Origin of the sequence: Providencia heimbachae ATCC 35613, assembly GCF_001655055.1 — a bacterium.
Classification (GTDB): domain Bacteria; phylum Pseudomonadota; class Gammaproteobacteria; order Enterobacterales; family Enterobacteriaceae; genus Providencia; species Providencia heimbachae.
Genome location: NZ_LXEW01000040.1, coordinates 1 through 186,482, shown reverse-complemented (window position 1 = coordinate 186,482; position 186,482 = coordinate 1). Strand labels below are relative to the sequence as shown.

General features: G+C 40.0%; 166 protein-coding genes, 6 tRNA genes, 1 other RNA gene and 1 other annotated feature. Of the genes, 82 read left to right on the top strand and 91 right to left on the bottom strand.

Features of this window, described 5'->3' with window-relative positions; genetic code table 11:
* Positions 1-138: 138 nt before the first annotated feature.
* The 3 genes from clpB to rluD all read right to left on the bottom strand — a co-directional run bounded on the left by clpB (position 139) and on the right by rluD (position 4,547).
* Entirely contained in the window at positions 139-2,712 is a 2,574-nt protein-coding gene (gene clpB / locus M998_RS15035; protein WP_068439644.1) for an ATP-dependent chaperone ClpB, read from the bottom strand.
* Positions 2,713-2,835: 123 nt separating this feature from the next.
* Positions 2,836-3,570, bottom strand: coding sequence for a purine nucleoside phosphorylase YfiH (yfiH, locus tag M998_RS15030; RefSeq protein ID WP_068439642.1), 735 nt, complete (start codon positions 3,568-3,570; stop codon positions 2,836-2,838).
* A complete protein-coding gene (rluD, locus tag M998_RS15025; protein ID WP_068909596.1) occupies positions 3,570-4,547 on the bottom strand; it encodes a 23S rRNA pseudouridine(1911/1915/1917) synthase RluD in 978 nt (325 codons plus the stop codon). The genes yfiH and rluD overlap by 1 nt, the downstream gene beginning before the upstream one ends.
* Before the next feature lie 138 nt (positions 4,548-4,685).
* Between rluD and bamD the strand changes: the two genes are divergently transcribed.
* The 3 genes from bamD to pheA all read left to right on the top strand — a co-directional run bounded on the left by bamD (position 4,686) and on the right by pheA (position 7,533).
* Positions 4,686-5,417: an outer membrane protein assembly factor BamD gene (gene bamD / locus M998_RS15020; RefSeq protein WP_068909605.1), complete on the top strand. Its 732-nt coding sequence runs from the start codon at positions 4,686-4,688 to the stop codon at positions 5,415-5,417.
* 325 nt (positions 5,418-5,742) lie between these two features.
* The gene (gene raiA / locus M998_RS15015; protein ID WP_068439638.1) at positions 5,743-6,072 is read left to right on the top strand and encodes a ribosome-associated translation inhibitor RaiA; all 330 of its coding nucleotides are present in this window, start codon (positions 5,743-5,745) and stop codon (positions 6,070-6,072) included.
* Between the two features lie 139 nt (positions 6,073-6,211).
* Positions 6,212-6,334: a sequence feature (Phe leader region), on the top strand.
* Positions 6,335-6,360: 26 nt separating this feature from the next.
* Positions 6,361-7,533 (top strand): bifunctional chorismate mutase/prephenate dehydratase, encoded by a 1,173-nt coding sequence (pheA, locus tag M998_RS15010; RefSeq protein WP_068909594.1) that lies wholly within the window; start codon positions 6,361-6,363, stop codon positions 7,531-7,533.
* Positions 7,534-7,596: 63 nt separating this feature from the next.
* On the opposite strand, the gene M998_RS15005 is transcribed toward pheA, so the two are convergent.
* The 8 genes from M998_RS15005 to ffh all read right to left on the bottom strand — a co-directional run bounded on the left by M998_RS15005 (position 7,597) and on the right by ffh (position 15,643).
* The gene (locus M998_RS15005; RefSeq protein WP_068439634.1) at positions 7,597-9,156 is read right to left on the bottom strand and encodes a methyl-accepting chemotaxis protein; all 1,560 of its coding nucleotides are present in this window, start codon (positions 9,154-9,156) and stop codon (positions 7,597-7,599) included.
* Between the two features lie 301 nt (positions 9,157-9,457).
* Positions 9,458-10,579, bottom strand: a complete 1,122-nt coding sequence (gene tyrA, locus M998_RS15000) for a bifunctional chorismate mutase/prephenate dehydrogenase (RefSeq protein WP_068439632.1) — start codon at positions 10,577-10,579, stop codon at positions 9,458-9,460.
* Between the two features lie 13 nt (positions 10,580-10,592).
* Complete coding sequence (locus tag M998_RS14995) at positions 10,593-11,687, bottom strand: 3-deoxy-7-phosphoheptulonate synthase (RefSeq protein WP_068439630.1); 1,095 nt, start codon at positions 11,685-11,687, stop codon at positions 10,593-10,595.
* Between the two features lie 446 nt (positions 11,688-12,133).
* Positions 12,134-12,487 (bottom strand): 50S ribosomal protein L19, encoded by a 354-nt coding sequence (gene rplS / locus M998_RS14990; protein ID WP_068439628.1) that lies wholly within the window; start codon positions 12,485-12,487, stop codon positions 12,134-12,136.
* Positions 12,488-12,520: 33 nt separating this feature from the next.
* The gene (trmD, locus tag M998_RS14985; protein WP_068439626.1) at positions 12,521-13,294 is read right to left on the bottom strand and encodes a tRNA (guanosine(37)-N1)-methyltransferase TrmD; all 774 of its coding nucleotides are present in this window, start codon (positions 13,292-13,294) and stop codon (positions 12,521-12,523) included.
* Positions 13,295-13,332: 38 nt separating this feature from the next.
* A complete protein-coding gene (rimM, locus tag M998_RS14980; RefSeq protein WP_068909592.1) occupies positions 13,333-13,878 on the bottom strand; it encodes a ribosome maturation factor RimM in 546 nt (181 codons plus the stop codon).
* An 18-nt stretch (positions 13,879-13,896) separates the two neighbouring features.
* Positions 13,897-14,145, bottom strand: a complete 249-nt coding sequence (gene rpsP / locus M998_RS14975; RefSeq protein WP_068439622.1) for a 30S ribosomal protein S16 — start codon at positions 14,143-14,145, stop codon at positions 13,897-13,899.
* Between the two features lie 136 nt (positions 14,146-14,281).
* Entirely contained in the window at positions 14,282-15,643 is a 1,362-nt protein-coding gene (ffh, locus tag M998_RS14970; protein WP_068439621.1) for a signal recognition particle protein, read from the bottom strand.
* Between the two features lie 389 nt (positions 15,644-16,032).
* On the opposite strand from ffh, the gene M998_RS14965 reads away from it, so the two are divergent.
* Together M998_RS14965 and M998_RS14960 are read left to right on the top strand one after the other, a co-directional pair.
* Positions 16,033-16,824, top strand: coding sequence for a cytochrome C assembly family protein (locus tag M998_RS14965; protein WP_068439619.1), 792 nt, complete (start codon positions 16,033-16,035; stop codon positions 16,822-16,824).
* Between the two features lie 68 nt (positions 16,825-16,892).
* Complete coding sequence (locus tag M998_RS14960) at positions 16,893-18,179, top strand: CNNM domain-containing protein (protein ID WP_068439617.1); 1,287 nt, start codon at positions 16,893-16,895, stop codon at positions 18,177-18,179.
* A gap of 94 nt (positions 18,180-18,273) precedes the next feature.
* On the opposite strand, the gene luxS is transcribed toward M998_RS14960, so the two are convergent.
* The 18 genes from luxS to gpt all read right to left on the bottom strand — a co-directional run bounded on the left by luxS (position 18,274) and on the right by gpt (position 35,714).
* Entirely contained in the window at positions 18,274-18,789 is a 516-nt protein-coding gene (gene luxS / locus M998_RS14955) for an S-ribosylhomocysteine lyase (protein WP_068439616.1), read from the bottom strand.
* 156 nt (positions 18,790-18,945) lie between these two features.
* Complete coding sequence (gene gshA, locus M998_RS14950; RefSeq protein WP_068439614.1) at positions 18,946-20,505, bottom strand: glutamate--cysteine ligase; 1,560 nt, start codon at positions 20,503-20,505, stop codon at positions 18,946-18,948.
* Between the two features lie 184 nt (positions 20,506-20,689).
* A tRNA-Arg gene (locus M998_RS14945) sits at positions 20,690-20,766 on the bottom strand.
* A 95-nt stretch (positions 20,767-20,861) separates the two neighbouring features.
* Positions 20,862-20,938: transfer RNA gene (locus tag M998_RS14940), tRNA-Arg, on the bottom strand.
* 113 nt (positions 20,939-21,051) lie between these two features.
* Positions 21,052-21,128, bottom strand: a tRNA-Arg gene (locus M998_RS14935).
* Between the two features lie 11 nt (positions 21,129-21,139).
* Positions 21,140-21,232, bottom strand: a tRNA-Ser gene (locus M998_RS14930).
* 436 nt (positions 21,233-21,668) lie between these two features.
* On the bottom strand, positions 21,669-21,854 hold the full coding sequence (gene csrA / locus M998_RS14925) for a carbon storage regulator CsrA (protein ID WP_068439612.1): 186 nt from the start codon (positions 21,852-21,854) through the stop codon (positions 21,669-21,671).
* Between the two features lie 229 nt (positions 21,855-22,083).
* Positions 22,084-24,711, bottom strand: a complete 2,628-nt coding sequence (gene alaS, locus M998_RS14920; protein ID WP_068909590.1) for an alanine--tRNA ligase — start codon at positions 24,709-24,711, stop codon at positions 22,084-22,086.
* Positions 24,712-25,057: 346 nt separating this feature from the next.
* Complete coding sequence (gene recA, locus M998_RS14915) at positions 25,058-26,125, bottom strand: recombinase RecA (protein ID WP_068439607.1); 1,068 nt, start codon at positions 26,123-26,125, stop codon at positions 25,058-25,060.
* Positions 26,126-26,219: 94 nt separating this feature from the next.
* Complete coding sequence (gene pncC, locus M998_RS14910) at positions 26,220-26,735, bottom strand: nicotinamide-nucleotide amidase (RefSeq protein WP_068439606.1); 516 nt, start codon at positions 26,733-26,735, stop codon at positions 26,220-26,222.
* An 18-nt stretch (positions 26,736-26,753) separates the two neighbouring features.
* Positions 26,754-27,953, bottom strand: a complete 1,200-nt coding sequence (gene lplT / locus M998_RS14905; protein WP_068439603.1) for a lysophospholipid transporter LplT — start codon at positions 27,951-27,953, stop codon at positions 26,754-26,756.
* A gap of 1 nt (position 27,954) precedes the next feature.
* A complete protein-coding gene (gene aas / locus M998_RS14900) occupies positions 27,955-30,102 on the bottom strand; it encodes a bifunctional acyl-ACP--phospholipid O-acyltransferase/long-chain-fatty-acid--ACP ligase (RefSeq protein WP_068909589.1) in 2,148 nt (715 codons plus the stop codon).
* A gap of 112 nt (positions 30,103-30,214) precedes the next feature.
* On the bottom strand, positions 30,215-30,712 hold the full coding sequence (aroL, locus tag M998_RS14895; RefSeq protein WP_068909587.1) for a shikimate kinase AroL: 498 nt from the start codon (positions 30,710-30,712) through the stop codon (positions 30,215-30,217).
* 134 nt (positions 30,713-30,846) lie between these two features.
* On the bottom strand, positions 30,847-32,100 hold the full coding sequence (proA, locus tag M998_RS14890) for a glutamate-5-semialdehyde dehydrogenase (protein ID WP_068909585.1): 1,254 nt from the start codon (positions 32,098-32,100) through the stop codon (positions 30,847-30,849).
* 2 nt (positions 32,101-32,102) lie between these two features.
* A complete protein-coding gene (gene proB / locus M998_RS14885) occupies positions 32,103-33,206 on the bottom strand; it encodes a glutamate 5-kinase (protein WP_068909604.1) in 1,104 nt (367 codons plus the stop codon).
* A gap of 114 nt (positions 33,207-33,320) precedes the next feature.
* Entirely contained in the window at positions 33,321-33,722 is a 402-nt protein-coding gene (crl, locus tag M998_RS14880) for a sigma factor-binding protein Crl (RefSeq protein ID WP_068439595.1), read from the bottom strand.
* A gap of 71 nt (positions 33,723-33,793) precedes the next feature.
* A complete protein-coding gene (frsA, locus tag M998_RS14875; RefSeq protein WP_068909583.1) occupies positions 33,794-35,044 on the bottom strand; it encodes an esterase FrsA in 1,251 nt (416 codons plus the stop codon).
* Positions 35,045-35,249: 205 nt separating this feature from the next.
* Complete coding sequence (gpt, locus tag M998_RS14870) at positions 35,250-35,714, bottom strand: xanthine phosphoribosyltransferase (RefSeq protein ID WP_068439590.1); 465 nt, start codon at positions 35,712-35,714, stop codon at positions 35,250-35,252.
* A 464-nt stretch (positions 35,715-36,178) separates the two neighbouring features.
* Here gpt and pepD point away from each other — a divergent pair, with 464 nt between their 5' ends.
* Positions 36,179-37,639: a beta-Ala-His dipeptidase gene (gene pepD, locus M998_RS14865; RefSeq protein WP_068909581.1), complete on the top strand. Its 1,461-nt coding sequence runs from the start codon at positions 36,179-36,181 to the stop codon at positions 37,637-37,639.
* 93 nt (positions 37,640-37,732) lie between these two features.
* On the opposite strand, the gene dinB is transcribed toward pepD, so the two are convergent.
* The gene (gene dinB, locus M998_RS14860) at positions 37,733-38,794 is read right to left on the bottom strand and encodes a DNA polymerase IV (protein ID WP_068909579.1); all 1,062 of its coding nucleotides are present in this window, start codon (positions 38,792-38,794) and stop codon (positions 37,733-37,735) included.
* Between the two features lie 174 nt (positions 38,795-38,968).
* Here dinB and M998_RS14855 point away from each other — a divergent pair, with 174 nt between their 5' ends.
* The 4 genes from M998_RS14855 (at position 38,969) to M998_RS14840 (ending at position 43,447) form a co-directional block, all read left to right on the top strand.
* A complete protein-coding gene (locus tag M998_RS14855; RefSeq protein WP_068909578.1) occupies positions 38,969-41,281 on the top strand; it encodes a TonB-dependent hemoglobin/transferrin/lactoferrin family receptor in 2,313 nt (770 codons plus the stop codon).
* Between the two features lie 83 nt (positions 41,282-41,364).
* Positions 41,365-41,877, top strand: coding sequence for an RNA polymerase sigma factor (locus M998_RS14850; RefSeq protein WP_068439694.1), 513 nt, complete (start codon positions 41,365-41,367; stop codon positions 41,875-41,877).
* Positions 41,878-41,945: 68 nt separating this feature from the next.
* Positions 41,946-42,839 carry a glycerophosphodiester phosphodiesterase family protein gene (locus tag M998_RS14845; RefSeq protein ID WP_197467543.1) on the top strand — a complete coding sequence of 298 codons (894 nt, stop codon included), beginning with the start codon at positions 41,946-41,948 and terminating at the stop codon, positions 42,837-42,839.
* 236 nt (positions 42,840-43,075) lie between these two features.
* On the top strand, positions 43,076-43,447 hold the full coding sequence (locus M998_RS14840; RefSeq protein WP_068909576.1) for a hypothetical protein: 372 nt from the start codon (positions 43,076-43,078) through the stop codon (positions 43,445-43,447).
* 115 nt (positions 43,448-43,562) lie between these two features.
* Here the strand turns inward: M998_RS14840 and nqrM are convergent, their stop codons facing one another.
* The 8 genes from nqrM to M998_RS14800 all read right to left on the bottom strand — a co-directional run bounded on the left by nqrM (position 43,563) and on the right by M998_RS14800 (position 50,741).
* Positions 43,563-43,790 carry a (Na+)-NQR maturation NqrM gene (gene nqrM / locus M998_RS14835; protein WP_068909574.1) on the bottom strand — a complete coding sequence of 76 codons (228 nt, stop codon included), beginning with the start codon at positions 43,788-43,790 and terminating at the stop codon, positions 43,563-43,565.
* Between the two features lie 12 nt (positions 43,791-43,802).
* Positions 43,803-44,837, bottom strand: coding sequence for an FAD:protein FMN transferase (locus M998_RS14830; protein ID WP_068439576.1), 1,035 nt, complete (start codon positions 44,835-44,837; stop codon positions 43,803-43,805).
* Positions 44,838-44,902: 65 nt separating this feature from the next.
* Complete coding sequence (gene nqrF, locus M998_RS14825) at positions 44,903-46,129, bottom strand: NADH:ubiquinone reductase (Na(+)-transporting) subunit F (RefSeq protein ID WP_068909572.1); 1,227 nt, start codon at positions 46,127-46,129, stop codon at positions 44,903-44,905.
* A 15-nt stretch (positions 46,130-46,144) separates the two neighbouring features.
* Positions 46,145-46,741 carry an NADH:ubiquinone reductase (Na(+)-transporting) subunit E gene (gene nqrE / locus M998_RS14820; RefSeq protein ID WP_006657396.1) on the bottom strand — a complete coding sequence of 199 codons (597 nt, stop codon included), beginning with the start codon at positions 46,739-46,741 and terminating at the stop codon, positions 46,145-46,147.
* A gap of 4 nt (positions 46,742-46,745) precedes the next feature.
* Positions 46,746-47,375 carry an NADH:ubiquinone reductase (Na(+)-transporting) subunit D gene (locus M998_RS14815; RefSeq protein WP_068439572.1) on the bottom strand — a complete coding sequence of 210 codons (630 nt, stop codon included), beginning with the start codon at positions 47,373-47,375 and terminating at the stop codon, positions 46,746-46,748.
* Entirely contained in the window at positions 47,368-48,162 is a 795-nt protein-coding gene (locus M998_RS14810; RefSeq protein ID WP_068909571.1) for a Na(+)-translocating NADH-quinone reductase subunit C, read from the bottom strand. The genes M998_RS14815 and M998_RS14810 overlap by 8 nt, the downstream gene beginning before the upstream one ends.
* Positions 48,155-49,393 (bottom strand): NADH:ubiquinone reductase (Na(+)-transporting) subunit B, encoded by a 1,239-nt coding sequence (locus M998_RS14805; protein WP_068909569.1) that lies wholly within the window; start codon positions 49,391-49,393, stop codon positions 48,155-48,157. Before M998_RS14805 ends, M998_RS14810 begins: the two co-directional genes overlap by 8 nt.
* 4 nt (positions 49,394-49,397) lie before the next feature.
* On the bottom strand, positions 49,398-50,741 hold the full coding sequence (locus tag M998_RS14800; RefSeq protein ID WP_068909568.1) for a Na(+)-translocating NADH-quinone reductase subunit A: 1,344 nt from the start codon (positions 50,739-50,741) through the stop codon (positions 49,398-49,400).
* A 415-nt stretch (positions 50,742-51,156) separates the two neighbouring features.
* On the opposite strand from M998_RS14800, the gene M998_RS14795 reads away from it, so the two are divergent.
* Positions 51,157-51,894 carry a L,D-transpeptidase family protein gene (locus tag M998_RS14795; RefSeq protein ID WP_068439564.1) on the top strand — a complete coding sequence of 246 codons (738 nt, stop codon included), beginning with the start codon at positions 51,157-51,159 and terminating at the stop codon, positions 51,892-51,894.
* Here M998_RS14795 and M998_RS14790 read toward each other — a convergent pair.
* On the bottom strand, positions 51,865-52,632 hold the full coding sequence (locus M998_RS14790) for a class II glutamine amidotransferase (protein ID WP_068909566.1): 768 nt from the start codon (positions 52,630-52,632) through the stop codon (positions 51,865-51,867). The two genes, M998_RS14795 and M998_RS14790, sit on opposite strands and share 30 nt — an antisense overlap.
* Positions 52,633-52,659: 27 nt before the next feature.
* Complete coding sequence (gene lpcA / locus M998_RS14785; protein ID WP_068439560.1) at positions 52,660-53,238, bottom strand: D-sedoheptulose 7-phosphate isomerase; 579 nt, start codon at positions 53,236-53,238, stop codon at positions 52,660-52,662.
* 399 nt (positions 53,239-53,637) lie between these two features.
* Between lpcA and fadE the strand changes: the two genes are divergently transcribed.
* On the top strand, positions 53,638-56,103 hold the full coding sequence (fadE, locus tag M998_RS14780) for an acyl-CoA dehydrogenase FadE (protein ID WP_068909564.1): 2,466 nt from the start codon (positions 53,638-53,640) through the stop codon (positions 56,101-56,103).
* Between the two features lie 109 nt (positions 56,104-56,212).
* Here the strand turns inward: fadE and lysA are convergent, their stop codons facing one another.
* The gene (gene lysA, locus M998_RS14775; RefSeq protein ID WP_068909562.1) at positions 56,213-57,472 is read right to left on the bottom strand and encodes a diaminopimelate decarboxylase; all 1,260 of its coding nucleotides are present in this window, start codon (positions 57,470-57,472) and stop codon (positions 56,213-56,215) included.
* 123 nt (positions 57,473-57,595) lie between these two features.
* Between lysA and M998_RS14770 the strand changes: the two genes are divergently transcribed.
* Positions 57,596-58,531: a LysR family transcriptional regulator gene (locus M998_RS14770; RefSeq protein ID WP_068909560.1), complete on the top strand. Its 936-nt coding sequence runs from the start codon at positions 57,596-57,598 to the stop codon at positions 58,529-58,531.
* Here the strand turns inward: M998_RS14770 and M998_RS14765 are convergent.
* Positions 58,511-59,425 carry a LysR family transcriptional regulator gene (locus tag M998_RS14765; RefSeq protein ID WP_068439551.1) on the bottom strand — a complete coding sequence of 305 codons (915 nt, stop codon included), beginning with the start codon at positions 59,423-59,425 and terminating at the stop codon, positions 58,511-58,513. The genes M998_RS14770 and M998_RS14765 overlap by 21 nt on opposite strands.
* Before the next feature lie 125 nt (positions 59,426-59,550).
* Here M998_RS14765 and M998_RS14760 point away from each other — a divergent pair, with 125 nt between their 5' ends.
* Both M998_RS14760 and M998_RS14755 read left to right on the top strand, forming a co-directional pair.
* Positions 59,551-60,423 carry an MBL fold metallo-hydrolase gene (locus tag M998_RS14760; protein WP_068909559.1) on the top strand — a complete coding sequence of 291 codons (873 nt, stop codon included), beginning with the start codon at positions 59,551-59,553 and terminating at the stop codon, positions 60,421-60,423.
* 130 nt (positions 60,424-60,553) lie between these two features.
* A complete protein-coding gene (locus M998_RS14755; protein WP_068909557.1) occupies positions 60,554-61,198 on the top strand; it encodes a DsbA family protein in 645 nt (214 codons plus the stop codon).
* On the opposite strand, the gene M998_RS14750 is transcribed toward M998_RS14755, so the two are convergent.
* On the bottom strand, positions 61,191-62,012 hold the full coding sequence (locus tag M998_RS14750) for a prepilin peptidase (RefSeq protein WP_082913035.1): 822 nt from the start codon (positions 62,010-62,012) through the stop codon (positions 61,191-61,193). The two genes, M998_RS14755 and M998_RS14750, sit on opposite strands and share 8 nt — an antisense overlap.
* Before the next feature lie 271 nt (positions 62,013-62,283).
* Between M998_RS14750 and rsmE the strand changes: the two genes are divergently transcribed.
* The 9 genes from rsmE (at position 62,284) to hemW (ending at position 69,113) form a co-directional block, all read left to right on the top strand.
* Positions 62,284-63,015, top strand: coding sequence for a 16S rRNA (uracil(1498)-N(3))-methyltransferase (gene rsmE / locus M998_RS14745; RefSeq protein WP_068439545.1), 732 nt, complete (start codon positions 62,284-62,286; stop codon positions 63,013-63,015).
* Positions 63,016-63,024: 9 nt separating this feature from the next.
* Positions 63,025-63,972: a glutathione synthase gene (gene gshB / locus M998_RS14740; RefSeq protein WP_068909555.1), complete on the top strand. Its 948-nt coding sequence runs from the start codon at positions 63,025-63,027 to the stop codon at positions 63,970-63,972.
* Positions 63,973-64,115: 143 nt separating this feature from the next.
* The gene (locus M998_RS14735) at positions 64,116-64,679 is read left to right on the top strand and encodes a YqgE/AlgH family protein (RefSeq protein WP_068439541.1); all 564 of its coding nucleotides are present in this window, start codon (positions 64,116-64,118) and stop codon (positions 64,677-64,679) included.
* Positions 64,679-65,098, top strand: a complete 420-nt coding sequence (ruvX, locus tag M998_RS14730) for a Holliday junction resolvase RuvX (protein WP_068439540.1) — start codon at positions 64,679-64,681, stop codon at positions 65,096-65,098. The genes M998_RS14735 and ruvX overlap by 1 nt, the downstream gene beginning before the upstream one ends.
* Positions 65,099-65,236: 138 nt before the next feature.
* Complete coding sequence (locus M998_RS14725) at positions 65,237-65,929, top strand: YggS family pyridoxal phosphate-dependent enzyme (protein WP_068909553.1); 693 nt, start codon at positions 65,237-65,239, stop codon at positions 65,927-65,929.
* A 14-nt stretch (positions 65,930-65,943) separates the two neighbouring features.
* Positions 65,944-66,765, top strand: coding sequence for a pyrroline-5-carboxylate reductase (proC, locus tag M998_RS14720; protein ID WP_068439537.1), 822 nt, complete (start codon positions 65,944-65,946; stop codon positions 66,763-66,765).
* A gap of 18 nt (positions 66,766-66,783) precedes the next feature.
* The gene (locus M998_RS14715; RefSeq protein ID WP_068439535.1) at positions 66,784-67,368 is read left to right on the top strand and encodes a YggT family protein; all 585 of its coding nucleotides are present in this window, start codon (positions 66,784-66,786) and stop codon (positions 67,366-67,368) included.
* A gap of 16 nt (positions 67,369-67,384) precedes the next feature.
* Entirely contained in the window at positions 67,385-67,978 is a 594-nt protein-coding gene (gene rdgB, locus M998_RS14710; RefSeq protein ID WP_068439531.1) for an RdgB/HAM1 family non-canonical purine NTP pyrophosphatase, read from the top strand.
* Complete coding sequence (gene hemW, locus M998_RS14705; RefSeq protein WP_068909551.1) at positions 67,971-69,113, top strand: radical SAM family heme chaperone HemW; 1,143 nt, start codon at positions 67,971-67,973, stop codon at positions 69,111-69,113. The genes rdgB and hemW overlap by 8 nt, the downstream gene beginning before the upstream one ends.
* Positions 69,114-69,288: 175 nt before the next feature.
* Here the strand turns inward: hemW and M998_RS14700 are convergent, their stop codons facing one another.
* The 5 genes from M998_RS14700 to trmB form a co-directional block, all read right to left on the bottom strand.
* Entirely contained in the window at positions 69,289-70,239 is a 951-nt protein-coding gene (locus M998_RS14700) for a siderophore ABC transporter substrate-binding protein (RefSeq protein ID WP_068909549.1), read from the bottom strand.
* 190 nt (positions 70,240-70,429) lie between these two features.
* Entirely contained in the window at positions 70,430-71,158 is a 729-nt protein-coding gene (locus tag M998_RS14695) for a DUF2884 family protein (RefSeq protein WP_068909547.1), read from the bottom strand.
* Positions 71,159-71,195: 37 nt separating this feature from the next.
* Positions 71,196-72,122, bottom strand: a complete 927-nt coding sequence (gene glsB, locus M998_RS14690) for a glutaminase B (RefSeq protein ID WP_068439689.1) — start codon at positions 72,120-72,122, stop codon at positions 71,196-71,198.
* A 66-nt stretch (positions 72,123-72,188) separates the two neighbouring features.
* Entirely contained in the window at positions 72,189-72,518 is a 330-nt protein-coding gene (locus tag M998_RS14685) for a YggL family protein (RefSeq protein ID WP_068439523.1), read from the bottom strand.
* Complete coding sequence (gene trmB, locus M998_RS14680; protein WP_068439521.1) at positions 72,511-73,236, bottom strand: tRNA (guanosine(46)-N7)-methyltransferase TrmB; 726 nt, start codon at positions 73,234-73,236, stop codon at positions 72,511-72,513. Before trmB ends, M998_RS14685 begins: the two co-directional genes overlap by 8 nt.
* A 294-nt stretch (positions 73,237-73,530) precedes the next feature.
* Here trmB and mutY point away from each other — a divergent pair, with 294 nt between their 5' ends.
* The 4 genes from mutY to M998_RS14660 all read left to right on the top strand — a co-directional run bounded on the left by mutY (position 73,531) and on the right by M998_RS14660 (position 76,319).
* A complete protein-coding gene (gene mutY, locus M998_RS14675) occupies positions 73,531-74,583 on the top strand; it encodes an A/G-specific adenine glycosylase (RefSeq protein WP_068909545.1) in 1,053 nt (350 codons plus the stop codon).
* An 11-nt stretch (positions 74,584-74,594) separates the two neighbouring features.
* Complete coding sequence (locus tag M998_RS14670; RefSeq protein WP_068439517.1) at positions 74,595-74,861, top strand: oxidative damage protection protein; 267 nt, start codon at positions 74,595-74,597, stop codon at positions 74,859-74,861.
* A 115-nt stretch (positions 74,862-74,976) separates the two neighbouring features.
* A complete protein-coding gene (gene mltC, locus M998_RS14665; RefSeq protein WP_068909544.1) occupies positions 74,977-76,050 on the top strand; it encodes a membrane-bound lytic murein transglycosylase MltC in 1,074 nt (357 codons plus the stop codon).
* A 193-nt stretch (positions 76,051-76,243) separates the two neighbouring features.
* A tRNA-Phe gene (locus tag M998_RS14660) sits at positions 76,244-76,319 on the top strand.
* 816 nt (positions 76,320-77,135) lie between these two features.
* Here M998_RS14660 and hypT read toward each other — a convergent pair.
* Entirely contained in the window at positions 77,136-78,044 is a 909-nt protein-coding gene (hypT, locus tag M998_RS14650) for a hypochlorite stress DNA-binding transcriptional regulator HypT (protein ID WP_068909542.1), read from the bottom strand.
* 471 nt (positions 78,045-78,515) lie between these two features.
* On the opposite strand from hypT, the gene cuyB reads away from it, so the two are divergent.
* The 6 genes from cuyB to M998_RS14620 all read left to right on the top strand — a co-directional run bounded on the left by cuyB (position 78,516) and on the right by M998_RS14620 (position 85,998).
* Positions 78,516-79,244 carry a cysteate racemase gene (cuyB, locus tag M998_RS14645; RefSeq protein ID WP_068439514.1) on the top strand — a complete coding sequence of 243 codons (729 nt, stop codon included), beginning with the start codon at positions 78,516-78,518 and terminating at the stop codon, positions 79,242-79,244.
* An 83-nt stretch (positions 79,245-79,327) separates the two neighbouring features.
* A complete protein-coding gene (locus M998_RS14640) occupies positions 79,328-80,629 on the top strand; it encodes an anaerobic C4-dicarboxylate transporter (RefSeq protein ID WP_068909540.1) in 1,302 nt (433 codons plus the stop codon).
* A 661-nt stretch (positions 80,630-81,290) separates the two neighbouring features.
* The gene (locus M998_RS14635) at positions 81,291-82,364 is read left to right on the top strand and encodes a zinc-binding dehydrogenase (RefSeq protein WP_068909538.1); all 1,074 of its coding nucleotides are present in this window, start codon (positions 81,291-81,293) and stop codon (positions 82,362-82,364) included.
* A 149-nt stretch (positions 82,365-82,513) separates the two neighbouring features.
* Positions 82,514-83,374: an ABC transporter substrate-binding protein gene (locus tag M998_RS14630; RefSeq protein WP_375342654.1), complete on the top strand. Its 861-nt coding sequence runs from the start codon at positions 82,514-82,516 to the stop codon at positions 83,372-83,374.
* Positions 83,375-83,531: 157 nt separating this feature from the next.
* Positions 83,532-85,016, top strand: coding sequence for a sugar ABC transporter ATP-binding protein (locus tag M998_RS14625; RefSeq protein ID WP_068909535.1), 1,485 nt, complete (start codon positions 83,532-83,534; stop codon positions 85,014-85,016).
* 10 nt (positions 85,017-85,026) lie between these two features.
* Positions 85,027-85,998 carry an ABC transporter permease gene (locus M998_RS14620; RefSeq protein ID WP_068909533.1) on the top strand — a complete coding sequence of 324 codons (972 nt, stop codon included), beginning with the start codon at positions 85,027-85,029 and terminating at the stop codon, positions 85,996-85,998.
* Between the two features lie 65 nt (positions 85,999-86,063).
* Here M998_RS14620 and M998_RS14615 read toward each other — a convergent pair whose 3' ends face one another.
* The 5 genes from M998_RS14615 to M998_RS14595 all read right to left on the bottom strand — a co-directional run bounded on the left by M998_RS14615 (position 86,064) and on the right by M998_RS14595 (position 90,688).
* Positions 86,064-87,071: a LacI family DNA-binding transcriptional regulator gene (locus tag M998_RS14615; RefSeq protein WP_068439503.1), complete on the bottom strand. Its 1,008-nt coding sequence runs from the start codon at positions 87,069-87,071 to the stop codon at positions 86,064-86,066.
* Positions 87,072-87,252: 181 nt separating this feature from the next.
* Positions 87,253-88,038 carry a sulfite exporter TauE/SafE family protein gene (locus M998_RS14610; protein WP_197713319.1) on the bottom strand — a complete coding sequence of 262 codons (786 nt, stop codon included), beginning with the start codon at positions 88,036-88,038 and terminating at the stop codon, positions 87,253-87,255.
* 164 nt (positions 88,039-88,202) lie between these two features.
* Positions 88,203-88,868: a heme exporter protein CcmB gene (gene ccmB, locus M998_RS14605; protein WP_068439499.1), complete on the bottom strand. Its 666-nt coding sequence runs from the start codon at positions 88,866-88,868 to the stop codon at positions 88,203-88,205.
* Positions 88,868-89,485: a cytochrome c biogenesis heme-transporting ATPase CcmA gene (gene ccmA, locus M998_RS14600; RefSeq protein WP_068439497.1), complete on the bottom strand. Its 618-nt coding sequence runs from the start codon at positions 89,483-89,485 to the stop codon at positions 88,868-88,870. Before ccmA ends, ccmB begins: the two co-directional genes overlap by 1 nt.
* Positions 89,486-89,512: 27 nt before the next feature.
* Entirely contained in the window at positions 89,513-90,688 is a 1,176-nt protein-coding gene (locus M998_RS14595; RefSeq protein ID WP_068909529.1) for an NAD-binding protein, read from the bottom strand.
* A gap of 480 nt (positions 90,689-91,168) precedes the next feature.
* On the opposite strand from M998_RS14595, the gene cptA reads away from it, so the two are divergent.
* Entirely contained in the window at positions 91,169-92,878 is a 1,710-nt protein-coding gene (cptA, locus tag M998_RS14590) for a phosphoethanolamine transferase CptA (protein ID WP_068909527.1), read from the top strand.
* 71 nt (positions 92,879-92,949) lie between these two features.
* On the opposite strand, the gene M998_RS14585 is transcribed toward cptA, so the two are convergent.
* The gene (locus M998_RS14585; protein ID WP_068439490.1) at positions 92,950-93,639 is read right to left on the bottom strand and encodes a DUF421 domain-containing protein; all 690 of its coding nucleotides are present in this window, start codon (positions 93,637-93,639) and stop codon (positions 92,950-92,952) included.
* 306 nt (positions 93,640-93,945) lie between these two features.
* On the opposite strand from M998_RS14585, the gene M998_RS14580 reads away from it, so the two are divergent.
* The 4 genes from M998_RS14580 (at position 93,946) to M998_RS14560 (ending at position 97,993) form a co-directional block, all read left to right on the top strand.
* Complete coding sequence (locus M998_RS14580) at positions 93,946-94,440, top strand: hypothetical protein (RefSeq protein ID WP_068909525.1); 495 nt, start codon at positions 93,946-93,948, stop codon at positions 94,438-94,440.
* Between the two features lie 240 nt (positions 94,441-94,680).
* Positions 94,681-95,118, top strand: a complete 438-nt coding sequence (locus tag M998_RS14575; protein ID WP_068909523.1) for a GNAT family N-acetyltransferase — start codon at positions 94,681-94,683, stop codon at positions 95,116-95,118.
* A gap of 78 nt (positions 95,119-95,196) precedes the next feature.
* The gene (locus M998_RS14570; protein WP_068909521.1) at positions 95,197-95,463 is read left to right on the top strand and encodes a DksA/TraR family C4-type zinc finger protein; all 267 of its coding nucleotides are present in this window, start codon (positions 95,197-95,199) and stop codon (positions 95,461-95,463) included.
* Positions 95,464-95,986: 523 nt separating this feature from the next.
* On the top strand, positions 95,987-97,993 hold the full coding sequence (locus M998_RS14560; protein ID WP_068909517.1) for a BCCT family transporter: 2,007 nt from the start codon (positions 95,987-95,989) through the stop codon (positions 97,991-97,993).
* 115 nt (positions 97,994-98,108) lie between these two features.
* Here the strand turns inward: M998_RS14560 and M998_RS14555 are convergent, their stop codons facing one another.
* From M998_RS14555 to hpaR, 4 genes are all read right to left on the bottom strand, one after another.
* The gene (locus tag M998_RS14555) at positions 98,109-98,630 is read right to left on the bottom strand and encodes an SMI1/KNR4 family protein (protein ID WP_068909515.1); all 522 of its coding nucleotides are present in this window, start codon (positions 98,628-98,630) and stop codon (positions 98,109-98,111) included.
* On the bottom strand, positions 98,627-104,083 hold the full coding sequence (locus M998_RS14550) for a two-partner secretion domain-containing protein (protein WP_068909513.1): 5,457 nt from the start codon (positions 104,081-104,083) through the stop codon (positions 98,627-98,629). Before M998_RS14550 ends, M998_RS14555 begins: the two co-directional genes overlap by 4 nt.
* 24 nt (positions 104,084-104,107) lie before the next feature.
* Entirely contained in the window at positions 104,108-105,781 is a 1,674-nt protein-coding gene (locus M998_RS14545) for a ShlB/FhaC/HecB family hemolysin secretion/activation protein (protein WP_068909511.1), read from the bottom strand.
* Between the two features lie 568 nt (positions 105,782-106,349).
* Positions 106,350-106,802 carry a homoprotocatechuate degradation operon regulator HpaR gene (gene hpaR / locus M998_RS14540; protein ID WP_068439472.1) on the bottom strand — a complete coding sequence of 151 codons (453 nt, stop codon included), beginning with the start codon at positions 106,800-106,802 and terminating at the stop codon, positions 106,350-106,352.
* A gap of 494 nt (positions 106,803-107,296) precedes the next feature.
* On the opposite strand from hpaR, the gene M998_RS14535 reads away from it, so the two are divergent.
* The 26 genes from M998_RS14535 to M998_RS14410 all read left to right on the top strand — a co-directional run bounded on the left by M998_RS14535 (position 107,297) and on the right by M998_RS14410 (position 133,311).
* Complete coding sequence (locus M998_RS14535; protein ID WP_068909509.1) at positions 107,297-107,926, top strand: fumarylacetoacetate hydrolase family protein; 630 nt, start codon at positions 107,297-107,299, stop codon at positions 107,924-107,926.
* 1 nt (position 107,927) lies between these two features.
* Entirely contained in the window at positions 107,928-108,707 is a 780-nt protein-coding gene (locus tag M998_RS14530) for a fumarylacetoacetate hydrolase family protein (RefSeq protein ID WP_068439467.1), read from the top strand.
* A complete protein-coding gene (gene hpaE / locus M998_RS14525) occupies positions 108,707-110,173 on the top strand; it encodes a 5-carboxymethyl-2-hydroxymuconate semialdehyde dehydrogenase (RefSeq protein WP_068909507.1) in 1,467 nt (488 codons plus the stop codon). The genes M998_RS14530 and hpaE overlap by 1 nt, the downstream gene beginning before the upstream one ends.
* Before the next feature lie 283 nt (positions 110,174-110,456).
* Entirely contained in the window at positions 110,457-111,338 is an 882-nt protein-coding gene (gene hpaD, locus M998_RS14520) for a 3,4-dihydroxyphenylacetate 2,3-dioxygenase (protein WP_068439463.1), read from the top strand.
* Positions 111,339-111,347: 9 nt separating this feature from the next.
* Positions 111,348-111,728: a 5-carboxymethyl-2-hydroxymuconate Delta-isomerase gene (locus tag M998_RS14515; protein ID WP_068909506.1), complete on the top strand. Its 381-nt coding sequence runs from the start codon at positions 111,348-111,350 to the stop codon at positions 111,726-111,728.
* Between the two features lie 62 nt (positions 111,729-111,790).
* Complete coding sequence (locus M998_RS14510; protein WP_074379442.1) at positions 111,791-113,017, top strand: Bcr/CflA family multidrug efflux MFS transporter; 1,227 nt, start codon at positions 111,791-111,793, stop codon at positions 113,015-113,017.
* Positions 113,014-114,477, top strand: a complete 1,464-nt coding sequence (locus M998_RS14505) for an NAD-dependent succinate-semialdehyde dehydrogenase (protein ID WP_068909504.1) — start codon at positions 113,014-113,016, stop codon at positions 114,475-114,477. Before M998_RS14510 ends, M998_RS14505 begins: the two co-directional genes overlap by 4 nt.
* 148 nt (positions 114,478-114,625) lie before the next feature.
* A complete protein-coding gene (gene hpaH / locus M998_RS14500; protein ID WP_068439458.1) occupies positions 114,626-115,429 on the top strand; it encodes a 2-oxo-hept-4-ene-1,7-dioate hydratase in 804 nt (267 codons plus the stop codon).
* 10 nt (positions 115,430-115,439) lie between these two features.
* Entirely contained in the window at positions 115,440-116,246 is an 807-nt protein-coding gene (gene hpaI / locus M998_RS14495; protein WP_068909502.1) for a 4-hydroxy-2-oxoheptanedioate aldolase, read from the top strand.
* A gap of 159 nt (positions 116,247-116,405) precedes the next feature.
* Entirely contained in the window at positions 116,406-117,776 is a 1,371-nt protein-coding gene (gene hpaX, locus M998_RS14490) for a 4-hydroxyphenylacetate permease (protein WP_068909500.1), read from the top strand.
* A 304-nt stretch (positions 117,777-118,080) separates the two neighbouring features.
* Positions 118,081-118,971 carry a 4-hydroxyphenylacetate catabolism regulatory protein HpaA gene (gene hpaA, locus M998_RS14485; RefSeq protein ID WP_068909498.1) on the top strand — a complete coding sequence of 297 codons (891 nt, stop codon included), beginning with the start codon at positions 118,081-118,083 and terminating at the stop codon, positions 118,969-118,971.
* 451 nt (positions 118,972-119,422) lie between these two features.
* Positions 119,423-120,985, top strand: coding sequence for a 4-hydroxyphenylacetate 3-monooxygenase, oxygenase component (gene hpaB / locus M998_RS14480; protein WP_068439449.1), 1,563 nt, complete (start codon positions 119,423-119,425; stop codon positions 120,983-120,985).
* 19 nt (positions 120,986-121,004) lie between these two features.
* Positions 121,005-121,523 (top strand): 4-hydroxyphenylacetate 3-monooxygenase, reductase component, encoded by a 519-nt coding sequence (gene hpaC / locus M998_RS14475; protein ID WP_068439447.1) that lies wholly within the window; start codon positions 121,005-121,007, stop codon positions 121,521-121,523.
* 261 nt (positions 121,524-121,784) lie between these two features.
* A complete protein-coding gene (locus tag M998_RS14470; RefSeq protein WP_068439681.1) occupies positions 121,785-122,597 on the top strand; it encodes a winged helix-turn-helix domain-containing protein in 813 nt (270 codons plus the stop codon).
* Entirely contained in the window at positions 122,587-123,069 is a 483-nt protein-coding gene (locus M998_RS14465; protein ID WP_068909496.1) for a FidL-like protein, read from the top strand. The genes M998_RS14470 and M998_RS14465 overlap by 11 nt, the downstream gene beginning before the upstream one ends.
* A gap of 404 nt (positions 123,070-123,473) precedes the next feature.
* Positions 123,474-124,025, top strand: coding sequence for a fimbrial protein (locus M998_RS14460; RefSeq protein ID WP_068909495.1), 552 nt, complete (start codon positions 123,474-123,476; stop codon positions 124,023-124,025).
* Between the two features lie 43 nt (positions 124,026-124,068).
* On the top strand, positions 124,069-124,626 hold the full coding sequence (locus tag M998_RS14455) for a fimbrial protein (RefSeq protein WP_068439439.1): 558 nt from the start codon (positions 124,069-124,071) through the stop codon (positions 124,624-124,626).
* A gap of 34 nt (positions 124,627-124,660) precedes the next feature.
* Positions 124,661-127,150, top strand: a complete 2,490-nt coding sequence (locus M998_RS14450; RefSeq protein WP_068909493.1) for a fimbria/pilus outer membrane usher protein — start codon at positions 124,661-124,663, stop codon at positions 127,148-127,150.
* Between the two features lie 16 nt (positions 127,151-127,166).
* The gene (locus M998_RS14445; protein WP_068909491.1) at positions 127,167-127,895 is read left to right on the top strand and encodes a fimbrial biogenesis chaperone; all 729 of its coding nucleotides are present in this window, start codon (positions 127,167-127,169) and stop codon (positions 127,893-127,895) included.
* 28 nt (positions 127,896-127,923) lie between these two features.
* Complete coding sequence (locus M998_RS14440) at positions 127,924-128,274, top strand: hypothetical protein (protein WP_068909489.1); 351 nt, start codon at positions 127,924-127,926, stop codon at positions 128,272-128,274.
* Positions 128,267-128,800 (top strand): fimbrial protein, encoded by a 534-nt coding sequence (locus tag M998_RS14435; RefSeq protein ID WP_068909487.1) that lies wholly within the window; start codon positions 128,267-128,269, stop codon positions 128,798-128,800. The genes M998_RS14440 and M998_RS14435 overlap by 8 nt, the downstream gene beginning before the upstream one ends.
* Before the next feature lie 11 nt (positions 128,801-128,811).
* A complete protein-coding gene (locus M998_RS14430; protein WP_068909485.1) occupies positions 128,812-129,318 on the top strand; it encodes a fimbrial protein in 507 nt (168 codons plus the stop codon).
* A 15-nt stretch (positions 129,319-129,333) separates the two neighbouring features.
* The gene (locus tag M998_RS14425) at positions 129,334-130,383 is read left to right on the top strand and encodes an MrpH family fimbial adhesin (RefSeq protein ID WP_068909483.1); all 1,050 of its coding nucleotides are present in this window, start codon (positions 129,334-129,336) and stop codon (positions 130,381-130,383) included.
* A 28-nt stretch (positions 130,384-130,411) separates the two neighbouring features.
* Positions 130,412-131,827: an O-antigen ligase family protein gene (locus M998_RS14420; RefSeq protein WP_068909481.1), complete on the top strand. Its 1,416-nt coding sequence runs from the start codon at positions 130,412-130,414 to the stop codon at positions 131,825-131,827.
* A 61-nt stretch (positions 131,828-131,888) separates the two neighbouring features.
* Positions 131,889-132,149, top strand: coding sequence for a helix-turn-helix domain-containing protein (locus M998_RS14415; protein ID WP_068439423.1), 261 nt, complete (start codon positions 131,889-131,891; stop codon positions 132,147-132,149).
* Between the two features lie 529 nt (positions 132,150-132,678).
* The gene (locus M998_RS14410; RefSeq protein ID WP_068909480.1) at positions 132,679-133,311 is read left to right on the top strand and encodes a DUF1120 domain-containing protein; all 633 of its coding nucleotides are present in this window, start codon (positions 132,679-132,681) and stop codon (positions 133,309-133,311) included.
* A 192-nt stretch (positions 133,312-133,503) separates the two neighbouring features.
* Here the strand turns inward: M998_RS14410 and M998_RS14405 are convergent, their stop codons facing one another.
* From M998_RS14405 to M998_RS14395, 3 genes are read right to left on the bottom strand one after another with little or no spacing between them, the layout of a single operon-like run.
* Positions 133,504-134,688 (bottom strand): cyanate transporter, encoded by a 1,185-nt coding sequence (locus M998_RS14405; protein ID WP_068909478.1) that lies wholly within the window; start codon positions 134,686-134,688, stop codon positions 133,504-133,506.
* Positions 134,688-135,152, bottom strand: coding sequence for a nucleoside deaminase (locus tag M998_RS14400; RefSeq protein ID WP_068909475.1), 465 nt, complete (start codon positions 135,150-135,152; stop codon positions 134,688-134,690). The genes M998_RS14405 and M998_RS14400 overlap by 1 nt, the downstream gene beginning before the upstream one ends.
* Positions 135,152-135,838, bottom strand: a complete 687-nt coding sequence (locus M998_RS14395) for an ankyrin repeat domain-containing protein (protein WP_068439413.1) — start codon at positions 135,836-135,838, stop codon at positions 135,152-135,154. Before M998_RS14395 ends, M998_RS14400 begins: the two co-directional genes overlap by 1 nt.
* A gap of 83 nt (positions 135,839-135,921) precedes the next feature.
* Between M998_RS14395 and M998_RS14390 the strand changes: the two genes are divergently transcribed.
* Together M998_RS14390 and M998_RS14385 are read left to right on the top strand one after the other, a co-directional pair.
* The gene (locus M998_RS14390; protein WP_068909598.1) at positions 135,922-136,773 is read left to right on the top strand and encodes a LysR substrate-binding domain-containing protein; all 852 of its coding nucleotides are present in this window, start codon (positions 135,922-135,924) and stop codon (positions 136,771-136,773) included.
* Positions 136,773-137,147 (top strand): nuclear transport factor 2 family protein, encoded by a 375-nt coding sequence (locus tag M998_RS14385; protein ID WP_068909473.1) that lies wholly within the window; start codon positions 136,773-136,775, stop codon positions 137,145-137,147. Before M998_RS14390 ends, M998_RS14385 begins: the two co-directional genes overlap by 1 nt.
* A 43-nt stretch (positions 137,148-137,190) precedes the next feature.
* Here M998_RS14385 and fbaA read toward each other — a convergent pair whose 3' ends face one another.
* The 12 genes from fbaA to dnaQ all read right to left on the bottom strand — a co-directional run bounded on the left by fbaA (position 137,191) and on the right by dnaQ (position 151,946).
* The gene (fbaA, locus tag M998_RS14380) at positions 137,191-138,267 is read right to left on the bottom strand and encodes a class II fructose-bisphosphate aldolase (protein ID WP_068909472.1); all 1,077 of its coding nucleotides are present in this window, start codon (positions 138,265-138,267) and stop codon (positions 137,191-137,193) included.
* Positions 138,268-138,327: 60 nt separating this feature from the next.
* Complete coding sequence (gene pgk, locus M998_RS14375; RefSeq protein ID WP_068439407.1) at positions 138,328-139,491, bottom strand: phosphoglycerate kinase; 1,164 nt, start codon at positions 139,489-139,491, stop codon at positions 138,328-138,330.
* Positions 139,492-139,584: 93 nt separating this feature from the next.
* Positions 139,585-140,604 carry an erythrose-4-phosphate dehydrogenase gene (gene epd, locus M998_RS14370; RefSeq protein ID WP_068439404.1) on the bottom strand — a complete coding sequence of 340 codons (1,020 nt, stop codon included), beginning with the start codon at positions 140,602-140,604 and terminating at the stop codon, positions 139,585-139,587.
* Between the two features lie 337 nt (positions 140,605-140,941).
* The gene (gene tkt / locus M998_RS14365) at positions 140,942-142,936 is read right to left on the bottom strand and encodes a transketolase (RefSeq protein WP_068909470.1); all 1,995 of its coding nucleotides are present in this window, start codon (positions 142,934-142,936) and stop codon (positions 140,942-140,944) included.
* A 478-nt stretch (positions 142,937-143,414) separates the two neighbouring features.
* Positions 143,415-144,104, bottom strand: coding sequence for a fimbrial protein (locus tag M998_RS14360; RefSeq protein WP_068909468.1), 690 nt, complete (start codon positions 144,102-144,104; stop codon positions 143,415-143,417).
* A 32-nt stretch (positions 144,105-144,136) separates the two neighbouring features.
* Positions 144,137-145,723, bottom strand: coding sequence for a fimbrial adhesin EcpD family protein (locus M998_RS14355; RefSeq protein ID WP_265523935.1), 1,587 nt, complete (start codon positions 145,721-145,723; stop codon positions 144,137-144,139).
* 34 nt (positions 145,724-145,757) lie between these two features.
* Positions 145,758-148,253: a TcfC E-set like domain-containing protein gene (locus M998_RS14350; RefSeq protein ID WP_068909467.1), complete on the bottom strand. Its 2,496-nt coding sequence runs from the start codon at positions 148,251-148,253 to the stop codon at positions 145,758-145,760.
* A 19-nt stretch (positions 148,254-148,272) separates the two neighbouring features.
* The gene (locus M998_RS14345) at positions 148,273-148,956 is read right to left on the bottom strand and encodes an EcpB family pilus assembly chaperone (RefSeq protein ID WP_068439678.1); all 684 of its coding nucleotides are present in this window, start codon (positions 148,954-148,956) and stop codon (positions 148,273-148,275) included.
* Between the two features lie 97 nt (positions 148,957-149,053).
* Entirely contained in the window at positions 149,054-149,665 is a 612-nt protein-coding gene (gene ecpA / locus M998_RS14340) for a common pilus major fimbrillin subunit EcpA (RefSeq protein WP_068909465.1), read from the bottom strand.
* 169 nt (positions 149,666-149,834) lie between these two features.
* Positions 149,835-150,149, bottom strand: coding sequence for a helix-turn-helix domain-containing protein (locus tag M998_RS14335; protein ID WP_068909463.1), 315 nt, complete (start codon positions 150,147-150,149; stop codon positions 149,835-149,837).
* Positions 150,150-150,987: 838 nt separating this feature from the next.
* Positions 150,988-151,064 (bottom strand) — tRNA-Asp (locus M998_RS14330).
* Between the two features lie 120 nt (positions 151,065-151,184).
* On the bottom strand, positions 151,185-151,946 hold the full coding sequence (gene dnaQ / locus M998_RS14325; RefSeq protein ID WP_068439382.1) for a DNA polymerase III subunit epsilon: 762 nt from the start codon (positions 151,944-151,946) through the stop codon (positions 151,185-151,187).
* A 59-nt stretch (positions 151,947-152,005) separates the two neighbouring features.
* Between dnaQ and rnhA the strand changes: the two genes are divergently transcribed.
* Positions 152,006-152,476, top strand: a complete 471-nt coding sequence (gene rnhA, locus M998_RS14320; RefSeq protein WP_068439381.1) for a ribonuclease HI — start codon at positions 152,006-152,008, stop codon at positions 152,474-152,476.
* 10 nt (positions 152,477-152,486) lie between these two features.
* On the opposite strand, the gene M998_RS14315 is transcribed toward rnhA, so the two are convergent.
* Positions 152,487-153,215 carry a class I SAM-dependent methyltransferase gene (locus M998_RS14315; protein ID WP_068439378.1) on the bottom strand — a complete coding sequence of 243 codons (729 nt, stop codon included), beginning with the start codon at positions 153,213-153,215 and terminating at the stop codon, positions 152,487-152,489.
* Between the two features lie 33 nt (positions 153,216-153,248).
* Between M998_RS14315 and gloB the strand changes: the two genes are divergently transcribed.
* The 4 genes from gloB (at position 153,249) to M998_RS14295 (ending at position 156,744) form a co-directional block, all read left to right on the top strand.
* Positions 153,249-154,004: a hydroxyacylglutathione hydrolase gene (gloB, locus tag M998_RS14310; protein ID WP_068439376.1), complete on the top strand. Its 756-nt coding sequence runs from the start codon at positions 153,249-153,251 to the stop codon at positions 154,002-154,004.
* Between the two features lie 81 nt (positions 154,005-154,085).
* Positions 154,086-155,456 carry a murein transglycosylase D gene (mltD, locus tag M998_RS14305; protein ID WP_068909462.1) on the top strand — a complete coding sequence of 457 codons (1,371 nt, stop codon included), beginning with the start codon at positions 154,086-154,088 and terminating at the stop codon, positions 155,454-155,456.
* Positions 155,457-156,101: 645 nt separating this feature from the next.
* Positions 156,102-156,470, top strand: a complete 369-nt coding sequence (gene tomB / locus M998_RS14300) for an Hha toxicity modulator TomB (RefSeq protein WP_068439372.1) — start codon at positions 156,102-156,104, stop codon at positions 156,468-156,470.
* Positions 156,471-156,540: 70 nt separating this feature from the next.
* A complete protein-coding gene (locus M998_RS14295) occupies positions 156,541-156,744 on the top strand; it encodes an HHA domain-containing protein (protein WP_068439370.1) in 204 nt (67 codons plus the stop codon).
* 342 nt (positions 156,745-157,086) lie between these two features.
* On the opposite strand, the gene ffs is transcribed toward M998_RS14295, so the two are convergent.
* Positions 157,087-157,183, bottom strand: an RNA gene (ffs, locus tag M998_RS14290) — signal recognition particle sRNA small type.
* 203 nt (positions 157,184-157,386) lie between these two features.
* Entirely contained in the window at positions 157,387-157,845 is a 459-nt protein-coding gene (locus M998_RS14285) for a YbaY family lipoprotein (protein ID WP_068439368.1), read from the bottom strand.
* Between the two features lie 320 nt (positions 157,846-158,165).
* On the opposite strand from M998_RS14285, the gene tesB reads away from it, so the two are divergent.
* Complete coding sequence (tesB, locus tag M998_RS14280) at positions 158,166-159,032, top strand: acyl-CoA thioesterase II (RefSeq protein ID WP_068909460.1); 867 nt, start codon at positions 158,166-158,168, stop codon at positions 159,030-159,032.
* 114 nt (positions 159,033-159,146) lie between these two features.
* Here tesB and amtB read toward each other — a convergent pair whose 3' ends face one another.
* From amtB to M998_RS14255, 5 genes are all read right to left on the bottom strand, one after another.
* The gene (gene amtB, locus M998_RS14275; RefSeq protein ID WP_068439364.1) at positions 159,147-160,430 is read right to left on the bottom strand and encodes an ammonium transporter AmtB; all 1,284 of its coding nucleotides are present in this window, start codon (positions 160,428-160,430) and stop codon (positions 159,147-159,149) included.
* 10 nt (positions 160,431-160,440) lie between these two features.
* A complete protein-coding gene (glnK, locus tag M998_RS14270) occupies positions 160,441-160,779 on the bottom strand; it encodes a P-II family nitrogen regulator (RefSeq protein WP_068909458.1) in 339 nt (112 codons plus the stop codon).
* Between the two features lie 176 nt (positions 160,780-160,955).
* Positions 160,956-162,740 (bottom strand): SmdB family multidrug efflux ABC transporter permease/ATP-binding protein, encoded by a 1,785-nt coding sequence (locus tag M998_RS14265; protein WP_068439360.1) that lies wholly within the window; start codon positions 162,738-162,740, stop codon positions 160,956-160,958.
* Positions 162,737-164,482, bottom strand: a complete 1,746-nt coding sequence (locus M998_RS14260; RefSeq protein ID WP_068439359.1) for a SmdA family multidrug ABC transporter permease/ATP-binding protein — start codon at positions 164,480-164,482, stop codon at positions 162,737-162,739. The genes M998_RS14265 and M998_RS14260 overlap by 4 nt, the downstream gene beginning before the upstream one ends.
* Before the next feature lie 97 nt (positions 164,483-164,579).
* Positions 164,580-165,041 (bottom strand): Lrp/AsnC family transcriptional regulator, encoded by a 462-nt coding sequence (locus M998_RS14255; RefSeq protein WP_068439357.1) that lies wholly within the window; start codon positions 165,039-165,041, stop codon positions 164,580-164,582.
* A gap of 253 nt (positions 165,042-165,294) precedes the next feature.
* Between M998_RS14255 and queC the strand changes: the two genes are divergently transcribed.
* The gene (queC, locus tag M998_RS14250; RefSeq protein ID WP_068439355.1) at positions 165,295-165,987 is read left to right on the top strand and encodes a 7-cyano-7-deazaguanine synthase QueC; all 693 of its coding nucleotides are present in this window, start codon (positions 165,295-165,297) and stop codon (positions 165,985-165,987) included.
* Between the two features lie 165 nt (positions 165,988-166,152).
* On the opposite strand, the gene M998_RS14245 is transcribed toward queC, so the two are convergent.
* The 9 genes from M998_RS14245 to bolA all read right to left on the bottom strand — a co-directional run bounded on the left by M998_RS14245 (position 166,153) and on the right by bolA (position 176,980).
* Positions 166,153-166,581 carry an acyl-CoA thioesterase gene (locus M998_RS14245; protein ID WP_068439353.1) on the bottom strand — a complete coding sequence of 143 codons (429 nt, stop codon included), beginning with the start codon at positions 166,579-166,581 and terminating at the stop codon, positions 166,153-166,155.
* Positions 166,582-166,789: 208 nt separating this feature from the next.
* Positions 166,790-167,146 (bottom strand): ComEA family DNA-binding protein, encoded by a 357-nt coding sequence (locus M998_RS14240; protein ID WP_068909456.1) that lies wholly within the window; start codon positions 167,144-167,146, stop codon positions 166,790-166,792.
* A gap of 145 nt (positions 167,147-167,291) precedes the next feature.
* Positions 167,292-169,160: a peptidylprolyl isomerase gene (ppiD, locus tag M998_RS14235; RefSeq protein WP_068439348.1), complete on the bottom strand. Its 1,869-nt coding sequence runs from the start codon at positions 169,158-169,160 to the stop codon at positions 167,292-167,294.
* 181 nt (positions 169,161-169,341) lie between these two features.
* Entirely contained in the window at positions 169,342-169,617 is a 276-nt protein-coding gene (gene hupB, locus M998_RS14230; protein WP_175403094.1) for a nucleoid-associated protein HU-beta, read from the bottom strand.
* 221 nt (positions 169,618-169,838) lie between these two features.
* Positions 169,839-172,271, bottom strand: coding sequence for an endopeptidase La (gene lon / locus M998_RS14225; protein ID WP_068909454.1), 2,433 nt, complete (start codon positions 172,269-172,271; stop codon positions 169,839-169,841).
* Between the two features lie 204 nt (positions 172,272-172,475).
* On the bottom strand, positions 172,476-173,753 hold the full coding sequence (gene clpX / locus M998_RS14220) for an ATP-dependent protease ATP-binding subunit ClpX (RefSeq protein ID WP_068439342.1): 1,278 nt from the start codon (positions 173,751-173,753) through the stop codon (positions 172,476-172,478).
* A 119-nt stretch (positions 173,754-173,872) separates the two neighbouring features.
* On the bottom strand, positions 173,873-174,493 hold the full coding sequence (gene clpP, locus M998_RS14215; RefSeq protein WP_068439340.1) for an ATP-dependent Clp endopeptidase proteolytic subunit ClpP: 621 nt from the start codon (positions 174,491-174,493) through the stop codon (positions 173,873-173,875).
* 492 nt (positions 174,494-174,985) lie between these two features.
* Positions 174,986-176,290 (bottom strand): trigger factor, encoded by a 1,305-nt coding sequence (tig, locus tag M998_RS14210; protein ID WP_068439339.1) that lies wholly within the window; start codon positions 176,288-176,290, stop codon positions 174,986-174,988.
* 351 nt (positions 176,291-176,641) lie between these two features.
* A complete protein-coding gene (gene bolA, locus M998_RS14205; RefSeq protein ID WP_068439337.1) occupies positions 176,642-176,980 on the bottom strand; it encodes a transcriptional regulator BolA in 339 nt (112 codons plus the stop codon).
* Between the two features lie 280 nt (positions 176,981-177,260).
* Between bolA and M998_RS14200 the strand changes: the two genes are divergently transcribed.
* From M998_RS14200 to cyoE, 8 genes are all read left to right on the top strand, one after another.
* Positions 177,261-177,842, top strand: coding sequence for a YajG family lipoprotein (locus M998_RS14200; RefSeq protein WP_068909452.1), 582 nt, complete (start codon positions 177,261-177,263; stop codon positions 177,840-177,842).
* A 159-nt stretch (positions 177,843-178,001) separates the two neighbouring features.
* Positions 178,002-179,504, top strand: a complete 1,503-nt coding sequence (gene ampG / locus M998_RS14195) for a muropeptide MFS transporter AmpG (protein ID WP_068439333.1) — start codon at positions 178,002-178,004, stop codon at positions 179,502-179,504.
* A gap of 265 nt (positions 179,505-179,769) precedes the next feature.
* The gene (locus M998_RS14190; protein ID WP_068439331.1) at positions 179,770-180,540 is read left to right on the top strand and encodes a nucleoside-specific channel-forming Tsx family protein; all 771 of its coding nucleotides are present in this window, start codon (positions 179,770-179,772) and stop codon (positions 180,538-180,540) included.
* A 426-nt stretch (positions 180,541-180,966) separates the two neighbouring features.
* Positions 180,967-181,914, top strand: coding sequence for a cytochrome o ubiquinol oxidase subunit II (gene cyoA, locus M998_RS14185; RefSeq protein ID WP_068439328.1), 948 nt, complete (start codon positions 180,967-180,969; stop codon positions 181,912-181,914).
* 4 nt (positions 181,915-181,918) lie between these two features.
* Positions 181,919-183,910: a cytochrome o ubiquinol oxidase subunit I gene (gene cyoB, locus M998_RS14180; RefSeq protein WP_068439326.1), complete on the top strand. Its 1,992-nt coding sequence runs from the start codon at positions 181,919-181,921 to the stop codon at positions 183,908-183,910.
* Positions 183,900-184,514 (top strand): cytochrome o ubiquinol oxidase subunit III, encoded by a 615-nt coding sequence (locus M998_RS14175; RefSeq protein WP_068439324.1) that lies wholly within the window; start codon positions 183,900-183,902, stop codon positions 184,512-184,514. Before cyoB ends, M998_RS14175 begins: the two co-directional genes overlap by 11 nt.
* Positions 184,515-184,847: a cytochrome o ubiquinol oxidase subunit IV gene (locus M998_RS14170; protein ID WP_068439322.1), complete on the top strand. Its 333-nt coding sequence runs from the start codon at positions 184,515-184,517 to the stop codon at positions 184,845-184,847.
* A 12-nt stretch (positions 184,848-184,859) separates the two neighbouring features.
* Positions 184,860-185,747 carry a heme o synthase gene (cyoE, locus tag M998_RS14165; protein WP_068439321.1) on the top strand — a complete coding sequence of 296 codons (888 nt, stop codon included), beginning with the start codon at positions 184,860-184,862 and terminating at the stop codon, positions 185,745-185,747.
* The last annotated feature ends 735 nt before the right edge of the window (positions 185,748-186,482 follow it).

Here is a 186,482-nt window from a genome sequence, read left to right as displayed (position 1 = left end):
CTGACTGTATTTTATACTTTGCGTCCATTTTAGCATCAAAAAAAGGTGTTTTAGGCTCAATTTCGATAAAAAAGGCGGCTATAAAAGCCGCCTTTTCGTTTACCTATTGAGTCGAAGAGCAATATTACCGTTTATTAGTTACTGCTTTGCGACAATTTCATCATTTTCAACATCCAAGGTAACGGGTTTTCCTGGGATTAACCTACCTGACAAAATCTCTTGTGCCAGCGGGTTTTCAATTTCCTGCTGAATTGCGCGTTTCAACGGTCTTGCACCGAAAATCGGATCATAACCAGCTTCACCAATTTTTTCTAATGCAGCTGCTGTTGCTGTTACTTCGTAACCATGTTCTTCAAGACGTTTATATAAACGAGCAAGTTGAATGTTAGCAATGTTGGCAATTTGCTCTTTACCTAATGGGTGGAATACCACGACTTCATCTATACGGTTAATAAATTCAGGCCTAAAGTTATGGGCAACGACTTCCATCACCATATCTTTCATTTCTGAATAATCAATCATGCCAAATCTTTCTTGGATTAAATCTGAACCCAAGTTAGATGTCATGATGATAACTGTATTTCGAAAATCAACGGTTCTACCCTGGCCATCGGTTAAGCGACCATCATCCAGAACCTGTAATAGTATATTGAATACATCTGGATGAGCTTTTTCAACTTCATCCAACAAAATAACAGAATATGGACGACGTCTTACAGCCTCGGTTAAATAGCCCCCTTCTTCATATCCAACATATCCTGGAGGTGCCCCCACTAAACGAGACACTGAGTGTTTTTCCATAAATTCTGACATGTCGATACGAACCATTGCATCATCACTATCAAACATAAAGTTTGCCAGTGTTTTACATAACTCAGTTTTACCAACCCCGGTAGGACCTAAGAACATAAAGGAACCTATTGGGCGATTAGGGTCTGATAACCCCGCACGGCTACGACGAATTGCGTTTGAAACCGCAACCACTGCTTCGTCTTGACCAATAACACGTTGATGTAATTGCTGCTCCATACGCAACAATTTCTCTCTTTCACCTTCCAGCATTCTTGAAACAGGAATACCAGTCCAGCGAGCGAGAATTTCAGCAATTTCAACATCCGTAACTTTGTTGCGTAAAAGCTTCATACCTTTACCTTCTGCCTTAGTTGCAGCTTCAAGCTGTTTTTCCAACTCAGGTATCCGGCCATACTGTAATTCAGACATTTTAGCTAAATCACCCACACGACGCGCTTTTTCCATTTCGATACGGGTATTTTCCAATTCAGCTTTAATATGCTGAGTGCCAGTTAATGAGGCTTTTTCCGCTTTCCATTCTTCATCTAAAGAAGAATACTCGCGTTCTTTTTCCGCCAGCTCTTCTTCAAGCATTTCAAGGCGTTTTTTACTTGCATCGTCAGACTCTTTTTTCAGTGCCTGTTGTTCCAATTTGAGCTGAATAATACGACGCTCTAATCTATCTAAGGATTCAGGTTTTGAATCCATCTGCATACGTAAGCTTGCACCCGCCTCATCGATTAAATCGATAGCTTTGTCTGGCAACATACGATCGCTGATGTAACGATGTGACAAAGTTGCCGCGGCAACAATGGCAGGGTCAGTAATTTGTACATGGTGATGTAATTCATAACGCTCTTTTAAACCACGTAAAATTGCAATCGTGTCTTCTACTGACGGCTCTGCTACGTACACTTTTTGGAAACGACGCTCTAATGCCGCATCTTTTTCAATATATTGGCGATACTCATCCAAAGTTGTTGCACCCACACAGTGCAATTCACCACGCGCAAGCGCAGGTTTAAGCATGTTACCTGCATCCATTGCACCATCGGCTTTACCTGCACCAACCATGGTATGCAACTCATCAATAAATAGAATGACGCTACCTTCTTGTTTCGCTAAGTCATTCAAAACACCTTTTAAACGCTCTTCAAATTCACCCCGATATTTCGCACCTGCAATCAGTGCTCCCATATCCAGTGATAAAACACGTTTATTTTTTAGACCCTCAGGTACCTCACCATTCACAATACGCTGCGCTAAGCCTTCGACAATGGCTGTTTTACCAACACCTGGCTCACCAATTAAAACAGGGTTATTTTTAGTACGACGCTGTAATACTTGGATTGTGCGACGGATCTCGTCATCACGCCCAATTACTGGGTCTAATTTACCTTGCTCTGCGCGCTCGGTTAAATCGACCGTATATTTTTTCAATGCTTGACGCTGATCTTCAGCACTTTGGTCATTCACTTTTTCGCCCCCACGCATCTGTTCGATTGCCTTTTTTAAGTTATCTTTGTTAACACCTGCCGCTTTGAGCATATCGGCTAGTGTTGTATTGGCTTCTAAAGCAGCGAGAAGAAATAATTCAGAGGAGATAAACTCATCTCCGTGCTTTTGTGCCAATTGATCACATAAATTCAAATGACGCATTAAGTCACTTGATGGTTGAACATCACCCGCAACACCTTGTACTTGAGGTAATCGCGCTAATGTATCTTCAATCTTTTGTTTGAACTGTACGGCATTCACGCCTAAAGTTGTCAATAAAGGTCGAATAGTGCCGCTTTCTTGGTTAAACAAGGCACTTAATAAATGAATAGGTTCTATAAATTGGTTTTCGCGCCCAAGGGCTAATGACTGGGCGTCAGCGAGAGCTTGCTGGAATTTATTAGTTAAACGATCCAGACGCATAACACCTCCGATAAATGAGATTAAATTTGCTACTGGATATAAGATGAGGTCTGTTTTTAAATATTCAAGTTTTAAGATTGATTATTTTTGGTATATCTGTTAATTCGGGATAAAACGCTAAAACTAGTTATTTATCCATATTAGAGAAGCCATTCTTCCCGTCTTACCCTCACGTCGATAGGAAAAAAATCTGTTTTTATCGGTAACTGTACAATAAGTTCCACCGTAAATAGATGATAATCCAACCGCTTGCAGTTTCAGGCGCGCTAATGAATAGATATCTGCTAGGTATTTATCGTTGCTCGCGGTAAAAGCTGCAATCAACTCATTCGATTGATTTACAAAAGCCTCTTTAACTTCAACGCCGACCTCAAATTTTTCAGCACCAATAGCAGGACCAAGCCATGCCATTATCTCACTTGATGGGCAAGAAAATTGCGCGACCGTATTTTCAAGAACACCGCTGCACAATCCTCGCCAACCAGCATGAGCTGCAGCAACCTCGGTTCCGTCTTTATTACAAAACAGCACAGGCAAGCAATCAGCGGTCATCACTGCACACACTTGCCCAATCTTATTAGTATAGACGGCATCCGCTTGGTTGCTTTCAAGCAGCTCTTCATTTAAGCGTAATACAGTAGTGCCATGAACTTGCTCAAGCCACAACGGTTGCTGTGGCAGTTGCGCTAACGAAATTAGGCGATGGCGATTTTCACTGACGGCTTCAGGTAAATCATCAACATGATCACCTAAATTTAAGCTATCGAATGGCGGTAAGCTGACGCCACCAGCGCGAGTCGTGCTACAACTTGCAACCTTTTTAGGTTGAGGCCAGTCAGGAAAAATCAATGTGCTCATTACCAATCCATATCGTCTTTATGTAGTTCAGTGTCTGCTTTTAATGCATCAATAAGTTTCACCATATCATCAGGTAATGGTGCATGCCATTCCATTTGAATACCTGAGATTGGGTGATACAAGCGCAACATAGTTGCATGAAGTGCTTGTCTATCAAAGCTACGCATAACTTCGAAGAATGCTTCTGTTGCACCTTTTAGTGGGCGAGGTCTACCACCATATAACTGGTCGCCAATTAGCGGGTGGTTAATGTGCGCCATATGAACACGAATTTGGTGCGTTCTACCCGTTTCCAAACGTAAGCGTAAACGCGTATGGGCTCTAAAGTGCTCCATAATACGATAGTGAGTCACCGCAGGTTTCCCCATTGGATGAACCGCCATATGCGTTCTTTTCGTTGGATGCCTTGAGATTGGCTGTTCCACCATGCCACCAGCGGTCATTCTCCCAACCGCAACAGCTTCATACTCGCGAGTAATTTCTCTTAATTGTAAAGACTCAACTAAATGCGTTTGCGCAGGAACTGTTTTTGCCACTACCATCAAACCCGTTGTATCTTTATCTAAGCGGTGGACAATGCCAGCCCTTGGTACATCAGTAATTTCTGGATAGCGATAAAGCAACGCATTAAGTATTGTTCCGTCAGGATTACCCGCTCCTGGATGAACGACTAAACCGCGTGGTTTATTGATAATTAGGATATCTTCATCTTCATAAATGACATTTAATGGGATATCTTGTGGTTCCCAACGACTATCTTCTTCTATAAGGGCATCGACTGAAATTTGTTCGCCACCTAAAACTTTTTCCTTTGGCTTATTGATAACTTTGCCATTAACCTGCACTCTATCATCTAAAATCCACTCTTTTATACGTGAGCGTGAATAATCAGGGAACAATTCGGCCAAAGCCTGATCTAAACGTTGACCGAGCTGTGATTCAGCGATAATTGCACTAAGTTGTACTTGTTGAGCCATAAATTAATCTACTTTTTCGGTGTTTGTATTTTGACGGCGCTGCCGTTTCATTTAAAATATATGCTATTGTAACTCGAATTTTGCCGGGAGCCTTATGGATAGACTCCCTCGAAACACTCAGAGGATAACCTACACGTGATAAAACGTATGAAATATCTGGTGGCTGCTGCCACGTTGAGCCTGGTTCTCGCCGGATGCTCCAGCAATAACGAAATCAGCCCTGATAGCTCCCCAGCTGAAATTTATAGTACGGGTCAGCAAAAATTACAGGATGGTAACTATAAAGCCGCGATTAAACAGTTCGAAGCTTTGGATAATCGCTATCCATTTGGCCCATACGCCCAGCAGGTTCAATTAGACCTCATTTATGCTTATTATAAATCAGCTGAGCTACCAATGGCGATAGCGGCAATTGACCGTTTCATGCGTTTAAATCCAACCCATCCAAACATTGACTATGTTATTTATATGCGTGGCCTAACGGCAATGGCATTAGATGACAGCTTGCTACAAGGCTTCTTTGGTATTGATCGCTCTGATCGTGATCCTCAGCATGCACGAGTTGCATTCAAGGACTTCAGTCAGTTAGTTCGCTATTACCCGAATAGCCTTTATTCAAATGATGCTAGCAAGCGTTTAGTCTATCTGAAAGATCGCTTAGCGAAATTCGATCTCTCCGTTGTAGAATACTACAACAAACGTGGAGCTTATGTCGCGGTTGTTAATCGTACCCAGCAAATGCTAAAAGATTACCCTGATACAGAGGCAACTCGTAACGCACTGAAATATATGGAAATCGCTTATAATCAGATGGGATTAGATCAAGAAGCTAATAAAGTTGCCAGTATTGTTGCTGCAAACTCGCAATAACGACACGGTAGGATCTAAAACAGCAGCCAAGGCTGCTGTTTTTTTCATTACTATCTATTCTAGCAGATTATTTAGCCAACCTCTCAGGTAATCTAAATTTTTACCCAAAAAAAGTTCCGACTATTAACCGTTACGATAGTCAACTTAATCAGTTTCTCCTAATCAGATAATTTTGGCAATCCTTTTCACTCCCTTTTTTATGCAAAATCACACTTCAAACAGGAAGCTAATCACACCTTATTTAAATGTGATCAATATCAATTTTTTATCATGGATTATGAGTATTCTGAAGATATCGAAGACGGAAACAATGAGAGGTAACTATATGATAGTGAACATTACTAGCAAGCAAATGGACATTACCCCAGCGATTCGTGAGCACATTGAAAGCCGTCTAACAAAGCTCGATAAATGGCAAGTATCTCTGATTAACACTCATGTCGTGTTATCTAAAGAACCACAAGGCTTTATGGTTGACGCCAACATAAAAACAGCAACAGGAAAATTAGTTGCTAGTGCCAAGCATGAAGATATGTACGTTGCAATAAATGAACTGATCAACAAACTTGAAAGACAACTCAATAAAGTGCAACACAAAGGAGAATCAAGAAGGGCAAGTAATAGTGTAAAAGAAGCGAATATCGTTACGTTATAATTTTATATTATCAATCAACTTATCTTGAAACTTTGCTAACGCGCTCATTATGGGCGCGTTTTTTGTTAGCCCCTATTTTTTGTTGACATCCTGCTGAGTATCAGGTCTATTTAATAGATGTCTAATAATAGGTGTTTCATATGAATCTCAATTTTGTCTTCTTTTTCTTCTTTTTTAGCTACTCTTAAATAAGGGGCTTTTGTCGTTCGAGAAAAAAAAGAAGACAATATTTTAAAGCCCCCTACTAGGGGGCTTTTTTTATTCAATGATATTTCATAGGGTGGCAGGATGGAAAACAGCACGAATTTACTGCAAGTACGTGAAAGAATAAGCCAGTTGGATAGTGAGCTTCTTAATCTCTTAGCGAAACGTCGCGGCTATGCTGTCGAGGTTGCGGAAACAAAAATTGATGACAATCGCCCAATTAGAGATAAAGACCGTGAACGCCAATTACTTGATGTACTGATTAATAAAGGCAAGCCTTTAGGACTAGATGGTTTCTATGTTACTCGATTATTTCAAATGATTATTGAGGATTCCGTCTTAACTCAGCAAGCCATCTTGCAACAGCATTTAAATTTAACACCAAATGACTCTGCACGATTTGCCTTTTTGGGCCCGAAAGGCTCTTATTCCCATATTGCAGCGCGTCAGTATTCTGCACGCTATTTTGATCAATTAGTTGAATGCAGCTGCCATAAATTCCAAGATATTTTCTCATTGGTTGAAACGGGACAAGCTGACTACGGTATTTTACCCATTGAAAATACCAGCTCAGGTGCCATTAATGATGTTTACGATTTACTGCAAAATACATCACTATCTATTGTTGGTGAGATTCGTTTACCAATAAATCATTGTTTATTGGGGATGGGAGATACTGATTTAACTAAGATAGATACTGTTTATAGCCATCCACAACCTTTTCAACAGTGCAGCCAATATTTGGCTCAGTTCCCACACTGGAAAATAAAATATTGCGATAGCACCTCTACCGCAATGCAAATGGTCGCAGAACAAAATACCCCTAATGTTGCCGCATTAGGAAGTGAAGCCGGTGGTGCGCTATATAATTTGAAAGTGTTAGAGCATAATTTAGCAAATCAACAAATTAATATGACACGCTTTATTGTCGTTGCACCTAAAGCAATTGAAGTAACGGAACAAGTCCCTGCAAAAACAACATTATTGGTCACGACAGGTCAGCAAGCAGGGGCATTGGTTGATGCATTAATTATCTTGAAAGATAACAAAATAATTATGAGTAAGCTCGAATCCCGCCCAATAAATGGTAAGCCTTGGGAGGAAATGTTTTATATTGATGTTCATGCCAATCTTCGTTCAGATAATATGCAAAAAGCATTAAATGAATTATCAGCAATAACCCGCTCAATAAAAATATTAGGCTGCTATCCGTCAGAAAATATCGTTCCAGTTGAACCAGAAAAAATTACACCTTAACTTTTACTTCAATAAAATAAGCTGTCCTATATGCTAGGGGCAGCTTATTTTTATTAACTTAAACTATTCTGCCTTTAAAGATGCCGAACTAATTCGAAAATAATTCGCTAATTCTTTTAAGTGAAAGGCCTGCTCATTTAGTGAACTCGCTGCTACAACCGATTCTTCAACCAAACTTGCGTTTTGTTGTGTGGTTAAATCAAGTTGCCCCACGGCACTGTTAATTTGCGAAATACCCTCACTCTGTTCGCGGCTAGCTTGCCCAATTTCCCGCAATAATGCATTCATTTCTTGAACACTTTCCACCATGCCATAAATTTGGTTACTCGCCTGTTCAACTAATTGCATTCCGTCTTTGGTTTGAGACGATGAATTATCAATCAATACTCGGATGTCATTTGCAGATGCTGCACTTTTCTGTGCTAGCAATCTAACTTCTCCCGCGACCACCGCAAAACCGCGACCATGCTCTCCTGCTCTAGCAGCTTCAACCGATGCATTAAGTGCAAGTATATTAGTTTGAAATGCAATTGAATCGATTAAATTAATAATATCTGTCATCTGAACGGATGAAGTATTAATAGCACGCATTTTATCCGTCAGCTGTGTCATCATTTTACCATTATCTTTGACCGCAATTTCTGCGTTATTGGCCAATGATGTCGCTTCCTGAGTATGCTCAGCGGTATTTTTTACCGTTGAGGTTATTTGTTCCATTGAGCTCGCTGTCTCTTCCACGGATGCAGCTTGCTCTTCTGTTCTCGCCGCTAAATTTTGGTTACCAGCCACTATCTGCCCTGCTGCTGCTGAAATGCTTTCAGAGCCATGCTGTAGTTCCTGAACAATTTCTAATAGGCGAGATTTCATATCGACTAGAGCCTGCAACAAAACGCCAGTTTCATCTTTAGCGTCGACTTGAATGTCTTTGGTTAGATCTCCACTGGCTATCGCCTGTGCAAAACCGACGGCTTTCTCTAATGGCCGCGTAATGATGACAGTAATAAACCAACCCAAAGCGCTTGCTATAGCAATGCCAATTATTGATAAAATAATTAATAAAATTTTATTAGTTTCATAATCTTGATTAACTTTATGGGCAATACCCTGCATTTCTACATCTTGAATTGCCATTAGGTTTTGAATGCGTTCGCGATAATCTCTCTGAATAATCGACGTTTTAGTCATCATTTCATCAATTGCCGCTTGTCGATTATTTTGACTTAAAAAATCATTCATCCGGGCTTGTGAGGCATGAAATTGTTTTCGAATCTCGTGAAGTTCAGATAATAATTCTTTTGAACGATCATCTGTAACGCTGCTATCAAGCTTTACAAGTAAGTCGGTTATGGTTTGGCTAATTTTAGCTAATTCTTCTCGACGTTTTTCGCTACCGCGTTCATCGAGCAAAATCAATTCTTGAATAGCAATATAGGAGTAAAAATTATCCATCATTTGGCCGGCAGTTGCCGCAATGGGATAGCTTTCAGAAATAATTTGTTGCATGCCTTCATTAGACCGATTTAAATTCAATAATGAAAAAATTGAGCTTAAAACGATGAGTGTGACAAATACCCCAAACGCAATCATTAACTTCATACTAATTTTGAGATCTTTAAAAGACATATGTTTACCACGCTAACCATCATTTAATGATTAGTGTTATCGGTAAAATACAGCAGATCTTTATCAGATAAATCGATCAATTTATAAATATCGATACTAAAAGAAGATTAATTTTAAATTAAACGCTAGATTATTTGGCTATTTGTAGGGTGAGTGAGATAATTTGTGACAAACTATGATCATAAGTAAAATTACGTATTTTAAATAAATTTAGGTGAACTTAGCGATCAAGGATAAAATTGAGTTGTCGGTAAATTAAATCCCCTATCATTAACTCAACGTAGGGGATTCAGAGATTATATTATTTACGATTATCGTTTGCACGCTGTAGTAAGGATTGGCTTTCTTTCATAAAGTGGTGAGCATCCTCACCAAACCATTCGCTTACTTGATTAAATTGGCGCACAAATTCAACCTTGTCTTTTCTTTCGAGCATTTCTATTGATTGCCCTAAGAGCTGATGGTAACGACGAATGAGCTCTACGTTTTCATCAGATGACATGATGATATCCGCATAAAGCTGAGGATCCTGCGCAAATAACCGCCCTACCATTGCTAATTCGAGGCGATAGATCGGCGAAGAAAGGTCTAGGAGTTGTTGTAAATCCACCTGCTCTTCTGCTAAATTTTGCCCATAAGTAAAGGTCGTAAAATGGCGTAATGCTTGGATAAAGCTCATGTTTTTATCGTGCTCTTCCGCCGTGATTTTTTTCAGCCGAGCTCCCCAAACGAGTAATTGTTCAAGAAACCATTGATAAGATTCAGCTTCACGACCATCACTATAAGCAAATACTTGTTTCGCAACACTACCAATATCTGGACCAAACATCGGATGCAAACCAAGAACAGGCCCTTTGTGAACAGCAAGCATTGCTTCTAATGGTTTCTGTTTTATCGATGCAATATCAACTAATATTGTTTCGTCATCTAGCGTAGGTAGCTGATTAATAACATCTACGGTGGAATGAATTGGGACACTGATCATCACAATACTGGCACCAGACACAATGGATTCAGCTTGTGGCCAATCATTTTCACCTAGAATTTTCACTGAATAGCCTGATAAAGTGAGTAGGCGATGAAATAACCGCCCCATTTTACCGTCTCCTCCGACGATGACAATTGGCCCCGCAGAGGGATTTAATGTTTTAAACCCTTTATCATTTTCACGCGCATAAGACTCCCTCATGATCCGTCGAAGAACGTCTTCAATCAAATCAGGGGGAACCCCCAGCCTTTCAGCATCAAAGCGGCGAGCCGCCAACATACTCGACTCACGCTCAGGTACATAAATGGGTAAACCATGTTTACTTTTCACTTCGCCGACGTCAGCAACAAGCTGAAGTCGCTTAGCGAGCAACTCTAATAATGATTTATCAACTTCATCAATTTGATCCCGTAAATGGGATAGTTCAACAGACATACCAATACCTTGATCAGCTCACTTTGCTTAATTTTTGGCTACGTTGTTCTAACACAGGCAAAAGTGCCTGATGCAAATTACGTAACACCGACTCTGTTGTCTGCCAGTTAATGCAGGCATCTGTCACAGAAACCCCATGCTTCATTGCGTCGCGTGGCTGCTCAGATGTTTGGCTACCTTCATTTAGGTGGCTTTCTAACATAATACCTGTAATTGATTCGTTACCATTAACAATTTGTTCAATGATTGACTCAATCACTAGTGGCTGACGGCGATAATCTTTGTTTGAATTACCATGGCTACAGTCCACCATCAAAGATGGCTCGAGACCTGCTTTTTTCATTTCAACTTCACATGCAGCAATATCTTCAGCGCTGTAGTTAGGTGTTTTACCGCCACGCAAAATAACATGACCGTTATTATTGCCTTTCGTATGTAATAGGCAAACTTGTCCGGATTGATTAATTCCCATGAAACGGTGGGGCATTGCAGCCGCTTTCAATGCGTTAATTGCTGTTGATAAACTCCCATCGGTACCATTTTTAAAGCCTACGGGCATTGATAATCCCGATGCCATTTCACGGTGAGTCTGTGACTCCGTAGTTCTTGCACCAATGGCAGACCAACTAAATAAATCACCTAAATATTGCGGGTTATTTGGGTCAAGCGCTTCAGTCGCCAGAGGCAGTCCCATATTCACCAGATTAGTCAGTAAATCACGTGCAATGTGTAGCCCTTTTTCCATTTCAAAAGTGCCATCCATGAAAGGATCGCTAATTAAACCTTTCCAACCCACTGTTGTACGAGGTTTTTCAAAATAAACACGCATTACAATATATAAGCTATCACTTAACTCTTCGGCCAATTTTTGCAGACGCTCACCGTATTCAATAGCAGCATCAACATCATGAATAGAGCAAGGACCACATACCACGAGTAAACGCGGATCACGCTGATGAATAATATCAGCAATGATTTGTCGCGATGTCGCAATGGCATGCAGATTGCTGTTACTCAGCGGATATTTCTCTTTTAGACTTTCAGGAGTGATAAGGACCTGTTCATCTTGAATATTCACGTTATTGAGTACATCTTTTTGCATGATCATTTTTACCTACTTGTTAGCTTATAATTTGTATATTGTGTTTAAGTGCGTGAGAGATAACATATCATGCATCGTAAAGAATTCAACCCAAAAGTGTAAAATAAATCAAAATGCGTAAACAATTAATTACATCAATCTAATTAATTGAATTTTAATGATATATATGAAGATTATAAATGTAAAAATTAAAAACCAAGTAAAAATAAAATATTTTCGTAAAAATAAGTTTACAAAATATAATTTTTTATCAGGTATATTCTAAATAGTTCGTGCTGTAGTTAGGCTGCAAAGTGAAGACAGCGCAGGGAGCATACATTAAGTATGTGATCTGTGTGGCTGAACGAAGCCAACACCGCCACAGCGCGAAATATGACGAATATATGGCGAATATAAAAAAGGCCCGCAAATATGCGGGCCTTAACGTAACTTTCGGATGTAGCGAAAGCGTATTACTTGGCGTTCAGACGCTCTTTAATACGAGCTGCCTTACCAGAACGCTCACGCAGGTAGTACAGTTTAGCTCTGCGAACAGCACCACGACGTTTAACAGCAATGCTATCTACGACTGGTGAGTGAGTTTGGAATACACGCTCAACACCTTCGCCGTTAGAAATTTTACGAACAGTGAATGCAGAGTGCAGACCGCGGTTACGAATAGCGATAACCACGCCCTCAAATGCCTGCAGACGTTTTTTAGAGCCTTCTACGACCCATACCTTAACTTCCACAGTATCACCCTGACGGAATGAAGGTATGTCCTGCTTCATCTGCTCTTCTTCAAGTTGTTTAATAATGTTGCTCATAATAACTCTCTTACCCTAGGTAAACTGATATATTTAGACAATATGATTGTCTGGATTCATTTGTTGCTCAGCCTGATATTCATATTGGAATTCAGCTAGCAACATCCTCTGCTCGTCAGTCAGAGCTAGGCTTTCTAGAAGCTCAGGTCTTCTAAGCCAGGTACGGCCAAGTGATTGTTTCATGCGCCAGCGATTTATCTTCGCATGATTTCCTGAAAGTAAGATCTCAGGAACTTGCATGCCATCTAACACTTCAGGGCGAGTATAGTGAGGACAATCTAACAAACCATCAGCAAAAGAATCTTCTTTCGCTGAGGCTTGATGCCCAAGTACCCCAGGTATAAACCGAGAGACTGAGTCTATCAACACCATAGCAGGGAGTTCCCCACCACTGAGAACATAATCACCAATTGACCATTCTTCATCAACTTCGGTTTGAATGATTCGTTCATCAATACCTTCATAACGGCCACAGACAAGAATTAATTTCTCGTTTGTTGCCAGTTCGCAAACACCGTCTTGACTTAGTTTGCGCCCTTGAGGTGAAAGATAAATTACTTTCGCACCAACACCAGCCTCAGTTCTTGCTGCGTTGATTGCATCTTTTAACGGTTGCACCATCATCAGCATGCCAGGACCGCCACCGTAGGGGCGATCATCGACTGTTTTATGATTATCGTGAGTAAAATCCCTTGGATTCCAACACGCAACAGTCAGTAGGCCATTTTTCACTGCCCGACTAGTTACCCCGTACTCGGTTATGGCGCGGAACATTTCGGGAAACAGGCTAATTACACCAATCCACATGATTTAGTCCCACTCATTAAAACCGTTCAACCGGAGATTTAAAAACCAGGATCCCAATCCACTTCAAGAAGTTTGGCTTGGAGATCGACTTTCTTGATAACCTGCCCATCAAGAAACGGAACCAACCGCTCCTTGATGCCAAATGCATCTTTTAAATTTGCCTTAATCACCAGTACATCGTTTGAACCGGTTTCCATCATGTCAGTGATGACGCCAAGGTCATAACCTTGTAACGTTACTACATGGCAGCCCATCAGGTCTTTCCAGTAGTATTCATTTTCCAACTCAGGAAGTTGCGTTGAATCAACAGCAATTTCAAAGTTGGTCAACAGTGTTGCTGTATCGCGGTCATCGACCCCTACCAACTTGACTATGATATCTTTGTTATGATGTTTCCAATCTTCAATCTCAACATGTTGCGATTGACCTGAATTTTGGATAAACCAAGGCTGATACTCAAAAATACTTTCAGCATTTTCGGTGGAAGAAAAAACTTTGAGCCAACCACGAATACCGTATGCAGCGCCTAGTTTTCCCAAAACAATTGGGGTTGTAGGAGGCACTAGTTTAGTTTGCTTGCTCATTGTTACCACCGTGACAGATTAAGCTGCTTTCTTAGCTTGTTTGACCAATTGTGCAACACGGTCAGAAACCGTTGCACCTAAGCCAACCCAATGTTCAACACGGTCTAGGTCTAAACGCAGTTCTTCTGCTTGACCAGTAGCGATCGGGTTAAAGAAACCGATACGCTCAATGAAACGACCGTCACGCGCATTGCGGCTATCGGTTACAACGACTTGATAGAACGGACGTTTTTTAGCGCCGCCACGAGATAAACGAATTGTTACCATAACATCCTCATTAGTTAACAAAACAACCAGACTCCATCGAGGGATAGAGTCCGGTTGTTATATAAAAAGCCCGAAAAGTTTACTCACTTTGACGCAAAAATCAATCAAAAGTACGTTTTGTTTCTGGCTTTATTGCTTAACGCCCCGGAAATCCCGGAGGCATCATACCCTTCATGCCGCGCATCATCTTGGCTAACCCGCCTTTTTTCATCTTTTTCATCATGCGTTGCATATCATCAAATTGTTTTAAGAGGCGATTAACCTCTTGGACTGTCGTGCCCGAACCGGCCGCAATACGGCGTTTACGTGAACCCTTGATAATTTCAGGCTTTAGGCGCTCTTTGCGCGTCATGGAATTAATCATCGCTTCCATACGAACAGTCACTTTGTCATCCATTTGGGATTTAACGTTGTCTGGTAACTGGGACATACCTGGCATTTTGCTCATCATGCTTGCCATACCGCCCATATTACGCATTTGCTGTAATTGACTTAGGAAGTCATTTAAGTCAAAACCGTCACCCGTTTTTAATTTTTTAGCCAGCTTTTCCGCTTCATCACGGTCAACTTTATGCTCAATTTCTTCGATAAGAGATAAAACATCACCCATTCCAAGAATACGAGAAGCGACGCGATCAGGGAAGAAAGGCTCAAGAGCATCCGTTTTCTCACCGACCCCTAAGAACTTAATAGGCTTACCTGTGATGGCTCGGATAGATAATGCCGCACCACCACGCGCATCACCATCGACTTTGGTTAAAACAACCCCAGTCAAAGGCAGTGCTTCATTGAAAGCTTTTGCCGTATTGGCCGCATCTTGGCCTGTCATTGCATCAACAACGAACAGTGTTTCTACCGGATTGATAACACGATGAACTTCTTTAATCTCATCCATCATCGCTTCATCAACGTGCAAGCGACCAGCGGTATCCACAAGCAGTACATCATAAAACTGTAGTTGGGCGTGTTTTAACGCTTTTTGGACGATAGCAATTGGTTTTTCTTGCGCATCAGATGGGAAGAAATCGATATCGACAGATTGAGCGAGTGTTTCCAACTGTTTAATCGCCGCAGGGCGATAAACGTCCGCGGAAACAACTAAAACTTTTTTCTTTTGCTTTTCTTTTAGATGTTTACCCAGTTTTGCAACGCTGGTTGTTTTACCCGCACCTTGTAAACCCGCCATCAAAACAACCGCAGGCGGTTGTGCTGACAAATTAAGTTGGTGGTTCTCAGCCCCCATGGCGTTTGTCAGTTCATTCTGGACAATTTTAATGAACTCTTGGCCTGGTGTTAGACTTTTATTAACATCTTGACCAACTGCACTTTCTTTAACTTTTTGAATAAAATCACGGACAACGGGCAAAGCGACATCGGCTTCCAGTAAAGCCATGCGCACTTCACGTAATGTCTCTTTAATGTTTTCATCAGTCAGACGTCCACGTCCACTGATATTGCGCAAAGAGCGCGATAGTCTGTCAGTTAAATTATCAAACATATGTCTTAGCTCAATTCTGTTTATGGGCCGTTGTATAGCCTGATTTGGTTGCAAATACTCTCAATTACAAGTATTGATGCCATAATTAAACAAATAATTATTTGCTTGTCATTTAATCAAATGAGCAAAATTGATTACAGCGAAACCAACGCTAAAAGTGATTGTGGTATTCTATCATATCTGATGCTTTTCTGCTGCCCCCTGTTTATAGCTGATATTACAGGTTTTTATGGCTTAGCTTTCATGGTAAATTGCTCAATGGTTTGAACAATTAAATGCTATCAGCAACGAATAACAAGCGATTAGCCCTAACAATGGTTGGAGCCTACACTCGCACACGTTATACTGTAAAATAACTATCCACTAAAAATGAATATCGACACTATACTATGCCCGTATTTGCAGTCATAGCAGTTTGTACATACATGGTCAGCCTGCTACTGATCGTTCCAAGTCAAGTGCGCAAACAGACACTGTACCGTCGCATTGCCCTTTTATTAGCAATAATCGCGCTGATAACCCACGCTATTACATTAAAAATTTTGATTTTTAGCGAAGCGGAAGGACAAAACTTAACCCTATTAAATTTAGGTTCAGCGGTCAGTTTATTAATGTGTGTGATTATGACTGTAGTGTCGTATTGGGGGCGGGCTTGGTATCTAACGCCAATAGTCTATAGTTTTGCTATCATTAACTTAATGCTTTCAACCATCATGCCTGGTGAGTTTATTACTCACTTAGAAGCAAGCACCCCTCTATTTATCCATATTGGTTTAGCATTATTAAGCTATGCAACACTGCTTATCGCCGCCTTGTATGCTTTCCAGGTTGCACTTATTGACCACCAACTCAAAAATAAAACACTCAAATTCAGTTCAGATATGCCGCCCATGATGGTTATCGAACGAAAAATGTTTCACATCACTCAAGTAGGCGTGATTTTATTGACGCTTACCTTATGTACTGGTTTTATTTATATGGATAATATTTTTGATAAAGAAAATATCCATAAATCAGTGTTATCCGTCATTGCTTGGTTTGTGTATGTCATTCTACTTTGGGGACATTTCCACGGTGGCTGGAGAGGCAAACGCGTTCTACTTTTCCACGTTGCTGGTTCAATTATTCTTACAATGGCTTTTTTTGGTAACCGTTTAATTCAACAAGTTATGGTGCCTTAAATTTCAACCATATTCTGTATAAACGCATATAATACAAGTTTATACGCCACAAAATAAGGAAGCTTGTTTTGGATGAAGTGTCCACCAGTACGCTAATCATCATACTGATTGTTTTAATTTTTCTGTCTGCTTATTTTTCTGCCTCAGAAACAAGCATGATGACGCTAAATCGCTATCGTTTAAAACACTTAGCCAAACAAGGTAATCGCTCCGCAATGCGTGTCGAAAAACTGTTACGGCACCCTGATAAACTTCTTAGCCTCGTCCTCATCGGTAATAATCTCATTAATATTGTCGCTTCTGCACTCGCAACAATTATTGGTATGCGCTTATATGGTAATGCAGGTGTTGCAATTGCCACCGGTATTATGACCTTTGTTATTTTAATTTTTGCCGAAGTTATGCCAAAAACAATTGCTGCGCTATACCCAGAAAAAATTGCGTTTCCAAGCAGTTACATTTTAAAACCATTACAAAAAATCATGATGCCCATCGTCTGGTCATTTAACGCAATTTCTGCGTTTTTTTTGCGCTGCTGTGGTGTTAGATCACTGGCAGTTCGTAGCGATGCGGTGAATAAAGAAGAGCTAAGAACCATTGTTAATGAATCCAAAAATAAGCTCAGCCGCCGCAACCAAGACATGCTAATTTCTATTCTTGATTTAGATAAAGTGACTGTTGGCGACATTATGCTGCCAAGAAATGAAATCGTTGGTATAGATGTTAATGATGATTGGAAGTCGATTATTCGGCAACTCACTCACTCACCTCATGGCCGAATTGTCCTATACCGCGATTCACTAGATGACTCCATCGGTATTTTACGCGTACGCGAAGCTTATCGGCTGATGATGGAAAGGCGTGAATTCAACAAACAAAATCTGATCAAAGCGGCTGATAATATTTATTTCATTCCCAATAGTACTCCATTAAATATTCAGCTAATTAATTTCCAGCATAACAAAGAAAAACTGGGCATCATTGTTGATGAATATGGTGAAATCCAAGGATTAATTACTGTTGAAGATATCCTTGAAGAAATCGTGGGTGACTTTACAACCTCGATGTCCCCATCATTATCTGAAGAGGTTTTACCACAAAGTGATGGTAGTGTGCTTGTCGATGGCTCTGCGAGCATTCGAGACCTTAATAAGGCCTTTGACTGGAACTTGCCTATTGATGGTCCTAGAACCGTTAATGGGATGGTTTTAGAGGTTATTGGTGATATTCCGCAAGTCGGAGAAGAAATTGTAGTGGGACGCTATGTTATCGAGGTTTTATTAATGAATGATAATATTGTCAAACAAGTCAGAATAATGCCATTAGCGTTCAGCTCGCAAATTCCCAATCTTTAATTTTCACGATAAAAAATAAAAGCCTTAAAAAATAACTTAAGGCTTTTATTTTTCTTTCTATCATGATTTTGCTATTTAATTATCATGTTGATAACTAGATATGCAACTGCGCTAATTTTTCTTCCGGAAGCGCAAGTTCATCATTTTTATTGATACCAATGTCTGATTGAATCACATTACGTGCAATCTGTTGTGCTTCTGCGAGTGAATGCATCGCATAAGTACCACATTGATAAACATTAAGCTCAGGAATTTGGTTTTGATCTTTAACTGTCAAAACATCCTCCATCGCCGCTTTCCAAGCCTTGGCAACACGTTGCTCATCAGGCTCACCGATCAGGCTCATATAGAAACCAGTACGGCATCCCATCGGAGAGATATCAATAATTTCGACACCATTGCCATTAAGATGGTCACGCATAAAGCCTGCGAACAGATGCTCTAATGTGTGAGTTCCTTTTTCTGTCATCGCTTCTTGATTTGGCACAGTAAAGCGCAAATCAAAAACCGTAATGGTATCTCCACTTGGCGTTTTCATTGTTTTCGCCACGCGAACAGCAGGTGCAGCCATACGCGTATGATCTACAGTAAAACTGTCTAATAACGGCATTTCATGACCTCCTAAGAAAATGAAAATTTATTTAAAAAATAAATGAAACCATTTTGAAAATGCAGAGTCTGATTTATTGAAAGACGCGCAATTTTGTTATCATCCCTAATTCTCTAAGATATTTTTTGTTTGGCCACTTAGTGTGGCCATTTTCTTTTAGCGTCCTGCGTGTATCTGTAAATAATCCTCAAAACTTTCCGTTTCACTCTCTTCCATTCTTGCTTGCTTTTCAATGGAAGCTAATCGAGCTTGTTCAAACTGTTCTTCCGTGATCACTTCATATGGCTCATTGATCAGTTGCTCATAATACTTTTCAGCTAACTCTAGACCATAGCCACCAATACCTTTTTCCAACATTTCGTCCATGACGAGTGCTGAATAGGTTAGCGTTGGATCTTCGAACATCGCCACAAATTCATGGCAAACATCTTGATATTTAGCATCACAACAAGGATCGAGGACTTCAGCAACACGGATTAAATCTTTAAATAGCTGTTGCCCAACCTCAACTAATGGCTTGACTTCACTTCCACAACCAAAGCCGATCACTTGGCCCGGTTTTCGACCTTCGAGGATCACACGGTTCCAGTTCTGACGGCAACAATCGAGTTCTTGAGCATTCATTTCAGGTGCATCAGCAAGGACACACCAAATTAAGAATAGATCAACAAAACGTGATTGTGTTTCATTCACGCCAATTGCGCTAAACGGATTGATGTCGAGAGAACGAACCTCGATATATTCAATACCGCCACGTAAAAGCGCATCAGAAGGCGATTCAGTGCCTTTTGGTACACGTTTAGGCCTGATAGGTGCATATAATTCATTTTCAATCTGTAGCACATTGGTGTTCAGTTGGACATATTTGCCCTCTTTCTTTACACCCAGCTTTTCAAATTCAGCAGAAGGCTTGTGAATGGCTTTTTTCAGATTTTCCACATACTCATCTAAATGATTAAACGTGATGTTGAGATCACTTTGTGACTTGTTTGTATAACCAAGATCACTCATTCGTAGAGAGGTCGCAAATGGCAAGTAATAAGTGCCGCATTCGGTTTTGTCAAAAGTTAATGTGGTATCTCTATCTTTAAGAAAAGAGCCACAAATAGCCGGTGATGCACCAAATAAATAAGGGATAACCCAACCAAAGCGGTAATAATTTCGAATTAAGCGGAGATAACCATCTGAAATTTGCTCTTTCCCGCTTTCGGCATCTTTGACGCCAGCCCAAGCCTGCCAAAATTCAATTGGCAATGAGAAATTGTAATGAACACCCGCTATCGTCTGCATCAATGCGCCATAACGATTTTTAAGCCCTTCACGGTAAAGCGTTTTAAAGCGCCCTACGTTAGAAGAACCATATTGAGCCAGTGTAATTTTATCTTCACTTTCAATAAAACAAGGCATGCTCAACGGCCACATTCTTTCATTATGAAGATGGCGAGCCGTATAACGGTGCAAATCCCTGAGAAAAGCCAAATTATGGCTGATACTTTTATCTACAGGTGTAATAAATTCAAGTAAAGACTCTGCAAAATCTGTCGTGATCCATTTATGTGTTAATGCTTTCCCCAGTTCTTCAGGGTGTAATGTCTCTGTAATAGAGCCTGTTGGTGTTACACGCAATGTTTCACGCTCAATGCCACGTTGGATGCCATTGAGGGTTTCTGGGTGCGCCTCTAACCATGAGAGCGCTTTAGATACGTCCGGGATCAAATCGACCTCCCGCCTGTGATTTAGTTTTATATTATTAAGGTGTTTACTTTAGCTTAAATCACAAAAATTGTCGCTGTCTAGATGTGTGGTTTATTAATGGATGATTTTGTGAAGTGTAAGTAAAAATGACACGATAAATTTTAGGCAAAAAAAAGCTCCTCTTTAAAGAGGAGCTTTTTAATGATGGTGCAACCGGGAGGATTCGAACCTCCGACCGCTCGGTTCGTAGCCGAGTACTCTATCCAGCTGAGCTACGGATGCAAAATTTATTTTCTGTCGATAATCAATCGACTCTCAGCAGCAAGAAACTAGATATAAAGTAGTTTTAAGATTCACTAATAAAATTAGTTAAGAAATGGTGCATCCGGGAGGATTCGAACCTCCGACCGCTCGGTTCGTAGCCGAGTACTCTATCCAGCTGAGCTACGGATGCATGTTATGCAACAACAAATTTCTTTATCAAAAACGCACTTTTTAATTCTTGCTGTATTTTGGCATTTTAAAACCAAAATAAAACCCCATCAGATTCACTCATAGGGTTGAATATGGTGCAACCGGGAGGATTCGAACCTCCGACCGCTCGGTTCGTAGCCGAGTACTCTATCCAGCTGAGCTACGGATGCACAATCTAAAATGGCGGTGAGGGAGGGATTCGAACCCTCGATGCAGCTTTTGACCGCATACTCCCTTAGCAGGGGAGCGCCTTCAGCCTCTCGGCCACCTCACCATATTTTAGTTACACATGATTTGTTTTTTCAAACATCTCGTCTCTGTGTGGCGCACATATTACGTTCCTAGACTTAGAAGTCAAACAATTTTTCCAAACTTTTTGCATTCCGCAGTCTGTTTGCACATTTCACAAGCAAGATGCTTAGTTTACCACCGAAAAATAGTTTTATCAGCCGTTATTTGCATGACTTTATGAATAAAAACAGAGTATCAAAAATAATGAATCGGGTTCATTATTTTACATTTTTGTCACTATCATGGACAAATATCAACCAATGGCAATTAAATGCGAAGAAAATAAAATAGATGGTATTGTGTAAAATGATTTACTAACGAGTTAAATGAATAAAAAACGAACTAATTAGATGGTATAAAAAGTACAAGACAAGCGTCCATTCTTGCTGTGCGGTCAATAACTGGACGCTTATTCATTATTATTGATTATCTGATTGAGTCTTTTCAGCCTGGATCCGTTGATAAATTTCTTCACGGTGAACAGAAACCTCTTTTGGGGCATTAACACCAATGCGAACTTGGTTGCCTTTAACGCCCAATACAGTAACTGTTACCTCATCGCCTATCATGAGTGTTTCACCAACTCGACGAGTCAGAATAAGCATTCTTTGCTCCTTGAAATATTAAAAGAGTCGGGTCTCTAGGTATCCCCCGCTATTGTCCATCACACACCGTGAAAACGTAAAGCAATGACATTCACCTAAAGAATTGATGCCATCAAGGCAAGCATTCTAATTATTTACAAGCAAAATATAACACTACCCGCAACACTTTAACAATGCTGCAACAGATTAAAGTTGCCTCATAAAATGATGAGGCAACTTAGATAAGCTTTTATAGACGTGAAGTCACCCACTCTTCAACGCTGCTCATCGCTGCAGGTAACGCACTCACGTCCGTCCCCCCGGCTTGAGCCATATCTGGGCGTCCACCACCTTTACCACCTACCTGCTGTGCAACATATGATATCAAATCACCGGCTTTAACTTTAGCAGTCAAATCATTAGTCACACCAACGATCACACTGACTTTATCACCACTTGTTGTTGAAAGCACGATAATCGCTGATTTCAACTGATTTTTGAGGTCATCAACCATTGTTCTCAATAGTTTAGGTTCAGTATCACGCAATTCGCTTACCAATAATTTAACGCCTTTGATCTCTTTTGCTTTACTGCTTAGTGAAGCACTTTCTTGAGAGGCTTGTTGGTCTTTTAGTTGCAAAATCTCTTTTTCTAATTGACGAGACTTATCTAATGCAGACTTAACTTTCTCTACTAGATTATTAACATCACCTTTTAATAAGTGAGCAATTGCTGAAAGTTGTTCTGACTGGCAATGTACATTTTCAATCGCCATTGCACCTGTTGTTGCTTCTATACGACGAACGCCAGCAGCTGTACCTGATTCACTTAAGATACGAAATAGACCAATGTCACCCGTGCGGCTTGCGTGAGTACCACCACATAATTCAATAGAAAAATCGCCCATGCTAAGAACCCGCACGCGTTCATCGTATTTTTCACCAAATAATGCCATAGCACCTTTCGCTTTAGCGCCCTCTAAATCCATCAATTCAGTTTCAATTTCTGAATTTTTACGAATTTGAGCATTAACAATATCTTCCACTTGGCGTAATTCATCAGCTGTCATTGCTTCAAAGTGAGAAAAATCGAAGCGTAGATATTTATCGTTAACTAAAGAACCTTTTTGAGAAACATGTTCGCCTAAAACTTGACGCAGTGCAGCATGCAGTAAATGTGTTGCAGAGTGATTTAAACGAATTGCATTACGTCTTTCAGTATTAATTTTAGCATTAATACGGTGGTTTATAACCAATGAGCCGGATTCAACCTTACCAATATGCCCAATCGCCTGACCATATTTTTGAGTATCAGTTACAATAAAATTAGCGCTTTCATTGTGCAAGGTTCCAGTGTCACCAACCTGCCCACCTGATTCTGCATAAAATGCGGTTTTATCAAGAACGACTAAACCTTCATCCCCTGCATTTAATGCATCAACTGGCTGACCATCTTTGTACAGCGCAGTGATAGTGGCCTGTTGTTCATCGTATTGATAGCCAGAAAATTCACTACTTTTTTCAACTTTGATCAATGAGTTATAGTCAGCACCAAAGCCACTTGATTCTCTCGCTCGACGGCGCTGATCTTCCATCGCACGTTCGAAACCTTCTTCATCCACTTTGATATTGCGCTCACGACAAACGTCAGCCGTTAAATCAATTGGGAAGCCGTAGGTATCGTATAGGCGGAATGCGGCTTCACCTTCAAGCGTATCCCCTTTTAGGGATGCTAATTCTTCATCTAATAACTGAAGACCGCGCTCTAAAGTACGGGCAAATTGCTCTTCTTCCGTTTTAAGAACTTTTTCTACCATTGCTTGTTGACGTTGAAGCTCATCGGCAGCTGATCCCATTACGTTGATCAGTGGTGCAACCAACTTATAGAAAAAGGTTTCTTTTGCGCCCAGCATATAACCGTGACGAACCGCACGGCGAATGATACGACGAAGCACATAGCCACGACCTTCATTCGACGGAATAACGCCATCACTCACCAAGAATGCGCAAGAGCGAATATGATCGGCAATAACGCGAAGTGATTTATTGGATAAATCGCTTGCACCTGTTGCCGCCGCAGCCGCTGAAATTAATTCACGGAAGATATCAATATCGTAGTTAGAATTAACGTGTTGCAATACAGCAGAGATACGCTCAAGCCCCATACCTGTATCTACAGAAGGCTTAGGCAGTGGCTCCATCGTACCGTCTGATTGACGGTTAAATTGCATGAAGACAAGGTTCCAGATCTCAATATAACGATCACCATCTTCTTCAGGGCTACCCGGAGGTCCTCCCCAAATGTGATCGCCATGATCATAAAATATTTCTGTACATGGGCCACATGGTCCAGTATCACCCATTTGCCAAAAGTTATCAGAGGCATAAGGCGCACCTTTGTTGTCACCAATACGAATAATACGCTCTGCTGGAACACCAATCTCTTTGTTCCAAATGTCATAAGCTTCATCATCAGTAGCATATACGGTAACCCACAATCTTTCTTTTGGTAGGTTGAACCACTCGTTGCTCGTCAGTAATTCCCAAGCAAAGCGGATCGCATCATGCTTAAAATAATCACCAAAGCTAAAATTGCCTAGCATTTCAAAGAAGGTGTGGTGGCGGGCTGTGTAGCCTACGTTTTCTAAATCGTTATGTTTACCACCGGCACGGACACAACGTTGTGCGGTTGTCGCTCGGGAATATGCTCTCTTATCCAGACCAAGAAATACATCTTTGAACTGGTTCATCCCTGCGTTTGTGAACAATAAAGTAGGGTCATTATTGGGCACTAGCGAACTGCTGGCGACCACCTGATGACCTTTCGTATGGAAAAAGTCGAGAAACGCTTGGCGGATCTCAGCGGTGCTTTTACTCATATTTATCCCGATATCAAGCTGGAAACAAAATTACGAATTGTTGAGATGGCATGTAACATCACCTCTAATCAACTCTCCGATTAAAAAGTGACTGATAAGATAAAGTCTCTTTATGTAGAAGTAAAATATATACTCACTATACCTAGAGTATAGATACATCCATTCGCAGTTTTCATTGTAAAGCGTCTAGATATTTTCTGAAAGTATGTTTATACCTATCGCTGGCTTATTTTTCCATATAAACACGAGCCAATAAACTATTATTATAATGGGCAAAAATAAAAAAACGCTGCCCGTAAAGGAGCAGCGCTTATTATTGACAGATTTATCAACCAACTAGAGACTATTAGATTTCTTCTTTAGTCTCTTCTTCTTCAGAATCATTCTGGAAGTCAGCCGCTGCACTACTAAATTCACCTGTGTGATTTAATAGCATGTCACGTAATTTTGTGTCGATTTCAGTGGCAATTGCTGGATGCTCTTTAAGGTAAGTTGTCGAATTTGCTTTACCTTGGCCGATTTTATCACCGTTGTAGCTATACCAAGCACCTGCTTTTTCGATCAGTTTATGTTTCACACCAAGGTCAATCAGCTCACCAACAGTATTAATACCTTCACCGTAAAGAATTTGGAATTCCGCTTGTTTAAATGGCGCAGCCACTTTGTTTTTTACAACTTTAACGCGCGTTTCATTACCAACGATTTCTTCACCATTTTTCACAGCACCAATACGACGAATATCTAAACGTACTGAAGCATAAAATTTAAGTGCGTTACCACCTGTTGTAGTTTCAGGGTTACCAAACATCACACCAATTTTCATACGAATTTGGTTAATAAAAATTAAAAGTGTATTAGATGTTTTTAAGTTACCCGCCAACTTACGCATTGCTTGGCTCATCATACGAGCAGCAAGACCCATATGCGAATCACCAATTTCGCCTTCAATTTCAGCTTTAGGTGTTAAAGCCGCAACGGAGTCAACAATGATGACATCAACAGCACCAGAGCGAGTTAATGCATCACAAATTTCTAACGCTTGTTCACCGGTATCAGGCTGAGAACAAAGTAGGTTATCAATATCAACACCCAATTTTTTAGCATAGACAGGGTCTAACGCGTGCTCAGCATCGATAAATGCGCATGTTTTACCACTGCGCTGTGCCGATGCAATAACTTGCAAAGTTAACGTTGTTTTACCGGAAGATTCAGGACCGTAGATTTCAACAATACGTCCTAATGGCAGACCACCAGCACCTAGTGCTATGTCGAGTGATAAAGAGCCCGTTGAGATGGTTTCAACATCCATTGAGCGGTCTTCGCCAAGGCGCATAATGGAGCCTTTACCAAATTGTTTTTCAATTTGACCTAGTGCTGCAGCAAGTGCTTTTTGTTTGTTTTCATCAATAGCCATTGTTCACTCCCTAAGTGCAATGATGTAAATCACTGCGAATAAAACGGTTGAATTCGGTTTGTTGGAACTAAGTATACTGTATAATCATACAGTATCAAGAAGATTTTTCACTTATGATTTTCAAAAGCATCTCAAGCGCATAAGCGGTTGATTGTAAACGAACTTGGTTTCTATCGCCTTGAAATACACAGTGTTTAGTTGATATAGCAATGGTATCATCAACTTGTTTTTGGGCAAAACCAAACCAGACTGTCCCAACCGGTTTTTCCGTACTGCCGCCACCCGGACCTGCGATACCACTCACTGAAATAGCGAAATCTGCCTTCGCTTCGTTTAGCGCACCCAGTGCCATTTCGCTAACAACTTGTCCGCTGACTGCACCAAATTGCTGTAATGACGCATCTTTAACTCCAATCATTTGGTGTTTTGCTTCATTACTGTAGGTGACAAAACCACGATGAAAATAGTCCGAACTTCCAGCAATATCAGTCAGTACCTTGGCAAGCCAGCCCCCAGTACAAGATTCTGCGGTTGTCACCGTTTTACCTTGTTGTAATAGACGTTTACCAAGTTGAATACTTAATGCTTCGAGCTGTTTCTCATCCGTCATTTTGTTGTTTACCCCTGTTTAGCTTTTTTTACGAGCACGATCCCAAATCCATAATCCCGCAATGGCAATTGCAAAGACAGCCCCAAAGCCAATTCCGACATTAATGACAGATAATCCCGTTTTTATTGCCAAAGAATACAATCCTAACATAATTAGCATTGCGCTGTTTTCGCCAAGATTTTGCACTGCAATCGCATTACCTGCCCCTACCGTCTCTTTCCCTTTTTCTTGTAAAAGTGCATTAAGAGGAACAACAAATAACCCACCAAAGACACCAAGAACAATTAAGATAAAGTAGGATGGCAGCAGATTTGTTTGCAGAGAAAGCAAGATAACCATGATACCAATGACTATCCCCGCAGGGATGCAACGATAAACCGTTTTGAGTGTAATAAATTTAGCGGCCAGCCCAGCCCCCGCAACAATACCAATGGCAACCATTGCATTTAAGATAGTCGGCGTGGTGTTATCTTGTAATCCAAGAGCAATAGGTACCCATGCCACTAATAAAAAACGTAAAGTAACACCAGCGCCCCAAAACAAGCTGGTTCCGACTAATGAAAAACGGCTTTCTTGATTTGCCCATAATATGCGACAAGCAGCGAAAAAATCGGACAATAGCTGTTTGACATTCCAGCCTTTAGCCGGTCTCGCAGCAGCAAGATGGGGAATAAAGAAGTTAACACCAACGGCAAGCGCATATAAAGCAGCGCACGTGCCCAGCGCCAACATCAAATTAATGTCCGATAGCATTCCACCAACCACTGAACCGACTAAGATCGCCGCAATCGTTGATGCTTCCATCATGCCATTCGCTTTAACCAGGTTATCTCCCCCAGTTAACTCACCCAAGATCCCATATTTAGCAGGAGAATAGGATGCTGCGCCAATCCCAACTAGCCCATAACACAGGAAAGGATTGAGCCCGATACAAATACCTAACGCACCAATAAACTTGAAGATATTAGAAAATAGCATGACACGGCCTTTTGCAAAGCGGTCAGCAATTTGGCCAACAAAAGGGGCCAAAATGATATAGGTAAAAACGAATACCATTTGTAAAATTGGGTGGCTCCATTCTGGGTAAAACTCAGCTTTGAGTTGTGCCAAAATAGCGAACAGTAACGCATTATCCGCAAAAGCAGATAAGAATTGAGAGGCTAAAACGGCCTTCATGCCTTTACTTAATAAAGGTACTTTTGGCGTGACATCATCCATATTACTCATCCTTCAAGGCCATTTGTTTGAGTGTAACAAAATCCGTTTTTCCACTGCCTAGTACAGGGAGTTCTTTTATCCAACGAATATCACGCGGAACCGCAAGCTCGGTTAGTCCTTTGCTTTTTGCTGCCGCAGATAATGCACTGCGATCGAGATCTTTATCCGTGGTGAATAACACTAAGGCTTCACCTTTACTGCTATCGGGTTTAGTGACAACCCCATGGTTAGCATTGGGTGATAGACTAAAAATCATTTGTTCGAGGCTTTCTAAGGAGACCATTTCCCCCGCAAGCTTGGCAAAACGCTTGACTCGACCTTTGATGGTACAATAATTTTTACTATCTAATTCAACGATATCACCCGTGTCATACCAGCCTTGTTCTTTTTCACCTTGTTGATTTTCCGCACTCGGTGTTTCTAAGATGCCGGGCGCTTCAACACGCAAATAGCCTTTCATGATATTAGGGCCTTTAAGCTGTAACTTACCGCCGTTTTCAATGCCAGAGATCGGGATAATTCGTGCGTCCATTTTCGGTAGAATTTGTCCTACAGAGCCCGCTTTAGCTGCCATCGGCACATTAATAGAGACAATCGGGGCGCATTCTGTCACGCCATAACCTTCAAGAATTCGAATACCAAATTTATCGAACCAAATTTTCTTGGTGCTATCCGATAATTTTTCAGCGCCAGCAACAACATAGCGTAGGCGAGCAAAATCATATTGATGGGCAAATCGCGCATAATTCCCTAAAAAGGTCGATGTCCCGAAAAGCACAGTACAATTTTTATCGTAAACCAATTCAGGAATAATTCGGTAGTGCAAAGGACTTGGATAGAGGAATATACGGCTTCCAGAGAAAAGTGGAATAAATAGGCCTACCATTAGCCCAAAGGCATGAAATAGCGGTAGTGATGACATAAAACGATCACGAGGTGTAAAATCTGCAATGGTCTTAATTTGTTCAACATTCGCCATCAAGCTACGATGGCTATGTACTACCCCCTTTGGGGTGCCTTCTGAGCCTGACGTGAACAAAACAATCGCTTCATCATCGACTTTCCGTGGGATTATCGCTTTATGGGGGGCATATAAATGCTTAACAATCCAAAGTTTATCTTGCCAAGTTACGGTGTCTTTTAAATCTTCAAGGTAGATCCAATTGGCTTCAGGAACTTGTTCCGGTATATGCGTCAAATTCCCTTTTTCTAAAAATTGGCGAGAGGTAAATACCACTTTCGCGGCGGATGCTTTCAGTGCATTGCTAATACCATGACTACCCGCTGTGTAGTTAAGCATCGCAGGTACTCGGCCTCGCATTAATGAGCCAAATATCGCAGCAGCAGTAACGGTTGTATTCGGAAGTAAGAGCCCTATACGTTCATTTTCGTGAGTATAACGCTCAATAATACGCCCTACTCCTAAGGTTTTTTTGAGTAGACCTTGGTAAGTGTCTTCTTTAAAAGCAATATCTTCGATACAAGGTGTTCGCCGACCGAATCGTTCAATGCTATCGATAAAGGCTTCTACTAATGTCATTTGCGGGCGACAATCCATGCGCGCAGATTTCATAATTTGGTAGAGATGCTCACCCGCTAGACTGCGACGTTCTACCGCTCGAGGCGCTTCTGGCATGGGAATAGTTTCAGCAGGCAAGATATGTAAGGTAATTTTAGGAAACCATTTTAATGGGATAATGCCTTTTAAATACCCAAAATGACTACGCTCTGCTCCTTCGATACGTATAGGAACCACTTTAGCGCCTGACTTAGCAGCAACAAAAGCAGCCCCTTCATAAATCTTCATTAAAGAGCCATGGACGGAAATTCGCCCTTCAGGGAAGATAACAATTGGTCTTCCTTTCTCGACTTCTTTGACTAGGTGCCTAAGACCTAAAGGATTAGCAGGGTCGAGAGGGATAATATCGGCGTAAGGCTTAAGTCGCTTGATCATTTGCGGTGTAGCAAATGAGGAGTACACCGCAAATACAGGTTTTACTGGCAAAAAAAGGGCAATTAAAACACCATCAAGAAAAGAGACATGATTAGGTGTAATCAAGCATTTATCTTGATTGAATTCTTTCGCGTCCCCGACAACTTGAACACGAAATAGAAATTTAAGCAGTGCTTTGACAATTTTTGCCAACATAATGGTTCCCTGTATTATGATTATATATTTCAGTTAATAATTATACACGGTTATTATTATGTCGCGATAAAACTGATAACGCTAAGCGGTTTATTCCTAAAGCACCGTTAAATTAGATTAAATCTTTTAGCTGCTGAACGATAACTTCAACGGGTTGTGTTGCATCAATTACATGATGTGCCGTCGCACGGTAAATAGGTTCTCTTTGCTGCATAACCTCTTCGATTTCCGCTAACAGAGACTTACCCGTCAAACTCGGGCGTTGGTCTGCTTGAGGTTCAGCGGCTAAGCGTTGCACAAGAACGTTAGGGTTAGCATTCAAATAAACAACAGTGCCGTTATCACGCATAACACGCTGATTTTCTTCAGCAAGAATAATCCCACCGCCCGTTGAAACAATCACATTATCTTGCTTAATTGACTGTAATACATCACTTTCTAATTGACGAAAGTAGTCCCACCCATGTTGCTCAACAATTTCAGCAATACTTTTGCCTGCACGCTCTAAAATAAGCTTATCCGTATCGACAAACTGATACCCTTTATATTCAGCAAGCTGCTTACCGATAGTTGTCTTTCCTGAACCTCTTGGACCGATAATGTAAAACATCAATATTCATCCCATCATCATGATTGTTACGTCACATTCGCCATACATATAATAACTGCGGGGCGGTCAAAAACGGCAAACAATGAAAAAATAAAGCCACACAACAGTGTGGCCTTGTTATTTACATGTAAATGTTAAGCGCGACTTAAAAAATCACCATACCCAATCCATTTATATGTGGTTAATGCATCTAGCCCCATCGGGCCGCGAGAGTGTAATTTTTGAGTGCTGACAGCAACTTCGGCACCGAGTCCAAATTGCCCGCCATCCGTAAAGCGCGTACTTGCGTTCACATAAACCGCTGATGAATCTACACACTGGACAAAATAATCCGCCTGACGAATAGACTCAGTCAAAATTGCATCTGAATGAGCGGTTCCATAATGGCGAATGTGATCAATTGCGGCATCAATATCCGCAACAATTTCCACGTTAAGATCCAAAGATAGCCACTCATCAATTAAATTTTCAGGTTTTACATCAACCACTTTAGCGGGGCCTTGCAATAAAAATGGCATTGCTTGCTCACTCGCATGCAATGTCACTTTTTGCTGTGCCATTTTCTCACTTAAGCGAGGTAAGAAATCTGCTGCAATACTTTGGTGAACTAATAGCGTTTCTAATGAGTTACATGCGCTTGGGCGCTGTACTTTCGCGTTAGTAATCACATTCAATGCTTTATCAAAATCGACTGTTTCATCAACAAAGGTATGACAAACCCCAATACCCCCCGTGATAACAGGAATGGTCGATTGTTCACGACAGAGTTTATGCAGCCCTGCGCCACCTCGAGGGATCAACATATCCACATATTTGTCTAATTTTAATAACTGAGCGACCAATTCACGATCAGGGTTGTTGATAGCTTGCACTGCATCAGCAGGTAATCCACAACGTTCAAGCGCTTTTTGGATAACACTGACAACAGCAAGATTAGTCTTGTGTGTCTCTTTACCCCCACGCAAAATAACGGCATTACCTGTTTTTAAGCACAATGAAGCCACATCAACGGTGACATTAGGGCGTGCTTCATAAATAACCCCAATAACACCCAACGGGACTCGACGACGTTGAAGGTCTAAACCGCTATCCAGTTTACTCCCCTCAATCACTTGGCCTACAGGATCGGCTAACTGGCAGACCTTTCTCACATCATCTGCAATGCCTTTTAAGCGAGCTGGTGTTAGAAGCAAACGGTCTTGCAATGCCTCTTTCATGCCACTTTCTTTCGCTTGAAGCATATCTTGCTGATTAGCCGATAAGATCACATCGCTTTCTTGTTCTAATAAATCTGCGATTTGCTCAAGTGCTGCATTTTTTTGTTTTGTACTTAGCTGGGCTAATTGCCATGAGGCAACTCTAGCCGCTTTACCCATTTGTTCTAACATAATTAACCCACTATCATATCATCGCGATGAACGGCTACAGAACCATGTTCATAACCTAATATACGACCAATTTCTTGTGAATGGTGACCCGCAATCATTCTTAAAGCATCACTATTGTAATGGCTAACACCATGAGCAAGATCTTTTCCCGCCATGTTACGAATGCGAATTACAGCACCTCGTGAAAAATCACCTTCGATTTTTTTAATCCCTTTTGGCAATAATGAGCTGCCTTTTTCCATGATGGCGAGTTGTGCACCATCATCAATATAAATATCTCCCGCCGCTGGCGCACCGAAAATCCAACGTTTACGGTTTTCCATGGGGTTTTCTTGCCCATAAAAGCGAGTGCCAACAGGGATGTTTTCAATCACGGCATTAATGACATCAGGCTTATTTCCCGCGGCAATAATAACATCAATCCCCGCTCTTCCAGCAATATCCGCAGCTTGTAATTTCGTCGCCATGCCACCGGTGCCTAAGCCACTCACACTTCCTCCTGCCATTTGACGCAACTCATCGTTAACACCATAAACTTCAGGGATCAGTTTAGCTTCTGGATTGCTGCGTGGATCAGCATCATACAAACCTTCGATATCAGTCAGTAATAAAAGTTTGTCTGCATCTCCGAGGATCGCTGCAAGCGCCGATAAGTTGTCGTTATCACCGACTTTTATTTCTGCGGTTGCCACCGCATCATTTTCATTGATAACCGGAATAATTCCGTTATCCAATAATGCTTGAAGTGTGTCCCTTGCATTTAAAAAACGTTCTCTGTCTTCTAAATCAGCACGGGTTAACAGCATTTGGCCAATATGAATGCCATAAATAGAAAATAACCTTTCCCATAATTGAATCAAACGACTTTGACCAACCGCCGCTAACAACTGTTTAGATGCAATGGTCGCTGGTAGTTCGGGGTAATTAAGGTGCTCGCGACCCGCCGCAATTGCGCCAGATGTCACGATAATAATACGGTGCCCTTTTTCATATTGTTGCGCACATTGCCTTACCAGCTCAACAATGTGAGCTTGATTTAAACGGCGTGAGCCCCCTGTCAATACACTGGTTCCTAGTTTAACCACCAGCGTCTGGCTATTTTTCATCATTTTTCTGCCATTAGGATTAATAAAACAAAGTAGGTATCATTTTTATCAGGAGAAGCGCGCTATGCCAACAGGCATAACGCAAAATTCAATAAAAGTTAGTTTAAAACAAATTTATGCGCTTAATTCCAGTTTTAATTCTGTCATTAGTGGCGAGGGAAGGAGGGTTAATTCAAGTTCAGATAACTGTCGCGAAAGCTTTTGATGAAACGATATCAAATTTTTTTCTATTGCTTCCTGTGTAGCGGCATCTTTTAATGCCTTAACCTGCCAACTACCATGGCTATTATATAATCCAAATTGATATGAAAATTCAAAACCTTCACTTGTTGCCACTAACTTTAGCCACCATCCCCAAAACTCACGCTTCTCTGGGGCAATGTTCGCATTCACGCAAACAACTAAACTATCAAAAAAATAGCAACCGTTGAGAGATTGCTTTTCGCGTAGATATGGACCCATTGCAGCAAATTTCTTTAAATACTTTCCATTTGAATAATCAGTCGGTAAAGCCATGTTAAGGATCTCCTTCTTGGGAAGATCCATTTGTAACAAAAGCCAAGAAATAAGCAAGTTATTCAATAAAATTAAAGTATTTTTGTTTTAAGCCACTCCGTTGTTTCACTGAGGGATTTCTCAAAATTAGCAAATACTGGGCTGCTTGGTAATGTGACTATATGGCTATCGACTGATGATCGCCTAATCAAATCGGACTCTGCTTTAGGGCTATAAATGTCATTTTCCAAATGAACAGACATCATCGGAACCTTGCTACGCTTCCCGAGAAGCCCTTGATTTTTAAGTGAGTAACAACTCAATTCGTGACGTAACGATGTCCCATCCACGTGGTAAATACCAAGCCGACTGGCAAATACGTCCAACACCATACGCGGAATATCTCGCTGATATTTATCTTCATTCAATAAGCTATGGACAATTGGCCCGATAACCGCAACTGCTTTGATTTTATCAGGGCACATATAAGCAAGTCTTAATGCTATATTCGCACCGAAACGCATACCAACGATGCCAAAGCGAGTGTTATCAATCCAAGGTATGGTAGCTATCTGACGAACAACTTGCTCATGTAGCGTACTGGTTTCTTGAGAGAGCTTATATTTGATTGAGTAGCCAATAGAGGGCATGTCTAACGTCAGCATCGCGATACCAAGTGGTTCCAAATAATCACGAAAATAGCGGCAAAAATCGATTTGCAGGCTATCTAACATACCGCAGACCATCACGGTAGGATAAGGTCCTTGCACATTAGAGGGGATATGCAAGAAGCCACAAACTTCTTTACCACCTTCAATTTTGAATGCGATTTTTTTCAGTTGGTATTGGGAAAACTGCGCTGCACTGTCATAGGCTTTACAGGCAAGAAGAACCGCTTGGTCGGCTAACTCATCACCTTTGATGAAAGGATAGGCGGCGATGCTGTAGAGGTTGGCTGCACGCAACCATGCATCACCAGCCTTCTCACCCTTTTCAAATTCTAATGCTTTTTGTTGCCAGTGCATTGCTTGGGTTGACCATTCAAAGCACCAGTTACCGCGCCGATTACCAATAACAGTATCAAGAAGGGCATTGTTGCTGCGATCGGCATCAGATACCGCGATGCGACTCAACACATCTTCAATTTCCAACACGTCTATGCCACGCCAAATCCACATTAGGCGGTTAATCATGCGATACCAACCTGCATGCTGGGAACCATTTAGCGCGCTGTGGTCATTGATTTGTGGCATATCATGGGATGAATAAGAAACCAGCGTTGAGGTTTCTGTTTGCCTAACTCTGGGTTTAAACAATTTTTCAGAGAGATTTTGCTGAGTCATTCTGATCACCTATTCGTACAACTTTAAATATGATAGATCTTATGAAAAAAATGAGGGGAGCACATCATTTTGCACTCCCCTCATATCGTATCGTATTTTTGATAAATGTCTTAGGTTTTAATGTTTTTATTACGATTTAAAAGTGTTTTAACTCTTTATTATCGCTATATTTTCACCTTTGAGTTATCAGGACGAAACATAAATTTTAGTTATCTTGTTCGCACAGTGGTTTTACAAATACAACCCCCATATCCCATGGTTGTTCAATCCAAGTATCTTGTGGGATATCAACGACATAATCATCAACTAGTGGACGACCCGCTGGCTTTGCAAAAATCGTGACGAAGTGGCCTTTCGGGTACATATCGCGGATAGCTTGCGCTGTACCGCCAGTATCAACTAAGTCATCAATGATGATGAAGCCTTCGCCATCACCTTCAGCGCGTTTGATAACATTTAATTCGCGTTGATTATCATGATCATAGCTAGAGATACAGACAGTATCAACGTGACGAATACCAAGCTCACGAGCAAGGAGTGCTCCAGGAACGAGACCACCGCGACTAACCGCGATAATACCTGTCCATTGGTCTACTGGTAATAAACGTTGTGCGAGTTTTCGGGCATGTATTTGCAACATATCCCACGTTACGACATATTTTTCGCTCATAAAATTCGGGTCCCGACATTTGAGTAAAACAGAAATGTGTCTTGCGGAAAAAAGGTTGCGCGAGATTATAGTGATTCGGCGCGGTAAAAACCAGTAAAAAGCACCGAATGGCTCGAATTAATATCATTTGCGCTGTCCATTGTTCAAAATAAAGTGTTATTCTGAGTCAATGCGTAAAGCCGCTTACGGCTTGAGTACTCACACTTAAGTACAACCTAATAAAAGCGGTACACCCTCGTCATTTCGTAGCCTTTAATTATGCCAGCTATGCTATAAATTGAAGAAAGAGAGGCGCTCTTCGTTAAGCGAGCCCCCTAAATAGTTCAAGTTGTGGCTAGGCGGTAAGTGAAGATATCTCGGGGAGCATACATAAGTATGTGACTCGAGTAGCTGAGCGCAACCAACAACGCTACGGCTTGAAATATGACGGGGGAACATAAGATAACTGATTGAAGGAGAAAAACGTGTCACAACTAACCACCCTATCCCCCCAACCCCTTTGGGACATTTTCGCCAAAATCTGCTCCATCCCTCACCCATCTCACCATGAAGAAGCACTAGCGGCTCACATTATTGAATGGTCAAAAGGGAAAGGATTTCACGTTGAACGCGATCAGATTGGTAATATTTTGATCCGTAAACCAGCCACTTCTGGCTATGAAAATCGTAAAGCAGTTGTCTTACAAGCGCACTTGGATATGGTTCCGCAAAAAAATAATGATACGGTGCACGATTTTACCAAAGATCCCATCCGCCCTTATATCAATGGTGAATGGGTCACAGCAGAAGGAACAACTTTAGGCGCTGATAATGGCATTGGTATGGCTTCTGCACTGGCGGTATTAGCAGATGACACCGTTGAACATGGCCCACTTGAAGTTTTACTGACCATGACTGAAGAAACCGGCATGGACGGAGCTTTTGGTTTACAAGCAAACTGGCTACAAGCTGACATTCTGATCAACACTGACTCAGAGGAAGAAGGCGAAATCTATATGGGTTGCGCAGGTGGCGTTGATTTCACTGCAACCTTTGACTTAACCCGTGAAGCACTACCTCAAGGTTATAAAACCTTTACCTTGACCTTAAAAGGATTGAAAGGGGGTCACTCAGGTGGGGATGTTCATTTAGGTTTAGGCAACGCAAACAAATTATTAGCGCGTTTTCTGGCGGGTCATGCTGAAGATCTCAGCCTGAAATTACTCGAATTAACCGGTGGTACACTGCGTAACGCTATCCCACGTGAAGGTCATGCGATTATTGCAGTGCCTGCAGATAAAGTTGCTGAATTAACCGCGCTTAGAGCCCGTTATGAAGGTATTTTGCAGAATGAATTAGCAGTCGCTGAGCCAAATTTAGTCTTACTCCTCGAAGAAACAAAAACGGAACTAAAAGCTATCACTGACGACTGTCAAAAACGTTTTGTTTTCTTCTTAAATGCAGCGCCAAACGATGTTATTCGCATGAGTGATGTGGCTAAAGGTGTGGTTGAAACTTCACTCAATGAAGGCGTTGTCACGATGACAGAAGATAAAGCAGAAGTTATCTTCTTAGTGCGTTCATTAATCGATAGCGGCAAAAATTATGTTGTTAACATGCTAACGTCTATCAGCAAATTAGCCCAAGCAAAATATCGTGCAGAAGGCAGCTACCCCGGCTGGCAGCCAGATGCTGATTCCCCCGTCATGCATATCGTCAGCGAAACTTACCAACAACTGTTTGGCAAAACACCTAATATTATGGTGATCCATGCAGGCCTTGAGTGTGGTCTATTCAAAAAACCTTATCCTGAAATGGATATGGTTTCTATCGGCCCAACCATTCGTGGTGCTCACTCACCTGATGAACGCGTGCATGTGGAAAGTGTTGGACAATACTGGAAGCTGTTAACGGCTATCCTAAAAAATATCCCGGTTAAAAACTAATTAAGTTTTAATTCGGTTCCACCTAAGTACCTTGCGGGTCACATACGTCAGTATGTGACCCGAGTAGTGGAGTGCAGCCAACAATGCTGTCGCTTAAAGTATGAAGGATAATAATAATTGACGCTCAATTTGAGGACTCTGTAAGGTAACGTGCAGTCCGACTAATCGAACTCCTCGCCCCTCACGACGATTTTCCCATACCTGTTTTGCCATCTGCACTAAATCTTGCTTATCTAATATTGGATAAACATGCTCTTGCGTGGTTTGCTGGAAATCCCCAAATTTAAATTTCACCCCTTGGCGTGCGATACGTAAGTCTGGCTTGACCTTCGATAAGCGCAACTGCAGCTCATCATAAAGCTTATCTAACAATGGAAGGCATTCCTCCCATTGATGGATATCTTCCGCTAGCGTGCGCTCTACCCCCACAGATTTACGTAATCTATCTGGATTGATAGGCCGCTCATCGATAGCATGGCAGCGTTCCCACAATGCTTGCCCAAACTTCCCCATACTCTTCATTAATGCAACAGCATCATATTTTTGTACATCGGCACAAGTATGTAACCCCATATCCGCTAATTTTTGTGCGGTTACCTTGCCGACGCCGGGGATCTTTCGTAATGATAATGTCGACACAAAAGCCGCCATCTCTTGAGGCTTGATCACAAACTGTCCATTCGGCTTATTCATATCTGAGGCAATTTTGGCTAAAAACTTAATCGGGGCGATCCCCGCAGAAGCGGTTAACTGTAATTCATCAAAAATTTGTTGACGGATTTCTTGGGCAATTAATGTTGCTGAACCATGCAACTGCTGGCAATCGGTGACATCTAAGTATGCTTCATCAAGAGAAAGCGGCTCAATAAGATCAGTATAGCGAGCAAATATTTTACGGATATGTACCGATGTTTCTTTATATAACGCCATTCTTCCGGGAACAACTTTAAGATGAGGGCAAAGTCGTAAAGCAACCGCGGTAGACATTGCACTATGTACCCCATACCGACGAGCTTCATAATTCGCTGTGCTGATAACACCACGGCGATCAGCGCTTCCCCCAACAGCAATGGGTACATTACGTAGGCTAGGGTCATCACGCATCTCTATCGCGGCATAAAAGCAATCCATATCAATATGAATAATTTTGCGCATAATAAACTCACACCGGAAAAACACTGATTAAATATACAGTATAATAATAATGGATTCAATTATTCGACATATAACATTCTATTCAGAAATAATTATCATTTTCATTACCCGTTTGTACCACTAAAACGACTCATTAAACGTGTTTATGATATTGGCTAATTATTGGAAATAAGAATGAATAAAAATTGTACTTTATTGTTGCAAGCAGGTAGTCAATCTTCCTGCACTTTATTATCAGGGTTAAATCGGCTTTCTTTGATTAGTCTCCTTGTTGCGTCAGCAACAGCGACTAGCGCATTGGCTCAAACAGATTCAACATCAACGAAACAAGCGAAAAAACAAGATGATGTTGTTTTATTCCCAGCGCTATCCGTGGTGGGTAACTTGAATTCGAGCGTTGGCGCAGGTAGCTCAGTGCTCAAACTTAAAGATATTGAGCGCACACAAGCAAATAACCTCGCTGAACTGGTTGATCAACTTCCCGGAGTCTCCTCCTCTGGCTCACCTCGCCCTGGCGGGCAAACACTCAATATTTGGGGGATGGGGGATGTCGAAGATGTCAAAGTAACCCTTGATGATGCACCAAAAGGTTTTGAAAAATACCGCCAAGGATCGATATTTATTGAACCGGAGTTAATTAAACGTATTGATGTAGATAAAGGCCCTCACAATATCATGGACGGTAATGGTGGGTTTGGGGGAACAATTAAGATCACCACAAAAGATCCTAATGACCTCCTGCGTAAGGATCAAAACTTTGGGGCCATGTTCAAATACAGTTATCACACTAATGACCGACAAAATATATACAGCTCAGCACTTTATGGAAAAACACTCAATGGTGTTGCTGATGGTTTATTGTATGTCAGTAAAAGAAAAGGCGATGATTTACGTCGGCCCGATGGGACACGCTTTGGTTACTCAGATTCCGATCAAATGTCTTATCTGATCAAAACAAATATCTATTTAAACGATCAACACACCTTAAGCCTTTCCGCTATGCGATCCGAATCGGACAACCTTGTGCCGTGGGCAGCCAAGCGTGATGAGCTGCCAAATCCTACTCAAAGCGAAATCGACAAATATGGCTTTGATGGTGCCATGAAACGTAAACTGGTTCAGCGCGATCAACTCGACCAAAACTACAGTATAAAATGGAATTATGTTCCTGAAAATAATGACTGGGTTAACTTAACCACGACTTATGCCTTATCCAAAACTAAGCAGCACGATACTCGTCCTAAGCATGCCTCTACTTTTATGTCTTCAAGCCTTGGTAATGAAAGTTGGGTGGATTATACCGACCAATTATTTGATGTTCATAATGAAAGTATTTTTGATACCGGTAGATTAGAACACCAGCTTACTATTGGTGCTCGTTGGCATAAAAATGATCGCGGTATTTTGATGTTCGATAAAGGCAAAATTAGTAATCCTAATTATAACTATGGGTACTATCAACCTCAATTTATGCCTGCCGGTGTTCAAGAAACCACCAGTGCCTATATCCAAGATGCAATTACTTGGCGTACTTTAACCATTACACCGGGCGTACGTTATGACTACGTCAAAAACAAAGGAAAAGGCAATTTAGCGCAAACTTACATGGAAAAAGATCCACTCATTGCTCATGATTATCGCCCTGTGAGCTATGATGGTTTTTCGCCACACCTCGGTATTTTATGGAAAACCACGCCTAACCTAACATTATTTGGTGATATTAGCCGTACATGGCGAGCCCCTGTTATCGATGAGCAATATGAGGTGCAATTTGCGCGGAGCTCACTCACCGGAAGTAGTCGTAACCTCGGTAAAGAGCGGATGGATGGCATTCGGCTAGGCGCTATTTTCGATTTTGATCAGGTCATCCAAGCCGATGACCAGCTACAAATTCGAACCACCCTTTTTCGAAATAAAGGAAAGGATGAAATTTTTCGTCGCCGAGGCGAATATTGTGAAGCACAAAAGTATGGAACCGGTGAATGTGACAGACCCTTATCTAACTATCGGAATTTACCCGGCTATACTATTGAAGGCTTAGAAATTGAACTATTTTATGATAGCCCGAATACATTTGGTAAAGTGGCTTATTCCACCATCAAAGGGGAACGTGATGCTTCACCACGTGATCCTTGGTTTGAACAAAAAACCTGGATTGGCGAGATCCCTCCAGATACCTTACACGTCATGCTTGGCTACAAACTCCCACAATGGAATGCTAATTTTGGGATAACGGGAGACTTTGTGGGCCACCAAGTGCGGGCTCCGGAGGATAGAGATCCAAAGGCTAATTCTTGGGGTTATCCAAAATCCAAAGGTTATGCTCTTTATGGTGCATTTGCTCAATGGGAACCTGAATTCTTACCCGATACCACAGCAAGAGTCACCGTCACTAACTTATTTGAAAAAGATTACTACCCTTACCTTGGGGAATCTGTTTCTGGTGTAGGACGCGATATTCGACTTAATATCACAAAATACTTTTAATTAATTTCCGCCATAGGCTCCCATTAATAGGAGCCTAGCATTGACATTGATAATGCAAATGATAATAATTGCCATTTTTATTTATGGCAAAATATAACATTCGACCTAACAAACTATCTACAGCTGAAGAAAACCAGCTTTTTCATCAATATGCCCCTCGCTTATATCGATATATTCTTGCTCGAACACCTAACAGTGATATCGCACAAGAAATTATGCATGATGTTTTTATTCATACGATTGAAACATATCGCAGTCAAACTCTGCTCTTTCCACAAGCTTTTATGTATACCGTTGCCCTACGTAATATTGCTAATTTTTATCGACGTAAAGAAATAGAGATGCACTACCAACATCAATTGATAGAGCCAGAGCAAGAGTGGCACTTGGAAAATCAATTAGTTATTGAAGAACAATTGCGATTGGCATCAGAAAAACTCGCCACACTCCCTAAGCATGTGGAGAGCGCTTTTTTATTGGCTCAACTTGATGGAATGACCTATAAGCAAATCGCATTACAATTAAAAGTTAGTCCTAATTCTATTAAAAGCTACTTACAAAGAGCACGAAAAGTATTACAAAAAGGGCTCCAGTAATTTCATGTAATATATTGATATATTAATAATTTTAGGAAATGGAAATGATGAATTCAATGACTCCACGAATAAAACAAGGGATCACCGCTAGCCTACTTCTACTTGCAAGCCACAGTGCACTCGCGCTATCACCGCAAATCGTTGCCCACCGAGCCGGAACCGCAGATGCGCCAGAAAATACAATTTATGCGATTGATTTAGCAAATAAGAATAAAGCAGATGCAATATGGTTAACGGTTCAATTGAGTAAAGACGATCAGTTAGTTCTATATCGCCCAAGCGATCTAGACGCACTAACCAATAAAAAAGGCGCTATCTCAAATTATTCGGCGCAGCAACTTAACCAAATCAATGCTGCTTATAAATTTAATCAAAAAAATAATCTACAGCTACCCGCTGAAGATACAACCATCACAACACTAGAAGCCATTCTCAATAAATATCCAACAACCACATTTTACATTGATTTAAAATCGCCCGATGCGAACCCTCAAACACAAGCTATGGCAATTCTTGCTTTATTAGATAAAACTAACACCACAGATAAAGTTCGCTTCTATTCTACCAATAACGATTTTATCAAAGCATTAAATAAGCTCTCAGAAAAGATCCACACCTTTGAAAGTCGCGATGAAACTCGCACTATCTTGGCTAATAGTGTTATGGATCACCAATGTTCTTTGCCAACTGAGACTCAATCAAATTCCGCAAAAACACCAGCAGATCGCTGGTATGGGTTTGAACTACATCGAAAAGTTGAAGTCGTTGAAAAATATACCCTAGGAGAGGCGCGTTCTCCGGCTACATTGTCATGGGATAAAGAAGCTATCGACTGCTTTAAGAAAAATGGTAACGCCTATATTATTTTATTTGGTGTAAATAACGCGAGCGATTACCAATTAGCAACAGAAATTGGTGCTGATGCCGTCATGGTTGACTCCCCAAAAGCCTTTAAAAAATAATTAATTATATGGCTTAAACTAAATTTAAAAATAACATGATATATCAAAGTTAATTCTAAATAATTTAAGTCATATCTTTTATTAAAAATATTCTACCCTATAAAATTCTTCGTTATTTTTTATATTTATCTTACCTCATCAAGCCTTTTTTCATTAATAAATAACAATCAATATTAATTACACACCTAAGACCTAATGCCATGATTATTTAAATTTAAAATAAGAGGATTTAATTCATGTCACCAATATCTGGGTCAATATCTATTGAAAATTTTTGGAATGAAGATTTAAGAAAAGTTGAAATTCATTATCACCGAGGCTCTACCACAATCGATACGGTTTTTATTCTCTATAACGTAGCAGATAAAAAAACCATAAAAGACGCCCACTCATTCACCTTTAACTCCACAGATAAGAGTGATTGGAAAGCAAAAATAACCACTAAGCAAGGCCAGACTTGGAGTAGTGGGGAGTTTTTTCCTTGCCAACTCACTGATAATGATAATGATAATGGAAAAGTAACTATCAGGTTTAATGGAGATGCCAGAACAATGCATGTCATCTATCCTACATCGCTATCCTGCACTAAAAAAATGGTTTTAATTTAGCCAAATGATAATGACCAAATGATAATGAATAGGCGAATCATAAATTATATAAGCATACCGTTTTTGACAGGTATGCTTATATTTTATATGTCTAAATGATATAGAGCGTATTGCTTTAGATAATTCGGTTTTTATCTAACGTTTTTTGGCGTGCTTCTTCTCGTGCCATACGTTTTTTACGGGCATCACAAGGTTCGGGGCATTCGCAGACTTTTTCAACACCAATACTGCTTAGCCCACCACAGCTCCCTTGAATACTTTTACGCTTAATAATGTATCCAAGTGACATGCCTAAAAATGCCAGTAAAAATAAGACAAAGGCTGCAATAAACACATTTAGCATTCCTCTCTCCTCCTATTTACCGTTTTTCTTTAAAAAGGGTTCGAATGCTTTAGTATAGCGCTCTTCAAAGCCTTTATCTGTCTTAACGATCATGAAAACAGGTACATTCATCTTTTCAGCTAAGGCAAACCCTGCTTCCGGCCCTAATACATTCAGCCCAGTTGATAGCCCGTCAGCACTCATACAATCATCCGCAAGTACCGTAATTGAAACTAAATTATGGGTAATTGGTTTACCCGTTTTAGGATCAATTGTGTGAGAAAAACGAACACCATCTTGCTCAAAATAGTTACGGTAATCACCGGAAGTCGCAATTGAAAGGTTACCCGGCTCAATAATTTCTTGTGCTGTTTGGCTTACACCATCCGCAGAAGGCTTCTCTATGGCGATGCGCCAAGGTGCGTCTTTTCCATTATTACCACTCGTGCGAACTTCACCACCAATATCAACCATATAATCATTAATATTAAGGGATTCTAAGTACTCAGCAACAACATCGACACCGTAGCCCTTGGCTATTGATGAAAGATCAACATAGAGCTCTGGAATGGTTTTAATCAAGTTATTATCTTGTACCGACAGTTTTTCAATACCAACCCACGAACGACGTTTTTCGAGTTCTTCATTTGTTGGGGCTTTAGTCACTCGCCCTTCAGGGCCAAACCCCCATAAATTCACTAATGGTCCGACAGTTACATCTAAAGAGCCATCTGTTAGCTTATTAATTTCAATCGCTTTTTTTACGACTTTAGCCGTTGCTGCTGAAACAGGGAAAGGAACATTCACCTCTTTCGATTGATTAAAACGACTGAGTTCAGAATCAGGTCGATAAGTCGACATCTGATCATTAACTTCTTCCAAACGTTTATCAATCTCAGATTGAATCGCTTCAGGTGTATGTTCTGATGAATCCGTAACATATTTGACAGAATAATAGGTTCCCATTGTCTGTCCCTGAAGATTCTGTTGTTCAGGTCCACCACAAGCGGCTAAAAATAGTGTTGCTGCAAATAACAGCACGGGGGCGATCACTTTTCTGTTTAGCATCATTTTCTCTGCTTAAATCGTAAACGCCCACATTTGTGGGCGCTAAATAAAACAACTTAGGTTACTTAACCACCGAAATCATCCAGTAAGATATTATCATCCTCAACACCAAGATCTTTAAGCATCTTGATAACAGCGGCGTTCATCATTGGAGGTCCACACATATAGAACTCACAATCTTCTGGCGCAGGGTGATCCTTTAAGTAATTTTCATACAGGACATTATGAATAAATCCAGTATAGCCATCCCAATTATCTTCCGGCATTGCGTCAGAAAGTGCAACATGCCAAGTGAAATTTTCATGTTCCGCAGCGAGTTGATCGAAATCTTCCGTATAGAACATTTCACGTTTAGAACGTGCACCATACCAAAAACTGATTTTACGTTTAGAATCTAAGCGACGTAATTGGTCAAAGATATGGGAACGCATAGGCGCCATACCCGCACCACCACCAACAAAGATCATTTCAGCTTCAGTTTCTTTAGCAAAGAACTCACCAAATGGCCCCGAAATAGTCACTTTATCACCTGGCTTCAATGACCAAATATAAGAAGACATAATTCCTGGAGGTACATCTGGGTTACGTGGTGGCGGTGTTGCAATACGCACGTTCAGCAAGATAATACCGTGCTCTTCAGGATAGTTAGCCATTGAATATGCACGAACAGTTGGCTCTTTCACCTCAGAAACATAACGGAATAAATTGAACTTATCCCAGTCTTCACGGTATTCCAGTGGTACATCAAAATCCGCATACTTCACAACGTGTTCAGGGCATTCAATTTGAATGAAACCGCCCGCGCGGAATGGAACGACTTCCCCATCAGGAATTTTCAGCTTCAGCTCTTTAATGAAAGTCGCTTTGTTATCATTAGAGATAACTTCACATTCCCATTTTTTAACACCAAAAATTTCTTCAGGTAATTCTATTTTCAGGTCTTGCTTAACATTCACCTGACAAGCCAAACGGCAACCTTCTTTCGCTTCACGCTTATTAATATGCGAAAGCTCGGTTGGTAAAATATCACCGCCGCCCTCTTTGATTTTCACGCGGCACTGGCCACATGAACCACCACCACCACAAGCTGATGAAACAAAGATACCTTGGTTTGCCAGCATACCTAGCAGTTTATCCCCTGCAGGAGCGTCAAAACTTTTATCAGGGTCGCCATTGACTTCAACTTTGATATTCCCCGTGTTAACCAGCTTGGATTTTGCAAACAAGATTAAACCTGTTAGCGCCAAGACGATCAGGGTGAACATCACTACACCTAGAATAATAATTTCCATGAATTCTTCTCGCCTTTATAGCTGCACACCGGAGAAGGACATAAAGCCCAATGCCATCAAACCGGTCGTAACAAAGGTGATGCCTAACCCTTTTAGACCCGCTGGAATATCTGAATATTTCATTTTTTCACGGATTGCTGCCATCAATACGATCGCGAGCATCCAGCCGATCCCCGAACCAAACCCATATACAATGGATTCAGTAAAGTTGTAATCGCGCTGAGCCATGAAAGACACACCACCAAAAATTGCACAGTTAACGGTAATCAACGGTAAGAAGATACCCAGTGCGTTATACAGTGATGGGAAATAACGATCCAAAATCATTTCCAGAATTTGAACCAATGCAGCAATAACCCCAATGAACGTAATGAAGTTAAGGAACGATAAATCGACTCCTTCAACCAATGCGCCATCACGTAAGACTAAATTGTAAACAAGGTTATTCGCTGGGACAGAAATACCTAATACAACGGTAACTGCAATCCCAAGACCAAAAGCAGTTTTGACATTCTTTGATACGGCGAGGAATGTACACATTCCCAAGAAGAAGGCTAATGCCATATTTTCAATAAATATAGCTTTAACAAACAAGCTAATATAATGTTCCATTAGATTATTCCTTCTCTACTTGGGCTGGTTTCAGGATACGTAATCCCCAAATCAACATGCCAATAATAAAGAATGCACTTGGCGCCAGTAAGAACAGCCCATTTGGCATGTACCAACCACCATTTTGCAGTGATTCAAATACGGTAATACCGAACAACTTACCTGACCCAAAGAGTTCACGGAGGAAACCGACTAATACAAGGATCACACCATAGCCAAGACCATTACCAATACCATCCATAAAGCTTTCAATCGGAGGTGACTTCATCGCGTACGCTTCAGCACGCCCCATCACGATACAGTTGGTGATGATCAAACCAACAAAGACAGAAAGCTGTTTTGATATTTCATAAGCATAAGCACGTAAGATTTGGTCAACGACAATAACTAATGACGCAATAATTGCCATTTGAACAATAATACGCACACTACTTGGAATGTAGTTTCGAATCAGTGAGATAAAAAAGTTAGAAAAAGCAGTAACCAGTGTGACAGCAATCGTCATCACCAGTGCAGTCTCTAATTTGGTGGTTACCGCTAATGCAGAGCACACCCCCAAAACCTGTAAGGCAATTGGGTTATTATCTAACAACGGTCCAAGAAGGACGCGTTTTACTTCTTTTGAATCAGCCATTATTCAGCGCTCCTTCACGTACTTTTTTCAGGAACGGACCAAAACCGTTATCACCCATCCAGAAATCAAAGGTGTGTTGAATTCCGTTTGATGTCAGTGTTGCACCTGAAAGACCATCGATGCCATAAGGACTATCTGTTGCGCCACTACGCACGATTTTAATTGCTGGCATACCTTGCTCATTGATCAGTTTTTTACCCGGCCACTGAGCTATCCATTGTTTATTATCCACTTCCCCACCAAGACCAGGGGTTTCACCATGTGCATAGTAAGTAATACCGCGAGAAGTGATGCCATCAATATCAACAGCAACAAAGGCATACATCACAGACCACAAACCTGAACCATAAACAGGAAGAATGATTTGAGAAACTTTTCCTGCGTCATCTTTAACTAAGTAAATTTCAGCACTGTTTGCGCGGCGACGAATTTTGGCAATATCTTCTGCAGGTGATAATGCGATACTGGTTTCATCACTGCGTAATTCATTGTTTAAATCAAACCGGCTAGTACCATCAGATAACTCATTGGTTTTAAAACTCAAAAGCTTAGGCGTTATACGATCTCTGTAAACCTCTTGAACTTCCTCTGCGGTCATTTTCGGTTTTAGTAAACCTGCGACACTGAGGATATTACGCTGTGTATCTAACAAGATTTGTTCTTGCTGCTGTGGTTTTAAACCAACAGCCGCACCAGCCACCACGACGGAACACACTAAGCATAGGATGAAAACGACGAGGAATGTCCTTCCGATGCTATCTTTGTTATTCGATTTTTCATTAGCCACGGGCTTTTCTCCGCTTAATATTTGCTTGAACGACCATATAGTCAAACAGAGGAGCAAACAGGTTGGCGAACAGGATTGCTAGCATCATCCCTTCTGGATAGGCTGGATTTACAACCCTGATAAGTACGCACATTACACCGATCAGAATACCGTATGCCCACTTGCCTTTATCGGTAAATGAAGCGGAAACGGGGTCTGTCGCCATAAAGATCATACCGAAGGCAAAGCCACCGAGAACCATATGCCACCACCATTGCATTGCAAACAATGGGTTGGTGTCTGAACCGATAAGATTGAACAAGTAAGACATGGCAATCATGCCTAACATAACACCGGCAACAATACGCCAAGAAGCAATCCGGAAGAAAATAATGAGCGCACCGCCAATAAATATCATCAGCGTTGAAACTTCACCAATCGAACCGGGCATATTGCCTAAGAAGGCCTGCATCCATGTGATAGGTTCACCTGTCACGGTGTTCATCAGAGCGCTTTCGCCGCCTGTTGCCCACTGTGAAAGCGGTGTAGCGCCAGAGAAACCATCAGCCGCAGTCCAAACTAAGTCACCTGAAATTTGAGCCGGATAAGCAAAGAAAAGAAAAGCACGGCCTGCCAATGCAGGGTTTAAGAAGTTACGGCCTGTTCCACCAAAGATTTCTTTCGCCACCACAACACCAAATGTAATCCCTAATGCCGCTTGCCATAATGGAATGGTTGGCGGAACAATTAGCGCAAAAAGTATTGAAGAGATAAAGAAGCCTTCGTTGATTTCATGCCCGCGGATCATGGCGAATAAAACTTCCCAGAAACCGCCTACGAGGAATACAACGAGATAAATAGGCAGAAAATATACTGCGCCAAGCAGCATTTTACTTCCCCAACCTGCATCCGGTGTTAGTGATGCCCCTAACATTTGAGCAAGGCTGTAATGCCAATCGCTCGCAAGAACTTGTTGTAGCTCAGCACCACTGTATAAATGATGTAATGCAGGAATAGCTTGGTTCCCGACGTTATACATTCCCCAGAACATCGCAGGGAAAACGGCGAGCCAAACTAAAATCATCATACGCTTAAGGTCAATGGTATCACGAACGTGAGAACGACCTTTGGTAACGGTTCCCGGCGTGTAAAAAACTGTCGAAACAGCTTCAAACAACGCATAGTATTTCTCTAGTTTTCCACCGGGTTCAAAATGGTGCTCATATTTTTCAAATAAATTTTTCAGACCCATGGAATTACCCTTCTAGCTCAATCTTGGTCAGAATATCACGCAGTACTGGACCATACTCATATTTAGCCGGGCATACATATGTACACAGCCCCAAGTCTTCTTCATCCAGTTCCAAACAACCCAACTCTTGAGAAGTATCCGTATCCCCAGCGAGAAGATCACGTAATAGATGGGTAATCATGATATCAAGTGGCATCACCCGCTCGTAGTTACCAATTGGTACCATTGAACGTTCACCGCCATTCATGGTTGTGGTGAAATTAAAACGCTTACCTTTAAGGAAATGCCCTATCGTGGTACGCGTAATCGTAAATTTATTCACGCCCGGCATAATCCAACCAAATAACTCTTTATTGCGATCTTCCGCTAAAACAGAAACTTGGTTATGAAAGCGCCCTAAATAATGATGTGTTTCATCACAGGTCACCCCCCAAAGCACAGAACCGGAAATAATACGGTTTTCCCCACCTTTAAGTTGACCTTGGGTTAATTCATACAGATCAGCCCCAAGGCAAGTGCGCAGTAAACGCGGCTTTTCAACTTGAGGTCCCGCTAAAGAAATCACTCGGTCGGTATCGAGATGACCGGTAATAAATAATTTTCCGATAGCAATAACGTCTTGATAATTTAGGCTCCATACCTTTTTCTTGATACTAACCGGTTCAAGATAATGGATATGTGTTCCTGCCAAACCTGCAGGATGTGGCCCAACAAATTGCGTATAGGTGATTTGTGAGTTAGCACTAACTTTCGGTAATTCTCCCATTCCATGACAAACATGGACTTTACCTTCCGTTAGATGACTCAGTACCATCAACCCATCATTAAACGCTTGCTCATTTTCGCGAATAATTATCAGCGGATCCGCTGCAAGAGGATTGGTGTCAATGGCTGTAACAAAAATAGCAACAGGTGATGAACCTGGCTGAGGTGAACGACTGAATGGGCGAGTTCTGATTGCCGTCCATAGACCCGATTTTAACAGATTTTGTTCAACCTGATCACGCGTTAATGTTGCAAGCTCATCTCGGTTATAAGCCGAAAATGTTTCTTGGTCGTTTCCCTCAATTTCAATCACAACTGACTGAAGTACACGACGCTCACCACGATGAATAGCAACGACTTTGCCGCAGGCGGGACTTGTAAACATCACACCCGGATTCTTTTTATCTTCAAAAAGAATTTGCCCTTTTATTACACGCTCACCTTCTTTAACCAGCATCGAAGGACGCATCCCGACATATTCTTCACCCAGCAAAGCTACGTGTTGAATTTTCGGGCCGTCTTCTATCACTTGGGCTGGCTCTCCTGCGATGGGAAGGTTGAGGCCTTTTTTAATTTTAATCATAAGATCTGCACAAGTTTATCAGTTAAACCCTAAGCTAACGATTCAGCAATGAATGATAGCGGCTCAGTAATAAAAACAGCTCAAGTTATTAATATAACTTAAGCAAGTAATTCTCTAATATTGTGATTCAATTTTCTTATTTTGCCGGGCGTAATTTTATCAGTTCCCTCACCCTATGTCCGGCTATAGAAGTGACATAGTTCAAGCAAATCGCAATAATATTTAAAATATTTTTGTAACAAATCGGAATTTCCGAGTATTATATTCATGTTTAACGATTGCTGCTTATTTTTCATACAATAAGCGTTCATTTCAAAATTATTAACATGCTATATTAAATTTTCATTTGCTCAGCTAAAATGACTTAAACATGTACTATTTTTAATCAACCTAACCTTTTATATTTGGCTTATGTATGAACTCAAGTAAATTTATTGGCTTAGTTTTATCCTTTAGTTTCACATATTCAGTGGTTGCTCAAGCAGAAAACAATTCATTTTTGCTTAATCACGAATCAAATAATAGTCGTGACTCATCGATTTTTATCCAGATATTTAAGCAAGAAGGTATTCTTGAGCTCTACCATAAAACGCCTAGTGGCCAATATAAAATAGCCAAAACATACCCAATATGTAAATTCTCTGGAGGACTAGGCCCTAAAAAATTAGAGGGTGATTTGAAAAGTCCTGAAGGATTTTATCAAATAACAGCATCTCAGTTAAATCCTAATAGTCGGTATTACCGATCTATTAACCTAGGTTTCCCTAATGAATTTGACAAAGCGCAAGGATATGACGGTAACTACCTGATGATTCACGGAAGTTGTGTCTCTGTAGGCTGTTACGCAATGACGGATGAATACATGAGCGAAATCTATCAAAAGGTAGAGATTGCATTTAAAAATGGTCAGTCGGCGATTGATGTAAACATCTATCCTTTCAAAATGACACCTGAAAATATGCTGCGTTATCGTAACTCAAGCCATTATTCATTTTGGAAGCAACTTCAGCCTGCTTATGATTATTTTAACCGTACAGGAAAACCTGCTGAAATATCAGTCACATTAGGTAAATATGCGGTTATTAGCATGCCAGAAACACCCACTAAATTATTGGGATCTAAGTCACAATATGCGTTGACCAAGGTAGAATAGCACAAAATTACCGGGCTCAATCTTTTGCCAACTTTCATTTCCCGTGAGAGGTGCAGTGGCAATGACTGATACAACATCTGTCGGTGTTGTGCACTGCTGAAAATCAATTTCCACATCTTGATCGAGTAATTTTGCTTTACCAAATGGGGATCGACGCGTGATCCAATGCAGCTTGGTGGAACTAAATGCCATCAAGTATTGCCCATCTGATAACAGCATGTTAAATACGCCTTTATTGCGAAGTTGGTCAGCTAAAATAGCAATGAAACGAAAAACAGCTTTCCAATTAGATGGCCGCCGGGGATATTTCTCTGCTAGTTGATGTAAAATCCAGCAAAATGCCCACTCGCTATCCGTTTCACCAATCGGACGGTAATTACCCGTTTTCAATGTCCTAAAACCTTTTAGCTGCCCATTATGCGCATAAGTCCAGTTACGTCCCCAAAGTTCACGCGTAAAAGGATGTGTATTCACTAATGAAACGTCACCGCGATTGGCTTGGCGAATATGTGCAACAATGGTTTCAGACTTAATCGGATACTCCTGCACAAAACGTGCAACAGGAGAAACAAAACTGGGTTGCGGGTCTTTAAATGTACGACAGCCCAGCCCTTCGTAGAAAGTAATACCCCAACCATCTTTATGAGGACCCGTTTGCCCGCCTCGAGATATTAGCCCACGAAGACTGAAAGAAATGTCAGTTGGTACATTGGCACTCATGCCAAGTAATTCGCACATTTAAAGACTCCAGCTAGAAATTAAAAACTATTTCACCATCTCTTTTTCAATTAATTGAATCAGGATATGGATCACTTTAATATGAATTTCTTGGATGCGATCGGCGTAACCAAAATGGGGAACACGAATTTCGATATCCGCAGTTCCCGCCATTTTACCGCCATCTTTACCCGTTAATGTGATCACTTTCATGCCTTTTTCACGAGCCGCACTTATTGCTTTAATGATATTTCCTGAATTTCCTGATGTAGAGATCCCCAGTAAAACATCACCTTTCATACCAACAGCTTCGATAAAGCGAGAAAAAACAAACTCATAACCAAAATCATTACTAACACAAGATAAATGGCTAACATCAGAAATCGCAATAGCTGGATAACCAGGGCGATTTTCACGATAACGTCCCGTTAATTCTTCAGCAAAATGCATTGCATCACAATGAGAACCGCCATTACCGCATGATAGTACTTTGCCCCCAGCTTTAAAGGAGTCTGCCAGCAATACTGCCGCTTTTTGAATCGCGTCAATATTCGCGCTATCGTTTAAAAAATTCGATAACGTATCGGCAGCTTCATTTAGCTCACCACGGATTAGGTCTTGATACATGAGGTTTCCCCTTAAATTTAACGAATGCGTCATTGAGATAACGACCAACCATTCCCTTGATAATTCAACATGGCAATGCCTAAGTATCGCCAATAACATGCCGTTTGGAAGATTGGAAATTAATCTTTAATACTCAGATTGTTGCACAGCATACAGTTTGTTTCTACTGATGATTGTGCGGTATTGGGCCTATTAACTTGATTAATTGTTTCACTTCTTTCATCACCACTGTTTTTTTGGTGTGTCTTTATTTTCTCGAAACTATCACGCCCTGTTATCTGATGTTTTTGTGAGCTGAGTTGTAATTAAGATGTAAATATATTGCTAACTTTTTATTAATAGGTATAGATTAAGATAACAAACAGGTCAGACCTCTTACAAGTAGACAGGAGTTTCACTATGATCCTTCTCAGCATCATTTTATTTCTAGGCTTAGTTGGTGTTCTTTGTTATCACAAAACATCGCTGGTATTGAGTACTATTCTGCTACTCGCATACACAGCGGTAATGGGCATATTAGATATATGGAGCTACTGGATGTTACTTCCTGTAGCTATTGTGCTTTTCCCTTTTGTTTTCACCCCAGTTCGCCAGTCATTTTTCTCTGGACGCGCCATGAAAATGTTCCAGAAGGTAATGCCTCCGATGTCGCGTACCGAAAAGGAAGCGATAGATGCAGGTACAACGTGGTGGGAAGGCGATCTATTCCGCGGTGCACCGGACTGGAATAAATTACATAATTATCCAAAACCACAACTCACCGCCGAAGAACAAGCTTTTATTGACGGTCCAGTTGAAACGGTTTGCGGCATGGTTAATGACTTTGAAGTCAGCCACGAGCTTGCTGACCTTACGCCTGAAGTATGGCAATACCTACGGGATCACCGTTTCTTCGCCATGATCATCAAGAAAGAATTTGGTGGCCTTGAATTTTCCGCTTATGCACAATCGCAAGTTTTACAAAAACTGGCGGGTGTATCCGGTATTTTAGCGATCACCGTTGGTGTACCAAACTCTTTAGGTCCAGGTGAGTTATTGCAACATTATGGTACTGATGAGCAAAAACAACGCTATTTACCCGGTCTTGCAACAGGCGAAGAGATCCCCTGTTTCGCGCTCACCAGCCCGGAAGCCGGTTCTGATGCAGGCGCAATCCCTGACTCAGGTATTGTTTGTATGGGGGAATGGCAAGGTGAACAAGTTTTGGGGATGCGTTTAAGCTGGAATAAACGATATATTACCCTTGCACCTATCGCAACCGTGCTTGGCCTTGCATTCAAACTCTCTGATCCTGAAAAATTACTCGGGGGAGAGAAAAACCTTGGCATCACTTGCGCATTAATACCGACAAACACACCGGGTGTTGAAATTGGTCATCGCCACTTTCCATTGAACGTACCCTTTATGAATGGTCCTACCCGTGGTGAAGATATCTTCGTTCCAATTGATTACATCATTGGCGGGCCAAAAATGGCAGGCCAAGGCTGGAGAATGCTAGTTGAGTGTCTCTCGGTTGGTCGTGGTATCACACTACCATCGAACTCAACGGGCAGCCTAAAAAGTATTGCGATGGCAACAGGGGCTTATTCTTATATTCGCCGTCAATTCAAACTCCCTATCGGTAAAATGGAAGGGATTGAAGAACCGCTTGCTCGCATCGCAGGTAATACCTATTTAATGGATGCCGCAGCAACTTTAATTACGTCAGGGATCATGCTCGGTGAAAAACCGGCGGTATTGTCTGCAATCGTAAAATACCATTGTACCCATCGCGGCCAGCGTGCGGTCATAGATGCAATGGATATCACCGGTGGTAAAGGTATTTGTCTTGGTGATTCAAACTTTGTTGCTAGAGCCTATCAGGGTGCGCCAATTGCGATCACTGTTGAAGGCGCTAATATCTTAACGCGCAGCATGATTATCTTTGGGCAAGGTGCAATTCGTTGCCACCCCTTTGTATTAGAAGAAATGGCCGCAGCACAAGACAATAACTTGCACAAATTTGATAAAGCGGTATTCGGTCATATTGGTCATGTGATCAGTAACCAATTCCGCAGCTTCTGGCTAGGTCTAACCAATGGCCGAGGTAGCAGCGCGCCAACTAAAGATGAAACACGTCGTTATTATCAGATGCTAAACCGCCAAAGTGCTAACTTAGCGTTGTTATCTGATGTGGCAATGGGTGTACTTGGTGGCAGTCTAAAACGTCGTGAACGTATCTCAGCACGCTTAGGTGATATTTTGAGTCACCTATATCTCGCTTCCGCCACGTTAAAACGTTATGAAGACGAAGGTCGTCAAAAAGCGGATTTACCTCTGGTGAAATGGTCTGTTGAAGATTGTTTGTATCAATCCGAAAAAGCCATTGATGAGTTACTGAAAAACTTTCCAAACCGCACTGTTGCAGGGTTAATGCGTATCACACTGTTCCCTCTGGGTCGTTCAATGTCCATGCCATCAGATAGGCTTGACCATAAACTGGCTCAACTTATTATGGAGCCATCGGAAACACGTGACAGGCTGGGACGTGGACAATATTTAACACCAACAGCGAACAATCCTCACGGGTTAGTTAACCAAGCGTTATACGATATTATTGCTGCAGAACCTATTTTCGACCGAATCTGTCGGTTGAAAGAACGCAAACTTAACTTTACTCGCTTAGATGAGTTGGCAGACCAAATGCTGGCTGAAAATGCAATTACGCAAGATGAAGCGGATATCTTACGTAAAGCAGAAGCAAGTAGATTGCGTACAATTAATGTCGATGAATTTGATTTTAATGACTTGGGAGTTATTCCTGAAAAAAAGTTGCAAGCTGAAGCTTCGGATGAACAACAATCGAAGAAGAAAAAAGCCGCTTAATTAAGTCAATTCAATGTAAAACAAGAAAGGAGCCAACAGGCTCCTTTCTTGTTTTATTGCATTACTTCAATTTCAGGGTTTTATTAAGTTACCGAATTAAATTTTAAACTTATATCTCCAACGCTAATAACTCTTCAATCGTTTGGCGGCGGCGAATAAGCTTTGGTATTCCGTCCACAAACATGACTTCAGGCAATAATGGGCGGCTATTATAATTTGATGACATAGATGCACCATAAGCACCCGTATCATGAAATACAAGGTAATCCCCCACGTTAACATCCGGGATTAAACGCGTTTCCACCATCCCCCCTTCTAGCTGCGTGAAAACATCCCCTGATTCACATAATGGCCCTGCGATAATGGTTTCTTTTTGATTAGAATTTTCGATAGAGCCACCATTTGCTGGTAATACTGAAATATGATGATAGCTGCCATACATCGCTGGGCGCATTAAGTCATTAAAACCGCTATCCACCAGCACATAATGACGGCTGCCCATATCTTTTACAGCACGAACTTCCGCTAACAACACTCCTGATTCGGCAACAAGGTAACGACCAGGTTCAATTTCCAACTCAATAGAGTGACCTAGATGCTGTTCAATACGCTGACGTGCGCTATCCCATAAACTGTAATAATGCTCTACATCAATCAATTCATCCTGTTCACGGTAAGGGGTTGATAAACCACCACCAGCAGAAATGGCTTTAATATCGACACCCGCAGAAATAACCAGCTCAACCATTGAATCACACACATTAGAAAGGTGCTGATAATCTACACCTGAACCAATGTGCATATGCAAACCAATCAGTGACAAATTATATTGGCGAATTTTTTCTAATGCTTCAGGTAAATCCTCATACCAAATACCATGCTTACTATTTTCGCCGCCTGTATTAGTTTTTTGGCTATGACCATGACCAAAACCGGGATTAATGCGTAACCAAACTGGATGACCGGTCTTTTGCTTTCCGATTTGATCAAGCATATCGATAGAACCGGCATTTACCGGAATATCGAGCGCTGTCACTTTTAACAATGTTGCACTATCAAGCACATCCGCCGTGAAAACTATCTCTGATTTCTCACTTCCCGCTTGAAATCCCGCCACCAGCGCACGTTCAATTTCCCCCAAAGAAACCGAGTCAACTTTCACACCCTGCTCACGCATTAAACGTAAAATATGAATGTTTGAACAAGCTTTTTGTGCAAAACGAACCGTATCAAAAAGTTGCAGCTGCTTAATACGCTCAATAATTACCGCGCTATCGTATACCCATAACGGAGTGCCATATTGTGCAGGCAAGGAATGTAAGTGCTCAGGTGTTAAGTATTGGCTCGTTGTGGTCGCGAATGTGGTCATGATGTTCTCGTTTTTTGTATTGTTATCCTATTAATCTCTATTATTCAGAGAAAATACGGGAAAAAAAATATCCTTTTTGCTAAAGTCTATTCATATTTGATATGGAATTATACTAGAGGTAATATGCAGGCAATTTCTTGGCGTCATATTGAAATTTTTCGAGCGGTAATGACCGCACCGAACTTAACCGAAGCCGCTGCATTACTTAATACCTCTCAGCCAACAATCAGCCGTGAACTTGCACGCCTTGAACACCTATTGCAGTTCAAATTATTCGATCGTGTCAAAGGCCGATTACACCCGACAGTACAAGGGCTACGCTTTCTTGAAGAAGTCGAACGTTCCTACTATGGCTTGGAGCGGATTAAAAATTCTGCCGAGACCATCCGACGTTTTGAACATGCGCAGGTTTCTATCACCTGCTTGCCTGCATTTGCTCAGTCATTACTTCCACAAGTATGCCATTCATTTATGGATAACTACCCTGATGTCAGTCTAACGGTGATCCCTCAGGAATCCCCGTTACTTGAAGAGTGGCTTTCTGCACAGCGTTATGATTTTGGTTTAACCGAGCACCTTCAAACACCTCCCGGCACTGAACAGCAAACATTAGGCTCACTTAATGAAGTGTGTGTGTTACCAGTAGGCCATCCTCTGGAAAATAAACAGCTATTAACACCGAGTGATTTTCAGCACCAACGCTTTATTAGCTTGTCACTCACCGATAGCTATCGGCAGATTATTGATGCTATTTTTGCCGAACATCAAGTTGATAGAAAAATGGTGATGGAGACGCATTCCGCTTCTTCTATCTGTGCTATGGCATTAAAGGGGATTGGTATTTCTATTGTCAACCCATTGACGGCATTGGATTTTCACCAGCAGTCTGCGGGAAAATTAGTGATCCGCCCATTAAGCTTTTCGATTCCGTTTACTGTTAGCCTGATTAAACCCATCCATCGCCCGTCATCACAACTTACGGATATTTTCACTCAGCACTTGCGTGATACATTTAGCCAAATAGAAAAAAAATTAAATTTACCGTTGCTGCATCAATGATTGCCAATGAGCTGAATGCGTGAACCAATCTGCGAGAAAATCAATGACCGCTCTCAGAGTCGTAGGCATATTTTGCCGACTCGTATAAACCCCATAAATACCAAGAGGCATCGGTGTGTAGTCGGGTAATAGTTGAACCAACTGCCCTGTTGCTAAGTATTTCGCCACTGAATAGTATGGCTGCATCGCAATCCCCATTCCATTGAGTGTCGCTTCCGCTAAAACAACGGACTCATTGGCACTTAATCGACCATCAACCAATACCGTATGCTTCTCACCCTCTTTTTCAAAATTCCATAAACTTCGGCCAAAAAAGCTATACGTTAAACACTCCAATAACTCTAAGTCTTCAGGTTTCGTCGGTATCTTTTTATCTTTTAAAAATGCAGGGGCAGCACAAATAACCGAATGACAAGTTGATAGGGGTCTAGCAATTAAATTAGGTTCGAGTTGATTGGTAATACGGATAGCTAAATCAATTCGCTCCTCAATAAGATTGACGGATTTATTAGATATTTGCATATCAATTGCCATATTGGGATAACGTTGTAAAAACTCAGGAATAGCCACCGATAGCGCACTTTGTGCAATCGATTGTGAACAACTAATACGCACAAGACCCGAAAGTTCTTTCGCATCGTGTTTTTGCTGAACAGGCACGGCTTGGGAAAGCGCATTAAGCTGTAATGATTGCTGATAAACACCTTCCCCTGCTGACGTTAAACTGAGGCGTCGAGTTGTTCGATTCAATAAACGCACACCTGCCCATTGTTCCATCTCAGAAAGATAACGCGTCACCATCGCACGAGACATATCCAGTTTATCCGCAGCGGAACTCAAGCTGCCTTGTTCCACAATCGTAATAAAAACCTGTACTGCTTTTAATCTATCCATTTTATTTGTCCGATTTATGCAACAAAGATGCCCTAATTATGGCGTTTTTCTTCTTATAATTGCAATTTAATATACACATCAAGCCAAACGAATATTAAATAATTAACCCAATTTTAGGATAACTAATGAAACTACACACTTTAACTATCGCAACCTTATTTGCGACAGCAACATTATCAGCTCAAGCGACTAACCTAACTTTAGATGTCTATAACCCAGGCACCCACAGTGTATTTCCGGTGTCATCAGAAATAATTAGTGGTGATAAAGAAGTCGTTCTTATTGATGCTCAATTTCAAAACAATGATGCGCAGCGGTTAGTCGATAAAATTCAAAAATTAGATAAAAAACTGACGACAATTTATATCAGCCATTCTGATCCTGATTTTTATTTTGGATTAGAGACCATCACCAAAGCATTCCCCGATGCGAAAGTGGTTGCGACGGCTGAAACAGTTGAAGCAATTAAATTAACCAAAGACAGCAAACTTGCTTATTGGGGCGACGTTCTAAAAAATGAAGCGCCTACGAGTATTATCGTGCCCGACGTTATCCAAGGAAATAGCTTTACCGTTGATGGTGAAAGGTTAGAAATCAAAGGTCTTGATAGTGCATCGCCTGATAGAAGCTATGTATGGGTTCCTTCACTCAAAGCTGTTGTTGGTGGCGTTATTGTTTCTGATAATATCCATGTATGGATTGCCGATACGCAAACTAAAGAGTCACGTCAAAACTGGCAACAAGCACTTGAAAGCATTAAAGCACTGAACCCTAAAACGGTTGTTCCTGGACACTTTACTGGCCAATCAAAAACCGACCTCAATACAGTGACGTTCACGCAGCAGTATTTAACCGATTTTGAAGCCGCAAACGCAACCAGTAAAAATGCCGCTGAATTGACGCAAAAAATGGAAAACAAATATCCAAACTTAGAGGATAAATCAAGTTTAGAACTCAGCGCTAAAGTGATAAAAGGCGAAATGCAATGGCCTCAATAATTTAGTAAAAAACAAATTAACAAATAAGTAATTACCTTATTATTTTTAATAGCACATCGCAACTAAACTCAAATTTGTTGCGATGTTATTATCTTAATAATAAATCTAGAATAATTTGCTGAGAGCAACCATGAATAAAATAACCTTACACTACATTTATGACCCCTATTGTGGCTGGTGTTATGCGGCTGCACCCTTAATTGAAGTTGCGGCTAACCACCCTAATATCGACATTGAGCTCCATGGTGGTGGCATGTTAGCAGGCAATTCACGTCTTCACTTAGATGACCAATTTAGGCAATATATTCTGCAATCAGACAAACGTATTGCAGCAATGACCGGACAAGTTTTTGGTGATGACTATATTAAAATGCTGCATGAACCAAGTTTAGTTATGGATTCAACACCACCGCAAACCGCTATTTTAGCGGCCGCTAAACAGGGTAAAGCGATTGAAATGCTAAAGGCAATTCAAAAAGCGCATTACATTTCTGGTCACCATATTAATGAACCTCACGTTTTATCTGCTATTGCTAACGAACTTGGATTAGATAGTAATAAATACCAGCAAGATTATGTATTATGTGAAAAAAATGAAACCGACTCACATATTCAAAACAGTAAAAAATTACTGGCTCAATCGGGTTCTTCGGGTTTTCCAACACTACTCATCAAACAGCAAGATAAATGGCTAAAAGTCCCACTGCAAAATTATTTAGGGGATGCAAACAAATGGCAACAATTCTTAGACTCACTGATTGCCGCTGCTAACTAATGAATAATTGCAATGCCAGAGAGTGATTAATTAGTGATAGGTATAGCCAAAAGCTTGCACTAATAATAATTGCAGGGCCAAAGGGAATGCTAACAATGCTTTTATGCTTATTTTTTAGATAAACAATACTGTATTGCATCAATCCGAACAAAGCAGAAAGTGCAAGAAAATAAGGTAATTGCAGCACCCCGAGCCATGCAGCACAAGCTGCAATTAATTTAAAATCCCCCCGCCCCATTTGTGGGCGTTTTTTTATTTTTTCGATTAATGTCGTCATTACTACCATTACAGTGAAACTTAATATTACCGCATAAATTGCTGACACAATATTGCCATTAGGTCGCCATATCTGAGAGAGTAAACCGAGCCACAATAAAGGATAAGTTAATACATCAGGTAAATACCCTATTTTAAGGTCGATAATAAATAAAGGAATAACCAAATTTAAAAAAACAAACAATAAAAAAATGATTAACAAATTATTAAAAGTTAGGATTAATATTAGGGAAAATGAAATATTAAAAACCAATAAAATAGAATTTTTAATATAAATATTTTTTTCCTCAAGATATTTTTTGGGAATATGGAACAACAATGCCTTTGTTATGAAATGAGAAAAAATCAGCAAAACAAAAACTAAAATAAACTCATAAATATCAATATAATAATTGAGATTAACACTTGAAACCGATTGTCGATTTAAAAAATATTGAGATAATAATTCCAGTGGCAATGTTGCGTTTAGTAGACGTTCTAGATAATTAAATAAAAGTTCATTAATAATATAGTTAGTATATTCAAAAAAAAAGTTCATATTGACTCCTTATTCCATTATGGAGATTTAAAACAATATACTGTGTGCTTAAAAAGATCCCAACACCTTATTTCCGTTGTTTATAATCGGTTTATCCGACAAAAGCTTTTATCTATCCTATTTGAAACGATTTAAGATACCGCACAGACGCACTACAAAACCGATTCTTTTCATTGTAAACTGGGCTCATCATCTTGCTTTTAAAGATTTTGCCCCCATATTCATCAGCAGTTGTATAAATATTCAAACTCGTATCGACTAAGGAAAAACCATGCGCATCCCACGCATTTATCATCCAGAGCCACTTCAAACCAATATAACAATCCCGCTTGGTGATGATGCAGCAAATCATGTGGGCCGAGTCCTTCGCATGACGGCAGGTCAAAAACTCGAACTTTTTGACGGCAGTAATCAGATATTCAGTGCAGAGATCACTGAAGCCACGAAAAAAAATGTGCTAGTTCACGTAGAAAATAGCCAACTTGATGATCGTGAATCCCCACTTGATTTACACCTAGGGCAAGTGATGTCCCGTGGTGAAAAAATGGAATTTACTATTCAAAAATCTGTTGAGCTTGGCGTGAATACCATTACACCGCTACTTTCTGAACGCTGTGGCGTTCGTCTTGATGGTGAAAGACTGGAAAAAAAATTACAGCAATGGCAAAGAATTGCGATTGCGGCTTGCGAGCAATGTGGGCGTAATCGGATCCCTGAAATCCGCCCTGTACAAACGCTTGAAGATTGGTGCGCTGAAAATGATGGTGCACTAAAAATTAACTTACATCCGCGAGCGACAGAAAGTATTAATACCCTGCCGACCGACCGAAAAAAAGTCAGATTACTGATTGGCCCTGAAGGGGGCCTATCAACTGAAGAAATCGCCATGACAGCAAATTATCAATTTACCGATATACTGTTAGGACCTCGAGTATTACGAACAGAAACGACTGCGCTAACCGCTATCACTGCACTTCAAGTGCGCCTCGGTGATCTGGGTTAAGGAGAAAAAATGATCAAGCTCGGTATAGTCATGGACCCAATTGCGTCCATTAAAATCAAGAAAGACACCAGTTTTGCCATGATGTTAGAAGCTCAGCGTCGCGGTTATGAAATCCATTATATGGAAATGGATGATCTCTACTTACACCAAGGTGAAGCTCGCGCACTGACTAAAATTGTCACCGTCGAAGAGAACCCAAGCAAGTGGTATGAGTTCCACGGCGAACAAGATATCGCTCTGGGTACACTTGATGCAATTTTAATGCGTAAAGATCCGCCATTTGATACTGAATTTATCTATGCGACCTATATTCTTGAACGTGCTGAAGAAGCGGGTTCTTTAATAGTAAATAAGCCACAAAGTCTGCGCGACTGTAACGAAAAACTCTTTACCGCATGGTTCCCGGAATTAACCCCCGATACCTTAGTCACACGTAGTGCTAAAAAGCTCAGAGAATTTCATCAAAAACATGGTGATGTGATTTTTAAACCTTTAGATGGTATGGGTGGCGCTTCTATCTTCCGCCTAAAACAAGATGACCCGAATGTCGGTGTCATTATTGAAACATTAACCGAACACGGCTCGCGTTATTGTATGGCTCAAAATTTCTTGCCAGCAATCAAAGACGGTGACAAGCGCGTGCTCGTTGTTGATGGTGAACCCGTCCCCTATTGCTTAGCGCGTATTCCAGCACAAGGGGAAACTCGCGGTAACTTAGCAGCAGGTGGCCGTGGTGAAGCGCGTCCTCTTAGCGAAAGTGATTGGGCGATTGCGCGCGCCGTTGCACCAACGTTAAAAGCAAAAGGTTTAGTGTTTGTGGGTCTTGATATTATTGGTGATAGATTGACCGAAATTAACGTAACCAGCCCAACATGTGCTCGTGAAATTGAAGCTGCTTATGATATCTCCGTCACGGGTATGTTGATGGATGCTATTGAGCGTCGGCTCAAAAAGTAAGTAACCTAGGGTTGTTGAACTTTTATGCTGTAAAAATAAGCAGTAAAGTTCAACAACCCCCTAATACATTTTAGTTAAAAAGGCCTCTTGTAGGTCTTTTTAAATCTTATTTAAAGTGATTGTTTAAACGGCAAAGACATCTGATGAATCTACAAAACCATTTTTTAATCGCAATGCCATCTCTAACAGACCCTTATTTTGTACAGTCTGTCGTTTATGTGTGCGAGCACAACGAAAAAGGAGCAATGGGGTTAGTTATTAATAAACCGATTGAAGACTTTTCAGTCAGTACCATGCTAAAGAAACTTGATATCACAATTTCAGATAAAATCGATACCCGTAATTTAGAAAAAATGGTGATTGCAGGCGGTCCTGTCGCTGAAGAGCACGGTTTTATTTTACATACACCGGTGCCAGGATTTGCTTCAAGTTTGCATCTCAATGATGACGTCATGGTCACTACCTCAAAAGATATTTTAGAAACGCTCGGTAGCGAACAACATCCGTTAAATTCGTTAGTTGCATTAGGGTATGCGAGCTGGGAACCAGGACAACTTGAAAATGAAATTATGGAAAATAGCTGGCTTACTGTAGAAGCGGATCCTTCGTTAATCTTTAAAACGCCTCTTAATGAACGCTGGAAAGCCGCAGCCAATTTATTAGGGATTAATATTCATACGATTTCGATGCAAGCGGGGCATGCATAATGTCTGGAAGAACCTTACTTGGCTTTGATTTCGGTACAAAAAGTATCGGCGTTGCTATTGGACAAGAGATCACTGGTACCGCTCGTCCTCTAACCTCGTTAAAAGCAAGTGACGGCAGGCCCGACTGGCAACAAATCGAGAAGTTACTCAAAGAATGGCAGCCACAATTAGTCATTGTTGGCCTTCCGCTCAATATGGATGGCACGGAGCAACTAGTCACTAGCCAAGCTCGTAATTTTGCCAACCGTATACATGGTCGTTTTGGTGTAAAAGTTGAATTACACGATGAAAGGCTATCCACTGTTGAGGCTAAATCAGGGTTATTTGAGCAAGGCGGTTATCGCGCACTCAGTAAAGGTAAAGTTGACTCGGCCTCTGCCGTTGTGATCCTCGAAAGCTGGTTTGATCAACACGGCTAAAAATTCAGATTTATTTTTATCGATATTTTTTTGCATTCGCCCTATGCAAAGGTGCCGTTCTTAGCCAATTTGCTTTACACTAGTAACAATACTGGGTATTCACCTAATGTCATTCAAAAAACGGTATTGAATAAAACAATGACCATTCAAAATAATCTCTCTGATGTTATCGCTCGCATTAATCTTGCCGCAACAGAGTGTCACCGCTCACCACAAGATATTACACTGCTAGCGGTGAGTAAAACTAAGCCTTGTGAAGCCATTTTGGAAGCCATTGATGCAGGACAGCGCCAATTTGGTGAAAATTATGTTCAAGAAGGTGTAGAAAAAATTCAATTTTTCTCAGATAGAACCGACCTCATTTGGCATTTTATCGGCCCATTACAATCAAATAAAAGCCGCCTAGTCTCCGAACATTTCGATTGGTTTCATACTCTAGATAGAGAAAAAATTGCTCAACGCTTAAATGACCAACGTCCTAACGATAAAGCGCCTTTAAATGTGCTCATTCAAATCAATATCAGCGATGAGAACAGTAAGTCAGGCATAAAATTAGAAGCACTGGATTCACTGGCTAAGCAGGTTTCATTGATGCCTAACCTCGTTTTACGTGGTTTAATGACGATCCCTGCCCCTGAAGCTGAATATGAACGCCAATGTGATGCTTTTCGAAAAATGGAACACGCATTTAAGCAATTACAAACGAACTATCCAACTGTAGATACGCTTTCGATGGGAATGACAGATGACATGAGTGCGGCAATTCATTGCGGCTCAACCCTTGTTCGCATAGGAACCGCTATTTTTGGTGCTCGTCAATATGATCAATAAATAAGGAGAACAAGATGCAACATCGCGAAATTGCATTCATTGGTGCTGGTAATATGGCGCATGCCATTATTGCAGGTCTCGTTAGTCATGGTTACCCTGCATCAAAGATAACCGTCTGTTCTCCAACACCTGTACGCCGTGATAAAATTGCCGAGCAGTATGGTATCAATAGTACAAATGATAATGTTGCTGCGGTGAAACAAGCTGATGTCATTGTATTAGCTGTCAAACCTCAAATGATGAAAGAGGTCTGTGAGGCATTACAACAAGCCACTGATTTTAGCGAAAAACTTGTTTTGACTATCGCAGCGGGCATTCCTGCTCATCGTTATAATACGTATTTTGGCCAAGAATTACGTTTGATTCGCATCATGCCAAATACCCCCTCACTGGTTGGAAAAGGGGTGAGTGGCTTGTTCGCCCAAGATACCGTAAGTGAACAAGATAAACAATTTGCCCAAGAACTGATGCAAAGTGTTGGTTCAACGATTTGGTGTGTAAAAGAGCAAGAAATCAATAATGTGATTGCTATTACCGGAAGCTCCCCTGCTTATTTCTTCCTATTTATGGAAGCAATGCAACAAAAAGCAGAGCAACTCGGTTATGATGAAAAACAAGCACGTGAGCTAGTGCTCAATGCGATTGACGGCTCGGTTGCCCTTGCAAAATCACAAGGTGATATTGCATTTTCGACATTGCGTGAGCAAGTCACCTCTAAAGGCGGCACCACCGCGATGGCTTTAGAGCAATTTTATAATGGAAACCTTCCGCAAACGGTCGCACAAGCCATGCAAAGTGCTATCGATAGAGCAGAAGAAATGGAAAAACTTTTTTAATTAATCGCGGAATTTGCTATGAAGACTTTAGTTTTTGTTATTACAACCCTAGTCCAACTGTATATTTTTGTCTTACTGCTGCGAGCTTGGATGCAAATCGTGCGAGCAGACTTCTATAATCCTTTTTCACAATTCGTGGTAAAAGCCACTCAACCGATTGTCGGGCCTTTACGTCGAGTTATCCCTGCAATGGGTAAGATTGACTCTGCAACGCTTCTCGTGGCATTCATCTTCGCCTTAGCGGGTATTATCTTCGGTATGTGGGCAACGAATATGCTACCAGCCTTGGGTATCACCATCATACCAATGGCAGTCCTGTTGCTCTTGACTTACGTGGGTAAACTTATTTTTTGGATGATCCTAATTAGAGCTATCCTAAGCTGGGTAAGCCAAGGTCGTAACCCTGTCGATTTTCTACTGTTCCAATTAACTGAGCCGCTGATGGCCCCTATTCGCCGTATTATTCCAGCGATGGGCGGGTTAGATTTTTCAGCTATGATTGTGATGTTTATCTTAATTGCCTTGAATTATTTACGCTTAGACATCTCCCTGATGATTGACCCATCACTAACGGCAATGCTCTATTCCATTGGTATCATGTAATAACGAGTTTAAAACGATGCAAAAAGTAGTTTTAGCAACCGGTAATCCCGGTAAAGTGAATGAATTAGCTGATTTACTGCGTGATTTCGGCATGGATATTGTGGCACAAACCTCACTCGGCGTTGAATCCGCTGAAGAAACAGGCTTAACCTTTATTGAAAATGCCATTTTGAAAGCACGTCATGCATCCGCACAAACAGGGTTACCTGCAATTGCTGATGACTCGGGTATTTCTGTTGATGCCCTCGGTGGCGCCCCGGGGATTTACTCGGCTCGCTATGCGGGTGAAGAAGCTACTGATCAACAAAATTTGCTTAAGCTACTTGATGCAATGAAAGAGGTGCCTAATGATAAACGTCAGGCGCAATTTAACTGTGTATTAGTGTATTTGCGTCATGCAGAAGACCCAACTCCTCTGGTTTTTCATGGCCGTTGGCAGGGTATTATTACCCATGAACCTAAAGGTCAAGGGGGTTTTGGTTATGACCCTATATTTTATATCCCTGAATTAGGCTGTACTTCTGCGGAATTAACTAAGTCAGAAAAACAAGCGATTTCCCATCGCGGCAAAGCGCTCGCAATGATGTTGGATGCACTCAAGAATGCTTAAGTTACCGCCGTTAAGCCTGTATATTCATATACCTTGGTGCGTACAAAAATGTCCATATTGTGATTTTAACTCACATACTCTCAAAGGTGAGATCCCTCAAAGAGAATATGTTGAACACCTGCTTAGCGACCTTGATGTTGATGCCCAGTTAATCGGCTCCCGTTCGGTTAAAACAATTTTTATTGGCGGAGGAACCCCCAGCTTACTTAGTGCTGAATCTATGCAAGCGCTGATGGATGGTGTTCGCCAGCGTATTAATTTAGACTCGCAAGCCGAAGTTACCATGGAAGCCAACCCCGGAACCGTTGAAGCAGAACGTTTTGCCGGCTATCAAGTGGCAGGAATTAATCGTATTTCAATTGGTGTACAAAGCTTTGGTAATGATAAATTAATTACCCTAGGGCGTATTCATGGGCCTGATGAGGCTAAACGAGCCGCTCGGTTAGCAACCAGCCTAAATCTTCGTAGCTTTAACCTCGATTTAATGCACGGCCTACCCTCACAAACAAAAGATGAAGGGTTGTCTGACTTACGCCAAGCCATAGAACTTTCTCCACCGCATCTTTCTTGGTATCAATTAACTATTGAACCCAATACCCAATTTGGCTCTCGCCCACCTAAATTACCTGATGATGATACGCTCTGGGATATTTATTCAGAGGGGCATAAGCTACTTAGTGCTGCTGGGTATCAACAATATGAAACCTCAGCTTATGCCAAACCGGGTTATCAATGTGAACATAACCTGAATTATTGGCGCTTTGGTGATTACCTAGGAATTGGCTGTGGTGCTCACGGTAAAATATCTTTTGAAGATGGAAGGATTTTACGTACCATCAAAACCAAGCATCCTCGAGGCTATATGGAAGGCCGTTATCTGCATCAATCCTATGATGTTGAAGCGCATGATAGACCATTCGAGTATTTTATGAATCGTTTTCGTCTGCTTGAAGCGATGCCTCGAAACGAGTTTACTGAATATACCGGGCTACCGGAGTCTGTCGTCAGGGAATCAATCGATGAAGCGCTTGCTAAAGGCTATATCACCGAAACAAGTGATGAATGGCAAATTACTGAGCATGGAAAGTTATTCTTAAACTCACTGTTGGAACTGTTTCTGGGTGAAGAAGAATAATGTCCAGTTAAATCATTCCCTCACAAATAGGGCTTGATAACGTTAAACGATAAAAGCCAGCATAGCTAACATGCTGGCTTTATATTTTAGAACAATAACTTAGACAATAATAACACGAATGATAACAATGGTAATACTGATTACGGCCACTTATGAGCAGCCGTAATCATAAAAATTATAACGCTTTAGTGACCGCATCAATCTGCTCAGTCAGGCTAACTAACCCACCACCCGATAAGTACCATAAATCAGATTTCAAATAGACAATCTTGCCATCTTTATAGGCTTTGGTTTCTTGGATGTTTTGATCTTCAAAAACCGTTTTTTCCAATTTACCGGCGCCAATCGCTTCGCTACGGTCAACAATGAAGATCACATCAGGATTTGCCTGTGCAATTGTTTTGGTATCAACAACGCGACGTTTTGATTTATCCGCATTTTCTTCTACAGGCAATTCAGCGCGCTGTGCTTTAACAACGTTATAAACAACCGCTTGATTATTAGGAATTAGTTTCCCGTCATTGTGCATCAACACTAAGACTTTTTTGTTAGAGTCAGCCGCCTTTTTCTGTGCATCGGCAATTGTTTTATCTAACTGAACCAGTTGTTGTTCCACTTCTTTTTGGTTGCCATATAGCTCGCCAATTAAGCTGATATTGGCTTTCACTGAGTCAATATAGTGTTTGCTATCAGAACCCAAATTAATGGTTGGTGCAATTTTTGATAATGCATCATAAGACTTGCCTTGACGGCCAGTGATAACAATTAAATCCGGTTTTAATTGTTCAATTTGAGCTAGATCCGGCTGTTTCATTCCACCTGCATTTTCCATTGATGCTGGAATGCTTCCTTTAATATAAGCAGGCGCGTTTCCAGTAGGTAGTGCAACCACTTTATCGCCTAAGCCCAATTTTTGCATTGAGTCGTACACACCAAAGTCAAATAGAACAACTTTTTGTGGTTTTTTAGCCACTTCAGTTTCACCTGAAAGGTGCTTAATCGTCACTTTATCAACACCCTGAGCCGTAATTGTATTTGGCGTAAAAGGGGCTGATTCAGCACTAAAAGCGTATGGCGCAGAGAAAGACAATAAGGAAACAAGTATAGCGGGAATGAATTTTTTCATAGTAAAAAACACCGATTTAGTGATTAAGCCAAACCCGCATTCTAAAGTGAGTTATTGATATGTCAACTAAATGATAATTGATTTCATTTTCATTCTCATTATTGTTAAGTGAGTCATACTTCCTAAAATACGAAAAGGCGGTAACAAGTTTCCTTGTCACCGCCTCTATATTATTCATTCTTCGCGTTATTTATTTTTTAATTGAATTTAATAACGAAATTCTTTGTTGCTCAATCGATGTTACTTTAGAACAAACTTGCTGGCCAAATTGTTGAAAGCTGTTTTCCTGCTTTTTCCACTCAGCGTCTAGCTCTTGCTGTAAGCCACCGAGATTACCGAGCATGCCTTGTAGTACCTGATTGGTATCGCCGCCCGAAAGTAGCTGTTTGCGCCCCATTTCATTGATGCTGTCTTGCAATATCCCGCCCAAACTTTCATTCACAAGTTGGCGACCTTTCGCTTCAACCTGCTTCATGGCTTTATGATGAAATACATAGCCATTCGGACGAGTTTCAATAATCTGGCTTATCTGACCATTAAGTTCTTTTTCTAAATTTGTCAGCCGATTACGCACATTACTGTCACTACCAATCACCCTAACGACCACTTTATCGATAGTTTGTTTTGAGGTGGCGAGTTTTTTTTCAGACTCTAGTTTTATCCAAGGTAAATCATTACGAATAGCTGATTGATAACGGATTGCTTGCTGTTTTTGTTCATCAGTGACCGCAATATTTTTGCCATCAAGTGTTACATCGCCATTGGGGGTTATTTTCAAATCACCACTGCGCCCTATCACCTGCACATTTTCGGGCGTCATGAAAATATCGTCTTGCGGTGTCACTGAACAGTTATAATCAGCGGCTTGGCTCGTAGCACAAGCGAATAATGAAAATGCAATTAATGTACGGCGTAGCATAAACTCTCCTAATAAAGCACTCTGTTATTCATCATAATTAGAAAACAGAACGCCCAATTCGTTTCGATAATAATTCTAAGGCGGCACAACCCACTAAAGAGTTCCCTGCCGAATCTAACTCGGGTGACCAAACTGCAACAGTAAATTGATTGGGTACAACACAAACAATACCACCACCTACACCGGATTTTCCGGGCATACCAATCCGAAAAGCGAACTCACCAGAACCGTCATACATACCGCACGTCATCATCAATGCATTAATCTGCCTTGATTGAAGCGGCGTGATAATCGGGTCAATAGAACAAGATGAGATCCCTTGTGATGTCAAATAAGAAAAACATCGTGCTAATTCAACACAATTCATACTTAGAGAGCAATAATGAAAATAAGTTTCGAGTACCGTTAAAACATCATTTTCGAAATTATCAAACGACTTCATTAGATAAGCAATTGCCGCATTGCGACTGGCATGATCCATTTCAGAGCGAGCAACCGACATGTCATAGCTGATATCAGGTTCACAGGCGAGTTTTCGGACAAACTCTAACATCCGTTGCTTCGGTGCGCTCAACCGTGATTGCAGCATATCAGCAATAACAATCGCCCCCGCATTAATAAAAGGATTACGCGGGATCCCTTTTTCCATTTCTATTTGAATCAAGGAATTAAAAGGTAAACCTGAGGGTTCTTTACCTACGCGACTCCAAATTTCATTTTCTTCATAGCGCGTCATTGCTAACGTCAGGCTAAGTACTTTTGAAATTGACTGAATTGAAAAACGTTGCTGCGCATCTCCAGCGGTGAACATGTCACCCTCTATCGTATTGACTGCAATCCCAAGATGATGCGGAGAAACATCGCCTAATGCAGGAATATAGCCCGCGATATTACCCTGACCGATTAAAGGGCGTACTTGGTCTAGGATATCGTTTAGCAGTTGATTAGAGAATATCGCGCTCAAAGTTATCGCTCCAGAAAATAAAGGCATCCAACAGGATGCCTTTTTATTAAATACTCAATTTAATGCTTATTCCCACCAGATATCAAACAGCTCTGAAACAACAACGTCGTTCATGCCTTTTGATTTCAGCCAATTCTCAACGATTTGACGATGTTCTTCTGTGCATTTACCAATTTGCTGTAGGCAAACAATGCCTTCCCAGCTCATGTAGCCGCTAGCTTCGAAAGCAAGACCATTTGGCTCAATAGCTTCTGCAATTAATTCATCAACCATGCGGTCAACTTCTTCAATCGGTGTGCCTTCTTTAAAGTTCCATTTTACAGTGAAACCTAACTCTTGGAATTCATCCAAACGTAATTTTTTACGTAAACGACGACTGCGTGGTTGTTTAGCCATGATTAATCCTCTCAAACATTAAATCCCATACACCGTGCCCTAACCGCTGGCCGCGCTTTTCAAATTTTGTTTCTGGTCTTGTTTCTGGACGAGGAACATAGTCACTCGATGACGACAAATTTTTATAGTCATCAATACTCGTCATTACCTGAAGCATGTGCTTCGCATAAGGCTGCCAATCGGTCGCCATATGAAAAACACCGCCAATAGTAAGCTTACCGCGAATTTTTTCTGCAAAAGGGACTTGCACAATACGGCGCTTACTGTGTTTCGATTTATGCCATGGGTCAGGAAAAAATAACTGAACCATAGATAAACTACTGTCTGGGATCATACAATCTAACACTTCGATTGCATCGTGGCACATCACTCGCAAATTGGTCACATTTTCTTCTTTCGCAGAAGCAAGACATGCACCCACACCCGGAGCGTGAACTTCAATTCCTAGGAAATTTTTATCCGGATTTTGTGCCGCCATAGTGACAAGTGAAGAGCCCATACCAAATCCAATTTCTAAAATAACTGGATTTGTATTATTAAATACTTTAGCGAAATCAAAAGGTTCGTTAACAAAATCGATGCCCATTTTAAGCCATTCGCTTTCTAATGCATCTTCCTGACGTTTTGTCAGACGCCCTTGACGGCGGACAAAACTACGGACACGACGCATAACCCGCCCCTCTTCATTATATTCGGGGGAGATGACATTATTGATCATAATAAAGTTCTAAGAATTAGTTATCCAATGAGTTAATGTACCAACAAGCAAATTGAAATATTTAGGTATACCCCTTAATCCTTCCAGTTGCTTAGGGGTTGCATAATTATTGATTTCGCTCAGCGACCCGACAAATTAAAGCATAACGGGTGAGGAGTTTATCAAAACTCTACACATGTTGCAGTTGATAATTGGATAACTTTACATATTACTACACAATAAGCGGTTTACAGCCTCTCCGGTCTATGTTGCAATCCTTACCATTACTGAATACCTATAAAAATAATGATTTCAATGGAAGCTCAACAATTTTCTCAAGCAGTGCTCAACTGGTACCACAAATACGGACGTAAAACGTTGCCATGGCAACAAGAAAAATCGTCCTACCATGTTTGGTTGTCTGAAGTGATGCTACAACAAACCCAAGTCAGTACCGTTATTCCTTACTTTGAAAAATTCATTCATCGATTTGCAGATGTAAACGCACTAGCTGCCGCGCCTATTGATGAGGTTCTGCATTTATGGACCGGCTTAGGGTATTACGCTCGAGCACGTAATCTGCATAAAGCGGCACAAATTATCTCAACACAGCACCAAGGCCTATTTCCAACCACCTTCGATGAAGTCCTCGCCCTACCCGGTGTCGGCCGCTCTACCGCAGGGGCAATTCTCTCATTATCTCAGCAACAACATTACCCAATCTTAGATGGTAATGTTAAACGCGTCCTAGCGCGCTGTTATGCTATTGACGGTTGGCCCGGTAAAAAAGAGGTTGAAAATCGTCTTTGGGAAATTAGTACCAAGGTTACACCAGAAATAAGTGTCGAATTTTTTAATCAAGCTATGATGGATTTAGGCGCGATGGTTTGTACGCGTAGTAAGCCTAAATGTGAGCTTTGCCCATTAAATACTGGCTGTATCGCCTATGCAAATCACTCATGGCAATCCTACCCGGGTAAAAAACCAAAGCAAAAAATTCCTGAGAAAAGTGCTTGGTTTTTAATTATGCAACAAAAAGACAATGTCTGGTTGGAACAGCGCCCACCTTCTGGAATTTGGGGTGGGTTGTTTGTATTCCCACAATTTGAATCCTTTGAACAACTCAATCAATGGTTAGCCGATTCAGGCCTACAACATGACATTCCGGAGCAATTAATTTCGTTCCGCCACACTTTTAGCCATTTTCATTTGGATATTATCCCTGTAAAAGTTAATATTCAGGCATTTAACGCTGCCATGGATGAAGGTAAAGGACTTTGGTATAACTTGCATCTAGGCGCAACAATCGGCCTTGCCGCGCCGGTTGATAGCTTATTAAAACAATTAGCCTTACTACCTGATATTTGAGGAAAAAAATAATGAGTAGAACGATTTTTTGTACTTTTTTACAACGTGACGCTGATGGGCAAGATTTTCAGCTGTATCCGGGTGAATTAGGAAAACGAATTTTTAACGAAATATCGAAAGAAGCCTGGGGCCAGTGGATGACGAAGCAAACTATGCTTATCAACGAGAAAAAGCTCAACACCATGAATCCTGATGACCGTAAAATGCTAGAGCAAGAAATGGTCAAGTTCTTATTTGAAGGACATGACATTCAAATTGATGGTTACACCCCGGAATAATAATCTATCGGTTGATACTCGTCACACATCAAGTTGCAGGTGTGTTATCTGCAACTTGAATTGTTTAGAATATTAAATCGATAAATAGGCCTATTGCACCAATACTGTGGATCGTATGAAAAAACTACTTACGCTAACATTGTTGATACCACTGATTGTTTCTTGTTCTAGCAATCAAAAATCTGACTATAATCCTGATTATGTAAAAGATACCAATGGCTTCGATATTTTAATGGGACAATTTGCCCATAATATTGAAAATATTTGGGGGATTAAAGAAGTCCTTATCGCTGGACCAAAAGATTATGTGAAATACACTGATGAATATCGTACTCGTAGTCACATTAATTTCGACGCAGGCACAATCACGGTAGAAACTATTTCAGCGATTGAACCTTCACAGCATCTCAAAAAAGCGATTGTCACGACCTTATTAATGGGTGATGACCCTAATTCTATCGACCTCTATTCCGATATTAATGACATCCCTCATAGCAAAGAACCTTTCTTATTTGGCCAAGTATTAGATAATGCAGGAGAGCCCGTTCGCTGGGAATGGCGCGCCACTAAATTTGCAGATTATCTGGTTAGCAACAAAATGCAGCGCAGGCAATCAGGTATGAATGTAGTTTGGTCTGTTACCATGCAGCTGGTACCTAACCATTTAGATCAGCGAGCCCACAAATATCTGCCTTATATTAAGAAATCCGCAGCTAAATACGGTGTCGATGAGTCACTTATTTTGGCGATAATGCAAATTGAGTCGAGCTTTAACCCTTATGCGGTTAGCCGCTCTGATGCCCTCGGATTAATGCAGATTATGCCAAATACCGCAGGGAAAGATGTTTTCCGTTCACAAGGAAAATCAGGTGTACCGAGCCGTAGCTATTTATTTGACCCTGAAAATAATATCGACACTGGCGCAGCCTATTTAGCCATACTGCAAAACAGCTACTTGGGCGATGTACAGAACCCAACCTCACGCCGCTATGCCGTTATTACCGCATACAACGGTGGAGCAGGCAGTGTACTTCGAGTATTCCACAATGATAAAAAACAAGCCGCACAGCGCATCAATAACCTTGAACCGGGTGATGTGTACGAAACCTTATCGACAAAACACCCAGCGGCAGAATCGCGCAATTACCTTATCAAGGTAAATAAAGCACAGAAAAAATATTTACGTTAAGTATTTAATTTACGATTAAATGTAAAATGCCAGTATCGATAATCGTCCTTACTGGCATTTGCTTATTTACCCCCCCAGCTTTACTTATTTTCGATTAAAAACTGGCTAAGCTGTTGAAAAAAAGCGCATCCAATCAAACTTTTTATCAAGCGCCTTGACTCGACTGCTGAAATCAGGTTTAATACGCTCCGTTGCCCGGATAGCTCAGTCGGTAGAGCAGGGGATTGAAAATCCCCGTGTCCTTGGTTCGATTCCGAGTCCGGGCACCACGCATTTAAAGAACCCGCCTAAGGCGGGTTTTTGCTTTTGAGTCTCCACTAAACAATCTCCCACCTTAAACCTGCACCATTGAATCAAGCATTATTCTACCCACATCAGCTCTCTCATTCGCTGCTTTTCAGTTGTAAAGTGTTAGGCATAGGCGATAGTTGGCAGTATGACGAGAATGCATCCAGCCACCCTTTAACAATTTCCAATCATTTCTATCGAATTCGATACTATTTTGTTTTTTTAAAACGCCCCGTAGAAGGGATTGCACTCACGAAAATCAAGAGAAAATAGGGATAAGCGACCCAAGGACTAAAAATAAAAAAATTATTGATTAATAATACTAAAAAGTAAAAAAAAGGAAAAATGCAAAGATATGGATTGAAACCGATATCATTTAGCCTAAAGACCCATATTCTCAAGAAATAAATTTGGAGCACAATTAAAGATAAAGCAAAAAGAAGGCAGAAGCAGAGATAAATAATTACCGAAATGACATACTGAATACCATCACTCCAATACTCAGATAAATAGTTTTCATCCAATAAAGGTGATATGTAATTAATTAAAATTAATTGACATAAAAAGTAAAAAACCACAACACCGATGTATTTTTTTCTACTCACTTTTTGCTGTAAAGAAAACGTCAATCTCAAAATTTACTCCATTGATTATTATAATAATTTCAACATTGAACATTAAAGCGTCGCAATTGAAAACTTAATTATAATAAAATGAAAATCAACAGAGTTAAAATAAGAGATAGATTTTTTAATTATCAATAGCCATTCGTAAATGAAACACCCCCCGCCTTCCCATCAAAGATGTTTTAGATTGTCAGGAATATTCTTTTTAAGGATCCGCCAAAAATCTTCTGCCGTTTTATTCAATCGTGTATCCATTCGATAGATAAAAGCTTGAATAGGAATAGTCAATTCTGGCGTATCGAGACAAACCAGTTTTTTTTCTTTCAATTCGTCGACAACCGAATAGATCGGAAGCCAAGCTATTCCATGACCATCTAGCGCCATATGCTTTAATAATTCACTCATCGAAGACATAAATAGCGTTTTAGAGCTTATCGCCCCAAACTCACTTAATCGACGATTCACTAACCGCCCCATATAGGATGCACTGGTATAATTAAGCAAAGGTACTTGAGGCTGGTAAATATCAAATAACGGCCTTCCAAATTGGTCAGCGGCGCAAATAGGATAGAGCTCAGATTCAAATACATTTAAACAGTTAAAAGGTGGCTGCATAAGATTTTCATCATAAAACGAAATAATAAAGTCACTTTTTCCTTCTCGTAAGGTATTCACCACCTCAACGACATCGATAGCTTCCACATGATAAACAAATTCCCCACCATATTCTGATAATGAACGAACTAATTTAGGTAGTAGTGAGAGCGATAATGAATGCGCTGCTGCGATTTTTATATTTGGAAGGCTAAGGACATTATGACCCGAAAGCTCACTGAGATTGCACTCTAATTGTTGCAATAAACTGCGAGCTTGAGAATGAAAAATTTTACCCTCCTCTGAAAGCTGTAATGGCGAGATAGTTCTATCAAATAACTCAACACCAATAGCATCCTCCAATGCCCTGATCCTGCGGCTAAATGCAGGTTGAGAAATATTTCGTTGCTCTGCGGCATGTGAAAAGTGACGGCAGGATTCTAACGTTAAAAAATCATATAGCCATTTTGTTTCGATGTTTTTCATGGTGTTTGGCCTTAAATAATTCAGTATCAGTCGACTAAATTAATGAAGATAATTATATTGGTAATAAAAGTTAATTATTAGTTAATTTATTTTTAACTTTCTTAATGCCATTATTTGTATTATGCATAGCCTTAACATTTTAAACATTAATTAAAATCAATTTATATTTTTAATTAATTTTTAAATTACGAAAAACCTTACCCTACATAGCTTACAGCCATTAATCCATTGCTCACTTTGTCGTTAAAATAAAAGGTGATGCAGATTTTGCATAACCCCATACTTACTTGCATTTCTCTTCCCCTATATTCCTTGGTAAAAATAAAACAAGTCATTAACTCTAAACTTAAAAACCAAGTTTAATTAAAAACACATATCATCAACAAAATAATTCATTTAAACATTAATTCACCCTAGGGTATTTAACACAAATAAAATATCTAAGAGGAATAAGGATCAGGAGTAATCATTGTGAAAGGTTTAATTGGTGTTCTAGGTGGAATGGGGCCTGCAGCAACCGTCGATTTATTTAATAAATTTGTAACCTTTACTGCTGCAAATAAAGATCAAGATCATATTCCATTAATTATATCTTCAATCCCTGACATTCCAGACCGCACTAATGCGCTTTTAAATCATGGGATGTCCCCTTTACCTACAATGGAAAATTACCTTAAAAAACTAGAAGATGCAGGTGCAGAATGCATCATAATCCCTTGCAATACTGCACATTTTTGGTTTTTAGAGCTTAAAAAGTCCTGTCACGTTGAAATGCTAAACATTGTTGAAACAACGATGAATGAAGTTATTTTAACAAAAAAGAAAAAAGTTGGATTATTGGCAACCAATGCAACCTTGTATATGGAATTATATCAGAAAGCCATTGAAGAAAATGATCTAACCTGCATAAAACCTAATATAGATAATCAAAATTTAGTGATGGAAAGTATCTATTTATTAAAATCGGGGAATTTATTACTTGCTGAGTCCATCATGAAAAAACAAGCTGAATTATTATTTGCATCCGGTGCTGAAATAATCGTTTTAGGATGTACCGAAGTGCCCGTCATTCTTGAGAGAGAAATTAAAAACAACCCTGAAAAATATATTGATTCAACCAGCTCATTAGTAAGAGCTAGTATCGATTGGTATGAAAAAAGAGTTGGAAAACATAATTTAATTACAAACAAAAATTCATAATAAACACCTAAACGTTATATCAAACTATAACAATTAATTATTTTTTATTACTAATGACAATATATTGTCTATTGGAGACGATTATGATTTGGCTAGAGGTCATTGTTGTATTGGGTGCTATTTTCTTCGGAATTAGAATGGGGGGAATAGGCATTGGTTTATGTGGTGGGTTAGGATTAGCCGTATTAACCATTGGTTTTGGTTTACCTATTGGTTCCCCGCCTGTTGATGTTATTTTAATTATTATGACCGTCGTCGTTGCAGCTTCTGCACTGCAAGCTGCGGGTGGGATGGACTATTTAGTTCGTCTTGCCGGAACATTCATGCGTAAAAATCCTAAATATATTAATATCATTGCGCCCATCACCACCTGGATTATGACAATAATGGCTGGAACTGGCTTTATTGTATTTTCGATGCTCCCCGTTATTGCTGAAATAGCGAAAGACTCAGGCGTTCGTCCATCAAGAACACTGGCAGGCTCAGTCGTCGCCTCTCAAATCGCAATATCAGGATCGCCAATTAGTGCGGCGATGGCAGCTATGTTGACAATAATGGAAGGCAATGGTGTAACTTTTCTTGTGGTTATGTCTGTTTGCTTACCCGCATCTTTTGTCGCCGCAATGGTTGCCGCATTTATCGCTTCACGTCAAGGCTGTGAACTTGAAGATGATGAAGTTTATTTAGACCGGTTACAAAAAGGCCTTGTTCATAAATATGAAGAAAAGAAAGGTGATAGTACAGTAAAAGAAAAATTCTCAGTTGTGCTCTTTGTTCTTGCGACTATTGGCATTGTGATACTTGCCGCCTTTCCTCAATTACGTCCTGGTTTTGACATTGGGAAGCCAATGGGAACCCGTGACATAATCATTATTTGTATGCTGAGTGCAGCCTGCTTAATGGTGGTATTTTGTAAAACTTCACCTAATTCTATTGTCATGGCACCAACATTTCGATCCGGCATGAGTTCTCTTGCAGTCATATTAGGTATTGTGACTTTAGGGACGACCTTTGTTGATGCCCATATGGGACAAATTAAGGAAATTGCAGGAGATGTATTAGCGGCTTATCCAATATTACTGGCTTTAGTCTTATTCTGTACCTGCGCATTATTATATTCACAAGGCGCAACGACACCGCTGATCATTCCTTTAGCCATCGCGTTAGATGTACCCACTTGGGCAATTTTAGCCTCATTTGTCGCGGTTACTGGCGTATTCGTTCTTCCCACTTACCCTACTTCACTAGCAGCTATTGAATTTGACTCTACAGGCTCAACTCGGGTAGGAAAATATATTCTCAATCATCCCTTTATGTTACCGGGATTAGGTGGAATTCTCGCAGGCGTTGCATTTGGTTTTATTATTGCCCCGATGCTGGTATAGCTCTGAATAAAAACAATAATAAAGGAACATAATGACGATTAAATAGCCTTACCTTTATAGAATTAATTATTTTATTTACTCTAAAACAGTACCAACGTTCCGAAACAAAATGATATTAAAAATTGAATGACTTCGCTTCAAACTGATCTGTATTTGTTTAATACAATGAAGTTTGGAGCCTTTTTATTAGTTTCAATATCACTATAAACAATGTTTTATAAAATTGATTACATTCAAAAGTGAGAGCTGAAATGTTTCTGCATGAATTATCTCCTTCTGAAAATATCTAAAATAATTATACTCATAACAATATTCACAGAAAAAGATCTCATATTGTGAATAAAATATTTTAAATTTCCTTAATTTTCAATTTATTAAAAACAACTAATCGACGTTTCATTTTAAAATCAAATAGGATAAAAAATAAAAATAATTAAGAGCTAAGTCACAGTTTTTAATTTTAAAATGTTCAACCTTCAAAAATGACGACGTCGTCATATTAAAAATAAGTTATTTTATTTATAACATTAAGTAACCATTTTTCTTACATCTGTATCGTTATTGATAGTTAAGCGTTAAAAAATAGATCGAATTAGGTATAAAAAAAACGCTTAATGTTGACGTCAACATTAGGGTTAACATCTAGAAAGAGGTTTAGAAAATGAGCAACCTACCAGAGAAAATGAAAGCAGTTGTTTGCCATGGTCCCCATGATTACCGCTTTAAAGCGATCAAAAGACCCGCGGCAGGATTTAGAGAAGTTGTCATTAAAGTTGATGGTTGTGGGATCTGTGCAGGTGACTGCAAAGCCAATGATGGCGCACAAATGTTCTGGGGTGATGACCCATGGATCAAAGCACCGGTTGTCCCAGGACATGAGTTTTATGGACGCGTCGCTGAATTAGGTGAAGGTTCCGCTGAAAAATATAAACTCAAGGTAGGCGATCGTATTTTAGCAGAACAAATTGTTCCTTGTTGGGAATGTCGTTTCTGTAAATCAGGCAAGTATTGGATGTGTGAAACTCATGACATTTATGGTTTCCAAAAAGAGGTCGCTGATGGTGGTATGGCTGAATATATGCGTTTTTCTGAACGCGCTATTATCCATAAAATCCCCGATGAACTTTCCGAGAAAGACGCCGCATTAATTGAACCAATGGCATGTGCAATCCACACGGTTCGCCGTGGTGAAATTGACTTAAATGACGTCGTCGTCATTGCTGGTGCTGGTCCATTAGGTCTCTGTATGATCCAAGTTGCAAAGCTAAAAACACCTAAAAAATTAGTTGTTATTGATGCGATTGACGAACGCCTTGAATTAGCAAAAAAATTCGGTGCTGACGTCGTTATCAACCCGTTAAAAGAAGACGCCATCAAATTAGTCAAAGAGATGACTGAAGGTTATGGCTGTGATGTTTATATTGAAGCAACTGGCGCACCGATTGGCGTCACCCAAGGGTTAGAAATGATCCGTAAGTTAGGCCGCTTTGTTGAATTCAGTGTATTTGGTAAAGAAACTACCGTCGATTGGTCAATTATTGGCGACCGCAAAGAATTAGATATCCGCGGTGCACACTTAGGCCCATACAGCTATGAGGTTGCTATTGACCTATTTAGCCGTGGCTTAGTAAGCGCTGATGATATCGTTACCCACTTCTACTCAATTGATGATTGGGAAGAAGCATTTGTCATGGCGAAATCGGCTGACTCCATCAAAGTCGTCATTAAGCCATAAGAAATATGCTCACTGGTTGTAATAATTAAAATATTAAATAAACACTAATTACTAATACCCTACATATAATTAAACGCTCTTTAGGAGAACATCTTATGTTGAGTAAATTCAAAAAGTTAGCCGTAGCTGCAAGTGTAATTACTTTAGGTATGGCATTCAATGCTACCGCAAAACCTGTTTCAGTCGGCATGTCGTTTCAAGAATTAAATAATGAATATTTCGTGACCATGAAAGAAGCCTTAGAAAGCGCAACAGGTGAAATGGGTGCTCAGCTGTATATTTCTGATGCAGCTCACGATGTATCTAAGCAAACTAGTGATATCGAAGATATGCTACAGAAAAAAATTGATATCCTATTAATCAACCCAGCCGACAGTGTTGGCGCTGAAACAGCGGTACTGGCTGCGAAAAAAGCTGGAGTGGTGGTTATTGCTATCGATGCGCAAGCAAATGGTCCTATTGACTCATTCGTTGGTTCTAAGAACTATGAAGCTGGCTTGATGGCAGGTAAACGCTTAGGTGATGCATTGGGTGGCAAAGGCGAAGTTGCTATTCTTGATGGTATTCCTGTCGTACCGATCCTTGAGCGTGTTCGTGGCTTTGAAGCTGCAATGAAAGAATATCCGAACATTAAAGTTGTAACCAAATTAAACGGTAAACAAGAACGCGATACGGCGATGAACGTTACCGAAAATATGCTGCAAGCTAACCCGACATTAAGCGGTATTTTCAGCGTAAATGATGTGGGTTCTTTAGGGGCATTAGCCGCAATTGAATCTTCTGGCCGTGATATAAAACTGGTTAGCGTTGATGGTTCTCCTGAAGCGGTTGCCGAAATCGCAAAAGGTGATTCACCCTTTATTGCGACTTCTGCACAGTTCCCTCGCGACCAAGTCCGTATTGGTTTAGCAATGGGTCTGGCAAAACATTGGGGTGCAAACGTACCTAAAGAAGTTCCTATCGATGTTAAATTAATCGACAAAACAAATGCGAAAGATTTCCATTGGTAATCCAGAGTAATTAGTTATAAATGTATTGCACTGTCGATAATTTATCTCAGTGCAATACTCTCTAAAATAAATTAAATAATTAATTATTGGAATATTTAATTTTCCAAACAATTTTGTTACCCCTTTTGACCCAGTTGAGAAAATATAGGGAAGCAATATGATGCAATTGTTAGCATTAAAAGATGTCAGTAAAACTTTCCCTGGAGTTAAAGCTTTAGACAAGATTAATCTCTCTTTAGATAAAGGAGAGGTTCATGCATTGTTAGGTGAAAATGGCGCAGGAAAATCAACGCTGATGAAAGTTTTATGTGGAATACATAAACCTGATAGCGGGCAAATACTCATTGAAGGTAAAGAACATACTTTCCATAATTATCGGGATGCAATCAAAGCCGGTATTGGCATTATTTTCCAAGAATTTTCACTAATTCCCTATTTAAATGCTTTTGAAAATATCTTTTTAAATAGAGAGCTTAAAAATAAATTTGGCTTACTTGATCGAAAATTAATGCGTGAAAAGTCTCAGGCAATATTATCTGAACTTGGTGTGAAAATTAATATTGATGAGCCGATTAGTCATTTAAGTATTGCTGAGCAACAATTTGTTGAAATCGCAAAAGCATTATCTTTAGACGCGAAGATACTTGTTTTAGATGAACCAACCGCCACATTAACACCGAATGAAGCCAATCACCTTTTCAATGTCATGCGTGATTTAAAAAACAAAGGTGTTGGGATGTTTTTTATCTCCCATCACTTAGAAGAAATTTATGAAATATGCGATACCATCAGTGTATTACGTGATGGCCAATATATCGGCTCACGTAAAGTTGATGATACCGATCTCGATGTCATTATCGAAATGATGGTAGATAGAGAGGTTGCAAACATTTACCCACATAAACGTCATTTTGATGGACAAGAAATTATTTTAGATGCCCAGATTCAACGTTTTTCATATAGCCCAATTAATCATATTCAACTTAAAAAAGGTGAAATATTGGGGCTCGCAGGGTTAGTCGGTTCTGGCCGAACAGAAGCTATCCTTGCAATGATAGGCGCGGATAAATCCTATAAGAAGAAAGTTGTCTTAGAAGGTAAAGAAGTCAAGATGAAATCAGCGGCAGCAGCGTTGCAATTAGGTATTGGTTTATTACCCGAAAGCCGAAAAACGCAAGGTCTTGTTTTGCCATTTTCAGTCAAAGAAAACATCTGGCTAAACAACCACGCTAAAAAATTATTTTTAATTCAAAATAAAAAAGAACTGGCGTTATCCATTGATTTAATTTCCCAAGTAAAAGTAAAAACACCAGAGCCTCATACCGCGGTTTCTACATTAAGTGGTGGAAATCAGCAAAAAGTTGTTATTGCTCGCTGGCTTAATAAACAAGCCAAAATTCTTATTTTTGATGAACCAACGAGAGGTATAGATGTGGGCGCAAAATCAGAAATATACCAACTGATGCGTTCGCTTACCGAAAAAGGAATTTCCATCATTATGATCTCATCAGAATTGCCTGAAGTCATTGGTGTCAGTGATCGAGTTTTGGTTTTTCGAGATGGTGAAATTGCTGCGGAGTTAACTGGAAATGAGATTAACTCAACTCAAATAATGGTTCATGCGGCTGGCAATATTATATAGGGTAACGACTATGTCTAATCAAAACACTATTCCTCTAACAAAAAATAAATTTAATGTTTCTAAATTAACGCGAATACCGGCTTTTTTACCATTAGTTGGTTTAATTTTATTATTTACCTGTATGTCCATTTTCAATGAGCATTTTTTAACCGTTAATAACTTATCAACTATTGCGCGCCAAGTATCGATTAATGCCATTATCGCAATTGGTATGACTTTCGCCATTCTTACTGGTGGGATTGATTTATCGGTTGGCGCAGTCATGGCATTATCGGGCACATTAATGGCAGGCTTAATGAAATATTACGGCATGGATCCTGCTGTCGCGATTGCTCTTGGCCTTCTTTCTGGTATTGCTTTTGGTTTTATTAATGGAATTTTAGCCGCTTACGGAAAAATGCCACCGATCATTGTTACTTTAGGTGCCATGATCATCGCAAAAGGCTTAGCCCTCATTTATACGGGGGGTTATCCTGTATCAGGATTACCTAAAGAATTTGCGTTCTGGGGACGTGAAGAGTTAATGGGAATTCAAGTTCCCATCTTATTAATGCTTGGCCTTTATCTTATTTTCTATGTTGTTTTAAATCACGTCCCATTCGGCCGCTATATTTATGCAATTGGTGGAAATGAAGAAGCTGCGCGCCTCAGTGGTATTCGTGTTGAACGCTATAAGATGTTGGTTTATGTGATCAGTGGTTTTACTGCCGCTTTTGCCGGGTTAATATTCACCTCTCGGGTAATGAGTGGACAACCAAACGCAGGGGTTGGCTTTGAGTTGGATGCGATTGCCGCTGTTGTACTCGGGGGCGCCTCTATCGCAGGTGGGCGAGGTATGATTATTGGTACATTGATCGGGGCGATGATCTTAGGCGTGCTGAATAATGGGCTGAATTTACTCGGGATATCACCTTATGTTCAATATATCGTTAAAGGCTTAATTATTTGGGGTGCAACGCTAATTAGCTCAATGAAACGTTAATTAAAAATAGTACGTTATCCCTGAGTTAGGACTAAATAAGGATTTCATTAAGAAATCCTTATTTTTTAATAAACAACTAATTGCCCATCTACAAAAATTTGCTTGGGTTCATGCTCTTTATTTTGATCGCGTTCTATTTCAGAAAACAATAATTCTGTTGTTAATTTTCCAAGGTATACCGAGTCATGATGAACCCCAGAAATAGATAAATGATAGGTGTCTGCATAAGGAGGCAAGTCAACAGAGAAATAACGACAAGATAATTTCAAGTCAGATGTTATTTTATACATTCCCGCAGTAATAATACCGTTTAACCCAACAATAAACATATTAGGGGTATAAAGCTCTTGGATTTTTTCTCTTAGGTAAATTTCATCATTTTTATTAAAGATATAACTACTATAAAGAACATTAATATTTTTTTTGCTCGGGAAACTTTCATAAATACCAGAAAGACGGGACAAGCTAATCTCAGAATTTTTAGGGCCAGAAACAATTAAAATATTATCACAGTCTTGTTTACTCAAAAACTTACCCGTTAATGTACCAATTTCAAAATTTTTCAAATATAAGCCCGGATATTTTTCACCATAGCGATAAATTGCACGGTCAACAAAAACCAAAGGGACACGGTGCTGTTCTATTAGTGATAAATAACTTGGCTGGTAATCTTTATCATCTCTAACTGGCGATAATAAAATCCCACTCGCTTTATAACTTACTAAGGTTTCAATTGCAGTCTGCTCGGCTTTTTCATCACTGTCTGAGTCGAAAATCATCACTTGATACCCCTTCTCTTTTGCTAATCGAGAAACGGTTTGAATCAATACGACATAAAATGGGTTAAATGTACTGTCTGTAACCACACCAATAATGCGACTATTTTTATTTTTCAAATTACGGGCAAAAAGATTAGGAACATAATTTAATTCTTGCGCAATGGCTAATATTTTATCTCGCGTTTCCTTCTTTACCATTTCAGGGTGATTAAATGCTCTAGAAACAGTAATGTCAGTTACGTTAGCACGTTTTGCTATATCAATTATAGTTGTTGAACTATCTTGTTTTGTCATAATTATATTCACCAAACTTTAATGAGCACTCTGATTGATAGGCTATAAGTCCCTTTTAACAACCATCAGATATGATGAGTATGCAATTTTCCATTATACCCATTTATGAATGAAGATAAATATATTTTGCTTCTTAACATTAAAATAAATCGAATTCAAAATTCAATAATTAATGAAAACTTTATAGATAAAACAAAGATGAAAACATCAAATAAACTGCAACAATAATAACCACGCTAGAAAAAATAAATCTAATCATTTTAGCTGAAATGTAGTTTATTATTACTCGCCCTATTAGCAAACCAAAAATACATGACAATATAAAGATAGCACTTATATTAATTGGATATTTAAATCCATTTAATAAATTAATTGATATACTAATGCTACCTATCAAAAAAATCACCATTAATGAAGTAGCGATAATGCTCTTCATATTAAGATTAGTGAATTTTCGTAACGCAGGTACAATAATAAATCCACCACCAACACCAAGCGAGCCCGTTAATAAACCTACAACCATACCAATACAACCAAGGATAGATGCCGTTTTTATATTCCAAATAAACTTGCCAGTTTCCTGATTAACTAGGCACGGCGCATCATTTAACTCGTTCAGCTTATTAAAATATATTCGATATGCGACTAATAACATGATGCAGGAAAATACCAACGTTAACCAAATAGCAGGAACAATGCTGGCAAAATACACCCCGTATTTCGCAAAAGGAATACTCAATAGCGCCATCCAAAGTGCCGCTTTATAACGTATATTTTTTCTAACTAGCCCTTCAATGACACCAATAAACGCGGCAAAAGTTACGGCCAACAAGCCAACGGGAGCTGCTTGAGCAACATCCCATCCTTGGCTAGCCATTAATGCAGGAACAGCTAAAATGCCACCACCGGCCCCCGTTAGCCCTAATAAACAACCAATCAATATTCCTTCTATCACTAAGATTAGCATGATGATCTAGGCTCTATATCAAATATGAATATTATTGAGTTTCGTCGAGTGATCCGGTTTTAATCAAAAAGCGAAATAAACGTGATGATCGCCGATGTACATAATTAACCCTCCGGCTACAACGCTGTGCTGAGAATATCATCCAGCACAGCAAGACCGTCTTGCTAGCTATTACTGATATTAATTTTTAATGCTGCGGCAATGGCTAAAGGTGAGAAGGTAAGGCTTGCAGCAAATAAAGCGGCAAGAATAGCAAAATAGCCATTCAGTGGCATATTGAAGCTATGCGCTTCCATTGTACCTGTGGCATAGATTAAGACTGGGATATAGAGCGGTAATACCAATAAGCTTACCAATACCCCCCCTTTTTTAAGGGATACCGTTAACGCTGCACCGATAGCACCAATAAAGCTAAGTACAGGAGTGCCTAATAGCAAAGTACCTGCGAGTACTAGCAAGGTATCGCTATTGAAGGACAGCATTAGTGCCGCAATCGGTGAAAGTAGAATTAATGGCAACCCAGTGACTAGCCAATGCGCGATAACTTTGGCTAGCACTGTGACGAATAAAGGATTAGGTGCTAATAATAGCTGCTCTAACGAGCCATCAAGATAGTCATCTTTAAACAACCTCTCTAAAGACAATAAAGAAGAGAGGATAGCGGCGACCCAAAATATCCCGACAGAAATACGCGCAAGCAATTGAGGTTCGGGCCCAATACTCAGGGGGAATAAGGTGATAACAATTAAGAAAAACCACAGGGGATTAACGAGCTCAGAAAAGCTTCTAAAGGCAATTTTCAGTTCTCTTTTAATTAATAACCAAAACATTACTCGTACCCACCTGTCAATTTCAATGAGCCAAAATGACCTGACATCGCCTGATGCGAGGTAAACAAAATAATTCCACCTTGCTTGGCATGTTGATGAAATCGTTCAGTTAAACGATTAACACCTGCAACATCAATGGCAGTGAAAGGTTCATCTAGAATCCAAAGTGTTGCTTCACTAAGCCATAACCTGGCTAAATTGGCTCGACGTTGCTGACCAGCAGATAGTTGGCATACGGGGATATCTTCATAACCAATCAGGGAAACCTCTTCTAAGGCCTGCCAAATCCGCTCACCTTCAGGTTCTTTATGGTGCATTCGATAGTAAAAGAGTAAATTTTCATAGGGTGTTAAGAGGGATTTAACCGCGGGTTTATGCCCTAAATAAAGTAAATGACGCGTAAAGTCTTCTTTTAGTTTATCAATCGGCTGTTCTTGCCACAGAATATCGCCTTCATCTGGCTTTAATAGCCCCGCCATCATGCGCAACAAGGTAGTTTTTCCGGCACCGTTAGGGCCTTCAACCTGTAAAATTTGCTCAGGTAATACCGTAAAGTTTAATTGCTGAAACAAGATCCTATTTTGTCGATGACAACTGATTTGTTGCGCACTTAACATGCCCTAGATTCCCTATTATTCGTGCCACTATTCACTTTTTGCAACTTTGTTCAACAGCATATCACTGATCGTGTCACTGGATATTGCGTCACCGCAAAGCACCTGCATCAAAACTTCTGAACCAAGGGAAGATAATGAAAATAACATATCAGGATGCAATAAGCGGATTTTATCCATATTACTTTCTTGGTTAACCAACACCACTGTTTTAACGCCCGCACCAGCCAATTCCCTCACACCTAATAAAGCAAAAGTACTGAGAGAGTCACTGTCGGTCATAATCAACACACATTTAGCCTGTTTAACATTCGCCGACGCCAATAACTCAGAACTGGTTGGATCTCCTGTCACAATATTATCTTTTTCCGGATAATGGCTTCGGTGATTTTCTTGGCAAATAACCGCGACAGGTAATTCTCGTTTTTTTAAACCTTGGTATACATTGACCGCCATTGGCGTGCCACCAATCACAACATAATGATTTTTCATATAAGAAAACCTCTTACGAACAATCTCTTTCGTCCCTTTCGCCAAAACACCAACAACGTAAACCACCGATGTCGTAAAAATGGTAATCCCCAGAATAATGACAGTGACGGTGAAGACTCGTGCATCAACAGTCACGGGGACAATATCGCCAAACCCGACGGTGGTCATACAGACTAAGGCAAAATAAAATGCGGTCGTACCATCTTTAACTACAGGGAAGAATTCATTACCAATATACAATGTGCCAAAAATAGAATAGAGCAATAAGGCGATAATACAGGTGACAGCAACAAAGCCCGCACTAGTTAAACTGTGATGGTGGTATAACTTCCAAAAGATACCCAGTGCAATAAATAATGAGAGGGAAAAATAGCCTTGGTGAATATTTTCCTGTGCGAGTTTTAAATCAACAAATGAAATAATCGCTAATAAAAACAGCGAAAATACCCATGCGATACGTGCGCCATTAATCATAAATAGAGAAAGAAAAATCAGCGAGGCACCCAGTAAAAAACGTGGAATATCAAGTAACTTCATAAACCCTAATGACTTTAACCATTCTGAAAAACCATTTTCTCGCCAATCAATATAGTCGGTATAAGCACTCAAAACAGGTTTTAAAATTAAGGAGCCATCAATAATGATCAAGATCGATAGCAATAACCTGATAGATAAAGGAGATTTTAAAAAAGCCACAAACGAGTTATCTAACATTATTTGGCCTTACCCTTTAATCAATAAAATTATCAAATTTTTTATATTCAAAATAATTCAAATTGCCACCGGGCGATAAGCGAATGATTCGCTAGGAACTGACATAAGCAAGTGACTAATGCAAATGAGCGTAGCCAACAGCGCGATGGTTTGAATTTGAAGTATAACAAGTATATATACCATAAATTTTTTAAAGGATAATAGCAATCTAGCTTATCGTGCAACCAACAAAAAACGCACCCATCCTTATTTTACTTAAATTCATTACTGAAGCCCTTAAAACATTGAATAACAATAACTAAACAAAAAAATATTTATCACTAAAATCATTAACAAACAACAACTTAAACTTAAAATTAAGCAGTTATTATGCCACTCAAACTATTTTTGAACTTAAAGATTGGTAGACTATCTAAAAATTGATTTATCAACTATTTTCATAACTACCTAACAATACAAAAAAGTAAGAGTCCAAAATTTATGGTTAATTCGACACACACAACAAGGTTTAGCTGGATATCGTTATTCTGGCTATTAATCTACTTTTGGTATTTCTCATCAATATTGCAACTCTATGTTGTGATCACTGGGCAAAGTAATACCATCGGATTAAGAGATTCTCTCCTTTATAGTTCATTGTGGCTTATTCCTGCCCTCCTTTTCCCGAAAAGAATAAAGTTAGTTGCTGGTATTATCGGTATTATTCTTTGGTTATCTTCTGTTATCGCACTGGCTTACTTTGTGGTTTATGGTCACCAAATATCACAAAGTGTCATGTTCGTCATGTTCGAAACCAATACCAATGAAGCCGGGGAGTTCCTCAGACAATATTTTAGCTTCAAAGTAGTCGGCGTTATTCTGGCTTATACTCTGGTTGCTATCTTCCTATGGACCCGCTTAAAGCCAGTCACATTGCCTAACTTTGGCCGTGTTGGTGTATCTGTACTTATCTTGGTTATCCTGTTTGGTGTGCCTTACTATAATAAAGCGATCAAGCAAGATAGGCCTTTAGAGAATGTCGCTTCTTACGTCAATAGTAAGCTCGCTTACGCTGCACCATGGCAATTTGTCAGTGGCTATTTCCTCTATAAAAACCAACTGGCGAACATGGAAGAGTTAATTCGCGATAACAGCAAAATTCCACCACTCGAAAATTTTGTTGATGCGAATGGCACTACGCCAAGAACCTTTGTTTTGGTCATAGGTGAGTCAACAAGCCGCGACAGAATGAGTTTATATGGTTATCCGCGCCCAACAACACCGGGTCTCGATCATATTGCAGAAAATTATCCTAATAATTTGTCTGTTTTCAATGATGTAGTTACATCTCGCCCTTACACCATTGAGGCACTTCAGCAAATTCTTACCTTCGCATCACAAACTGAGCCAGAGTTATTTAATTCTCGCCCATCTATCATGAACATGATGAAACAAGCAGGCTTTAAAACCTTTTGGATCACCAATCAGCAAACCATGACAGAGCGTAATACTTTACTGACGGCTTTTTCACGCCAAACCGATAAACAGTATTATTTGAACAACGATATGGCGCCAAGCTCAAGGATCTATGATGACGTGGTATTCTCGCCATTCAAAGAAGCCCTTGCCGATCCCGCAGAGAAAAAATTTATTGTGGTTCATCTGTTAGGAACGCATATGCGTTATGAATTCCGTTATCCTGAAGATAAAGCGGTATTTAATAATAAAGACAGCGTTGTTCCTGCAAATCTAAAAGATAATGAAATCAAAGACTACAATGCCTATGACAATGCTCAACATTATAATGACTATGTGGTTTCAACACTGATCAAGGATTTTGATTCATCAAAAGAGAATGGTTTTCTTGTCTTTTTCTCTGACCATGGTGAAGATGTCTTTGATACGCCACCTCATGACATGCTAGGGCGCAGCGAAGGTAAGCCGAGTAAGGTAATGTACAATATTCCATTCCTTGTTTGGCAATCACCTGAATGGTTACAGACCCATGAGTTTAATTTGAATGATAAGACAACAAGACCTTATAGTACGATGGATTTTATCTATTCTTGGTCTGACTTGGCAGGATTAAACTACACCGGATTCGAACCCGAAAAGAGCTTATTCAATAATGAATTTAAGCCTCAACCTCGGTATATCGGCGATCCTGAAAAGAAATCATCGCTTATGCTATACGATGATTTGAAAAAATAACTTTATCTCTAGGTGGATGAGAAATTTAATTTTTCATCCACTCTCTACGTTTCTAAGCCCAATCACTATTTTTACTCCGCAACCACCTTTAGCCTTTGCTCATCTTGGCGTTTAATTTTTCCATCTTTTAAAATAAAGCTAATTTCTCCACGCCAAAATTCAGCTAAGAAAATATCCTCAATTGACTCAATACCTTGAATTTCAATCTGTTGCTTTAACCACGCTTCGTCTCGCTCAATCGAAGCTAATTCATTGGTTCTAATCACACCATCTTTCATTAATATAACCGAAGGCATATTATTTTTATCACAAATAATAGTCAGCTGCCCATCGGGCTCAATTTGAGCATAGTAAATCTCTTGAAATGAATGGATCCCTTGGGCATGGATACGTGATGAGATATTCAGAATATCTATTTTGTTTCCTTTCTCGAGTATATTTTCCATGATGAACTGACCATTTTTAATAATTGGGATCGGGTTTCCAATTGTTACACTACGAAAGAAATTAAATTTTTTGGTTAAATAATTCAAAAAGGATATAAACATCACACCCATAACTAGCATAATAACGTATTGATATAATGGAATTGTATCACTATAAATCACACCACCGATAATACCACCAAGCACAAAATTACCAATAAAATCAATCGGTGTCATTTGGGAGAGCTGAGTTTTTCCTGAAAAATTCATATGGGTTAAGACAATAGCAAAACCAATAATAAATTTTATAATAACCAGTGTGTAATAATACGTCATAATTGCATCCCTATATTATTGAATATCAAGCTAACTTTTTGAATTCTAATATACCCTTAATCACCTTGTAACTTCATCTATTCTATACTGATTAAATAACAAAATATTTAAATTTAAAACAAATAGCCAATAAAGAAATTTATTCTATTTTTCAGTACACTATGAAAACATTTTATTATAAAACTACTTTTCTATTTTATATCACCATCCAATTCGTCTATATTTAAACGTGAGTATTTAGAATATCAACGTATTGGTATGATATTTTATATCTTCATTCAACCACTTTGTGATAAGGAAATGTTTATGAAAAAGAAAATCATCGCTTCACTTGTTCTTGCCGGTATTGTTGCTGTGACAGCCGCTTGTGATGATTCATCTAAGAAAGACGACACCATTAAACAAGCGGAAGAAAAAGCACAACAGTTAAAAGAAACGGGTGAGAAAAAAGCTGAAGAACTCACTAACAGTGCAAAAGAACAAGCGGAAGATATTAAAAAAGAGGCATCAGACAAAGCAGATCAGATAACGGACAAAGCCAAAGAGCTTAAAGATGTCGGTGAGAAAAAAGCCGATGAATTAACTGATGATGCTAAGAATAAGGCCAGCGAATTAAAGCAAAGCGCTTCTGTAAAGGCCGATGAGCTGGGTGCAAAATACGATCAAGCAAGTGAAAATGCCGCTGAAAAAACAGACCAGTTAAAAACAGATGCAATCAATAAAGCAGATGAACTTGCCGCTGACGCTAAAAATAAAACTGAGGCATTAAAATCAGAAAATGATAAGAACGCAGGAAAATAATCGCTCAGTTATGCTAGTTTGGTAACTTAAAATGCAGGCTTCACCGCCTGCATTTTTTATTCGACGTATTTCTATTTAATCGATGTTTTTTGTTTTCACCCTAAATTGAAAGCACAAAAAATCTCGCTCATCCCTTCCTCATCCCGATATACTCTGAATAATTAAAACCAAAATTTCTATTCAAGGGGTAAATCCCTTAAATAAGCAAAATCGATATATGTCCAATAAATAGGAAGTTACATGCAAATTAAACATAGCATTGGGTATGCAGCACCCGAAATTATTAATCATGCATTCGATCTTCGTCAGCAAGTTTTTACCCATGAACAAGGCTTTCCTGCGGATATTGATGTCGATGAATATGACGAAAATGCGCTACACGTGGTGCTGTATTTAGCCAACCAGCCTTCTGCTGTATTACGTTGTATTTTATGTGCAGATGGATTAATCAAAGTTGGTCGAGTTGCTGTATTGAAGCAACAGAGAGGTAAAGGACTGGGGCGTGAGTTAATGATGTTCGTGGAGCAATATGGTTTAGAAAATAATTACAAAATTATTGGTCTTTCCGCTCAACATACCGCCATCGAGTTTTACCATACTCTGGGCTATCAAACGCAGGGAGAGATGTATGATGAAGATGGCATGGAGCATATTTATATGACGCTGGCTTTAGATTGATTTTTATCCATCTCACCCTTGTATTTTATTTTCTCGCCTCTATATTTAATTTAAGTTCAATCAAATTTAGAGGTAAACATGGCCAATGGTTGGGCAAATGAAAATGCCGTACAAGAACAGATTGATGCCACTCTCGATGATGCTATCGCCAAAGCTCGTAGCGAATTACACTCCGGTGAAAGCGCTGAATTTTGCGAAGAATGTGGAGACCCCATCCCTCAAGCAAGAAGACTCGCTCTTCTTGGTGTAAAACTGTGTGTCACCTGCCAAAGTACACTCGATGAAAAACATGCGGCCTTTAGTGGCTACAATCGTCGCGGCAGTAAAGACAGCCAATTAAGATAAAATGCCTAGCTTCCGTCTTTATTTTTCACTTCTTAACCCATGATTCCCCCCCATATTGATACTCTAAATAATTCGAGTTGCTGGTAGGCGGCAAACAAAGATATCCCGAGGAGCATACATAAGTATGTGACTCGGGTAGCTGAGTGTAGCCAACACCCCTACAAATCTAATTATGACGAGTATCCCGGGGAGCATATAAGTATGTGGCTCGGGTAACTGAGTGATGCCAACACCCCGACAGCTCGCATTATGACGAGTATTGAAAAATTGAGAGTATCATGGCAGAATACCCACCTATTTTTTTACCTAAGAGGATTATAAAAGCACAATATTGGTTGGTTTTTGCGACAGTTTTAACTGCTATCAACACCATTATTAATCGGTTATTTATTGTTCTTTCTACTTTGTTTCCAACTAGGAAACCCTTTCGCAATTATCCATTGTTTCACGAAGAAGGACGCTCGCTGCATACTTGGCACGATATCGGTATGTCAAAAATAAAATAAAATAAAAGAAGGTAGTCATGAGTCAAATTGATACTGATTCTAAAAAAGTACGTTCGAAAATTAGTCCCCCCGTGTTTTATAGCTCTGCGCTTATTATCTTAGTCATCGTTGGCTTTGCCGCACTGATGCCTGAAATTGCAGAATCTCATCTAAGTCATCTTCAGCAAAATTTATTCAATAATGCCAGTTGGTTCTACATCCTTGCTGTTGCCATTATTCTTTTGAGTGTGACTTATCTGGGACTCTCTCGCTATGGCCAAATAAAATTGGGTCCAGACCATGCACAACCCAACTTTAGCTATGTCTCTTGGTTTGCGATGCTGTTTTCCGCGGGTATGGGAATTGGTTTAATGTTCTTCGGTGTTGCCGAACCCGTAATGCATTACCTCAATCCACCCGTTGGGGATGCACAAACCGTTGAAGCTGCTAAAGAAGCCATGCGCTTAACCTTCTTCCATTGGGGATTACATGCTTGGGCAATTTACGCTATTGTTGCCTTGATTTTAGCCTTTTTTAGCTACCGCCACGGTTTACCCTTAACATTACGTTCTGCACTTTATCCGATTATTGGTGATCGAATTTATGGCCCTATCGGGCATGCGGTGGATATTTTTGCTGTTGTCGGTACCGTATTTGGGGTTGCAACATCGCTTGGATTCGGTGTCTTACAAGTCAATGCAGGGCTGAATCATTTGTTTGGTTGGCCGGTTAACGAAACCGTACAAGTCCTCTTAATTATTACCTTTACAGGACTGGCGACATTGTCGGTAGTATCTGGTCTTGATAAAGGAATTCGCATCTTATCTGAGCTCAACCTTGGCCTTGCATTCTTACTGCTTGTATTGATTGTTGTATTGGGACCAACAGTATTACTACTCAAATCTTTTGTTGAAAATACGGGGGGATACCTCTCCGAAATCGTGACTAAAACCTTCAACTTATACGCTTATGAACCTAAATCAAGTAATTGGCTTGGTGGTTGGACACTGCTTTATTGGGGTTGGTGGTTATCTTGGTCCCCATTTGTCGGGATGTTTATTGCTCGAATTTCACGAGGTCGTACTATCCGTGAATTCGTTACTGGCGTATTGTTTGTTCCTGCTGGTTTTACCTTATTGTGGATGACGTTTTTTGGTAACACCGCTATCGACTTAATCAAAAACCAAGGGGCAACTCGACTAGCTGAGACAGTACAATCCGATGTATCCCTCGCCTTATTTGAGTTTTTAACCTATTTTCCATTCTCAACAGTACTGTCATTTTTTGCCATGTTAATGGTGGTGGTTTTCTTTGTCACCTCTGCGGATTCAGGTGCTATGGTCGTTGATACATTAGCATCCGGTGGTGACTCTGACACGCCTGTATGGCAACGTATTTTCTGGGCAGGCTTGATGGGTGTTGTCGCCATCACCATGCTGCTTGCTGGTGGTTTAAAAGCGCTACAAACCTTGACCATCGCCAGTGCATTGCCATTTGCCATGGTATTATTAGTCTCAATCTATGGTTTATTTAAAGCATTACGCGTCGATGCCTATAAGCGCGATAGCCAGCAATTGGCCACCATTGCACCAACAGCCAGCCGTAATCCAATTCCTTGGCAGCGCCGCTTGCGTAATATCGCTTACTTCCCTAAACGCTCTCAGGTTAAGCGCTTTATTGAAGAAGTTGTGAAGCCTTCGATGGAAATGGTTTCAGAAGAATTAGCGAAACAAGGTACTACTTGTCATATTAATAATGAAAAAGATGACAGGATCAGCTTTGATGTCGATTTAGGCGACGATATGAACTTTTTTTATGAAGTTCGCCTCCGTTATTATATTCAGCCCGCATTTGCACTCGCTGGAATGGGGGTAGAAAACGATGACGAGAAAAGTGAAGAGCAACGTTATTACCGCGCAGAAATTCACTTAAAAGAAGGTGGGCAAGACTACGATGTGATGGGCTGGGCAAAAGAACAGATCATCCACGATATTCTTGATCAGTATGAAAAACATATTCACTTCTTACATTTATTGGGTAAATAGCCCAACATCGAATCATTACCTCGAAATGTGTCGATAAAAATTCACAGGCGACTAAAAAATAGTCGCCTGTGAGGATCGATTTATATTGAGTACTGGATATGATAGAAACCTTTTACTAAATGATAATTAATTCCCCATAATAATCTAGGTCTCTATTATCAGAGTGCATTCGAGTAATTGTATCTACTCGATTTCTTAGGTACTCATGAAAGGTCCAATTTGTGGCTTCTACCGTATCTTCATTTTCATCATAATGATAAACCAAGTCTGGGTTATCAGATTCAGTTAACAAAAAGTAATATTGAGTTTGATTCTCAAATGAGATTAAGAATGGTTTTTTAGCAACTAATTCCCAGTGTTGTAATGAACATAAATCATCTCGAAGTGTTAATTGAGAAAGTACATGTGAGCGGACACTTTTGATTTTTCTGTAAAACATAAGCAAATCATCACCAAAAAAACCACCGCTGCATCGCCCCATGCAGCTCAAAAATTCACGAAGCTGACCTGTCACTCGAATATCGTAGAGGCGCTCAATTTTCTGGATTTCATCTACTGTATATCCTTTGATTTTACCTATATCTATTTTTAGCTCGGGATATACACTGTGTAAGTATGCAATTAATGTTGTGCTCATTCTTTTCTAATTCCTGCTGTACCTTGGTAAACTGTTATATTAAAACGTTCGTTTTGCTTTGCAAATTCTAAACTAGTTTGCTGGCAACCATCACACATACCAGGAGTCTTTTGAGATGTATTTTCTACGGCAATTGCGATTTCAGCATTTTGCCCCTTATAATTATCATTTATATCACTGAATAATTTCTGCTCGGCATGATTGTAATTCGTTTGGCCGTTGCTCGTTGGGATACTCGGAACACTTTTGCTGTCACTCACGACAACCTTATAATTAATGCCATCGATGTTAATCTGTTTAGGCGCATCCCCTTTCCATGATTTTCCACTCACGGCAAGAATGTAATCTGTTTTCCCATTAACTTTAATGGTGCCTGCTGCTATAGATATAGCATCTACATTTCCGCTTTTAACGTAGTTTTCTAATTTATCTCTCATTAAAGATACATTCAATGCCGGATTTTTTAACTCATCTAAAGCTAAAACCTTATAATTTAGAGTTACTTTTTTCCCTGCCAAGTTAGCTGTTTGTAACCGTTGGCTTGACTGCGAAAGGAATGCCTTAGCACTAGGAGTATCGTATTTAAAAAGCTCCTTAAGTGTTTTCACTTCTTCATAGGCAGGCTTTACCACATTTTCAATTTGGGATGCATTTTTCCCAATAATTAAAAATGAACCCGTTGTTGCCGCAGGTGCAACGTCCCCGACCACGATATTAGAAACATGGGCACCGACATTGCTTGCACAAATTTTTGGTGCAGCTTTACAACCTGTGAAAGCCGCTTTTGCCGCAGGAACGAGCTCAGGAGCAACTGCTACAAGCGTTGTACCAAAATACAGCACCGTGTATCCTAACGCGCCAACAGACAAAGAATAAACTAGCGCTTTATCTCTTGCATCAACACGTTGTTGCGCTGTTTTGTCCCCCTTCATAGCTAGATATAAGTCATTAGCATATTCAATTTCTGAAGGGCTAATATAGTGTGTTTCATCATTATAGCGATAGACGAGTTCCGCACTATTTGCTGCACTGTACGCCCCCTCGGGCTTATTAGTCACAAGCGCTCCCGCTAAACCGCCTATAAATTTAACCAAGTACGGATTGGTGGCGGACTGCCCTTTTAGGGCCTTTTCAATTTCATAAACTTGTTTAGCGGCTTCACTTTCAAATTGTGGTTGAAAGAGTTTACTGTCTAGCGAAATAGAGGCAATTTCTGCTGCTAGTGCACCAACGACTGCTCCTTTGACATTCGCCCCAGAAATTTCCGCACTCAATCCTGCCAGTGCCATATGACTAAGTGCTTTTCCAGTATGCCCGATGATTTGGCCTTGTTTACCTACATATAAATACTGAAACTTGTCTCCTATCAGGTTAGCGCCTTCGGCTTGAATTTGCCCAGCCACATTACTGAGTAAGGCTGTTTTAAAGTTTTCACTGAAGCTCCCACCTTGAATCGCTGTTCCAATCGTTGAGCTGATGGCACTTTGTCCTGCCACACGCTGTGCTACTTGAGTCCAATTTCCATCACTGAGCTTTGGTAAAGTCACTTTGGCTGGATCAGTGACTTTGCCATATAACGCAATATCAAACCCTTCAAGTGAACCAGCAATAATCATACTGGCCACAATTGATTTTACGGTTTCACTTTGCCCTAGACTGGATAAGGTTTTTGACAGGTTTCCTTTGTTCTCGACTAATGCGACGGAAGCTTGAGAAACAAGTGAGGCAAACCCCGCCTGAGCCGCAGCTGAAGCTACCGAAGCGGTTGTCGCTGATGCTCCCATGGTTGTAGCAGTGGAGCTCGCTAATCCACCAATACTGGCTGCGGTAGACGTTCCGTAGGTTGCAGCTGCGGCGGCAATGGCAATCACTGCACCTACAACCGGGTTGAGACTTTCAGTTTTTTTATCCCACTGGCTATAAGCATCTTTTACAACAGCCCAATTGACGTTTTTGTTATTTTTAACGTCCCCAAGCCACTCATACCCAGGAGTGCGACTTAATATCGCTAATGCCTGCTCGAATGACTGTCCTTCTTTGGTTTTGACATCCGCAGTAATCCCTTTATTCGCATCAACAGTCAGTTTTCCGCCGATATGAAGGCTGGGTAAGATCCATTTACCTTCGGTATACCCTTTGTTGCGTTGAGTAATGTAAAAATCTTTCGAATTAGAAATCACTTGTTCAAAGGTGGTATTTTTCACCGCTTTAAAATTCACCTTACCGGTTTGGCTGGTGATTTTTGCATTCTTGCCGGCATTAATTTTTGTGGCTTCTAACGTGACATCATCCTTGGCATACAGGTTAATATCGCCGCCTGAGGTAAATTCAGTGACTTTATTGGTGGTTTCACTGCGCGTTTTTTTGACTTCTTTTTTGGTTATACAAAGCGTCCATTTATTGCATTTTTTACTTTGCTCTTCATAGTGACTGGTTTCTTCCATCGCTTGCGCATAGAGATACCCGCCTTTAGCGGCAATATCTAGGGTGCCTTTAGCAACTAGGCGTGAGGCTTGAAAAAGAATGCTTCCTTCAGACAAAATGGTCAGTGTTTTACCACTATTAATTTCAGTACCAATTTGGCGATATAAATCTTCTAATCGTTTACCCGATTGTTTGCGATAATGGGTTTTGACAGACTCTAAGCGCACATTTCCCCCGCTTGAGAGCATGATGTCGCCTAGGGATTTTATTGTGCTCCCTTGTGCGGTTAACACGCCATTTGAAGCCAGCGTGACGTCTTTATCACCTGAAAGCGTCGAGGTCACATAGCGCACATCTTGGTTATCTTCATTTGGACTGAAAATACCCGAATAAGCGGTAGCGGTTAATTTAATATCACGGCCTGACAGTGCAGTAATTTTGTCTTTAGATTGAAGATTAGCAGATTGTAAATCAATATCACGGGCGGCATTTAACGTCATATTGCCATTAGCGATGAGTTGGGAACGCAACTCTGGGTAGCGATTAGCTTTAAATAAATTATCAACATCCTTTATCGCTTTAGCGCCCAAAAGAATATCTTGGCCTGCATTGAGCGTCAGTGATTTTCCACTATTAAAGGTTAGCCCTCGCGCTTCAATGTTTTTACCTGCGGTGAGGTTTATCTCCCCTGAACTCGTCCAGTTTCCGGTTTTCGTGAGTAAGGTGTTAATATTTGCGACAGGCTCTGCAGCGGCGAGTTTAATTAAATTGGATTCATCGCGACGAATAAGGATATTGTCATTGGCACTGATAGTGAGTTTACTGGTTTTTGCTAATTGCACATTATCAAAAGTAACGTTTTTACCGGCTTGCACATGTAATGAATTCGATGTGTTAAGGATAGGGGGTGATAAAACATTATCTTTAAAGGCGGAGATAGGGTTTAAGCTGTACTGAATACTGCCATTTTTTGCAATTAAGGTGCTGTCTTTCGCGGTTAAATTGACTTGTTTAAGATTAAGGTCATTGTTGGCAATCAAGCTTTGTGATTGTTTTGCAACGAGCTGTGTATGATTAATATTGATGTTTTGACCTGCAATAATAGACAGATCATTTTCAGACTGTAAGTTGGTGGAAATATTTATATTATTAGAATTTAAGATAATATTTTTTGCGGTAATAGCAAAAGAAGGATTACCTATTTGTACTATTTTCGCTATGGGCTTTTCAGTATTAGGCAGTTTATTTTCAAGATTAATGGTGTTTTTAAAATCAAGAACAATATTATTTCCAGCAGATATCGTTTTATAATTTAAGGCTTCAGGAGCCCAAGAATAAAATTTATCCATTAATTTAAAATCTACTGGCTCACTCACATAAAAAATATCATAAGTGCCATCATCATCATTTTCATCTGCAAATTTTCCTAAATCTGCATTAGATGTATCATATTTATACCAAAGATCTAATTTACCTGAATCGAATGAGGAGATTGAGGCATTTTGCCCAGTCAATATCACATTATTTTTTGCAGTGATTTTTCCAAAGTCGCTAACTAAATCATTTGCATTAATATAGATATTCTTCCCTGATGTTATAGTGCCTATATTTCCCTGACTCAAATACTGTTTTCGTTCAACATTAATGCTGTCACTGTTGATTAAATCTATCTTCCCAAACCATTTTTTATAGGGAAAACTCTCTAATCGAGGATAGAGTGAAATAATTGATACAACCCCTTGTCTACGACCAAAATAAGAAGATACATAAGAGCCATTTTTATCACTAGTAGTCGCATCGATATTGGAAATCTTTATGGGAGATGCCATTGCTGTATTGGCCAATTTCTTCGTCCGAACAACCAAGTCCCCCGTATTGGTTTTTATCGTCCCTGATTTATTCTCAATCAGGGTACTCAAATCCCCTTTAGCATTTTTTTGCATCCACAGATTGTCTTGCGCTTGAATAAGTGCGTTATTGCCCGTATTGCTTACCGACTCAGCAAAGACTCGCATATCCTTACCGGCGATAACTTTCCCGTTATTGGTGAGCGTATTGGTGGCGAGCGTGATGTCTTTGGCGGCATTCACGTTGGTATTGGCATTAATTTGTAGGATTTTGGTGCTGACATTAATGTCTTTTTTCGCTTGGATATTACCTGATAGGGTAATTTTGCCATCGACGGTTAACGTCAGGTCATTTTGGTTGGTTTGCACATTGCTGAGGTTAATCCCCACCCCGGCCTCAGTACTGACCAATTTGACTTGATTGGCATACATTCCCCCTAAAGCTCTAGTATCGACGGAAACACTCGGTTTAGCGCCCTCTCCCGCGATGGGGGTGACCGTCCCTTTTTGAAAATCGACACGATTGGTGCCTTGCACAAGAGTCAGATTCTTGGCTTTGATTTGCCCATTCAGTTCGGTGGCACGGCTGATAATATCGGCATAGGTTTGTGCTTCGGCATTCATGCCATTAGCCCCGATAACCACACTTCCTTTTTTTACTTCAACCGCAGACAATGCGCCCTTGTTATCCAGAATAGATTTCCCCGTGGTCAACGTAATCGCAGGGGTATTCACAAAACTACAGCCATTGCAGGTAATCCCATTCGGGTTGGCAATTAAGACATTCGCGCCTTTACCTGCCACTTCCAACTTACCTTGTAATTCTGAGCGGCTACTGCCGGTGACTTCATTGATAATCAGATTGGCAGCGTTGCCCTTTAAATTCGCATTGACTTTGATTTGCCCCGCGATTTGGGAGTTCATATTGGTAGTCGCGTTATTAAGTACCGCGCCTTGTTTATCCACGTTGAAGTCTTGGAATTTATTGTGCGATACCCCCGCCCCATTTGGCGTAGCGATATTAATAATCGGGATGTTATTTTGTTGACTAACTTGGGTATTTTTATCTGCCGCCGTCATGGCTGCTCCCCAAGCGGGGTGTAAGGGGTAGACAGCGGTTAAGAAAATAATGGTGTAACTTAATAACCGTTTAGGCCGTGAAGGCAATTGTTCATTTAGCATAAATAATCCTTTAAAAACGTACAGCTACAAAGAGAATGAGACCGACCAGTAAGCCGACCAATTATCTGGTTTAAGTTGTGAGGGATAATGCAAAGGCTTACTGAGTAGAAACTGGGAATAAAACAGGCTATTGCCTGTAAAAGAGAGGCCAACGGCTCCCCCCGCCAAGGTGTCATGTTCAACATGGTATTTATCTGAGGCGATAAAACCGTAATCTAAGGCACTAATAAAACGGAGTTGTCCCATTGCCGTATTGGCGATGTCTTTATTGATTTCATTACGCCAATATCCGCCTCGGTTACCACTCAAAGACTGTTCATGGAAGCCACGAACAGAGTACTGCCCGCCAATACTCATGCGTTCAATGCCGTATAAGTTATCGGGCGAATATTGACCATAAAATGAGGTTAAATAGGTCATGCCATTGGAAAAATAATACTGATAGCTGCTACTTAAACTGAATTTTCGGTAATGGCTGCGCGGCGAGTCTTTTGCGAGGGTGTCAGGTGATGAACCAAAGGCAGATATCCCCCATTCAGCGATCGGGTTAAATGTAAAATAACCTTGACCAAGGGTGGTGCTGTACTGGGGGGTAAACGAGAGTGAGGTTAACGTTGGACTGCTGATACTCAGCGTTTGGGAGGCTAACTGGGTACGGGCATTTTTATGTTTTAAACTGCCTTGTAATGTTAAACGCTGCTTGCCATCACGATAAATTAAACAGCTTACATCAAATTGCTGATTGGTGTTTTTCCCTTCATAACGGTATTGCTGACCCGATGCATGAAACGGCTGTAATGTGTTGTTGCGGTAAAACTGGTAACGGTAAGACCAGTAGCCATAAGGGATATTGATTGCTGCAACCGTGTAGCGATTATGGTGGGATGGGCTTCCATCCATATCTGTATTGGCCGAGGCGGACCACTGTTCACCAAATCCTAAAGGGGAATCTACGGTTAAGCTACCCGTAAGCAGTTGTTTTCCCGTTGCCTTCATACCTGAATTATCGAGATTCAATTGACCTGTTATCGGCCATTTTTTCCCTTGTTGGTGAATAATAATTCGAGAATAACCATTTTGGGTTCCTGGCTGGATATCGATGGTGTATTTGGCAGATGATAATCGGTTGAGTTGCTCCAACCCTTGTTCAATATCCCGTAAATTTAATATTTCTCCCTGTTGATGGGGAAATATCTGATGAACTAAACGCTCTGGGGAATCCTCAATCTCGATAGTTTCAATATGCCCTTCAATAACTTGTAATATTAATTGATGTGAGGATAAATCTTGTTCAGGGACGATTGCTTGAGAGGTAATAAACCCCTGTTCAATATAGTAATTAGTCACATGCTTGGTGAGTTCGTGTATTTCACCTAGTGTGAGGCAGCGTTTTAGATAAGGTGAGATTAATTGGGTTTGGATTGTACTGCTGAGCAGTGTTGTACCAACAAATTGGATCTCGCCGACAGGGAAACATATTTCATCTTGGGAAGGGAGAGGAGAAGCATCATCAATGGGGATTGTACTTTGTTTTTCCAATAGATTACGTTGGTTCAGCTCCGACTCTAGCCGCTGTTTTTGTTCAAATTGAATGCTTTCCTGTGTGGAGGGCAGCAATTGATGTTCTGCATAGCCATAAGGCGAAATCATGAATAACGATATGTATAATAAACGCCACAATATTTGATGGTTTGTCATTTTACTTAAGCTTTCGTCACAAACGGTAAATTTAACGTAATGTAACTTATTCTCATTAACTGTTTTTAGATAAAAAATATTCGCTATGACTAAAATTTAATCCATTTACATTTAATGTGGTTATTTGTTGCTTATTTCGCTTAATTTCTTCAAAAAACACTAAATTAACGGTAAAAATTAGTGTTATATATCGAAAATCAATTGTTTGATTTTAATGAGGATAATTTTTATTGAAGAATTTATTACAAATAACTCTACATACAATTTCACAATTGCAAAAAGGATATGACAGTAAGGGATTTAGAACTTATCTAACAAGTCTAAATAATTTGGGTTGCAGCTAGGCGACAATTGAAGTTATCGCGGAGAGCATATATCAGTATGTGACCCGAGTGGCTGAGCGCAGCCAACAACGCTGCGGCTCAAAGTATGACAAAAAACATACTCTAAATAATTTGGGTTGCAGCTAGGCGGCAATTGAGCTAATCCTTGGGAACATACATAAGTATGTGACCGAGGTTAGCGAATGAAGTCAACAACGCTGCGGCTCAAAGTATGACGAGTATATTTATGCGCTTTTGCGCTTCTCAAGAATATCACTATAATCTGGGCTCTCTAACGCAATCAGCTCATCCAATAATGCGGTCAAACGCTGCATTTTTTCAGGTGAAAATGCTTGCTCTATTTTTTGATAACCTTCTTCCACTTCCTGACGGGCTTTATCGTATAAGTCTTGCCCTGCTGGCGTTAGTGAAACATACAATTTTCGTTGGTCATTCAACGGTTTTAAACGAAAAATTAACCCTTCGCGTTCCATACGCGTCAAAATCCCAGTCATGCTAGGACGAAGAATACAGGTTTGAACTGATAACTCATGAAAATCAATTGAACGTTTATCAGCTAAAACTCGAATAATACGCCATTGCTGTTCAGTCAAATTATATGACTTCAGTATTGGCCGAAAGAACCCCATTGCTGTCTCTCTCGCCTGCAATAATGCAATTGTCAATGATTCATGCATAAGCTTAAAACTCACCACTTAATTAACGTTATTAAATACCCAAATAAAGGTATTGCTTGATATTCCCTTAATCCTTCAATTTGTCTTGGAATTGTTGTGAATAGAAGAAATTCACTCTGTACCTACAGTAAATTGAATTATTTGGGACATATGTTGTTTTTTTACATTTAGCTGTTTTTGTGACACCAATACGACTAACTACCTTGAATGCAAGATTAGCACGGTAAAATAACAATCTCAAAGAAAAAGCCCAAAATATTAATGAGTAAATAACTTTAAAAATCAACATTAAGTTAATGTAATGTAAATTTAAAAAATAACATCAAATAATAAATTCATTACAAATAAAGACTTACAAAGTGAACGTCAGAATATGTTAATGAGATCACAATTAAAATTAACATTCACACAAAGCTATTGCCAATTCCAAATTTATACTTTATTAATATATTAACAATTACTCGAAAGTAGAATTTTTTAATAAGGAGTTGTCAATGAAAGGCACTGTTTTTGCCGTTGCCCTCAATCATCAAAGCCAGCTTAACCATTGGCTAGAGGCATTCCAGCAAGCCCCTTATAAAACCCCACCAAAGACACCTGTGTGGTTTATTAAGCCGCGTAATACACGGATCAAGTCAGGGGAGCCTATATTGCACCCGGCTAATGAAGAAGTACAAAGTGGCGCAACACTGGCAATCGTGATTGGCAAAGAAGCTCGCAAAGTTAGCAAAGAAAAAGCAGCTGATTTTATCGCTGGTTTTGCATTAGCTAACGAAGTTAGCTTGCCAGAAGACACTTTTTATCGCCCTGCAATTAAATCGAAATGCCGCGATAGCTTCTGCCCGATTGGCGAAATGGTCAAAACCTCGCTATCTACACCCGTCGAAATAATGACATTAATTAATGGCAAAGAAGCCGACCGTTGGTCAACAAAAGACTTGATCCGCGATGCGAGTGAATTGGTTGCAGCATTAAGTGATTTTGCCACCTTAAAAGAAGGCGATGTCATCCTGATAGGCACACCACAACAACGCGTCACTATCAAACCCGGTGATGAAGTCGTTATTCAAGCGGAAGGCTTCCCAAGTCTGAAAAATACCGTTGTTGCGGCAGGAGGACAATAAGATGAGCAGCATAACCAAGCATGCAAAAATTCGCTATAAAGGCACTGAATATTCCGTCACTGTTGGCGACAACGAAGAGATTAAATTACCAAATGGTGATGTAATTTCAGGTACATCCGCAGATGTTGAATGGCTGCCACCCGCACAAGGTACATTGTTCGCCCTTGGTTTGAACTATGCTGACCATGCTGCTGAATTAGAATTTAAGCCACCTGAAGAGCCTCTGATTTTCCTAAAAGCAGAGAACAGTTTAACCGGACATCGCCAAGTTTCAGTACGTCCTGATAATGTGGAATATATGCATTATGAGTCTGAATTAGTTGTGGTTATAGGTAAAACCGCACACAAAGTCTCCCAAGAAGATGCAATGGACTATGTTGCTGGCTATACCGTGTGTAATGACTATGCGATCCGTGACTATTTAGAAAATTATTACCGTCCAAACCTACGCGTGAAAAGCCGCGATACGCTAACGCCAATTGGCCCTTGGATTGTTGATAAAGCTGATATTAAAGATCCCCATAACCTTGTGCTGTATACCTACGTTAATGGTGAATTACGCCAAAAAGGCACGACGGCGGATCTGATTTTTAATATCCCATTTTTAATTGCTTACCTAAGTGATTTCATGACATTACAACCCGGTGACATGATTGCAACTGGAACGCCTAAAGGGCTTTCTGATGTGGTTCCTGGGGATGAAGTGATTGTTGAGGTTGAAGGGGTAGGCAGGCTGGTTAATACCATTATCAGCGAAAAAGATTATGAGGAACGTGTGTAATGACTCAGATTAATCATTGGATCAATGGCAAAAATGTTGCCAGCAAAGAATATTTTGAAACCACTAACCCTGCCACAGGAGAAGTCTTAGCCGAAGTGGCTTCAGGTGGGCAAGATGAAATCAATCAAGCGGTTGCCGCTGCGAAAGAGGCCTTTCCAAAATGGGCCAATACGCCGATGAAAGAGCGTGCGCGTTTAATGCGTCGCCTTGGTGAATTGATTGATGAAAACGTTCCGCAAATCGCTGAAATGGAAACCAAAGATACCGGTTTACCTATCCATCAAACCAAAAATGTTTTGATCCCGCGAGCATCTCACAACTTTGAGTTTTTTGCCGAAATTTGTCAGCAGATGAATGGCCGCACCTACCCTGTTGATGACAAGATGATGAACTACACATTAGTTCAACCTGTTGGTGTCTGCGCGTTGATTTCCCCATGGAACGTGCCGTTTATGACCGCTACATGGAAAACCGCCCCATGTTTAGCGCTTGGTAATACCGCCGTACTGAAAATGTCAGAGCTATCGCCACTTTCAGCCAATCGTTTAGGTGAATTAGCCCTTGAAGCAGGTATTCCAGCGGGTGTCCTTAACGTGGTTCAAGGCTACGGAAGTACTGCGGGTGACGCTCTAGTTAAACACCATGATGTTCGTGCGGTGTCATTTACGGGCGGTACGGCGACAGGTCGTATGATCATGCAAAATGCGGGTCTGAAAAAATATTCAATGGAACTCGGCGGTAAATCTCCGGTTCTCATTTTTGAAGATGCCGATATCGAACGTGCATTAGATGCGGCTTTGTTTACTATTTTTTCTATTAATGGTGAACGTTGTACGGCTGGCTCACGTATTTTCATTCAAGAAAGCATTTACCCTGAGTTCGTTAAACGTTTTGCTGAACGCGCTAATCGCCTGATCGTCGGTGACCCGAACGATCCAAAAACCCAAGTAGGTGCATTGATTAGCCAGCAACACTGGGACAAAGTCTCCGGTTATATCCGAATCGGTATGGAAGAAGGCGCAACCTTATTAGCTGGAGGTCCAGACAAACCTACGGATCTACCTGCTCATCTGAAAGGTGGTAACTTCCTGCGTCCAACCGTACTGGCTGATGTCGATAACCGCATGCGTGTTGCCCAAGAAGAGATTTTCGGCCCAGTGGCTTGCTTGATCCCATTCAAATCTGAAGAAGATGGCCTGCGCATGGCAAATGACATTGAGTATGGTTTGGCTTCTTATATTTGGACACAAGATGTCAGCAAAATCCTGCGCTTATCACGCAATATCGAAGCGGGAATGGTGTTTGTTAACACCCAAAACGTTCGCGATCTACGCCAACCATTCGGCGGTGTCAAAGCCTCTGGTGTCGGCCGTGAAGGTGGTGAATATAGCTTCGATGTATTCGCAGAAATGAAAAACGTCTGCATTTCCTTCGGGGATCACAACATTCCTCGTTGGGGTGTTTAAGCTTTATTATCAGCCGTTTTATGAATTGTTATTAAATCTACGTCATACAAAATTAAGTCAAGCTATTGCTTATCCTAAATAATTCGTGATGTAGCAAGGCGGCAAACGATGACATCTCGGGGAGCATACATAAGTATGTGACCCGAGTGACAGAGTAAAGCCAACACAGCTATAGCGCGAAGTATGACGGATAAAAGGAGCATACTTAAGTATGTGACTCGGGTGGCTTAGTGAAAGCCAACACAGCTACAGCTCGAATTATTTAGGGTAAAGGATAAGGGTTATGGGGAAATTAGCACTCGCCGCAAAAGTCACACACGTACCATCGATGTACCTGTCAGAGCTGCCAGGTAAAAACTTTGGCTGTCGCCAATCTGCCATTGACGGGCACAAAGAAATCAGCCGCCGTTGTCGCGAATTAGGCGTTGATACCATTATTGTTTTTGATACTCACTGGCTAGTTAACAGTGCTTACCATATTAACTGCGCTGACCATTTTGAAGGCATTTATACCAGTAATGAACTCCCTCATTTTATTCGTGATATGGAATATAACTATGATGGGAACTCAGAACTTGGTCGGATGATCGGTGAAGAAGCACGTAAACTTGGCGTTCGAGCGCAGTCACACGAAATTCCAAGCTTAACGCTCGAATATGCCACATTAGTCCCAATGCGCTACATGAATAGCGATAAACACTTCAAAGTGATCTCTATTTCCGCATTCTGCACCTCTCACAGTTTTGAAGATAGTCGTAAGTTAGGTGAAGCCGTACTGACTGCCATTGAAAAATATGATGGCACTGTTGCAGTACTCGCCAGCGGCTCTTTATCTCACCGCTTTATCGATGACCAACGTGCTGAAGAAGGTATGAACAGCTACACACGTGAGTTTGACGAGCAAATGGATAAACGCGTGGTGAAATTATGGCGTGAAGGCCGCTTCGACGAATTCTGCAAAATGCTGCCTGAATACGCCGATTACTGTTACGGAGAAGGTCATATGCATGACACCGTGATGCTACTGGGTATGCTCGGCTGGGATAAATATGCGGAAGGCGTTGAAATCTTAACTGACCTGTTCCCTAGCTCTGGAACGGGACAATTAAATGCCATATTCCCGCTGCCTAAATATATTACCGAAAAAAAAGCGGTTAACGCATAAGGAGTTACCATGCCTCATTTTTATGCTGAATGCACTGACAATATTCGTGAAGAAGCCAAGCTACCAAGCTTGTTCGCTAAAGTGAATAGCGCGCTTGCTGACACGGGTATTTTCCCTTTAGCCGGTATTCGTAGCCGCGCTATTTGGTTAGATACTTGGCAAATGGCTGACGGTAAACAGGATTATGCGTTTGTGCATATGACGCTAAAAATTGGGGCAGGTCGTTCCCTCGAAGATAGAGAAAAAACAGCGGAAATGCTGTTTACGCTGATTAAAGCGCACTTTGCCGATTTAATGGCAGAACGTTATTTGGCACTCTCTTTTACCCTAGAAGAACTCGATCCGGTACTTAATTACAAGCAAAACAATGTGCACGCATTGTTTAAATAAAAATCATTTAAATAAAAATAGTTTAAATCGTAATTAATAAAGGCAGCGTAAAGGGGGGAGCTATGGTGACTAAATTCGAACAGCAGATACCTAAATGGCTTATTCCGCTACTCGGATCTCTGGTGGCTTTTGGCCCCTTATCGATTGATATGTATCTGCCTGCCCTTCCGCAAATGGGGCAAGCACTACACGCAACCCAAGGGCAAATGCAATATACCCTTGGGGCTTTCTTTGCCGGTTTCTGTATCGGAATGCTGTTTTATGGTCCGCTCAGTGACCAATTAGGCCGACGTAAAATGCTTTTGAGTGGGCTGGCAATTTTTACGGTCGCTAGCTTGCTCTGTGCGCAAGCCACTAGTGCGGATGCCTTGATATTTTTTAGAGCATTACAAGCCTTTGGAAGTGGCGCGGCCATTGTGATGGCAAGGGCTATCGCAAGGGATGTTTATCCCTCTAATGAGCTACCAAAAGTATTATCTCTGATGACGTTAGTCACGATGGTAGCCCCGCTACTCGCCCCTTTATTAGGTGGATTCTTGTTATTGCATTTCCAATGGCAAGCCATTTTTTATCTTCTGGCGTTAATTGGCCTAGTGTCGGTAGGCACGATTTTTTTCCTACTCCCTGAAACGCTACCCCATGAACGTGAGTCGACAAATTTAGTCAGTACCGCATTTCGTAACTATGCAAAGGTGCTTGCAGATAAAGAAGCACTGAGCATCATTGGCACAATGTCATTCTCTTTCGCCGGTATGTTCGCCTTTATCAGTGGCTCACCGTTTGTCTACATCAATTATTTCGGTGTTTCTGAACAATATTATGGTTTGCTTTTTGGCTGCAATATATTGGGAATGGTAGTGATGCTGCTACTTAATGTTCGGCTACTCAAAGTGTACAGCCTCAATCGCATACTGGGTATGCAAAGCGGGATCCAACTACTTTTTGGCTTGTTATTGTTAATTTTTTACCAACAAAGCCTGACTATTATTGTTATTCTGGTGGTGTTGTTTCTATCAATGGTTAATGCCATCGGTACCAACAGCTTGTCACTGCTACTGCAACAACGTGGAAAGATCGCTGGTAGCGCCAGTGCACTTGCTATCTCAATTCAATTTGCATTGGCTGCCCTCGCCAGCGTTGCTGTTTCAGTACTGCAAGATGAATCCCCATTTGCTATGGCACTCGTTATGGCAATTTGTGCCGGACTGAGTTTCACAAGCCAACGCTTGTCCGCTAAAAATGTTCACGCACAAATTCACTCGGTGTCTTCGGAGAAAAACGAAAAATGAGCATAAATACCAATTCTACATTATTCCGCCAGCAGGCTTATATCAACGGTCAATGGGTTGATGCCCAAGATGGCAGCGTGTTCGAGGTGACTAATCCTGCGAATAATGATGTTATTGCGAAGGTGAGTAATGTCGGGGCATTAGAGACCCAAAAAGCTATCGAAGCCGCTGAAAAAGCGCTGCCAGAATGGCGTGCCAAAAGTGCCAAAGAACGTAGCCAAATTTTAAATAAATGGTTCCGTTTAATGATGGATAACCAAAAAGAATTAGCGCAATTACTCAGTGCCGAACAAGGTAAATCGATTGCCGAATCAATGGGCGAAATTGCCTATGGTGCCAGCTTTATTGAGTGGTTTGCAGAAGAAGGTAAACGCATTTACGGCGAGACGATCCCATCCCCATTACCCGGTCGTCGCTTAGTGACTATCAAACAACCTGTTGGTGTTGTGGCGGCAATTACGCCTTGGAATTTTCCAAATGCGATGATCACTCGTAAAGTCGGCCCAGCGCTGGCAGCGGGTTGCACCATGGTACTAAAACCTGCCGCTGAAACGCCATTATCAGCCCTTGCGCTTGCTGCTCTCGGTGAGGAAGCCGGCATTCCCGCTGGTGTATTTAATATTGTTCCCGGTACCGATGCAAAAGCCATTGGCGGCGTGATGACCTCTAGCCCTATCGTTCGTAAACTGACATTCACGGGCTCTACCCGTGTTGGTAAATTGTTGATGGAACAATGTGCCAATACCGTGAAAAAAATGTCACTTGAACTCGGCGGTAATGCACCATTTATCGTGTTTGATGATGCCGATTTAGATGCCGCGGTTCAGGGGGCATTAGCGGCAAAATTCCGTAATAGTGGGCAAACTTGCGTTTGTGCTAATCGTATTTTAGTGCAAGAAGGTGTCTATGATGAGTTCGCATCTCGCTTAGCAAAAGCGGTAAACGAACTAAAAATTGGCCCTGCGACACAGCCAGATTCACAGCAAGGCCCGCTTATCAACCAAGCAGCGGTTGATAAAGTCAGTGAGCATATTGCTGATGCCGTTTCCCTCGGTGCAAAAGTAATTGCAGGCGGTAAACCGGCCAGTTTAGGCGGTCTATTCTTCCAGCCAACCGTGCTAACTGGTGTGACTAAATCAATGAAAGTCGCCAAAGAAGAAACTTTCGGCCCATTAGCGCCGCTGTTTAAATTCCGTGATGAAGCTGAAGCGATTGCCCTTGCTAACGATACTGAGTTTGGCTTGGCATCCTATTTCTATTCGCGGGATATTGGCAGAATTTACCGTGTTGCCGAAGCATTAGAAAGCGGCATGGTAGGTATTAACGAAGGCATTATCTCAAATGAAGTTGCCCCATTTGGTGGCATTAAGCAATCAGGTCTAGGTCGTGAAGGTTCACGCTATGGAATCGAAGATTATTTGGAAGTGAAATATCTCTGCTTCGGTGGGCTTTCTAATTAGAAAGCAACATTAGCTGGCGGTCTCCGCTTTTAAAATCTTAGCTGTAAATAAGCTCGAGGTGCATACATAAGTATGTAACTCGAGTTATCGAGTACCACGACGATTTGAAATATAACAAGTACAAAATAAGAGATTAATAGGATTACTCATGCTATCAAAAGAACTCATATCACAAATATCGCAGCGTCTAAATCAGGCTGAAAAATCACGTGAGCAAATACGTCAAATCTCGCTGGATCACCCAGAAATGACGATTGAAGATGCCTATGCCATTCAAAAAGAATGGGTTGGACTCAAGATTTCTGAAGGTAGAGTGCTAAAAGGCCATAAAATCGGTCTTACATCCAAAGCGATGCAAGCCAGTTCGCAAATTGATGAACCTGATTATGGTGCATTACTTGACGATATGTTTTTTGATGATGGCTGTGATATTCCAACAGACCGTTTTATCGTTCCACGTATTGAAGTTGAACTGGCATTTGTCTTAGCAAAACCACTGCGTGGTCCAAATTGCACCTTATTTGATGTCTATAATGCGACCGATTACGTGATACCGGCACTTGAACTCATTGATGCGCGTTGTCATAACATCGATCCTGAAACCAATCGTCCACGTAAAGTGTTCGATACTATCTCTGACAATGCCGCCAATGGGGCAGTAATTTTAGGCGGAAGGCCTATCAAACCTCGCGACCTCGATATGCGTTGGATCAGCGCATTGCTGTATCGCAATGGGGTAATTGAAGAGTCTGGCGTCGCCGCGGCCGTATTAAATCACCCAGCTAATGGCGTTGCATGGTTAGCCAATAAATTAGCACCACACAATGTTGAACTTGAACCCGGGCAAATCATACTTGGAGGATCATTTACGCGTCCAGTTGCCGCACGTAAAGGGGATGTTTTCCACGTTGATTATGGCGTGATGGGCTCAATTAGCTGCCGTTTTGTATAAGGAATTCACTATGGATCTGTTAGAGAACAAATTCAAAAAAGCCCTAAAAACAGGTCAGCCACAAATCGGCTTATGGCTTGGTTTATGCAGCCCATATAGCGCAGAACTACTGGCGGGCGCAGGCTTTGATTGGCTGTTAATTGACGGTGAGCATGCGCCAAATAATGTGCAAACGACGCTTGCTCAACTGCAAGCTATAGCGCCCTACCCATCACAACCTGTCGTGCGCCCACCGTGGAATGACCCTGTGATTATCAAACAGCTATTAGATATTGGTGCACAAACGTTGTTACTGCCGATGGTACAAAATGCAGAACAAGCGCAACAAGCTGTTCGTGCAACTCGCTATCCCCCCGCCGGTATTCGTGGTGTTGGCAGCGCATTAGCCCGTGCTTCTCGTTGGAATCGTATCCCTGATTACCTGCAACGTGCCAATGATGAAATGTGTGTGATTGTGCAGGTTGAAACACGTGAAGCGCTCAATAACCTTCCTGATATTCTTAAGGTTGAAGGGGTTGATGGCGTATTTATTGGCCCTGCCGATCTCAGTGCAGATATGGGGTTTTCGGGTAACCCGAATCACCCTGAAGTTAAAAAAGTCATCGAAGAGGCCATCAAACAAATTCGTGCAGCAGGCCTCGCGCCGGGTATTTTAATGGCCGCCCCGGATGTCGCTGAGCACTATATCAAGCTCGGTGCGCTGTTTGTGGCTGTTGGTGTAGATACCACCTTACTTGCTCGTGCCGCAGAAGCCCTAGCAGAAAAATTTGGTAAGGCTGTATCTGACATTACATCGACGACACCAAGTGTGTATTAGATAAAATAACGAAATCCTCTAAAGAGTGCTATTTACCCTACAGTTCAAGGCACTGCTTAGAAGACGAAAAAAATATCGCAATCACAACATAAGGCAGACATATAAATGACTGCTTAATAGACCCTTGTACCTATAATAACTTGTAATAGAGGGCATCACATGAGTAATCCACAACAGCCAGCTAATAGCAATCCGGCGGATCAACATAAAAATCTTACTGAGCCGCAACAGCAGGTCATTAATAAACTGTTTAAACGTTTAATCGTATTTTTATTTGTCCTGTTTGTTTTTTCATTTTTAGACCGTATTAATATTGGTTTTGCCGGTCTGACAATGGGTAAAGATATCGGGCTTTCTTCCACCATGTTCGGCTTAGCCGCGACCTTGTTTTATGTCACCTACGTTATTTTTGGTATTCCCAGTAATATCATGTTGGGTATCGTCGGTGCTCGCCGCTGGATAGCCACTATCATGGTGCTTTGGGGGATCGCATCCACGGCGACGATGTTCGCGACGGGGCCAACCAGTTTATATGTGCTACGTATGTTGGTGGGTATTGCTGAAGCGGGTTTCTTGCCGGGTATTTTAGTGTATCTCACTTATTGGTTTCCCGCCTATTTCCGTGCTCGCGCTAATGCATTATTTATGATTGCGATGCCAGTCACCATGGCATTCGGCTCTCTTGCTTCGGGCTATATTCTTGGTTTAGATGGCGTTTTAGACCTTAAAGGCTGGCAGTGGTTATTCTTGCTTGAAGGTTTTCCCTCTGTGATCCTCGGTGGCCTAGTTTGGTTTTACCTCGATGACTCACCGAAAAAAGCAAAATGGTTAACTCAAGAAGATAAAGATACGCTGCAAGAGATGATGGATCACGACCAACTTGAGCTGGTACAGCCTCATGGCTCAAAAAGTCATACTGCTTTGCAAAATAAGAGTTTATGGAAAGAAATTTTCACTCCAGTGATATTGATGTATACCGTGGCCTATTTCTGTCTAACAAACACCTTGAGTGCGATTAATATTTGGACGCCACAAATCATGCAAAGCTTTAATCAGGGCAGCAGTAATGCCATGATTGGACTGCTCACGGCCATCCCTCAGTTTTGTACGATCCTCGGGATGATTTATTGGAGCCGACGTTCTGACCGACTACAAGAACGGAAGATGCATACCGCCTTGCCGTACTTATTTGCCGCGGCAGGCTGGGTGCTTGCGGCAATGACAAGCCATTCCGTTGTTCAGTTGCTCGGTATCATTATGGCATCTACCGGTTCCTTTACTGCCATGGCGGTGTTCTGGACAACCCCAGATCAATCAATTAGTTTACGAGCCCGTGCAATCGGAATTGCGGTTATCAATGCAACAGGTAATATAGGCTCGGCGGTCAGTCCTCTGTTAATTGGCTGGCTAAAAGACCAAACCGGCAGTTTCAATTCTGGTCTCTATTTCGTGGCAGGTTTACTGGTCGTTGGTGCGTTGATCGTCATGGCTATCCCAATGAAAAGCTCCCGACCAAGGGCGACACCTTAGACTATAAAACTATCAAATTTAAAGAATTAAGTGCTGCAACAGATTGAAAAAATTGAATTTATTTACCCCCCCTAAATAGGGTTCAAAATAATTCAAGTTGTAGCTAGGCGGCAAGCAAGATAATCCCTAGGAGCATACACAAGTATGTGACTAGGGTTAGCTTGTGTAGCCAACAACGCTGCAGCTTGAAGAATGAAGAACAATTCGAGTTGTAGCTAGGCGGCGAGCGACGAAATCCCTAGGAGCATACATAAGTATGTGACTAGGGTTAGCTTGTGCAGCCAACAACGCTGCAGCTTGAAGTATGAAGGGGAACCAAAAATTGATTACCAATATAGACATCAGCAAAGACTACGACGAAACCCAAGGCAACGACGACGTCCACTACCAAACCTTCGGTAAAATGGCCGCCTTCTTTGGTCGCGACATGCAGGCACATCGTCATGATGGTTTTTTTCAACTTCACTATCTAGTCACTGGGCATATTACTTTGCAACTTGATGAGTTGCGTTATTCGGTTCAGGCACCTTTATTTATTTTGACCCCACCTTCGGTTGCTCATGCATTTTTTACCCAAGAGGATACTGATGGGCACGTTCTCACCGTTCGACAAGATTTAATCAGCCCTTTACTTGAGTCTTTATATCCCGCGAATAGAGATATTGTCGATATTCCGGCTATTTGCCTCTCAGTTGCTGATAAGCCCGATGATATTGATACCTTTAATCATTATTGGTCGTTAATGGCGCGTGAATCTGCCAATGCCTATTCAGGAAAAGATCAGGTCCTTTCATCCCTCGCTCAGGCCTTATTCACTTTTTTACTGCGATCGATTCCTTTGGATGACCACCCTGTTACGGGAGTCAGAGGGGAGCATCGTTTATTCCAACGCTTTAACCAGCTTATTGACCTACATTATTCTGAGCACCTAGCAGTCCCCGAATATGCCAAAAAGCTCGGAGTGACAGAGTCAAGGCTCAAAGATATGTGTCGACGTTTTGCTAACCGACCACCGAAACGACTTATATTTGATCGAATACTGCGTGAAGCAAAACGCATGCTGTTATTCAGTGATAGCCCTGTTTCAGAGATTGCATACCAGCTGGGTTTCAAAGATCCCGCTTACTTTGCTCGATTTTTTAATCGATTAGTCGGTTCATCTCCAAGCCTATGGCGCGAGGAAAATATTCATTAGCCTTCCCTCCCCTTCTTAGCTTTTCATTAGAATCTAATTTATTTTACATTATGCAAACATTTTTGATGCATTGTATCTTTATTTTAAATTATCTTTTATGTTGTTATTATTCACCTGAAAGTGAATGAGCTGATTAAATAACAACCAAACCAAGAAGAAAAATAAAAACATATTAATACAATTAATTCTCTTATCTAATTGATATTTAGTTGCTTTCAATCAAAAATAATAATTACATTAATATATAAACATCGATAGGATCACATTTCTTTCACAAAGACCCATTCTCAACGAAAAGTACCAGCGAACCTTTGGAAAGTCTCTTTAAAATCATCTCAGAAAACGATTCAATTAAGACACAGAAAACAAACATAAAATTAACATAACTTGATGCTTGCGACCTTTTGTTCCCTACATACGCGAGCCCTCTTTGTCAAATAACGAGGCAAACATGAAACCAGAAGATTTCCGTTCAGATGCTAAACGCCCTTTTAACAGTCAAGAATATCTAAAAAGCTTGCAAGATGGTCGTGAAATTTATATCTACGGTGAGCGCGTTAAAGATGTCACGACTCATCCCGCATTTCGTAATTCAGCAGCTTCCATAGGACAATTATATGATGCACTTCATGATAAGACGACTCATGACCAGCTTTGCTGGGGCACCGATACTGGCAACGGCGGATACACTCACAAATTCTTCCGTTTCGCCAAAAGTGCAGAAGAATTGCGCCAACAACGTGATGCAATCGCAGATTGGTCACGCCAAAGCTATGGATGGATGGGACGCACTCCAGACTATAAGGCGGCATTCGCCAGCTGTTTAGGTGCAAATCCAGAGTATTATGGTCAATTCGCCGATAACGCACGTCACTGGTACAAGCGCATTCAAGAAAGCGGCCTTTACTTTAACCATGCGATTGTTAACCCACCTATCGACCGCCATAAGCCTGCCGATGAAGTTAAAGATGTTTATATAAAACTAGAAAAAGAAACTGATGCAGGTATTATCGTCAGCGGTGCAAAAGTAGTCGCAACCAATTCAGCATTGACTCACTATAACTTTATCGGTTTCGGTTCTGCGCAAGTGATGGGAGATAACCCAGACTTCGCACTGATGTTTGTCGCACCAATGGATGCTGATGGCGTAAAATTAATTTCACGTGCATCTTATGAATTAGTGGCTGGTGCAACGGGATCACCTTTTGACTACCCACTATCAAGTCGTTTTGATGAAAATGATGCAATACTCGTGATGGATCATGTTTTGATCCCATGGGAAAACGTCTTGATTTATCGTGATTTTGACCGTGCACGCAACTGGGCAGTACAAGGCGGATTCGCGCGCCTGTTCCCATTACAAGCTTGTGTACGTTTGGCGGTAAAACTGGATTTCATTACTGGGCTTCTACAAAAAAGCCTTGAGTGTACGGGTGTTATCGATTTTCGTGGTGTACAAGCAGACTTAGGTGAAGTGGTTGCATGGCGTAATTTGTTCTGGTCATTGACCGATGCAATGACAGCAGAAGCAAAAGCGTGGGAAGGCGGTGCATTCTTACCAGACACCCAAGCTATCCAGACTTATCGTGTAATGGCACCAATGGCCTACACCAAAATCAAGAATATAATAGAAAGTAACGTCACCAGCGGCTTGATTTACCTGCCATCAAGTGTTCGTGATATGAATAATCCAGAAATTGATAAATATCTGGCTAAATATGTTCGTGGTTCTAACGGTATGGATCACGTTGAACGTATCAAGATTTTAAAATTAATGTGGGATGCTATCGGTAGTGAGTTCGGTGGTCGCCATGAGCTATATGAAATTAACTATGCGGGTAGCCAAGACGAAATTCGCCTGCAATGTCTACGTCATGCCCAAGGTTCTGGCAATATGAAAGCAATGACCGATATGGTTGACCGCTGCTTGTCTGATTACGATCAACACGGCTGGAAGCGTCCACACCTGTATAACAACAACGATATTAATCAGTTAGATTCGCTGCTGAAATAATCGGCAGCAGGAGGTCAATATGTCTTTAGAAAATGAACATCGCCTACGTTTCAGAGATGCGATGGCGAGTCTTGGTGCAGCAGTTAACATCGTCACCACGGATGGTACTGAAGGTTGCTGTGGAATTACTGCCACTGCAGTCTGTTCAGTTACCGATACGCCACCCACTTTGATGGTATGTGTCAACCGCAACAGTGCCATGAATGCGGTATTTCAAAAGAATGGCCGCCTGTGCGTAAACGTACTTAGCCATGACCAAGAAGAGATGGCCTGTCATTTTGCTGGGATGAAAGGTTCTACAATGGAAGAACGTTTCGGCTGGAATGTATGGGATAAAGGCATTTTACAGCAACCTCAACTCAAAAATGCACTGGCTAATTTAGAAGGTGAGATAACGCAAGTGCAAGATATCGGTACGCACTCGGTTTACATGGTTGAGATGAAGCAGATTATCGTCAATGATACAGGGCACGGGCTCGTTTACTTTAAACGTAAATTCCATCCGGTTATGCATCAGATTTTGGAAACAACTGAATAGCTTAGGTATACCCGTCATTCCTCACCGCTGACTAAAAAGCCTCTTTTTTGAGGCTTTTTTCCTTCCATAAAAATAAATGCCACCATTTAGTGAATTAATACAATAAATATTATTTTCTATTTAGACTTAAATTTAATTAACCATTTGATTTTAAATAATATAATTATTTCTCATAATGCCAATTTATTGACACATTACAAATTTAAGGTATAAACTAACTCTATACAGTTGTTATTAACCATAAATAAAACCAATCATAAAATGAAATATTTGATTAATAATATTATTAATTATGACAGTCATCTGGGGCTGTTATACTCCGACAATATTGATGATGCCATAAAATTGACAACAACGTTAAATCGCTTGTTATTGGTTTTAGTGCAAAATAATAATGATGTTTTAGATAGAGAGACTATCTTACATCGAGTGTGGGAAGACCATAATCAGGTTGTGTCTGACAATAACCTCAATAGCAGTATTTCTGTTTTGCGCCGCCACTTATCCTCTTTTTTTGATGGAGAAATCATTACCACTATACCTAAAGTGGGCATAAAATTTTCAGCAGAATTAGAATTTGAAGATAGCGAAAAGTATATTACGCCTAATACGCTTAATTCACTATCGTCGTTAGAAGATGAATATTCACTCGCAGTAAAAACAGAAATTAGCACTAAAGTCGTTACTGCTAAAAAAAATTACATGCTCAATAATCGCTACTTAGAAATAGCACTTATTGGTATTATTATTTTTTGCCTGCTTTACTTATTTAAAAGTTATTTCTTTGCCAATAGAACTGAGTACCCAGAGGTCGGGCGGATAGACCAATGTAGTATTCGCTATATTAATAGCTATCATAAACCAGATACAACAACGGTCAGTTTTTCTATCCTGCAAGAAAAATTGGCAGATCTCAGTATTGACTGTAAAAAACCGGCGACTATTTTCTATTATAATGTCGGTACAGTGACTCATGATAAAAACTTACATGATGATTTTTTATTTCTATCATATTGTCCTAGCACTCCAAAAGATGGTGCGACAGTGAGTTGTGAGAATTTTTATGTTAAATAAAAAACCGATAAGAGCAATTAGTTTACTTATTATTTCTACAATATTAATTTTCGCGAGTATTTATGTCTATTTTATTAAAAATACGCCAGTTATTCCCGAATGCAGTGCGACACTAAAGATAAACATTTCTGATAATCGCTCAAGTTTAAATGGATTTTATCTATTAAGTATCATACCTAACAAGAACGATCCTACTCACCACACCTTTGTAATGAATGGTGATATCAATTACAACGGCAAAGATTACTCTATATCTAGAAAATATTTGATAAAACATTCCTATCAAGGGGACCATTTTTTTTCACGTATTGAAAGTGTTTCTATCGACCCAAGCGACCAAGCCGGTGAAAATGTTAAAGTTAGAGGTATTCCTCAAATCGACCAACTTTATTTCACAAAGATAAAACAGCTAAATAGTAAAAATTATATTATTGAAGAAAATTTCTCCCCGCTTTTCATCTGCACTCAGTAACTCATTTCAATAAAACTCATACAAATGCATAAAATCCTCGTGGTTTTATGCATTTATTTTTTATTTTAAATAAAACCAACATTAAACAACCTTAAAAACACAAACATTAAATATTTATCACAATATTAAAATGGAATAAAAACATTAAATTTCATTTAAAAAACATTAATTTAAGATGAATTAACTGTATTTAATTAAAATTAAAGAATTTAATTTCAAATTACTCTTCTAGGGGATAAACTTATCTCAGTCGAAATGACTCACATTAAACATCACTGTATGGACACAGACATTCGTTATGTAACAGAAATTCATAATGGAATGGATATGAAAAATTACTCCTATTGTTTAGGTCATGCTATTTCAATAGGAATCTACTCTTACTTATTTTAAGGATGTACAACATGAAATTAAATAAACTTTCTCTTGCTGTTTTATTTGCTGCTTCAACTATCTCTACTGCTGCTTTAGCAAGTGGTAATACTGGTGAAATACATTTCAGCGGTCAAGTAGTTAACTCGCCATGTAATATTGAATCAGATAGCCTAAATCAAGAAGTTTCATTTGGCCAGCTTTCAAAAGCATCTTTAGAAGCAGGAAATTCTGCAGATAAAAATATCTCGATCAAATTAAAAGAATGTAACTTTAATGAGTTTAGTAAAGATGGTGAAGGTAATTGGGTTCCAGTAAAAGATATCAAAATCACTTTTGGCGGTAAGCACTATGAAGGTTCTAAGAAAGAATTCTTAGGTGTTACCGGTACTGCATCAAATATCGGTATTCAGATTAAAGACTTTAATTTTGATGAAGCGAAATCTGTAATGAGCCAAATCCGTAATCAACAAGGTGAAAACGTTCTTGAATTTACTGCAATGGCTAAACGTGTTGATGCTTCAACACCAGTAACAGAAGGTGAATTCAACTCTATCGCTGATTTCCAAATCGCTTACGAATAATTTTTATGGGAGGGGGAAACTCCTCCCAATAAAAAGGTTCATTATGAATAAAATACATTTTATATGGATAACTTTATTTTTAAATTCCACTTCATCTTATGCTGAATATACCATTGATGGCGGTATTCGCGGTGAAACCGTGATGCAAGGCTATATTGTGGCAGCACCTTGCTCAATAGAAACAGATAGCCAGTATCAATATATTAATTATGATTACGTTTCTAATGAAAAAACAAACTTATCTGTAATAAAGAAAACCAATCGTAAACCATTTAATATAAAACTAAATAACTGCATTAGTGAGTATGATAAAGAAAAACATAAAGGCATTAGAATTAAATTTCATGCACCTCAAGATATATATAGTAATGCAATTAAGCTGTCAGGCCCTACCACTGGGGTCGTTCTTTACATTTATGACATAAACAATAATTTATTAATCCCAAATAAATCATACTCAATTTTAGATAGCTCAATTTACTTTGATAAAAAGACTAAAACTAGCTATTTAAAATATGAAACAGAGATAGATACAATTAATAATGAAATCGAGCCAGGGGATTACTTTACCACTATTAAATTCAATGTAAGTTACGACTAATAAAACACTCATAATAAATTTGATGAAAAATACTATGGTTAAATTTAATATTTTCACCCGTTTAATTTTTGCTTCTTTTGTATCTACGCTTTCGACAAGCGCATTTTCTGTCGAATTTAATACCGATATGTTAGATACTAAAGATACTCAGAATATTGACTTTAGCCAATTTTCACAGGCAGGATTTATTATGCCTGGAACTTATCATTTGACGCTCAAAGTGAATAATGAGCGCTTAGGCAATGCAAAAGATATTACGGTTAATTCAGCTTCATCGCCAAATGATACTTTGTTTAACCTTGTTTGTATCCCCGCAGATGTCTTGATGCAATTAGGCCTAAAACCAGACGCAATTAAATTAGTTAAATATCGAAATAACGACCAATGTATTGACCTATCAGCACTGGAAGGTTCGGCATTAAACATCGATTTATCGACATTAACCTTATCAATCCTCATTCCACAAAGCTATATCGAATATACCGACCCAAGCTGGGTTCCCCCTGCTCGCTGGGAAGAAGGCGTCAATGGATTTTTACTTGATTATACTCTAACGGGTTCCTTGACACGTCGCAGCTCAGGATCAAAAGAATCTTATATTTCCGCCAATGGTACTACTGGTGTAAATCTCGGTGCTTGGCGTTTGCGCGCTGACTATCAGGCAAACTCACGAAAATCGACCGGAACCTATAATAACCAATACAGTGATTTCGTCTTCAGCCGTTTATTTGCTTATCGTTCGTTATCCAGTATTGCGTCTATTTTAACATTAGGGGAAAACTATTTTTATTCCTCAATTTTTGATGCTTGGCAATATACCGGTATTTCATTAGAAACTGATGAAAATATGATGCCACCTAAATTAACCGGTTACGCCCCGGAGATCATTGGTATCGCAAGAACCAATGCGACCGTCATTGTTAAGAGTCGCGATCGTATTGTATTAGAAACTACTGTTCCCGCAGGACCATTCCAAATTCAAACTCTGGATAGCTCTATTCGAGGGACACTTGATGTCACCGTTCGTGAAGAAAATGGTGAAGAACAAAAGTTCAGTATTACCACCGCTGCGTTACCTTACTTAACGCGCCCTGGCCAATATCGCTATAAATTTGCAGCGGGTAAACCACGCTATAATGGCCGTAGTTTAGAGGGTGATTTAACCGCATCAGGCGAAATTTCCTATGGCCTCAGTAATATTTGGTCAATCTATGGCGGTTCAATTTTATCAAAAAATTACCAAGCCTTATCGACAGGTTTTGGGCGCGATCTCTTTACATTCGGTAGTTTGTCATTTGACATCACCCAGTCTCGTGCCCAGTTACTGGAAAAAACATTACTTGGCCGTAGCTATCGATTGAGCTATTCAAAATCCTTTGATGAAGCCAGAACCGACATTACCTTTGCTGGCTACCGTTTCTCCGATAAGACCTATCGCACTCTGCAGCAAACATTAGATGAACGTCGCAGTAGTTTCGAGACTCAAGCGCAAAAAGAAAGCTATCAAGTTAATGTTAATAAATATTTTGATACATTTTCTCTTGGCGGTAACTACCAATACAACACCTATTGGAATAACCAAGCAGAAGAACAATATGGCGCCTACATAAATACCGCGCTTAATTTGCCATCACTAGGTTTAAAAAATATTAATGTAACCGCATCAGCAACACGTTCCACAAGAGCCGGTTATCGTGATGATGCGCTCAACCTTTATGTCACTATCCCAATGACGCTCGGTAGTAGCTTAAGTTTCTCTGAAGGCTACTCTCGAGATCAAAGTGGACAACGTAGTGCAACCCATAATGTCGGTTATAGCGGTTATAGCGATCAACGTAGCTATAACCTCAATGTGGGCTATCAAACTGGGGCGAATCAAGATGACATGACCAGTTTCAGTGGCTATCTAAATCAAAATTTATCTTATGCATCGCTATCCGCTAATGCCAGCTATGTACCGAGCCAATACCACAGCGTTGGTGGCTCAATTAATGGGGGAATAACCTTAATAAAAGAGGGTATTGCCATGCACCAAGCGGCTTATGGTGGTACGCGTCTGGTCGTCGAAACACCTGGTATAGCTAACGTTCCATTAAATGGCGGTGTGTATAAAACCAATGCCCTCGGTTTAACCGTTATTCCAAATGTCAGTAGCTACCGTAAAACCAGTGCATCAATTAATACCAGTAAGTTGCCAGAGAATGTCGAGGCACTCGAATCAGTAACGGATGTCACCTTGACTCGAGGTGCGATTGGCTACCGTAGCTTAAATGTTATCCAAGGGGAAAAAACCTTTGCACGCTTAAAGTTAGCAGATGACAGCTATCCACCCTTTGGCGCCAGTGTACGAAATAAAAACAATATTGAGCTCGGCATTGTCGGTGAACAAGGCATTACATGGATTGTAGGCGTTATACCACAAGAGCTACTCAGTATTTATTGGGGAAATAAACTTCAATGCAACATACAAATCCCTGATGTTATTCGTACACAAGATGCTTATCCAACTTTAATTTGTCATTGATAATAAGAGAACTAAGATGAAACTAAATTTACCTTTTTTTATTCGTACCAGCGCCTTCACAGCAATGATTGGCGTAATGAGTATTGCACAAGCCGCCGTCACACTTGATCGCACCCGTATTATTTTTGATGGTAACCAGCAATCTATCAATATCACCATCCGTAATGATAATCCGGAGCTACCATACCTCGCTCAGTCGTGGTTAGAAGACGCTTCAGAGAACAAACTTGAAGCAGGGCCAATTATTGCGACACCGCCCATTCAGCGTATGGAACCCAAGTCAACCAGCCTTGTACGCTTAAGTACTGCGCCCGATATTGGCAAACTCCCACAGGATAGGGAATCACTATTTTATTACAACCTAAGAGAGATCCCACCAAAATCAAGTGAAGCCGGTGTGTTGCAAATTGCGCTACAAAGCCGCGTAAAACTATTTTATCGCCCTGAAAGTGTTGTGGCCGAAAGCAAGAAAGAGTGGACCAAACAAATCACTCTAACCCCCACTGCGCAAGGTTATCAATTAAACAATCCGACTGGGTTTTATTTGACCGTAATTGGGCTAGGTAATAGCCAAAAGCAAGCCGAACAGAGTGATTTTGACGCGGTAATGATTCCACCAAAATCGACTCATAGCTTCAAATCTGCAAAATTTACCACGCCATATCTTACTTATATTAATGATTACGGCGGTAAGCCTTCTATTGCATTTAAATGCCAAGCAGCGCAATGCAGCGTAACGGAATAAGTGCCGCAGGATAAACAGGAGTATCAATATGAAATTATATCATTTGGGATTATGGATGCTAACAGTACCGGCTTTTGTGGCAATAGCAACGCCACAATTAACGGGAACTGTCTATGTCAATGCGCGTTTTGTCACTACGCCATGTCAACCTTATGTCACCCTACAACGCGCAATCAATTATGCCAGTGATCCTGTTTATCAATTTAAAATCAGTTTTGCACATTGTATGAAAACTAAGCAGTCTCACCAACGGCTGCCATTTTCACTTAAATTAGGGAGTGAGAAATTAGTTTTTTCAACTCCACTCACCAATAACACGGTTTCTTTTTTAGTACCTTCAAATAATTCGGCTCACCGTTTGGAGATGAGTTATGACTAAATATTTTTCCTCTATTTTCGGCTGTATTACCTTGCTGTTAATAGCAAATAATAGCGTTGCCAATAGTTTATCTGTTTATTTTGAAGGTAATCTTATACCTGCTGGCTGCCAATTATCAGACGATGACAACAAGAAAAAAATCTATTTATCCGGATTACGCTTTTCTTCACTCGAAAATTTGGGGCGTTCAGACACTCAGCCTTTTCAACTGGATATTGTTGATTGCTCCTCTACGGCACTCAATAAAACCATAAAAATCACCTTTAATACCCAAAGTACAGAAATACACAATGGAATCAACTATTTAACAACAACCGGTGAGTCAAATGTGTTACTTGCAATTACCAATAGCAAGGGAAAAGAACTTGAATTTAATACCCCCCTTGACGTCAGCACAATCACTGCAACTGGAAAAGGTTCTGTGAATACACTGACATTTGGTGTTTATGCACAAAAGCCTTTCAACGATCGCTTAAAAACCGGCAGTTTTTCGTCTTTGATTACTTTCAATCTCAATTATCAATAAGGAAAATAAGAATGAATGTAATCCGCTTTTTAATATTATTTACGCTATTGCTATCAGCAAACTTACGAGCAGATGTTCACATTAATATCGAAGCAACACTGGTGCGTCCTTCTTGTGTGATAACCGATGAAAATGGTGAAAAAGAGTTATTTGTTAATTTTCACAATATCGCACTCGACAAGCTAAAAGAAGAAAAACAAACTTTTGGTATTTTAATTAAACAATGTGATTTGAAAAAAAACTTACAAGTTTATCTCGCGCCGAAAGAAGGCGGCACTCTCAATATTAATAATGAGACGGTACTTGCCACCTCTATTGATGGGTTAGGGATCCGCTTCTCCCAATTAAATCAAAGTAGCGCATTAAACCTACATAAGTGGGAAAAATTTGCGCCTACTGTCAGTGGGGACACAGGAACAGTCACGATACAATCACAATTAGTGACTAATCAAGCGGTAGAAACCCTTGATGCAGGCCCATTTAGCGCCGCCTTATCCATCATGATTGATTATCTCTAACATTAGGTCACTATAATGATAAATATAAAAAGTATTTCATTTATTTCATTGTTTATATTGCTGTTTTCTTATAACCAAATGTCTTATGCCACTCGTTACTCAGGTAGTGGTGGTAGTTATCAGATGAATTTAGTAGCTAATAACTCCGTTGTTGCACAAACACCCACGATAGGAAGCAACAACGAAGAGTATTATTCCATTGCGCCTCCGAATAAGGAAGGTATTGAGGTCAATGAAAGCACGTCTCAGCCAAGTGGTATGGTGACTTGCCGTGTACACTATATAATAGGAACCTCTTATCTAAGAAGTGAGTATGCATACCATCGTGTATTTGCATATATGCCAGAAGCCGGTTTTACCCTTAAAGGGTTAACCGCATATCGGATTAATTCCAATACTTTTTTTACACTTTATTCTAATAATGGAATTACTCAAGATTGGAAAAATATTGAGGCTCATGGTTGTACTGCCAATATAACTGGACCACTAGATACTTCCTATTTTACGGTACAATTCCCTTTTGAAGTGCGCATTTATGTTAAAGAGCTTCCTCTTGATGGGAAAGTGGTTATTCCACAAGCGATGATCGCAGGCTATACCCGTATGTTCGAAAATACTGGCAAACCCACCGTTAATGTCCCGGCAGATAAAGCGACGGTTAAATTAAATTTAGCCCCATCTATTATCAATTTTCCATCAAACTGCACATCAAATATTGATAATTTAAATATAAATCATCAATCATTAGATTCGACTGAATTTGATAGTAAGGAAACCCGCACTGTAACTTATCAGTGTGAAAAGGCCCAATCCGTTAAAGTTAAAATTAGCTTAGATTATGTCACAGACAGTGACCCGCAAAAGCGGCTACCTTTAAAATCGGGAAGTAATACTATTTATTCTGAATTAATGCTTTATGACGATTCGAGTAACCTACGTGGAAAAACCATTGAAACAACGATTGAAAAAATAAAAAATATTCAAGTTGAAAGCCATTTATCAGGCTTAGATGCAGAACCAGGGAAATACAGTGGTAGCGCTTGGATTATTGCCACTTATTTGTAATTCTCAACATAAATAAACATTAACTAAAATGATTCTATTTTCTCGTTCACTTTTCATTGGTATATTTATTGTTTGGCATTTAGCCAGTATTATTTATATCGATAGTTTAGGTAGCTTACGCCAATCATTGCCTCAGAATATTATCAGCTGGCTGGCTATTGCACTGATAATATCTGTTATTGCATTTACGGTATTCTATCGAAAAAATAGAATCATTATTACATTACCTGCTATTTGTTATTGTTTTGCATTAATTATTTTAATAATAGATTTGATTTACTCGAAAGATAATGATATTCATTTTTGGTATTGGTCAGGTATTACGGCTGGAGTATTACTGTATATTGCAGGATTACAAGTGAGAAAAAAGTGGTTAATTCAATCTTTTTGTATTTACTGCTTTATTGCCGTTACTGGAATTCAAGTTGTGTTGACGGCTTACCAATATTTATATGAGTCTGATATTTTTTACCTCGCATCGGGTATGCGTTCAAATGGTTTATCACAACAAATCAATATATTATCGGTTGGAATGGCGACAGCATGCCTACTTTCGCTAACCGCATTAGTGTTATCACAGTTTACTTTAGCGTCTAAACGATATGAAAAATTTCGCGTTTTAATATTAGGCATTTTTATTTTTCTATTCACACTAATGATTGTAGTATTGCAATCTGTCACAACTTGGCTAAGTTTTATTGTTTCTATTTTAATTTTCATTTGTCTTTTTTATAAAAAAAATCAAACAAGAATAAGTGCAAGCTACTTTATTATTGCAATAGCATTTTTTATTGGTGTTTATCTGATAAAGCTTTGCCCTCAATATATTGACTCATCTGCAATGAACCAGTTCCACTTAAAACAAATGCTAAGATTTTCAATCACTTTATTTTTAGAGCAACCTTATGATGCATGGGGACTGTCATCTTTATTACAAGATAACTATGAACGAACTGCCATCCCATTTTTATCAGAAACAAGTTATATTGTTCCACATGCTCATAACGAAATATTATTATGGATAATGACAGGTAGTTATATCAGCATTGCTTTTATGTCATTGCTGATAACTGGCGGGGTGTATATTATCTTTCAATCTGTCATTAAGTATAAACTGAATGGAAATGGGTATTCACTCGCCATAATACTCTCTATCGTTCCCATACTAATTCATAATAATGTTGAATATCCATTTTTATTATCGGTACTCCACTGGGGAATCGTAATTTTATTCTCATCATTCTCTGATGCTGCATTTTCATTAGAGGAACAATCAATGTTTTACATTAATCAACAGTTGTCAACATTATTTAGTTTCATTATCTTTGCTTTAGGAATAAGTATATTCGTTATCGGTTTGTTTTTATTTAACGGAGAAAAATCATTTTATGCCAAAAATCAAAGTAATTTTGAACCTGTAAAAATGGAAATATTAACAACATAACTAACTCATCAATTTAATATTAATGTAACTAAAAAATCGCAAGTAAAATAAGAGCTTTATTATGAAAATATATCATACAGAAATATCTAACTCCTATATAGGGCAACAGCTCCGTAAGCGCCGCTTACATTTTGGGTGGAGTGCCAGTATTCTTGGTAAAAACACCGGGCTAAGCCAGCAACAAATTTCCCGTTACGAGCGTGGAACGCAAAACTTCACCATACATCGACTCTGTATATTCGCCAATATTCTGCAATGTGATTTAGATTATTTTCTTCAAGAAAATAATACTATGCATTGGCCACAATCTAAAAAATTTTGAGTTTTTCAAATAAGTAAAATCTGGTTCTATAACTAACACCGAGCCAGATTTTTTATATTATCGTCATATACCCCTCCTAATTTTCACTATCGAGCAGTTATATTAAACTATATATTAAATAAATAAAAACACTCAATGAATACTCATTTTATGAGTATAATTAATAATATTTATTACAAGTGAATATTTAACAAAAAATTTAGTTTTTTATTTTAATTTTCCATTCCTTTTTAGATTTAATTGGAACTATCATTTTAAATGAAAATAAAATCTAGATAATTTAAACGATAGCACCTTGTTTTAACAAGTAAAACTTTAAGTTACATTTCAACATACTTACATCTGCTATTTTTTGCTTGCTTTTAATCCCCCTTACCTTTGATTATAATAATAACACTTATTAAATAAAATAAATTACCGCAATAACAAATACAAAATTAATTTTGTTATTTAAATTTAAAAATCTAAATTTATTTAATCTTAGAATGGTTAGTTTTTATTTTACAGTTACACCTTGTAAGGAATTATTATGTTTAAGAAAAGCTTATATGCATTACCATTAATTTTTATATCTTGTTCAGCCTTATCAGCACCGGTAGCCAATTTAAAAGTTATAGGCGAAATTGTACCGCCAACCTGTACGATCAATGGCTTAAGTAATGCAAATATAGAATATGTATTTAATGTATCTCCAAATTTATTCCCTGATACAGCAAGCTATCAACTAGATGGTATATCTAAAAAAATTCAAATCATCTGTGATTCAACAACATATTTAACTTTTAATGCTCAAGACAACCGAGAAAATAGTGTAAATATCGGAGGAACGACTAACTATGCCTTTGGCTTAGGTATGTTCGATACCGATAAAAAAGTGGGCTATTATATTATCAATATGAAAAACCCGACAGTACAAGCAAATAACCAAAGTGGAGAAAAGCAAGTTGGTATGCTAGCAAATAATACTTATCTGGATGATGAAATGATTGTGACTAAAAGCTATACCATTGCATGGGCGGCTGCACAAAACCAACTCGCGAGTGGACAGGTTTTTTCAGCTGAATTTGAAGTAACACCCTATTTAAATGGAAACTTGAAAAACCATACCGGAGACGCATCTTTAGACGGGCATGCAACACTGACATTTGGTTTTGCCATTTAAACGCAATTTTACTTATTCAAAAAATAAAATTTAGCGTTAAATATCACAATATCCCCTTTGTATGCCAATAGAATTCAAGTTGCAAGGTTATTAATCATGCTCTACGACCCTGCAACTTGAAGAATGACAACTCGCTTATTAAAATAAATAAAATGAAAATTATTATCGCTTGTATTGATGTAATGCTAACTATTATTTCAGGCTAAAGATCTGGCTATACCCTTTTGGGTTTAAACGTAAAAAGAGCAATAAGGTAATCAATACTAAAACAACATGCATTCCCCAAACCCAAGTAAAGCTTTGGCTAACCTGTTGTAGCACTGCGGCAGCCAATGGGCCAAAACCTGCGATAATAAAGCCCCCTGCTTGCATAAATGCGGTTAATACCCCAGCACTGACCGGATGAGGCAAATGATCTAACGATGCAATAATGGTCAAGGCAAAACATCCCCCCAATCCACTGCCTAATAAGCCACACCACAGTAATGGCGAGAAATTAGGGAAAAGCATTAATCCAGCAAATCCTACGGCTTGGCTCACCAATGTCACAGTAAGCCAAAAACGGCGATCTATATTATGCGATGCCAACACAGGGATCATCAATGCAGCCGCCGCTTGAAAAAGAGTTAAAATCGCCAATAAGGAACCACTTTCAGAGGCACTTAGCCCCTGAGTTTGAAAAAAAGGCGCGAGCCAAGTCACGACAGTGCCGTAGCCTGCATTAATTAAACCAAAGCCCACCATCAATAACCATGCTCTAGGCTGTGAAAGATAGCCCCACACTGAGTTTTGTGTTGTCGCTACCGGTGAGGAGGATGCTCGGATGGTGATTATTATCGCAAATAATGCAACCAAGGCAGGAAGTGCCAACCACGCTAACGCACTTTGCCAATGCCCTGTCGACTCGGCCAATATCGGTGTTAGTTGTGCCCCTATTGCCCCGCCTATCATCATCGTTGCCGAATAGAGCCCCGTCATGGTGGCCATTTTTTTAGGGAATCGAGACTTAATTAATCCCGGTAACACAGCTTGAATATAAGCCGCCCCTAGCCCACAAAGGAAAGCCGTCATCAACAAGGCTAAACCATCAGAAACAAATAAGCGGCTAAACGACCCCAATAATAGAAGCAGCATCGCCCAGCTGATACCTCGGCGCTCACCCCAGCGCTGATTCAGTGCGGGGACGATCAACGCACCAACTCCCATCAACAGCATCGGTAACAAGGTGAGTAATGAAATACCTTGAAAACTCATCCCTGTCGTAAGGATAATATCGTCAATCACCGGGCCAGGCCCGGTCATAAATGGGCGTAAATTAATACCAATTAAAATAATGGTGACAACTAATCCTAATGAGGAAGCCGCTTGTTTACGCATTACTTTTGTTGTTCCTGCCAGAAACGGTAAAGCACTGGTTTAAATTCATTTTCTGGCTTGATTTGTTCGAAACTCAACCCAACTTGCTGCTGAGGTTCAACCCTTAAAGATTCAGCAATCGAAGCCGTTGATAAGCCAAAAGGTTCAGCATCTTGATTCGAATAGGCGTAAACAATGCGAGAAATCCCTGCCATGCGCATCGCCGCAAGGCACATTGGGCAAGGTTGCCCACTGGCATATACCACGCAACCCTCAAGCTTAATACGCCCTAAGGCCTCACCCGCTTGGCGAAGTGCCATTAGTTCTGCATGAGCCGTTGGGTCACTCAATTCAAGCATTTGATTTACACCTGTTGCAATGACTTGTCCTTCGCTTACTACCACTGCACCAAAAGGGCGTCCGCCCGCTTTGACATTTTCAGTTGCCAGTGAAATCGCCTGCTGTAAAAATTGTTTATCAGACATTATTTAGCTCCTGAACGCTCAAGGATTTCAATCAGGTTACGGTACCCTTTACTCTTAGCTAATGCTAATGGGGTATCACCCGAGGCATCGGCTAAATTCACATCCGCACCACCGTTAATCAATAAAGTAACGATTTGTGCATACTTATCGCTGCCATCACCAAGAATGATAGCTTCTATCAAGGCTGTCCAACCCAGTCGATTGACATGATTAACATCAACACCGGCATCAATTAAGCTTTTTACGGTTTGTACATGCCCCCGTTCAGCGGCAGGTATCAACGCTGTCCCACCGTAACGGTTGGTACTCTTTAAATTCGCCCCATGGGATAGTGTCATTTCAAGAATTTCTTGCAAACCACGGGCACCTGCATATAAATAAGGGGAGTCTTGAATGCTATCTTGTGCATTAACATCAGCCCCTTGCTCAATAAGGTAGCGAGCCACCGCAATTTGATTACCATGGGTTGCTGCCATTAATGGGGTACGCAAGCGAAGGTCACGCTGTTCGATATCAGCCCCTTGCTCAACCGCATGTTGTAACAATGATAGCTCGCCTTTTTCCGCTAATACGGTTAGTTGCTCAGGATTTGGTTTAGCCATTACTTTAGCCATAAATATCAAAGAAATAGAAAAAACACCAAGTAAATAGAACATCCACTTAGCCCGTAAATAGGTTATTTTCATGATTTATCTCCTCTCGTCTATTTAATCTACTCAAAATATATGCTATTTAGAAATTAAATAACTAAATGTTAGGTATTAATAAAATGAATTCATTACTCAATCTTGTTTTGCTAAAAACCTTTATTACCGTCGCTGAAACGGGGAATTTCACGGTAGCTTCACAGCACCTAAACTCTACCCAATCAACACTTAGCCAGCAAATTCAGCGATTAGAGACCTTGGTTGGACACCCTCTATTTATTCGTGGGCATCGAATGCTAACACTGACAGAAACGGGCGAGGTTTTATTAGGTTATGCAAAAAAAATCATTTCGCTTAATGATACTTTTTTTATGAAAATCACCGGTAATGCGGTTATTCAAACCCTAAGACTAGGTTTTCCCGAAGACTTAGCTTCTGGTCAGATTACCCCAACCCTCGCCGCCTTTATGCAAGCCAATCCAAATGTACGCCTTGAAGTTACGAGTGGTTTAAGCCGTCAGCTCTACCAACGTTACCAACATGCAGAACTGGACTTAATCATTGTGAAACAAAGAAAAGGTGAATTTAAAAGTGATTATCATTGGCCTGAACCTTTGTGTTGGCTGACCAGTAATTCAAGAGAACCTCTCAATGCAGGTTCATTACCTTTGATTGTCTTCCCTGAAAATGGTCTATATCGCAATGATATGTTTAGATTATTAGATAACGAACAGCGTCCTTGGCACATCACCTATACCTGTTCAAGTTTAGCCGGTATTCAAAGTGCAATTACTGATGGTTTAGGGGTAAGTTTATTGCCGTTACGAGCAAAACTACCACAACACCGCATTCTCACTGACGAAGAAGGATTCCCTACTGCTGAAGAAATGGAGATTGCACTACATTATCACGCAAGCTCCGACATCATCACTGATCTCGCCGAGAAACTTGCTTATCAATTAGGGCAGTTATAATGAAGAACGAATTGAAGCATATTATTGAGTTAGAAAAAAAATTACATGCCTCTATAAATAGGCAAAATATGGATTTCTTAATAGGGATCCTGCATGCGGATTTTTTTGAGTTTTGTCGCTCTGGTGTATCAACAGACAAAGCAGATACTTTAGCAAGTTTAGTTGAGGAGCTGCCAAAGCAAATTTATTCTGAAAATTATACGGCTGACTATTTAAATGAAAATACCGTACTTCTTACTTATCTCAGTTTTGAATTTAAAAATAACGCCAAAATAAAGCAGACAAATCGCTCATCGATTTGGTTAAAAAATTCAGCCAACCAATGGCAATTGAGGTTTCATCAGGGAACTGCAAAAAAATCCCCCAGCAAGTGACCTTACTGAGGGATGATGAGCGCTAACTCAATCGTTTTTCAAATTACAGAACGTCTACACAGTTCAGTTCTTTGAATGCTTGCTCTAAACGAACAACCATTGATTCTTGAGATTTACGCAGCCATACACGTGGATCGTAGTATTTTTTGTTAGGCTTATCAGCGCCTTCTGGGTTACCTAATTGAGCTTGTAGGTAGCCTTCTTTCGCTTTGTAGTATTGTAAAATACCATCCCACGTCGCCCACTGGGTATCGGTATCGATGTTCATTTTAATAACACCGTAGCCTACTGCTTCTTTGATTTCTTCAGCGCTTGAACCTGAACCACCGTGGAATACGAAGTCTAGGCTGTTATGCGGCAGATTGAATTTCTCAGAAACGTAGTCTTGTGAATTACGTAGAATTTTTGGCGTCAACTGCACGTTGCCTGGCTTATAAACACCGTGAACGTTACCGAATGAAGCAGCGATAGTGAAACGTGGGCTAACTGCGTTCAGTTTCTCATAAGCGTATGCAACATCTTCAGGTTGAGTGTATAGCTCAGAGCTGTCCATTCCAGTGTTATCAACACCGTCTTCTTCACCACCAGTACAACCTAACTCGATTTCTAGCGTCATGTCGATTTTAGCCATGCGCGCTAAATACTTAGCACAGATCTCAATATTTTCTTCTAATGATTCTTCTGACAAGTCAATCATATGTGAAGAGAACAGTGGTTTACCTGTTTTCGCGTAGTGTTTTTCACCCGCATCTAACAGACCGTCAATCCATGGTAGTAATTTACGTGCGCAGTGGTCAGTATGCAGAATAACTGGAACACCGTAATGTTCAGCCATTTGATGCACATGATGAGCGCCAGAAATAGCACCTAAAATCGCAGCTTGTTGGCCTTCCGCTTTCAGACCTTTACCTGCGATAAATGCTGCGCCACCGTTTGAGAACTGAACAATTACAGGAGCACGTACTTTAGCTGCCGCTTCAAGTACGGCGTTAATTGAATCAGTACCAACACAGTTCACCGCTGGCAATGCAAAGTTATTTTCTTTGGCAACTGCGAAAACTTTCTGTACATCATCACCCGTAAGAACACCCGGTTTAACAAAATCAAAAATTTTAGACATGTGAAAAGGTCCTGTGGTAAATAGGCAACCGATGCTACCTATTGTGTATGAACAAATTAATTACGCTTTAGCACGTTCTTCTAGCATCACAACAGCAGGGAGCTTTTTACCTTCAACGAATTCAAGGAAAGCGCCACCGCCAGTAGAGATATAGGAAATCTTATCAGCGATATTAAATAAATCGATAGCTGCTAGGGTGTCACCACCACCAGCGATAGAGAATGCATCACTTTCAGCAATTGCACGAGCGATGACTTCAGTTCCCTTACGGAAGTTAGGGAATTCAAATACACCTACTGGGCCATTCCAAAGAATGGTTTTAGCATTTTTCAAGATCTCAGCTAAACGCGCCGCAGATTCATCACCTAAGTCCAGAATTTGCTCGTCATCTTTGATTTCAGTACTTGATTTCAACGTTGCAGGCGCAGTTTCTGAGAACTCAGTGGCTACGCGGACATCGGTTGGCACTGGAATTTGGCAATGAGCCAGTAATTTTTTCGCTTCAGGGATCAAGTCAGCTTCGTACAGTGAACGGCCAACATTGTTGCCTTCAGCTGCGATAAAGGTATTTGCGATACCCCCACCGACGATCAGTTGGTCTGCTATTTTAGACAGTGAATCTAACACTGTCAGTTTAGTGGAAACTTTCGAACCACCCACAATCGCGACCATTGGGCGAGCTGGGTTACCCAGTGCTTTACCTAATGCTTCAAGTTCGTTGCTCAGCAATGGACCTGCACAAGCAACTGGCGCGAATTTTGCAACACCATGAGTTGATGCTTGAGCACGGTGAGCAGTACCGAATGCATCCATCACATAGACGTCACACAATGCCGCGTATTGTTTAGACAGCGTTTCATCGTCTTTTTTCTCGCCTTTGTTAAAGCGAACGTTTTCTAAAACGACTAGCTCGCCATCAGCAATATCAACACCGTTTAAATAGTCTTTGACTAAACGAACAGGGTAATCAATTTTTGCTGCCAGATAGTCAACAACAGGTTGTAAAGAAAACTCTTCGTTGTATTCACCTTCAGTCGGGCGACCGAGGTGAGAAGTGACCATGACTTTTGCACCTTGCTTGAGAGCATTTTCAATTGTTGGTAATGAAGCACGAATACGTGCATCAGAAGTAACTTTGCCATCTTTTACAGGAACGTTTAGGTCAGAACGGATGAAAACGCGTTTACCCGCTAGATCCAAATCGGTCATCTTAATTACAGACATGGTGAATCCTCTTGTTGATTCTCTATAAAATTTTCATCAACTACTGTGCAGGTGCAATATCAGTATAGTGCCCTGCTGTCTGTCAGTAGCCAACTAGTTAAAACCTTTTGCTGCCATCGCTAAAGTTGTGTCTAGCATCCGGTTAGCAAACCCCCATTCGTTATCACACCAAACGAGAGTTTTAATTAAATGTTTACTACTGACCCGCGTCTGAGTGCCATCGACAATCGCACTGTGGGGATCATGATTAAAATCCATCGAGACTAAGGGTAATTCAGTATAGTCTATTATACCACGAAAGTGCCCCTGCGCGGCGCTGCGTAATAGCGCGTTAACTTTCTCAATGCAAACATCATCCCGTACGGTAACACTCAAGTCTATTGCTGTCACATTTGTCGTCGGAACACGTACAGATATGGCCTCAAAATGATCTTTAAATTTCGGAAAAATACGCGTAATACCTGCTGCTAATTTTGTATCCACAGGAATGATTGATTGACTTGCTGCGCGGGTTCTTCTTAAGTCTTTATGATAAGCATCGATAACTGGCTGATCGTTCATGGAGGCATGGATCGTAGTCACAGTGCCCGATTCGATGCCAAAAGCGTCATCCAGCAATTTGATAATCGGAATAATACAGTTTGTGGTACAAGATGCATTGGAGACAATATTGTCTTCCATTTTGAGGTCGTCATGATTAACCCCATAAACAACGGTTGCATCAAGATCATCGGTGCCCGGATGGGAAAACAATACTTTCTTGGCACCAGCAGCAAGATGCATCAAACCATCTTCGCGGGAGCCATAGACCCCACTGCAATCCAACACAATATCGATGCCCAGTTCTTTCCAAGGTAACTCATTGATTTCGGATTGATGGAATAGACGAATATTATCATCACCAACCTGTAACAATGAGCCATTTAAACGAACATCCCAAGCAAAACGTCCATGGCTGGAATCGTACTTAAGTAAATGGGCGATCCCTTCAGGTTCAGCGAGCTCATTAATGGCTACCACGACGATCTCTGCCCGGCGGCTCGATTCGTATAAAGCTCTTAATACACTTCGGCCAATTCGGCCAAAGCCGTTTATGGCTACCCTGATTGTCATTTAACACCTTGTATCTGAGTGAAATCACACGGTTGCTAAGGATAACTGACTCGCACAAACTCTACTGCTCATTTTCGCTGTCAAACATCAAAAGTGTGCTTCAGTCGACATTTTTGACATTTTTTTTCAGTCAATTAAATCAAACTGAAACGGTTCAGCTTATTGATAATTAGATTAAGGGATCTATTTGTATAACGCAATAGAAAAACAGACACGAATGCACAAAAAAACAACGCCCCAGTATCTAAATTGATATTGGAGCGTATTTTCAGTACGTTAAGGTTATTGCCGCAAGTACAACGTCTAACGTAAGTACTTACAGCGATAAGCTAAGCACTTACTTCAACAATGATTTTGCAGCTTCAACTGCTTTCTCAGCTGTAATACCGAACTCTTTATACAGAAGCTCAGCAGGTGCTGATTCACCGAATGAATGCATTCCAATAATCGCACCATTCAGGCCTGTGTATTTAAACCAGTAGTCAGCAATACCCGCTTCAATCGCAACGCGAGCACTAACGCTTGAAGGCAGAACCGCTTCACGGTAAGCCGCATCTTGCTTATCAAATGCATCTGTCGATGGCATTGAAACGACACGAACTTTACGGCCTTCACCCGTCAATTGATCAGCCGCTTTCACTGCTAACTCAACTTCTGAACCTGTAGCGATAAAGATAAGCTCTGGCGTGCCAGCACAATCTTTAAGGATGTAAGCCCCTTTTTCGATATTCGCTAATTGCTCAGCGGTACGAGGCTGCTGTTCCAAGTTTTGACGAGAGAAAATGAGTGCACTTGGGCCATCTTGACGCTCAATCGCATATTTCCATGCAACCGCAGATTCAACTTGGTCACAAGGGCGCCATGTGCTTACGTTTGGTGTAACACGCAGACTTGCTAGTTGCTCAACCGGTTGGTGAGTTGGGCCATCTTCACCCAGACCAATCGAGTCATGAGTATAAACAAAGATGCTGCGAATTTTCATCAATGCCGCCATACGTACCGCATTACGCGCGTATTCGACGAACATTAAGAAAGTTGCACCGTAAGGAATGAAACCGCCGTGTAATGCGATACCGTTCATAATTGCAGACATCGCGAATTCGCGTACACCGTAATGGATGTAGTTACCCGCAATATCAACGTTCAGTGCTTTCGAACCTGACCACATGGTTAAGTTACTTGGCGCTAAGTCGGCAGAACCACCCATAAATTCAGGTAACACCTTACCGAATGCTTCTAATGCATTTTGTGATGCTTTACGGCTGGCGATATTTGCTGGATTCTGTTGCAGGTTCTCAACGAATTTCTTCGCTTCCGCATCAAAATTCGCTGGCAATTCGCCTTTCATGCGACGCGTAAACTCTTTCGCTAATTCAGGGAATGCAGCAGCATAAGCAGCAAATTTAGCATCCCAAGCATTTTCTTTTTCTTGACCTGCTTTGCGTGCATCCCACTCGGTATAGATTTCTTGCGGGATTTCGAAAGGACCATAAGTCCAACCTAATGCTTCACGAGTCGCTGCAATTTCAGCATCACCTAATGGTGCACCGTGAACAGACTCAGAACCTGCTTTGTTTGGCGAACCAAACCCGATAATGGTTTTGCAGATGATCAAAGTCGGTTTATCTGTTTGGCCTTTCGCTTCATTAACAGCAGCATTGATTTGAGAAGCATCATGGCCATCGATGTCACGGATAACATGCCAACCATAGGCTTCAAAACGTGCAGCAGTATCGTCAGTGAACCAACCTTCAACTTCACCATCAATAGAAATGCCGTTGTCATCATAGAAAGCGATCAGTTTGTTCAGTTTCAGCGTACCCGCTAAAGAACAAGCTTCATGGGAAATACCTTCCATCATACAACCATCACCCATGAATACATAAGTCTGGTGATCAACAACATCATGGCTTGAACGGTTAAATTGTGCGGCTAATGTGCGTTCTGCGATAGCAAAACCGACTGCGTTCGCAATACCTTGTCCCAAAGGACCGGTTGTCGTTTCAACACCTGGAGTATAGCCATATTCTGGGTGGCCCGGGGTTTTAGAATGCAATTGACGGAAATTTTTTAACTCTTCGATTGGTAAGTCATAACCTGTGAGGTGCAACAAGCTATAAATCAGCATTGAACCATGTCCGTTAGACAATACAAAACGGTCACGGTTAGCCCAGAGCGGATCGGCTGGGTTATGATTCATGTGGTCACGCCAAAGTACTTCAGCAATATCAGCCATGCCCATCGGCGCGCCAGGATGCCCTGATTTTGCTTTTTGAACCGCATCCATACTTAGAAAGCGGATAGCATTAGCAAGGGTTTTACGAGTCGTCATCAGTATACTCCAGGTAGGATAAAAACGTACTTAAACCAATTTTCACAACGCGATACGGATTTGTTGCCTTATTTCTTCATATATAGCCTAAATAATTAAGGCTATGGGTAGTAGAGTGAAACCAATACCCCCACAGAAGCTAGCGCAATTTTCTCCGTACGGCAATAATTTGCTACATTCATGGTGACAGAACGATAAAAATTTACGCTGCCACAAAGCTGAATCCATTCTATTGCGCAAAATATCCCTTAAGACGCCAGTTTTTGCGCAATTAACTGTCCTTATTAAACCTGAGTTCACGGTCTGGGATCAAGGTGATTTATGCTTCTTAGCTAATTAGCCGTGATATTAGTGATAATTGGCAAAGTTTTGTGTGAAAACGCAGCATGAATAACTGCGTCTTGTGCCTAGGGGCTATTGATATGAAAGTGTTTATTTGGAAGGACGTTAATATTTAGCAATGACTAAGAATAAATTACTATTCACAATTACCAATCGAATAATACTTATCAAAAATCACAATATATTTGCGACTTTTCTTTTTCAACTGAGCATGGCGATATTCTTGTTGTGGCAACAAGTAGAGCATTGAAGGCACTTCATCGTCATCATCAACTTGGCAACTATTATGAATGACCACTCTAAAATAGGTGTTACCAGTATTTTTTAGCACACCCTCGCTGGCGTTCATCTCATATTTAAAATCAATATTCTTCGGCCTAACCACAAAATAAGTTTCTAAACTCATTGTCGGATAAAACAACGGTTGTTTTTTCCTAGCATCATCATTTTGCATTTCCAGGGGCGTTTCACTAATGATGATTTTGTAATAACGTTCTTGATTATCATTTTTTCCACGATAAAAAATCTTAAAGAATTCCCGCTCTCCCGGTAATAATATTTTTTTTAATGGCGTGAAGATGATTTCACCCTCCGTGATAGGCTCACCGTGCTCCTTGCTTCCTGGTCTATCAATTTTATAAGCGCTAAAGTTATATAGGTTTGTCTTTTTAGTATCGTTAATATAAGACTTAGAAAAAAACGTTTTATCTGCTTCCATTGAGGAAATATCAGCATCAATATAAAGTGCATAAGCCTTACCATAAAGCGAAAACATCACCACAAACAGTAAGATTTTAAGCAAAAAATATAATTTTCTATCTCTCATTTTATTGTGCACTCTTACAAAAATTCATCTATCTATTGTATATCCGGACCAGTCCAAATTGCCTTCACTGCAACCGTTCCACTAGCAGACACTGTACCTAACCAATCAATACCATCAAGGGTAAACAATGAATTTGAATCATTCATCGGGAAACGTAAATCGAGGTTTGTGCGGTAAAAACGCCCTAAATCTTGATTCGGTTTATCCCACGGAGTTTCTTCCCATAATGCATTTTTTAACGATATTTCATTACTATCACAACTTGCTCGGTAGGAAGCTTCTGTACCATTCTCATTTTTAAAGGCCAGATAAGCAGAAAAAGGAACTTTAAATTTGTCATCATCAGAAGAGAACAAACAATAACTTTGCCCTTTTAGACTCACATTGGGGCCCTCTACTTTGGCAGTGATCGAATCTGCTTGTCGAGGTCCACTGGTTGTCACAATATAATTAAATTCAATTGGCGGCTCGCTGCTTCCCACTTTCCCTGTTTTAGATTGATTTGGATTAAAATCAGCTGGAATAATGCTAATTCCATAATCTCTCGGTTTTATTATTAGCGTATTTGATGGCGTAAACTCATAAAAGCCTGATTGTGGCACTGCTGTATTCGTAAATGAAAACGTAAAAAAGTCTTGGCTATTTGTGAAGTCGACACCCCGAGTGATTAACTGTTTTAAAAAAGTATTCGATAAAAAAATGGAAACATTCTTATTTGTCTTTTTAAAATAATAGTTTGCCGGATATGTTGTATTATAATAATACCAATTATTTGTCCCGTCATCGGGACCAATTAAAATTGTATTTGCGGCTGGCGTAAATGGAATTAATGTTGTATTTATCTTCAAGCTCAACCTGATATTGGCAAATATATCGCCACTAGTTTCATGATCAATCACTTGGCAAATAATTCCGTTCTGATTTGAAATAATACCAATACGACAAAACTGAGAACCGAGACCAATATTTGGATTTCCATTACTGTCGATAAATATTTCTTGTAATGCACCTGTTGATGTTAATTTAATATGCCCTGATTTAGTGATATTGAATTCATGCGAAGCAATAATATTGCCACCGACACTACGGCAAGACTCCCCTTTACTTGGGTCATAATCTGTTCTCGTCATACAGGCTCTATAACTATAAGTTTCCGCTGTTCCTACCGGTAATTTAAGGAAATATTGGTATGCTGAGTCACTAAATATTCCTCGAGCATAAGTAGATTCACCATTAAGATTACTTTGTACAATTTTATAGGCTCCATCTTTCTCTATATATCGGGCAGGCCAATAACCACTGTTATCACTACAATACCCACGCATACAACGGTTACCCGTAAATGGCCTATCTATTTGTGAATTCTCTAGCCAGATATCGACATTTTGATTGGCCTGAATACCGGTATTTACATATCCCATATATCCTAAACTAAGCTGTGAAGTTCCAGAGTAACGCGTATATTTATTCGAACCAGAAAAACGGGGATCCGTTGATCTTGGTGTAATAAAGAATTCATTATCAACATTATTTTCAACAAATACATAACTATTAGTCACAGTAGCAGCCGAAGCTGTCAGGCTTGTAAAACTATTTAAAATAGCGCAAGCAAAAAACATCAATAAAGTATTTTTTTTCATTAGGAATTTCTCATTATCTTTTAGCGACAGTTGATTGAGGGTCACAGGTAACATCGCCTACCCATAATGCGCCTCGTGCACCATCTAAATTTAAATCAGCTTCACAGATCGTTTTTTCATCTTCCTGTAAAAGCGAAATAACGGGATAACGTACATCGACATCCATTGAAAACTCACCATTATGATCTGTTTTAGTTCTACCAATATGGTTACGTATAGAAGCATATTTAATAAATTCACCTGTTGGCGATTTAAGACGACCAAATACCGTCACCAGCTGTCTCACTTCTGGCTGATAAATAGCAATATTACCGGGATACAACGTCACGGATTTATTTCGTCCTGACACAATGTCAAAACTGTCTTTTGATTTACCATCATTCATTAATTGAATGTCGTAATCAGAATATGGTGACAATGGAATAAATGTATTTTTTCCACTGATTGGATAATTTTGTCCGTTAACCTGTGCCACCATACTGCCATTGCCTTGAATATCAGAATTGATAATAATTCCGGCTTTTCCTTGCTGCCCACTTGGAGTTATTTTCCCTCCCCCATAAGCAACAGAGCCTCGTGACGTCAGGTTTCCGTTTATACGATCGCTATCCGGTCGGTTTATCGTGACAGTCCCTGAATTATATTTCATGTCATAGGATGCATAAGCTAATGTAGAAAAGTCAGACTCCCCGTTATTTTTATCGCGAACTAATTTAGAAACAGATACCCCTGCGTTAGTGATCACTGAATCTTCAAAACTCTTATTTGCATAAATATTCGCTTTTATATTGCCATTTGTTGATGAAACTCCAGTGCTAAGCCATGTGGATAATGGCAACGAAAAATCAAGGTTAATATATTTCTCATTGGTGCTACTTTGATTATCGTAATGATAGCGTTGTACACCCGTTCTCAACCCAATGGTGCCATAACGACCTGAAAATAAGGTATTTGCATATTCATAGTTAATGGAATCACTTCCTATGCGGCGATCCTTTGTATTACTGATAGTAAAACTGCCTGTTCTATCAATAATTTTATCGAAATTAAATGTGCCCCCATAGGAATAACTGTCAGCATCATAAAGTGGCAAATCGCCTTTTATTATAGTTTTTTCTTTTGATGCCCAAATTGCCCCATAGCCTTCAGGTATATTGACTGAAATAGTACCGATATTTCGATGGCTGCCATGATTTTCAATCATCCCTTGCCAAGACAAAGAAACATACTCGTTGACAGATAAATTCACACTAGTTTCATTTACCAAATACTTATCAAAACCATAATTAGACATGGTTAAATTAAGCCCAGATAATACTGGAAATCCTTTCGCCAACGAGCCTCCTAATAAATAGCTTTTACTTGGTGTTTGGCTATGTGAATCATCGCCTCTAACATAATTTTTTTTATCAAAATCAACATAACCACCATATATTTCCCAATTTACTTTATCGGAGTTGGCCGTCATCGCACCAAATGATTTATTAATTGTTTGGTTTTGAGTTGTGACAACTTTGCCATCAACGACCGTTTCAATCGTGACATCATAAATACCAAAAGGCAGTATGCTGGTATCAACCTCATAATTTCCCATAGGAAAATTTTGGATATTTAATAGCTTCCCTTGCCGATAAATCCGCACTTCTCCGGGACTATTCAAAAATGCATAAATAGGTGTCAATGAATATTGTTTATTGACGACAACACTTGACGAATTATTACCAATAGAAGCTGCATAAATTTTGCTACTACTGAGGGTAGTTAAACTCGCAATTGACTGTAAATTCCATGTACTCATTAAACCTATCGCAAAGCGAAAACCATTAAAATCACGCTCATACATTGCACGGTAAAGGTCAACACTGGAATTTGATTTTCCAATGCTATATGCCGATGCATTAATATTTAAATGGTGCTCTGCCGCAGCAAAAAGTGCATCCAAATTAAAATAACTACTGGATGAGTTTTTACTGTTCTTAACTTGGCTTTGAAATACACCTAAGTCATAATTTGCAACAGCTGAAATAGCATTAACCGAAGAATCACCTAAAGCAAATTGCCTCGTACGTTCTTTCGGTGAAAAAGCTTCTTTATCAACATCTAAAGATAAATTAAATGATGATATATTCAGTTTTAATGTCGAGTTACCATCGATCATGATGCCATTATTTTCATTAAAAAACGTATCTTGCTTATGTTCTATTTTTTCAATTAATACATTACTTAATTGAGGTCCTTGATTACTATCAATAAGGTGTATATTTGCAAGCTTAATTCTTCCTTGATCGATAATAATAATGGCATCCGCTATTTTATCTTCACTTTGATTCTGCTGTGACTCATTGTTTAATCGTAAGAATACCGGTACTGACATACCCTCTTCTAATGCCACCACAAAAGCAGGAGGGATTACATACCCTCCAATTTTAATACTTTTTAATTCTTTAGCATTAATGGCATTTGAAAAAATAACACTCATGATTGATAGTGCAATAACATTCTTACGCATATTTAAAGTCCATTCCTAATTATTTGACAACAATGAACTCCCCTTGATGCCAAATACCAACGCTTGATTTTTTATTATTAAGATCAACGAGTTTTAGTGTTACTGCTAAGTTAGGCATAAGGTAATAACGCTCACGACAAATACCATCAACACCCTCTTTTTGTTTCGCAATTAAGCAAGGCCCAGAAGCCACGACACGAAAAGAACTATTACCTAGATTTGAAACAACAAAGTCACTGTATTTATAATTAAATTTTTCTATTCTAGGTGTTACGACTAAAATAGTACTAATTGTCGCAGACGTAGTAGCCGAAGCCGATTTAGAACTTTGAGTAACTCCACTTTCACCAATAGGATCATCTTTCCAATTTAACCGATAATAACGTTCCTTATCATCTTTAGGACCTTGATAGATAATTTTAAAAACGTCCTTAGCATTACCCGGTAAAATTAAATTTGCCGGCGTCGATAATATTTCATTAGGATCGTTAACTGAAATAACTTTCCCACCATCTAAAGGTGAATCAATTTTTTCAATACTAAGATTAACTAACCTTGCTGTATTAACGGTATTTTCAATTTCTTTGGCTAATGTCTCTTCATTTGAAGATATAATCTCAGTAATATTCCCGACATTAACTGCTAGACTATTTTTAATTGGTAATAAAAATAATAAAACAGTAATAATTACTATTCTTTTCATAGGCATAAACTTCATAAATAGAATGACGATAAAGATACTATGTCCTTATATTATCTTTATCGTGATATTAAATAGTTACTTAAAAATCAAAAATAACTTATGGTGTAACAGGGGTGAAAGTGCCATCCCAAGTTGCAGTAAATTGCACTTTTACATCACCGTCCCAAACACCATCGGCTAAAGAATTAAAATCAGCAGAAGCACCTGCAGATTCAGCACTTGCAATAACAAAGGTGAATTCACCACGGTCTGTTGCACGGTCTGCGCTGTTATAAATACCATCAGCGGCTAAATTATCTAAACCTGAAGTTAAACCTTTAGAAGTATCAATTAATACAGTATCAGTTGTATTATTTAAATCTTCACCATTCCATTTAACACCAACGGTTAATTTAGAGTCATCAGTCGTTCTTGCTAATGTGTTTGCAATAACTTTAGATGCTAATTTAAAATCAGTTGCGCCAGCTTGCCCTTGAATAGCAATATCAAATGCGCCATTTTGTTGGTTAAAGCTTTTTTGACCTTCCGCATAATTAAATGTCAGGCTTTTTAATGGTGTAACAACTAGCATACTCGTAGTATCTTTAATTGCAGTCGCTTGCCATGTTGCGGTAGCTTGCGCTGTACGCGTCTCTGCATTTGCAATTGAAGTAAAAGAAGCAGCAATGATTGTAGACAACAATACCGATGTCATTTTTTTATTAAACATATTATTCTCTCTATTAATATTCATCATACAAAAATAATTACATAATATAAAAAACACTTTTAACTGTGTTTTTTATAAAAGATAATCGCCATCCATAGCTTTAATAGCCATAATTTAATTGGATTTATTATTTTTCATTAAAATAACATTAAAAACTTAATTTAGGTTATTACTTAATAATACTCTCTGTCAAATACTTACTTAATGAGTAATTATTAACGGGCTCTTTTTTATTTATTAACTTCTTTTCACACTCAATTTCAATTTCAATAGCCTGGATTAACTCCGCCCACGATTTATCTAAGGAAATTAATAGCAGGCTTAGCTGATCTAAAGTTAAAGATGTCCTCCCGGTTTCATATCGAGATATTTGTTGCTGACTAATATGCATTAATTTAGCTAATTGCTTACCTGTCATGTCTTTTTCTTTTCTTGCTTTTCGCAAGAATTTTCCTGCATAACAACTGATTGAATTATATTCCATAAACATATTTCCAATAGTGAATTGAATCTTTATTTATTATTTATTTACATGTCGTAATGTGTAGTAATGATATAGGGAGATAAAAATAAGAGTAAAATGTTTATACCATTCAAAATAAGTATTTTGATAGATTTTAACTATTGAGATGAGATTGTCAGTTGTTAATTGCTATTTCAGTACAGTAAAAACACGCAATAAGAGTAGTTTGTTTATTGGTAAGTATGTGATAAATCAATTGATTTTAAATGTAAAATATTGTTTTATATATGTTAAAAATTAGTATTTTATAATTTAGCTTATATGTATTTATATTAAAAAAACACACTTAACATCATCTATACTTTCAATTTGTTACATATTCAAATATTTTGAATTATTTAAAAAATCATTTAACTCACAATACGCGTAATAAGACTTTTTATCTAGATGAATAGGATTTAATAGTATTAAGATCGGGTGGGTTATTCTTTTTCCATGTAAATCAATAAATTAAAATATTGATTTAAGATGTTATAAGTAACCAATAATATGATTATAGATAATGTTATTACCTGATGTAATTATTTATCTATTCTATTGATAGCTTGTTTAAGTAAATCGGCGAATAAGCCATAAAAATGGGCTAATTCTGCTGATTGAATAAACACCACAATTAAACCTCGTTAGCGTTAATGTACTTTAGGTAATGAACTTCATACTAAAAACTGGATAGTGCTTTAGAAAAGTGAGATTAAACTGGAAGTTACACAGATAGGAATATATGTGAGTAGATATGTGATATTTATTTATATTAGAAATGCAGAAAGCCCCGAGTCATAGACTCAGGGCTTTCAATGTTTGGCGGAACGGACGGGACTCGAACCCGCGACCCCCTGCGTGACAGGCAGGTATTCTAACCAACTGAACTACCGCTCCGTGTGTTCCCTAGTGGGAACGCCATGCATATTACGAACACTTGATGTTTCAGTCAACACTTTTTCTTGATAAATCGCGCAGTTGAGCAGTTTTTAGCCTTGATAGTGAATTATCTACTCGCTAATGAAGGTTTTCTTCTTCATCTATAGATTGACGCCATAAACAGGGCTTCCCCCCTTTTTTATCAACAATATCTAAGCGGGCTTCATGTGCTACTATTTCTTCATCAGAAGCGTAAACAACTGTTAGGCCATTCGTAGGACGTGAAACTCTAAGTATCTCTTGCTCAGATTGCGAATTTGACGATTCCGAGTCCATCGAAAATGAAAGCGTAGTTTGCCCACCCGTCATGGCTAGATATACGTCAGATAAAATCTCAGCATCGAGTAAAGCGCCGTGCAATGACCGCTTAGAATTATCGATTAAATAACGATCACATAGTGCATCCAAGTTATTGCGTTTACCGGGAAATATTTTACGCGCTAAAACTAAGCTATCAGTGACGGTACAAAAGTCTGTAGTCGGTGGGATCCCTTTATTGAGCTTACGAAATTCATGATCCATAAACCCAATATCAAAGGGGGCATTATGAATAACCAATTCAGCGCCACGAATAAATTCGATAAATTCATCGGCAATATCGGCAAATATGGGCTTATCCTGCAAAAATTCATCGCTAATACCATGAATTTCAAATGCTTCAGGATCAACTAATCGGTCTGGTTTAACATAAACATGAAAATTACGCCCTGTTAGGCGACGATTAATCACCTCAACAGCACCAATTTCTATAATGTTATGGCCTTCATAGTGAACACCCAGCTTATTCATACCTGTGGTTTCAGTATCAAGGACAATTTGTCTTGTTATCGCCGTGCTCATCATCTTTTTTTGTGTCACACTATGATTAATAATTTATGAATAAGTAGAGTTTACCAGAAATGACAAAGCAGGTAGAAATTTTCACTGACGGTTCTTGTTTGGGCAACCCAGGACCTGGTGGTTATGGCGTCGTTCTTCGTTATCAACAGCATGAAAAAACACTCAGTGACGGTTTTTTTCTGACCACAAATAACCGTATGGAGCTTCTTGGCGCCATTGTCGCACTCGAATCTTTAAGCAGACCCTGTGATATTATTTTAACGACCGATAGCCAATATGTTCGCCAAGGGATTACTCAATGGATCCACAATTGGAAGCGTAGGCAATGGCGAAAAGCCGATAAATCCCCCGTGGTAAATGTCGATTTATGGAAGCGGCTTGATGAGGCTATTGTGGGTCATACTATTGATTGGCGTTGGGTAAAAGGCCATGCAGGCCATCCTGAAAATGAAAAATGCGATGAACTTGCACGTTTAGCGGCGTCTTCACCAACAAAAGAAGATACAGGCTACCAGCCAGCACAAGAATAAATAAATATCTTTACTTCATAACATGATCGCCCTTACTTATCTCTTTCGCCGCCCCTAATGCTGAGCCAATTTTTAGTTTTGGCTGTTTAAACTTTAACGGGGTTGGCGTAAGAGGGTATGTGCGTTTTCTGGCGACAATCACACTAAGAACACCGATTCCGCCCATATTTTTATTGATCCGTTTATCTGCCCCCATCCAAGGAATAACTTGGCAATTTCGGTGATATAACACCTCATAATTAAGTAAACTCAGCCAATCAAATACTCTGACCGAAGGAAAAAAACGGCTACAGTACGGTTGTTGTTTTCTTAAGATAGGGACTAATTTTGCTATTCCCGCTAAGCTAAATGGATTAAAACCAGAAATAATTAACCAGCCGTCATCCATCAATACTCGATCAATTTCTCGCATGACCCAATGAGGATCGTGACTATAAGCCAAACAATGGGACATCAAACAAGCATCAATCGATTTAGCCAAAAATGGTAATGCAGCAGGTTCTGCAATGAGATTAAAACGAGGATCGTTATTTCCGACATTAAATTGATGAGAGATCATACATTCTTTAGTCTGGATTTCAGTGCTCAAATGCCCTAACTTAAGCAGGTGAAATCCAAACATTTTCGGCCACCATGGACGAAGTTGGTTTTCCAACGCTTGACGGTATTGTTCACCAAAAGGGATATCTGACCAACTAACGGGCATTTGGAATTTTTTCTCAATACGCGCAGGCTTCATGAAATTCCCCTTAATTAATGTGTCGAGGTCATTATGGAGTTAGTACGAGTACCCGCTTTAAACGATAATTACATCTGGATCCTCGTTGATAACCAACATCAGTGTATCATCGTTGACCCCGCGGAGGCAGAGCCTGTCCTTGAAATAATTAACTTAAAACAGCTAACCCCTGTCGCCATCTTATTAACTCATCACCATAATGATCATACCGATGGCGTGAAAGGTATTTTAAATTCATACCCTAAGTTACCTGTTTTTGGCTCAAAAGAAACGAGATCAAAAGGAGCCACGGAGCTGGTCAATGAAGGGGATTCCGTGGTAATTAATCAATTTAACTTTAAAGTTATCGCGCTACCAGGACACACTTCCGAGCATATAGGCTTCTACCAAGCCCCTTATTTATTTTGCGGCGATACTCTATTTTCTGCTGGCTGCGGCCGTATTTTTGAAGGCACGCCAGAGCAAATGTTTCAATCTATCCAAAAAATTGCCGCCCTTCCCGACGAGACATTAATCTGCTGCGCTCATGAATATACCTTATCAAACTTAAATTTTGCGCATCATATTTGGCCAGAAAATACCGCTATATTGCAATATTTAGAAAAAGTAACAGCTGCAAGGGACAAACAACAACCTACCGTTCCTAGTCTATTGAAAAATGAAAGAAATATTAATATTTTTCTTCAATGTGGTAACCCAGAATTACAACATAAGCTTAATATAAGTATTCCAAATCCACCACTAAGAGCCGTTTTTACCCTGCTACGTCAATTAAAAGACCAATATTGAAGTTTAATGATTGTCATCTGCGAGTAGGATAAGTATTATTGTTCGACTTTTAAACATAATGATTAAGAATAATTGAAAACAATGAAGATAATAGCGACGCTTATCGCCATTGTTCTGCTGGCTGGATGCCAAACAGCCCCTAAAAAAATTAAGCAGAACAAATCTTCAGCCAATCATACTGTCGAAACTATTGCGTCACATAACCAGGCCGCAAGTAGACAACTTCCAAAAGTCGATTATGACCTTTGGGGTTATATCAGTGATGAGCTGAAAATGGATGTTCCCGATAACCCTAATATTAGGGAACTGGCAAACGGTTACTCAACAAAACAAAGTTTTATCTATGATGTAACTGTAAGGGCTGAACCTTATATGTACCTCATTGTAGATGAAATTAAAGAACGTAATTTACCGATGGAATTAGCATTAATTCCTATTATAGAAAGTTCATTTAATCCGAAAGCGACTTCCCCCGCACAAGCTGCTGGGCTTTGGCAAATTGTCCCTATTACTGCTCGCTCTTATGGATTGAAGCAAAACCAATGGGTTGATGAACGCCGCGATGTACTTACCTCGACGAAAGCCGCTTTCGATTTACTTGAAAACCTAAATGTGATGTTTGGCCATGACTGGGAACTGACCTTAGCTGCATATAATTGTGGTGAAGGGTGTGTCATGAATGCCATTAAAAAGAATGAAGCCGCAGGTTTGCCAACTGATTTTTGGTCATTATCTTTACCTAAAGAAACCAAACAATATGTCCCAAAAATTTTAGCGCTTAGTCAAGTATTAAGGGCACCTGAACAATACCAAGTGACACTTCCAACAAGTAATAAGAATAGAGCATTAACTCAAGTTGATGTTGGCCAGCAAATTACCTTAACTCAAGCTGCTGAATTATCGGGACTAACCGAGGAATCGATTAAAACCTATAATTCTGGATATAAACGTGGTGTAACCTCACCTGATGGTCCGCATTATATTTTATTACCAACTGCCAAAGCTGAGCAATTGAAGGTTTCGTTATCTGATCAAGATGTATTGAACAATATCCGCCTTGCCGTAGCTCAAAACCAACAAGTTAAAACAAAACAATCAACCGCTATTTCGAGCGCTCGCCAAAAACAAGCTAAAATCGCCAGCTATAAAGTACGTAAAGGTGAGTCAGTCGCCAGTATTGCCAAAAAATTCAATACTACAGCTAAAAATATTCAACAGCTAAATGGGCTTAAAACGAGTAGTATCATTAAGCCTGGTCAAACATTGAAAGTTTCAGCAACAAAAACGACAGCGACTAACAGTAAGATTAGAACCTATAAAGTCAGAAAAGGTGATTCTTATTACAGTATTGCTAAGCGTCATGGGATCAAACTGAATGACCTAATGAATTGGAATTCAGGTGTCAAAATGGCAGATCTAAAGCCAGGAGTTACCCTCAACTTATCCCTTTAGTCTTCGCTAAAGGAAAGATGAGAAAACCGTCAATAATAAAGCCCGATGAGCGTGTGATATATCGCGATTCGGGTGTTAACTTTTATATGCTCCTATGCCATAAATTCGTAATTTAAAGTATGATGCTTAGCAATTTTTCATTATTAATGTTTAATTGTTTTTATCCTATTCCATTATTGTAAATACATTATTTAAAAATGCTGAAATTCCTATATAAAGAATATGTCTTTTATAACATCTTTTGTTCACTTAACTAATATCATTTGTACTAGAATGAATAATCAGATTAAATGATATTAAATTTTTGATAAAATTAAGCTTAACCAATATCAAAATCATAAGCGGCTCCACCATCTACTACTCAAACAGAAAAAAGTAGTTGTTATGTGGTGACTTATGTAATAATAGTGCTATTATTATCAACACTACGAAAGCAGTTCGAACTGCCAGTCCGTATTCGAATATTAGTTATGTAACCATTGATAATCTTAAAAAGTTCACCTAATTAGTAATAATCTTATATTTATCAATATATTAAATACTCACATTTATATTGAACTTAGGTACTTTTATTTAGTTAACATTACACTATTATTGATATAAAAATACACACAGCAAAGGTCAGATTCGCCTGCGGAGGTGATTATGGATGAATATTCACCCAAAAAACATGATATAGCAGAGTTAAAGTATTTATGTAACAGTCTGAATCGAGACGCAATTTTAAGTTTACAAAAAACGAATACACACTGGATAAATGATCTCAGCTCACAACAAAGTGCCAATCTCAATGAACTTATCGAGCATATTGCTGCTTTTGTTTGGCGATTTAAAATTAAATATCCAAAAGAGAATCTCGTTATATCATTAGTTGAAGAGTATCTTGACGAGACCTATGACTTATTCGGTAGCCCTGTAATAACGCTTAGTGAGATTATTGACTGGGAAAGCATGAACCAAAATCTTGTCTCTGTTCTGGAAGATGATTTAAAATGTCTGACCAGTAAAACGTAAAGATATTATTTACCTTTAAGCAAACTATAACATAGTATGTTATAAATTTTTTCATAAAAGAAAGGGTGTTATGACCAAATTTGATTATCTAATGCGTTTAAGAAAATGCACAACAATTGAAACACTTGAGCGTGTCATTGAAAAAAATAAGTACGAGCTCTCTGAAGATGAGCTGGAGTTATTTTACTCAGCTGCTGATCATCGCCTAGCTGAGCTGACAATGAATAAACTTTACGACAAGATACCACCATCTGTTTGGAAGTTTGTTAGATAATATCTTATTAACACGCACAGATAGTAACTGGTTATAGCCGATAACATTTCTTATCGGCTCGACTTTTATTTTATTATTTCAATTTAAGCATTATAGAATGCTTAACCTACCGCGCCTAATTTTCATTCCATCTGCTTTTATATAAATAAATCCTTTAAATTTAACATTCAGTGTATTGCCAATTTTTGGGTTTTAATTATAAATAAAACTCGATTATTTTAGTTCTAATGATTAAATATGATAAAAATTCATATATTTATTTTAAATAAATCGAAATTTCACATCAGAAAGTAAGCAATGGCAAATAAAGAGATAAGAGAAGGGTTTTAATTTGGGTGGGAGCCCTGCCAGCGACATCCCGGCACACACGACCCCTGCCATGGCTGCTTCCTTCCGGACCTGACCAAGTTAACAAGTTAGCGTTGCGGGAGAACCAACAGAGCCCCCATTGAGTGCTTCTTTCAAAGCAGGGGCATTATGCTTGATAGACAGTAAAATAGCAAGGAAGCCGCTACTAAGTGCTGTTTTATTACGCAGATAATCCTAGAGGCTGATCATTTTTACATTAGAGGATTAAAATATATGCACTGCCTGTCAACGAGACTAATAACGTATAACGAACGAGAGATGAGTAATAAACAACTAGTTAGCAGGAACCACTAATACATCAACGTCCTTAGTTACTCCGTTATTAATAACTTCAATGACAGTATTTGAGATATACAGCAACTTCCCTTCCGAGTGAATGGAGGCACTTATTGTAATCTTAGCATCTGGGCGAATTTCATTTTTATGATACGTTAACACAAATGGAATAAAGGGCTGATTCCCCTGTGAGTCATAATATTTCTGCGATAAAACTAGCGCCGGCAGATCCATCATTGATGTATCCGCTAATGTAACGGTGATTTTCGCATTTTCAGGCAAAGCAGCATCCTGCATGATGATAACTTTACCATCAATTCTCCCCGAATCTATCTTCTGATTATTGTGTTCACTTTTAGTACGCAGTGTTCTCTCATTTGGTTTTGTTGCATTACCTTCACAACCAACTAAGAAAAACAGAATTAAAAAGCCAACTATGTAGCGGCATAAAACCATATAATTACCTATAAAACAAAAGCTTATATTAAAGCCCTCATTGTTTTTTATTAATATGCACATTTTCATGCATGAATAAAAAGTATAGCTAATATAATCATATTAATAAAATATTATTTCAAATTGTAATAATTAGTAAGCGTCAATTTTTCCATACAGGCTTTACATCCAAAAACTATCGATATCCAATCATTAAATTACATATCAATATTGGCAATACAGCCCATAAATAATGATGGGGGACAGTATACCTACCTATTTTCCTTAAATAATGGGAAAATAAACGTATCTAATATTTTTTAATTATCCTTAAGGTCACTATGAGCCCAGAATTACAAAATTTAATCCGACTAATTGAACTCGAAAAGATTGAAGAAGGTATTTTTCGGGGACAAAGTGAAGATCTTGGTTTACCTCAAGTTTTTGGCGGTCAAGTTGTAGGCCAGGCCATGTATGCCGCAGAGCAAACCACCCCTGAAGATCGGTTTATTACCTCTTTCCATAGCTATTTTTTACGTCCCGGCGACAGTATGAGACCCATTATTTATGATGTCGAAAACCTACGAGACGGCGGCAGTTTTAGTACCCGACGAGTCAGTGCAATTCAAAATGGTAAGCCTATCTTTTTTATGACCGCGTCATTCCAAACACAGGAAGAAGGCTTTAACCATCAAAACCTCATGCCTGATGTACCCGGCCCATCTCAATTAATTTCGCAAGACGACATCATTCAACGCTTTGCGGATAAATTGCCAGAGGCGGTAAAAAAATACGCATTACGACCAACACCATTTGAATTTCGTCCTATCGAATTCTATAGTCCATTTGATAGTGCACCTCAAGAACCATTTCGCTATATTTGGTTTAAAGCTAAAGGGGAACTTCCAGATATCCCTTCCTTACATCATTATTTATTAGGTTATGCATCCGATTACAATTTCTTGCCAGCAGCCTTACAACCACATGGTCGAGGTTTTATGGAGCGAGATCTACAAGTTGCCACTATCGATCACTCCATGTGGTTCCATCGTCCATTTAAATTAGATGATTGGCTACTTTATGCCGTTGAAAGCCCTTCGGCATCAGGAGGAAGAGGATTTGTTAAAGGCCAAATTTATAATCCGTCAGGGGATTTAGTGGCAACGACAGTGCAAGAGGGTGTAATCCGAAAGAGAAAGCCTCGTTAGTCGTAAATAAAGATAATAAGTAAGTAATTACTTACATGATAAAAGTGATGGTAGCACAATCGCTACCATCACTTTTATAGAGCATCAATTGCATCATCGTGAATATAGCGAGACTTAATTGTATGCACTCTCACCATGGGAAGTAATATCTAGCCCTTCCCGTTCTTGTTCTACACCAATACGTAATCCTGAAGTTTTATCGGCAATGGTAAATGCAATATAAGCCACTATAGCGGTCCAAATAACACAAACTAAAATACTAAATGCTTGTATGCCAACTTGTTTCATCATCGTCACACCATCTGCATAGCCACTTCCTCCTAGTGCTGTCGCAGTAAAGACCCCCGTAAGCAAGCAACCGACAATTCCACAAACACCATGAACACCAAATACGTCACATACATCGTCAACTTTCAGCCAACGTTTTAAAATGACGACTCCCCATAACCCTGCCATGCCGGAAAATACACCAATAATAAGTGCACCACCAATACCAACTGTTCCTGCGGCAGGTGTTATGCCGACTAATCCTGCCAAGCAGCCTGAACAAGCACCCAATAATGAAGGCTTATCTCGGAAAATCCACTCGGCAAATGTCCATGATAGTATTGCACCAGATGCGGCAGCAACGGTATTAACAAAGGCCAACGCAGCAATACCATTTGCACTGCCTGCTGAACCCGCATTAAAACCAAACCAACCAATGAATAGAATTGACGTCCCCATAAATACCATAGGCAGATTATGAGGCTTAATGGCTTCTTTGCCCAAACCTGTACGTTTACCGAGTAAGTAAGCACCAACTAAACCAGCGACTGCAGCATTAATATGCACAACTGTACCACCAGCAAAATCGAGGGCGCCATCTTGTGCTAACAACCCGCCCCCCCAAACCATATGAGCCATCGGTAAATAAGCAAAAGTTGTCCAAATAAGGGTAAAAATCAATATTGCTGAAAATTTAATGCGTTCTCCTAATGCCCCTACGATAAGTGCAACCGTCAAGCAGGCAAATGCGCCTTGAAAAGCGACATGCACAAATTGAGGAATGGTTGCCGATAAACTATCAACCGTAATACCTTTCAACATAAATTGGTCAAAACCACCAAAGAGACTATTCCCCTCACTAAATGCGAGGCTGTAGCCATAAACAATCCAAATAACCGAAACAAGTGCAAGTATGACCGTAGTTTGAGCCATCAATGAAAGTACATTTTTACTTCTAAGCAACCCGCCATAAAATAATGCAATACCCGGTACTATCATGAATAAAACCAATGCAGTACAAATCATCATAAATGCATTATCCGCTTTATCGAGACTTTCCCCAGAAGCAAGCACATTGATTGGAAAACTACCTAGTATTAGCAAATATAAGTATTGGAACCATCTACCCATAATTATTCTCCTAAAGTGCTTCATCTTGTTTTTCACCCGTACGAATACGTATGGCTTGCTCAAGCTGTAAGACAAATATTTTGCCGTCCCCTACTTGCCCTGTATTTGCCGTTTTTTCTATCGATTCAATAACATCCTCGACAAGTTCATCAGGTACTGCAATCTCCATTTTCACTTTAGGTAAGAAATCTACGGTATATTCAGCGCCACGGTATAACTCAGCATGGCCTTTTTGACGACCAAAACCCCGCACTTCTGTTATTGTAAGCCCCTGTATTCCGATATCAGAAAGCGCTTCTCTAACCTCATCTAATTTAAAAGGCTTAATGATTGCGATGATATATTTCATTTCCCCTCCAATAACTGCTGTGCTTAATAAATGTAATTACCCCTATATGACTGCACATATTAAATAGCAAATTACGTGCCATAAATTTTTATTCTTATTATTCAATAAGAAAGCACAAAATAAAAAACCACTCAATTGAGTGGTTAAATAGAATGCATTATTGAGGTGCAAAACAATTAGGTTAACAAAATTTCTGTTTCAATCTCATCATGGGCGTTTAATGATTCCCCCACTTGTTGTAACTGATACATCTGATAATAACGCCCTTTTTGCTGAAGCAAATGGCGGTGATCACCTTGCTCGACAATTGCACCACGATGAAGCACAACAACTTGATCTGCATCGACAATGGTTGATAAACGGTGCGCTATCACCACTAATGTGGTTGTTTTCCGGATCACTCGTAATGCTTTTTGAATCGCTTGCTCGGTACCCGAATCAATATTCGCCGTTGCTTCATCTAAAATTAAAATTTTAGGGGTAATAACAAGCACTCGTGCCATTGCCAATAACTGCCGTTGCCCCACAGAAAGCGTATTTCCCTGCTCACCAAGCAATGTATCTAGTCCATCAGGTAAATGCTGCACATGCTCTGCCAATTGTACCGTTTCTAATACTTGCCACACTTTTTCTGAAGACACATCGCGCCCTAATGCAATGTTATCAAAGAATGAGGCGGCGAGTACCACAGGGTCTTGCTGTACCATAGCAATCCCATTACGAAGTACTTGGTGTGAAAGTGAATTTAAATCACGTCCATCCAGCAAGATTTCCCCTTGCTGCCAAGGGTAATAACCCATGATTAAATTGGCTATGGTACTTTTACCGCTTCCCGTATGACCCACTAGTGCAATGAAGTTATTTTCAGGGACATAAAGGTTGATATCTTTAAGTACCATTTTGTCTTCTCGATACGCGAATGAAACATGGCGAATATCTATCGTTCCACCTTGTAATGGCACAATATTTTGACCATATCCCTGCTGCGGGCTATCCATTAACTCAAATACACGTTCACCAGAAACAACCGCTTGCTGTAGCATTGATTGCTGGGAAGTTAGTTCAATTAACGGTTCATTTAAGCGCCCTAAATAGTTGATAAACGCATAGAGCACCCCAACACCGATGGTGCTCGTACCATCAAAACCAAATAGCAACAATAACCCACATAATACAGAAGCTGAAAACAGGCTCAGTAGTGGGCGTAATAACAGCCCATCAAGCTTAAGTGCTTTCATTCGTGCAAGATAATGCTCTTGGCTAACATCTTGTATTTTAGCGCCAAACCTTGCTTGTTGTAGAAATTGTTGGACCACCGGCATACCATTGATGACTTCATTGAATCCGTTATTAATATCTGCAAGATAAGAACGTACACGCCGAACGATTGGTGTGCTTAGACGCTGATAAACCAGCATTACCACGAATACAGCTGGAAATATCATCACCGCTATTGATGCCATCCGCCACTCTAGCGAGAACATTGCCACCAACATGGCACAGATCAGCGCTAAGCTACGAAATACGGTTGGAACAACCATCACAAATAGGTCTTTAATCACCTCAGTATCGTTTGTCACTCTTGAAATTATTTGCCCTACGGGTTGTTTATCAAAAGCACTCAATGGTTGTCTCAATGCGGCGTTCATTACATCTGCCCTTAATGTCTGGACGACACCGACAGAGGCTTTATTAAATAAAATGGTTTGATAATAATGTAATAATGCGGCTATCAGTTGCAGCAAGATAAAGCCTATTGCCATATATAAGGCTAGGGGCATGATTATCTGTTTTTTTGCAACCATGTTATCAATAAAGTAACTCACCAGTAGCGGACCGCTCACTTCAGCAATTGCCGCAAGCCATAGCATTCCAATCGCAATTCCCATCGTGCTTCGATGAGGTTTTCCATAGGACAATAAGCGTTTTAATGCTGGCCACAGTGATTTTTTTTGGCTCATAGATCACCATCCAAAGCCGCTTCTATTTGCTGATAACGATACATATCCTTGTACCAGCCTGATTGTGTAATCAGCGATTCATGCTTACCTTGAACAGCAATCGTTCCTTGCGAAAGCACGAGAATATTATCCGCTTCAACTAATGCAGATAAACGGTGTGCACTAATAATTAGTGTCCGCCCCTGCCGCCAGTGATTTAAATTTTGTAAAATAGTAAATTCAGTTTGGCCATCAACTGCTGACAATGCATCATCTAAAATAAGAACTTCAGCATTCTGCAATATTGCTCTTGCTATGGAAATTCGCTGTTTTTGTCCACCTGAAAGCATAACCCCGCGTTCACCCACCTGAGTCTGATAGCCTTCAGGTAAACGCAAAATATCATCATGCACACAAGCAATACGAGCCGCTTCTTCTATTTCCTCGACTGATGCGTTAGGCCGACCAAGGGCGATATTACCGGCAACAGTATCGGAAAATAAAAAAGGCGATTGATTCACTATCGATAACCGAGCACGCCATTCATCTAGCCGAATGTCCGGTAATGGTCTATTTTGATAACGAATATCCCCCTCGGTCACATCAAATTGGCGCTGTAATAACGCAATTAATGTTGATTTTCCTGAGCCAGTAGGTCCACATAACCCTAAAAATTGGCCAGGTTTTAAATCAAAACAAACATTTTGTAATGCAATTCTGGATGCTTCTGGGTAGCTGAATGTGGTTATATTTGCCACTAACACCCCTTTTTCTACTTGCAAAGAATGGGGACCATCTTTAATTACTAAAGGCTCTTCAAGTAAGCTGAGAATACGGCTATAAGCGGCACTCCCTCGCTCAACAATATTAAACATCCAAGCCAGTGCGAGCATCGGCCAAATCATTAGCCCTAAATACATCACAAAGCTGGTTAACTCACCTAAAGTCAATGTACCTTCTAATACCATCCAGCTTCCGCCTGCGATAGCTAATAAATTAGCCATCCCAATTGCAATAAAAATAGTTGGATCAAAACGTGCGTCAATCTTAGCAACATGCATATTACGACGCCCAGCTTCTGTCGCAACTTGCTCAAATTGGTTTGATTGGTGATCTTCAAGGCCAAACGCCTTGATCATTCGAATGCTAGTTAAACTTTCTTGAGCATGGTTATTCAGTGTTGAAAAAGCACCTTGTGCATGCTTAAAGCGATGATGCAGTTGATCGCCATAACGTTTAATCACCATCGCCATAATAGGCATTGGGATCAGGGCGAGTAAAGTCAACTGCCAGCTAATTTCAACACTCATCATGATCAATACAGCGCAACCCATAACAAGGGAATCGACTAGGGTTAATACCCCTTCTCCGGCAGCAAAAACAACACGATCCACATCATTGGTGGTGCGAGCAATTAGATCGCCAGTGCGATAGCGAAGATAAAATGCTTGGTTTTGTAAACTCAATTGCCGATAAAATTTTTGACGCAGTTGTACTGCAAGTTTATAACTTGCACCAAATAACCATAAGCGCCATACATAACGAAGGCCATATACCATTAATGCAATAAATAGCATCAATAAAACATAAGAAACTAACTGATTTTTTGTCATTGAGTCTTTGCTTACGCCATCAACCACAATACCGACTAGACGTGGAGGAACGAGCTGTAAGATAGCAATGATAATTAAGAAGAAAATAGCGCCGAGATAGCGTCGCCATTCACTAACAAAATACCAGCGTAGTTGTGAAAATAATCGCACGTAATACTGCCTTGAGTGATGTTGATTTACTTGCCGATATTCGGCATTACATTATAGGTAAAGCAGCCCTTGGCTGCTTACTCCTTCAGTGACGTCATTAATCAGGGATTGGCAACACTGTTGTATATTTTATTTTTTCCATTGCAAAACTTGAGGTTACATCAATTAACCCCTGCACACCATTAACAAGCTTCTTATAAAATAAATCATAAGATTTCATGTCATGTACTTCAACTTGCATCAGATAATCATACTCTCCAGCCATACGATAAAATATCAAGACTTCAGGAAGTTGGCTAACAAAGGAGACAAATTGCTCATACCATTCGCTATTATGATGCTGTGTTTTTATCATCACAATCACCGTCAGTCCTAAACCTAATTTCTCGCCATCAAGCAGTGTCACGCGCCCTCGAATATAGCCATCATCCTCTAAGCGCTTTAACCTTTTCCAGCAAGGTGTTGATGTTAAATTGACAGCCTCTGCAAGAACATTTAGCGACAAGCTACTATCATTCTGTAATAGGCAAAGCAGTTTTTTATCTATCTTATCTAACACCCGCTGGCTCTCCTGACTAAAAGCTGTTTTACTTGTCATCTGATATGAAAGTAACGCTATATGAAAAACACATGGCTTGAATTATAGCGAATATAATAGAACTATTTTATATAAATAGGTTCAATACAGCATAAATAGTTTATTAACTGATAAGTTAATGAAAAAAATACCTACTAAACTCATTTTGCGTGGTTAACATCCTCTTTTGCAAAATGGCTTAGTTATCATGATTTATATTACCAAGGAGATCTTTATGAAACGTGCGGTTGTTGTCTTTAGTGGAGGGCAGGACTCAACGACATGCCTTATTCAAGCATTAAAGAACTATGATGAGGTTCATTGTGTCACCTTTGATTATGGCCAACGCCACCGTTTTGAAATCGAGGTTGCTCAAAAATTAAGCCAACATCTTGGTGCGACAGCACATAAAACATTAGATGTTACATTGCTCAATGAACTCGCCGTGAGTAGCTTAACAAGAGACAACATCCCTGTACCTGATTTTAATGAAAGTGAATCGAGTTCACTTCCTAGCACATTTGTTCCTGGCCGAAATATTTTATTTCTTACACTCGCGGCAATTTATGCTTATCAAGTACAAGCTGAAGCGGTTATTACAGGGGTTTGTGAAACGGATTTTTCAGGCTACCCAGATTGTCGAGATGAATTCGTCAAATCACTCAACCATGCCGTTAATCTTGGCCTCGCAAAAGATATCCGTTTTGAAACGCCACTTATGTGGCTAGATAAAGCGCAAACGTGGGCGCTTGCAGACTCCTTTGGGCACCTTCAAACAATAAGAGAACAAACCCTCACTTGTTATAATGGAATTCAAGGCGATGGCTGTGGTGAGTGTGCTGCATGCCACTTACGTAGCAAAGGTTTGAATTATTACTTAAGTAATAAAGAAGCCGTTATGCAGTCCTTACAACAGCTCTTAAAATAAGCGCGATATTTATCACGCCAACAACCAACCTACCGACGTCCAAAATAATTTGAATTGCCGGTAGCCAACAAGCGAACGGCAAGCTTAGCAACAATCAACAACCCTGCAATTCGAATAATAATGGGTAGATAACCAGAGAACATTAAGCTCTCTGGTTATCTAAAACTATACTTCGATAAAATCTTTGTTATTTGAAACAAATGACTCTAGTCGTTCACGTAACTCATCATCAATCGCAATGGCTTTATTTAATACCGTGTCGATAAAAACAAATGTGACATAAGCATCCGATACAACTTCTGATTGACCATTATTATTTCGGATGACTTGCTGGTAGCACAGTGCACTCTTCACACCAAATTTTTCCATGCGTGTCACAACAGTAAGCTCATCACCAAGTACTGCACCTTGAAAATAATTAACGTTGATATTAACCGCTGCCATCGCTATCTTATTTTTTAGCGCCCAATTGATAAAATCGAGTTCATTCATCCAATCCCATCTATCGGCTTCATAAAACTCCAGATAACGAGCATTATTCACATGTTGGAAGACGTCAATATGATAACCATGTACTTTAATATGCGTTGCCATAACTACTCCGACCAGTTTATTTTTGATAACATAAAAATAACAAATGTTCAGAGGATGTGCTGAAAAAATATGATTTATAAGACTCAGCTCGCAAATAAAGCACTCTTTTTCGGAAAAATAGAACAAAAAACAATCATTAAATAATTAAGCTTACTCGAATTGATAAAAATTAATGCGTACCCATAATTTTGTATAGGTACGCATTTTATTAGAATGCGAGTTTATCTCTATTTTTTTCTAAAAATGCAGGGCCGATCCCCTGAACCTCTAAAATGCTCTCGATTGAGTTAAATGCACCATATTTTTCGCGGTACTCCACAATGGCTTTCGCTTTTTGAGCCCCTATCCCATTAAGTTTTTGTGCCAACTCATCAGCACTAGCATGATTGATATTAACGGTATCGGATAGCCCCCGCTCATTCCCAACTTCCTTTTTTTGAATGGCTGCTGATGTTGGTTTCTCCGTATCGATTTTCTTTGCTAGAACAGATGATGAAAAAGGGAATAACATTGATAAAACCAATACTGCACCTAAACCTTTTTTAATTCGCTTTCTCCATAGCATAGCTTTTCCTCCTTTATGTATTGAGGCACTACAATGCCAAGGAAAAATCAAAAATGCTTTTTGCGAAAGATTAAAATGCAAAAGGCCACCTAAAGGTGGCCTTAAATTACAATTGTTACAAAATCAGCTGCGAAGCTGCTCGCAATTATTCAAGATTTTGCACTTCAATTTTTGCATTTGAGCGCAAATTAAGCATCAAAGCTTCATTAACAGCCGCACTCATCGCTCCTTGGTACTCACGTGTCAATTGGCTTAGTTCTTCTTCAGTCGGTTGACCTAAAGTAACTTTATCCAATTGAATAATAACAAGGTTATCTTGTTCATCACGCACTGTTGCGTAGGTTGCTTTACCATCAACAGGTTGCGCCATTTCCATAGCAGCATTAATAATCGCCGTTTGTGGCATTAAACGTGAAACTTTTTGCGCATCGGTAAACTTGATACCCGCAGCATTAAGGGCTTCATCCCCTTTACCTGCTTTTAGCTCAGTAACCAATTTATCGCCGTCTGCTTTTAACTGAGCATCGGCTTTTTGGCGTTTTACTAAAGCTTCGATATCTGATTTAACGGTCTCAAATGGCTCTGTCGTTTCAGCTTTATATTGAGCAACACGTACAACGAAAGCACGGTCACCTTCAACGTTAATCACATCTGAGTTAATCCCTGTAGAACCATTTTTATCCACTAAACGGTCACTGAATATCTCATTGATGACTTTCGGGAAGTTCAATTCAGCAGGTGGGTTATTACGATCAAACCAATCTGTCGTGACAACTTTTAAACCTGAAACATTTTCAACTGAGATCAACGATTCATTATCGTTAGTTGCAGCTTCACTGACTTTCTGTTGCAAGTCATAAAATTGCTTAATATTTTTATCTTGCAGTAAGCTGACTTCAATATTCTCTTTAACTTGCTCGAACGGCTTAGTTGCTTCTGGTTTGATATCATCTAAACGGAAAATAACAAAGTTATCTTGCGCCTTAATAGGTTCGGAAACTTGACCTTTTTCAGTGAGATTTGCACTGATAATCTCGCTTGGTGTCGAAGCCGCTTCCATCCAACCAATAGCACCTTTATTGCCTGCACTAAATTTATCTGTCGATTTTTCAGCAGCAAGTGCTACGAAGTCAGCGCCATTTTTTAATTGGCTAGTAATTTCTTTCGCTTCTTTTTCAGATGCCACTTGGATCATGCTGTAGTGCTTTTGCTCTGCCTGAGTGTAATTTTTCAGGTTTTGCTCATAATGTGTTTTAACTTCTTCATTCGTTACGGTTGCTTTTGGCATCGCCGCTGCATCCATGACAACATAGCTTACTTGCACTTTTTCAGGTGAAATAAAGCTATTTTGATTCGCATCATAGTATGCTTTCAACTCGTCATCTGTGACGGTTTGTTTTGCTTGTACTTGTGCTAAAGGCAGTATTGCCGTACGAATATCACGCTCTTGCATAAATAACTCAGCATAGGCTTTCACTTCTGACGGTAACGCGAAATCTGTACCGGTAAATGATTTAGCTAATTGTGCACGTGTTAAATCTTGGCGTATCTGCGCTGCGAAATCATCCGCATTAATATTGTACTGGCTTAATAGCTGGCGATACTTATCGCTATCAAATGTACCATTGGTTTGAAACACTGGCATTGCGAAAATAGCTTGCTCTATCTGCTTATCACTTGCGGATAGGCTTAATTCATTAGCATATTGATTAATTAATTGATTATTAATCAAATTATCAAGAGCTTGTCGTCGCAGCATATTCATGCTTTCTTCATTACTAGCCACTTCAGCGAATTTATCACCCAGATATTCTTGCAAAGACTGACGTTCCTGCTGAAAAGCCTGCTGTAATTGTTCTCTGCTAATAGGTTGACCATTCACTTCGGCAGCATTATTTCCACCACCGCCTAGGCCTCCCATCATCACGCCTGTCAGCACGAATGACAGCATAATAAGCGCTAATATTATTTTCATCAAAGGACTGTTCGCCTTTGTGCGTAGATTTTCCATCATAAAAAGGCTTAACTCCGCTTTATTGAATTCAATTTCCTAATAATACGCTAATCTTAACTCAGAAAGAAAAAAAAGCGCACCATTTCCATAGTGCGCTTATATATTAGCTGATTAAATGCATTCCGTCAGTTTGAGTTTTCGCTAAAATGTAAAAAGACAAAAAGACTAAAATAAGACTTAATTAGTTATTAACGGCGTCTTTAAGGCCTTTACCTGCACGGAAAGCAGGTACTTTAGCAGCAGCAATTTGAATTTCTTTACCGGTCTGCGGATTACGCCCTGTGCGAGCAGCACGCTCACGAACAGAGAATGTACCAAAGCCAACTAGAGCAACTTCATTTCCTTCGCTCAGAGTGCCCGTTACAGTAGCAACGAACGCGTCAACAACGCGACCAGCTGCAGCTTTAGAAATGTTCGCTTCAGAAGCGATTTGATCAATCAGTTGAGACTTATTCACTCTTATCATCCCCATTATTAGTTGGACTATAGATCTATTAATTAGCTATATCAGTATAGCTAATTAATGATGCAGTCGTTATATCAATCCTGATTACCAATGGCAAGAGAACAGATTGCATACAAAACAATTATCAGAATCATCGTTAAATTAGCGACGAAAAAAAAGGCTGACAAGCCCTAAATTAGCTGTCAGCCTTAGTTTTATACAAACTTCTTGATTCAGCTCACTCTTTTAGCTTTATTTTTAACAATCTCAGCACCAAATGCTGGGTTAACTAAAGCAAAAGCGAGGACTTCTTCAATTGTTTTTACCGGATGAATTTCAAGATCCGCGATCACATTTTCAGGAATTTCTTCTAAATCACGCTTATTTTCATCAGGGATAAGGACTGTTTTTATCCCTCCGCGATGTGCGGCCAGTAATTTTTCTTTCAATCCACCAATAGGTAAGACTAAGCCTCTTAAGGTAATTTCACCGGTCATCGCAACATCAGCTTTAACTGGATTACCTGTTAAACAAGAAACTAATGCAGTCGACATAGCGATACCTGCACTTGGACCATCTTTTGGTGTTGCACCTTCTGGTACGTGGACGTGGATATCGCGTTTTTCATAGAAATCGCTATTGATACCCAATTTTTCAGCGCGAGCGCGAACAACGGTTAAAGCTGTTTGAATCGACTCTTGCATGACTTCACCTAACGAACCGGTATAGGTTAATTTGCCTTTACCCGGTACACAGGCTGTTTCGATAGTCAGTAAGTCACCACCAACCTCTGTCCATGCCAGACCAGTCACCTGACCCACACGATTTTCAGTATCTGCTTGGCCGTAGTCAAAGCGACGAACCCCAAGATAATCTTTTAGGTTATCTGCGTTAATTTCAATGTGCTTAAGCTTTTTGTCCATTAATAGGGCTTTAACCGCTTTACGACACAGTTTTGAAATTTCACGCTCTAAACTACGCACACCCGCTTCACGCGTGTAGTAGCGAATGATGCTCATTAGTGCGCTATCATCGATGGTCAATTCGCCTTTTTTCAAGGCATTACGCCCAATTTGCTTAGATAATAGATGGCGTTTAGCAATATTCAGCTTTTCATCTTCGGTGTAACCGGAAAGACGAATAACCTCCATTCTATCTAGCAGTGGCGCAGGAATATTCATCGAGTTAGATGTTGCAACAAACATCACATCAGACAGATCGTAATCAACTTCCAGATAGTGGTCGTTAAATGCAACGTTCTGTTCTGGATCTAACACCTCGAGTAAAGCCGATGCCGGATCGCCACGCATGTCTGAAGACATTTTGTCAATTTCATCCAGCAAAAATAGCGGGTTTTTAACCCCAACTTTTGCCATTTTCTGTACGAGTTTGCCGGGCATTGAACCAATATAGGTACGACGATGACCACGAATTTCAGCCTCGTCACGTACGCCCCCTAACGCCATACGGGTATATTCACGTCCTGTTGCTTTCGCAATTGACTGCCCTAATGATGTTTTACCAACCCCTGGAGGCCCAACCAAGCACAGAATCGGTCCTTTAATTTTACTGACACGACTTTGAACTGCCAGATACTCTAAAATACGATCTTTAACACGTTCTAAACCATAGTGGTCAGTATCAAGAACTTCTTGGGCTTTCACGAGGTCTTTTTTAACTTTACTACGTTTATACCAAGGTACTTGTACCATCCAATCTATGTAGCTACGCACGACAGTAGCTTCAGCTGACATTGGCGACATCATTTTTAGCTTCTGCAGTTCTGCTTCCGCTTTTTCTTGTGCCTCTTTAGGCATTTTCGCTTCTTCGATTTTACGTTTCAGCGATTCATATTCATCTGGCGCATCATCCATTTCGCCAAGCTCTTTCTGAATCGCTTTCATTTGCTCATTCAGATAGTACTCACGCTGGCTTTTTTCCATCTGCTTTTTGACACGATTACGGATGCGTTTTTCCACTTGCAGCAGTTCAGTTTCTGACTCCATCATCGCCATCAGGAACTCAACACGTTCTGCAATATCCGCCATTTCGAGAACTCGCTGCTTATCTGCCAATTTAAGTGGCATGTGCGATGCGATGGTATCCGCTAGTTTGTCTAGTTGATCTTGTTCAATCGAATGCAAAGAAGTCAGTACTTCTGGTGGAATTTTTTTATTCAGTTTTATGTAACTTTCAAACTGACTTACAATCGTGCGATATAAAACTTCATGCTCTTTTTCATCGATAAGGCTAGGCGCTGCTTGAGGCGCCGCTTCATCATAGATAGCTTCGGTTGGTGTCACGATATCTTGAGATAAATATTCCGCTTGAGCTAAGAAATACTCACCATTGTCAGTCAAACTGGTAATACGAGCGCGTCGTAGTCCTTCAACTAACACTTTAACTGTACCGTCAGGTAATTTAAGCATCTGGATAACAGAAGCTACAGTACCAACAGCAAATAAATCATTCACCCCAGGTTCATCAGTTGAGGCTTCTTTTTGCGCAACCAGCATCACTTGCTTGTCATGATCCATTGCTGCTTCCAGACTGTGAATGGATTTTTCACGTCCAACAAACAGTGGGATCACCATATGTGGGTACACCACTACATCACGCAGAGGCAATACTGGTATTTCAATGCGTTCGGAACGCTCTGGATTCATAAAGCTCTCTCTTCGTTTAGCTCACGCTAGTTTAAGGGTTTCAGCCTATGGTTCTAAAAAATGTTTTAAAACAAGGAAACCACACCTCAGAATATAAACTATATGGGGACAAGATTTTAGCATTCAATGGCTAGTTAAACATAAAAAACAAAATGAGGGAGAGCCCTCATTTCGTTTGATTACTAATTGAACGCTTTTACAAGATTAGTTATCGCCGGAGGCTTGCGCATCAGGCTTACTATAAATAAGCAAAGGCTCAGATTGTTCGTTGATCACATTCTCATCGACAACGACTTTCTCAACATCACTCATTGAAGGCAGGTCATACATTGTATTTAACAGTGCGGCTTCTACAATTGAGCGTAAACCACGTGCACCTGTTTTACGTGCCATTGCTTTTTTCGCAATCGCCTTAAGCGCTTCTTCACGGAACTCAAGTTCAGTTCCTTCTAGGCTAAACAGGGCTTGATACTGTTTTGTTAATGCATTTTTAGGTTCTTGCAAAATTTGAATCAGTGCTTCTTCACTTAACTCAGTGAGGGTTGCCACAACAGGCAGACGACCAATAAATTCAGGGATCAAACCGAATTTTATCAGATCTTCAGGTTCCGCTTGTGTTAACAATTCACCTTCTGTCGCTTTATCCGATTCCGCTTTTACTTCTGCAGCAAAACCAATACCTGAACGTGTATTTAAACGCTGACCGATAACTTTATCTAGACCCGCGAATGCACCACCACAAATAAACAGAATTTTAGAGGTATCGACCTGCAAAAATTCTTGCTGAGGATGCTTACGACCACCTTGAGGTGGAACGGCAGCAATAGTACCTTCAATCAGTTTCAGTAATGCTTGCTGAACACCTTCACCGGATACATCACGCGTGATCGATGGATTGTCTGATTTACGAGAAATTTTATCAATTTCATCAATATAGACGATCCCACGCTGAGCTTTTTCAACGTCATAATCACATTTTTGCAGTAGTTTCTGGATGATATTTTCAACATCTTCACCCACGTAACCGGCTTCTGTTAATGTCGTTGCATCAGCCATTGTAAACGGAACATCTAAATAGCGCGCCAACGTTTCTGCCAGAAGGGTTTTACCGCTACCGGTTGGGCCTATCAGCAAAATATTACTTTTACCTAATTCAACACCATCACTTGTTTTATCACCATTGCGTAAACGCTTATAGTGATTATAAACAGCCACTGCCAAAACTTTTTTCGCTTTTTCTTGACCGATTACATAATCATCAAGGTGCTGTCTGATTTCATGGGGTGTAGGCAATTCACTACGCTCACGATGTGGCGTAAGTTCTTTAATTTCTTCGCGGATGATATCAAGACATAAGTCTACGCATTCATCACAGATATAGACTGACGGACCGGCAATCAGCTTACGTACTTCATGCTGACTTTTTCCGCAGAAAGAACAGTACAGTAGTTTACCTGTCCCCTCTTTGCGTTTATCTGTCATCAGTTGACCTCACTTTATATTTATATCACCTTGTTTTCTGTAATTAAACATTCAACAAGGCAATAAATTTCTAAAAATAATTCAAGGGTATTAACGTATTATACCAAATATCCAGCGGATTAACGGCTGGTGTATATGTGGTCAACAAGCCCATACTCTTTTGCTTCATTGGCGGATAAGAAACGATCACGCTCAGTATCACGATTAATTTCTTCAATAGACTTGCCCGTATGGCGAGCCATCAACTCATTCATGCGTGATTTCACTTTTAAAATTTCTTGGGCGTGAATTTCAATATCTGTCGCTTGACCTTGATAGCCACCTAAAGGTTGGTGGATCATCACACGTGAATTCGGCAAACAGAAACGTTTACCTTCTGTTCCTGCGGTCAGCAAAAATGCGCCCATGGAACATGCTTGCCCCATACAAATAGTACTAACATCCGGTTTAATAAACTGCATAGTGTCATAGATTGACATGCCCGCAGTGATCACGCCGCCTGGCGAATTTATATAGAGGTGGATATCTTTTTCTGGGTTTTCTGCTTCAAGAAATAGCATCTGAGCGACAATTAAGTTCGCCATATGATCTTCGACTTGCCCCGTCAGGAAGATAATACGTTCTTTTAATAAACGTGAATAAATATCGTATGAGCGCTCACCTCTTGAGGTTTGCTCAATGACCATTGGCACTAGTGCCATTTGGGATGCTAGCTGCTCCTGACCGCCAAAATGTGACATCGAAATCTCCTATTAAAAACTTTCTGGTGCTTACGCCTAATTTGCTGTCTATTCGCCATTTTGGGCAAAGATCGTGCTACAAATAATTTGTCTTTAAAAATTTCCTGTGTCGCACGCTTTAGTATTCACTTAATTTATAGCTATATTCATACAAAGTTGCTAACTCAATAAGTAAAAATTTAGCTAAGTATGCAACGGTAAACAAGACGCTCATTAAAATAGTTTAACACAAGTCTATCCCGTTACACGGAATTATACCCGCCACTACTTAAGTTGCATGGTTGTTAGCTTCATTCAACTTGAAAACGAAACTTACCGGTAAAAACCCTATACGTTATATCGTACATGTTTAAATTATAATTAGGGTTTAAATGTAGTTTTCAAGTCAACTTTATCTGAATTAACGAAAAATCATAAATTTAAAGACATTAATTGACAAAAAACCCGCAGTAAATACTACGGGTTTTATTTTTATCTTACTGAAAATAAAAATTAATTAGCTTGAACTTGGTTCATCAGTTCAGTGAAATTAGTTTCTTTTTCAGTTACTTTAGCCGCAGCAAGGATTGTTTCAACCGCTTGCTCTTCTAAAGCTAAGTTACGAACACTGTTCATCAGCTCTTCATTCTTGCTGTAGTATTCAATCACTTCTGATGGATCTTCGTAAGCAGATGCCATTTCTTCGATCAGTGTTTTCACACGATCTTCATCGGCTTTTAGCTCATTCTTGTTGATAACTTCACCTAACAATAGGCCAACAACAACACGACGTTTTGCTTGTTCTTCAAACAGTTCGCGTGGTAATTCCATCGCTTGTTGTTCGTTGCCACCAAAACGTTGAGCAGCTTGACGACGCAGAACATCAATTTCACCATCAATAACAGCGGCTGGAACATCGATATTGTTCGCGTCAACTAGACCGTCAAGAACTTGTGCTTTAACACGGTTACGAACTGCATTTTTCAGTTCACGTTCCATGTTTTTACGCACTTCTGCACGTAGACCCTCTAAAGAACCATCAGCGATACCAAAACGCTTGATGAACTCTTCAGTAAATTCTGGCAATTCGCGCTGTTCAACTTTCTTCAGAACGATTGCAAATTTAGCCGCTTTGCCTTTCAGATTTTCAGCATGGTAATCTTCAGGGAAGTTAACTTCGATTTCGAATTCTTCACCCGCTTTATGACCAACAACGCCTTCTTCGAAACCTGGGATCATACGGCCTTCGCCCATAACCAGTGCGAAGTCTTCTGCTTTACCACCTTCAAACTCTTCACCATCGATAGAACCAGTGAAGTTGATAGTGATACGTGAATCAGCAGCCGCTGCTTGTTCAACTTCTTTCCACTCTGCTTGTTGTTTACGCAGTGTTTCTAGCATGTTGTCCAGATCTTCATCTTTCACTGAAACAGCTGGTTTTTCAACTTCGATAGTTTCTAAACCTTTCAATTCGATTTCTGGATAAACTTCAAACTCAACAGAGTAAACAAAGTCTTTACCATCTTCGAGTTGCTCTGGCTTATAGCTAGGAGCACCGGCTGGATTGATTTTTTGTTCAATGATTGCATTGATAAAGTTACGTTGCATAACATCGCCCAGAACGTCTTGCATAACAGACGAACCGTAACGCTGTTTAACGATAGTCATTGGTACTTTTCCTTTACGGAAACCATCAACACGTACTTTCTTAGCAACGCTAACTAGCTCGCTATTTACTGCTTTTTCAATATCAGCGGCAGGAACGGTGATTGTTACACGACGCCCAAGGCCTTGAGTCGTTTCAACAGAAACTTGCATCTTCTTACCTCAAAATAAATCTTAGTGATCGGTCTACTCCAGAGTTATGCCATTAAATCATAATGGCTTTCTCCCTTCCAGAACCGGGGGCGTTGTTTTTGACAACACTCATCCCTGATATCAGAAGCGTCCCGAAACCTTACTGAAAATTAGACGCAACATTATACCGATGCATACGCCCTGAGTCGAGAAAAGCCGATAAAAGAAGCGATCATTCCTCTTTATTTGTGACTTTTCTGACTAAAAATTGCATTTCTTCATCAAAATTGAAGAAAAAGCCGCCATCAAACTCATTCTACGCACACCTAAAAGACAAAAAGCATAATTAAATGTGCGACAAAGAATAATAAATTAGCGGTTTACGCCACCAACACCACGGCATGCCGGTGATTTTAGTGCTGTATTCGCTAACTCTTCCCACTCTTTAGGGGTATAAGTATGCAAAGCCAGTGCGTGAATACCGCCCGCTAACTCGTCCGCTAAAATAGCATAAATTTCACGATGACGACCAAGCATACGTTTATTTTCAAATTTTTCACTGACTAAAACCACTTTAAAATGGCTTTCTGAACCGGGTAACACATTATGCTGGTAACTTTCATTGATAACTTCCAAATGAATAGGTTCAAAAGCAGCCTGTAATTTTTGGCTAACGCAAGATTGCATATCCAGCGATGTATTGGCGACCATAAAAAGCTCCTTCATTTAAGCTTTGCTGTCCTCGATATCCCTTAAAATGCATAATTATTAACCAAATTAAAGTCATAACGAGAATTTTGCTATTTTCTTATTATAGAAATATCGGATAATCACGCCACGATGTTATGATAACCCTACGTTGATGTGAATTTTTTTAAAAATTGTTGTCAAACAGTTCAGGATAAATAGGCGATCCTGTGCTGACGATTATTGCCGCTATCCGCACCATAACGGAACATTTTCAATTAGGAAAGATGAACTGGAAAAAATTATGTTAAAGAAACTGTGTTTTCCACTTTTTGCATTACTGTTACTTGCGGGTTGTTCCGCAAGTAATAATACGTTGTCTCTCGAACCCAAAATTACGTTACCTGCGAAAAATCCAACGCTGAATGCGACCTCGATTAGCGTAAGCAGTGTTGACAATCGTACCCAAAAATCATTGGCAGAGATTAATCGTAACGGGGCTTTAGTTGTTCTCAACCCTTCCCGTGACCCTCGTTATTTAATGCAGGAAGCCGTCGAAAAACAAATGGCAGCACGTGGTTTTATGGTGACGTCTCCTGCCAATATCAATTTAGTTGTTCAGTTGAATAAGCTAGATGCCAAAGTTAGCGAAGGCAGTTTACGCCACAACATCACTGTAAATTCAAGTGTGAGTGTCAATGCCACCGCCCCTAATGGTTCGACTAAAACTCGTTCATTTACGCGTAATTTCAATACGCAAGAACTTTTGGGTGCCACTAACGATAAAATTCAGGCCGCAATTAATAGTGCTTTGACTGATTTAATTACTGATATGGCGAACGACCAAGAACTGACTGATTTTATCAGACAAAATTCACGCTATTAATGCACGTAAATATATCCGTTAAATATTAAGCTAATAGGGAAGTATATATGTACTTCCCTATTGCTGAATGAAGCCTTTCCAAAAAGCATGAGATTTAGGTAGCTGAGTACTGGCAACACAGCTGTAATACGAAGTATGACGAGTAATAAAAGGAAAAAAATGCCACGCATCAAACTACCCACTAACATAATACTCATACTCTTGGGATTCGCATCAGGATTACCATTAGCGCTGACTGCTGGCACGTTACAAGCTTGGTTAACCGTTGAAAACGTCGATATTCGGACAATTGGCTTTTTCTCTCTTGTTGGTCAAGCTTATGTATTAAAATTCCTTTGGTCGCCAATGATGGATCGCTACACTCCACCTTTTTTAGGCCGGCGTCGAGGTTGGTTGCTGACGACCCAAATTTTACTGATTATTAGTATTGCCACGATGGGCTTTATGAACCCGTCACAACATTTGTGGTGGTTAGCAACGTTGGCCGTGGTGGTTGCTTTTTGTTCTGCCTCTCAAGACATTGTTTTCGATGCTTATAAAACTGACTTATTAAGCGCTGAAGAACGAGGAATTGGTGCAGCAACCTCGGTGATGGGTTATCGAATCAGTATGCTGGTTTCTGGTGGCTTGGCATTATGGCTAGCAGATAAGTTTTTGACATGGCAACAACTTTATTTGCTGATGGCAGGCCTTATGGTCATTGGTGTTATCGCCACATTGCTTTCTCGAGAACCCGAAGAAGACCTTGCACCTCCCGCATCTTTAAAAGATGCTATTTACGAGCCTCTCGCGGAATTTTTTAGCCGCAATAATGCGTGGTTAATTTTACTCTTGCTCGTTTTTTATAAAATGGGTGATGCTTTTGTTATGGCGCTCAATACTAACTTTTTGCTCAATGCATTAGGGTTTAGCCTGAGCGAAGTCGGAACGGTCAATAAAACGGTTGGTATGGCAGCAACGATTTTGGGGGCGCTCCTTGGTGGTTACCTCATGAGAAACATGAGCTTATTTAGAGCCTTATTGGTTTTTGGGCTTTTACAGGGCGTCTCTAATATTGGCTATTGGTTCTTAGCGGTTACCCCACCTCATATTATCAGCATGGGTTCGATTATTTTTCTTGAGAATATTTTCTCAGGAATGGGAACTGCTGCATTTGTCGCGCTACTAATGACGCTATGTAATAAATCATTATCCGCGACTCAATTTGCACTTTTATCTGCTTTATCCGCTGTCGGTCGGGTCTATATTGGTCCTGTCGCCAGTATCTTTGTGAGTACTTATGGTTGGCCTTTATTTTATTTAATTTCGATTGGGGTTGCTGTACCGGGGATATTACTGCTCCTAGCTTGTCGAACGTCATTGGTCTACACACAAACAACGGGCTTATTCCAACGCCGAGTGAAGTTTGCTAATAGCTATAAATTTGCGGTATACGCACTGCTGGCTGGCGTTAGTTGCTTGGCAATTTGGCTATTGAGCCTACTTATTTTTTCATTTAGCGCCGTCAAAATTTATTTCTTCACTTCACAGTTATCACTCTGGTTTGACTTACCTTACTACCAAAACCTAATATTCAATATCGGTATTGGTATCGGCGCTATCAGTTTAATTATCGGTGGTAGTTTAGATTTTCTTGCCGTCCGAAAAGTCACTAAACAATAAATAATCTTTTTCTTATCAATTATTAATTACCTAAATTAATTTTATTAGTTTAGGTAATTTGATTTATTAAAACCAATTCGATCCCTATCGCAAACCCTCTCGATAACGATAAATTATCGTGATCAATGTCACTTTTTCATTGAAATATATTTCTTAATTGCAATTTCAAAGTCTAATATCTCACATGTTTAGTTTATGTAAATAAATAGACGAACAATTCACCAAGCGATTAACTCCATCAATAATTAAATGAAAATAATACATTATGAAAAAACTGCTCTGTGTCGCAGCCTGTGTAACATTCACAGGTAACGCATACTCTGAAGATTTTCTTGGATATCAAAATGGGTTTGCGGATATCAATATCAACTATTTAGATTGGTCACATCGCACTGAAACCAAATCTGAAAAGACTACACGTAAAAAAGATTTTGCTTACATTGAACTTGAAGGAGGGGCTAACTTCAATTGGGGTGAGCTATATGGTTTTGCTGATTTAGAAAACCCATTTAACAAACAACATACCGATTCTGGTCGTAACCAACGTTATACCATCAAGACAACAGGACGCTTCTACCTAGGTGATACTGGATTTAATCTTTATGGGCATGTCTATGGTACCTGGTCTTTACCGGGAACTAAATATGGCGGGAATTTTCATGATGTGAATACATTATATGGATTCGGATACAACACATCATTTGGTGATCTGTGGTTTAAGCCTTTTGCAGCACTGCATTATGTTGACCAAACATTCTATTCGGGTAATAACGGGTATGTGGTCGGCTGGGTGGCGGGTTATAACTTCAATATGTTCGAAGAAAATTTCATGGTCACTAACTGGCACGAGATGGAATTCGCTCGTAACAAGCGCTATAACGGTGGAAAACGAAACGGTATCAATGGTGCATTAGCATTGTGGTGGAATGCAACGCCAAATATATCAGCCGGGGTGCAATACCGTTATGCTGACAATAAGTTGGGTGATACGTTTTACCAAGATGCAATCATTTATACATTAAAGTATACCTTCTGACTTTTTAAGACAGATTGTATAAATATTTTAAAAATTTCTTTTTTTATCAAAAAGTAATAATTTTTCTTCACTATTTCGCCAGTAAAGTACCTAATATTGCTTTGCTGGCACTAAATATCGTATTTTCCCCTAGTGATTAGCTTAACTTTTATATCAGTTCTGTGTTTTTTTATCTTCTTTTGTGTATATTTTTCCTTGAAAAATTACCAAGATAATTTAGTATTAATACGGTTTTATCAATACATGCATATAATTCCCATCGTTTTTAACTTTTTTGATATAAATTCTTCACATGTGATCATATTAACATAAAGAGCTAACAATTCAGTTTCTTTACCTTACAATCATTTACACTCGCATAACCTTACCGTAAAATGCCCGCACTGATGAAACGACAATTAGAATCTTTGTCATTTGGGGTCGTGGATGAGACTTATGAACTACAAAAAAAGTATTGGAGCAATCTCACTGGTTGTAGCAGCCTTACTATTGGGCGGTTGCGATATGGTGTTGATGGATCCTAAAGGCGCCGTTGGCGTGAAACAAAAAGAGCTAATTCTTATTGCAATTGGCTTGATGCTCCTTGTTGTGATTCCGGTAATCTTTATGGCATTTATCTTTGCCGTAAAATATCGAGAATCCAATAAGTCAGCAACCTATCGTCCTAACTGGGCTCACTCAAATAAAATTGAGCTAGTCTGCTGGACTGTTCCAATCATCATTATTGTTATTCTAGGTACAATTACTTGGAAAACGACTCATGAGCTGGATCCTTATCAGCCATTAGTCAGTGATCAGGAACCTGTCACAATTGAAGTTATTTCTGCTGACTGGAAATGGATATTTATTTATCCGGAGCAAGGTATCGCAACAGTCAATGAAATCGCATTCCCTACGGGCGTGCCAGTCAACTTCAAAATCACGTCTGATTCGGTGATGAACTCGTTCTTCATTCCATCTTTAGGTGGCCAAATCTACGCGATGGCAGGTATGCAAACTAAACTTCACTTAATCGCTAATGAACCCGGTACTTATAAAGGCTTCTCCGCAAGCTATAGTGGTAAAGGCTTCTCCGATATGAAGTTCAATGCTATTGCAACACCGGATCGCCAAGGTTTTGATGAGTGGGTACAGAAGGTAAAAGCTTCGCCTAAAACAATGGATACAATGCAGGCATTCGATGAAGTTGCGAAGCCAAGCATTAACGTTCCTGTTACCTACTTCTCTAGCGTGAAACCTAAACTGTATGACGAAATTGTTCTGAAGTTTGGTCATGAGCACCATCAAGGTCACGCGCCTGTAGAAACGAAAGAAGAATCTACAGGTCAATCTATGCATATGAGCCATAATGCTCATGCAGGCGCTGAGGAATAAGGGCATGTTCGGAAAATTAACACTCGATGCTGTTCCACTTCATGAGCCAATTATCGTCGTCACGCTGATTGCCATCGTCCTTGGTGGACTTGGCTTAGTTGGTGCGATTTCGTATTTTGGTAAATGGAAATGGCTGTGGAAAGAATGGTTAACCACTGTTGACCATAAAAAAATTGGTGTCATGTACATCATTGTGGCGATGGTCATGTTGTTCCGTGGCTTCGCCGATGCCATCATGATGCGTGGTCAGCAAGTTCTTGCTTCTGCTGGCCAAGAGGGCTATTTAAACCCTCATCACTATGACCAAATTTTTACCGCGCATGGCGTTATCATGATTTTCTTCATGGCAACCCCTTTTGTTGTCGGTTTAATGAACTTCGTTGTACCGCTGCAAATTGGTGCGCGTGACGTTGCTTTTCCATTCCTAAACTCATTGAGCTTCTGGTTCTTTGTTGTCGGTGTTGTTCTTATCAACATCTCTTTAGGGGTAGGTGAATTCGCGCAAACCGGTTGGTTAGCTTATCCGCCGTTGTCAGGCTTGGAGTACAATCCTGGAGTCGGGGTCGATTACTGGCTTTGGAGTCTCCAGATATCCGGTATCGGGACACTCTTAACGGGTGTTAACTTCATTGCGACTATTATCCGTATGCGTGCACCGGGTATGTCGATGATGAAAATGCCTGTATTTAGCTGGACCGCGCTTTGTACTAACGTGCTAATTGTCGCTGCATTCCCAATTTTGACTGTGACACTCACTCTGTTGACCTTAGACCGTTATATCGGTACCCATTTCTTCACAAATGATATGGGTGGCAACATGATGATGTACATCAACCTAATTTGGGCTTGGGGTCATCCAGAAGTTTATATCCTTGTACTACCTGTATTCGGTGTATTCTCTGAAGTCGCTGCAACATTCTCCAAAAAGCGCCTGTTTGGCTATACCTCATTAGTATGGGCAACCATCGCCATTACTGTGATGTCATTCGTCGTTTGGCTGCACCACTTCTTTACGATGGGTTCCGGTGCGAACGTTAACGCCTTCTTTGGCGTCGCCACCATGATTATTGCAATCCCAACAGGGGTTAAGATCTTCAACTGGCTGTTCACTATGTACCAAGGTCGTATCGAACTTAAATCACCAATGCTGTGGACAATCGGCTTTATCATCACGTTCTCTGTGGGTGGTATGACCGGTGTTCTATTAGCCGTACCGGGTGCAAACTTCGTTCTGCACAACAGCTTATTCCTGATTGCTCACTTCCATAACGTGATTATCGGTGGTGTTGTCTTCGGTTGTTTTGCTGGTATGACTTACTGGTTCCCGAAAGCCTACGGCTTTACACTAAATGAGAAATGGGGTGTTCGTGCCTTCTGGTTCTGGATCATCGGTTTCTTCTTAGCCTTTATGCCACTGTACATTCTGGGCTTCATGGGGATGACCCGTCGTTTAAGCCAGAATATTGACCCTGCTTACCACGCAATGCTAGTGACTGCTGCCGTTGGTGCTGCTGTCATCGCAATTGGTATTGCATGTCAAGTTATCCAAATTATTGTGAGTATCCGTGACCGTAATGAAAACCGTGATTTAACGGGAGATCCATGGGGCGGACGTACACTTGAATGGGCAACCTCTTCTCCTCCACCATTCTATAACTTCGCGATTGAACCACATATTCAAACTCGTGATGCTTGGTGGGACATGAAAGAAAAAGGTATCGCTCATAAGAAACCGACTTCATATGAAGAAATTCATATGCCGAAAAATACAGGCGCAGGCGTTATCATCGCTGCATTTAGCTTGGTTTTAGGTTTCGCAATGATTTGGCACATCTGGTGGCTGGCAATCATTGGTTTCGGTGGCATGATCGTAACTTGGATTGTAAAAAGCTTCGACGAAGATGTTGATTACTACGTACCTGTGGCTGAAATCGAGGAGATCGAGAATAAGCACTTTGAAGAATTACGTAAGGCAGGTGTGAACGATGTCAACTAATACAATGACTAATCAAAACGTAGCCCATGCCGAGCATGGGCACCATGATGCAGGTGGCACTAAAGTATTCGGTTTCTGGCTCTATATAATGAGCGACTTGATTCTGTTTGCGAGTTTATTTGCTACCTATGTTGTTTTGTCTGATGGAACTGCTGGCGGCCCTGCTGGTAAAGATATCTTCAGTCTGAAGTTCGTATTAGGCGAAACATTCTTACTACTTGTCAGTAGTATCACTTACGGCTTCGCAATGATTGCGATGCATAAAGGTAAGATTGCATCAGTCAATTTATGGCTATTCGCAACCTTCCTACTGGGTCTTGGCTTCGTTATCATGGAAGTGTATGAATTCCATGAGCTGATCGCTGAAGGTTTTGGTCCAGATCGTAGTGGCTTCTTATCTGGCTTTTTCGCCTTAGTTGCAACGCACGGTCTACACGTAACTGCGGGTCTGATTTGGATTATTATCATGATGATTCAAGTTTCTCGCCGTGGTCTGACCGAGGTGAACAAAACACGTTTAAATTGCCTAAGCTTATTCTGGCACTTCTTAGACGTGGTTTGGATCTGTGTATTTACCGTTGTTTATCTTCTGGGGGCTATTTAAATGAGTCATGCAAAAGATGCTCATACTGGAGCAAGCCACGGTAGCGTTAAGACATACCTGATTGGCTTTATTCTATCAGTGATCCTAACGGTGATACCTTTCTGGATGGTGATGGAAGGTACTGCGTCACAAGCAGCAATCCTATGGACTGTTGTCGGGATGGCGGTTGTACAAATTCTTGTGCATCTTGTTTGTTTCTTGCACATGAATACTTCATCAGAGGAACGCTGGAACTTAGTTGCATTCCTGTTCACTATGCTAATCATCGGTATCGTTGTTATTGGCTCTCTGTGGATTATGTACAACCTGAACATCAATATGATGCTCGACTAAAGAGTTGCCGATATGTTTAAGCAATACCTGCAAGTGACCAAACCAGGAATTATCTTCGGAAATCTGATTTCTGTGATCGGCGGTTTTCTTCTGGCCTCAAAAGGTTCAATTGACTACCCGCTGTTTATTGCGACTTTGCTGGGTGTATCACTGGTCGTGGCTTCTGGTTGTGTTTTCAACAACTACATCGACCGTGATATCGACCGTATCATGGAAAGAACCAAGAATCGCCCTTTAGTTAGAGGGCTGATTGACCCGAAAGTTAGCCTGATTTACGCTACTGTATTAGGTATTGCTGGTATGCTGCTACTACTTGTAGCAGCCAATGCACTAGCAATGCTACTTGCAGTGATCGGTTTCATCGTTTATGTAGGTGTTTACAGCCTATATATGAAACGTAAGTCAGTTTATGGCACGCTAATTGGCAGCCTATCTGGCGCAGCACCGCCGGTTATCGGCTACTGCGCCGTCACAAATGAATTTGATATGGGTGCACTTATCCTATTATTAATTTTCAGCTTGTGGCAGATGCCGCATTCCTATGCGATTGCCATTTTCCGCTTCAAGGATTATAAAGCAGCTAACATTCCTGTGTTACCGGTTATCAAGGGAATATCTGTCGCTAAGACGCATATCTTCTTGTACATCCTCGCGTTTATGGTCGCAACATTAATGTTAGCAGTCAGTGGATATGCGGGTTATAAATATCTGATTGTTGGCGCAGCAGTCAGTTTATGGTGGCTCGGCATGGCAATTTCCGGCTTCAAAAGCGAAAATGATGACCGTGTTTGGGCAAGAAAACTGTTTATCTTCTCTATCGTAGCGATCACTTCGCTCAGTGTGATGATGTCAGTTGACCCTATCGTTTCAAGCGATACTGTTATAGCGCTCGTCAGATAATTTACCTCATTATCGATGACTGAACCGTCTAAACGGCAGGCCTTCCCTGCCGTTTTTATTTTTTACCCCCCAATGCGATCACCTCACTTTTATCGAATCAATCTATGCTATTGAATAACTTTTATGATTAAATAGCCGCTTCTCAGCTTTTGATAAAGTCAGATGGGTGATTAATCCCTCTCAATAATGCAAGTTAATTAAAATTAACACCCTGATTTTATTAAAGAATAACACTGCTACAGCCCGAAATATAAAAAGTTTTTAATACTCAAAATAGTTCGAGTTGTAGCAAGGCGGCAAGTGAAGCTAATCCCTAGGAACGTAGATAACTACGTGACTAGGGTTAGTGAGCGTAGCCAATACGGCTATAGCTTGAAATACAACGAGTATCTAATACTCTAAATAATTCGAGTTGTAGCAAGGCGGCAAGTGAAGCTAATCCCTAGGAACGTAGATAACTACGTGACTAGGGTTAGTGAGCGTAGCCAACACCGCTATAGCTTGAAATACAACGAGTATCTAATACTCTAAATAATTCGAGTTGTAGCAAGGCGGCAAGTGAAGCTAATCCCTAGGAACGTAGATAACTACGTGACTAGGGTTAGTGAGCATAGCCAACACGGCTATAGCTTGAAATACAACGAGTATCTAATACTCTAAATAGTTCGAGTTGTAGCAAGGCGGCAAGTGAAGCTAATCCCTAGGAACGTAGATAACTACGTGACTAGGGTTAGT

Coding starts and splice junctions, on each gene's coding strand:
- clpB (WP_068439644.1), bottom strand. CDS start 2,712: ATGCGTCTGGATCGTTTAACTAATAAATTCCAGCAAGCTCTCGCTGAC.
- yfiH (WP_068439642.1), bottom strand. CDS start 3,570: ATGAGCACATTGATTTTTCCTGACTGGCCTCAACCTAAAAAGGTTGCA.
- rluD (WP_068909596.1), bottom strand. CDS start 4,547: ATGGCTCAACAAGTACAACTTAGTGCAATTATCGCTGAATCACAGCTC.
- raiA (WP_068439638.1), top strand. CDS start 5,743: ATGATAGTGAACATTACTAGCAAGCAAATGGACATTACCCCAGCGATT.
- pheA (WP_068909594.1), top strand. CDS start 6,361: ATGGAAAACAGCACGAATTTACTGCAAGTACGTGAAAGAATAAGCCAG.
- M998_RS15005 (WP_068439634.1), bottom strand. CDS start 9,156: ATGTCTTTTAAAGATCTCAAAATTAGTATGAAGTTAATGATTGCGTTT.
- tyrA (WP_068439632.1), bottom strand. CDS start 10,579: ATGTCTGTTGAACTATCCCATTTACGGGATCAAATTGATGAAGTTGAT.
- M998_RS14995 (WP_068439630.1), bottom strand. CDS start 11,687: ATGATCATGCAAAAAGATGTACTCAATAACGTGAATATTCAAGATGAA.
- rplS (WP_068439628.1), bottom strand. CDS start 12,487: ATGAGCAACATTATTAAACAACTTGAAGAAGAGCAGATGAAGCAGGAC.
- trmD (WP_068439626.1), bottom strand. CDS start 13,294: ATGTGGATTGGTGTAATTAGCCTGTTTCCCGAAATGTTCCGCGCCATA.
- rimM (WP_068909592.1), bottom strand. CDS start 13,878: ATGAGCAAGCAAACTAAACTAGTGCCTCCTACAACCCCAATTGTTTTG.
- rpsP (WP_068439622.1), bottom strand. CDS start 14,145: ATGGTAACAATTCGTTTATCTCGTGGCGGCGCTAAAAAACGTCCGTTC.
- ffh (WP_068439621.1), bottom strand. CDS start 15,643: ATGTTTGATAATTTAACTGACAGACTATCGCGCTCTTTGCGCAATATC.
- M998_RS14965 (WP_068439619.1), top strand. CDS start 16,033: ATGCCCGTATTTGCAGTCATAGCAGTTTGTACATACATGGTCAGCCTG.
- luxS (WP_068439616.1), bottom strand. CDS start 18,789: ATGCCGTTATTAGACAGTTTTACTGTAGATCATACGCGTATGGCTGCA.
- csrA (WP_068439612.1), bottom strand. CDS start 21,854: ATGCTTATTCTGACTCGTCGAGTTGGTGAAACACTCATGATAGGCGAT.
- alaS (WP_068909590.1), bottom strand. CDS start 24,711: ATGAGTAAAAGCACCGCTGAGATCCGCCAAGCGTTTCTCGACTTTTTC.
- recA (WP_068439607.1), bottom strand. CDS start 26,125: ATGGCTATTGATGAAAACAAACAAAAAGCACTTGCTGCAGCACTAGGT.
- pncC (WP_068439606.1), bottom strand. CDS start 26,735: ATGACGGATGAGAAACAGCTCGAAGCATTAAGTATTCAACTTGGTAAA.
- lplT (WP_068439603.1), bottom strand. CDS start 27,953: ATGGATGATGTCACGCCAAAAGTACCTTTATTAAGTAAAGGCATGAAG.
- aas (WP_068909589.1), bottom strand. CDS start 30,102: ATGTTGGCAAAAATTGTCAAAGCACTGCTTAAATTTCTATTTCGTGTT.
- aroL (WP_068909587.1), bottom strand. CDS start 30,712: ATGTTTTACATTATCGGTCCAAGAGGTTCAGGAAAGACAACTATCGGT.
- proA (WP_068909585.1), bottom strand. CDS start 32,100: ATGTTAGAACAAATGGGTAAAGCGGCTAGAGTTGCCTCATGGCAATTA.
- proB (WP_068909604.1), bottom strand. CDS start 33,206: ATGAAAAATAGCCAGACGCTGGTGGTTAAACTAGGAACCAGTGTATTG.
- crl (WP_068439595.1), bottom strand. CDS start 33,722: ATGGCTTTACCGACTGATTATTCAAATGGAAAGTATTTAAAGAAATTT.
- frsA (WP_068909583.1), bottom strand. CDS start 35,044: ATGACTCAGCAAAATCTCTCTGAAAAATTGTTTAAACCCAGAGTTAGG.
- gpt (WP_068439590.1), bottom strand. CDS start 35,714: ATGAGCGAAAAATATGTCGTAACGTGGGATATGTTGCAAATACATGCC.
- dinB (WP_068909579.1), bottom strand. CDS start 38,794: ATGCGCAAAATTATTCATATTGATATGGATTGCTTTTATGCCGCGATA.
- M998_RS14855 (WP_068909578.1), top strand. CDS start 38,969: ATGAATAAAAATTGTACTTTATTGTTGCAAGCAGGTAGTCAATCTTCC.
- M998_RS14850 (WP_068439694.1), top strand. CDS start 41,365: ATGGCAAAATATAACATTCGACCTAACAAACTATCTACAGCTGAAGAA.
- M998_RS14840 (WP_068909576.1), top strand. CDS start 43,076: ATGTCACCAATATCTGGGTCAATATCTATTGAAAATTTTTGGAATGAA.
- nqrM (WP_068909574.1), bottom strand. CDS start 43,790: ATGCTAAATGTGTTTATTGCAGCCTTTGTCTTATTTTTACTGGCATTT.
- M998_RS14830 (WP_068439576.1), bottom strand. CDS start 44,837: ATGCTAAACAGAAAAGTGATCGCCCCCGTGCTGTTATTTGCAGCAACA.
- nqrF (WP_068909572.1), bottom strand. CDS start 46,129: ATGGAAATTATTATTCTAGGTGTAGTGATGTTCACCCTGATCGTCTTG.
- nqrE (WP_006657396.1), bottom strand. CDS start 46,741: ATGGAACATTATATTAGCTTGTTTGTTAAAGCTATATTTATTGAAAAT.
- M998_RS14815 (WP_068439572.1), bottom strand. CDS start 47,375: ATGGCTGATTCAAAAGAAGTAAAACGCGTCCTTCTTGGACCGTTGTTA.
- M998_RS14805 (WP_068909569.1), bottom strand. CDS start 49,393: ATGGGTCTGAAAAATTTATTTGAAAAATATGAGCACCATTTTGAACCC.
- M998_RS14800 (WP_068909568.1), bottom strand. CDS start 50,741: ATGATTAAAATTAAAAAAGGCCTCAACCTTCCCATCGCAGGAGAGCCA.
- M998_RS14795 (WP_068439564.1), top strand. CDS start 51,157: ATGAACTCAAGTAAATTTATTGGCTTAGTTTTATCCTTTAGTTTCACA.
- M998_RS14790 (WP_068909566.1), bottom strand. CDS start 52,632: ATGTGCGAATTACTTGGCATGAGTGCCAATGTACCAACTGACATTTCT.
- lpcA (WP_068439560.1), bottom strand. CDS start 53,238: ATGTATCAAGACCTAATCCGTGGTGAGCTAAATGAAGCTGCCGATACG.
- fadE (WP_068909564.1), top strand. CDS start 53,638: ATGATCCTTCTCAGCATCATTTTATTTCTAGGCTTAGTTGGTGTTCTT.
- lysA (WP_068909562.1), bottom strand. CDS start 57,472: ATGACCACATTCGCGACCACAACGAGCCAATACTTAACACCTGAGCAC.
- M998_RS14770 (WP_068909560.1), top strand. CDS start 57,596: ATGCAGGCAATTTCTTGGCGTCATATTGAAATTTTTCGAGCGGTAATG.
- M998_RS14765 (WP_068439551.1), bottom strand. CDS start 59,425: ATGGATAGATTAAAAGCAGTACAGGTTTTTATTACGATTGTGGAACAA.
- M998_RS14760 (WP_068909559.1), top strand. CDS start 59,551: ATGAAACTACACACTTTAACTATCGCAACCTTATTTGCGACAGCAACA.
- M998_RS14755 (WP_068909557.1), top strand. CDS start 60,554: ATGAATAAAATAACCTTACACTACATTTATGACCCCTATTGTGGCTGG.
- M998_RS14750 (WP_082913035.1), bottom strand. CDS start 62,012: ATGAACTTTTTTTTTGAATATACTAACTATATTATTAATGAACTTTTA.
- rsmE (WP_068439545.1), top strand. CDS start 62,284: ATGCGCATCCCACGCATTTATCATCCAGAGCCACTTCAAACCAATATA.
- gshB (WP_068909555.1), top strand. CDS start 63,025: ATGATCAAGCTCGGTATAGTCATGGACCCAATTGCGTCCATTAAAATC.
- M998_RS14735 (WP_068439541.1), top strand. CDS start 64,116: ATGAATCTACAAAACCATTTTTTAATCGCAATGCCATCTCTAACAGAC.
- ruvX (WP_068439540.1), top strand. CDS start 64,679: ATGTCTGGAAGAACCTTACTTGGCTTTGATTTCGGTACAAAAAGTATC.
- M998_RS14725 (WP_068909553.1), top strand. CDS start 65,237: ATGACCATTCAAAATAATCTCTCTGATGTTATCGCTCGCATTAATCTT.
- proC (WP_068439537.1), top strand. CDS start 65,944: ATGCAACATCGCGAAATTGCATTCATTGGTGCTGGTAATATGGCGCAT.
- M998_RS14715 (WP_068439535.1), top strand. CDS start 66,784: ATGAAGACTTTAGTTTTTGTTATTACAACCCTAGTCCAACTGTATATT.
- rdgB (WP_068439531.1), top strand. CDS start 67,385: ATGCAAAAAGTAGTTTTAGCAACCGGTAATCCCGGTAAAGTGAATGAA.
- hemW (WP_068909551.1), top strand. CDS start 67,971: ATGCTTAAGTTACCGCCGTTAAGCCTGTATATTCATATACCTTGGTGC.
- M998_RS14700 (WP_068909549.1), bottom strand. CDS start 70,239: ATGAAAAAATTCATTCCCGCTATACTTGTTTCCTTATTGTCTTTCTCT.
- M998_RS14695 (WP_068909547.1), bottom strand. CDS start 71,158: ATGCTACGCCGTACATTAATTGCATTTTCATTATTCGCTTGTGCTACG.
- M998_RS14685 (WP_068439523.1), bottom strand. CDS start 72,518: ATGGCTAAACAACCACGCAGTCGTCGTTTACGTAAAAAATTACGTTTG.
- trmB (WP_068439521.1), bottom strand. CDS start 73,236: ATGATCAATAATGTCATCTCCCCCGAATATAATGAAGAGGGGCGGGTT.
- mutY (WP_068909545.1), top strand. CDS start 73,531: ATGGAAGCTCAACAATTTTCTCAAGCAGTGCTCAACTGGTACCACAAA.
- M998_RS14670 (WP_068439517.1), top strand. CDS start 74,595: ATGAGTAGAACGATTTTTTGTACTTTTTTACAACGTGACGCTGATGGG.
- mltC (WP_068909544.1), top strand. CDS start 74,977: ATGAAAAAACTACTTACGCTAACATTGTTGATACCACTGATTGTTTCT.
- hypT (WP_068909542.1), bottom strand. CDS start 78,044: ATGAAAAACATCGAAACAAAATGGCTATATGATTTTTTAACGTTAGAA.
- M998_RS14640 (WP_068909540.1), top strand. CDS start 79,328: ATGATTTGGCTAGAGGTCATTGTTGTATTGGGTGCTATTTTCTTCGGA.
- M998_RS14635 (WP_068909538.1), top strand. CDS start 81,291: ATGAGCAACCTACCAGAGAAAATGAAAGCAGTTGTTTGCCATGGTCCC.
- M998_RS14630 (WP_375342654.1), top strand. CDS start 82,514: ATGGCATTCAATGCTACCGCAAAACCTGTTTCAGTCGGCATGTCGTTT.
- M998_RS14625 (WP_068909535.1), top strand. CDS start 83,532: ATGATGCAATTGTTAGCATTAAAAGATGTCAGTAAAACTTTCCCTGGA.
- M998_RS14620 (WP_068909533.1), top strand. CDS start 85,027: ATGTCTAATCAAAACACTATTCCTCTAACAAAAAATAAATTTAATGTT.
- M998_RS14615 (WP_068439503.1), bottom strand. CDS start 87,071: ATGACAAAACAAGATAGTTCAACAACTATAATTGATATAGCAAAACGT.
- M998_RS14610 (WP_197713319.1), bottom strand. CDS start 88,038: ATGCTAATCTTAGTGATAGAAGGAATATTGATTGGTTGTTTATTAGGG.
- ccmB (WP_068439499.1), bottom strand. CDS start 88,868: ATGTTTTGGTTATTAATTAAAAGAGAACTGAAAATTGCCTTTAGAAGC.
- ccmA (WP_068439497.1), bottom strand. CDS start 89,485: ATGTTAAGTGCGCAACAAATCAGTTGTCATCGACAAAATAGGATCTTG.
- M998_RS14595 (WP_068909529.1), bottom strand. CDS start 90,688: ATGTTAGATAACTCGTTTGTGGCTTTTTTAAAATCTCCTTTATCTATC.
- cptA (WP_068909527.1), top strand. CDS start 91,169: ATGGTTAATTCGACACACACAACAAGGTTTAGCTGGATATCGTTATTC.
- M998_RS14585 (WP_068439490.1), bottom strand. CDS start 93,639: ATGACGTATTATTACACACTGGTTATTATAAAATTTATTATTGGTTTT.
- M998_RS14580 (WP_068909525.1), top strand. CDS start 93,946: ATGAAAAAGAAAATCATCGCTTCACTTGTTCTTGCCGGTATTGTTGCT.
- M998_RS14575 (WP_068909523.1), top strand. CDS start 94,681: ATGCAAATTAAACATAGCATTGGGTATGCAGCACCCGAAATTATTAAT.
- M998_RS14570 (WP_068909521.1), top strand. CDS start 95,197: ATGGCCAATGGTTGGGCAAATGAAAATGCCGTACAAGAACAGATTGAT.
- M998_RS14560 (WP_068909517.1), top strand. CDS start 95,987: ATGAGTCAAATTGATACTGATTCTAAAAAAGTACGTTCGAAAATTAGT.
- M998_RS14555 (WP_068909515.1), bottom strand. CDS start 98,630: ATGAGCACAACATTAATTGCATACTTACACAGTGTATATCCCGAGCTA.
- M998_RS14550 (WP_068909513.1), bottom strand. CDS start 104,083: ATGCTAAATGAACAATTGCCTTCACGGCCTAAACGGTTATTAAGTTAC.
- M998_RS14545 (WP_068909511.1), bottom strand. CDS start 105,781: ATGACAAACCATCAAATATTGTGGCGTTTATTATACATATCGTTATTC.
- hpaR (WP_068439472.1), bottom strand. CDS start 106,802: ATGCATGAATCATTGACAATTGCATTATTGCAGGCGAGAGAGACAGCA.
- M998_RS14535 (WP_068909509.1), top strand. CDS start 107,297: ATGAAAGGCACTGTTTTTGCCGTTGCCCTCAATCATCAAAGCCAGCTT.
- M998_RS14530 (WP_068439467.1), top strand. CDS start 107,928: ATGAGCAGCATAACCAAGCATGCAAAAATTCGCTATAAAGGCACTGAA.
- hpaE (WP_068909507.1), top strand. CDS start 108,707: ATGACTCAGATTAATCATTGGATCAATGGCAAAAATGTTGCCAGCAAA.
- hpaD (WP_068439463.1), top strand. CDS start 110,457: ATGGGGAAATTAGCACTCGCCGCAAAAGTCACACACGTACCATCGATG.
- M998_RS14515 (WP_068909506.1), top strand. CDS start 111,348: ATGCCTCATTTTTATGCTGAATGCACTGACAATATTCGTGAAGAAGCC.
- M998_RS14510 (WP_074379442.1), top strand. CDS start 111,791: ATGGTGACTAAATTCGAACAGCAGATACCTAAATGGCTTATTCCGCTA.
- M998_RS14505 (WP_068909504.1), top strand. CDS start 113,014: ATGAGCATAAATACCAATTCTACATTATTCCGCCAGCAGGCTTATATC.
- hpaH (WP_068439458.1), top strand. CDS start 114,626: ATGCTATCAAAAGAACTCATATCACAAATATCGCAGCGTCTAAATCAG.
- hpaI (WP_068909502.1), top strand. CDS start 115,440: ATGGATCTGTTAGAGAACAAATTCAAAAAAGCCCTAAAAACAGGTCAG.
- hpaX (WP_068909500.1), top strand. CDS start 116,406: ATGAGTAATCCACAACAGCCAGCTAATAGCAATCCGGCGGATCAACAT.
- hpaA (WP_068909498.1), top strand. CDS start 118,081: ATGAAGGGGAACCAAAAATTGATTACCAATATAGACATCAGCAAAGAC.
- hpaB (WP_068439449.1), top strand. CDS start 119,423: ATGAAACCAGAAGATTTCCGTTCAGATGCTAAACGCCCTTTTAACAGT.
- hpaC (WP_068439447.1), top strand. CDS start 121,005: ATGTCTTTAGAAAATGAACATCGCCTACGTTTCAGAGATGCGATGGCG.
- M998_RS14470 (WP_068439681.1), top strand. CDS start 121,785: ATGAAATATTTGATTAATAATATTATTAATTATGACAGTCATCTGGGG.
- M998_RS14465 (WP_068909496.1), top strand. CDS start 122,587: ATGTTAAATAAAAAACCGATAAGAGCAATTAGTTTACTTATTATTTCT.
- M998_RS14460 (WP_068909495.1), top strand. CDS start 123,474: ATGAAATTAAATAAACTTTCTCTTGCTGTTTTATTTGCTGCTTCAACT.
- M998_RS14455 (WP_068439439.1), top strand. CDS start 124,069: ATGAATAAAATACATTTTATATGGATAACTTTATTTTTAAATTCCACT.
- M998_RS14450 (WP_068909493.1), top strand. CDS start 124,661: ATGGTTAAATTTAATATTTTCACCCGTTTAATTTTTGCTTCTTTTGTA.
- M998_RS14445 (WP_068909491.1), top strand. CDS start 127,167: ATGAAACTAAATTTACCTTTTTTTATTCGTACCAGCGCCTTCACAGCA.
- M998_RS14440 (WP_068909489.1), top strand. CDS start 127,924: ATGAAATTATATCATTTGGGATTATGGATGCTAACAGTACCGGCTTTT.
- M998_RS14435 (WP_068909487.1), top strand. CDS start 128,267: ATGACTAAATATTTTTCCTCTATTTTCGGCTGTATTACCTTGCTGTTA.
- M998_RS14430 (WP_068909485.1), top strand. CDS start 128,812: ATGAATGTAATCCGCTTTTTAATATTATTTACGCTATTGCTATCAGCA.
- M998_RS14425 (WP_068909483.1), top strand. CDS start 129,334: ATGATAAATATAAAAAGTATTTCATTTATTTCATTGTTTATATTGCTG.
- M998_RS14420 (WP_068909481.1), top strand. CDS start 130,412: ATGATTCTATTTTCTCGTTCACTTTTCATTGGTATATTTATTGTTTGG.
- M998_RS14415 (WP_068439423.1), top strand. CDS start 131,889: ATGAAAATATATCATACAGAAATATCTAACTCCTATATAGGGCAACAG.
- M998_RS14410 (WP_068909480.1), top strand. CDS start 132,679: ATGTTTAAGAAAAGCTTATATGCATTACCATTAATTTTTATATCTTGT.
- M998_RS14405 (WP_068909478.1), bottom strand. CDS start 134,688: ATGCGTAAACAAGCGGCTTCCTCATTAGGATTAGTTGTCACCATTATT.
- M998_RS14400 (WP_068909475.1), bottom strand. CDS start 135,152: ATGTCTGATAAACAATTTTTACAGCAGGCGATTTCACTGGCAACTGAA.
- M998_RS14395 (WP_068439413.1), bottom strand. CDS start 135,838: ATGAAAATAACCTATTTACGGGCTAAGTGGATGTTCTATTTACTTGGT.
- M998_RS14390 (WP_068909598.1), top strand. CDS start 135,922: ATGAATTCATTACTCAATCTTGTTTTGCTAAAAACCTTTATTACCGTC.
- M998_RS14385 (WP_068909473.1), top strand. CDS start 136,773: ATGAAGAACGAATTGAAGCATATTATTGAGTTAGAAAAAAAATTACAT.
- fbaA (WP_068909472.1), bottom strand. CDS start 138,267: ATGTCTAAAATTTTTGATTTTGTTAAACCGGGTGTTCTTACGGGTGAT.
- pgk (WP_068439407.1), bottom strand. CDS start 139,491: ATGTCTGTAATTAAGATGACCGATTTGGATCTAGCGGGTAAACGCGTT.
- epd (WP_068439404.1), bottom strand. CDS start 140,604: ATGACAATCAGGGTAGCCATAAACGGCTTTGGCCGAATTGGCCGAAGT.
- tkt (WP_068909470.1), bottom strand. CDS start 142,936: ATGACGACTCGTAAAACCCTTGCTAATGCTATCCGCTTTCTAAGTATG.
- M998_RS14360 (WP_068909468.1), bottom strand. CDS start 144,104: ATGAGAGATAGAAAATTATATTTTTTGCTTAAAATCTTACTGTTTGTG.
- M998_RS14355 (WP_265523935.1), bottom strand. CDS start 145,723: ATGTTTTTTGCTTGCGCTATTTTAAATAGTTTTACAAGCCTGACAGCT.
- M998_RS14350 (WP_068909467.1), bottom strand. CDS start 148,253: ATGCGTAAGAATGTTATTGCACTATCAATCATGAGTGTTATTTTTTCA.
- M998_RS14345 (WP_068439678.1), bottom strand. CDS start 148,956: ATGAAAAGAATAGTAATTATTACTGTTTTATTATTTTTATTACCAATT.
- ecpA (WP_068909465.1), bottom strand. CDS start 149,665: ATGTTTAATAAAAAAATGACATCGGTATTGTTGTCTACAATCATTGCT.
- M998_RS14335 (WP_068909463.1), bottom strand. CDS start 150,149: ATGGAATATAATTCAATCAGTTGTTATGCAGGAAAATTCTTGCGAAAA.
- dnaQ (WP_068439382.1), bottom strand. CDS start 151,946: ATGAGCACGGCGATAACAAGACAAATTGTCCTTGATACTGAAACCACA.
- rnhA (WP_068439381.1), top strand. CDS start 152,006: ATGACAAAGCAGGTAGAAATTTTCACTGACGGTTCTTGTTTGGGCAAC.
- M998_RS14315 (WP_068439378.1), bottom strand. CDS start 153,215: ATGAAGCCTGCGCGTATTGAGAAAAAATTCCAAATGCCCGTTAGTTGG.
- gloB (WP_068439376.1), top strand. CDS start 153,249: ATGGAGTTAGTACGAGTACCCGCTTTAAACGATAATTACATCTGGATC.
- mltD (WP_068909462.1), top strand. CDS start 154,086: ATGAAGATAATAGCGACGCTTATCGCCATTGTTCTGCTGGCTGGATGC.
- tomB (WP_068439372.1), top strand. CDS start 156,102: ATGGATGAATATTCACCCAAAAAACATGATATAGCAGAGTTAAAGTAT.
- M998_RS14295 (WP_068439370.1), top strand. CDS start 156,541: ATGACCAAATTTGATTATCTAATGCGTTTAAGAAAATGCACAACAATT.
- M998_RS14285 (WP_068439368.1), bottom strand. CDS start 157,845: ATGGTTTTATGCCGCTACATAGTTGGCTTTTTAATTCTGTTTTTCTTA.
- tesB (WP_068909460.1), top strand. CDS start 158,166: ATGAGCCCAGAATTACAAAATTTAATCCGACTAATTGAACTCGAAAAG.
- amtB (WP_068439364.1), bottom strand. CDS start 160,430: ATGGGTAGATGGTTCCAATACTTATATTTGCTAATACTAGGTAGTTTT.
- glnK (WP_068909458.1), bottom strand. CDS start 160,779: ATGAAATATATCATCGCAATCATTAAGCCTTTTAAATTAGATGAGGTT.
- M998_RS14265 (WP_068439360.1), bottom strand. CDS start 162,740: ATGAGCCAAAAAAAATCACTGTGGCCAGCATTAAAACGCTTATTGTCC.
- queC (WP_068439355.1), top strand. CDS start 165,295: ATGAAACGTGCGGTTGTTGTCTTTAGTGGAGGGCAGGACTCAACGACA.
- M998_RS14245 (WP_068439353.1), bottom strand. CDS start 166,581: ATGGCAACGCATATTAAAGTACATGGTTATCATATTGACGTCTTCCAA.
- M998_RS14240 (WP_068909456.1), bottom strand. CDS start 167,146: ATGCTATGGAGAAAGCGAATTAAAAAAGGTTTAGGTGCAGTATTGGTT.
- ppiD (WP_068439348.1), bottom strand. CDS start 169,160: ATGATGGAAAATCTACGCACAAAGGCGAACAGTCCTTTGATGAAAATA.
- lon (WP_068909454.1), bottom strand. CDS start 172,271: ATGAATCCAGAGCGTTCCGAACGCATTGAAATACCAGTATTGCCTCTG.
- clpX (WP_068439342.1), bottom strand. CDS start 173,753: ATGACAGATAAACGCAAAGAGGGGACAGGTAAACTACTGTACTGTTCT.
- clpP (WP_068439340.1), bottom strand. CDS start 174,493: ATGTCACATTTTGGCGGTCAGGAGCAGCTAGCATCCCAAATGGCACTA.
- tig (WP_068439339.1), bottom strand. CDS start 176,290: ATGCAAGTTTCTGTTGAAACGACTCAAGGCCTTGGGCGTCGTGTAACA.
- bolA (WP_068439337.1), bottom strand. CDS start 176,980: ATGGTCGCCAATACATCGCTGGATATGCAATCTTGCGTTAGCCAAAAA.
- M998_RS14200 (WP_068909452.1), top strand. CDS start 177,261: ATGTTAAAGAAACTGTGTTTTCCACTTTTTGCATTACTGTTACTTGCG.
- ampG (WP_068439333.1), top strand. CDS start 178,002: ATGCCACGCATCAAACTACCCACTAACATAATACTCATACTCTTGGGA.
- M998_RS14190 (WP_068439331.1), top strand. CDS start 179,770: ATGAAAAAACTGCTCTGTGTCGCAGCCTGTGTAACATTCACAGGTAAC.
- cyoA (WP_068439328.1), top strand. CDS start 180,967: ATGAGACTTATGAACTACAAAAAAAGTATTGGAGCAATCTCACTGGTT.
- cyoB (WP_068439326.1), top strand. CDS start 181,919: ATGTTCGGAAAATTAACACTCGATGCTGTTCCACTTCATGAGCCAATT.
- M998_RS14175 (WP_068439324.1), top strand. CDS start 183,900: ATGTCAACTAATACAATGACTAATCAAAACGTAGCCCATGCCGAGCAT.
- M998_RS14170 (WP_068439322.1), top strand. CDS start 184,515: ATGAGTCATGCAAAAGATGCTCATACTGGAGCAAGCCACGGTAGCGTT.
- cyoE (WP_068439321.1), top strand. CDS start 184,860: ATGTTTAAGCAATACCTGCAAGTGACCAAACCAGGAATTATCTTCGGA.